Raw genomic sequence first — 226407 nt, 5'->3', positions numbered from 1 at the left:
GGCCCACCATGCGACAACCGGGCGTGATCAGCACCTCGACCGTGGTGGTTTCCACCGCCGACACCTGATCGACGCGCTTGAGTTCTTTGTTGGCCTGAAGGCTCAGCAACTCGGTCATCTGCGTGCGCAGCACCACACGGTCCCCGACCTGAAGCTCGACCTTCTCGAGCTCGCGGCGCAGCGACATGTCCCCGCGCACCACGTCGATCAACCGCACGCCTTCGCGCTTGAACAATTGCACGCCGGTAACAGCGCGCCCGATCAGGTTGCTTTCGGGCGGGATCACCGCCTCGGTAAAAAATTTCATCTTCGAACGGTCCGACAGCATGTTCGCCATGCTGTCGCGATCCGGCAGAAGTTTGGGCGCGAAAAGCGTCATAAAGATCAAACCCCAGACGCAGACCACAAGGCCGATGGGCAGGATCTCGAAAATACCGAACGGTTCCAACCCCTGATTGCGCGCCACCCCGTCCACCAGCAGGTTGGTCGACGTCCCGATCAGCGTCAGCGACCCGCCCATGATTGCCGCGTAACTCAGCGGAATCAGCAGCTTAGACGCTTTGGAACCGAGCGTTTGGCTCAGCTGCACCATCACTGGGATCATCACGACCACAACCGGCGTGTTGTTCATGATCGCGGATCCGCCCATGACCGCCACGATAACGGCAGCGACGGCTGTCTTGGGGTGCGTCTTGGCATAGCGTTCGGCATATTTCGTCAGCACGTCCAGCGCGCCTGTGCGCACCAGCGCGCCCATCACGATGAACATCGCCGCAATCGTCCACGGGGCCGGATTGGACAGCACCGCCAGCGCATCGTCATAGGGCAGGATGCCAAAGGCGAGCATCAGCGCGGTGCCAACAATCGCCACAACTTCGGTCGAGAAAGTCTCGCGCACGAACAGGACGAACATGACCACAACCAGAACCAGCGCCAGAAGCGGACTGGCCAGCGGATAGGCGTCGAGAAAGGGCATAAGCGTCAAAGTCCTGAATACGCGCCTGAGTTCAGGGGGCAGTGTTGCCGATTGCGCCCGCCCCAGCAAGCGCCGCGTTGTCGCGCAGCGTCGCAAGATAACCGGCCGAGGGAAACTGCGCAAGCGTGGCCCAAATAACAGGCGCTCTGGCTGACTTGAACGACGGCCAACTGCACGCTTTCGCAGCAGCGCTCAGGCACGGTGCGGGTGTCATCGGTCTCACGGGCCGCTTTGTTGCAACGCCCCGCCATGCCGCACAGGCTCGATACGGGTGGCACGGCCCTTCGCGTCAGTTTCGATATAGACACCCGACAGGGTCGCAGGGCCAAGTGCGGGGGTAAAGCGCCCCTTGGGCATGCCGGTGATAAAGCGGCGCAGCGGTTCGTCCCGCTGCATGCCGATCACCGAATTGTAGTCGCCGCACATGCCCGCATCACTCAGATAGCCGCAGCCCTTGGACAGGATCATCGCATCCGATGTGGGCACATGGGTATGGGTGCCGACCATCAGGCTGGCCCGCCCGTCGCACCAATGCCCCATCGCCATCTTTTCGGATGTTGCCTCGCAGTGGAAATCGACGATGATCGCGTCTGCATCCCCGCCCAGCGGGTGAGTGCGGAACACAGTTTCCAGCGCCGAAAACGGATCGTCAAAGGGGCGCTTCATGAACACTTGCCCCAAGGCCTGCGTCACCAGCACACGTTTGCCGCCACGGGCGGTGAACATGCGCGCCCCTTTTCCGGGCGCGGTTTTGGAGAAGTTCAGCGGGCGGATGATGCGCGGCTCGCTCTCGATATATTGCAGCATGTCCTTCTGGTCGAACGCATGGTCGCCCAAGGTCACACAATCGGCCCCCGCCTCCAGCAACAGCTTGGCATGCGCGCCCGACAACCCCATGCCAGAGGTCGCGTTCTCGCCGTTGACTACGACAAAATCCAGATTCCACGCATCGCGCAAACGGGGCAAGGTGTCGGTGATCGCCTGACGGCCTGAACGGCCCATGACATCACCCAAAAACAGAATATTCATGGCGCCCTCCTTATGCCGCCGGACACAAGCGGGACAAGCCCCCGCAAGGGCCGTGACGTGACGAAGCGCGCACGCGTCACACTTCGATCACGGTGCTTTCGGTGACAATCATGTCCAAAGGCTGGTCCGTCGGCTCCAGCGGCAGGGCGTCGACCTCTTGCACATCATAGGCAAAGCCGATGGCCAGTGTCGGGCGGCGGTTGCGCAACTGTTCCAGCGTGCGGTCATAGAACCCGCCGCCATAGCCCAGCCGCCCGCCACTGCGGGTAAAGGCAACAAGCGGTACGATCACGATCTCTGGGTCAAGAAAATCGTCCACCACAGGCACACGCGCGCCAAAAACGCCCTCGCGCATCGCGCCGTCGGGGGTCCAGCGGGAAAACCGCAACGGCTGGCCCGATCCGAGGATCACAGGCACCGCCACGGGGCCATGGGCTGCCGCCTCGGCCATCGCAGGCACAGGGTCAATCTCGGACCGGATGGGCATGTAGCCCGACACTGGCACACCGCGATATCCCGCCAGAACCGAGGACAAGACCCCGCAGGCCCCGCCCCGATCCAGATCAAACGCCGCCTTGCGCCGCGCATAGGCCTGTTTGCGCAACTCGCTCTTTTGTGCCGCAATATCCATCACATGCCTCTCTTGGGGCCGGTGGGCGGGCGCATTCGACCGGAAGGGAGAACAGTGCCGCCCCGCCGCCCCGTCATAGCAGGACCAAAGCCGCAAGTCCGAGGAAGGCGAAGAAGCCGACCACATCCGTCACCGTGGTCACAAATGCCCCGGACGCCAGCGCCGGATCAATGCCAAAGCGGTTCAGCACCACCGGAATCACCGTGCCTGCAAATCCGGCCACCACCATGTTCACCACCATCGCCGCGCCAATCACATAGCCAAGCGCGGGCGAGCCGAACCAGATGATGCCGACTATTCCCATCACGACCGCAAAAACCACGCCGTTGATCAATCCCACCAGCACCTCGCGTCGGATAACCCGCCACACGTTCGCGCCGGTCAGGTCTTTGGTCGCCAGCGCGCGCACCGCAACGGTCAGCGATTGCGTCCCCGCATTGCCCCCCATGGACGCCACGATGGGCATCAGCACGGCAAGCGCCACGATCTGCGCGATCGCCATCTCGAATTGCGCAATCACCATCGACGCAAGGATCGACGTCACCAAGTTCACCGCCAGCCATGGCAGGCGGCGGCGGGTGGTGCCGGTCACATTATCCGACAGGGCCGATTCCTCACCCACACCGGCAAGGCGCAGGATGTCTTCCTCGTGTTCCTCGTCCAGAACGGCCATGGCGTCATCAATGGTGATCAGGCCGATCAGCCGCCCCTCGTCATCGACCACAGGGGCCGAGATCAGGTGATACTGGTTGAACGCATAGGCCACGTCGCTTTCCGCCTGCGTCGCGGGGATGACGCGGAACGTATCCTCTACCAGCGCAGTCAGTTTCACATCGCGGCGCGAGCGCATCAGCTTGCCCAGCGTCACATTCCCGATTGGGTGCATACGCGGGTCGACCAGCACCACGTGATAGAACTGGTCGGGCAGGTCTTCTTCGGATGCGGCACGCAAATGGTCGATGGTCTCGCCCACGCTCCAGTGCTCGGGGGCCATCACCACCTCGCGCTGCATCAGGCGGCCTGCGGAATACTCCGGAAAGGACATCGACTGTTCGACCATGGCGCGGTCGGCATCTTCCAGCGCGTCAAGAATGGTCTCTTGCTGGGCGTCGTCCAGATCCTCGATCAGGTCGACAACATCGTCGCTGTCGAGTTCACGCACCGCGTCCGCCAGAACATCCGGCTTCAGAACGGCGATGACTTCCTCGCGGATCGATTCGTCGAGTTCGGACAGGATTTCGCCGTCGAATTCCTGATCATACAGCCGGATCAGCCGCGCCCGATCAAAGGCGTTGATCTGTTCCAGAAGGTCCGCGATGTCTGCCGCGTGCAGCGGCTCCATCAGGGTGATCAGCTGTTCGCGGTCGTCGATATCCACCGCATAAAGGATCGCCGCGAGGTCTTTGCGCTCAAGCACATAGCCCTTCTCTTCGGTTTGCGGGTCCATGACATCTGTATCGTCCGACATAAGACCCCCTGATCGGTTGCGGCGTATTCGGGCAGACCATAGGGGGCGGCCTCGAAAGTGACAATGGCGGTCGATTTCACTTTGCGCCCCGCGCGCCGCAGCGGCATAAAGCGCTATGACATCCCGACATCTCCTCACCGGCCACGTGCTGCAGTATTCTGCCAATCCGTTCACCACGCCATGGGTCGACGCGGTGCGCATCGACTCCGACAGTGCCGTATTGATCGACGCGGGGCGCGTTGTGGCCATTGGCGCCGACGCGCTGGCGCTGGCCGGTCCCGACACCCCGCGCCACGATCACAGCGGCCGCCTGATCATGGCCGGCTTTGTGGACGCCCATGTGCATTACCCGCAGACCGCAATCATCGCCTCTTGGGGCAAGCGGCTGATCGACTGGCTGAACACCTATACCTTCCCCGAAGAAATGCGTCTGAGCGATCCGGCCTATGCCGACATGATCGCCAACCGCTACCTCGATCTTGCGCTCGACAACGGCACCACCACAGTGGCGAGCTTTTGCACCATCCATCCGCACAGCGTTGACGCAGTGTTCGAGGCCGCAGCGGCCCGCCATATGGCCGTGGTCGCGGGCAAGACCTGCATGGACCGCAACGCGCCCGACGGGCTGCGCGACACAGCTCAATCCGCCTACGACGACAGCAAGGCGCTGCTTGACCGCTGGCACGGCAACGGCCGCGCGGCCTATGCGATCACGCCGCGCTTCTCGCCCACCTCGACGCCAGAACAGTTGCACGCGCTCGGCGCGCTTTGGGCCGAGCGGCCCGATGTGCTGATGCAGACGCATCTGAGCGAACAGCTGGACGAAATCGAATGGGTCCGTGGCCTGTTTCCGGACGCACGCGACTACCTTGATACCTACGAAGCGTTCGGCCTGCTCGGGCCGCGCGGAGTCTACGGCCATGCCATCCACCTGATGCCGCGCGAAGTGGACCGCTTGCGCGATGTGGGTGCGGGCATGGTGCATTGCCCGACCTCGAACACCTTTATCGGCTCGGGCCTGTTCGACCTGATCGGATTGGCCAGCAGCGCGCAGACCGTGGGCCTCGCGACCGACACAGGCGGCGGGTCGTCCTTTTCGATGCTGCGCACCATGGCAGCGGCCTACGAAGTGTCACAGTTGCGCGGCCAGCCCGTGCATGCGGCGCAACTGCTTTGGCTCGCCACCGCAGGCTCTGCCGCTGTACTGCATCGCGGGGACGAGATCGGCACATTGGCACAGGGCCGCGCCGCCGATATCTGCGTGCTCGACCTCGCCTCGACCCCTGCCATCGCCCAGCGCAGCGCGCAGGCCGAGGATATCTGGGATCAGGTTTTTGCCACGGTGATGATGGGCGATGACCGCGCTGTGGCGCAGGTCTGGGTGAACGGCATCTGCCAGCGCGGCGCGGCGGCTTAGGCCGCGTCGATCAGCCCCTGCACCAGCCTGTTCTGACGCGCCACTGCCGCGCCCAGATCAAAGGTCGTGACATGCCCGTCGCGCACCACCTGCCGCCCCTGCACAAACAGGTCACGCACCGTGGTCGGCCCCGCCAGCAGCAGCGCCGCAGGATCCCAACTGCCTGCCGAAGCCACGCCGGACACATCCCAGATCGCCAGATCGGCGCGCGTGCCCACGGCCAAGCGGCCACATTCGGGCCGTCCCAGCACATCCGCCCCGCCCCGCGTCGCAATTTCAAGCGCTTCCATCGCGGGCATCGCATCGGCCCCATTGGCGACACGCTGCAACAACATGGCCTGTCGCGCCTCGGCCACCAGATTGCCCGCATCATTGCTGGCCGATCCGTCCACCCCAAGGCCCACGGATACGCCCGCATCCCGCATCGCACGCACCGGCGCGATGCCCGATCCCAGACGGCAGTTGGAGCACGGACAATGCGCCACCCCCGTGCCGGTCTGCGCGAACAGCGCAATCTCGGACGCGTCCAGCTTTACGCAATGGGCATGCCACACATCCGGTCCGACCCAGCCAAGCTCTTGCGCGTATTGACCGGGGCGACAGCCGAACTGCGACAGGGAATAGGCGATGTCCTCGTCATTCTCGGCCAGATGGGTGTGCATCATCACGCCCTTGTCCCGCGCCAGCACCGCCGCCTCGCGCATCAAGGTGCGGCTGACCGAGAACGGCGAACAGGGCGCAACGCCGACACGGCACATCGCGCTTTCGGAACTGTCATGAAACGCGTCGATCACGCGCACGCAATCCTCAAGGATCGCGGCCTCGCCCTCGACCAGCGTGTCGGGCGGCAACCCGCCATCGCTAACGCCAATGCTCATCGCCCCACGCGTGGCGTGAAACCGCAGCCCGACCTCCGCCGCAGCGGCAATCGTGTCGTCGAGCCGAGAACCGTTGGGGTAAAGATACAGTTGGTCCGAAGTCATGGTGCAGCCGGACAGGGCCAGTTCCGCCAGCCCGATCTGCGCAGAGACGAACATATGGTCGGGACCAAACCGCGCCCAGATCGGGTAGAGCGTTTGCAACCAGCCAAACAGCAGCGCGTCCTGCGCCGCAGGCACCGCACGGGTCAGCGTTTGGTACAGGTGGTGATGGGTGTTCACCAATCCGGGGGTCACGACACAGCCCGCTGCGTCCACGACCTCGCCCTCGGTGTGCAGGCCATGGCCAACCTCGGCCACCGCCCCGTCGCGCAGCAGGATATCCGCGCCGCGCAGCACACGGCGGTCGTCATCCATTGTGACCAGATGGTCGGCGCGCCGGATCAGCACTTCGTTCATGACTGGCCCCGCAGGATCTCCAATGCGGCGCTGTGGATCTGCGCGTTTGCTGCCGCCACGGCGCGCCCGCCATTGTGGACGGGGCCGCCCTCCCAATCCGTGACGATGCCGCCTGCGGCCTCGATCAGCGCGATGGGGGCCTGAATGTCGTAGTTGTTCAACCCCGCCTCGATCACCAGATCGACCTGTCCGGCGGCAACCAGCCCGTAGGCGTAACAATCCATGCCGTAACGCACCAGTTTTACCTGCGCGGCCACGGCCTCGAATGCGGCGCGGTCATCCGGCGTTCCGACCTCGGGGAAAGTGGTAAACAACACCGCCTCCGACAGCGGGCGCGCAGCACGGGTGGTGATGGTCTGGGTGCCATGCGGCCCCTCAAGCACCGCCTGCCCCGCCGCCCCGACAAAACGCTCACCGATATAGGGCTGGTCGATCATGCCAAGGATCGGGCCGCTCTCAGGCCCCACGGCGATCAGCACCCCCCAAGTCGGCGTGCCCGACACAAAGCCCCGCGTGCCGTCAATCGGGTCCAGCACCCAAGTAAGGCCGCTGGTCCCTGCGGTAACGCCGAACTCCTCGCCCAAGATCGCGTCGTCAGGGCGCATCTCGGCCAGCACGGCGCGCATCGCCTGTTCGGCGGCGCGGTCGGCAACTGTCACAGGGTCATAGCCCGTCGACAGCTTGTTGTCGTCGGCAAGGTCCGGCGTGCGGAAATAAGGCAGGATCGCAGCGCGTGCGGCATCGGCCAGCGCATGGGCAACCTGCGTCAATCGGGGTATATCGTGGTCCATGAAAACGGCGTGCCAGACCCCTGCTGACAATGCAAGAGGGCCTGCGCCACCCGCTGACGTGCACGGGGGCACACGGCCCCCCGCACGCGGTGTTCGCGCAGATCGCCTAGGCGACGTCGCTAAGTACGCGGGCCAGTTCGAACAGGCGGCGGCGCTGGTTTTCGGGAATGGCGTAATAGGTGCGCACCAGTTCCATCGCTTCTTTGTCGCCCATCATGTCGGGCACGGCAACGGCCGCGGATGCACCATGTTCGGCACCCGTTTCGTCGCGCCCTTCGATACCTTCAAAAAAGTACGCCACCGGCACACCCATCGCCTCGCCGATATCCCAAAGCCGCGACGCGCTAACACGGTTCGCTCCGGTCTCATATTTCTGGATCTGCTGGAACTTGATACCAACAAGATCGGCCAACTTTTGCTGTGTCATACCGACCAGCCAACGCCGTTGCCGGATGCGTTTGCCGACATGCACGTCTACTTGATGCGCCATCTTGTAACTCCGCTTTTTATTTACTTACGGTGCGGGCGGTACACAAAAATGCACCGCCCGCACCGTCGGACCGTTAACATCCGAAGTTGTTTACTAGATTACTCAACATTCGGTGAATTCACAACTCAAACCGGAAATCGCACCGTCGTCCAGCGGTGTCGATACTACCCCTTCGTATAGGTCCGCGCGTGCAAAGATGTGAACGATATCAGTTTGTTGAGAGGTCATCTATTTGTATACAGCTCCACCCGCACGCCGTTTCTCGCGATCTAACAATACGTTACCTTACGAACACGTCAACTCAACCCTGAGGCGAAGGCAATATTGTTTCCAAAGCAAGTTCGGAAAATGACGCGCGAAAAAATGCGCGTTAAATGGCGAAAATCTGCCAATAGCCTGTGCACCTGCTCGTGAAGCCGGCAGAATCACCCACACATCGAACCGGTCAGACCCGCGCCACCGCGCGCAGTTGCACCGTCTCGGGCGCGCGGAAGGCGCGGCGCAACATCGCAAGCAACGCGTCATGCACCTCGTTCGTGCCCCGTGTCGCGCCATAAAGGTTGATCCGGTGCGCGGGCAGCGCGGGCAATGCGCCGCCATGGTCGATGCGGTCCAGATGTGGCGGTTCGGTCCCTTCGATCATGGTATGCACGGCCAGATCGGCGCTGACTGTCGCTTCGATCGTGCGGTCGCTTTCGGTCTCGACAACCACGTCCCACGGGATGCCCGCCTCGTCCAAATGCTCCACCACACGGGGGCGAAATGTACACATTCGCCCGAAGGCGAGCTTGAGCGGACGCTGTCGCCAGGCCGAGCCACCAGGCGCGCCAACCCAGCACAGCGGCTTGACGGCCAACTCCTCCCCGCCGGTATCCAGCCCTGTTTCCGTGGTCAGGATGATGTCGAACGCGCCCTTGGCAAATTCGGCTTTCAGCCGCCGTGTGAACGAACTATCCAATTGGACCTTCACGCGCGGAAAAGCGGCGTGGAACTGTTTCAGAACCTGCGGGATCGCCGGATAGACGATGTCGTGGGGCACGCCCAAGGTGATCTCGCCCTCATAGGCCTGATCGGTCAGCCGCGTGATCACCTCGTCATTCAGCGCCACCATGCGGCGGGCATAGACCAACAACTGCTCGCCCGAGGCGGTCAGCGCAATGGTGCGCCCCGACCGGTCGAGCAATTCAAGGCCCAGCAACTCTTCAAGACGCTTCATCTGCATCGACACCGCCGACTGGGTTAGATGCAGGAAACCGGCAGCGCGCGTGACCCCGCCGCTTTCGGCCACGGCCACGAAAGAGCGCAATGTGGTGACGTCCAGATTTCTCATATCACTATCCTTGATGCACGATCGAACAAACATTCGTTTTTCAAATGTGCCATAACAAACCATATGCATCAACAGAATTGATACGAACCGCTTCATGCATCACGTTTACCCAAGAAGGAGACAGACCGATGGCCCTTATCGATATCAACAGCTGCAACAACGCCCTGACCGTCGCCCCTGCGTCCCGCCGTTTTTCCCTGACGACGGCCCTGAACGTGTGGCGCACCCGCCGCGCACTGGCCCGCCTTGACGCGGACGCACTGGCCGACATCGGCGTCAGCGCCAAATGCGCCGCCAAAGAAGCCGCAAAACCGATCTGGGACGTGCCCGCCAACTGGCGCCGCTAAGCCTTTGATACCAAAGAACGCACAAGATTGACCCGTTCGCGTAACGCATTGGTCAAACTTGTGCGACTTGGCACCGGAACATCCGGCGAAAACCCTTGAAAGAGTGACCTAACACCCCGATATTAGAGGCAATGCGGGCCTCAATCCGCGCTCCGGTGTCACGCACCGGCAACTTCTATCACTTGGAGGTCACTTAATGGCTGAGTTAAACACCATCCGGACCGCGGCCGGAACGCGGGCCGCACATATCGATGCCGGGCTGCGCGCCCATATGAACAAGGTCTACGGCACAATGTCCGTGGGCATGCTGATTACCGCTGCGGCGGCATGGGCCATTGCGGGTCTGGCTGTCACGAGCGATCCCACCGGCGCGACCGTCGCGCTGCGCGAAGGGCAATACCTCACCGGTCTGGGCGAGGCGCTGTACACCACACCGCTGCGTTGGGTCGTAATGTTCGCCCCTCTTGCCTTCCTGCTGTTCGGCTGGGGCGCGTTGATGCGTCGCGGCTCGGCTGCGGCTGTGCAACTGGGTTTCTTCATCTTCGCCGCCGTCATGGGCGTGTCGATGTCGTCGATCTTCTTGGTCTACACCCCCTACTCCATCACCCAAACCTTCTTGGTGACGGCCATCGCATTCGCGGGGCTGAGCCTGTGGGGTTACACCACCAAGCGTGACCTGAGCGGCATGGGCACTTTCCTGATGATGGGCGTGATTGGCCTGATCGTTGCGATGGTCATCAACATGTTCCTGCAATCGGGTCCGATGATGTACGCGATCTCGATGATCGGTATCCTGATCTTTGCAGGTCTGACCGCGTTCTACACGCAGGATATCAAGAACACCTATGTGGCGCACGCCGCACATGGTGATCAGGACTGGCTGGACAAGGCCGCCATCGACGGCGCGCTGAGCCTCTACATCTCGTTCCTGAACATGTTCCAGTTCCTGCTGATGTTCATGGGCCAGCAAGAGTAAGCGTCCAGAACCACTAAACCTTTCCAAGGGCCGGTCATCGTGACCGGCCCTTTTTCGTCTCCCCCCACTGCCAAAGGTGCCCCCCGTGACCGTTATTCGCAAAGGACAGGCCAGAATTGATAATGGCGGCGCAAACACCCCCCTTGGCCCCTACCGGGCCGAACTGATCAGCGACACGGGCGGCCTGACGCAATTCGGCGCGTTCATCGAAGAGCTTCCCAGCGGGTCGCGTAGTTCCCATGCGCACTGGCACGCAACAGAGGACGAAATGGTGCTGATCCTGTCAGGCACCGCGACCTTGCACGAGGATGGCCAGCAAACCGAACTGCACGCAGGCGACGCGGCCTGCTGGAAAGCGGGCGATCCGGTGGGCCACTGTCTCGAGAATCGCTCGGGCGCGCCTGTGCGCTATGTGGTAATTGGCACCCGCGCCCCTGCGGACCGCGTGACATATCCCGCACTTGACCGCGTACTGACCTTTGACCGCAGCAGCGGCGCGCGCCACTACACCACCGGCGATGGCACACCGGTTGACGGGCTGGACTAGACACAGCCCCCTCCTGCACGCCCGAATGGCAGACAAAGAAAAAGGCCGCTTCCTTCAGGAAACGGCCCTTAAACTGCGAGAGGTAGGCGATCTTACTTGATCTTGCCTTCCTTGTACTCAACATGTTTGCGCACGACGGGGTCGTATTTCTTGACGACCATCTTTTCGGTCATGGTGCGCGCGTTCTTTTTGGTCACATAAAAGTGGCCAGTACCTGCGGTCGAATTCAGGCGGATTTTGATCGTGGTTGGCTTGGCCATCTTGTGTCTCCTGCATCGCTGGTACGCTGTGCGGCGCCAGCGGGAAATTCGTATGAGCGCTGCTTTTACCCCGCCGCACACCCGAGTCAACCCCGCAAGCGCCCTATCGCTGCTGTTGCACCCATTTTCCGGCCGATATGGGCCGTTCAAACGGGGAAAATATGCGCGGAGAGGCTATAAGCCGGATTCTGTCTAGGGCGGTTGCCCGCCCCGAGATGACCATTCCTCTTGCCGCAATGTTGCCACTGCGGCTCTAGCTGCCAACCCGGACCTGCTGGGGCGAAAGCAGCCCCGTCGGTTGCCCGACACGCGGTCCCTATTTGGCATTGCTCCCGGTGGGGCTTGCCATGCCCGGACTGTTACCAGCCCGGCGGTGGGCTCTTACCCCACCGTTTCACCCTGACCTTGGCCTCCGCAAGCGGGCGCACAAGGCGGTTTGTTTTCTGTGGCGCTGTCCGTCGAGTTACCCCGCCCGGGCGTTACCCGGCACCGTGTCTTTCGGGAGTCCGGACTTTCCTCTCGGGGGCATGCCCCCAAGCGGCCATCCGCCTCTCCGCGCGAGGAAGGCCTTACGGTGCGCAGGTGGGGGCCGTCAATGGCACACGTCGCGCCGGTGGTGAGGGCGGGAGCCTCCGGCGGGGATTTTTTTGGAACAGAGAAGGGTGGACCGGTGGGACTTTAGGCTTGGTCCGGTGCGGGAGGCAGGACAGTGAAGTCGTCCGCGCTTAGCGCGCCCGTGGCATGGGGGCGGTGGCGCAGGCGCACGGCGTCGAGAAGGGCCGCGTCCTCAACCACAGCGGTGTATCCAGCAGCGCGGGCGCGGGCGCGGAAGGCGTTCATGTCACAACTGGCGGGTACGTTGTGCTGCGCCGTAGGGGCGGCGAGCCCTTGGCGCGCCAGTCTGTCCCAGTCAAACCACGGGCCGGGATCCTGTTTGCGCCCCGGGGCCATGTCGGAATGGCCGATCACATTCGCCGGCGGAATATCCCACGCCTGCATCATATGGCGCAAAAGGGGTTCCAGCGCCTGCATCAGTGGCTCGGGGAAAGGCCCCTGCCCGTCATTGTCGAGCTCGATCCCGATGGAGCGCGAGTTCATGTCCGACAGCCCCTGCCATTCACCCGCCCCTGCATGCCATGCGCGCAGCCCTTCGCCCACCAGTTGCGTGACGCGCCCAGACTTGCAGATAACGTAATGGGCCGACACTTCGCTTGCCGGATCGCACAGCCGTTCGATCGCGGCCTCAGCTGTCTTCATCGCGGTGTGGTGCAGCACAACAAAGCGCGGCAGCAGCCCGTCCCGACGCGGCCCGCAATTGGGCGAGGGACAAAGCAGCTGTGTCACCTGCCCCGCCTTAGTTGCCAGCGGCACGCCGGAAGGGGGCCGGATCCCAGTCGCAGGCATAGCCGTCACCATCAGGGTCCAACCCCTTGCGGTCACGGTCCGGCCCGCCAAAGGCGAGGAAATCGATCTGCGCTTCATCCGAGGATGCGTATTGCGCGCAGTTGCGCTGGTATTTCGCATTGGACGCGAGGCTCAGGCGGCGGTGCACCTTGGTGCCCCGCGGGTGGCTGGTTTGCAGCGCGTATTGCACCACGTTCGGCTGGCTGTTGCCCGCACGGCTGGGCAGCGCGGTGGGCTGGATCACTTCGTACTGTTGACGGTTCGACGCGATACGCGCCGCGTCGCTTTCGATGGATTCGCGCGAGGCGACCGCGTCAAAGCTGTTCTCATCCGAGATGCCGGGATTGTTAAGGATCACCGGCGCCGCGTTGGAGGGGCTGGCATTCAGCACCTGCTGACCCGAATTGGCACGAGCGGCGGCAGCATCCTCACTGGCCGCGACCTGTGCCAGCTCCGCGTCCAGCCCTTGGGGGTCGGACACAGCGCGTGCCGTGCGCGTCGATGTCACCGTCGCTGCATCCGCAGGTGGCAGCGCCTGCGTGCCGACCGACGGGGCCGCTGGCACACCGGGGTTGGCGAGTTGCGAAGCGCGCGCCTCGCGGGCGGCCAACGTGTTGGGGTTGTCAAAGCCCACCCCGCGCCCGGGATTGGCAACGCCCGCACCGCTGTCGGGAATGGCAGGCTGGCACGCGGCCAAGCCTGCGACGGCACCAATAAGAAGGAAACTGCGGACGATCATTGCTGCTCTACCCTTTCGAGTATTGGCCATTTCAGGTGGGACAGGCCCGTGTGGGGTGATGTTTTGCGGGTGTTACCACCATTTCTGCGGCTTGGCCACAAAACCTGCCCGCGCCTCAAGCGCATAGGCGGTGTTCAGCAAATCGCCCTCTTCCCACGGACGCCCGATCAGTTGCAGACCCAGCGGCAGGCCCGACGCATCGACGCCCGCAGGCACCGCGATCCCGGGCAGGCCGGCCATGTTGACTGTCACGGTGAACACGTCGTTCAGATACATCTCGACCGGATCATCCGACGCCTCGCCCAGACCAAAGGCCGCCGATGGTGTCGCAGGCGTCAGGATCGCATCCACCCCTTGGGCAAAGACGTCCTCGAAATCCTTCTTGATCAGCGTGCGGACCTTGCGGGCGCGGTTGTAATAGGCGTCATAGAACCCAGCCGACAGCACATAGGTACCGATCATCACACGGCGCTGCACTTCGGCGCCAAAGCCTTCGGCACGGGTCTTTTCGTACATCTCGGTGATGCCGTCGCCCTGCTCCAGCTTGGCGCGGTGGCCATAGCGTACCCCGTCATAGCGGGCGAGGTTGCTCGACGCTTCGGCGGGGGCAATCACGTAATAGGCTGGCAGCGCGTATTTCGTGTGCGGCAACGAGATGTCGACAATCTCCGCCCCCGCATCGCGCAACATGGCGGTGCCGTTTTCCCACAGGGCCACGATCTCGTCCGACATGCCGTCCATGCGGTATTCGCGCGGAATGCCGATCTTCTTGCCCTTGATGTCGCCGGTCAGCATCGCCTCGAAATCCGGCACCGGGAGATCGGCCGATGTCGAATCCTTGGGGTCGTGGCCGCACATGGCCTCCAGCATGATCGCCGCATCGCGCACCGACTTGGTCATCGGCCCCGCCTGATCAAGGGACGAGGCAAAGGCGACAACGCCCCAACGCGAACAACGCCCGTAGGTTGGCTTGATGCCCGTGATGCCGGTAAAGGCCGCAGGCTGGCGGATCGAACCGCCAGTATCAGTGCCGGTCGCCGCCAGACACAGGTCCGCCGCCACGGCAGAGGCCGAGCCACCCGACGAGCCACCCGGCGTGAGGTCGCGGTCATCTACTTTCCACGGGTTCACGGCATTGCCGTAAACCGAAGTTTCGTTGGACGATCCCATGGCGAATTCGTCCATGTTCAGCTTGCCCAACATCACAGCGCCGGAGCCAAACAGGTTCTGGGTGATGGTGGACTCGTATTCGGGCAGGAAGCCTTCCAGAATGCGCGATCCGGCCTGCGACGGCACACCTTTGGTGCAGAACAGATCCTTGATCCCGATGGGCAGGCCACACATGGCAGGCGCATCGCCCGCCTTGATCCGCGCATCCGCCGCCGCGGCTTGCGTGCGGGCGATCTCCGGTGTCTCGTGCACAAAGGCATTGAGCGCACCCGCCCCCTCGATGGCGCCCAGACAGGCTTCGGTCAGCTCGACGCTCGTGACATCTCCGGCCCGCAGCGCATCACGTGCCTCGGCCAGTCCCAGCTTGTTCAGATCGCTCATTATTCCACCACCTTGGGTACGGCAAAAAATCCTTCACGCGCATCGGGGGCATTGGCCAGCACAGCCTCTTGCTGGCTGCCATCCGTCACCTCGTCCACACGGCGCTTCAGCCGCTGCGGCGTCACGGATGTCATCGGCTCCACACCGTCCACATCGACTTCGCCCAACTGCTCGATAAAGCCGAGGATGGTGTTGAATTCCCCTGCCAGCGCCGTCAGGTTTTCCGGCTCCACCTTGATACGGGCCAGCTTTGCCACACGGGCGGCGGTTGTTTCGTCAATGGACATGGTCAAATCCCTCGATATGCACTTGCAGTGGCTTTAGCGTGCGCGCTGCGGGCCTTCAAGCCTGCGCGGCCCCCAACCGCACCTCCGCCCCCCTGCTTCGCGCCCCCTGCCCCTTCTCTGTTCCAAAAAAATCCCCGCCGGAGGCTCCCGCCCCCGCAATCCTGCGCTAGGGTAGCCCCATGAAAAGAGGAGAGACCCGCACATGAACATCATCTGGCTCGGCCATGGCAGCTTTCGCATCGAGATCGGGGACCAGATCCTGCTGATCGACCCGTGGATCAACGGCAACCCGATGCTGCCCGAAGGGCGCGCACCGGACGCCACGGCGGGCGCGACCCATATCCTCGTCACCCACGGGCATTTCGACCATACAACGGATGTGGTCGCGATCAGTCAGGACACCGGCGCGCCGGTTTCGGCCCCTTATGAACTGGCCCAACACCTGCACGGCGCGGGCGCGACCGAAGGACACGCGTTCGGCAAGGGCGGCACGATCCAACTTGGCGATGTCAGCGCCACGTTGGTTCCCGCGTCCCATTCCTCATCGCTGCAAATCGACGGGCGCGGCGTCTATATGGGGCAGGAATGCGGCTATGTGATCAAGGGCGAAGGCAAGGTGATCTACCTGTCGGGCGACACCGATATCATGGCCGACATGGACTGGATCGGGGATTATCACAAACCCAATATCGGCATCCTGTCGGCGGGTGGCTATTACACGATGGATATGGCGGGCGCGGCCTATGCGGCGAAACGCTATTTCAACTTCGACACGGTGATTCCCTGCCACTATCGCACTTTCCCTGCATTGGAACAGAAGGCCGATGCGCTGCGCGCAGGATTGCCGGATGTGACCGTGATCGAACCCGAAGTGATGCAGCCGATCACCCTTTAAAGGCACCCGCCTCCCCCGCCCTAGCGTCGGGCGGCAAAGAAATCGCGCAGCAACTTTTCCGCATCCCGCGCCGCAATCCCGTCATAGACCTGCGGCGCGTGATGGCTCTGGGCGCGCTCGAACACCCGCGCGCCTTGCGCCACGCCGCCCGACTTGGGGTCCGCCGCGCCGTAATACAGCCGCTCGATCCGTGCGGCGGCAATGGCGGCGGCGCACATCGCGCAAGGCTCAAGCGTCACATACAGACGATGCCCCGGCAACCGCTCGGCCCCGAGTGCGGCACAGGCGGCGCGGATCGCCACGATCTCGGCATGGGCCGTCGGATCACAGGTTTCCCGCGTCCGGTTGCCCGCTTGCGCCACAACCGTGCCATCGGGGGCCACGATCACCGCGCCCACAGGCACCTCGTCGCGCGCGCCAGCGGCACGCGCTTCCTTCAGCGCCAGATCCATGAACGAACGAAACTCCATCCCTGTCCCCTGCCACGTCCCTTGCCCCGCTGGCAAGGCACAGGTATGGGCATGCCATGACCGAGACCCCCAAAACAGGCGACCGCATCGCCAAAGTGCTCGCCCGTGCTGGCCTTGCCAGCCGTCGCGGCGCAGAAGAGATCATTGCCGCAGGGCGCGTCAGCGTGAACGGCAAGCAGATCGACAGCCCCGCGCTGAACGTGACCGATGCCGACCGCATCACGGTAGACGGCAAGGCCCTGCGCGCCGCCGAACCCGAACGCATGTGGCTGTATCACAAGCCCGCAGGTCTGGTGACCACCGATGCCGACGAAAAAGGGCGGCGCACGATCTATGACGCCCTGCCCGAGGACATGCCCCGCGTGATGTCCGTCGGACGGCTCGACATCAACTCCGAAGGGCTGCTGCTGCTCACCAATGATGGCGGCATCAAACGCAAGCTCGAACTGCCCAGCACCGGCTGGATGCGCCGCTATCGCGTGCGTATCAACGGCCGTCCCACCGACGACACGCTGGAACCGCTGCGCAAGGGGATCACCGTGGAAGGCGAACGCTTCCAGCCCATGCAGGTCACGCTTGATCGCCAACAGGGCGCGAACGCATGGCTGACCGTGGGCCTGCGCGAGGGCAAGAACCGCGAAATCCGCCGCGCCATGGAAAGCGTCGGACTGGTGGTGAACCGCCTGATCCGTGTCAGCTACGGCCCCTTCCAACTGGGTGATTTGAAACCCGGCGCGGTCGAGGAAATCCGCCGCAAGATCGTGCGCGACCAACTGGGCCTCGAGGTCGAGGAAACAACCGGCACCGCCACGGCCAAACCCAAGCCCAAACCGCGCAGCCCCATGCGCAAACGCAAGCCGCGCTGATCACAAGCGCGGCGCGCGCCCAGCGCCGCCGCCCCCTGTCCTACCGCGCCAATCCTCGGGAAATTTTGCTTGCAACCTGTGCCGTTCCTCGGCTTCATCAGGGACAATCCCTTAGTGTCAGCGAGCCTTTTTATGCCCCCTTTTCCCGTTATCCTTGGCGCATTGATCGCCATTTTGACCCTTGGCGCGCCCGACACCGTTCAGGCGCAGGGCAAGGTCAAAGTCACCTATCCCAAGGGCGCCCCACGCATCGCCTCCGAATACCGCTCCATGAAAGGGGTGAACGGGCCACGCCGCGCGGCCCCGCATCAGGGCATCGACATAAAGGGGCGCAACGGTCTGCCCATCCTCGCCGTGGCGGCGGGCAAAGTGCTTGAGGTCGAAACCGGCCCCTGCTGGGGACCGACCATTGTGGTGCATCACGGCAATGGCAGCGACGGCAAACCGCTGATCGCGCTGTATGGCCATCTGGGCCGCACCGACGTGGTCGCGGGTCAGGCCGTGGCACGCGGGCAGGTCATCGGCGCCCTTGGCAACTCCTACCGGCAGTTCGAATGCAGCGTCGGCGTGCGCCACCTGCACCTGCAACTGGGCCGTGCGTGGCGCGGGCCGAACAAGGGCACCTATTGGGGCCACGTGCGCTATCTCAAGGACGGGGCGAACGGCACCAATCCCCACCTCTACTGGGCCGACGGGCGCGGGCAAGTCACCTGCTTTGACCCTGCGCGGCGCTACCCTGCGGGAACCCTAACCTATCCGGTGCCCTGTCGATAAAAACGTTGACGCACTGGCAAATGACGTCACAACGTCTTACCTTGCGGTCCACAAAGACTTGACGGGGTAAATAGTGACAACAACCTTCCAGAAAATCGCCTATGCGGTGCTGATCGCGCTGATGTTCGGTGTCACCACCGGCCTGATCGGAGGGTTGTAACCCATGGCCAAAAGATTCGGCGGAAAATACAGCCCCGACGACAGCGCGCGCAGCGACGCTGCGGATGCAAACGCCCCCCGCCCCCGCGCCGCCTTCCAAGGCGCACAGGTGGACCCCGTGGGCGCCCGCGCCAACATCCTGTTCCTGCCCGCCATCCCGATGGTGTTTCTGGCCCTCAACGATGGCGCGGTCGGCCTGACATTCGCGCTTGTGGCGGCAGCGACCCTGACACTGGCGGCATGGCTGCTGCGCGGTGGTCTGCTGGCCGAGGCCGCGTACCAGTCGCGCAAGGTCGCCCGCCGCCCCGCCATCCCGCGCAAGCTGTTCGCGTCTGTCCTGACGGGCATCGGCATCGCGCTGGCCGCCTACCGTGTAGAGGCCGGTCTGATCGCGCCGCTGCTGTTCGGCGTGGCCGCGACAGGCTTGCACATGGCCGCCTTCGGCTTTGACCCGATGAAGGACAAAGGCATGGAAGGCATCGACACCTTCCAACAAGACCGCGTCGCCCGCGTCGTGGACGAGGCGGAAACCCACCTCAACGCGATGACCGACGCCATGAAACGCGCCGAGGACCGCAAGATGGAACTCAAGCTCGAAGCGTTTCAGGCCACCGCCCGCGACCTGATCCGCACGGTCGAGGAAGACCCCCGCGACCTGACGGCGGCGCGCAAATATCTGGGCGTCTACCTGATGGGCGCACGCGACGCGACGATCAAGTTCGCCGACATCTACGCCCGCACCCGCGATCCGCAGGCGCGCAGCGACTACGCCGAACTGCTGGACGATCTGGGCGACAACTTTGCCGCCCGCACCCGCAAATTGCTGGTCGACGACCGCTCTGACCTCAACATCGAAATCGACGTGCTGCGCGACCGTTTGCAGCGTGAAGGGGTGCGCAACGTGCCCCACGACAACTCATAAACAGTAAGGTGATCCAACATGTCTGAAACCGTCCGCCAAAAGGCCCAAAGCGCAACCGCTTCTGTCGAGGAAGTGACCGCCGTCGTGCTGCCCGAACCGACCGACGCCAATGCCATCGTGCCACTGGAAAAGGCCGACGCGCCCGTGGGGGCCGAAATCCGCGCCCGCATGGATGAAATCGACATGGGCGATACCAACTCCATCGTGTCCTTCGGCTCTGCCGCACAGGCCGAGTTGCAGGAAATTTCCCAAGCGATGCTGACCGATGTGCGCAACAAGGATGTCGGCCCCGCCGGTGATTCCCTGCGCGGTATCGTCACCACCATCCGCGGCTTCTCGATCAGCGAACTGGACGTGCGCCGCGACCGTTCGTGGTGGGAAAAGCTGCTGGGCCGCGCCGCGCCCTTTGCCAAGTTCACCGCCCGTTTCGAAACCGTGCAGGCCCAGATCGACAAGATCACCGACAACCTGCTGGCGCATGAACACACGCTGCTCAAGGACATCAAATCCCTCGACCTACTTTATGAAAAGACGCTGCAATTCTATGACGAACTGGCGCTTTACATCGCGGCAGGCGAGGAAAAGCTGAAGGAACTGGACGCAAAGACCATTCCGGCCAAGGAAAAAGACGTCGAGAAAGCCGCCGAGAACGACAAAGTCATGGTGGCTCAGGAACTGCGCGACCTGCGCGCCGCGCGTGACGACCTTGAACGCCGCGTCCACGACCTGAAACTGACCCGTCAGGTGACCATGCAGTCGCTGCCCTCGATCCGTCTGGTGCAGGAAAACGACAAAAGCCTCGTGACCAAGATCAACTCGACACTGGTCAACACCGTGCCGCTTTGGGAGACCCAACTGGCCCAAGCCGTCACCATCCAGCGCAGCGCCGAAGCCGCCGCTGCCGTGCGTGATGCAAATGACCTGACCAACGAATTGCTGACCTCGAACGCGGCCAACCTGCGCGAAAGCAACAAGGCGATCCGTCAGGAAATGGAACGCGGCGTGTTCGACATCGAAGCGGTCAAAAAGGCCAATGCCGACCTGATCGGCACGATCGAGGACAGCCTCAGAATCGCGGACGAAGGCAAAGCCAAACGTGCCGCCGCCGAGGAAGACCTCAAAAAGATGGAAGCCGACCTGCGCGACACGCTGGCATCCGCCAAGGCGCGCAAGGACGGGGTGGGCGACAACGCCGCCACATCCGTTCCAAGCTGATCGCGAAAGGCGGGCGCGATGGCGGGCACAGCACGAAAGGGCATATGGGGCGGCTTGACCGCCCTTGCCCTGCTTGCGGCCTGTGACATGCCCGCCGCGCCTGTCGATCCGGTCCTGACCCCGCAGGTGCGTCCTGCGGGGCTGGCCAGCGCGCCGCCCCGCCAGACAGTGCGCGCCACCTCTGAACGCAGCGCCGCGCTGCGCCGCTATCTCACACAGGTGCAATCCAGCCAGTTGACCTCGGGCCTGCTGCGGCAGGACGGGGGCGGGCCGGACACGCCCTTTACCTCGACGATGCTGGCGCGCAATTTCGAACGCATCGCCTTTTACAATGAATATGCCTCTGGTGGGGTGGACCAGAATGTCTCGGGCGCGCTGCGCCGCTGGAAGGAACCGGTGCGCATCGGCATCCAGTTCGGCCCCTCGGTCCCGCCCAGCCAGCGCCTGCGCGACGCCGCTGACGTGCGTGACTATGCCGCCCGCCTGTCCCGCGCCACCAACCACCCGATTTCGGTCGGCGGCACGCCCAATTTCATGGTCTTCTTCGTGAACGAGGACGACCGCGCCGAAACGCTGGACCTGAACGCCCCGCGCATCGCGGGCGTCACCACCACCAACCTTGCCGCCGTGCGCAACCTGCCCGAAAACGCCTATTGCGCCGTCGCCGCCTATGCCGCAGGGGCGAACCGCTCGACCTATACCGCCGCCGTCGCCGTGATCCGCGCCGAAAACCCCGACCTGCTGCGCCTGTCCTGCATCCACGAGGAACTGGCCCAAGGCCTCGGCCTCGCCAATGACAGCCCCGCCGCACGGCCTAGCATCTTCAACGACGACGACGAATTCGCCCTGCTGACCAACCACGACGAATTGCTGCTCGGTATGCTCTACGACCCCCGCCTATCGCCCGGCATGACACTGGAACAGGCCAGCCCGATCATCCGCCAACTGGCCGTTGAACAGGTGGAAAAAGGGGGCGGGGAATGAGCGTGCTTGCTCGGCTTTTGGCCGCGGCCCCACCTGTGGATACCGACCTGACGGTGCGGGAATGGATGCTGGCCCGAACCGATGCCGCCCTTGCAGGGGTCGCAGTCGGCCCCTTCCCCACCCTGCACGATATGGCGGGCCACGTGATTGCGGTCTATGCTGATGCCATGGGCAAACATGACGCGGGCGACCGGCTACAGCCACCCGGCGTTGCAAACTGACCAGACCAAAGGAGCCCCCAAATGGGTATTTTCGACTTCCTCTCCGGTGAATTCATCGACGTCATCCACTGGACCGACGACACCCGCGACACCATGGTCTGGCGCTTTGAACGCGAGGATCACGAGATCAAATACGGCGCCAAGCTGACCGTCCGCGAGGGGCAGGCCGCCGTGTTCGTGCACGAAGGGCAACTGGCGGATGTCTTCACCCCCGGGCTCTACATGCTCGAAACCAACAACATGCCGATCATGACCACGTTGCAGCACTGGGATCACGGCTTCAAAAGCCCGTTCAAATCCGAGATCTACTTCGTGAACACCACCCGTTTCAGCGACCTGAAATGGGGCACCAAGAACCCGATCATCTGCCGCGACCCCGAATTCGGCCCCGTCCGCCTGCGCGCCTTCGGCACCTACACGGTCAAAGTCACCGACCCCGCCCGCTTCCTCGTTGAAATCGTCGGCACCGATGGCGAGTTTACCATGGACGAGATCAGCTACCAGATCCGCAACATCATCGTGCAGGAAATGTCCCGCTCCCTCGCCAAATCCGGCATTCCGGTGCTCGACATGGCCGCCAACACCCGCGAACTCGGCCAGATCGTCGCGAAAGAGATCTCCGCCCAGGTCGCCGAATACGGCCTGACCATCCCCGAGCTTTACATCGAAAACATCTCGCTCCCCCCTGCGGTCGAGGCGGTGATGGACAAACGCTCCTCCATGGGGGTGATCGGCAACCTCAACGAATACATGCAGTTCCAAGCCGCCGAAGCCTTGGGCCGCGAAGGCGGCGGCAGCGCCGATGCGATGCAGGCGGGCCTTGGCGCGGCGATGGGCATGCAAGTGGGCCAGATGGCCGCCGCCGGCCCGTGGGGCGCACGCCCTGCAACGACCCCTGCGAGCATGGCCCCCCCCCCCCCGCCGGTCGAACACGTCTGGCACATTGCCGAGAACGGCCAGACCAAAGGCCCCTTCTCCAAAGCCCGCATGGCCCGCATGGCCACGGACGGAGAACTGACCCGCGAAACCTATGTCTGGACCGCAGGCCAAGACGGCTGGCTGCGCGCCGAAGACGTCACCGAACTCGCCCAACTCTTCACCATCCTGCCCCCCCCGCCCCCGGGGATGTAAGAGGGGTTTGGTAAGGATTGATTAGAGAGCCACCCCTGAGGGTATCGGGGGTGGTTTTTTGTGGGGCGCTTTCGTCCAAAAGTGAATGTCATGACGCTTGCCAGCGCAATATTGACCTTAGATAATCTTTCAGGTCCGCTATAAAGCCTATCGAAAATAAATGCCAACGATCGGAATTATTATGGCGCTTCGATGAAAAAATTAGTTAAGAAAATGAACAGCACACTTGAGGATAGGAAAATGATCAGTTTCTCATCAACCCCGAAACCGGACGATGTTTTCACACCACGCGCCGCAGACGTCAACCCTAAACTTTACATTCCTAGGCCCGATTTGGAAGAGGATCTGATTGAAGGATTATCAGAAAGCCAACACTTGGTAATATTTGGGGAAAGTGGAAATGGAAAGTCTTGGCTCTACAAAAAAGTTTTTAAGGAAAAGAAAGTATTCTATGAAGTCGTTAACCTTGCTGTCGCGTCAACATTTGGATCGTTAGGTTTAGCATTCGATGACAAACTTTCCAGGAGAGAGGAGCTAGAAAAAGAGGAATATGAACTTACTAAATCTGGTGGCGTAAAACCTGGCGGTGTCGGTGTAGATTTTGAAGGCACTTGGAAATACGTCAAAGGAAAGAAAGAACCCTTCGAAAGGCTGTTAGCCTACTTACGGAAATCTGCAGGTAAAGAGAAAGCCGTCGTTGTATTTGATAACTTTGAGCAGGTTGCCAGCGACGCAAATCTGTGCAAGCAGATTGCTAACTGCATCGTTCTTCTGGATGACCCTATTTACGCAAGCTATAAGGTAAAAATCGTCGTCGTTGGAACTCCGGTTGGAATCGATGAAATTCTTTCCAAGAATACAAACATTCAAACTATTTCCACACGATTGAAAGAGATCCCAGAAGTTGAGAGGATGACCCCGGCTGAGGCGAAACTATTGATGCGGCGAGGTCTGGAAGATCAGTTAAAACTGCAAGTTCTTGGGAATTCTCAAGTGTTTTATGACCGCATGTTGAGCATTACAGACCGAATTGCGTTGGAGTTACAAGAGTTAGGATTGAGAATAGCAAAAGAGGCGATAAAGAAAAACGGCGTAATAGACCAGAATGTTCATAGCCGTGCTGTGCAAAAATGGGCTAAAAATTCTATTCGCGCTTACTGCACCATGGTATCAAGCAGAATGAATTCCAGAGAAACAAAGGCATCGAGACGAAACCAGTGCATCTACGCATGCGGGGTAACAGAAAAGGAGAGCTTTACCTACAAAGATGTCGAGGCTAAAATCAGAGAAATCTTTCCCGCGACTACCGCTGGCGTTTCGTTGAACGTGTCCGGCGAACTTTCAAAGCTATCGAAGGGGGATAACCCGATATTGAAACGCCTACCTTCCGACGATGCTTATAGACTAGCAAGTCCTAAAATTCGCATGGCAATCCGCACTGTATTGACTGTTGAAGATGAAAAAGTTCGCAAGGTGGTTTCAGACATCTAACCAGAATTTGCTTACTATAGAGTAATTATAGTAGCATAGCCTACTATGCTACTCAAGGGGGGGGAGGACTAACTGATTAACCAACTTATTAGACAGCCAATTCGTTTTTCCCGAATATTCGTCGGTGTGAAGCCTAATTGAAGGACTGGAGTGAAGGCCGGCTTGTTTAAGTCTCAACCTGTATAACCCTCAAAAACCGCCCTCCCCATTAACCCCCCATTCACAAAACCCACCGTACGCTCCCTTAACGCCCCCTCCGGTGCATCAGCGGTGTACAGGGTGTGCACAGGTTCTGTACGGCCTGTGCATCGCGTTTTTGCCTGTTTTCACGGGCATTAACCCCTCGAATCGCGGTCGGAGGGCTGACCCGCCCCGCGCTGTTGCGCGTACGCTGTCTTGACACGGGCCCCGCGCGGCCCACACTCCTCTCCATGTCCCCAACGCGCCCTCTCTCCTCGCGTCTGCCTGCGCGGCGCACGGCCCTCAAATGGCTGCATTGGGGGATGGTCCCGCTGTTCGTCTGGTTCCTGCTGGTCCAGCCCGAAGACGTCACCCCCTTCGGCCCCGCCGCCTTTCAGGCGCACTCCTTTCTGGCGCTGATTTTCGTGTCGCTGTCGCTGGCGTGGTTTGCCGATCTGATGCGGCGCGGGCTGGCCAGCCGCCCCGGTCCCAAGCTGTCCCCGCCGCTGCGCCGCCTGCACCGCGCCTTGCACCTCACGCTGATCTGGGGGCTGTTCTTTGTCGCCTTCACGGGCTTCCTGCTGGGGCTCACGTCCTCCGTCCTGCTCAAGGCGGGCGGGGTGTTGCCCATCGCGCCGCCCATGGGCTGGAAACATGCCAACGAATGGGTCGGAGCCCTTCATATCATTGAGTTTTATGCCCTCGGCGGTGTCGTGGCCCTGCATGCCGCCTTCCACATCTGGCGCCATTATGCCTTGCGCGACAACGCCCTGCGCATCATGGCGCCCAAGCGCTGGCACCGCTATCTGTAGCCTATGCAGAGCAATCGCACAGGCGCGGGCTTTTCCGGTTGGCGGCACCGCCTGCCCGTGCCATTTTCCCCCTGTCGCGCCAGCCGTCGCGCGCGCATTGCACCTTCGTAACGGGACGCCATGACCGACCTGCCTGATAAACCCGCCATCCCGTCCGAACACAGGTTTCCCTGTGACAATTGCGGTGCCGATTTCCGCTTTGATCCGGCCAATGGCACGCTGACCTGCGATCACTGCGGCAACACGTCGTCCATCGAAGGCACCCGCGCACGGGCCCCCCAAACCATTGCCGAACTCGACTACCGCGCCGCCCTGCGCGCCGACCTACCCCAGACCGAGATGGAAGAGACGCGCGTCTCCAAATGCCCAAACTGCGCCGCCGAGGTCGAATTCGACGCCAATATCCACGCCACCGAATGCCCGTTCTGCGCCACCCCCGTCGTCACCGACACAGGCGCGCACCGCCACATCAAACCCCGCGGCGTCCTGCCCTTTGCACTGGCCGAGGCCGAGGCCCGCGCCGCCATGAACGACTGGCTTGGCGGGCTGTGGTTCGCGCCCAACGGCCTGCAGGAATACGCCCGCAAGGGGCGCAGTTTGCAGGGTATTTACGTGCCCTACTGGACCTTCGATGCGGACACGCGCAGCGCCTATACGGGCGAACGCGGCACGGTCTACTACGAAACCCGTACCGTGATGCGCGACGGCAAACGCCAGCAGGTACAGGTGGCCAAGGTCCGCTGGCGCTCCGTGCGCGGCAAGGTGGCACGCTTCTTTGATGACGTGCTGGTGCTGGCCTCGACCTCGCTCCCCAAGCGGTTCACCGACGCGCTCGAACCGTGGGATCTGAGCGCTCTGCAACCCTACACCCCTGAATTCCTTGCCGGTTTCCGCGCCGAAGCCTACAGCGTCGAGCTTGAACAGGGCTTTGTCGAAGCCCGCGCCCATATAGATGCCACCATTGCCCGCGACGTGCGTTTCGACATCGGCGGCGACCGTCAGCGCATTCACTCGATCGATACCACGCTGGGCGCGATCACCTTCAAACACGTGCTGCTGCCGGTCTGGCTCGCTGCCTATAAGTACCGGGGCGAGACCTATCGCTTTGTGGTGAACGGGCGCACGGGGCGGGTGCAGGGCGAACGGCCTTACTCGAAGATCAAGATCGCGCTGGCGGTGCTGGCTGGCCTGTTGGTCGCGGGGGCCATCGGCTTTGTCATGGCGCTGCAATCATGAGCGATTTTGACACGCTGGATGCGTTGTTGCAGGCACGCTTTTCCTGCCGCGCCTTCCGCCCCGATCCGGTGCCGCAGGATACTATCGCCGCCATTGTGCGCGCCGCGCGCCACGTGCCAAGCTGGTGCAACGCGCAGCCGTGGCAGTTGATCGTAACCACGGGCGCGGCCACCGATGCGTTCCGCGACGCCCTGTTCGACGCGGCCAACACAATCCCGCCCGCCCCCGATCTGCCATGGCCCGACACCTATCCCGACGTCTACGGCGCACGGCGGCGCGCCTGTGGTTTCCAGCTTTATGATGCGGTGGGCATCGAAAAGGGCGACCGCGCCGCATCGCAGGCGCAGATGATGGAAAACTACCGCCTGTTCGGCGCGCCCCACGTGGCCATCGTGACCGCACCCCGCGTGCTTGGCCCCTATGGTGCCATGGACACAGGCGGCTTTGTCACCGCCTTTTGCCTTGCCGCACAGGCCAGCGGCGTGGCCAGCATCCCGCAGGCTGCCATCGCCGCACAGGCACCCTTTGTACGCGCGCATTTCGACATTCCCGATGACCGGATGATCCTCTGCGCGATCTCCTTCGGCTATGCCGATACGGACCACCCCGCCAACAGCTTTCGCACCCCGCGCGCCGAGGTGGACGAGATCATCGACTGGAAGGACGACGCATGAGGGCACTGCTGCAACGGGTAACAGAGGCGCGTGTTGATGTGGCCGGTGAAACGGTGGGCGCGTGCGATGCGGGCCTACTGATCCTTGTCTGCGCAATGCCCGAGGATGACGCCGAAACGGCCAAACGGCTGGCGCTGAAAATCTCGAAACTGCGCCTGTTCAAGGACGAGGCGGGCAAGATGAACCTTTCCATCCTGCAAACCGGCGGCAGCGCTTTGGTGGTCAGCCAGTTCACCCTCGCCGCTGACACATCCCGCGGCAACCGCCCCGGATTTGCGGGCGCGGCCAAGCCGGACGTGGCCGAAACACTGTACCTGCAATTTGCCCAAGACCTGCGCGACCTAGGCATCGCCACGCAGACCGGCCAGTTTGGCGCGGACATGGCCGTGTCGCTGGTAAATGACGGCCCCGTGACAATCTGGCTGGATACGGATGAGGTTTGAACCGGAAATGACCGTTTTGCGGGACCAGGCTGCCGCTCAACCTTGGCCTGCCAATTGGCCCTGTCAGTCTATACCGGCCATTCACTTGTCTATAGCAACGCTGCAGCGCGGCCCGTCGAACCGTCAGGGTACGGGAAATAGATCGCGTTACGTTCGATCACATCAGTGATGTGATATCGTAGGTCCGGGAAGTGGTTGCGCAGGGCACGTTTGTACACACGCTGCATGCTGCGCTTGGCCGCTTCCAGCACGATGATGGGTTTGTGTTCCGCGATGATGCGCTTCGCGCCCATCAGGGCCTGAAGCTCATAGCCTTCGATATCCAGATGCAGAACCGAAATCTTGCGATCCGCAGGGATCAGGTCGTCCAGTGTCGTGACCTCGACATTTACCACATGGTTTCCGGTTTCTCCCGGCACGATCTTGGCGGCGGCGGCCAGTTCCGGCCCACCTTCGCGTCGCGCGGTTAGCAGCGGCAAGGTGCCAGGTTCATTCGACACAGCGACCTGATGCAGCACGACATTGTCCAACCCGTTCAGGGTGATTGTGTGGCGCGCCGCCGCGTAGGTCACGGGCGAAGGTTCGAACGTGTGATACAGCGCGCCGGGGGCCAGCGCACCCGAAAGCGCCGGAAAGAAATCACCGATGAAGGCCCCACCCGAGATGATGTCGCCATCCCCGACCATGCCGCGCAGCAGCTTTAGCGTTTCGGGTTCATAAATCTTTCCGTCTGCTAAAAGCTGCGGCACTTCGCGATCGGCATAGGCCTGCGGCACGCAGTAGCGGCCATAATCATTTTCAGCAATGAAATGTGCAAAGTCAGGTGCGGCGCTAAATACTTGCGGTGCGGCTGGGCTGATATGAACATCTATCTTCGTCTTGCGTTTAGCGCCCATTGCTTCGACCTACTCTATTGTTTCGGGTGTATTCGCTCGCCGTTACCGGTTGCTTAACAATCACTGGGGGGATGGGCGAGAATAAGGCACGGAGATGGCCAGCAAATGGCTGCAGGGTCGTCTTGCAGTCAATGGTGCTAAATGCAGCGAACGGCTGCTAACCACCCGTCGCAGTCACTTGAGAACGATGCAGCATTGCATCGCATTGGCCTCAACGCCGCCCGTCTCTTAAGGCTCGCGGAAGGCTTCCTGCGATTTATAGAGCGGCTTGAGCAGGTATTGCAGCACGGTCTTCGACCCCGTGTGCAACTCCACCTCGGCCTGCATACCCGGACGCATGGCAATGCTGCGCTGGCGCTCGCTCAGGTCTTGGGTATCGACGCGCAGGGTCACCTTGTAATGGGCATCCCCATCCGGCTTGCGTTCGTCTTTGAATGTGTCTGCCGAGATCAGCTTTACCTTGCCCTTCAGCGATCCGTAGATCGTGTAGTCATAGGCGCTCAGCTTGATCGTCGCATCCTGTCCGGGGCGGACGCCCGCGATGTCCTTGGGCGACACACGCGCCTCGACGAACAACTCCTCGTCCAGCGGAATGATCTGGAGGATTTCCTCACCCGGGCGGACGACACCGCCGATGGTGGTGACGGACAGATTGTTGACGATGCCGCGCATGGGGCTGACCAGCACTGTGCGGTTCAACTGGTCCTGCGCGGCCTTCTGGTTCTGGCGCAGGGTCGCTAGTTCCTTGAGCGTGTCGGAATAGGCCTGCGCGCGTTCCAGTTCGGTCTTGGTCAGGATTTCGTCCAGCTTGATCCGCGCATCCGCATGGGCCTTGCGCGCACGGGTTACTTCGATCAGCGCCACGATCTTGCGGTCCAGCAAATCCTCAAGCAGCGCCCGTTCCTTGGCTGCCTCGTCCAGCACCCGCTGCGCGCCCTCGCGGCGGCTGAGGTAGTCGGTCTGGCGCGCATTCAGCAACGCGCGTTCACTAGCAATCATGCCCTTCATCTTGGCGTTCATGCTGGCGGGCACCTGAAAGTCGAACTGCCCCGCCAGTTCCGCCTCAAGACGCAGCTGACGCACGGCCAGCGCCGTGATCTGGCTGTTCAGATCGTCCGCCTGACTTTGGAACTGGGTTGCCTGCAAACGGGCCAGCACATCGCCGCGTTCGACAATATCGCCCTCGGCCACCAGCAGTTCGGCCAGAATGCCCCCTTCAAGGTTCTGGATGATCTGCGGGCGCGAGGAAGAGATCATTTCGCCCTGCCCGCGCACGATTTCATCCACCCACGCAAAGGCGGCCCAGATCAGAAAGACCAGCACCGCGCCGCCGCACAGCCAGATGACAAGGGACGGGCCGCGCAGATCGGCCTCAAGCTGGCCACTCAGTCCTGTGGGGGCCATGGTCATGCGATCTTACCCCGCAGTGGCACGGATTTGTTCAGATGCGCCAGCACCTGATCCTGCGGGCCATCCACGGTCATGCGCCCGTTTTGCAGGATAAGGGTGCGGTTGGTCAGGCTCAGGATCGGCACGCGGTGCGTTGCAATGATCGCGGTGCGCCCCTGCATCCATGTTTCAAGCCGCTTGACCAGTGTCGTCTCAAGCGTCTGGTCCAGCGCGGCGGTCGGTTCATCCAGCAGGCAGATGGACGGATCCTGCAACCACAGGCGCGCCCAGCCGATGGACTGGCGCTGCCCGATGCTAAGCCCCTGCCCGCCGTCCAAAATTTCCAGATCCAGCCCCTTGTGGTGCGCTTTTACAAACGGCCCCAAGCCCGCGAAATCCAGCGCCTGCATCAGACGGTTGTCGTCGCGTTCCAGCATGGTCAGGTTCAAGTTGTCGCGCAGAGTGCCCGAGAACAGCCGCACGTCCTGCCCCAGATAGCCGACCAGACGGCGCAGGTCGCGCGGTTCGATCTGGCTCATATCCGTGCCGTCGATCAGCACGCGACCCTTGGTGGGCGCGTACACGCCCGACAGGATTTTCAACAGTGAGGACTTGCCCGCCCCGTTGCTGCCCAGCACCGCAACCCGCTGGCCCGGCATGATCTGGACGGCCGGAATATCCAGCGTCGGCGCACCGTCTTCTTCGTATTGGAACTGCACTTCGCGCAGTTCGAAATGCCCGCGCAGTGCGTCGCGGCGCAGATAGGTGCGGTCGGGCATTGTGTCTTGCGGTGCCTCGGCAATCGCGTCCAACCCGTCCAGCGCGGCCTTGACGTTGCCCCAACGGGCCATGGTGCCCGCCAGTTGCGTCAGCGGTGCCAACGTGCGCGAGGTCAGGATACCCACAGCGATGATTGACCCCACCGTGAACTGCCCCGCAAAAACCAGATAGGTGCCCGCGATCACAGCGGCCACATAGGTCATCTGCTGCATCCCCTGCGACCAGAAGGTCAACACCGAGGCAAGGCGGCGCTGTTCGGAGGATTTCATCGCGCTCAGCGTCGTCAGTTCTTGCCACAGGCGCATCACGCGGTCTTCGGCACGCTGGGTCTTGACCGTGTCGCGCTCGAAAATGGCCTCGTGCAGCAGGCGCGAGGATTTGGCCGACGCGCCTTGGGTTTCCTGCGTCAGGCGCAGCATCTTTTTCTGCATGAAAAAGCCCGGCACCACCATCAGGATACCGCCCAGCAGCAGAACCCACACCACCGGCCCCGCGATCGAGGCAACCAGCAGCAGGAACACAAAGATGAACGGAATGTCGGCAATGGTGCCGATGGTCGAGGCGGTAAAGAATTCACGCACCGACCCGAATTCGCGCATGGCCGAGAATGTCATCGACGGCGACTGCCCGCGCAGATCACTGCGCATGCCCATCACGCGCTGCATCAGCAGCGACAGCACGCTCAACTCGATCTGCCGCCCTGCCCCGTCCATCAGACGCGCACGGGCGACTTTCAGGAACGCCTCCATCACCAGCGCAAGGCACGCGCCAATGGCCAGCACCCACAACGTCGCCTCAGACTGGTGCGGGATCACGCGGTCATAGACCTGCAAGGAAAACAGCGCCACGGCCACCGCCAGCAGGTTCGCCACGAACGAGCCAAGCGCGATTTCCGCCAAAGCGCGTCGAAAGCGGTGGAATTCACCCCAGAACCAGTGGGCCGGTTTGCTTTGGGTCTTGTGGGTACGCGCCACTGTGGCAAGGGGCGCTTCGGCGCGCACGACCATACCAGCAAAGAACGGCGCGAATTCCTTGATCGGAACATGGGCGCGGTTGTCGGGGCAGGTCTTGTCATAAATTACCAGATCGCCACGCGACTGGCCCAGCACCAGCACCACCTGACCGCTGGTCATATAGGCCAGCGCGGGCCACTGGTCGGGCGAAATCCGCTTGACCGGCGCGACCGAGGCGATCAGCCCCGCCGCCTGCAACCCCGCCGCGATGGCATTGGCCTCGACCGTGGCGGACGCCTTGGGCGAGGTCGACTGGCGCAGCGACTGGTGCACGTCGGTGCGCGACATGTTCACCCCGAGGATGCCGGCATAAGCCACAGACAGGTCCGCCCGCGCCAGCAGACGGTCATCGAAATGGTTGGCATTATCCGCCTGCATGCTGGGCGCACTGGCGTCACTGCCCGCGCTGATCTTGGCGCGGGTGCCGTTCATAATCGTTAACGTAAAAGGCGTCTTCTGGGTCAAATCTGGTCTCCGTCCGCCAGTACGCCCTGCACACGGGCGAGTTCGACCTGCAATCGCAAGGCGTCGTATTTCAGGGTGACTTCGCTGGCCTGACGGGCGGCGAATGTCTCATAAACGCCGACCACATCCATGACGGGGCGCCGGCCTGCTTCGTACTGGTCCTGAAACAGGTCCAGATTGGATTTGGCTTGCGCGGTCAGGGTGCGCGCTTCGGCGGCTTGGCGCGATGTGGCGGCCACTTGGCCTTCCAGCTTGCGCAAGGACCGGTTCGCGTCCTCGTCCGCTTGGGCCACCACGCGGCCTGCGGCCTCTTTCGCGGCGGCAATCGCCTTGAGCGACGCGCTGGTGCCAAAGCCGATACCGGTGCCGCCTGCGGTAATGCCTGCGCCGCTGTTTTCGCCAATGGTGGCCTGCGCGCTGATCCCGGGCAGTTGGTCTGCGCGGTCGATCTGTGCTTGGGCGATCATCCGTTCTTTTTCGGCATGGGCGCGTGTCACCACCAGCGGTTGGGCTGCCGAGGCGCTGATGTTCAGCGTTTGCACTCCGCGCACGTCATTGAGCGGGCCAATTGCCATCGCGTTCAGTTCCGACAGCGCCGTCGCCGCGGATTCCTCGCTCGCGGCAATGGCGGCGCGGATTTCGGCGGTCTTCTGGCGGATCACGTTGAGGTCGGACATGTCCGACACCCCGCCGCGCACACGCTCGGACATGATATATTCGAAATGTTCGATCTCGCGCAGGGTCTCGCGGTGCAGTTGCGCGGCTTCGCGTCCTTCGGCGGCGGTCAGGTACAGACCCAGCCCCGTTGCCACGCGGTCATTGGTATCCTCTGCCAGCGCAACGGCGGCAACCTCCACATCGGCCTTGGCAAAGGCGCGTTCGCCTTTCTTGCGGCCATTGTCGAAAATCACCTGATCCACCACGATCTGCGTGACGATGTCCCCCAGCGAGGTAAGCGAGATGTTCGGCCCGATGGTCGGCAGCCAGTTTTTCGAAGCCGCCTCGGCCCGCAGCCGCGCCGCGCGCAATTCGGTTTCAGCGGCACGCGCATTGGCCGCCAGAACAGCCGTGGTCACACGCTCATAGGCGCTGCCTGCGGGCAACACGCTGCTGCGCCCCAGAAGCCCCTGAATGACCGCGCTGTCACTGTTCAGCGTTTCGTCGTTTTTCGTTGGTGTCGCCAGCAGCGCCGCGTCCGATACCGGCGGGGACACTGCCGTGTCCGCCCCCGTGTTCATCCGCGACACAAACGGGATGTCCCCCATGCTGCCCATGCACCCCGCCTGAAGCGAAATTGCGAAAAACAGCGCCGCGCCCTTGATACCACCTTGCCCCATGATCGGTTCCCGTTTCGGGTTTTTATCGTTGTGAGGACGGGCGCGATTGCGGCAGTGCCGGTCCGCGCCTCTTGTCATTCTGGAGTGTTCGTTCCTGTAATCCTTAGGACTGTTCCCAGTGAATTTACGAAGTTTTTCGGTGCCTTAGCCGATGGCAGTGTTGACGGTGATGTCATCATCAAGAATGACCGTGCCCTCGGCGCCCAGCGAATAGACGTGGTAGTTTTGATCGCCCACCATTTTCGATCCGGTGCGCGTCGCGCCTGCGATGGTCACCGTGTCGTCCGCGCCGCCATGGATGGTCAGCGTGTTGGTGGCATCTGACAGACCCAGCAGTTGCGCCTCGGTGATGGACAAGTTCGCCTCTTCCGCGAATTGCAGGTCCACCGCCTCGATCTGGTAGTTGCCAAGCGCGGGGTTGGACAGGTCTGTGACCGTGCCTGCGCTTTCGTCATCCAGAACCACATAGGTGCCGCTCGTGTTGCCCGGCGTGTCGGTCGAGTTCACGATCAGGTGCGAACCGTCCGGTACGTTCTCGCCAAAGCGGAAGTCGACCTCGTTGAACTCGGCGTCCACGGACTTGCGCCCTGCCACGGCAGTGATCGACCCGTCTGCCGACACTTCAGAGACCGTCAGATCACCATCGCTCAGTTCGGTTGTGATGCCACGGATACCGTCACCCGCCCGTGTCAGGCTGGCGATGACAGGGCCGCTTGGCGCATCGGTGTCGATGCTCAGCGTGTCGCTGATCGTATCGGTGTTGCCGACCGGATCGGTCGCCATCACGGTGATTTCCGCATCATAGGTGCCGCTTGCGATGGCCGATGGTGGAATTTCCAGCGACCAGTTGCCCGCCGCATCCACAACTGCTGGCATCACGGTGCCGTTGAAGTCGACCATGACGGTCGAACCGGCTTCAACCCGCCCGCCTAGGGAAATCCCCTCGCGTGCTTCGGCGCCGTTGATCACATCGTCGGACGTCACCTTGTCCTGAATGTCGAGCTGGTTGACCAGCGTGTCGACGCGCACTGTGTCAGTCACGGTTGCAACGTTGCCCGCACGGTCTGTGGCCGAAACGGTGACATCGGTGGTGTATTCGCCCTCTGGCACCTGATCGCGCGCGAATGGCGCGGTCCAGTTGCCGTCTGCGTCCACGATGGCCTGCACAGTGACAGTGCCCAGCGTGACCATCACGCTCGATCCGGGTTCCGTGGTGCCGGTCAGCACCACGCCGTCAGAGCGTTCCGCCCCCGAGATGATGTTGTCCGTCTCGATCACGTCCGCCGCAACCGACAGGTTGTCAACGCGTGTGTCCACATGGACCGTATCGCTTGCCGTGGCCGTGTTGCCTGCCGCATCGGTGGTCGTGGCGGTGATCTGCGCATCATAGGTGCCAGGCACGATTTCGTTGCTGCTGTAATAGGCCTGCCAGACGCCCGCACCGTTGGCGACCGCCTGATGGGTCACACCGTTCATGGTCACACTGACCAGCGCGCCCGGATCGGCGTTGCCTGTCAGCATCACGCCATCGCTGGCCTCGGCATAGTTGATGATGTCATCGCCTTCGATCGGGCCTGCAATGGTCAGAAGCCCCGCCTCGGTATCGACGTTGACGGTCTGGTTGACGCTGCGGGTGTTGCCCGCCGCATCTGTCGCCGTCGCCGTCATCTGTGTGCTGTAGGTGCCAGGGGCGATATCGCTGCTGGCAAAGGTCGCGGTCCACGACCCGTTCGGCGCCACAACGGCTGTGGACGTGGCCCCGCCCATGGTCACAACCACGGTCGACCCTGCCTCGGCAATGCCGGTGACAACAAGGCCAGAGGTGGATTCAGTCGCGTTGATCACGCCATCCGCCCCGCCTGCGGTCGAGGTAAACCCAAGCGCATTCACCAAAGTGTCGATGTCGACGGTGCCATTCGCTGTGGCGGTGTTGCCAGCGGCATCCGTTGCCACGGCAGTAACAGTCGCCGTTGTCTCGCCCGAAGGCATTTCCGTCGCCAGATAGCTGGCCGACCAGTTGCCAGAACCATCAACCGTCGCTGTGCGCGTGATGCCGTTAAAGGTCACTTCAACAGTCGATCCGGGCTGTGCGCTGCCTGTCAGGGTTACGCCATCGGCGGCTTCGGCTGCGTTGATCGTGCCGTCGCCCTCGATTGTGGTGAGGTCCATGGCGATCTCGGTCACCGTGTCCACAACCAGCGTGTCGGAAATGGTGGTCGAGTTGCCAAAGCTATCGCGCGCAACAATCGTTACGCCTTCGGTATATTCACCGGCAGTCAGCGTGCCGCTTTGCCATGTGGCGGACCAAGTGCCGCCTTCGGACACGGTGACGGTGCGTGTCACGTCCTGAATGGTGATTTCCAGCGTCGCGCCTGCTTCGCCGGTGCCTGTCAGGGTCACGCCGCCCGACATCTCGTCGCCGTTGACCACATGGCCCACGCTGCCCACACCGGTGGTAAAGGCAACTTCGGGACCGACGGTGTCGATGATGAATTCCGGACCCACGAGCGTGGATTCACCGCCACCCTGATGAGTGAACAGGACAGATGTTTCGACCGTCCCGTCAGAAGGAAGCGTGTCGCCGGAGAATGTAACGGACCATGTACCGTCTTCGCCGATTGTCGTTGTCTGCGTTTGATCCCCAGCCGTCACGAGGACGGTATCGCCAGGCTCACCCGTGCCGGAGACTTCGAAACCGTGGGTCGTGGTATCGTCGCCGCCCACATTCGTGGATGTGCCGACCGAATTGACCGCTGGCGCCGCGGGGCCTTCGCCCGCGCCTCCACCACCGCCGCCACCGCCGCCGATCAGCGCCGCGCCACCGATGGCCGCTGCCCCTGCCGCACCGGCACCCACCAGCCCGCTGCCGCCCAACAGGGCCGCGCCCAGCATCGACACTTCCTGATCGTCGCCAACGCCGCCCAGACCAATATTGCCCGCATTGGCAATCTCTGTGCGCCCCAGATAGATCAGGTCGTCAGACGGGCTCCACTTGCCCCACTGTTCGGTTGGACCGAACTGGGCGTAAAGCTCACCGTCAGTGGTTTCGACAAAAGCAACCTCGTTCAGGTATCCGTCGGCGGATACGAACAGGCGGTTGGTTTCGCCCACATCGTTGAAATAGTTTTCGAGGGTGATCGTGCGCCCGTCGACCAGCGTAATCACAAGATCTTCGCCCATACGCCGCTGTCCGGCGAGGTCGATCTGTCGAACGTTGAATGAAATTTCCTGTCCGCTTGTCAGCGTAACCGTTGCATCCCCATCAGCAGGGACCACGCCACGCTGCAATGCGCCCGCACCATCGCGGACGACGAAATCAATCGCCTTCATAACACCACCACTCTCGCCTCAGGCCGCTTTTTCGCGTGCCATTTTGTTAACCTGTCGCCGGCATTATTCGCCGTGCTGACCAATATTTATGCCCCATGATATAGCCGAAGAGCGAATCAAGAGCTAGACACTTTTTTACTCGCGTCCACGATTTGGCGCTCAAGAGCACTGAAAATGTGTCATTTTTGCGGCTATTCAAATGCCTGCACAGCAAGGGAATATTCATGAATACGCAGTCAGATTTAATGACACTATGGCAAAAAGGTGTCGACGCTGTACGTGGGGATAATGCAGTCCACCGTGCGCATGCGAATGGTCTGGTGCAAAAACCCGACCACATTATCGCAGTCGGCAAGGCGGCAGTTGCGATGGCCGGTGCGGCTGCCGAACACTGGCCCGACGCGACCTGTCTGATCGTCACCAAATATCACCACGCAGAGGGCGCGCCAGACCACGCAACCCTGATCGAAGCCGCCCATCCGGTGCCGGATGGGGCCTCTTTGGCCGCCGGAAAGGCGCTGATCGACCGTGTCGCGGCCTGCAAAAGTGATTCGCATTTGCTGATGCTCGTGTCGGGCGGGGCGTCCGCTTTGGCCGAGGTGCCGGAGGCGGGACTGACCCTTGATGACCTGATGCGAAGCACGAATGAAATGCTCGCCTCGGGTGCGACCATCGGCGAAATGAACAAGCACCGCACCGCCCGATCCCAGATCAAGGGCGGCAAACTGCTGGCCGGTTTCGGCGGTGCGCGTGTCACCACCCTTGCCCTGTCGGATGTGGAAGGCGACGCGCTGGCGACCATCGGCTCGGGCATCGGGGATGCGCCTGAAACACCCGATTTCGACTTTCACCCCCATATCGTCGCCAGCAACACTATTGCTCGCGATGCCGTCGCGGCGGCGGCAGGCCCCCTGCCCGTGCGCGCGAACGACGAAACCCTGTATGGCGACATCGCCGACCTCGCCCCCAAAATCGCCACACAACTGAAAAGCACCCCCGCTGGCCTAACCATTCTGGGCGGGGAGCCTGTCACCGTTCTGCCCCCCAATCCAGGCAAGGGAGGGCGCAATATGGCGCTTGCGCTGCTCCTCGCTCGCGAGATCGCTGGCACCACAGGCCTGCGCCTTATCGTGGCGGGCACCGACGGGACAGACGGCCCCACAGATGCCGCAGGGGCGATGATCGACGGGCAAACATGGGCCGATGGCGCGGACGACGCGCTGGCCCGCGCCGATGCCTACCCATGGCTCAAGGAACGCGGTGCGCTGGTCATCTCTGGCCCCACCGGAACAAATGTCGCGGACCTGCTGGTCGCTATCAAAGACTAAGGACAACTGATGGACATGCCCCCACCCGACCCGCAATCGGATATGAAGAACGCCCTACGCAAGGTCGAGGAAACCGCCGATCTGGGCATCACCATGTCCGATGGCACGCGCCTGTCCGTCCGTATGTGGCGCCCCGTGGATGCAGGGGACGATCCGGTGGCCGCCATCATCGAACACCTGCCCTATCGCAAGCGCGACGGCACCTGTGCACGTGACGCGCTGACCCATCCCTATTTCGCGGCGCGCGGCTATGCCTGCCTGCGGGTGGACATGCGCGGGAATGGCGACAGCCACGGGCTGATGGAAGACGAATACACTCAACAGGAACTCGATGACGCGGTGGAGGTGATCAATTGGGTCGCCGCCCAGCCGTGGTGCAACGGCAATGTGGGCATGATGGGGATCAGCTGGGGCGGGTTCAACGCGCTTCAGGTGGCGGGCATGGCACCCGATCCGCTCAAGGCAATCATCACGCTTTGTTCGACCGTGGACCGCTTTGCCGATGACATCCATTACAAGGGCGGCTGCCTGCTGAACGAAAACCTCGGCTGGGGCGCCACGATGTGGAGCTATTCCTCCCGTGCGCCCGACCCCGCCCTGCGCCCCGACTGGCGCGAGATGTGGCTCGAGCGGCTTGAGGCAGAGCCTTTCCTGCCCTCGGTCTGGCTGCGCCATCAGACGCGGGATGCCTATTGGAAGCACGGGTCGGTCTGCGAGGATTACGCCAGCATCAAGGCCCGCGTTCTGGCCATCGGCGGGTGGGGTGACGCCTATAAGAACACCGTGCCGCGTGCTGTGGCCAATATCGACGGGGCCAAAGGGATCATCGGGCCGTGGGTCCACAAGTACCCCCATTTTGCTGTCCCCGAACCCCGCATCGGCTTCCTGCAGGAAGCGCTACGCTGGTGGGACAAATGGCTTAAAGGGATCGACACGGGCGTGCAGGATGACCCCGACATGCGCACCTATCTGATGGACGGCGTGCGCCCTGCCACGTGGTATACGGAACGCAGCGGGCAATGGCTGTCCGATCCGGATACGCGCACGCGGCGCTGGCATTTGCGGCCTGACGGGCTGGGCGATGCGCCCGCACCGTTGAATGCCATCGTGCGCTCGCCCCATGACACCGGCGCAGGATCGGGCGAATATTGCGCCATCTGGCTCGGCCCCGAAATGCCGGGGGATCAGCGCGGCGATGACGGGCGCAGCCTGTGCTTTGACAGCGCCCCGCTGGAGGAAGACACCGCCATCCTTGGCGCGCCCGAAGTGCGCCTCACGCTCTCCTCGGACCAACCCGTTGCGCAGATCGCCGTGCGGCTGAACCACATCCACCCCGACGGCGCATCGACGCGCATCACCTATGGCGTGCTGAACCTTGCCACCCATCTGGGCCGCCCCCTTGTGCCGGGGCAGGCCGAGGAAATCGCCTTTACCCTCGATCACATCGCTTATCGCGTGCCAACGGGCCACAAGGTGCGGCTGTCGGTATCGTCGGCCTACTGGCCGCTGGTCTGGCCCACGCCAACAACCGCCACCCTGACGCTGACAGGCGGCACGCTGGACTGCGAAACCTTGGTTAGTGCGGATGGCTGGGCCTTTCCGCCCCCCGACGCCGCCGCCCCGTGGCAGACCGAAGAATTGCGCCCCGAAGCGCACCAACGCCGTCAGGAAACCGATATGGTCACCGGCATCACATCACTTGTGATCGAGGATGATTTCGGCAAAGTCCGCGACCTTGACCACGGATTGATCGGCGGTTCCGTTGCCCGCGAACGCTGGGACATCCACCCGGATGACCCGCTGTCGGCCCGCGGTACCTGCCACTGGACGGACGAGATCGAGCGTGACGATATCAGGCTGCGCACCGAGGCGCGCTGCGAAATGTGGTCGGACGCCACCCACTTCCACCTCACCGCCTCGATCGAGGCCTTCGAAAACGATGTGCGCATCTATGACCGCCATATCACTGATAAAATCGAACGCGGCCCGATCTGAAACCTGCTCTCATAGCCCGCGCGGCGGATCAGGTCCACGGCTATTAGCGCTTGCTACCTAGCTTCAAATGCTTACCCTTTGGCGCATACTCAAAACCAGCCGCCCAGCAGAGGCGGATACGATCCAACGGGAGAACCTGAATGTCGAACGAACTCGAAACGCTGTCCGCACGCGTGACGGCAGGTGCGATGACGCGCCGTGAATTCATGAGCCGTGCTGCGGCACTTGGTGTCAGCGCGGCCTTTGCCTCGTCTTTCCTTGCCAATGCAGCGCGCGCCGACGCCCATGCAACGCCCGTCGCGGGCGGCACGTTCAAGATGGGCATCCAAGGCGGCGAGTCCACCAACAGCCAAGACCCCGCCTCCTGGGCCTCCGATGTGCCTTTGGCGGGCGGTTTCTGCTGGGGTGAACCTCTGGTCGAACTGAACGCCGACGGCAGCCTCAAAGGCCTCGTCGCGGAAAGCTGGGAAGGCTCCGAAGACGCCACAGTGTGGCGCTTCAAGGTGCGCCCCGATGTGATGTTCTCCAACGGACAGACCGTCACAGCCGAAGATGTCATGAAAACGATGGAGCGTCACTCGAACGAAGATTCCAAATCCGGCGCCCTCGGCATCGTGCAGGGCATCGAGTCGATGCGCACCGATGGCGACGTGTTTGAAGTCAAGCTGAGCGTCGGCAACGCCGACCTGCCCTACCTCTTGGCCGACTACCACCTGATCATCCAGCCGAACGGCGGGTTTGACGACCCCACAGCCGCCATCGGCACCGGCCCCTACACGCTGGAAAGCGACGAACCGGGCGTGCGTATGGTTTTCCAGCGCCGCGACGATTACTGGGGCGGCGATCAGGCCACCGTGGCCCACTACGACACAGTCGAAATCATCGTTCTGAACGATGCAACGGCGCGCACAGCCGCCCTGCAATCGGGTCAGGTCGATGCGATCAACCGCGTCGAACCCAAGATCGCCAAACTGCTCGACCGCGCCCCCACAATCGAGGTACTGTCCACCGCAGGCCGTGGCCACTATGTGTTCATCGCGCATACCGACACCGCGCCGTTCGACAACAACGAATTGCGTCTGGCGCTGAAACACGCCCTCAACCGCGAGGAAATGGTCGAGAAAATCCTGCAAGGCTACGGCTCGATCGGGAACGACATGCCGATCAACGCGGCCTACCCGCTGTTCGACGCCACCATCCCGCAGCGCGAATTCGACCTCGAAAAAGCGGCCGAGCACTACAAGAACTCCGGCCATGACGGATCGCCCATCATCCTGCGCACCGCCGATGGCGCCTTCCCCGGTGCCGTCGATGCCGCTGCTCTGTTCCAGCAATCAGCCCAAGCCGCCAGCATCCCGCTGGAAATCAAGCGTGAGCCCAACGACGGCTACTGGTCCGAAGTCTGGAACGTACAACCGTTCTGCTGTTCCTACTGGGGCGGTCGCCCTGTGCAGGACCAGATGTACACCACCGCCTACCTGTCGACCGCCGACTGGAACGACACGCGCTGGAAACGCGAAGACTTCGACGCCATGCTGCTTGAGGCCCGCGCCGAGATCGACGAGGCCAAGCGCAAGGAAATCTATTCCAACATGGGTCGTATGCTGAACGAAGAAGGCGGCCTGATCGTGCCGATGTTCAACGACTTCGTGGATGCGATCTCGACCAGCGTCAAAGGCTGGGAAGCAAACCCGAACGGCCCGCAAATGTATTGGAAAACGGCCAAGTACACGTGGAAAGCGTAAGTCGGTAGAATGCATCCGATATTGAAACTGGTAGCCCAGCGTCTTGCGCTGGGCGCCCTCCTCCTTCTCGCCGCATCCGCGCTGATCTTCGGCCTGACCGAAATCCTCCCCGGAGATGCGGCCCAAGCGATCCTCGGCCAGTCCGCGACCCCTGAAAACCTCGCGAACCTGCGCGCCGAGATGGGATTGGACCGCCCTGCCCTAGTCCGCTACGTCGAATGGCTGGGCGGGATATTCACGGGCGACATGGGGCTGGCCCTGACCAACAAACTGCCCATCGGAGAACAGATCGCACGGCGCATGTCCGCCACGCTGTTCCTTGCCTTCTGGGCTGCTATTATTTCCGTGCCTCTGGCCATCCTGCTGGGCCTGATCGCAGTCCGCTTCCAGAACCGCTGGCCGGACAAGCTGATCTCGGGGGTGACCCTCGCCTCTATCTCGCTACCCGAATTCATGATCGCCTATGTGCTGATCTTCTTCTTTGCGGTGCAAAGCATGACATGGGGCATCTGGGGCTGGCTGGGCATGAACCCGATTGCCTTCCCTTCTTTCGCTTCTGTTTCCCCCGGTATGCCGCTCAGCGCGCAACTCTACGCTATCGCACTGCCCGTGGCCGTGCTGACGCTGGTGGTGCTGGCCCATATGATGCGCATGACGCGTGCGGCGATCCTGAACGTGATGCAATCGGCCTATGTGGAAACCGCCGAACTCAAAGGCTTGACCACATTCGCCGTGATCCGCAAACACGCCTTCCCCAACGCCATCGCCCCCATCGTGAACGTGGTGATGATCAACCTCGCCTATCTGGTTGTCGGCGTCGTGGTGGTCGAAGTGGTGTTCGCCTATCCCGGCATGGGCCAATACCTCGTCGATGCTGTGGTGAAACGCGATGTACCGGTGGTGCTGGCCTGCGGCGTGATCTTTGCCGCCGTCTACATCATCCTCAACATCGTGGCCGACGTGGTGTCCATCCTCGCCAACCCACGCCTGAGGCACCCGAAATGAGTACGTGGTATTTTTCCCCGAAAAAATGCCACGCGTGCGACCAAGCGTATGCGCCAGCATGCGCGGGGAGGCACCCGGCAGCCATTCCAGGCGCCCAAGGCGCGGGGAGGCCCCCGGTCGCCATTCCAGGTAAAAGCGTATGCTGAAAAACATCCCCCTCTCGGCCGCCATCGGCCTTATCATCACCGCCACCTACTTCCTCGCCGCCATCTTTGCCGATGTGATCGCCCCCTACGGCATGGCAGAGGCCGTGGGCGACGTCTGGGAGCCGTCCTCGTCGCGCCACTGGCTGGGCACGGACCAGATCGGACGCGACCTTCTCACCCGCATGATCTACGGCGGGCAGACCACCATCCTGATCGCCACCCTCGCCACAATCCTCAGCTTCACCACCGGCGCGGTGCTCGGCTTCATCGCCGCCGTCTCGGGTGGCTGGATCGATCAGGTGATGAGCCGCCTTGTTGATCTCTTCATGTCCATCCCGTCACTGATCCTCGCTCTCGTCATCCTGTCCTCGATCGAGGCGACGGTTGTCACACTGGTGATCATCATGGGCCTGCTCGACTCCACCCGCGTCTACCGCCTCGCACGCGCCGTGGCTGTGGACATCTCGGTCATGGACTTCGTCGAAGCCGCCCGCCTGCGCGGCGAAAAGCTCACATGGATCATCTTCCGCGAAATCCTGCCAAACGCCCTGTCCCCGCTGGTCGCGGAAATGGGGCTGCGCTTCATCTTCATGGTCCTCTTCATCTCAACCCTGTCCTTCCTCGGCATCGGCGTACAGCCCCCGCTGGCCGACTGGGGCGGCATCGTGAAAGAGAACAAAGAAGGGATCAACTTCGGCATCGGTGCGGCCCTCTATCCGGCTGTCGCCATCGCCACTCTGGCAATCAGCGTGAACCTCATCGCCGACTGGATCCTGAACCGCACAACATCCCTGAAAGGCGGACGCGGATGACCCTCATTGTTCCACAAATATGCAAAAGCCGCAGGGTCGGCGGGTGGGCGCCTTTGGCGCAGCCAAACAGCGCACACGGCGGCGCAGAACAGGCCGCACCATGACGACACCACTGCTTCAGGTCCGCGGGCTCAAGATCGGCGCGACTGTCTATCCCCCCGGTGAGAAACCGCACGAGATCGAAATCGTGCACGGCGTCGACTTCGACGTCGAGGCGGGCAAGGTGCTTGGCCTGATCGGTGAATCCGGTGCGGGCAAATCCACCATCGGCCTTGCCACCATGGCCTACGGGCGCGGCGGCGTCGAACTGACCGGCGGCACTGTCACGATCAACGGGCGCGACGTGCTGCAATCCGGCCCGCGCGATGTGCGCCGCCTGCGCGGGGCCGAGGTGACCTATGTTTCCCAGTCCGCCGCCGCCTCCTTCAATCCGGCCAAACGGATCATGGAGCAGGTGATCGAAGCCGCCGTACTGCAGGGTAAGTTCTCCAAATCCGACGCAGAAGCACGCGCCGTGGCCCTGTTCACCAAACTCGGCCTGCCCGACCCCGAAACCATCGGCAACCGCTATCCCCACCAAGTCTCCGGCGGGCAGTTGCAACGCTGCATGACCGCCCTTGCGCTATGCCCCGAACCCGATCTGGTGGTCTTTGACGAACCCACCACCGCGCTGGATGTCACCACCCAGATCGACGTGCTGAAGGCCATCAAGGACGCGATCCGCGACACCGGCGTGGCCGCGCTTTACATCACACACGACCTTGCCGTGGTGGCGCAGGTCAGCGACCACATCATGGTGCTGCGTCAGGGCGAGATGGTCGAATACGGCACCACCGACGACATCATCAATTCCCCGCAAGAGGAATATACCCAAGCGCTCGTCTCGGTCCGTTCGATCAAACATGTGGAAAAGGAACCGACCGAAGCGATCCTAAGCGTGCGCAACATCACCGCCCGCTATCCCGGCACCAAGATCAACGTCCTGCATGACGTGAGCGTCGATATCAGCGCGGGCCAGACCCTCGCCGTGGTGGGCGAAAGCGGCTCGGGCAAATCCACCCTCGCCCGCGTCATCACAGGGCTGCTGCCCCCGAGCGAGGGCACAATCGACTTCGCAGGCCGCACCCTGTCCCCCGACCAGCCGTCCCGCAGCCGCGAGGACCTGCGCGAACTGCAGATGATCTACCAGATGGCGGACACGGCGATGAACCCGCGCCAGACCGTCGGCACGATCATCGGACGCCCGCTCGAATTCTACTTCGGCCTGCGCGGCGCGGAAAAACAAAAACGCATTCAAGAGCTTCTGGACGAAATCGAACTGGGCAGCGGCTTTCAGGACCGCTATCCGGCCGAACTGTCCGGCGGGCAGAAACAGCGCGTGTGCATCGCCCGCGCCCTCGCCGCCAAACCCAAGCTGATCATCTGCGACGAGGTCACCTCGGCCCTCGACCCGCTGGTCGCGGACGGCATCCTCAAGCTGCTGCTTGACCTGCAAAAAATCGAAGACGTGGCCTACCTGTTCATCACCCACGATCTGGCCACAGTGCGCGCCATCGCGGACAGTATCGCCGTGATGTATCAGGGCCGCGTGCAACGCTACGGCACCAAATCCGAAGTGCTGACACCCCCCTTTGACGACTATACTGACCTGCTGCTAAGTTCCGTGCCCGAAATGAAACTCGGCTGGCTGGAAGACGTCATCGCGCACCGCAAGATGGAAAGCGCGGGGAACTGAGGCGGCGCGGCCAATAAGCTGAAAATGTCGGGGCTGGGCCCGACTTCCCTTATTGCCGTGCCGCAACGCTCAGCGCGCCAAAGGAGAACTCTGTTTCAGATGCCATGGCCCCAGCATCACCGCTGCCGCGCCCGCCGACAATCCCCTAGATGCGCAACACGTCGCCTTAAGATAAGCGGGACAGGTGCGCGCACCTGCCCCCCGCCCCTGCTAGTACAGCGGCCCAACGCCATGCGGCTTCATGGACGGCAGAACAATCACCGACGCGCCATGGATCGCCCGTTTGTGCAGGTGGATCACATCCTGATTAAGCATCCGGATACAGCCTGACGACACGGCCTTGCCCAGTTCGCGCGGCGCAGCATCCCCATGCACCCGATACAGCGTGTCGACGCCATTCTGGAACAGATACAGCGCCCGCGCGCCCATCGGATTGCCCGGACCGGGGTCCATCCCTCCGTTTGCGACCGAATAGGGTTCCAGTTCCGGCTTCCTTTTGATTGTGTCCTCCGGCACGTTCCAGCGCGGCCATGCGCGACGAAACTGAAGCCGCGCAGCCCCCTCCCACGCAAATCCCGCAGCGCCAACGCTGACACCGTATCGCGTCGCCCGCGCCTCGGATTCGACGAAATGCAGCATCGCATCGTCGGGGTCGATCACGATGGTGCCGCGCTTGTGGTGCGGCCACAGGTTCGCGACCTCCTGCCGCCACAGATGCGGCGCAACGGTCCCTTCCGGCACAGCAGGAACCGGATAGGGTTCGTCGGTGACCGCTTGGTAAAAGTCCGGCAGCGGCGGATAGGCCGGTGCCGTCGCCGCAGGCGTCGGGGTCTCTGGTACGGGCCGCGCGCAGGCGGCAAGCAATGCTGCGCCACCGGCAGCGACAAAACTACGTCTGTTCAACATGTGAATGATCTTTCAGTCCTGATGGAAATGGCGCAACGCGCCGGCTTTCAATCAGTCAGACCGGGGCGGCGAAGTCGGCGGCGCGGGCCCGTCGCGCACTGTGACATCAAGATGCTCCGCGGCCCAAGGCTCGGCGCCCGACGGCAGTACAAGCGCATCCGCACCGGACGGGCACAGCGCCTGCGCACCGCACGACCCCTGTTGCAGCACCGCGATCCGTTTGGATTTCAACGGGGCGGCAAACTGTGTCTCGTTAATGCCCGTGGCTAGGGCCAAGGGGGCGTCGTCCAAAACATAATCACGGCCATCCCTGCCGCCCGTCGCGGCCGAGGCCGCAGCAAGGTTGCACAAGGGCAGGATGCTGACCAGCAAAAGCACGGTCAAAAATGTCTTCAGGCTCTGCATCATGCCGAGGTACGCGCGATGGGTGCCGGTTTCAAGACGCTCGGACTGGTCGGTGCGCCAGACAGGCGGCCCTCGGCCCAAACTCTCCGCCATAGCCCCTGCCGCGCGTTCACCTTTCCTTAACAAACCCCACCGCACGCTGCGTTCATCATGGTGTTTCTCGCGAAAGCGCACATTTCGGTGTACAGGCTGTGCACGCGTTGTGTACCGCCCGTCCCCTAGTGTTTTATGGCCTTAACCCTTTGAGCCGCGCACCGGCACAAACCGCACCACCGAACGTTGCGCGCCCCTGCCCCCGCCCCGCACATCATCCGCCAAGCGGACACAAAAAAGGCGCAGCAGGGATGCCCCAAACCGCGCCTATTTTTCAATGCTTCAGTCGGATCGCTCCGTTCAGTCTGCGGGGGCTTGTTCCCACGGGCGCACGAAGTCGCCCAGCACGGTCTGCACCGATTTCTCCGACGTGCTTTGCATGTCCACCTGCGCCACAAGACCGCGTTTCTTGTCGTCCAGCACAGACACCACGCGCGCATCCAGACCCGCTTTTTCCAGCGCCGCGTTATAGACCCGCGTGATCGCTTCGCGGCGCAGATCGGGTTTGAACACCTTGCCCACGGCCGTCTTGGGCAACTCGTCCATGATTGTCATGTGTTTGGGCATCGCGGCGCGTTCATGCACGTGCTTTTTGCAATACTCCATCAACGCATCCGGCGTGACCGAGGCCCCCGCCACCAGTTCGACATAAGCGCATGGCATTTCGCCTGCGTGAATGTCGGGCTGGCCAATGGCACCGGCAAAGGCGACGGCCTCGTGGCCCAGCAACGCCTCTTCGATCTCGGCAGGGTCGATGTTGTGACCGCCGCGAATAATCAGGTCTTTGGCACGGCCCGTAATCCACAGGTAATCATCGCTGTCCCTGCGGCCCAGATCGCCCGTGCGCAGCCATTTCCCCTGATAGAACAGGTCCTTGTTCTTGTCCGCCTCGGTATAGGTGTGGCCCGCGTAAACGCCCGGATTGCTTACACAAATCTCGCCGACCTCGTCCACGCCCGCCTCGACCGGACCATCGCTTGTGTCCTTGTAGATGCGCACGCGCGTATAGGGGAACGTGACCCCGACCGAGCCGATTTTCTTTTCACCGTCAATCGGGTTGATCGACACAAGGCAGGTCGCTTCGGTCATGCCATAGCCTTCGACCAGCGTGACGCCGGTGGATTTCTCGAACCGTTTGAACAGTTCCTGCGGCAGCGGGGCCGAGCCCGAGAATGCCGTCTTGATCGAACTTACATCTGCATCAATCGGGCGCTGCATCTTGGCCGAAATCGCGGTGGGTACGGTGATCACAAAGGTGACTTTCCACCGCTCCACCAGCTTCCAGAAGTTGTCGAACACGCCATCGCCGCGATAGCCCTGCGGCGTCGGCAGGATCACATGCGCGCCCGAGGCAATCGCCCCCATCAGGATCGGGTGGCAGGCAAAGACGTGGAACAATGGCAGCGGGCACATGATCACGTCTTTTTCCGAATACAGCAGACGCTGGCCGCACCAGCCGTTGTAGATCAGGCCGGAATATTTGTGCTGTGCCACTTTGGGCATGCCGGTCGTGCCGCCGGTGTGGAAATAGCACGCAACGCGGTCTTCCTGCACATCCTCGAATTGCAGCGTGGTGGGGTACTTCGCCACCTCGGCGTTGAACGCCTTGTAGGTGACCCCCGCAGGCTTGTCGAACTTGGGCCGGATCAGCGGAATGATAAAGGATTTGAGGCCCGACACATGGGTCAGCAGATCGACCTCAAGCACGGTTTTCACATTGGGGGCCAGCGCCACGGCCTTGGCGGTTTTCTCGGCCACATCTGTTTTGGGAAAGGCGCGCAAGGTGACAACGACCTTGGCGTTCGTCTCGCGCAGGATCGCGCCGATCTGTTCGGGATCAAGCAGCGGATTGATCGGGTTCACGATCCCTGCCACGGCCCCGCCCAACAGGGTCACAACCGTTTCGGTCGCGTTGGGCAGTACATAGGCGACCACATCTTTCGGCCCGATGCCGAGATCGCGGAACATGTTGGCGCACTGCGTCGTGCGGTCCTTGAGGGTGGACCATGTCAGCGTTTCGGCCTTGGACTTCGGGTCCGAGAATATCTGGTAGCTGACCGCATTATGATCGGGAAACTTTTTGGTCGTATCGCTCAGCATGCCATAAAGCGTCGTGGCAACGTCGCGGTCTTCCCACGGCATTTCGTTCTCGATAGCGTCGCGATCCGCGATCCCTGCAAATGTCATTGGTTGTCCTCCCTGACGCGCCTTTTGGTGGAGTGCGGCGCTTTGTCCCTATTGGCCACGATGCGGCGCTTGGGCCGATTATTCAAGCAACGCCAGCGTGTCCAGAGCGGTGGGACGCCGCGTCAATTCGCGTGACCTAGGGTCACAAAAAAGCGGCGCGCCGGTTGGGCACGCCGCCGTATTCATCTGGTAGGCGGGATGCCTCAGGCTTGCGGGATACGCAACACCTGACCAGGATAGATTTTGTCGGGATGGGTCAGCATCGGCTTGTTCGCCTCGAAGATTTCTTCGTAGCGCGCGCCATTGCCCAGTGTTGCCGCCGAAATCGCCCACAGCGTGTCGCCCTTTTCCACAGTGTGGAAAACCGGATCGGTCTCGCTTGGCACTTCGTCTTCAACGGCTGCAACGCCGGTAACGTTACCCACGGCAAGGATGACTTTTTCCTTCATCTCTTGGCTGACGGCCTGACCGGACACTTTGACCTTGTCGCCTTCGACCGTGATGTCGAGGCCCGAGGAATCCAGACCCAGTTGGTCGATCTCGTCCTGCAGGGCACCGCCGTCCAGTTCGGGTTCGTCCCCGCCTCCGAACAGATCCTTGCCCTTGTCCTTAACAAAGCTCCACAATCCCATATCCAACCCTTTCATAAATTGCATGGTTCGACAGAATTTGAACCACGTGCGCGGTCAAAATCATAGGGGAATTATTCCGCCGCGATCCCATCGGTGAATTGCAGCCGTGCCAGACGCGCATAAAGCCCGCCTTGCTCCACCAGCTTGTCATGCGGGCCGATATCGACCACGCGGCCCTGATCCAGAACGATGATCCGGTCGGCCTTTTTGACCGTGGCCAGACGGTGCGCAACGATCAAAGTGGTGCGCCCTTCGGACAGGCTGTCCACCGCTTCCTGCACGGCGCGTTCGCTTTCGGCGTCAAGCGCACTGGTCGCTTCGTCCAGCAGCAGCACAGGCGCGTCGCGAAGGATGGCACGCGCAATGGCGATACGCTGTTTCTGCCCGCCCGACAGCATCACACCACGCTCACCCAAGGGGCTGTCATAGCCTTCGGGCAGGCCCATGATAAAGTCATGCGCGGCAGCGGCCTTGGCGGCGGCCTCAATCTCGGCCTGCGAGGCATCTGGGCGGCCAAAGGCAATGTTTTCAGCGGCCGACGCGGCAAAGATCATCGGGTCTTGCGGCACAAGGGCAATGTGGCGGCGGAAGGCCTCGCGGCTCAGGGTGGCAAGGTCGACACCATCAATGCGCACCGTGCCTTCCTGCGGATCGTAAAAGCGCAACAGCATCTGGATCACGGTTGTCTTGCCGGCCCCCGACGGGCCGACAAACGCCACTGTTTCCCCCGGCGCGATGGTAAAGTTCACCCCGTCCAGCGCGTTGATCGCAGGGCGCGCCGGATAGGCAAAGCGTACATCCTCGAACGTGATTTCGCCGCGCACGGGTTCGGGCAATGCCGCGGGTGTGGCACTGTCCTGCACCGCATCCACTGTGCTGAGCAGTTCGACCAGTCGTTCGGTCGCGCCCGCAGCGCGCTGCAACTCGCCAAAAATCTCGGACAGGGCGGCGACCGCCCCTGCCACCATCACCGCATAGATCACGAACTGGATCAGCGCACCGGGTGACATCAGGCCTGCGCGCACGTCGTTGGCCCCGATCCACAGCACCCCGACCACGCCGGAAAACACCAGAAAGATTACGATCACGGTCATCAAGGCCCGCACCGTGATCCGGCGCTGCGCTGCGCCATAGCTGCGCTCGGTCACTTCCGAGAACATCAAACGGCTCGCGGCCTCGTGGGTGAATGCCTGCACCGTCTGCACCGCGCTCAGCTGTTCCGAGGCGCTGCCAGACGACGCGGCGATCCAGTCTTGGTTTTCACGGCTGAGGTCACGCACCCGCCGCCCCAGCACAAGGATCGGCACAATCACCGCCGGCACAATCAGCAACACCAGCCCCGTCAGCTTGGCCGAGGTCAGCAGCATCAGCACCAGCCCGCCCGCAAAAATCAGCACATTACGCAACGCGATGGACACGGACGACCCGATCACACTGAGGATAAGGGTGGTGTCTGTGGTGATCCGGCTTAGCACCTCGCCGGTCATAATGCTTTCATAGAAGCCGGGGGACATGCCGATCACGCGGTCAAAAACCGCCTTGCGGATGTCCGCAACCACCCGTTCGCCCAAGCGCGTCACCAGCGCATAGCGTAGCCCCGTGCCGACGGCCAACAGACCTGCAATACCGATCGCAGCAAGGAAATAGACATCCAGAAGCGTCGAATCCTCGGTCCCGAAATTGTCGATCACGCGACGTACGGCCAAAGGCAGCGTCAGCGAGATCACCGCCGTCAGGACCAGCGCGAAAGCCGCCGCCGAGGCAAGCCGCCAATAGGGTGTCACAAAGGGGAACAATGCGCGCAGCGCGCCGATGCGCTTGGACTTCTCGCGCTCTTCCGAACTTGAAGGCGGTGCCACGGGTGCGGTCTTGGTATCGGTCATGCGGCCTCCGGTCGTCCTGTTGGCCCGCACATGGCCGCAACGGGGTATCAAGGTCAAGTGTGCAGGATACCGCACCCCCGCATGGCGCGACCTAATGGTGTGATATGACGGGAGGGGAGAGACTGGAGCGGGCGGCGGGAATCGAACCCGCGTCATTAGCTTGGAAGGCTAAGGTCTTACCACTACACAACGCCCGCGCAGTGGCCGCTGCATAATCCAGTCCAGAGGCAGGGTCAAGAATGGCACCGCCCGATTGGTATGTAAAAAAGCCCGCGCGATGTCGCACGGGCTTTCCGGTAATCTCAGATCAGGTTGGGGGGATTATTCCCAGCCCACCTCGTTAAAGATTTTCTGGGCCGTTGGCACGTTTTTGGCAACCGCGCTCAGGTCCACATCATCGGGTTTGAACAGGCCCAGTTTCGCAACCGACTCGCTCAGCCCGACACCGGGAACGGCGGGGGATTCGTCGTTACCCGCCGAGAAGTACTGCTGCGCCTGATCGCTGGCGAGGTACTCAAGGAAGGCAATCGCGTTCTCGCGGTTCGGAGCGTTCACCGCCACGCCGCCACCGGACAGGTTCATGTGCGCGCCTTCGGCGTTCTGCGACGGGAAGACCCAGCCGATATTCTCACGCGCGTCGGCAGGCAGGCCATCCACTTCGGTGCGCAGGGCACGGGCGAAGTAATAGGTGTTCGAGATCGAGATGGCGCATTCACCGGACACAAGGCCGCGCAGCTGGTCGGTGTCCCCACCTTGGGGCTTGCGGGCAAAGTTGTTCACGACGCCTTGCGCCCATTCACGCGCGCCCTCTTCGCCCGCATGTTCGATCACGGACGCCAGCAGGGTTTGCGAATAGGCGTTAGTGGACGAACGGTGGCAGACCATGCCTTCATAGGCGGGATCGGCCAGATCGGCATAGGACTGGGGCGGGTTCTCGACGCTGTTCTTGTCATAGAAGATGATCCGCGCGCGCTGGCTAAAGCCAAACCACTGGTTGTCGCTGTCCTGCAGATAGGCAGGGATGCGCGCCTCAAGCACGTCGCTTTCGATGCTTTGCAGCACGCCGGCCTCTTTGGCGCGTTCCAGACGCGAGGTGTCGACCGTCAGCAGGATGTCGGCGGGCGAGTTCGCGCCCTCGGCCTGCATGCGCGCGATCAGTTCGTCGGCATTGCCTTCGATCCGGTTCACTGTGATGCCGGTCAACTCGGTAAAGTCGGAATACAGACGCTCGTCCGTGTCATAGTGGCGCGAGGAATACAGGTTCACATCACCTTCGGCGGCGGCAGCGATCGGGCCAAGTGTGACGGCAGCAACCGTGGCACTCAGAATGAAAGATTTGCGTGTCATAGTGACTCCGTGTCAATTGTTTACGGAAACACTCAGATACTATCTGAAAGCGGAACGCAAGTAATCTTAGTGAAAGAGTCGGAATAGACGCGCAATGGCGTCATTCGTCCTTGAAATCTACGTGGATATGGTTGCCGTCCGGATCCCAGATGTTGAAGGCTGTGATGCCCAAATTGTCGATCCGCGAGGTTTTGTGGGTTACGTTATGGTTGGCCAGACGCGCCTCGAACCCTGCGCGATCCGTGGCGCTTAGCGCGAAATGTTCCAACTTCAGCGCCGCTTCTGATCCCACCCCCGCCGCGCCGGTGATGCCGATCAGATGGATAATCGCCTGATCCCCCGCATACAGCCACGCGCCCGCAAACGGGAAGTCAGGCCGCGCACCGGGATGCAGGGCAAGAACATCGCCATACCACGCGATCATGGTTTCAAGCTGCGTCGTGCGCAGGTTCACGTGGTCCAGCCGATTGATATGCACGCTGTTCTCCTTCGCTTTCGCGCCCCTAGGGCCACATGCTGCGCAACACGGCGCGGGCGGCGGTCATCACGGGGTCATGGGTGTCTTTCAGAATGTCGGTTCGGTCAAAGCGCGCCGCGTCGGCATCGACCGACGCCCGCAGCGCCGCTCCAAAGGCCTGTCGCAACTCGGTCCCGATGTTGAACTTGCAGATATGGGTGGTGCCAGCCAGCCGTTGACGCTGTGCCACCGGAACGCCCGACCCACCGTGGATCACCAGCGGCACATCGGTCAGCGCCTGAATGGCGGCGATGCGCCCCTCATCCAGCCCACCAGAAGGGCCAGTTTGCAGATGCACATTCCCGACCGAGATCGCCATCGCATCCACCCCTGTGTCGCGGGCAAAGATTGCCGCCTCTTGCGGGTCCGTCCCAGCCGAGGCCGCCCCGTCCGCATACCCGACAAAGCCGATTTCCCCCTCGCAAGACGCGCCCGCCGCATGAGCCATTTCCGCAATGGCGGCGGTCTGGTCGATGTTTTCCCGCAGCGACAGGCGCGAACCGTCGAACATCACCGAAGTGAACCCCGCATCCAGCGCTTCGCGGCAATCCTGCACGGTGTACCCATGATCCAGATGCGCCACGACCGGCACCGATGCCTCTGCCGCGAGGTGCCGGAACATCGCCCCCAGAACCGGCAGGGGCGTGTGCGCGCGACAGGCCGGCCCCGCCTGCAAGATCACCGCGCAATCCTCAGCCTCGGCGGCGGCCACATAGGCGCGCATATCCTCCCACCCCAGACACACCAGCCCGGCCACGGCATAGCCTTGCGACTGGGCGGGTTTCAAAACATCGGCAAGCGTAACAAGCGGCATATCTGTCCAACCAAGGGCGGCCCACGACCGAAGATAAAATCGCCCCCCCGCCCGCGTGGGTCAGTCAGGGGTCTGCATCATTTGAACTTTGCAATCATGTCCTTGATGCCCGGGATCGTTTCGATCTGATCCGCGTGCGAAGGCTGGAAGTACTGCACAAGACTGCGCTGGCTCAGCCCGCCGAGGATAGTGAAATAATACATCTCGTATCCCGGAAGAACCGCGCAGGGATGGTAGCCCGCGTCCAGACACACAGTCGATCCGTCCACAATGTGATAGGCATCGCCTGACTTGCCTTCCTCGCGTTGCAGCATTTGCACGCCCGATCCGTGGTTGGGCCGGAAGCGGAAATTATAGGTCTCGTCGTGGCGGGTTTCGATGATCGTATCGCCGTCGCGCCGGTCGGTGTCATGCTTGTGGCTGGGAAAACCTGACCAGCCGCCCTGCCCCACGGTGAACAGTTCCGACACCAGCAAGCGCCCAACCTTGTCGTGGTATTTGGTGCCGAGGATATGCTTGATCTTGCGGTGGGTCTTTGTCTCGTCCGAGCCGTATTGCACAAGGTCCAGCGCGTCCGCGCGCACCTCGAACGCATCAAGCACCTTGTCATAGCGCGCACCTGCCACGAACACCTCGGCGCTGTCCGAGGTACACACCATCTGCGCCTTGGCGGCGGTGGGGACGTACACGCCCTCCGGTTCTCCGTCCCAGACATCGACACCGCGCCCGCCGATACCGTCGGCCTTGAACCCTTCGACGTCGATATCGACCGTGCCAGTGGCGGGCACGATGCAGGTCTCGTAGCCCGGTGTCGCGTATTCGAATGCCTGCCCCTTCTTCAGCTTCACGATGTTGAAATAGGTGAGCGGCACCGTGGCATCGTCCACATCCACAATCGGTTTGTTCTGGTTGTCATAGGGCGCGATATGCATCGGGTGTTCCTTTGATTGGGGACTGTGGTTTTATGGCGTGGACGGGCCGGCATGATCTTGCAGGAACGCCTTGAGCTCGGACGGGGTCGGCAATGCAGGCGCGCAGCCGGGGCGTGACACCGTGATCGCCGCGCAGGCAGAGCCGCGCAGCACCGCCTCTTTCAGCGCCATGCCTTCCGCGATGCCGGTCAGCAATCCGGCCATGAACGCATCCCCTGCCCCGACGGGTTTGACGGCGGTAACGGGATAGATGCCCGTGGTGAATTCGTCGCCATCCGCATAGGTGACCGCGCCATCGCCGCCCATTTTATAGATGACAATATCGGCCAAGCTGGCCGCCAGTGCCCGCGCCTTGTCCTGCCCCTTGTCCATGTCACCGGCCATGAACCCGAACTCTTCATCATTGCCGACAATCATGTGCGCATCTTCGGCGGCGCGGCTCAGCACGTCGGCAGCTTCCTGAGCGGAGGGCCACGAATAGGGGCGGTAATCCACGTCGAAAATGATCGGTACGCCTGCGGCTTTGGCCCGCTCGAACGCGGCAAAGGCCGCACTGCGCGAAGGTTCTGCGGCAAAAACCGTGCCTGCGGTGATCAATGCGCCATAGCGGGAAAAATCCACCGCCTCGACATCGTCCACCGTCATCTGGAAATCCGCCGCGCCATTGCGGTAGATCACGTTGCGGTGCCCCTCAAGCACGCTTTCGTAGAACGCCAGCGAGTTGCGGTATTCCCCGCCCACGGGGCGCACATAGGACGTATCGACGCCGTAGTGGCGCAGACGCGCGGTGCAATAACTGCCCGCCGCATCGTCCGAGACCGAGGTGACAAGCGCCGCCTGCCCGCCCAGCTTGCAAATGCCCGCGCCGATGTTCGCCGCCGACCCGCCCAGATCCACGCTGACCCGTTCGGCATCCTCGGCACGCACGCCCGCATCGGTGAAAAAGTCGATGCCCGCACGGCCCACAATCACGAAATTGTTGGCCTTTATCCCTGTTATCAGCGCCGTCACATCCGCACCTGTCCGGACCTCGGGAAAACTGTCATCGCGGGTGCCTCCTCGGGGTCGGTGCTGCGCGGGAACGCGCAAGACCAGTTGGGGAAAACGCGGCACCGGCACGGCGCCGTGTTGCCCGTGCCGCGATTCCGCGTTGACCGAATGTATCCCAACGACGATACCAACCTTGGGACCAGTTTCAACACGTATCCAAGGAAACAGCATATGGCAGAGATCGGGATCGGGATCGTCGGCGGCGGGTACATGGGCAAGGCGCATGCCGTGGCCTTTGGTGCCGTGGGTGCCGTGTTCGACACCGCCCTACGCCCCCGTCTGGAAATGGTCTGCGCCAGCAGCCCCGCCTCGGCCGAGAAGTACCGCGCTGCCTATGGCTTTGCCTCTGCCACGGATGACTGGCGCACATTGGTCGAAAATCCGCGCGTCGATGCGGTGGTCATCGCCGCCCCGCAGGAAACGCATCGCGACATCGCGCTGGCCGCCTTCGCCCTTGGCAAGCCCGTGCTGTGCGAAAAGCCGCTGGGGGCCTCACCGGACGAATCCCGCGAGATGGTCGCCGCCGCCCGCGCCTCGGGCGTGGCGAACATGGTCGGCTTTAATTACATCCGTACCCCCGCCACACAGTTCGCCCGCAAACTACTGGCCGAAGGGCGCATTGGTCAGGTGACCTCGTTCCGTGGCGAGATGACCGAGGATTTCCTTGCCGATCCGGACCTGCCCGCGAACTGGCGCACCAGCGGGGATGCCAATGGCTGCATGGGCGATCTGGCCCCGCACCCGATCAACTGCGCGCAGACACTGCTTGGCCCGATCGAGTCGGTCTTTGCACTGGTTGAAACCATCCACAAGGATCGCGGCGGCGTGGCCGTGACCAACGACGATCAGGCGCAACTGACCGTGCGCTTTGCTAGCGGCGTGCACGGGTCGATCTTTACCAGCCGCGTCGCGACGGGGCGCAAGATGGGCTATGCCTATGACATCTATGGCACCAAGGGCGCGATCCGGTTCGACGGTGAAGATCAAAACGCCCTGTGGCTTTATACCGCCGAAGGGCCAGAGGCCGAGCGCGGCTTTCGCAAGATCCTGACCGGCCCTGCCCATCCCGATTTCCTGCCCTTCTGTCAGGGGCCGGGCCATGGCACCGGATATCAGGACCAGATCATTATCGAGGCCAAGGATTTCCTGCACGCCATCGCCAGCGGCGACCCCGTCTGGCCCACATTCGAAGAAGGGCTCGCGGTCAATCAGGTTGTCGCGGCCAGCCTCGCGTCCTCGCGCAAGGGCGCGTGGATGAACGTGGCGGATTTCTAGAACCCGAAGGGGGGGAACATCACATGATCAAAATCGGTAACGCCCCGTGTTCGTGGGGGGTGGAATTTGCGGACGATCCGCGCAATCCGCACTGGCGCACCGTGCTGGCCGAAAACGCCGCCGCAGGCTACTCCGGCATCGAACTTGGCCCTGTGGGCTACATGCCCGAAGACCCTGCCGAGCTTGGCGATGCGCTGGCCGAATTCGGGCAGGAACTGGTGGGCGGGGTGATCTTTCGCGCCTTTCACGACCCCGAAAAATGGGATGACGTGATGGATGCCAGCGTGCGCACCTGCAAGGCGCTGAAGGCCCATGGTGCGCAGCATCTGGTGTTGATCGACAGCATCTCGGAACGTCGCGCCCCCACCGCAGGCCGCGCGACCGAGGCCGAACAGATGGACAGCGCCGAATGGGCCGCGTTCCGCGACCGCATCGCAACCATCGCGCGCATGGGGGCCGAGGAATACGGCCTGACCGTCGGCATCCACGCCCATGCCGCAGGGTTCATGGATTTCGAACCCGAGCTTGAGCGCCTGCTGGACGAGGTCGACGACCGCATCCTGAACATCTGCTTTGACACGGGCCACCATTCCTATGCCGGTTTCGACCCCGTCGCCTTTATGAAGCGCCATATCGGGCGCATCAGCTATATGCATTTCAAGGACATCGACCCGCAGGTGAAGGCCAAGGTGATCGCCAACCGCACCGGTTTTTACGAGGCCTGCGGCGACGGTATTTTCTGCAATCTGGGCGATGGCGACGTCGATTTCCCAGCTGTGCGGCAGGTACTGCTGGACGCCGGTTTCACCGGATGGTGCACGGTGGAACAGGATTGCGATCCGGCGGGCGACACGTCCCCAATTGACGATGCGCGCGCCAACCGCGCCTACCTGCAATCAATCGGGTTTTGAACAACGGGCGCACGAAAGGTCGCCAGTCAACAACAGAAGGGTTCACTATGGCAAAGCTGCAATGGGGCATGATCGGGGGCGGAGAAGGCAGCCAGATCGGACCGGCCCACCGCTTGGGCGCGGGGCTGGACGGGCTGTTCGAATTCAGCGCAGGCGCGCTGGATCACCGTGCCGAGGCGGGGCGCGACTATGGACGGCGTCTGGGTCTGGGCGATCGCGCCTATGGCGACTGGCAAGAGATGCTGGAAGGCGAACAGAAGCGCGACGACCGCATTGATCTGGTCACCGTTGCCACCCCCAACGCCACCCATTTCGAGATCACCAAAGCGTTCCTCGAAGGCGGGTTTCATGTGCTGTGCGAAAAGCCGATGACCATGACCGTCGAGGAGGGCGAAGAGATCGTCAAAATCGCGGAAAAGACCGGCAATATCTGCGCGGTCAACTACGGCTATTCAGGCTATTCACTGGTGCGCCATATGCGAGCGATGGTGCAGCGCGGCGATCTGGGCAAGGTGCGCCTCGTGGTCGCCGAATTCGCCCATGGCCATCACGCCGATGCGGCGGATGCGGACAACCCGCGGGTGCGCTGGCGCTATGACCCCGCGCAGGCGGGTGTGTCGGCCCAGTTCGCCGATTGCGGCATTCACGCGATGCACATGGCGTCCTTTGTCACCGGCCAAGAGGTGGTGAAACTGTCCGCCGACACGGTGTCCTGCATTGATGTGCGCGCGCTTGAAGACGACGCGATGGTCAACTTCCGCATGGATGGCGGCGCTGTGGGGCGGCTGTGGACCAGTTCCGTGGCCATTGGTCGACAGCACGGGCTTGGCCTTCAGGTCTTTGGCGAAAAGGGCGGGCTGCGCTGGACGCAGGAACAGCCCAACCAGCTGTATTACATGCCGCTGGGCGAGCGTTTGCAGGTGATCGAACGGGGCGAGGCGAACCTGTCGCCCGAGGCCGACCGCACCAGCCGCGTCACCATTGGCCATGCCGAAGGGATGCCGCTGGCCTTTGCCAACATCTATGCCGATCTGGCCGAGGCGATCCGTGCCCGCAAGGAAGGGCGCGAGATGGACGCGGCGGCGAACCTCTACCCCCGTGCCGAGGACGGATTGCGATCAATGGCGGCAGTGGTTGCTGTGGCACAATCGGGCAAGCAGGACGGCGCTTGGCTGGATGCCCGCCCGCCGATGTTCCGCTAGGCCACTACACAAAACGGGGGCCGCGACCTGATCGGTCGCGCACCCTACCCTTTCGGCTTGTCGTCGTATTTGGTCCAATCGATCTGGCGGAAATGCCAGAACGCCACCGCGCCCAGCCCCCAGAACACCATGCCCCAGCCCGTCGCGCCACGCGCCATTTCGATCCCGCCCCAGACCGCGCAGGTCGCAAGGGTCAGATAGCGCCGCCACGGCTTGGCAAAGAACGGGTGGTCGAGTTTCAGAAAATCACGCATGTCGGACCTTTCGAAAGAGGAATTCAGGGGTAACGCCGCCTAGGCCGCGCCCTGCCCCGAGACACGCGGCACCAGCGCGCGCACCAGTTCTTTCATATCCAACTGCCCGACCGGCCCGCCGTTTTCGATCACGCGATAAGTAAGGTTGGTATCCCCCTGCGACAGCGCAATCATGTCTTCGAGGTTGCTGTTGGCCTCCACATCGCCCGCAAAATCGCCGGACCCCAGCGGCTGCATCACCGACCGAACGCGCAGCACGCGGGCGCGGTTAATGTCGCTCACGAAATCTTCGATGTAGGGGTCGGCAGGGTTCAACAGGATGCCTTGCGGCTCGCCCTGCTGGACCACAGCACCATCCTTGAGGATCACCAGATGGTCGGCCAGCTTCAACGCTTCGTCCAGATCGTGGGTGATAAAGACGATGGTTTTCTGCAACTCTTTCTGCAACTCCAGCAGCAGGTTCTGCATGTCGGTGCGGATCAGCGGATCAAGGGCCGAGAACGCCTCGTCCATCAGCATGATGTCGGTATTCGCGGTCAGCGCACGCGCGATGCCCACGCGCTGCTGCATGCCGCCCGACAGTTGCGCGGGATAGCGTTGTTCGAACCCGTCCAGTCCCACACGGGCGAGCCATTTGCGCGCCTCGCTGTCCTGAAGGGCGGCGTCCTCACCCTGCACGGCCAGCGGCAGCTGCGCGTTCTGCAGAACTGTCTTGTGCGGCAGCAGCGCGAATTTCTGGAACACCATCGACATATGCTTTTGACGCATCTTGCGCAGCGCGGCGGCGTCCAGCGACATGACGTCGATGCCATCCACCAGAATATCCCCCGCCGACGGGTCGATCAGCCGGTTGAGGTGCCGGATCAGCGTGGATTTGCCCGAACCGGACAGCCCCATGATGACCGTAATCTCGCCCGCCTGCATGTCGACATTGATGTCGCGCAGGCCCAGCACATGGCGGTGTTCGTCGAGCAGCGTGGCCTTGTCCATTCCCGCCTGCACCAGCGGCACCTTGGCCTTGTCGTCCGGGCCGAAGATCTTGAACAGGCCACGGATCGAGACCTTGGGGCGTGTGTCTTTCTGGCTCATTTGCTTGGCCCCCGTGTATCGACGCGGTTCAACGCGGCCTTGGACACGCGATCCAGCACCACGGCCAGCAGCACAATGCCCAGCCCCGCGACAATGCCGACCCCGAGGTCAAGCGCACGAATACCGCGCAGCACCAGCACCCCAAGGCCCGGCGCCGAGACAAGCGAGGCGATGACCACCATCGCAAGGCTCATCATGATGGTCTGGTTCACACCGGCCATGATGTTGGGCAACGCCAGCGGCAGTTGCACGCGGGTCAGCTTTTGCCATGGCGTCAGGCCAAAGGCATCCGCCGCCTCGATCACGTCCTCATCCACCAGACGGATGCCCAGATCGGTCAGACGGATCACCGGCACGATGGCGTAAAGGATGATCGCAATCCCGTACAGCTTTGATTCTGTGACAGAAAACAGGAAAATCAGCGGGATCAGGTAAACGAAGGTCGGCAGTGTCTGGAGCAGGTCCAGCACCGGCACGATACCGCGCTGTGCGGTATCCGATTTCGACATCCCGATACCGATGGGCACCCCGAACAGCACCGATATGCCGGTACAGACAAAGACGATGGCCAGCGTCTGCATCGCGACCTCGTAGTGGTCGATGAAGGCAAAGAACAACAGCACACAGACGACGAACCCCGTAACCGCACGCGACCGGCTGACCGCCCAAGCCAGCAGGATCAGGATCGGCATCATCACCCACCACGGGGCGGATTCGAACACGAACAGTGCCCCGTCCAGCATCCACGACAGCGGCTGCGTGATCGGGTCCAGCACAAATTTCATCTCGGACCGGATGGCGAGAAACCCGTTCTCGAGCCCTTCGGTCAAATCACGGGTCTGGCCGATCTTGGCGCAAGCCTCGTGCAGTTCATCCAGCGACGGAAAAGGGAGACCCGGTGTCTCGACCTCGCCCGTGCCGCCTTGGGCCTGTGCCATCAGTTGCGCCATGGACAAGGGCGCATCCGCTTTGTCCGCGTCGCACCAGTCCCGCATGCCTAATGTATCAAAAAGTCCGTCATAGCGCGCCATGGGTTTGTCCCTGCCTTCTTATTCATTGGTCCGGCGCTACACGCATGCGCAGCGCCGGACGGTGTTAATGACTGCTTATTGCAGCAGGCCCGACAGCTTTTCGCGGGCTTCGTCGTTCAGCCACGCACTCCACGTGTCTTTGTACGTGGTCAGGAAGTACACAGCTGCCTCTTCATAGGACGCTTGGTTGTTTTCCTGCCACGCCAGCACTTCGCCCATTTGCGCGTTGGTGAAGGTCAGGTTCTTCATCAGCGCGGCGGCGTCAGGCTCACGCTCGACAAAGGACGATGTGGCCGCGGTTACGACGTTGGAGACAGGGTAGGACGACAGGCCAGGTGTGGCGCAGTCTTCCAGACCGTTGCAGGTGTGGATGTCCGCGTCATAGGCGGGCAGTTCGACCTGAACCATCGGGTATTTGCCCAAGACGGATGTGGGTGCCCAGTAGTAGCCGAACCATGGCTCTTTGGATTCGGCAGCTGCCGCGATGGCTGTCGCCAATGTCTCGCCGGAACCGTGCTGGAAACGCTCAACGCCAGCTTCGGCCAGACCGGAGGCTTTGAAGTTGTTGGAGTTGGTGATGTCACAACCCCAGCCCGACGGACAGTCATGGAAGCGACCGCCGACCAGTTCGGGGTTCGCCTTGATGCCTTCCAGCGTGGTCAGTTCAGGATGTTCTTCGGCCAGATAGGCAGGGATCCACCATGCCTCGACACCGCCATCGGACAGCACCTTGGACAGTTCGACCAGTTTGCCCGCGTCGCGCAGTTCTTCGTACACTTCGGTGTAGCTGGTCCACAGTTCGGTCAGGATGTCCGGCTCTCCGGTTTCCGCAACCGATGCCATCGCAGGCACGGTGGTTGTTGGCACGGTGGTCACGGTGCAGCCATAGCCCTGCTCAAGCAGGAACTTGGAGACATAGGTGACAACGGCGCTGCTGGCCCAGTCCATTTCCGTGATCGAGACTTCGCCGCACTCGGCCGCAGCCATGGAGGCTGCGCTGGTCGTCATCGCCAGCGTGGCCGCAAAAGCAAGCTTTTTCATGTGATTTTCCCCTGTTTTTCTAACGTTTTGATGTGTGATGGGGTTGATATACCAAATGATCACGCGCCGACCACAGCAATTCTGCGCCTTTGCCCGACAGCGCACCCGATCAGGGCAATGACGGAACGTTCGGCCCAATCTTCGGGCAGGGCGTGATCCGCGCCCACGACTCTGTTGCGGCAAGGCAAAGCCCTTAGGTAAGCAGCTTGAGCGAATTCCCGCCAATTGCACGCAGTACAGAGACGCGGCACCAATAGCCGTTACGCGCCTTCAACACGCGCCCCGAAAAGATACGCGCGCCGTTCAAAATCTGCCCCGTGCAAGGTTGCCGGCACCACTGCGTGCCCCGCACACCGGATGGCCCACCCTCGCCCCGCGTCACACAACGGCAAAACATCATTTAACCGCAGCCCGTCCGCAGCTATAGTTGGCGCACGCTAACACACGCAGAGCAGGCAAAATGGCAAAAAAACCCGCGAAACAGGCGGCGCAGACCTTCAATGTGGCGCTCGTGGCGCAAGGGGGACGCCTTGCTTATGAGGCATTGCTCTTCGTGGCGTCGCTGCGTGCCAAAAGCCCGAAATTCAAAGGCCGCGTGCTGATTTGCGAACCCCAACCCGGTCAGATGTGGGACCGCGATCCGCGCATCAATGCCCCTGATGTGGTGGCCGCGTTGATTGATCTGGGCGCAGAAATCGTGCCCTTCACCTCGACCCATTTCGGCCAATCCTATCCCTATGGCAACAAGATCGAGTTGCTGTCGGTCCTGCCCGAGGGCGAACCCTTTGTCTTCTTTGACAGCGACACCCTGATCACCGGAGAGTTAAGCGACGTTCCCTTCGACTTTGATCGGCCAAGCGCCTCGATGCGGCGCACAGGAACATGGCCGCAGATCGAACTCTACGGGCCCGGCTATACCGAAATCTGGAAATCGCTTTATGACGCGTTCGATCTGGATTTCGACAGCAGCCTCGATCTGTCCGAGCCCGACGAGTACTGGCAACGCTATCTCTATTTCAACGCTGGCTATTTCTATGGGGCCTGCCCGCGCGCGTTCGGCGCGAAGTTTCTGGAATACGCCCTGTTCATCCGCGACACCCCGCCGGAACCACTGGTGTGTCAGACCTTTGATCCATGGCTGGATCAGGTCGCCCTGCCGCTGGTCATCCATGCCCTTGGTGGCGGGCGTGACAGCGCGGTGAACACGGCGCTGGACGGTCCGGTCAGCTGCCACTACCGCTTGCTGCCACTCCTTTATGCGCGGGAAAGCGATGCGGTGATTGAAACACTGGAATCAGTCGCCAGCCCCAACAAGATCAAGAAAGTCCTCAAAGGCTATGACCCGATCAAGCGGATGGTGTTTCAGGGTCGGGGCGAAAAGGTGCGCGCCCTGTTCGACCAGAACGATCTGCCCCGTCGCGAGCAGGCGATAAGAAATCGTATCAAATCGAACGGATTTTGGATGCGCTGAGTGTGACGTTGCGTTAGGTCAGGTATTCGTACCGAAACTTCCCGTCAAAAGGGCATCAAACGCATGGACGTTAACCAAGTTAACGGTTAGTTGCCCCCCTTCGAATTCAAGCGACGCCCGTTGACCCGACCGACTTACGCACCTCTAGCCAATTAGGAATAGCCCGATGTGCAGCCCTTCGTTGCGCTTTTTTCAAGATATTGCGACCGACTTTATCGCCGACCGGCTTGATCTGGTCGCTGCGCGCTTTGTCTATCCGCTGCCATTATATGTGGGCGATGCGATTCAGGTCTTTGCCAATGCCGAGATGTTCGAAGAAGCGATAGGCATCTATCGCGACGCGGCCAGAAAGGCCGACATCGCCACCCTGACGCCACGCCTTGTCGCCTCGGGCATCGCCACGAAAAGCAATGCCAACCTGTGGATCGAATGGGACCACAAGGACAGCCATGGCAAGACCCGGCGCATCAGTCAGGTCCGCTATTTCCTGCAAAAGACGACAGTTGGTCAGCCGCAGCTGATCGAGATGATCGAATATTCCGACATCGCCTTTCCCGAAGCTTCGTCAGAGTTCATGGTCGCGACGGCCTTCTGATCGGGCCGCCGCGCATGTCGTTTGGGCGTTATGCGCCCGCTTTGGTCAACAACGTATAGGTCGTGATCAGCGCGTCCGTGGTCGAGGACCGCGCGATGCCGCCCCCGTCCTTGCGCAGGCTTTTTGCCCCGACGGTGCGTTTGATCACGCGGCCCAATTGCTGGTTCAACGTGGTACGTGCGCGCCGCGCCAGCAGTTTGGCCTTGTGGCTGTCACCGTCCGCTTGGGTCGCAAGGGTGTAGGCGTCGACAAAAGCGGCATCCTCGGACGCGGCCTTGATCACATTAAGGATAAAGTGGCTGTCGAACGCGCCCGCCGCATCCAGATCGGTCGCGGTTTTCTGGGCGATGTCGATGACCGAACGTTTGGCGGTCAACCGCTTGGCCAGTTCATGGTCGGCGGGGGCGGTGTCGATCACATAGGCTTCGACGATCTTTTGCATCATGTGCGACAGATCAAGGCCTTGCGCCTTGGCGGCGCTGGCCAGATAGGCGCGCACGCTGGGTTCCACCGCGAAATTGATCGTATCTGCCTGTTTCAGCTTTTCCAGCTTGGCTGCGCGCTTGCCTTTGCGTGCGCCTTCCATGGCATTGATCGGTGTGGCGGCTTTGCCTTTTGGTTCTTTGATTTTTGTAACTGCTTGAACGGCCATCTCAGGCTCCTGATTTATGTATACTTGTTGCAGTATACATAAATCAGGAGCCAGTCAACATATATGATGGGTATACACGACGCCACAGATCACCGCAGCAGATCGCATCGCCTGCCTTGCCCATGCGCGCCCCTTTGCATAACGATAGCGCGACCTTCGCGCCTAATTCAAAGGAATGACACATGACCGATGGCCCAAAATACGGCTTTGACACGCTTCAGATCCACGCGGGCGCCCGCCCCGATCCTGCGACCGGAGCGCGCCAGACCCCGATCTATCAATCTACCGCCTATGTCTTTCGCGATGCCGAACACGCCGCCGCTTTGTTCAACCTGCAAGAGGTCGGCTATATCTATTCGCGCCTGACCAACCCGACTGTGGCCGTGTTGCAGGAGCGTATCGCGACCCTTGAAGGCGGCGTTGGCGGCGTATGCTGTTCCTCGGGCCACGCGGCACAATTGATGGCGCTGTTCCCGCTGATGTCGCCCGGCATGAATGTTGTGGTTTCGACCCGTCTTTATGGCGGCACCGTCACGCAGTTCAGCCAGACCATCAAACGTTTCGGTTGGGAGGCGACATTCGTCGACTTCGACGACACCGACGCGGTGAAGGCTGCGATCAACGACAAGACCCGCGCGGTGTTCTGCGAATCCATCGCCAACCCCGGCGGCTACATCACCGATCTGGACGCCATCGCGGCCATCGCGGATGCGGCGGAAATCCCGCTGATCGTCGACAACACCACGGCCACGCCTTACCTGTGCCGCCCCATCGAACATGGCGCGACGCTGGTCGTCCACTCGACAACCAAATACCTGACCGGCAACGGCACTGTCACCGGCGGCTGCGTTGTGGACTCGGGCAAGTTCGACTGGTCCGCGAATGACAAGTTCCCCTCGCTCAGCGCGCCGGAGCCTGCCTACCACGGCCTCAAATTCCACGAGACGTTCGGCCCGCTGGCCTTTACCTTCCACGGCATCGCCATCGGTCTGCGCGATCTGGGCATGACGATGAACCCACAGGCAGCGCATTACACGTTGATGGGCACCGAAACCCTGTCGCTGCGCATGGACCGCCACGTAGAAAACGCGGTGAAGATCGCCAAGTGGCTCGAGGACGATCCACGCGTTGATTACGTGACCTATGCGGGTCTGGAATCCTCGCCCTATTACGACCGTGTGGCGCGTATCTGCCCACGCGGTGCCAGCGGCCTGTTCACCTTTGCGGTCAAGGGCGGCTATGACGCCTGCGTCAAGCTGGTGAATTCGCTGGAAATCTTCAGCCATGTGGCCAACTTGGGCGATTCACGCTCGCTCATCATCCACTCGGCCTCGACCACGCACCGCCAGCTGACGGCGGACCAACAGCGTGCGGCGGGCGCGGCACCGGAAGTGGTCCGCGTTTCCATCGGGACCGAGGATGTGAACGACCTGATCGCCGATCTGGATCAGGCGCTGACCAAGGCGGTCAGCTAAGCGAAAAACCGGCAAGGCGCGCCGCTTTGGGGTGCCTTGCCGGAAGGCTGCGGCGAAAACGCCGCGCGGGCAGGCTTTTCCTTTGCATGGGCAAAGTCCTGCTTTATCCTGCCACATCATCTGCGCTCGTATTCCCTCTGGGCGGCTGAATTGATAAAGGGCAGTTATGAAGCCAAACTTTGCCTTGTCCTTGTCCTTTGACGGGATCCGCTTGCTGCACCGCGCCGCAGGGGGCTGGCACCTTGTCGGCGAGGCGGATGTAAGCGATCCGGACCTGAACGACATCCTGTCCGAGCTTCGTCAGGCCACCGATGCGATTAAATCCGGCCCTGTCCGCACCAAGCTGATCATCCCCGACGAGCAGATCAAATATCTGAGCATCGACACACCCGGCATGGATGACGATGCACGACGCGCCGCCGCCGCACAGGCGCTGGATGGTGCAACGCCCTATCCGGTTGATGCGCTGTCTTTTGACATCTCGCCCGATGGCGAACGGACCCATGTGGCCGCTGTTGCGCGCGAAACATTGGCCGAGGCCGAGGCCTTTGCTACCGATCACGGGTTCAACCCTGTCAGCTTTGTCGCCGCCGCCTTTAGCAGCGATTTTCTGGGCGAGCCGTTCTTTGGCCCCACAGCCTGCGCGCCATCGCTGTTAGGCGCTGGCGAAACGGTCGAGCCGGACGGCGTGCGCGTTGTGGTGGTCGAGAGCCCCGCCGACGTGGTCGAAGATACGCCGGAGCCTGCTCAGCCCGAGCCAACTCCGCCAGAACCCGAACCAGTGGCAGAGGACCCCGCCCCCGTGCGGCGCAAGGCGGCTGTGCCCGACACCTCGGACGACTCGCCCGATATGACGCGCCCCAAGGCGGTGCCCGTTGTGATCGAGACAGAGGCAGAGCAGGAAGATACCCTGCCCGACCCGTCCCCGTCGGATGAAACAACTTTGCCGCCGCCCCTGACTGCCAAGCCCGATGGGGAAGCGGAACCGTCCGAAGCGGACACATCCGACAGTGACAGCGGCGAAACCACCACGCCGCCCCTGCTCGGCTTTGCCACGCGCCGCCGCCAGAACCCCGCATCGAACCCGACGCCCGCCAAACTGGGCGGTGTATCGCGCGAGATTACGCCTTCCAAAACATCGCCCCCCGTGGCGCCGCCCGCACCCGCAGCGGCAACGGCCAAGGACGCCCCTTCAATCAACCTGACGGCCCCGCCGAAATCCGCCGCCGACAGCCTGCGCCCCGAACCACGCTTGGGCGAGGCTGCGCCGGAACGCACAATTCCACCAGCAGGCAACGCGCCCAAAGGCAAACCCAGCATCCGTCAACTGGGCGGCTTCCTGTCGCGGCGCAAGCCGTCTGCCAAAGCCGCCGCCGTGGCCCCCGCCCCGCAAAAGGGCAGCAAAGCAGCCAAACAGGCCGCGTCCGAAACCGAACGCATGACCATCTTTGGCGCGCGCGATAGCGTACAGGTCGGTGGCAAGCCGCGCTTCCTCGGACTGATCCTGACGGCGGTCTTGCTGATCTTTCTTGCCGGTGTGGCCGCATGGGCGGCCGTGTTCATGGAAGAAGGGCTTGCCCGTTTCTTCCAGCCGCGTGAACGCACACTGGCCTCGACCCTGCCCGAAGATGCGCGCGACTCGCTGGCGCTGGATGTGGGCGCGACCACGCAACTGGACCCCGACCCCGAGGAAGAAGCCGACGGCGTGGTGGTCGCGGCCCTGAATGACGGCTTGACCGACGATGTACTGTCCGCCGAGGACGCCGCTGTACTGGACGCACTGCGCAATCCCCTGCCCGACCCCATCGCCCCCGAAGACCTCGACGCCTCCGAACTCGAAGCGCGCTATGCGGTGACGGGCATCTGGCCCCGCGCGCCCGACATGGACCCGCCCGCCGATGTGATCGAGATCGAAGACCTTTATGTCACAGGCATCGACCCGATCAGCCCTGCGTTGGATGCGGTCGCGTTGCCCACTGCCGCCTCATTCGACACTGATGGGAATCTGGCGCTTGTGACCTCTCCGGTCGCAGCGGGTACGAATTTCGCCCGTGGCCCCGATGGGCGCGTGATCCCCACGCCCGAAGGCGCGCTTAGCCCAGATGGCTTTACCGTGATCCTTGGCAGCCCGCCCGCCAAACCGCCCGCGACCTTTGTGCGCCTGTCCGTTGAACCCGACGCCGCCGCGCCCGACCTGATCGCGCTGGCACGGGTCCGTCCAAACCCGCGTCCTTCCGATCTGGTGGAACAGAATGAACGTGCCACGCTGGGGGGCCTGTCGCGCGACGAACTGGCGGCCCTGCGCCCGCAACTGCGCCCCGCAGCGCCGCAGGATGTCGCCGCCCCCGAACCCGAGGTCGCGACAGAAGAGGCCGAGACGCCGGAGGAAGCAGCACCTGTTTCCGCGCTGGCAGCGGCCACCTCGCTGCGGCCCGCCACGCGTCCGCGCAACTTCACCCGCATCGTGGCCCGCGCCACCCGCCTTGCCCCCGAACCCGAGGCAGAGCCCGAGCGCACCGCCTCTGTCGCGCCGCGCACGGTGACGCCGTCGATCCCGTCTTCGACCTCGGTCGCCAAAGCGGCCACTGTGCGCAACGCGATCAAGCTGAACAACATCAACCTGATCGGCGTCTACGGCACCCCGTCCAACCGCCGCGCTTTGGTGCGTCTGGGCAACGGGCGGTACAAGAAACTGGTTGTCGGGGATCGCTTTGACGGCGGGCGCGTGTCGGCCATCGGCGACAGCGAACTGCGCTATCAAAAGGGCAACCGCAGCGTCATCCTGAAGATGCCACGCGGCTGATCACGCGCCAACGCGCCAATCGTAGCCCCCAAAAGCAAACGGGGGCCAATGGCCCCCGCAGTAATTCACAACTGATCCAGCCTTAGCTTGCGGCCAGTTCACCATTGTCGATCTGCTCTTGCTCGATGCTTTCGAACAGGGCCTTAAAGTTCCCTTCGCCAAAGCCGTCATCGCCCTTGCGCTGGATGAACTCGAAGAAAATCGGCCCGATCACGGTTTTCGAGAAGATTTGCAGCAGGATCTTCGTCTCGCCCCCGTCCACGACACCTTCGCCATCAATCAGAATGCCGTGCTTGCGCATCCGGTCGAGCGGTTCGTCATGGTCAACGACGCGGTTCTTGCTCATCTCGTAATAGGTGTCCGGCGGACCTGGCATAAACTTGAGGCCGTTTTCCGCAATCGCATCGGTGCTGTCGTAAAGGTTGTCCGACCCGACCGCGATGTGCTGGATGCCTTCGCCGTTGTACTTCTTAAGGTAGGCCACGATCTGCCCCGTCTCGCCACGGTCCTCGTTGATCGGAATGCGGATACGCCCGCAGGGCGAGGTCAGCGCGCGGCTCAGCAGGCCGGTGAACTTGCCCTCGATATCGAAAAAACGGATTTCGCGGAAGTTGAACAGGTCGCCGTAAAAGCGGAACCACGTGTCCATATTGCCCTTGTGCACGTTGTGCGTCAGGTGATCGAGATAGAAGAAACCGACGCCACGCGGCTTGGACTGCGCCAGCCATTCGTATTCCTCGTTATAGGGCGAGGTGTCGTAATACTGGTCCACGAAATAGATGAGGCTACCGCCGATCCCGACAATCGCGGGCACGTCCAGCACCTTGTCGGTCCCCTCATAGCCTTCGGCACCTAGCGACAGCGCGCGCTTATACGCCGCCTGCGCATCCACCACGCGCCAGCCCATCGATGGGGCACATGGCCCGTGATCCTGCACAAAGCGCGCGCCAAAGCTGTCTTCTTGCGCGTTCAGCACATAGGTGATGTCGCCCTGCTGCCAGAGTTCGATATTCTTGGTCTTGTGACGCGCCACTTTCTCGTACCCCATGCGCGTGAAGACAGTGCGCAGTTCCTCGGGATCGGGATGGGCGAATTCGACAAACTCGAAGCCGTCCGTACCCATGGGGTTTTCTTCGGTGATCTGCGATTTCGGTGCGTTATGTGGAAACGGGCCCATAGTGACTCCTCCGGCTTTGGGGTTTGTCACAGTTTATTGCGCCCGACATGCGTGGTGCGCGCAAAATCAATATGCTAACACCTGTTTGACGCGCAAAATATGCGCCCTACCTGCCCATGATGACAGAAAACACGCACATGCTTGATTCCATCGACATCCGCCTGCTTGCCGCGTTGCAACGCGACGCCTACCAATCAGCCCAGCAACTCAGCGACAGCCTCAACCTGTCGGCCAGCCAGATCGGGCGCAGGCGACAACGGCTTGAGGCCGAGGGCCATATCACGGGCTATGTGGCGCGGCTGGATGCTGCCAAGCTGGGCCTCAGCGTGCAGGGGTTTGTGCAGGTGCATCTGTCCACCCACGGGCCGGAACATTCCAAAAGCTTCGGACAACTGGTCAGAACCCGCCCCGAGATCACCAGCGCATGGACGATGACCGGCGATGCGGATTACCTGCTGCGGGTCTATTGCCCCGACCTTGCGGCGCTGAACACGCTGATCCACGACGTGCTGCTGACCCACCCCACGGTTGCCAAAGTGCACAGCCAGATCGTGATGGATCAACTCAAGCCCGACAGCCCGTTGCCCACCTGAACGCCGCCCATGTGCCCGTATTCTGGCACATCTCGACCCTTGGTGGTGCAATCGCGCCCTGTTAGGAAACTCCGATCAGGTTCCGGTTGTATCCCGCCCCAAAGGCCCACATCTTACCGCCAGTTGCAAAGGCATAGCGCATGGAAAACTTCCTCTATCAGGCTTCCGTTTACCTCTTGGCTGCGGTCATAGCGGTACCGATTGCCGCGCGATTGGGGCTTGGGTCGGTGCTTGGCTATCTGGCGGCAGGCATCCTGATCGGGCCGGTTCTGGGGCTGGTCGGCTCCGAAACCGAGGATTTGCAGCACTTTGCCGAATTCGGCGTCGTGATGATGCTGTTCCTGATCGGGCTGGAACTAGAGCCGCGCACCTTATGGGACATGCGGCACAAGCTGATCGGCCTTGGCGGGGCGCAGGTCATCCTGTCGACGCTGGCGCTGGCGGGCATTGCCGTCGCCTACAACCAACCGCTGGGTGTTGCCGTGGCGATTGGTCTGACGCTGGCCCTGTCCTCGACCGCGATCGTGCTGCAAACGCTGACCGAAAAAGGGCTGGTGAAAACCGGCGGCGGGCGATCCGTCTTTTCCGTGCTACTGACCCAAGACATCTCGGTTATTCCTATCCTTGCCCTGCTGCCGCTGCTGGCTGTCACCCTGCCTGCGCAGATCACCTCGGACGGGTCGATCACGCTGACACCGGACGATCACGGCCACAGCGCCCACGCGATGAGCCTTGTTGACGGTCTGCCCGCATGGGGCGTCACGCTGGTGACCATCGGGGCCGTGGCGGCGGTGATTTTTGCAGGCGTGTTCCTGACCCGTCCGGTATTCCGCTATATCCACGCTGCGCGCCTGCGCGAGATGTATACGGCGCTGGCGCTGCTGATCGTGGTGTCGATCTCTTTCCTTATGAACCTCGTCGGCCTGTCCCCTGCCCTTGGCGCGTTCCTTGCTGGCGTGGTGCTGGCAAGCTCCGAGTTCCGCCATGAACTGGAAACCGACCTTGAACCATTCAAGGGGCTTCTGCTGGGCTTGTTCTTCATCACTGTGGGCGCAGGCATCAATTTCGCGCTGCTGTTTGCGAACTGGCCTGCGCTGCTGTCGATGGCCATTCTGGTGATCATCCTCAAAGGCTTTATCCTTTATTGCCTTGCGGTGGTGTTCAAATTCAAAGGTCGCGACCGCTGGCTGTTCACCCTCAGCCTCGCGCAAGCGGGCGAGTTCGGCTTTGTGCTTGTAGCCTTTTCCGTGGCCCAAGGGGTGATCCCGCAGGACGTCGCCGAAACGCTGTTGCTGGTGATTGCGCTGACCATGCTGATCACGCCGCTGCTGTTCATCCTGCACGAGGTGATCGCCAAACGCATGGCCGAAACCCAAGGCGATATCGAAGCCGACGAGATTGACGAGGACGGCCCCGTCATCATCGCAGGCATCGGGCGTTTCGGGCAGATCGTGAACCGGTTGGTGCAGGGCTCGGGCTTTAACACCGTGGTTCTGGACCATGATATGGAAACCATTGCGCTGATGCGGCGCTTTGGCTTCAAAAGCTTTCTGGGCGATCCCAGCCGCGCCGATATCCTGCACGCCGCCGGTCTGGACGAGGCCCGCGTGTTGGTCGTGGCGCTGGACGATCCGGAGGCCGCGACGCGGCTGGTCGCCTATGCGCGCAAACAGCGCCCCGACATCCACATTATTGCGCGCGCCTTTGACCGCGTGCACGTCTACAAGCTCTATCAGGCGGGGGCCAACGACATCGTGCGCGAGATGTTCGACAGTTCGCTACGCGCGGGGCGCTATGCGCTCGAAAACCTCGGGCTCAGCGAATACGAGGCCGCTGAAGCCGAGCAGGTATTCTACGCCCATGACCGCGACGCCGTGCGCCAACTGGCCGAGTTGTGGGATCCGGCCATCGCGACCTCGAAGAACGACGCCTATGTGGCGCGCTCGCGCGAGTTGGAAAAAGACCTTGAGGCCTCATTGGCCGCACGTCAGGAAGAACAGAAACGCGCCTAGCGCGGCAGGGTCGGTGGGCGGGCGCCTTTTTGCAGACAGGCCAAAGGCCGTGCCGGCAAAAACAGTCCCGCCCGACGATCAAGCGTCGGACACGCCCGCTTCGGCAAAGGTGGACATGCCTGAATGGCAGGCCACCGCGCCTTGCAACACACCAATGGCAAGCGCCGCACCGGACCCTTCGCCAAGGCGCAGGCCCAGTGACAGCAGTGGCTCCTTACCCAGAGCCTCAAGCATCCGCGCATGGGCCCCTTCCGCACTTTTATGGCCCGCGACCACATGGTCGAGCGCGCCGCTGACCGTGTGCTCAAGACAGGCGGCAGAGGCGGTGCAGATAAACCCGTCCATGATCACCGGAATGCGCAACTGGCGCGCACGGGCAATCGCACCGGCCATACCTGCCAGTTCACGCCCGCCAAGTCGCATCAGCACGTCCACCCCGTCGCCCGCATCCGCATGCGCTGTCAGCGCTTGGGCCACGACGTCGGTCTTGTGGGTCAGGGCATCGCCCTCGACCCCTGTGCCGCGTCCGGTCCACATCGCGGCCTCGCCGCCGAACAGGCGCGCGGCAATCGCTGCTGCCGATGTGGTGTTGCCGATGCCCATCTCTCCGACCACCAACAGGTCCGCGGCTTCGTCTACGCTGTCCCAGCCTGCGCGCAATGCGGCCACGACCTCAGCCTCGGACATGGCCGCTTCGGTGGTGAAATCTGCTGTGGGCGTTTCAAGGTCCAGCGCGACCACATCCATGCGCGCGCCGAAACACTTGGCCAACTGGTTAATCGCCGCGCCGCCATGTTCGAAATTGGCGACCATCTGCGCGGTCACTTCGGGGGGGAAGGCCGACACGCCACGCGCCGCCACCCCATGATTGCCCGCAAAAACGATGACCTGAGGGGCGGTGATGCTTGGGCGCGCATCCCCGCGCCAGCCCGCATACCAGATCGCCAGATCTTCCAGACGCCCAAGCGCACCGGGGGGTTTGGTCAATTGCCCGTTGCGGTCTGTTGCGCCAGCGATTGCGGCAGCATCAGGCGCGGGCATCTGGCCCAGAAGGCGGCGGAATTCGTCAAGTGTGTCAAAGCTCATGTGGGGTCGTCCTTGCGTGTCAGCTTCGGCCTCTTTACCCAATGGACATCCAGCCGCAAGTCAGGACCGGACATGCCGACCAACGAAACCGACAGGACAGCCTTTGCTGGGGCGTGGGATGTGCCCGCCGCCATTGTGCTGCTGACACGCCTGCCCATGCCTGCCTTGCCGGATCACGCCTTTGCCCATGGGGCGCGGGCCGTGTGGGCCTATCCGCTGGTAGGGCTGATCATAGGCCTAATCGGTAGCCTTGTAATGGGGGTGGGCAGTGCCCTCGGCCTGTCCGCGCTGCTCGTCGCGGGGCTGGTGCTGGGCGTGCTTGTGATGGCGACCGGCGCGATGCACGAAGACGGCCTTGCCGACACGGCTGACGGACTGTGGGGCGGCACCACGCCGGAACGCCGGCTCGAGATCATGAAAGACAGCCGCATCGGGGCCTATGGGGTTCTGGCGCTGATCATCGTGATGGGCCTGCGCTGGCTGGCACTGGCCGAGGTGCCGTGGACCGCCCTTGTCACCGCGCTGGTTGTGTCGCGCGCGATGCTGACGCCCCTGATGTACGACCTACCACATGCGCGCAACACGGGCCTTGCGCATAGCGTCGGGCGCGCGCCACTGAACAGCGTCCTATGCGCCCTATTCATTGCGGTGGTGCTGGCGCTGCTGTTTGCCGGCGGGGGCGGATTACTTGCCATGATCATCGCCGCGGCAGTCGCAGCTGGGATCGCGGCCCTTGCCCGTGCCAAGATTGGCGGCCAAACGGGCGACATTCTGGGCGCAACGCAAATCTGTACCGAGATTGCCGTGCTGCTGACCCTTGCCGCGCTGAGCTGACATAAAAAAACGCGCCCCCGACCGGCGGGAGCGCGTGAGATAGTTGTCGGGTAGCGATCAGGCTGCGACGCGGCTTTCGAGCACGTCGCCGACTTCTTTCGCCGCCGCGCCTTCGTCACCACCGGATACGGCGGCCACTTCGCGGGTCAGACGCTCAAGCGCGGCTTCGTACAGTTGACGCTCGGAATAGCTCTGCTCGCGCTGGTCGTCGGTGCGGTGCAGGTCGCGCACCACTTCGGCAATCGCGATCAGGTCGCCCGAGTTGATCTTTTGCTCGTATTCCTGCGCACGGCGGGACCACATGGCGCGCTTAACCTTAGCCTTGCCCTTCAGCGTTTTCATCGCGTGGGCAATGACGTCAGGGCTCGACAGGGCGCGCATCCCGATTTCCGTTGCCTTGTTGGTTGGCACGCGCAAAGTCATCTTGTCTTTCTCGAACGAGATCACGAACATCTCGAGCGAGATTCCGGCCACTTCCTGGCTTTCGACGGAAATGATCTGGCCAACGCCATGGGCGGGATAGACCACAAATTCATTGGGGCGAAAGTCGAGCTTCTTGGATTTTGTCATTCTTCATCCTCTTGAGACGCGACAAATACAGCCATATTCGACAGTCAAATCCGCATCAGGCGGGGCAAGCGTGCCACGTCTAAGGTGCGGTTCAAGTCGAAGGTTTCTATCAGGTCCGGCATTAGCAAGGCCGGACGCGGGCAGCATCCGTCTGTCAGTTATACGTGTATCATATCACAAAAAGAGGGGATTCGAAAGTTGACCTTGGGGAAACTTTCCGAACTGCCCGCTTTATCAGCGCGCTAGCCGCAGGAATTCATGCAGCGCGCGCAGCATTTTCACGCCGTCAGGCGATTCGCTGTCTTATCCGCCCTCACCTGGCGCTTCGGAAAACAGCTCCATTTTGCCCTCTTTGCCGTCCATCGCCTCGGCATCGGGCAGCGGGTCTTTCTTGGTGATGATGACCGGCCACATTTCCGAGTATTTGCGATTGAACTCGACCCATTTCTCCATATCCGGCTCGGTATCGGGGCGGATGGCGTCGGCGGGGCATTCGGGTTCGCACACGCCGCAGTCAATGCATTCGTCGGGATGGATCACCAACATGTTCTCGCCTTCATAGAAGCAATCCACCGGACAGACTTCGACGCAGTCGGTATATTTGCAGGCAATGCAGGAATCGTTGACGATATAGGTCATTGAGGCGCTCGTTTCATTTCGATTTGCGTCTAGCTAGATCACAGACCGCTATCATTCAAGGTGGCGCGCGCGGGAAAGATCACCCTGCCTGCGCTCGCGCTTGGTCGGACGCCCTTTTCCTTCATAGCGCGGATTTTCTGGGACAACGTCTTTGCGCGGGACCGGTTCGGGGGACATGTCGTTGTAAAGTGCCTGCGCTTCGGGGGCCGGACCGCGCCGTGTGCCGCACGCCAGCACCTCGATCACGCGGACGTGATCGCCAATGGCAAAGGTCAGAACGTCACCGGCAGTGATGGACGTGGCGCGTTTTGTCACACGTTCGCCATTCACGCGGATGTCTCCGGCAGCGACACGCGCCGCCGACAGCGAACGGGTTTTGAAGAATCGGGCGAACCACAGCCATTTATCCAGCCGCAGCTTTTCCTCGCCCGATCCGCTCAATTACTTGTTGTCCTTCAGCCCCATGAGGGCCGCCGCAAAGGGGTTGTCAGGATCAATCGGCTTTTCACGGCGTGGAGGCTTGGCCGAGAAGTTCTGCGACTTGCCACCACCGTCGCCATCACGGCGACCGCCTTTTCCTTTGCCCTTGGGTTTGCCACCTGCGCCGCCTTTGCCGCGTGGTTTGCCACCCTGCCCTTGGCCTTGGCCCTGACCTTGACGGCCACGGTTGCCACCTGCGGCACGACCCCATGTGAACGTATAGAACACTTCGGTTTCGACCGTGGTCACACCAGCATCCGCCGCTTGGCCCACGGGCACTTCGGTTTCGGACATGGCAGGAATTTCGGCCTCGACCTCGGGTGTTTCCGCGCCTTCGGCAGCCACGGGGGCCAATCCTTCGTCGGGAATGTCGCCCGTGCCTTCGGGCACATCATCGGGCTTGGCAGTACCTTCGGCGTCCAGCACCGGTGCGGCCTCATTACCGATATCCATGACGGGCGTGTCCGCCTCGACCGGATCACCGACGACTTTGGACACCGCCTTGACCTTCTCGCGCTCGCCACGCTCGGCCTTGTAGCCAAGGCCGGTCATCAGTGCCGCGAACTGTTCCAGCGTCATGCCGGTGATCGACAGCATGTCGGCCTTTGCCTCGAACCCGCCGCGCGAATCCTCGGCGCGGAGCATGTCCGCCAACCGTTCCAGCATATCGATCCGGATCGCCCGCTCGCCCGCATTGCGGTAACCGGCCATCGTGTCGGCCCCTTCGCCCGCATCAACCATCGCCGGAATTGTCACCAATCCGGGTGGGGGCGATTCGGGGAATTCACCCAAGCCCTTGCTCAGCGACCACAGTACCAGACGCAGACGCGTTGGCGCGGGCTTGAGCAGCAGCGGCATAAAGATGGTGAACTGGCCAAAACGGATGCCGTGTTTGCGCAGGGCACCACGTGCGTCCTGATCCAGCGCCTTCACCTCGTCCGCAACCGCGGCGCGGGGCAGCACGCCCATCGCCTCGATCAGACGGAAGGCAAAGCCTTTGGCCAGACCGGTCAGTGTTTCGTCGCGCTGCATGTTCATCAGCGGCTCGAACAGGGCGGCGACCTTGCGATCAATGAAATGTTGCGCGCGGCGCTGGACCTTCTGGGCGACCTCGGGGCCTGCCACATCGTCCACAAACACCTCGACCTGCGGCTTGAGCGGGTCGGACCCCGCCACCAGCTTACCCACCGCAGAGGCGCCCCACATCAGGCCCCCCTGTTCGGTAAAGTCGATTTCGGTATCCGGCGCGTTATAGAAACGATCCGCCCGCAGGTGGAAATGCGGCGCAAGCGCCTGCAACGCAGCCGACTTGATGGTTTTGGCCTCGGCCGCACCATTGCCTTTGTCCTGACTAAAACGGAACCCGTCCAACTTGCCGACGAACTCGCCTTCGACAGTCACTTCACCTTGATCATTTACTTCGGCCACCATGGCCTCCTTCTGGCCTAGCCGGCGCAACAAAACCGATGTGCGCCGGTCTACAAATCTTTGAGTCAGCTTCTCATGAAGAGCATCTGATAATCGGTCTTCTACATGGCGCGTCTGATTGCGCCAATGGTCTATATCATCAACCCAGCCTTTACGCTGGGCGACATACGTCCAAGTCCGGATGAACGCCAGCCGTTTACTGATCGCGTCGATGTCGCCATCGCTGCGGTCAATACGCTTGATCTGACGCGCCATCCAGTCGTCTGGGATGCTACCACGTTCGTGGAGATATCGGAATATAACGTCCAAGAGGCTGGAATGTTCCTGATGACTTATACCACGGAAATCCGGCACGCGGCACACATCCCACAACAGGCGCACCGATGGCGCATCTGTGCAACGCGCCGCCACCTCGGCAGAGGACGACAGGGTCTTGAGGGCCATGACATCATCCGCTTCGCGCACGCGCACCAGAACATCGTGATCGGGCGGGGCCTCTAGGGATCGCAGCAGCGCCTCGGTCGTGCCGAATTGCAGCGCGTGGTTGCGCCATTGCAGCTTGGACACAGGGGTAAAGCGGTGATCCATGATCGCCTGCGCCATGCCGTCATCCAAGGGGCGCACATCGCCCGTCACTCCGAATGTCCCGTCCTTTTGCCCGCGCCCTGCCCGCCCCGCGATCTGCGCGAGTTCGTTCGGGGCAAGGGGGCGCATGCGCCGTCCGTCAAATTTGGTGAGCGAAGAAAAGGCCACGTGGTCGATATCAAGGTTCAGCCCCATTCCGATCGCATCGGTAGCGACCAGAAAATCGACCTCGCCATTCTGGTACATCTCAACCTGCGCGTTGCGGGTGCGCGGCGACAGCGCCCCCATCACCACCGCCGCACCGCCCCGCTGGCGGCGGATCAGTTCCGCGATGGCATAGACGTTATCGACCGAAAATCCGACGATGGCGCTGCGCGGACGCATCCGCGAAACCTTCTTTTGACCGGAATAAAGTAGTTGGGACATACGCTCGCGGCGGATGTACTGCACGCCCGGCACCAGCGCGCCAATGGGGCCGCGCATTGTGTCGGCCCCCAGAAACAGCGTTTCATGCAAGCCGCGCGCGCGCAAAAGGCGGTCGGTGAACACATGGCCGCGTTCGGGATCGGCGCAAAGCTGGATTTCGTCCACGGCGAGAAAATCAACGCCCATGCCTTCGGGCATCGCCTCGACCGTGCAGACCCAGTACTGCGTGCGCGGCGGCACGATCCGTTCCTCGCCTGTGACAAGGGCCACAACCGATGGACCACGCAGCGCCACGATCCGGTCATAGACCTCGCGCGCAAGCAGACGCAGCGGCAGCCCGATCACACCTGTGCGGTGGCCCAGCATCCGTTCGATGGCATATGTGGTTTTACCAGTGTTGGTGGGCCCCAAAACGGCCACCACCCGCGCATCGCTCGGCATGGGCATGTTCCCCCGTTGGACGCGCCGCCTTACAGCTCGCGCCCAATACCTTTTGTTTTCAACTGCTCTAGCGCCTTGCTGGCGTTTTCGTGGTTCGGATGCAAGTCCAGAACCTGACGATAGGCATCACGGGCCAGCGTATCGTCCCCGAATTCCTGCAACATTACCCCAAGGCCGAATAGCGCGTTGTAATTGTCGGGGTTCAGGATCAGCGCGCGCTGCAAATCATCCAGCGCCGGACCGTAAAGCCCCTTCATGTAAAAGGCAGTCGCACGGGCGTGCCAGCCTTCGGCAAAATCGGGGGCATGGTCGGTGACCGCCGTCAGATGCTCAATCGCGATGTCAACGCGGTCTTCTTCCAGCGCGTCGCGCCCGCGGCGCAGCAACGTATCCAGCAGGGTCGAGCCGGATTTCGACCACTCCCTCTCGATCTCGCGGCTAAGGCGCGTGGCCTGCGCGGGGGGCGCAGTGCGCAGTTCCGACAGCATATCGTCCAGTGACGATTGCGCCAGCACAGGTAAGGAATTCCCTACTGTAAACAAAAGTGCCGTGACGACAGGGTAGAGTTTGCGAGTGAGTGTGCCCATAAACACAAATGTAACAGGGCGCGCGTTAATTGCCACAACAAGCGACGCGCCATAACCAAAAAGGGCATCAAAAATGAGTGACACCGTAAACGAAGCTGTTGTCGTGCTGAATGACAAACTCAGTGGGTCCAATTTTTCCGGCACCGCGAAATTCGACATCGAAGGCGAAGGCTGTGTGATGATGGACAGCGCGGGCGCACGTGCGGCAGACGAACCTGCGGACGTCACCCTGTCGGCAGATGCCGAAACCTTCAAATCCATCCTCGAAGGTGAAACCAACCCCACCTCTGCCTTCATGACAGGCAAGCTGAAGGTTGATGGCGACATGGGCATGGCGATGCAACTCGCGTCCGTTCTGGCCTGATGACACTGACGGCGGCCCCCCTTTTTAGTGATGTGTCCGCCGCGTCGTCGGGGGGGACTGCCTATTGGGCGCACGCTGTTGATGGCGTGCGCATCCGGCTGGGCGTGTTCAACGCCGAAAATGCAAAAGGCACCGTGCTGCTGTTTCCCGGCCGCACGGAGTATATCGAGAAATACGCCCCCGCCGCCGAGGATTTCGCGCGCCGTGGCTTTGCCTCGGTTGTGATCGACTGGCGCGGTCAGGGGCTGGCCGACAGGCTGCTACCCGATGCGCGCATCGGTCATGTGGATGTGTTCGCCGATTATCAAAAAGACGTCGCCGCCATGGTCGAGGCCGCGCGCGAACTGAAGATGCCAGAGCCGTATTTTCTGCTGGGCCATTCGATGGGCGGATGTATTGGACTGCGCGCCCTCTATGACGGGCTGGGCGTGGTTGGCGCGGCCTTTACGGGGCCGATGTGGGGCATCCGCATCGCACCACACCTGCGCCCCGTTGCGTGGGCCTTGGGTCGGGTTATGCCCGCCCTTGGTCAGGGGCACCGCCTGCCCCCCACCACTGTGCTGGATCCATACGTCCTGACCGCCCCGTATGAAGACAACCTGCTGACCAGCGACCGCGACATGTACGAAATGATGCGCAGCCAGTTGCACGCCCATCCCGAACTGTCCCTTGGCGGGCCCAGCTTTCGCTGGCTGCGCGAGGCGCTGGATGAAACGCTGGCCCTGTCGAAACGCCCTGCGCCTGCGGTGCCTGCGGAAACGTTCCTTGGCACCAATGAACGGATCGTCCACATCGGCCGGATCGAAGCGCGGATGCGGTCGTGGGAAAACGGCACGCTGCACCTGATCGACGGCGGCGAACACGAGGTGCTGATGGAAGGCCCCGCGATCCGCAACACGATCTTTGACACGATGGCGGATCGGTTCACGCAGCTGGCCTAAGGCGCGCCCCATGCGAACCCAAGGCTGGCCGTCAGCGGCGCGTGCCCTAGGTTCCTGCGGATGAGCGTTCTGACTTTCACACCTGCCGGCATCTACTGCCCCTCGGGCGATTTCTACATCGACCCGTGGCGGCCCGTGCCGCGCGCGCTGATCACCCATGGCCACGCCGATCACGCACGCAGCGGCATGGGATCCTACCTTGCCACCGACATTGCCGCGCCCGTCATGCGGCACCGCCTTGGCGACATCCCTCTGGACACGATCCGTTATGGCGAGACGCGCAAGATCGGAGGCGCGACCGTGTCCTTCCACCCCGCAGGCCATGTGCCCGGATCGGCGCAGATCAGGGTCGAGGTCGATGGCGAGGTCTGGCTCGCATCGGGCGACTACAAGGTTGTCGATGACGGCCTCTCCACCCCGTTCGAGCCGGTCAAATGCCACCACTTCATCACCGAAAGCACCTTTGGCCTGCCGGTGTTCCGTTGGCGGGACCAAAGCGCCATCGCCAGCCAGATCAACGACTGGTGGGCGTCCTGCGCGCAGGCGGGCAAGACCGCCTTTCTGGGCTGCTATGCCTTGGGCAAGGCGCAGCGGCTGTTGACATTGCTGGACCCCGATATCGGGCCGGTCCTGACCCACACCGCCATCGAAAACACCAACGACGTGATGCGCGCCCAAGGCATTTCCCTGCCGCATACCATCCGCGCCTCTGCCGATGTCGATCCCAAGGACCACAAGGGTGCCATCGTCCTTGCGCCGCCCTCCGCGATAGACTCCGCATGGACGCGCAAGTTCGGCCCGCGCGAGACGGGATTTGCCAGCGGCTGGATGTCTGTGCGCGGCATCCGGCGGCGGCGCTCGGGCGACCGTGGCTTTGTGATTTCGGACCACGCGGACTGGACCGGACTGCTGGACGCAATTCGTCTGACGGGGGCCGAAAACATCTATGTCACGCATGGTTACACGGATATTTTCGCGCGCTACCTCAACGATTCCGGCTGGAACGCACAGGTGGTCCCGACCGAATTCGGCGGCGACGAGGCCGAGGACGCCGCATGAAAGACTTCGCCACCCTGTTCAACGCCATCGACCAGTCCACCAAGACAACCGTGAAAGTGGCCGCACTGGCCGACTATTTCGCCACCGCGCCCGAGGCCGACCGTATTTGGACCATCGCCATATTCTCGGGCCGCCGTCCCAAACGGGCGGTGACCACCACACGCCTGCGGGAATGGGCTGCCGAACGGGCGGGCATCCCCCTGTGGCTGTTCGAGGAATCCTACCCAATCGTCGGGGATCTGGCGGAAACCATCGCGCTGGTCCTGCCCCCCGCAGCCACCCAGTCGGACCTTGGATTGTCGTACTGGATCAACACGGTACGCGCCCTTGCGGATGCAACGGACGAGGTCCGCAAAGCCACCGTTCTGGCCGCATGGGACAGCCTCGGCACCACCCAGCGGTTCCTGTTCAACAAGCTGCTCACCGGCGGTTTCCGCATCGGCGTCAGTCAAAAGCTGATGACCCGCGCCCTTGCCCGCGCCACGGACCGCGAAGAACCCGAAATGGCCCACCGCCTGATGGGCGACTGGGATCCGGTCAGCACCACATGGGATGACCTGATCCATGCCGACGATCCGACCGCGAACGCCTCGCGCCCCTACCCGTTCTACCTTGCCTACGGGCTGGATCTGGAACCCGAAGATCTAGGCCCGCCAGAGGATTGGCAGGCAGAGTGGAAGTGGGACGGCATCCGTGGCCAGTTGATCCGCCGCAATGGCGCGCACTTCGTCTGGTCGCGGGGCGAGGAGTTGATGACCGACCGTTTTCCCGAACTGGCGCAGGCCTGCGACTATATCCCTGACGGCACGGTGATTGATGGCGAATTGCTGGTCTGGGGCGACGACGGCCCGCAATCTTTCAACGCGCTGCAAAAGCGGATCGGGCGCAAGACCGTGCCGAAAAAGCTGCTCACCGAGGCGCCCGTCGCCCTCTACGCCTATGATCTGCTGGAATGGGACGGGGTTGATATTCGACAAGAGCCGCTTGAGGCGCGCCGCGCAACCCTCGAAAAACTCTGCACAACCCTGCCCACAGACGCCCCCGTCAAACTGTCCCCGACCGTCCCGTTTGATACATGGGAGGCACTGGCCGACACCCGCAGCGGCGCCCGCGATGCCAGCGCCGAAGGCCTCATGCTCAAACGCCGCGACAGTCCCTACCTCACAGGGCGCAAGAAAGGCGATTGGTGGAAATGGAAGCTTGACCCGCTGACCATCGATGCCGTGATGATCTACGCCCAATCCGGCCACGGACGCCGCGCCAACCTGTTCACCGACTTCACCTTTGCGGTCTGGAAGGGGAACGAGTTGATCCCGTTTACCAAGGCCTACTCCGGCCTGACGGATGAAGAGTTCCGCAAGATCACCGCATGGGTGAAAAAGAACACGACCCAACGCTTCGGCCCCGTGCGCAGCGTCACTCCCGAACATGTCTTCGAAATCGCGTTCGAAGGCATCCAAGCCTCCTCGCGCCACAAGTCCGGCGTTGCCTTGCGCTTTCCGCGCATGCTGCGCTGGCGTCACGACAAGACCGCCGCCCAAGCCAACACGCTGGACGACCTGAACGACATGCTTGCCACCTACGGCTGAACGTCCCTTCTTTTGGCAATAAATACTGCGGGAGGTCTGGAGGGCTGGCCCTCCAGTCGGTCGCCGCAGGATCGCTGCGGCGACACCCTTGCCCCCGACCTGTTCCAGCCATACCTATGGGCCAACAGATAAAAGAGGTTTTACATGTTTCACTTGCCCTTCCCCGTTCGGGACATCAACGCATCCAATGGGGACCAGCCCTTGGGCGACCTGCCGGAATGGAACCTTGATGACCTCTATACCGGACAGGACGCGCCCGAGCTCAAGCGGGATCTCGACTGGCTTGAAACCGCCTGCACCAGCTTTGCCGCCGACTACGAGGGCAAGCTGGCGGAACTGGACGCGGTTGGCCTGCTCGACTGTATCCAGCGGCAAGAGCGGATCAACCAGATTGCGGGGCGCATCATGTCCTTTGCGGGGCTGCGCTATTACCAGCAGACCACCGACGCGGGCCGCGCCAAGTTCATGTCCGACGTGCAGGAAAAGGTCACAAACTTCACCACGCCGCTGGTATTCTTCACGCTCGAACTCAACCGACTCGACGAATCCCACCTGACCGCCCTGCTGGACCAGAACGCCGATCTGGCGCGCTACAAACCCGTCTTTGACCGCATTCGCGCGATGAAGCCCTATCAGCTGTCCGACGAGATGGAGAAGTTCCTGCACGACCTCGGCGTGGTGGGTGATGCGTGGGAACGGCTGTTTGACGAAACCATTGCGGGGCTCGAATTCAATATCGACGGCGAAACGCTCAACATCGAAGGCACGTTGAACTTCCTCACCGATCAGGACCGCAAAAAGCGCGAAACCGCTGCCCGCGAACTGGCCGAAGTCTTTGCCGGCAACATCAAAACCTTTGCCCGCGTGCACAACACGCAAGCCAAGGAAAAAGAGATCATGGACCGCTGGCGCGGCATGCCCACGGCCCAGACCGGTCGCCACCTGTCCAATCAGGTCGAACCCGAAGTGGTCGAAGCGCTGCGCAACGCCGTGGTCGCCGCCTATCCCAAGCTTAGCCACCGCTATTACGACCTTAAGCGTAAGTGGCTAGGTCTTGACGTGATGCAGGTCTGGGACCGCAACGCGCCCCTACCCATGGAAGACCCGCGTATCGTCGGCTGGGACGAGGCGGAAAAGACCGTCATGGATGCCTACAATGCCTTTGATCCGCGTATGGGCGAACTGGCCCAGCCGTTCTTCAAGAAGGGCTGGATCGACGCGGGTGTTAAACCGGGCAAGGCACCGGGCGCCTTCGCGCACCCCACCGTCACCGATGTGCACCCCTATGTAATGCTGAACTACCTTGGCAAACCGCGTGACGTGATGACGCTGGCCCACGAACTGGGCCACGGCGTGCATCAGGTGCTGGCGGCGGATCAGGGCGAGATGCTGTCCTCCACCCCGCTGACACTGGCCGAAACCGCCTCTGTCTTTGGCGAGATGCTGACCTTCCGCAAAATGCTGGACCGCGCCGAAACGCCTGCACAGCGCAAGGTGATGCTCGCCGGCAAGGTCGAGGATATGATCAACACGGTTGTGCGCCAGATCGCGTTCTACGACTTTGAATGCAAGCTGCACGAGGCGCGCCGTGGCGGGGAACTGACCCCGGATGACATCAACGCGCTGTGGATGTCGGTACAGGCGGAATCGCTTGGGCCTGCCTTTGAATTCATGGATGGATACGAAACCTTCTGGGCCTATATCCCGCACTTCGTCCACTCGCCCTTCTACGTCTACGCCTATGCGTTCGGCGACGGGTTGGTGAACGCGCTCTACTCGGTTTACGCCGAAGGGGCGGAAGGGTTCGAAGACAAGTATTTCGACATGCTCAAGGCCGGTGGCTCCAAGCACCACAAGGAACTGCTCGCACCGTTCGGACTTGATGCCTCCGACCCCAAATTCTGGGACAAGGGGCTGAGCATGATCTCGGGCTTTATCGACGAACTCGAAGCGATGGAAGGCTAAGGCCCTTCCCCGTTTTCGCGGCAATCAAGGCGACCCTGTTTCGGGGTAGCCTTTTTCATGTTCAGGCGGTGAATTTGACCGTCAGCGACGTGCCGGTTTCCACAGTCTCATATTCCAGCTGGCCGTTCAGTTGCACCGCCGCCGAAGCCATCAGCATCTCGCCCAGTCCGCGCCCCTGTTCGGCACTCGGCTCGACCCGATCCTGACGGCCCACCCCGTCATCCTCGCAGGTCAGCACCCACAGCCCGCGATCCGGTTTGGTCAGGGAAATGCGGATATGGCCCTCTTTTTCATCCGGAAAAGCGTGTTTGATCGAATTGGCGGCAAATTCACTGACGATCATGCCGATGGCCGAGGCCTTCTTGGCGTCCAGCGTCGCCTCGGCCGATTGCACGGAAATCGTCACGTTTTCGGGCGAGACTTCCTGCAGCAGCGCCACCACCCGCTTGAAATAGTGGGCGATATCAATTGATCCCTGCCCCTCGCGGCCCATCAACTCGGAATGCAACGAGGCAACCGCGCCGATCCGCCGCTCTACCGCCTCAAGGACGTTGATCGCATCGGGATCGCTCAACTTGCGCGAGGCCATGCGCATCACCGACCCGATGGTCTGCAATGAATTGCGCACGCGGTGGTCCATCTCACTGCGCAGCGATTCCTCTTGCTTGAGCTTCTTGCGCAGTTCCAGTTGCGTCATCACCTGCCGCGAAAGGGTCTTGAGCGCCTCGCGCTGGAAATCATTCAGGCTGCGCGGACGGTTATCAAGGACGCACAGCGTCCCGATTGGCATCCCGTTTGGCGCAACCAGATTGGCACCGGCATAGAATTGTACCTCGGGGCCGCCCACATGCAGCGGGTTGTTCTTGGTGCGCGCATCGGCGGACATGTCCTCGACCACGAACACATCATCCTGAAGAATGGCGTGCGAGCATACGGACTGGTCCAGCGGTGTCTCCTGCGGCTCGAACCCGCGGCGCGCCTTGAACCACTGGCGGTCATCATCCACCAGACTGATCAGCGACACCGGCACATCACAGATTTCCGATGCCAGCGCGACGATATCGTCAAAATCCGCCTCGTCGCCGGAATCCAGAATATCATAGGATTCAAGCGTTTCGATCCGCTGTTCCTGTTCAGGGTGTTTGTCGGCAAGCATGGTCGTAGCCCCCAAGGCTGAAATCCGTGGCGGGCAACTTAGCGTCCGGCGCGCACATTATCCATTGCAAACGGCACAGAAGCGCTCATTTCAGCTGACTGTCCTTGGACCCGCGCCGGTTGATCCCGCCGCGCCGCTGGAATGCCGCGTCCCGTTCCGCCACGCAATCGACGCACAGCTTCACACCCGGCAGGGCGATGCGGCGCGCTTCGGGGATCGGTTCCTCGCATTCGGCGCAATGGGTGCGGCTTTCTCCGACCGGTGCGCGGCGCGCCTTCATCCGCGCCAACTCGTCCGAGATCGACGCCTCGATCTGTTCGGAAACCGCCCCGTCCTTTGCCCAACCGCCTGCCATGATGCCCTCCTACGCGTTGCTGCTTTGCCCCGTGCGGGCGGGGAAAACCCCGCCCCAAGGGCACGTTGATCCCATTACTTAGCCTTCGCAAACACCGCATCAATCAAAGCCTGCGTGCCGCGCGCATCCTCAAGGTGCCACGGATAGTCCGCACCGTCGCGCACATGGGCGCTGAATGCCTCGACCTGCAACACGTAATGGTTCACCCCTTCGAACCGTTCCTCGGTGATCGCCGCAGGCCGCCCGCCGCCATGCACGTTCTTTTGCAACTCGACCCGCGCAGGGCCGAACACCGCCGGATTGAACGGCGCGGTCAGCTTGATCACCCCGTCCGAGCCGACAAATGTCATCTCTTGGCACGGATGCATCCGCATCGAGTTAATCCAATGCGCCGAAAAGCTGGGAAAGCGCGCCGAGACCCGCGCCAGCACATCCACACCATTCTCGAAATCGACATCCGCATGGGTGATCGCGTCAGGCTCCTCACCCGTGAACCAGCGCGTGGACCCATAGGTGTAGACGCCGATATCGGGAATGCCGCCGCCACCCGTTTCAGGCTTGTTGCGCACATTGCCAGGGTCCGAGGAGTTGTCATAACAAAACAGCCCCTCCACATGGATCAGCCGCCCAATGGCCCCCTCGCGGTACAGATCGCGCGCCCGCTGCCACTGCGGGTGGTGCACGATCATATAGGCTTCTGTCGCGAAACAGCCCGACGCCTCACGCGCGTCGATCAGCGCGGCGTAGTCGTCCGCGTGCAGCGCCATCGGCTTTTCACACAACACATGCTTGCCCGCGTCCAGCGCCTTGAGGGACCATTCCACATGCAGATGGTTCGGCAGCGGGATATAGACCGCATCAATCTCGGGGTCGGCCAACAGGGCGTCATAGCTGTCATGCACCCGCAGATCGGGACAAAAGGCGCTGAACTCTTCGGCCTTGGCCGGATCGGAGGTCGCCAGCGCCACCAGTTGCGCGCCTTTGGCGGCGTGGATCGCAGGGGCCATATGCTGGCGCGCAAAATTCGCGGCACCCAGAATGCCCCACCGTACCGGATTGCTCATGTCGTTCTCCTCGCCTGTTATGGATCGCCACACCTTAACCGGAACAAACAAAGGAACAAGGGCATCAGCCAAGGCCGCAGCGCGCGATCACTCGGTCCGCCAGATCGCCATCGACGCTGCTTAGGCACAGGTCGGCAAAATACCACCAGATGAACTTGTCATAGGCCCGCTTTCGCGGCGCACGGCGCAGTATCTCGACTAGCGCGGCTTGGGTCTGGGCGACATCCGCCACATGATGAAAATCGGACTGCCCGCATAGAACAACAGGCTTGCGATGCAAGTAGGCCTCGATCCCCACAGCGGAATTGATCGTCACCACGCGATCCGCTGCCGCAATCAGATCGTGGATATTCCCCGAACTGACCCGCAAATGCGGATAGAGCGCCAGCCGCGTCTCCAACCCTTGCACCGTCGCCGGATCACGGTCCCGCGGATGCGGTTTTACCACGACGGGCCCATCCAGCGCCTCGCACACGGTATCCAGCATTTGCCACCGATCAAGATAACAGGTCTCGCCTACCACGCGATGGCCTTCCGACTGTAGGAACACCGCCGCCGCCACATCGCCCGTCTCAGCCACATCCTCAGGCTGCGCATAGCGCGAGGTGCGCTGCCCCACCATCCGCTTGCGCAAGCGGCGGAAAAACGGACGCGCCACCTCCGGATCAATATCCCCTTGCGGAAACGACGCTTGCGCGATTGACGAAAAGGCACGAATGCCCTGCCAGTCAAAATTCCAGTACGGATAGATATAGGCGACATCGGCATTGCGCACCCGCGGATGCGCAAACCGCCCGTGATGCACCACATGGATCGCCTCATCCTGCGCCACCCGCGCGGCTAGCCGCTCACGCTCCAGCACCTCGACCTCAAAGGTGATGCCACGCTCCTGCAACCCCGCCACAAGACGCAGGTAAAACGGGGCCAGCCCGTCCCCGCCCAAGCTCAGCCAACTGCGCGGCACATGAAAGATGATCTGCGTCATGAAACAAACGTTACCCCTCAACCCCGCAAATCAAAACACCACTCGAACGCCTCGCACCACCGGTCCTTACTTCTCTGTTCCCAAAAAATCCTCCCCGAAGGGCCGATCTCCCATTTTCCCAAGGCCCAAAACAACAAAAACCCCGCCTGAACCAGACGGGATTTTCATCATATCAACTTTAACGCCGGATTACGCTGTCGCCATCAGCCCTTTGGCCTTGGCAATATCGCGCATCTTGTTCTGCAACTTCTCAAACGCGCGCACCTCAATCTGGCGGATACGCTCGCGGCTCACACCGTACTGCGCCGACAGATCTTCCAGCGTCACGGTCTCGTCCGACAGACGCCGCTGGGTCAGAATGTCCTTCTCGCGGTCATTCAGCACATCCAGCGCCTCGGCCAGCATTTCGCGGCGCACTTCCAGCTCGTCACGCGCCTCGTAATCGCCTGCCTGATCGGCGCTTTCGTCCTCAAGCCAGTCCTGCCATTGCATCGTGCCTTCGCCTTCGGAGCCAACCGTGGCGTTCAGGGACGCGTCGCCCCCCGACAAACGGCGGTTCATGCTGACGACTTCGGCTTCGGTCACCCCCAGATCGGTGGCGATCTGCGCGACATTCTCGGGGCGCAGGTCACCCTCTTCCAGCGCACCGATCTTGGCCTTCGCCTTACGCAGGTTGAAGAAAAGCTTTTTTTGCGCCGATGTCGTGCCCAGTTTCACAAGGGACCATGACCGCAGGATATATTCCTGAATCGAGGCGCGGATCCACCACATCGCATAGGTCGCAAGGCGGAATCCTTTTTCAGGATCAAACCGCTTTACCGCCTGCATCAGGCCCACATTGGCTTCCGAAATCACCTCGGCCTGCGGCAGGCCATAGCCGCGATAGCCCATGGCGATCTTCGCGGCGAGGCGCAAATGGCTCGTCACCATCTTGTGCGCGGCTCCGGTGTCTTCTTTCTCCACCCATGCCTTGGCCAGCATGTATTCTTCTTCCGGCTCCAACAGCGGGAATTTGCGGATTTCCTGCATGTAACGGTTCAACCCGCCTTCGGGGGTTGGTGCGGGCAGATTTGCGTAATTGGCCATGATATCCCTCCTGGCTATCCCCGTCTTATCCAATGTTTACGGGCTTAACATCTATATGGGTCGATGGTCCCACCCCTACAAGGGGTAGGATCGGTTAATGTCACGGTGCCACAGACGTGTGCAAATTTGCAGGGGTTGCGACGCCCCTTCACGACCATGTGCAAATCATTGCAACACATGCCGAACGGGGTCTGTTCTGCCCCGGTCGCCAAAGTGCCTTAGAAACCTTTGAGGTATCTTAACTGACGGCCTGCAAAAGAGTTGCAAAATCATCCGGAATTGCAGCCTCGAACCGCATTTGATCGCCCGTCACCGGATGCTCAAAGCCCAGAACTGCCGCATGCAGCGCTTGGCGACCGAAACCCGCCACTGCCGCTGCACCCGCGTCGCTCAACGCATTGCGCGCCAGTTTGCGCCGCCCGCCATAGACCGGATCGCCGACAAGGCCGTGACCCGCATGGGCCATATGCACCCGAATCTGGTGCGTGCGCCCCGTTTCCAGCCAGCATTCCACCTGCGACAGAACCTCGGGCGCGCCGTATCTTTCCACTACCCGCGCCCGCGTGATCGCATGACGCCCGCCATGGAACAGCACCGCCTGACGCTGCCGGTCGGTCTTGTGGCGCGCCAGTTGCGTGGTCAGCTTCAGCACATTGCCCGCTTCGAAACTCGCGCCCTTCACCCCGCGCAAGCGCGGATCATTGGCATCCGGCACCCCGTAGACAAGGGCGCGGTAATACCGCTCGACCGTATGGGCCGCGAACTGCGCCGCCAGCCCGTGATGGGCGGCATCGCTTTTGGCCACCACCAGCAAACCACTGGTATCCTTGTCGATGCGATGCACAATGCCGGGCCGTTTCATGCCCCCCACACCGGACAGATCGTCGCCGCAATGATGCATCAACGCATTCACCAACGTCCCCGACGGCGAACCGGGCGCGGGATGCACCACCATGCCCGCGCGCTTGTTGATGACGACAAGGTCATCATCCTCGTGCACGATATCGAGCGCGATGTCCTCGGGCAGAATATGGCTTTCCTGCGCTTCCTCCAGTGTCACAACCACCTCGGCCCCCGCGGAAACGCGCGCCTTGGGGTCGGTGACGACAACGCCGTCGATGGTGACACTGCCCTCGGCCAGCAATCGCGACAAACGCGTGCGCGACAGGGCTGCAACCACTGGCACGTCGCGGGCAATCGCCTTATCAAGACGTGCGGGCGGGTCATCCGCGATGAAAAAGGACAACCGGTTGGACGACATCGAAACCCCTTTGGAACCTGCTAACCTGCGCTTCTTGCGCCGGCTGGTGACGGTATTGACCGTCATAATGATCGCAGGCGTTGTAACCGTGGTGTCGCTGCTTGTCATCCGCCTGAATGGCGACCCTGCTGCCCTGCCCCTGCCCGAACAGGTCACACTGCCCGAAGGCGCGACCGCGACCGCCTTTACCATCGGGTCCGACTGGTTCGCGGTGGTCACGGAAGACGACGAAATCCTGATCTATGATCAAGTGACCGGAACGCTGCGTCAGACCGTGCGTATCGACTAGGGTTGGCGGGTGGGTGCCTTTGCCACAGGCAAACAGCGCACAGGCCAACACGCCAGAAACACGTAAAACCGGCGATGTAGGGGGGCAGCGCAATCAGCGCCTATTCTGAAACCCCGCGCCCGTTTCGCTGTGCGAAAGGATGGGGTGGTACCACCTCCTGGTCTCGAACCAGGGACCTCTTGATCCACAATCAAGCGCTCTAACCTACTGAGCTAAGGCGGCACTGCGGGTCAAATACCCCTCGTTTGCGCCGATTGCAAGACCGTGAAAAGCGATAAATCACCCTCTTTTTCCACCTCGGCCCCACGTCACCCGACGTGAGTACAATGACTTGCATGGCCTGTCACAATCCCGAACGCGCAATGGGCGACATCCTGGCCCCTACTACGCAGTCGCTTCGCAAACAGATTCGCGAATAGGCCGCGCCCGTGCATTGCCCTCGCACATCCGCCGCCCCGCACCACCTTGCCTTTCAACCCGCCACGGTCTAGCAGACGGCAACGTCAAACCGGAGGCGACCATGGGTATCAACAACGAACGCGACATCGAAGCCAATATGCAAATCGGCCCCACCGATCAGGGCATGGTGCGCATTTTTGTCGAATCCAAAGGTGTGGAAATCCCGATGGATTTCGACCCCGAGGAAGCTGAAGAAATCGCCGACGAAATCCGCGCCGCCGCCAAGGCTGCCAGCGTGATGAAGCCCTAAGGCGCAAACGCCCCTCTGATTTCAGCTAACGTGTGCAGCGCGCGCATCGCGGGCCGGTTCTGCACGTCCGATCACCAGCCCAAACCGGCACCCGGATCGCGCAGCGCCTGCAAACGCCGCGCCGCGTGGGTGGCGAATTTCTGCACCATGACCTTGCGCCGCGCCGCGGCCAGCTTGTCCTCCGGTGCCATGCGCACGATCTCTGCATCATAGGCATCCGCGATGATCAGGCCGGTTTCGTCGGGCAGCAACTCCACCGGAAACGCCGAATCCACCGCCCAGAAAAAGCGGTCACACCACTCCAGATACCCTTCCCACTTGGAATCGGACATGAAATCGGCGCGGCTCGACTTGCACTCGACCACCCAGATTTCGCCCTTCGGCCCCAACGCCATCACATCCACACGCAATCCGCGCGCGGGCACAAGTTCCTCGACTGTGGCCCAGCCCAGACTGGCCAAGTGCCGTGACACGCCACGCGCCAGCAACTGCCCCGGCATCATGTCGGGCATCACAGGGGGGGAAAAGGACCGCTCTTGCATAGCCCCCAAATATGAACAAAACCTGAACAAACGCAAGAGGCCCCTGCCCGCCCCTTGGCGTAGGCCCCTGATGCGCCTACCTTATGGGGATATTTCGGGGGATCATCATGACAAACGACACCCGCCTGAGCGAGACACAGGCCCGCGGCGTGCGCTATGCGCGCGAGCTTGAGGGACATCTTGGCTGGCTCGACACATTTTCGGGCACTGCTCTGGGGGTTCTGGCGACGGCCTCGGGCATTTACACCTATCTTGGTGTCTCGTCCCTGCTGGATGAAAACGGGGCCATGTCGGTCTTTGCCGCCATCGCCTATTCGGTGGCTGTCTCGGTCGGCATCTTTGTCTTCTGGTCCTATATGATGCGCCTGTTCCCCGCCGTCCGCTCGGCCCGCGCGCGCATCGGCCTGATGCTTGCCATGGGGGCCGGATCGCTGGCCATTGTCGCCATGTCGTCTTGGCTGAACGCCGCCGCCCTTGCCGGATCGGCAGCGGTCGAACAGCATCTGGCGAAAACCGTGCAGGATTACCAAGGCAGTCTGGAACGCGCCCACGAGGTCGCCATCACCGCCCAATCGCTAGAACGCGATGTGGCCCGCGTGCGCCAATCCTTCGAAGACCTCAGCGAACAAGAGGCTGCTGGATCGCTGTCTGGCCTTGCAGGACGCGGTGCCGTGTTCCGCGTGTTGCGCCAGAAAGCGGCAGAGCTTTCGGGTCTCGAAGGGCAGATCAGCGCCCAGACCCCGCTGGTCGAGGCCGCCTTCAGCGAAGGCAACGCCATCCTGTCCCGCATGCGCGCCCTTACGGTAGAACCCGGCCCGGTCGAGGCCCGCAGCGTCGAATTCTCCGAACAGGCCGTGCGTCTTGCCGGTCTGATCACCCAGTTGCGCCAACTGTCTGTCGCGCCACTGGTGGAGCGTGCAGCCCAAGACCTCGCGGCTTCGGTCGTGCTGCCCGAACTCGATGGCGGCACTGCGGAAAACCGCGTCGATCAGGCGGCCACAATCACCTCGGTGCTTGAAGTGCTCGCCCAACGCGCCACCACACTGGAGCGCGCCGCCCAAGCGGTACAGGCCCTGCAACCCGCGGCGGACGTGACCTATACCCCGATCTCCTCGGCGGACGCGGTTATCCTCTATGCGCGCAACTTCGTGCCCTCATGGGCCGGCGCGATTGCCATTGACCTGCTGCCTGCCGTGCTGGTCTTTATCCTTGCCATCACGCATTCCGCGATCCGTGGCGGGCGCGAAGGGGCCTCTATCGAAGACACGCTGACACTGGCCGAGTTGCGCGCCGCCATGGCCGCGATGCGCGATGTGGAACAAACCTTGCACGAACACGACCAGATCACCGCCGCGCGCCCACTGCCCACGCCCAAGCAAGCCGCAGAATGACCGACCAAGCCCCCCAAAAACGCAGCCCCGTCGCACGGGTTCTGATGGGTATTCTGATCTTCCAGCTTGGCCTTGGCGGGTTGCTGGTCATCGGCGACATGCAGGGCCTGCGCCTGCCCAGCTTTGGCCCCGACGCCCCGCGCCTGACCGAACCGGTGCGCCCGGGGGATCAGCGGCGCACCTTCCGCCCCGACCGCGACCGCCCCACCGTGCAGCCCGCCCGCGACCCAGGTGAGCTTCCCGACCGCCTTGTCCTCACCGCCATCGACGGCGGCACCTACCGGCTCGAAGGCAGCATTCGCGCCGACGACGCCCCGCGGCTGATTGACTTGCTGGACGCGGCCGACCCCGCGCCCGAAACACTGGTGCTGCAATCCCCCGGCGGCTCGGTCAGCGACGCGCTGAGCCTTGGCCGCCATATCCGCGCCCAAGGGATCGACACACAAATGCTCGCGGGCGAATACTGCTATTCCGCCTGCCCCTACCTCCTTGCCGCCGGTACGAACCGCGACATCGAAACCGGCGCATCCGTCGGCGTGCACCAACACTATTTCGGCGAAAACACCTTCCTCCCCGCTGCCTTCGCGGTCGAGGATATCCAGCGCGGCCAAGCCGAGGTCATGGGATATCTGAACGACATGGGCATCGACCCGCTGGTCATGCAACACGCGCTCAGCACCCCGCCGGACGAGATTTATGTCCTGCTGCCGGAAGAGCTGGAAAGATACGGCTTCACCAGCGCGAACTGATCCACATCCGCTCAGGGTAGCTGGCGCACCAACCCCTGCCCCGCTTCAATATGTTTGTGCGTCGCCAACACCGTGGCGAGCCGCTTTTCATCCGGCGGATGGGTGCCCCAGAAACTCAGCTTGCCGCTTTCGGTGCGCGCATCCTCGGGGCGGGCAAAGAACCGTGCGCCCTTCACCGCATCATACCCCGCCGCCACCGTGATATGCGTGCCCAGCGTATCACTTTCCAATTCATAGGTCTGGGAATACGCGACCGACCCGATGGCCGCACCCGCCTCGATACTGTCTCCGATCAGATCAGGATCGGTGTGTCCGCCATAGCTCGCGCTATGGGCCGTTGCGGCAACGGCAATAGCCCACATGATCAACGCCCCTGCCAGCTCCTGCTCCGCCTGCTTTTCGATATGGCGCCCGATCAGATGCCCGTACTCATGCCCCAGAACAAAGGCGACCTCGTCGTCACTGCGCGTATCGCGCAACAGCGGCAGGGTCATCCGCACCACCGGTGCCCCGTCCACATAGGTGAAATAGGCATTGCGCTCATCCAGCTTGCGATCAATCTCGACCCGCGCCGCACAGTTGAAGTCGGGCCGGTCTACCATAACACTGGCACAAAACCGTTCGGCCACAGGGCGGATGCGGCTGGCCACCCGTCGAAACCGCCGCTCCGCCGCAGCCGAAGACAGCGATGGGCGCGCCGCTTCACGCTGCGCCACCTCGAACATGGACCGCGCCTCACTGGCACTGGCCGCATCAATCTCGGGCAATGCAAATGTCGTGCCACAGCCTGCCCCAAAAACCGACAGCGCCAAGGCCGAAAACAGCCTAACGTTACAAAACCCCATAACAATCCCCCAAAATCAAAACCCTGAAATAGAACTTAAAACGTAACAACTGACGCCAACTGGCGTCAACATAAACAATTCCGGCACACCACCCGAACCGCCCCTTCTCTGTTCCTAAAAAATCCTCCCCGAAGGGCCGCTTTCCGCCAAGCCCACCGCATGCCCTTGTCGAACCACACCGCAAGCCCTATCTGTCAACGCGACGGGTTCTGCCCTTCTCGTGACAGGTTGCATTCCGGTGGCCTTAAGCAATTCCGAGGGAGCTGGCTCTGTGCGGACCCTGGTCCGTTTACCTGGCGCCCACCTGTACATACAGGTCCTCGGGAATGAGAGAACCAAACGGTTGTGGTGGTTCCCGTCGCTTTCCAAAAAAAACACGGCCCAAACGGGCCGGCGGGCGGGCGCATTTGACCGTCAGGTCAAACAGTCCCGACCTGCGGCGCGGACACGGCACGGCGCACCATGTCCCAATACTGGTCCTGCACAGCCCCAAGGCTCAGCCGCCCACCGGTGCGGAACCATGTGGTCACGCCCGTCAACATGGCGATCACGGCCAGCGTGGCAATCTTGGTGTCCTCAATCTCGAACATGCCCTGCTGTGCGCCGTCGCTCAGAATATCTTCCAGTACGGTTTCATAGCGCCGCCGCATCTGTTCGATCCGCGCGAAATTCTCGGGCTCCAGATTGCGCAACTCCATATAGGCGATGAACACCGCATCGGGCCGCTCGTGGTGAAAGGCGATGTGAAAGCGCACGAACTGCTCAAGCCGCGCCAGCGCCGACCCGTCCCCGCCTGACGGCACCGCCGCCAGCAGCGCGTCCATATGGTCCTGCATCAACTGGAACAGCAGGGTCTGCTTGTCCGGCGTATAGTTATATAGTGCCCCTACCTGCACTCCCACATCCGCCGCGATCCGGCGCATCGACACCGCCGCATAGCCATGGCGCGCAAACAGCGACAGCGCCGCCGCACGCACGCGCGGGCCTGTAATATCTGAATGTGATCCGGTGGTGCGCGCCATTTCCCACGATTATCTGAACAGATGTTCAAAACCAAGCCGTGCTTGCACGCACGCCCCCCTTGGTGCATCACCTTTACAACACGAAGACGCTCACAAAGGGATACCATCCGGCCATGCGTATCGCGCTCCTTGTTCTTTGCATCGCCCTGACGGGCTGCACACGGTTTCCCGAACTGGACAATGTCGTCTCGGCCGAAACGGCTGCTGCGGACTATCCCGCCCTTGTCCCGCTTGAACCGTTGCTGGCCAACACGACACCGGTGGTCGCAGACCCTGTGGCGACCTCGCGCACGCTCAATGCCCGCGTCAACGCCCTGCGCGCCCGCGCCGCCGCGCTGCAACGCACAACAATTGTCGATTCCACCACCCGCAGCCGCCTGACAGACAGCCGCAGCTAGGCCGCACCACTTCTCGCAATTGCGCCCCTGCGCCGAACCCGCTACATCGCGACGCAAAGCCCGTGATCGGGCGCAGAGAACAAAGGGACACCCACATGAACGCACCGTTGCGCCTTGGCATCGCAGGATTGGGAACTGTCGGCATCGGGGTGGTCAAAATCATCCGCCAACATGCCGCACTGCTCAGCGCACGCACGGGGCGTGACATTTCGATCAGCGCCGTTAGCGCCCGCACCCGCGACAAGGATCGCGGCGTGTCGCTGTCTTCCTACGCATGGGAAGACGACCCTGTCGCTCTGGCCCGCCGCGATGACGTGGATGTGTATGTGGAACTGATGGGCGGCACCGACGGCCCCGCCAAGGCCAGCGTCGAAGCCGCCATTGCCGCAGGCAAGGATGTGGTCACCGCCAACAAGGCAATGCTTGCCGTGCATGGCCAGTCGCTGGCCGAAGCCGCCGAAGCCGCGGGCGTTTCGCTGCGCTATGAGGCGGCAGTCGCAGGCGGCATTCCCGTGGTGAAGGCCCTGACCGAAGGGCTGGCAGGCAACACCATCACCCGCATCGTCGGCGTCATGAACGGGTCGTGCAACTATATCCTCACACGGATGGAAGACGCGGGCCTCAGCTATGCCGAGGTCTTTGCCGAAGCCGACGCGCTTGGCTACCTCGAAGCGGACCCGCAGCTTGACGTGGGCGGCATCGACGCCGCGCACAAGCTGGCCATCTTGTCCGCCATCGCCTTCGGCACCCGCGTGAATTTCGACGGGATCGAACTGGAAGGGATCGAGCGGGTCAGCATCGACGACATCCACCACGCCAATGACATGGGCTACAAGATCAAGCTGCTGGGCGTTGCACAGCGTACGGGCCGCGGGCTGGAACAGCGCATGATGCCCTGCCTCGTTCCCGCATCCTCGCCCATGGGCCAGTTGCAGGGCGGCACCAACATGGTGGCGATCGAAGGCGACGCGGTCGACCAGATCGTGCTGCGCGGACCGGGCGCGGGCGAAGGTCCAACTGCCTCAGCGGTGATGGGCGACGTCTGCGACATCGCGCGCGGCCTGTGCCTGCCCGTCTTCGGCCAGCCCTCCACGGGCCTTGAAGATGTGGCGCCGACCGCTGCCGTGCTGCCCGCCCCCTATTATCTGCGCATGGCGCTTGTCGACAAACCAGGCGCACTGGCGAAAATCGCTACCGTACTGGGCGACGCGGGTGTCAGCATCGACCGGATGCGCCAGTACGAACACAGCGATGCAAGCGCGCCTGTCCTGATCGTCACGCACAAGACCACCCGCGCCGATCTGGATGCCGCCATCGCCTCTATGGGATCGACCGGCGTTTTGCTGTCCGACCCTGTCGTACTGCGTATCGAATCCGTCTAACCGCCCGCTTTTCCAAAAAGGACTTTCGCCATGACTTCCACCGCCATTTTTCAGGATCGCATGCTCTCGCTGGGTCTGGCCCGTGTCTCCGAAGCGGCCGCGCTCGCCTCGGCCCGCCTTGTCGGCCACGGTGACGAGAAAGCCGCCGATCAGGCCGCCGTCAATGCAATGCGCGAACAGTTGAACATGCTGGACATCGCAGGTGTCGTGGTCATCGGCGAAGGCGAACGGGACGAAGCCCCGATGCTGTTCATCGGCGAGGAAGTCGGCACCGGCAACGGCCCCGGCGTGGACATCGCGCTTGACCCGCTCGAAGGGACGACACTGACCGCCAAGGACATGCCAAACGCGCTGACCGTGATCGCCATGGGGCCGCGCGGGTCCATGCTACACGCGCCGGACGTCTATATGGACAAGCTCGCCATCGGCCCCGGCTTTGCGCCCGACACCGTCACGCTCGACATGGACCCAGCCGAACGCGTGGCCGCACTGGCCAAGGCCAAAGGCTGCGACCCTGCCGACATCACGGTCTGCATCCTCGAACGTCCGCGCCATGAGCAGATGATCGCCGCCGTGCGCGGCACAGGGGCATCGATCCGCCTGATCACCGATGGCGACGTTGCAGGCGTCATGCACTGCGCCGATCCGTCCACCGGCATCGACATGTATATGGGCGAAGGCGGCGCGCCCGAAGGGGTCCTCGCCGCGGCGGCGCTGAAATGCATGGGGGGCCAGATCTATGGCCGCCTGTTGTTCCGCAACGACGACGAAAAAGGCCGCGCGGCCAAGGCAGGCATCACCGATCTCGACCGCATCTATACCCGCGACGAGATGGTAACGCAGGACGTGATCTTTGCCGCATCGGGCGTCACCTCCGGCTCGCTTCTGGCGGCTGTGCACCGTGAACCCGGCTGGCTGACGTGCGAAACATTGCTGATGCGGTCGAAAACCGGATCGGTGCGGCGCATCAACTACCGCACCCCGACCCACACCGTCTAAGCGCGGCCCCATAGCGGCCCGCACCCCGCGCCGCCGTCAACGACCTGACCCGAAGGAGGAAACACCCGTGGCCTTTCTTAACGTCGAACGGTCCTTGACGCAGCGCCGATGGGTCGGCCCCTCGGCCGACCTGTCCCGCGCCGCGCAAGCGATGGCACAACAGACCCAGTTGCCGGATCCTGTGTGCCAAATACTTGCGCGCATGGGCGTCAGTCCGCAGGACGCGCCTTCCTACCTTGCGCCAACGCTGCGCGACCTCATGCCCGACCCGCGCAGCCTGCGCGATATGGAGCGCGCCGCCGCCCGCGTGCTTGAGGCCGTGAACAAACGCCAGCGCATCGCCGTTTTTGCCGATTACGACGTGGATGGCGGCAGTTCCGCCGCCCTTCTGCTGACATGGCTGCGCGATCTGGGATGCGGCGCGACGCTTTATGTGCCTGACCGCATCGACGAAGGGTATGGGCCCAACGACGCCGCCATGGCCGCGCTGGCAGCCGAGCATGACCTGATCATCTGTGTCGATTGCGGCACCCTGTCCCATGATCCGATCGCCGCCGCCAAAGGCGCGGATGTGGTGGTGCTGGACCACCACCTTGGCGGGGAAACCCTGCCCCCCGCGCATTCTGTGGTGAACCCCAACCGTCAGGACGAAGACGGCGAACTGGCCCATTTATGCGCCGCGGCTGTCGTGTTCCTGATGCTGGTCGAAGCGGGCCGCCAACTACGCGAGGTGGGCCGCAAGGGGCCGGACCTGATGGCGCTGCTGGACCTTGTCGGCCTTGCCACCGTGGCAGATGTCGCGCCGCTGATCGGGGTCAACCGCGCCTTTGTCCGCCAAGGGCTGACCGTCATGGCGCGGCGGAATCGTGCGGGGCTGGTGGCGCTGGCCGACGTGGCGGGCATGGACACCGCGCCCACCCCCTATCACCTCGGCTATCTGCTGGGGCCGCGAATCAACGCGGGCGGGCGCATTGGGCAGGCCGATCTGGGCGCGCGCTTGCTGGCCACCGCCGATCCGCACGAGGCTGCGGCCCTGTCCGAACGGCTCAACACGCTCAACACCGAACGGCGCGAGATCGAGGCCAGAGTGCGCGCCTCTGCCCTCGCCCAAGCCGAAGAACGCGGCACCGACCGCGCGCTTGTCTGGGCCTCAGGCGACGGCTGGCACCCCGGTGTGGTCGGGATCGTCGCCGCCCGATTGAAAGAGGCCACAAACCGTCCCGCCATCGTCATCGGGGTCGAGGACGGCATTGGCAAAGGCTCGGGGCGCTCCGTCTCGGGCATCGACCTTGGCGCGCCGATCCAGCGGCTCGCGTCCGAGGGGCTGCTGATCAAGGGCGGCGGGCACAAGATGGCCGCAGGGCTGACCGTGGCCGAGGACAAGATCGAAGCCGCCATGGCACGCCTTGACGAATTGCTGACACGGCAGGGGGCCGATGCGATGGGGCCAGCCGATCTGCGCCTCGACGGGGCGTTGATGCCTGCCGCTGCCTCGGTCGAACTGCTTGAGCAGATTGATTCCGCAGGCCCCTTCGGCGCGGGTGCGCCTGCGCCGCGCTATGCTTTTGCGGGCATGCGAATCCTGTTTGCCAAACGCGTGGGCGAAACCCATCTGAAAATCACCTTTGGCGAGGCGGGTGGCGCGCGGCTCGACGCGATCTGCTTTGGTGCCTTCGACGGCCCCCTTGGTCCTGCCCTTCTCGACCATGGCGGCGCGTCCTTCCATCTGGCCGGACGGCTCGAAATCAACACATTCCGTGGCCGCCAGTCCGTGCAACTGCGATTGGAGGACGCCGCAGCCGCGTAAAAACAGCGTGTTCGCCCCCGCAGTGAAATTATCTCCAAAAGAAACGATTTTTCTGCTTGCGCCGAATTGACCGATTGCCTAAAGAACCGCTCACAGCTTGTCCCGTTCGTCTATCGGTTAGGACGCCAGGTTTTCAACCTGGAAAGAGGGGTTCGATTCCCCTACGGGATGCCACTGTACGGCTTCCTTACAAGCGCGAAAAACAGCCCAACGCGGGCGCGGGTCACCGCGCCGCTCTGGTCACCGCGCAGGTTGTTTGCCGCTTTCTCCGATAATTGATCTGCGAACCTCGCTGCATTGCGTCTGCGGTTCTGCGGCGCTCCCCAGCACCGGCGCATCGCTTGGTTCTTTTCCTCAAAGTTTCAGCGCATCGCCTGATGGTCGGAACCACCGCACCAAGAGAAATCACAGAATTTCCTACGACTCCCGACACATAGGCGCCGATTCTATGCAGTTGCGCCCAATATCGTCCTGCACCACGGCTACGCTGATCACGCCACCGGATCGGCAAGCGACGAACACCTAAGGCCCCCTCACGCCTCCCGCCCCACCGGTGCGGTCAGGTTCTTGCCCACCGCGCGCAAGGACGGGTGATAAACGGTCTGCGTCGCGCGCCCACGGTGTTTGGAGGCATAAAGCGCTACATCCGCATCATCGAGGATTTCTGCGATGGTCTTGCCCATCTCGGGCTCATAAATCGCAGTGCCGATGCTGGCCGAGATATTGCACACCTCCCCCTGAAAATAGATCGGGCGCGACAGGTGTTCGATGATCCGCTCGCCAATATGCTCAAGCGCCAAGGGCCCATGCGCAAAGGGCAGGATGATGACAAATTCATCCCCGCCGATGCGCGCTACGGTGTCGGTCTCTCGGGTCTCCTCGACCATGATGCGTGCCACGGTTTGTAGCACGTGATCCCCCGCCGCATGGCCCAACCGGTCATTCACTGCCTTGAACCAGTCCAGATCAATCTGCATCAGCCCGAACTGTGTACCCCATTCGATCAGACGGGCCAGCACATGATCCATGGCGCGGCGGTTCTTCAACCCCGTCAGCGTGTCGGTAAAGGCCTGCTCCTCCGCCGCGATCATCGCCCCCTGCAAACGCAGGTTCAGCTTGCGCGACGCCTCCATCGCCGCCGATTTCGCCTCCACCAGATAAAGCATTTCGACCGTCAGGTCCGTGGCCGCGAAATCCGCACTGGTCAGCGCGTAATCCGCCACCGCATCGACCACGGAAATGCCAAAGGACAGGTTCACGATACTGAGATCCGGATCTGGCGCGGGCACCAGAATGCCCTTGATCTCGGTCTTGGGCATGTTGCGCAGTTGCAGGTGCAGCTTTACCCCCGCCGCGGCGCGCAATTCACCCATCGTGCTGATCGCACGCGGCCTTTTCAGATCGAACAGCTCCAGAAACCGCGCCCCCACCATCGGCGCATCGGGGCGCAGTTTCTGCACCGTGGGACCGGCATGAACCACATGGCCCGTCGCCGACAGCACCAGATGCATAGGGCATAGCACATCCAGTGCCGCAAAGAACGGGGCCGTTTCTGTCATATCGCGCGCGCCCCCAATTCGAATGCCCGCCCTTCGGCAAATTCGGGTTCCACCAGCGCGATAGAGATCGTTTCAATCCCCTGCCCCGCGCCGGTATGCTCCAGCACGGCCAATGCGCCGTAATCATCCGCCATGGCCCGTAAAATCCCCATCATCACATGGCCATAGCCCTGCAAAGGGCATTCGCAGATTAGCGTGAATTGCGAGGGCGCATTTTCCCGCAACTCGATCCGCGGCAGGGTCAGGTCGGACACGGCAAGCCGCGCACGGTCCGGCAGATCGTCAAGGGAATGCAGAAACTCAACAAAGGTCACGCCACCGAATCGCAACAACCGGCGCAACGCCTCAACATTGGGGTGAGAGACGAGATAGGTGCCAATATCCTCCATCACATCATCGCGGGGGCGTTTCAGAACATGGCTGACCGCATCCAGCAGCGCGGGCGTGATCGCATCGTCATAGGTCAGCATCGCCTCGAACTCGACAAAGCGCAGATCGGCAACCCGTGTCGTTTCAACCCATTTATCGGCCCCGTAACTATCGGTCACAAAACACTGTATGGCCCTGTTGATCAGCCCATGCATAGCAGTACGTCCCAAATCCTCTGACGGAGTATGGGCGTGCAGAGTTAACAATTGTCTTAACAGATAAAATCCGACCCATTTAGCGCGCAGCGCGGCCTTAGAAATCCGTGGGCGCGCCGCCTTCGGATTTGCGGCGGGCGACGAAATCGGCCAGTTCGGCGCGCAGGCTGTCGTCTAACGGCGGCGCCTCAAACGTTTCGATGATCGACTTGAACAGCCCGTGTGCGCGTTCGGGTGTCCAGACCGCGCCCGCGGCTTCCCACCCTTCGTAATTCTTCCAGTCGCTCAGGAACGGTTGGTAAAACGCATCCGCATAACGGTCCTGCGTGTGCTGGATGCCAAAGAAATGGCCCGCATCACCCACCGACTTGATCGCATCCAGCGCAATCTCGTCCGGCCCCGTCGCGGTCAGGGACGGATCCATATAGCGCTGGATTTGCTGCAAAACCTCGCAATCCATGATGAACTTTTCAGGGCTCGCGATCAGCCCGCCCTCAAGCCATCCGGCGGCGTGATAGACCATATTGGAGCCCGACTGCACCGCCGCCCACAAACTGTTCGATGTTTCCCACATCGCCTGCCCGTCCGGCACATTCGCCGCGCACACGCCGGACGAGCGCAGCGGCAGACCGTAAAAGCGCGCCATCTGCCCCGTCATTTGCGTGGCCCGCATATATTCCGGCGTCCCAAAGGCGGGCGCGCCCGATTTCATGTCCACATTCGACGTGAACGTCCCGATCGCGCAGGGCGCACCGGGGCGCACATATTGAAACAGTGCAATGGCGCACAGCGCCTCGGCGACGGATTGCGCCACCGCCCCTGCCAAGGTCACGGGCGCCATCGCACCGGCCAGCGTAAACGGCGTCACCACTACGGCCTGCCCACGCCGCACCATGCGCAAACAGCCGTCAATCATCGGGTGGTCATGTTTCAGCGGCGAGGTGGAGTTGATATTGGTGTACATGCGCGGCGTCGCCTCGAACTCGGCCTCGGTCAGCCCGCCTGCGATGCGCACCATCTCCATCACGTCCTCGACCCGCTCGCGACCCAGCGAATAGGCGTGCATCGCCTTGTCCGTCAGCGTCAGCTTGTCAAACAGCACATCCAGATGCCGGACAGAGGCGTGGATATCGACAGGTTCCACCGGATAGCCGCCCGCGAAGTGGATGCAGTTGAAATACTGCGTCAGCTTCAGCAGGTTTGCGCACATCTCGCGGGTGCCCGCCACTTTGGTGCCGATGGACATGTCCCAATAGTTCGGCGGCGAGGACACGTTGCCAAAGTTCAGATGCCGCCCGCCGATGGTAATAGTCCGGTCGGGATTGCGCGGCGTGATGGTGAACTGCGACGGGGCCTTGCCGACCATCTCCATCACGAACGCGCGGTCGAAAAAGACCAGATCGCCGTCAACCTTGCAGCCCGCGCCTTTCAGGATGCCGACAGCTTCGTCATTCAGGAACCGGATACCGATCTCTTCGAGGATGCGCATTGCCCCGTCGTGGATCGCCTCGACCCCTTCGGGGGGCAGCGGTTCCACCGGCGGGTCGATCATCAGCGGCGGGTTCCACGGCATCTGTTCGATCACAGCGGCACCGCGCCGCGCCGCCGCACCTGCCCGTCCACCGCCACGGGTTCTGCGCATTGGGTCGGGGGCGGTCATGGGGCGGTTCCTTTGATGGGATCACAGCCCCAAGGACACATCACCCCGCCCCGTATCACATTGCCATTTGCGACCGCCCGTGTCGCTTTCCGCAGGCTGGTCGCGCACAAAAGCGGTCAGACCGCCGCCGCACTCTCCAGCCACGCAGGGATATGGCCGATATTCGGCAGCACCGCTTCGGCATGGGGGGCAAGGTCATCGGCACTGGCCAACCCCGTCAGCACACCCAGACAGCGCATGCCCGCCGCACGGCCTGCGCGCAGGTCATGCAGACTGTCCCCGACCATCACCACCGTGTCGGGCGCAAGCCCCGTCGCCTTGCAAAAGGCCAGCAACTGGCCCGGCGCGGGTTTGCCGCCATGGCCGCTGTCATATCCGGCGATGAAATCGAAATGTCCCACCACTCCGGCTGCGGTAAGATGCGCGCGCGCAGGCGCTTCGCTGTCATTGGTGGCCACGCCCAGCATCAGGCCACGGGCGCGCAATCCGGCCAGAAACGGGTGCAACGGCACTGCTTCGGCCTGCGGCGCGCGCTCGGCCTCTTGGTTGATCAGTTGTGTCAGGCTGGCACGGTCCATGTCGGGCACCAGCGGGGCCAGCACCTCGACAATATCCGCAACGGTACCGGCGATGGCGACGCTGTCGCGGTGGAAGGTGCCGGTTGCCATCTCGAACCCCACGGCCGCGCCGTAGGTCGTCGCACGCGCCAGATCGCCCTCGGCCAGACGCATCAGAAAGGACGACGCCCAAGCCTCCCATGTGGTGGCGAAATCGAACAGGGTGCCGTCCTTGTCGAACACGATCCCCTTAACTGGCACAGAAAGGTTAACGCCACTCACGTCCAATGCACCTGATCACCACCGGGCAGGGCCATGCGCGCATACATCGGCTGGTCATAGGCCAGTTGCGCACTATCGCAGAACTCCCGCACCCACTGATCGTCCATCATGATAAAGTCCAAAAGCGCCCCCAGAAAGGCCGGATCGGACACGCCTTGGGCCATGTCAGCCTCGCTTGCGCCGGTCGCGCCTAGGAACACGGGGCGCAATTCATCATTGCCCACCATCCAAGAGAGCGCCTTCAAGCCGACGATCTCGGCGGATTCTTGCGACAAAGCCATAGGGAGTGACCATTCCTGTGATTTGGAAACACTTTGTTAACCTAAACCAACAAGAAATGAATGCACAGGAATTGTAATGAATTGGAACGGACTTGTGCACGGAAAAATCCTTGTCATAGATCCCATTGCGACCAACCGCATCGTCTTGCGGGTGAAACTCGCCGCCAGTCACTATGATATCATTCAGGCCGAAAGTATCGCAGGCGCGATGCGGACCATCGCCACCGACATGCCGGACATGATCCTGTGCGCCGATGTGTTGCCCGATGGCGGCCCCCTGCGCCTGATGGCGCGGCTGCGCAAGGCAGGGGTGATGGGCAAGGTGCCTGTGGTGGTGATCGGCGCGCCCACCTCGACCCAAGACCGCCAGTGCCTGTTTGCCGCAGGGGTCGAGGATGTGCTGGAAAAGCCGATTGACGACAGGCTGCTGCTGGCCCGCACCCGCAGCGTGATGCGTGCCTATGCCTCGGCCAGCGAATGGCAGTTGCGCGACGGCACCTCGCGTGCCTTGGGGTTTGCCGAACCCTGCAACAGTTTCGGCCCCCGCGAAGCCGTGCGCGTGGTGATCGATTCCGAAGATTTCGATCCCGCTTGGCGCGACCGGCTTGCCGCCCATATCAACGCCAACGTCACCTTTTGCACACCCAGCGATGCGGTCAGCCGCACCGGCACGGACCGCACCCCCGATGCCTTTGTCCTGCTGATCGAACGCAACAGCAATGTGGACATGCTGGGCCTGCTGGCCACCATCCGCAGCCACGGCGCCACCCGCCACAGCGCCATTATGGTGGTCGAGGTCGACCCCGACCCGCATATCGGCGCGCAATTGCTGGACACGGGCGCGAACGACTTGATGCGCTTTGACCCCGATCCGGCGGAACTGGCGCAACGGCTTGAAACCCAGATCGCGCGCAAACGCATGTCTGACACTTTGCGCGACACCATGCGTTCGGGCGTTGAAGCGGCGGTACTGGACCCGCTGACCGGCCTGCACAACCGCCGCTATGCGCTGCCCCACCTTGCGCGCATCGCCGAACGGGCCGCGCAGACGCAAAAACCCTTTGCGGTGATGGTGGCCGACATGGACCACTTCAAGCGGATCAATGACACGATGGGCCATGCTGCGGGCGATGCAGTGCTGATCGAAACCGCCCGCCGCCTGCGCGAGAACCTGCGCGGCGTCGATCTGCTGGCCCGTATCGGGGGCGAGGAGTTTCTGATCGTCCTGCCGGGGGCGGGGCTGGCCAACGCGAAAAAGGCCGCGCAGCGCCTGTGCCGGACCATCCGCAACACCCCGTTCGACATTCCGGATCAGGATTTGCCAATCACGGCGACAATCTCGATCGGGTTAACGGTGTGCGATCCGTCGGTGCAAACGCAAATGGAACTGCCCATGAAGGCCGAGGCGCTGCTGGGCCGTGCCGACAAGGCGCTTTATAGTGCTAAATCCGAAGGACGCGACCGCGTTACACTGGTGCGCCCTGCCGCCTGAACCGGCGGGTGTTAACCGTTTGCCACGGCGACAGCGTTAACTTTTCCCCGCAGGTTGGTTCATCAACGCTCGCCCTTCGGCCCGTCCTTCTTGCGTGTGCCTTTACGCATCGCGGCCTCTTCCATGCGCACGGTATAGGCGATCCGCTCGGACGTACTTAGGCGCGATACCGCGTCGATCCATGCCTCTTGCGCGGCATTCTGCACCCGTGCGGCATCCTCGGCCTGACGGTTCAGCACCACGCGCACGGCGTCGATATCCAGCGGATCGTCCTTTAACAGCGCGATCATCTGCGTATAGGCCCCGCGCCGCGCACGCCGGTCCGGCAGGCTGTCATCGGCACGCATCGTGTCAAACACCTCGCGGCGCACTTCGCGCGGCAAGGCCAGCACATAAGGCATCGCATAACCCAGCGATGGTGGGCGCGCACCTGTGGGCCCGCCGCGCAGCACCATGCCCGACACCAGCCCGACAATGGCCAGATTGGCCGCCAAAGACAGGCCAAGCACCACCTTGATCCACATCGGACAACGGGGTTTCTGTGTCGCGGTTTCCATGCTCATCCTTCCTCGATGTCCCAGCCGAAGGCGGTTAACGCATCCTGCCCTTCGTAATAGGTTTCGTAATTGACCGGCCACAGGCTCTCCAGCCCCATCGTGTCAAGGCCACCCAGACCGACCACAAAACCGGTCGCCGCCGCCGCGACAAGACCCCCGACAGCCATCGCACCGCCTAGACCGTCAATGATCTGGCGCCACCACGGCTCTGCCCGACGCGCCCCACCAGGAGCGGGCAGCGCATCCATCGCGTCCTGCATCACCCGCGCCATCAACGCATCCGAGGCCGGCGCATCCCCTGCGCGGCCCAGATCATCCAGCAAGCCGGTAATCCACGCATCTTCATCAGGGCGGTCAGCGGGTCCGGTACGGTCGGTCATGTCCTTCATCCTTCTGCAAATCCAAGGGCAGCAGCCTGCCCGCGTAACGCTGTGGCCAACGCGCGTTTCCCGCGGGCCGTCAAACTTTCCACCGCCTCGACACTGATGCCCAGCGCCTCTGCAATGGCGGGATTGGGCGCATCGTCGAAATGGCGCATCGTCACCGCAATGCGCTGGCGTTCCGGCAATTCGGCCAGCGCGCGGCGCAAGGCTTCCATACGGGCGGTGCTTTGCATCTGTGTCTCGACCGACGGCGTGGGATCTTCGGGCTCGGCAATATCGTCCAGCGGGACAGATCCGCGCCCACGCTTGCGCAGACGGTCGGTGCACAGGTTCGACACCACGCGATAAAGCCACGTGCTGACCTTCGCCTCGCCCTCGCGCCACTCGGGTGCAATCCGCCACAACCGCATCATCGCCTCTTGCGCCACATCCTCGGACTCGGCCGTGTCGCCCAGCAAACGGTTGGCCTGTCCGAACAGGCGCGGCGTCAGGCGCAATGTCAACAAACGCGCCGCCCCCGCATCGCCCTTGGCATAGCGGGCCAGCAGCGTGGCGTCGTCCGTATCAGGATCGGTATCAAGGGGCATAGTCATCCAATATGGGCTAACCCTGCCCTGCCCCCATATACAAGGGGCAGGACGGGATTGTTCTTATTGGTCGTCTTTGGGCGTGTCGCCGTGGCGCTTGCCGTGGCCTTTCTTGCCGTGACGCTCTTTCATCTTGGCGCGTGCCTCGTCGAACTCGGCTTTCGAGATGCCACCGCTCTTGTCGGTGTCGACGCGGTCAAAGAACTTCTCGGGCGTGCGCTTTTTCGGCTTCATCTCGTCTTTGGAGAGTTTGCCATCCTCGTTCTCGTCCATATGCTTCAGCATACGTTCCGCGCGCTCGGCCGAGCGTTTCTTGCCCGCCGCTTCCAGTTCTTCCTGTGTCAGGAAACCGTCGCCGTCAGTGTCGACAGCGGCAAAGCGCGCATCGCCAGCAGCCTGCATTTCAACCAGAGTGATCTCGCCGTTGCCATCCGCGTCCAGCGCCGCAAAGTCGGGGCCCTTCTCACGCGCCATGGCAGATACCGTGGTCAGCCCAATAGCAGCAGAAGCGATCGCGGCGATAAATGTGGTACGTTTCATTTGGTTATACTCCGTTTTTACCTCAAGGCGGGCCAGCGTTTCCAACCGCGCCATACCCATCAAACGCAAGCCGTCGCCCCTTCCGTCGAAAAAAGTTCAAAAAAGTTTTGCGCGACATTGGGACGCAATTTGCCATTGCCCCATTCCATCAGCGGCCAAGCATCGCCATCTTGGGTTTAGCCAACGAAAGTATGTCCCGTGCAAAACGACCAAACCGCCGATCACACCAGCAATGCCACCGCCGACGCGCGCCCCGTGCGCACAGCCCTGTTTCGCGGCTGGCGGGGCAAGTGCCCGCGCTGTGGTCAGGGCCGCGTCCTCAAGGGCTATCTCAAGGTCGAGGACGATTGCGCTGTATGCAAGCTCGACTATTCGCACCACCGCGCCGATGACGGTCCCGCCTATCTGACCATCCTCGTGGTCGGGCACCTGATGGCCCCGCTGTTGCACGTTGTTTTTGTCGCATGGCGGCCCGAACCTCTGGTGCTGTTCACCATCTTTGCCGTGGGCTGTGTGGGCCTCTCGCTCTACCTGCTGCCGCGTCTGAAGGGGGCGATTGTCGGATTCCAATGGGCCCGTGGCATGGGCGGGTTTGCCCAAGGCGGTCAATCGGCCTAGGGTCAGCCTGACCCGACATAACGCCGCTTTCAGGCACTGGCCCATTTCCATGACACGACCCGCCCCGACACCTATCGACAAAAGCGCGATCCGCAACGCGAGTACGGTCATCGCCGTGCGCGACCGCGCCACGCGTCCGCGCATCCTGATGGGGCAGCGCGGCGCACGGGCGGTGTTCATGCCCAACAAATTCGTCTTTCCCGGCGGTGCGGTCGACCCCGACGATCACAAGATCCCGCTTGGCACCCCGCTGGCCGCGCCCAACGACACCCGACTGGATGACAACGCGCCAAACGGTCTGGCCAACGCCCTTGCCGCTGCCGCTATCCGCGAGTTGTTCGAGGAAACCGGCCAAGTGCTCGGCACTGCAGGCACATGGGACAGCGCGCCGCCCGACTGGCAGGACTTTGCCGCCACGGGCCACCTGCCCCATGCCGATCCGCTGCAATTCGTGTTCCGCGCCCTCACCCCGCCCGGACGGCCACGGCGCTTTGATGCGCGGTTCTTCCTGATCGACGCCGACGACCTCGCCTCTGACATCGACGACTTTTCCAAGGCCTCCGACGAACTGTCCTACCTGCAATGGGTGGCGCTGGACGAGGTGCGCAATTTCGACATGCCCTTCATCACCGAAGTGGTCCTGAGCGAAGTCGCCGCACGGATCGAAGACCGCGCGCCCCCCGACAGCGTGCCCTATTTCCGCAACGACGACGAACAAAGCCTGTTCTTGCGCCTGCGCGGCACCGAAATGCCCGACTGAACGCCGCGCCCGCTCAGATCACCACGATCAGCAGGATGATTGAGGCGAGCAATACCGCCATCCCGACCCACTCGCGCAGCGACACCCGATCACGAAACACAATGACCGAGGCGAGCGCGCTGAACACCAGCTCCACCTGCCCGACCGCGTTCACATAGGCCGCGTTCTGCAAGGTGAAGGCAGTGAACCAGCAAAACGACCCCGCCATCGACATCAGCCCGACCCAGATCGCCACCTTACGCGCACGCCACACGGCCCCCACCTGCCCCGGATCGCGCCAGCGCAGCCACAGCACCATCGCCACCGTCTGCATCATCGTGACCATCGACAGGGTCAGCCCCGCCCGCGCCAGCGGATCCTCCATCCCCAGCGACAGGGACGCCCCGCGGTAACAGACCCCCGAAACCGCAAACAGCAAGCCCGACCCAAGGCCCAGCCCGACCGCTCGGTTCGCCATATCGCGCAGCCCGAACCGCGCCAGTTCCGGCGGTGCCGAAAGCAGTAAAACCCCCAGCAATCCCACGCCAATCGCGGCAAATCCCCAACCGCTGACCGCATCGCCCAGCAAGACCCAGCCGACCAAAACGGCCTGCATCACCTCGGTCTTCTTGAACGCGATCCCGACGGCGAAATTGCGCGCCTGAAACAGCCGCACCGTGGCCACCGTGGCAAGGATTTGCGCCAGCCCACCCAAGGCGCCAAAGCCCCAGAATCCAAGGCTGAAATGCGGCAGGGATTGTCCGGTGCCATACATATACAGCGCCATCAGAACCGCCACCAAAGGCGCGGAATACAGGAACCGCGCCAGCGTCGCGCCCCCCGCCGTCAATGTGCCAAGTGACAACTGCCGTTGCAGCATGAACCGCAGCGTTTGGAAAAACGCCGCTGCCAGCGTGATGGGAATCCACAGGATCACGGGCGCGCCGCGTGCAGGGTGCCGCCCTTGGTCACGGACGCTGACCGACGCTGCGCCCTGCGCCCTCGGGCCGTGGCAGCGCGCCATGCGCCGCCGCGATCCGTTGCAGGGCGGCGGTGATCTCTGGCGAAGGATCGCTCGGGCGGCGGGTGTCCAGACTGACATGCAGCAGGAAATGCTCCCCTGTCGCCAGCACGCGGTCCCCCTCGACCATCTCGTGGAACAGGTGCATCTTCTTGCCCGCTGCTGCCAATACCTGCGTGCGCACTTCGATCACCGCGCCCGCATGCACCTCGTCCACATGGCGGATATGCGTCTCGGCGGTGAAAAAGCTGCCCCCCGTCGCGATATAGTCCGCATCGCACCCGATCAGCGCCATGAACCGGTCCGTCGCATCGCCAAAGGCCTGCAAATACCGCGCCTCGTTCATATGCCCGTTATAGTCGGTCCAATCGAGCGGTACGGCACGACGCACCGTCAGGATCGGGGCCGACACATCGCTCAGGTCATCGGCGTGGGCGGCCAGAACCGTGCCCGCGCGCAACTGCGCCTCGTGCGCGTTCATCACCGCGCCCGCGCCCCAGTCATTGGCCTTGAGGGCGCGCATCATGCCCACCAGATTGTCGTCGCGCGCACGCAGCATCTCGGCAATGCTCATATGGCCCGATTGCGCATCGGACTGGCCCGCGATCAGGTCCACCAACTCGTCCGTGAACTCCGGCACATCCATCAGCTTCGTCCACGGCCACTGCAAAGCAGGGCCGAACTGCGCCATGAAATGCCGCATCCCCGCCTCGCCCCCTGCGGTGCGATAGGTGTCGAACAGGCCCATCTGCGCCCAGCGGATGCCAAAGCCCATGCGGATCGCCTCGTCGATCTCTTCGGTGGTGGCGACGCCGTCCTTGACCAGCCACAGCGCCTCGCGCCAGACCGCCTCAAGGAAACGGTCCGCGATATGGGCGTCGATCTCTTTGCGCACGCGCAGCGGATAGTGGCCCAGACTGCGCAGGATGCTTTCGGCCTTGTCGACCAGCGCCGCGTCGGTCTGCGGCGACGGCACCACCTCGATCAGCGGCATCAGATAGACGGGGTTGAACGGGTGGCAGACCATGATCTGCGCTGGCCGCGCCGCGCCTTCCTGCAATTGTGATGGTTTGAAGCCGCTGGTGGAGGAACCGATGATCGCATCGCCGGGGCACGCCGCCTGTATCGCGGCCAGCACCGCGTGTTTGACCTCCAACCGCTCCGGCACGCTTTCCTGTATCCAGTCCGCGCCGTGCACCGCCTCGGCCATGTCGGTGTGGAACGTCAACTGACCCTCCGGCGGCAGGGCCACATCCGTAAGGCTCGGCAAGGCACGCCGCGCTTGGGCCAGTACGGGGGCCAGTTTCGCCTCCGCCTCGGGATCAGGGTCGCAGACCCGCACGTCCCAGCCGTTCAGCAGGAACCGCGCTGCCCAGCCGCCACCGATCACCCCGCCGCCAATGATAGCTGCTGTCTTCATCGTGTCCTCATCGTCCAGTCCGCTGTGCGATAGCCGTTGAAATCCAGAACCTGCGCCGCCGCCCGCACCTGATCGGTCCGGAACCGCCCCTCGCGGGTGGCAATGAACCCAAAGTCGCCCTCGGGATTGCCAATCGCCACCGTATGGTGGTCCGGATCGGTCCACAGCACCCACAGATCTCGCTGCGCCCCGTCGGCATAGGTCATCTGCAAAATCCCCGTCGCCCGTCGGGTCAGGCTCGCGGTGCCGCCCTGTTCTTCCCACCGCGTACTCGCGCCCGACACGGAAAAGCCGACAAGATCCCACGCGCCGCCCGCACTGGTATAGACCACCCAGTTGCCATCGAACTTCACCGGATCGAACCGCAGGATCGCACCGATCGGCACGGTCGGGTTGCGGATCAGAGACGGGTCATTGCCACGCGGCGCGTCGTCGGTACAGGCCGACAGCAGCAGCGCAAATGCGATCAGCGTGAATGCACCAAAACGGTGCACAGCCTGTGCACAGGTTGTGCACGCTCTGTGCATCGCCATTTTCACGATTTCGGCGCCCGTTTGACCAGCCCGAGTCTTTCGCGCACTTCCGCCGCGCCAATCACCCGCGCGCCCATATTTTCGATGATGCTGCCCGCCCGTTCGACCAGTTGCCAGTTCTGCGCCAACTCGCCCTTGCCCAGCCACAGATTATCCTCAAGCCCGACGCGCACATTGCCCCCCGCCAGCACCGCCGCCGCGACATAGGCCATCTGGTTGCGGCCCAACGCAAAGGCGGAAAAGGTCCAGTCATCCGGCACATTATTCACCATCGCCATGAAGGTATTAAGGTCGTCCGGCGCACCCCACGGCACGCCCATACACAGCTGCACCAGCGCGGGCGCGTCCAGCACGCCGTCCTTAACCAGTTGTTTTGCATACCATAAATGCCCCGTATCGAAGGCCTCGATCTCGGGTTTCACGCCCAGCGCGGTCATCAGCGACCCCATCGCCGTCAACATTCCCGGCGTGTTAGTCATCACGTAATCGGCCTCGGCAAAGTTCATGGTGCCGCAATCCAGCGTGCAAATCTCGGGCAGGCACTCGGCCACATGGGCCACGCGCGCCGTCGCCCCGATCATGTCGGTCCCGTCCTGTTGCAAGGGCAGCGGGGTTTCAGGGTCACCAAAGACCATGTCCCCCCCCATGCCTGCCGTCAGGTTCAACACCACATCCACATCCGCGTCGCGGATACGGTCAGTAACCTCCCGATAATACGCGAGTTTCCGGCTTGGCGCGCCGGTATCGGGGTCGCGCACATGGCAATGCACAATCGCCGCCCCCGCCTTTGCCGCCGCGATGGCGCTGTCTGCAATCTGCGCCGGACTGCGCGGCACATGGGGGCTGCGATCCTGCGTGCCGCCCGACCCTGTCACGGCACAGGTGATGAAAACGTCGCGGTTCATAGAGAGGGGCATCGGCAAAGTCCTTTCAAGGGTGCAGACAAGCGCCGGACCTCTGTGCCGACACTGTGGCCCTGCGCGGCGTCTTGGCCGCACAAAGCCTTTGTTTCCAGCGCCTTGGCGCGCCCTTTGCCGCGTTTAGTACGGCATCGGGTGGGCGCGATGGGCGGCGGTGATCTCGTCCATGACCTCGTCGCTCAGCGTGATGTCCGCCGCGCCGATGGCCGTTTCCAACTGGTCCATCCGCGTCGCGCCAAAGATGACCGAGCACATGAAAGGCCGCGTCATGCACCACGCAATCGCCATCTGCGACGGGTCCAGATCGTGACGCTTGGCAATGTCGAGGTAGGCATCCACCGCCGCAAACACGCGGTCCGTTTTGCGCCCGCCCAGATCGTCGTTCAGCGACATGCGCGACCCTTCAGGCACCGCACCGCCCTGATACTTGCCGGTCAAGAGGCCGGTCGCCAGCGGAGAAAAGGCAAGCAAACCAACGTCTTCGTATACGCTCACTTCGGCCATGTCGGTATCATAGAGACGGCAGAGCAGCGAATATTCGTTTTGCACCGTGGCCACGCGCGGCCCACCTGTCGCTTCGGCGGCAGCCAGCCACTGGCCCGTGCCCCACGCGCTCTCGTTCGACAGACCAAAGGCGCGGATCGTGCCCTTCTCGACCTCGCGTTGCAGCGCGCCAAGGCAGTCTTCCATGTTCTGGCGTTCCTGCACCGGATCAACGCCGGTGGGGTCAAAGGTCCAGTTCTTGCGGAACATATAGCTGCCGCGATTGGGCCAGTGGAACTGGTAGAGGTCGATGTAATCCGTCTGCAAGCGGCGCAGCGATCCCTCGATCGCCTCGGGGATGGTTTCGGCGCTGATTGGCGCGCCATTGCGTGCGTGCTGCATGCCCGCGCCGGAATGTTTGGTGGCCAGCACCATGTCGGAACGCGCGCCCCCCCGTTCGAACCACAGCCCGATGATGCGCTCGGTACGTCCGATTGTCTCTTTCGAAATCGGGTTCACCGGATACATCTCGGCGGTGTCGACGAAATCAATCCCCGCTTCCAGTGCGCGGTCGATCTGGGCGTGGCCCTCTTCGGCGTCGTTCTGGGTGCCCCATGTCATCGAGCCAAGGCAAAGCGCCGACACCTCGATATTTGTCCGTCCCAGTTTGCGTCGCTGCATGCTATGTCCTTTCCACGCCGAATTTGGTGCAGACCCTAGCGGTCGGGCGGATACGGGCAAGCGGTTTTTATGCGCTGCCCCAGCATATCCGGATTGAGAACATTTGCAGAACATGCATGATAGGGCCATGTCCCTGTCCCACCCTCTTTTACAGCGCGGCCCGATCCGCGGCACCCCATGTCTGTCGGTCCTCCCCGAGGGCGAGCGGCACGGGCTGGGCCACGGGCTGGCCCTTGGGCGGGTGCACGAGGCATGCGGCCCTGCACGCCACCGCTTTGCGCTGTGGCTTGCGGCGCAGACCACGGGACCGGTGATCTGGATCGCGCCGGACTGGACGCCGGACCGCCTGAACCCCTGCGGGATGATGCCATTCATCGACCCTGCGCGCCTGATTCTGGTGCAGCCCAAACGGGCCGAAGATATCTTGTGGAGCATGGAGGAAGTGCTGCGGTCCGGCGTTGCGCCCCTTGCTGTGGCCGACCTGCCGGGATTGCCCGCGCTGACCCCTGTACGCCGGATGCATCTGGCCGCCGAAAGCGGAGGAAAGACCCAAGGTACCGCGCCACTGGGCCTATTGCTGACCCCTGGAATGGGCGGCGCGCAGGGGGTGGAAAGCCGCTGGCATCTGGCCCCCGATCACAAGGATGACGCGATGGCATGGGTACTAAGCCGCCTCAGGGCGCGCACCGCGCCCCAGCAGGCATGGCGCGTGACCCGCCAGAAGGGCGAGCCGCTGCCGAGGATCGCGCATCGGATCAAAGCCGCCTAGTCGGCCCGAAAAGGCAGACGCAAGGCAGTTGCTGTGCTATCCTCTCCTCAAAATGAAGGTGTGACCGCACCCGTGCGGATCAACGCCTCGAACATATTGAGGCCAGAAAATGCAGCGTCGAAGCCTGATCCTGTGCGCCCTTGCGGCACTTGCCACGCGTGCCCATGCCGCGCCACGCCCCTATCGGCTGGGGTCAGGCGGCGCGACAATTTCCTATACATTTCAGATGAATGGCGGGGTGGTCACAGGCACGGTGCCAATCGCCCGCGCCGATCTGGACATTGATCCGAACAACCTAAGCACGGCGACCGCAGACGTTACCGCCGACCTAAGGCGGGCGCGCACCGGCCTGATCTTTGCCACCGAGGCGATGAAATCGCCCGCCGTGCTGGCCGCACGAGATTTCCCGCTGGCACGGTTCCGGTCCACCAATGTCATCCTGAACCAGAACGGCCGCCTGTCGGACGGGGCGGTCCTGCAAGGTATGCTGACCTTGCGCGGGGTCACCCGCCCCGTTGCCTTTGATGCACAACTATACCGCGCCCAAGGCAGTCTGCGCAGCGATGTCCGCACGCTGAACGTGGTGCTCACCGGCACCATCGACCGGCGCGATTTTGGCGCCACAGGCTATGCCGAGCTTGTCGCCCATCCGGTCGCCATCGCCATCCGCGCACAGATCGAAGCGCCGGCGTAAAAAAGCGCGCGCAGGCGCGAAACCCTCTGGGGTTGGCCGAACTTCTGGGTCAATGTGCACCGCATGCGCATGCTCATCTCCTTTGCCGCCCTGTTTCTGTCGGTCGTGCTTTTGCAACTCAGCTCGGGCTCTTTGGGGCCGCTGGATGCGTTGTCGGGCTTTGCACTGGGGTTCAGCACACAAGACATCGGTATCCTTGGCTCGGCGCATTTCCTTGGCTTTTTCATCGGATGCTGGTGGGCCCCGCGCCTGATGGGCAGCGTCGGCCACGCGCGCGCCTTTGCCGCCTTTACCGCCAGCGGGGCCATCGCCCTGATCGCCCATATGCTGATCCTTGACCCGCTGGCATGGGCGGTGATGCGGATTGCATCGGGCATGTGCGTCGCGGGCTGCTATACGATCATTGAGGCGTGGTTGCAGTCCACGGTCACGAATGAAACGCGCGGGCGCGCCATGGGCACCTACAGGGTTGTCGACATGGGCGCATCGCTGGCCGCGCAACTGGTGATCAGCGTGTTGGAGCCTGCGAGTTATGTCAGCTACAACCTGCTGGCCATCCTGTGCTGCATCGCCCTGTTGCCCGTCACCCTGACCACGGCGCAGCAACCCGAAACGCCCTCCTCACCTCGGCTGCGCCCGCGCCTGGCGTTTGAACGTTCGCCCCTCGCAGCGGCGGGCGTTATCGTCGCTGCGCTGTCGAGCGCATCCTTCCGCATGGTCGGCCCAATCTATGGCCAAGAGGTCGGGCTAAGTGTGTCGCAAATCGCATGGTTCCTCGGCTCTTTCGTGCTGGGCGGGGCGCTTGCGCAATATCCGGTGGGCTGGCTGGCCGATAAATATGACCGCCGCTGGGTTCTGATCTGGCTGTCTGCCGCCGCCATCGCCAGTTGCGCCATCACCGTCATGGCCAGCGGACTTGGCACGGCAGGCATCATGCTGACCGCTGGGCTGTTCGGGCTGACCACCTTTCCGATCTATTCCGTGGCCGCCGCGCATGCCCACGACTTTGCCGACGGCTCGGAACGGGTCGAGCTATCCGCCGCGCTCATGTTCTACTTCGCCGTGGGGGCCATCGCCGCGCCCTTTACCGCGTCGGCGCTGATCGACGCCTTTGGCCCGTCCGCCCTGTTTGCCATGATCTCGGTCGGGCACGGGGTTCTGATCGTTTTCGGCCTGCTGCGGATGCGCAGCCGCGCCGCGCCGTCCACGCGCACGCGCTATGTTTATGCGCCGCGCACCTCGTTCCTGATCGGTCGTTTGATGGGTCGCAGCCGCGATCAGGACTAGGCGGGTACGCACGGGGCTTTTCCCTGCCGCGTCGCGCTGTTAAACGGACGCACCACATGCAAAGGCCCAATACATGCAGCGTCACCTGATCACGTCGGCAATTCCCTACATCAACGGGATCAAACACCTCGGCAACCTGATCGGCAGCCAATTGCCCGCCGATCTTTATGCGCGCTACCAACGGGTACGCGGCAACGAGGTTCTGTTCCTGTGCGCCACGGACGAACACGGCACACCCGCCGAACTTGCCGCCGCCAAGGCAGGCAAACCTGTGGCCGAGTATTGCGCGGAAATGCATGCAGTTCAGGCAGATATCGCGACGCGCTTCGGGCTGTCCTTTGACCATTTCGGACGCTCATCTTCGCCGCAGAACCACGCGTTGACCCAGCATTTTGCAGGGCGTCTGGCCGATGCGGGCCTGATCCGCGAAGTCGAGGAAAAGCAGGTCTATTCCAATGCCGACGGACGCTACCTGCCCGACCGCTATATCGAGGGCACCTGCCCCAATTGCGGATATGACAAGGCGCGTGGCGACCAGTGCGAAAACTGCACCAAGCAGCTTGACCCGACGGACCTGATCGAACCCCGCTCGGCCATTTCCGGTTCTACCGATCTAGAGGTCCGCGAGACCAAACACCTGTATCTGCGTCAGTCCGAACTGAAGGGCGATCTGGACGCGTGGATCGATTCCAAGACCGACTGGCCTGTTCTGACCACGTCGATTGCCAAGAAATGGCTGCATGACGGCGACGGCTTGCAAGACCGCGGAATCACCCGTGACCTTGATTGGGGCATTCCGGTGCGCCGTGGCGACGCCGAATGGCCCGGCATGGAAGGCAAGGTTTTCTATGTCTGGTTCGACGCCCCCATCGAATATATCGCCTGCGCCAGCGAATGGGCTGATGCCAACGGCGACGCCGATTGGGAACGCTGGTGGCGGACCGACAAGGGCGCGGACGACGTGCGCTATACCCAGTTCATGGGCAAGGACAACGTACCATTTCACACGCTCAGCTTTCCGGCCACGATCCTCGGATCAGGCGAGCCGTGGAAGATGGTCGACCACCTCAAGTCCTTCAACTACCTGAACTATGACGGCGGCCAGTTCTCCACCAGCCAAGGGCGCGGTGTCTTCATGGACCAAGCGCTGGATATCCTGCCCGCCGACTACTGGCGCTGGTGGTTGTTGTCGAATTGCCCAGAAACCTCGGATTCCGAATTCACGTGGGAACTGTTCCAGCAAGGCGTGAACAAAGACCTCGCCGATGTGCTGGGCAATTTTGTCAGCCGCGTCACCAAATTCTGCCGCTCGAAATTCGGCGAGGCGGTTCCCGAAGGCGCCCCCTATGGCGCGCGCGAAGAGGCGTTGATCGCCGATCTTGATGCGCGGATCACCAAATACGCCGCGATGCTGGAGGCGATGGAAGTGCGCAAATCCGCGCAAGAACTGCGTGCGATCTGGGTGGCGGGCAACGAATACCTCCAGTCAGCAGCGCCATGGGTAACGATCAAAGAAGACGAGGCACAAGCCGCGATGCAAATCCGCATGGGCCTGAACCTGATCGCGCTCTACTCCGTCCTGTCTTCGCCCTTCATCCCCGAGGCGGCAGCGGCCATGCAAGCGGCAATGAAACTGGAGTCCGTCGCGTGGCCCGAAGGCTGTGCGGATGCGCTGAACCAGCTTGCCGCTGGCCACGTCTTCGAAGTGCCGGACAACCTGTTCAGCAAGATCACGGATGACGCGCGCGAGGAATGGCAGGAACGGTTCGCAGGTATCCGCCAATAGGGTTATCCTGCCGTTATCCCTCAGTTTTCAAGCCTTTCTCGCTGAGCTTCCGCAGGCCTCGGTAGGGTTTGAAGACCAACCTTTAATCTGGTGTTGCCTTGTCTTTGGCGGATTTTTGGATGGTCTTCGTTGCAAGGTCTTTGCCTTCGCTGCGCCAACTACACTCGACCACGTTTGCTCATAACTGCCTTTGCCCTCATCCCGATGGGCAAGCCATGGCTTGATTGTGGAGTGAACCCCGAAGTCGGCGCTGCTGGTGATTGCGCGAAGTCAGGCTCCATTACGGCGTCCGGTATACCGTCGAAGCCTCTATTCAAGGGGCCCCACATTCCGCCCGCAAGACATAGTGCGCTTTCACACCCCGCTTTGTCCTCGTTCTGCCCACAAGAGCCGCTTAAATATTATCCTTCTGCGCTCTCTTCTCAATTGCGATGCGACCGACCTCGCGACTTCAGAACTCTTCCCACCCTGTCGCAATCGGCTCCGCATTCTCTTCAACTTTTAAAGCTGTGTTTCCGACAACTGCTGGCATCGCCTGCGGGGCGCGTTGTGCAACATGCACAGGTGCAGCCACCCCCATTCGCGGCGCGTTTCCGTGACTGGCCCCTAGCCGAAACTTCGCCACCGCGTTCGCAAGCGAATCCGCCTCGCTGGTCAGGGCATGACTTGCCGCCGTCGTTTCCTCGAACATGGCTGCATTCTGCTGGGTGACATGATCCAACTCGTTTACCGCGATGTTGATCTCATTCAATCCTGCCGACTGCTCGCGTGCCGAGGTTGCAATTTCTGCAATCCGGCTGGAGATTTCTGCAACCGATGTAACGATCGCGGACAGTGCCGCACCAGTTCGGTCGACAAGGTCGACGCCCTGTTCAACCTGCTCGGCACTGTTCGAGATCAGCGCGTTGATCTCGCGCGCCGCATCGGATGACCGCTGCGCCAAGGCCCGCACTTCCGTCGCAACCACAGCAAATCCTCGTCCCGCCTCGCCCGCGCGTGCCGCCTCAACCCCCGCATTGAGCGCGAGTAAATTGGTCTGGAACGCGATGTCATCGATTACGGATGTGATTTTCGAGATTTCCTGCGATGACGTCTTGATCCCGTCCATGGCCTGAATGGCGCGCCCCGCCACTTCGCCACCTTGCTCTGCATTAGATTGCGCGTCGGCAGACATGCGGCTCGCCGCGTTTGCACCATCCGCTGCGGAGCGAACAGAAGACGTTAACTCATCTAGCGCCGCCGCGGTTTCCTCCAGCGTTGCCGCTTGCCGCTCCGTCCGGCGGGACAGGTCGTCGGCTGCGGTCGTGATCTCGGACGTCTCGCTGCGGATGGTCTCAACATTATGGGTGACGGTCGAAACCGCCTCGCGCAGTGACTTGACCGCGACATTGAAGTTGTTGCGCAGTTCTTCATATTCGTGCGGGAATGCTTGCGTCAGTTCGTGGGTCAGATCCCCTGCCGAAAGTCGCTTCAATCCTTCGGCCAATGCGGTCACGATCTCGGTCTGTTCTTCGCTGATCCGCTGCTTTTCCGCCAGAATGCGTGTCTTCTCAGCCTCACTCTCGGTCACGTCCGTGCCGAGCATTAGAATCCGCTCCACGCTTCCGCCGGAGGATTTGACAGTAAAGAAACCACCATCAAGAACGAAAGCAGCTCCAGCACGCCCAGACAGCGTAATCTTGCCATGCACAGACTGACCGGCCAGCACTTCACCGACCAGTTCGACTGGCAAACGGTTGTCCTTTTGGTCCTGCGAAATCAGCCCCAATACAGTAACCGAAGATATATCTTCAGGATCCAGATCCAACATCGCAGCGGCAACTGCATTGATGCTCAAACATGTCCCATCAGGGGCAAAGTCCAAACGCGCTTGGGTGTTGTCGATCCCCCTGATGATCGCGGCGTTGCGTTGTGCGATGGTGGTGTCATCCCACTCGATCACGGCGCCGATTGCGTCAGGCCCGCCGTCGCGCACCGCATTGATCCCGATAGAAAGGTGCCTATCGCCGACCCGAAGAGTGGTTGTCTGGCCTGCGCCATCCCCTTGCGCACCTTTGGCCAGCGCTGCCGCCGTCGCCACCTGTGATATTTCGCTGACATCAAGTCCGATCCAGTCCCCAGAAACGGCGCTCGGCCAGATCTGTTCCAGATCGGGCATCAGATCGTTCAGCAGGGCGACGCAGGCCGGATTTACAAAAGTTGTTTTCAACTCTTCATCAACCATCATCATCGGGGCAGAACTTTCGACAAATGCGGCACTTTTCAAGGCAGCGTTCCGCTGTTGGGCTTTGGCGCATTGCAAGCGCCCCCTGAACTTTTCAAGGTGCAAAGCAATGGCACCGATTTCATCGCCGCGCTCGCAATATGGCACCCCCGTCTCGAAATCCTCGCCCGAGATGTTCTTCATCGACGTTCCGATGCGCGACAGGGGGCGAGAAACGGCGAGCCAGACAAATGTGCTGATCCCCGACAGGGCGAGTAGAAAAACCACCCCTCCCACAACAAGCGCGGTGCCATAGTGGCCATGCGCGCCATCGGCATGCGGTTCCCAATGCGTCACCACGACCCCATTGGACGCACCCTGCTGCCCCGTACGAATCGGATAGGCGAGTGTCATCTTGTCAGGCGACATGGCGGGAGTTCCGGTCGCCAACGCCTCGTTCACCAGTTCAAGCGCAACGTCGCTACCGCGACCGTCGCCGTTTGTGAAGATCACGGTGCCCGACGAATCATACAGCGCCGCATTGGTCAAAGACGGCTTGGACGAGGCGAGTGATTCCAGCATCAGTTCAGCTGTTTCAGGCGCGCCGACATCATTCCCCGACAGTTCAATTTGGCGGGCCAGCGTCTCGGTCACATATTCTGCGCGCCCCTCAACCGTTTCCTGCATCCTTTCCGCCATTTCGGCCCGCTCGAACGCTTCGATTGACACCACAACGGCGAGTGTCATCAGACCTGCGAACAGGGAGATTTTCAAAAGCACGGTGTTGAAATTCGACCCCATCAACGTGCCGGACACAGAATTCTTCATAATTCACCTATTCGTTGGACCGGTCACTCAGGCCGCTGCGATGTTCTGTTGGGCAGTACCTATGCGAATGGTCTTACCGGACGATTAATCGCGACAGACAGGCAGCGCGGCAGCGTCTGGCACACGGAGCTTTGGGTGGATTAAAAATATTGAAAGCATTGGGCGCCCATACATGGGGCGAAGCAAGACCGCTTTGTTCACTAGCGACAGCGCGATGCCCCCCTGCTGGGACACGCCTAAGTGCGGTGAACGATCTACATCCAATGGGGAAAGACAGACACGGCAATGCCCTTATTAGCCATGCGAATATAGGAGTTCTTGGTGCGGGCGGTGGGACTCGAACCCACACGGGCACAAGGCCCAACAGATTTTAAGTCTGGTATGTCTACCATTCCATCACGCCCGCATTCTGCCTTGTTAGGCAATCGGGCGAGGCACCTCAAGCCTGCGCGTCAGATATCCTTGCCGATGGGGCCAAGTGGGGCACCAACAGCCAACAATGAGCGTTCGGACAGCCACGGATTGTTCTTCACAGCTGCCAGCATTTGCGCCCGCGCCTCACCCCGCCGCCCGAGGTTCATCAATGTCAGCGCCCTTCCCGACTGCGCGCCGACATGGTCCGGCGACCGCGCGAGCGCTTGATCTAGATCCAATAACGCAGCGGCAAAATCACCGGCTAGAAAGGACGTAAACGCGCGCTGATTATAACCCTCCGCGAAATCGGGGCAGTATTCGACAAGACGGTCAAAGCTTTGCGCCGCGCCAAAGAGATCGAAATTGCCGCGCTGTCGCATACCCTTGTCCAACAACTCCTGCGCCGCAGCGTCCGGTGCGTCCAGCCACAATTCCCACATTTGCGCAGAGATGGCTTGAGCGGCGGCCTCGGTTTTGGCTTCGTTGATTTCAACAATCAAATTGGACAGCGCCGCCCGATGATCGGGTGCGGGCGGACAGGGGTCGGCCCATGCAGGGGCAGACAAAAGGGCAAGAAGGACAAGCGATCTCATGACCTAAAACTGCGCCGCCACGCCGCTGCGTCAAGTTCGACGGTAAAAATGTCGGGGCGCCGGCCCCTACGCCAAACCTGAAACAGGGCAGAGCGAGGCGGGAAACCAACGCCGCCTCTTGACCTTAGGGGTACGCCGCCCAACTGTGAGCCTATGTTTCCAATTCGCGATCACAACCCGTCCGGGCGTATTCCATATGTCACCTATATCCTGATGGCCGCCAATATCGGCGTGTTCCTCAGCTATGTCGGCATTCTTGATGACAACCGTGCGATTGGCGCGTTCTTTTTCACCTATGCCGCCATCCCCGAACGGATCACGGCGGGTGGAGGTTTGGGCACGCTGTTCAGTTCGATGTTCTTGCACGGCGGCTGGATGCATCTGGCAGGTAACATGCTGTTCCTGTGGATTTTTGGCGACAATATCGAGGACGAGATGGGCCACGGCCCCTATCTGTTATTCTACATGGTCGCTGGCATCGCAGCGGGGGTGATACAGGTCGCATCCTCACCCACTTCCGGCATTCCGACGGTCGGGGCATCGGGCGCAATTGCGGGCGTCATGGGCAGTTATCTGCTGCTCTTTCCAAAGGCGCGCGTCGATATCCTGTTGTTTCTGGTCGTGTTTATCAGGGTTTTTCCGATCCCCGCGTGGATCATGCTGGCCGTGTGGTTTGCGATGCAGTTCGTGGGCGGTCTGGGCGCGGACCTTGAGGCGGGCGGCGTCGCCTATTGGGCACATGCGGGCGGCTTTGCCGCGGGGCTATTGCTGACCCTGCCACTGTGGCTGCGGCGTGGCGGCACACGGTTCTGGCAACGCACCGATGGCCACCCGCCCCATCCCGAGGCGCAATACACCCGCTCGCGCGTTCCCAAGGTCCGGCGGTGAGGGCGCAGTGCCATTGCGGCGCGATTGTTCTTGAGGTCACATTGCTGGACGGTCTCGACACCGCGTACCGGTGCAATTGTTCGTTCTGCCGACGCCGTGCGGCCCCTGCCGTCGTCGCGCTGAAAGATGGCCTGACCGTGCTGAAAGGGGCCGAATATCTCACCCTGTATCAATGGGGCAGCAAAACAGCGCGGCACCATTTCTGTCGTCTTTGCGGTATTTACATGTACCACAACCAACGCGCCAACCCCGACAGGATCGGCGTGAACATGGGTACATTGGAAGGGATCAATCCCGCAGAATACGAGCCGATTCCTTGGACGGACGGCGTGAACCATCCGTCAGATCGCAACGCTTAGGCGCGGATGATTTTGGCCAGTTGCGGGAACATCGGCTCGTTCGCGCAGATGATTGTCCCGTCTTCAAGGATGTTGCCCGCCGGATCCAGCGGCTCGACCAGACCACCGGCCTCGCGCACGATCAACGACCCTGCTGCGATATCCCATGCGTTCAGGCGACGCTCCCAGAACCCGTCGTAACGGCCCGCCGCCACATAGGCGAGGTCCAGCGCCGCAGCACCGAACCGGCGCACACCGGCACATGTGGGCATCAAACGCGCGAGCTCTTTCAGCGTCTCGGGCAAATCGGAACGACCGCCGAACGGCAAACCGGTCGAAAACAGCCCTTCGATCATCTTGTGACGGCCCGATACACGCAAACGCATGTCATTCATGAACGCGCCCTGCCCTTTTTCGGCAAAGAACAGTTCATCCTTGGTCGGATCATAAATCACGCCCGCAACCACTTGGCCTTTGTGCTCCAGTGCGATGGACACAGCCCAGTGCGGCAAGCCGTGCAAAAAGTTTGTCGTCCCGTCCAGCGGGTCCACGATCCAGCGGCGCGTCGGGTCTTCTCCGGCCTCTTCGCCACCCTCTTCGGCCAACCAGCCATAGGTGGGACGGGCGCTACGCAGCTCTTCTTTGATGATGGCTTCGGCGGCAATGTCGGCCTTGGAGACAAAGTCGCCCGCGCCTTTCATCGACACCTGAAGGTTTTCAACCTCGCGGAAATCCTTGGCCAAAGCCCGCCCCGCCTTGCGCGCGGCTTTCATCATGATGTTCAGGTTCGCACTGCCTTGCATGTTTCAAAAGCTCCAGCCGGGGTAAAAGGATCAGTGGCGGGCTATACGCGCCCCTGATCTGCTTGCCAAGGGGGCGCAGTTAGACCACGCTGATGAACTTCCCCAAACCGAAAGGGTTCACAATGAGCGACACGTTTAAGAAGATCACGCTCGCCAGCCGTCCCGACGGCGCGCCGACAGAGGAAAACTTCTCGCTGCAATCGGCGGCCATGCCCGAACCCGCAGCCGGAGAGGCCCTTGTCAAAGTCCACTACATGTCGCTTGACCCCTATGTGCGCGGACGCATGGACGATGCGGAATCCTATGCCGAACCCGTCGCGATCGGTGGCACCATGGAAGGCGGCGGCGTGGGCGAGGTCATCGCTTCGAACGCGGATGGCTGGAATGTGGGCGACTTCGCTGTCGGCATGTTCGGCTGGGCGACCCACGCGGCGGCCCCCGCGGCAGGCCTGCGCAAGCTTGACCCCGAACAGGCCCCCCTTACCGCAGCATTGGGTGTTCTCGGCATGCCCGGTTTCACCGGCTGGCACGGGCTGATGGCCTACGGCAGTCCTGTCAAAGGCGAAACCTTGGTCGTCGCCGCGGCCACTGGGCCAGTCGGGTCCATGGTTGGTCAGGTGGCCAAATCGCTGGGCCTGCGCACGGTTGGCATCGCTGGCGGCGCGGACAAATGCAAACTGGCCACCGACACCTTCGGCTTTGACGTCTGCCTTGACCACCGCGCCTATGACGACGCCAGCGCCATACGCACCGCACTGAAAGAGGCTGCACCAGACGGGATCGACATCTATTTCGAAAATGTCGGCGGCAAGGTGCTTGAGGCGGTCCTGCCCTGCATGAACCTGCACGGCCGTATCCCTCTGTGCGGCATGGTGTCGTGGTACAACGCGGGTGCCTTGGGTGGTGCGGCAACGTCCGGCATCACCGGTCCAGCGATTTGGCGATCAATCCTCGTCAAATCCCTGTCTGTCGAAGGGTTCATCATCTCCAACCACTGGGACCGCTACGGCGAATTCCTGAAGGAAATCGGCCCCAAAGTCGCCAGCGGTGAATTCGCTGTGGTCGAGGACATCGCCGAAGGTCTGGAAAATGCTCCCGCCGCCTTCATCGGCATGCTCGAAGGCAAAAACGTCGGCAAACAGATCGTGAAACTGGTCTGAACGGTCATCGGTTTGGCGGGCGGGCGCATTTGCACCGCAAATAGCGGCCCGCCACCCCTTACAGGTTCTGCAACTTGCGCGCCTCGATCCGCGCCAGTTCAATCAGGCGCTTCATATAGGGTTTGTCGCGTTCATCACTGCGCACCGCCGCATAAAGCCGCCGCGTCAGCCCCGCCTTGGTCAACGGGCGGGTGATGTAATCGCTGGAATATTTCACCTCGCGCACCACCCAATCGGGCAGCACCGACACCCCACGGTTCGACGCGACCAACAACAGGATCACCGCAGTCAACTCCGCCTGCCGCACCGCTGCAGGCTCGACCTGCGCGGGCATCAGCAACTGGCTGAACACATCCAGCCGCGAATGCTCCACCGGATAGGTGATCAGCGTCTGGTCGGCAAAATCCTCCGCCTCGATATAGGCTTTCTGCGCCAGCGGATGCGTCGAAGCGGCCACAAAAACAGGGGCATAGTCGAACAGTTCCACGAACTCGATCCCCGGCAGGGCTTCGGGGTCCGACGACACGACCAGATCGACCTCTTCCTTCATTAAAGCAGGCAATGCATCAAAGGCCAGACCGGGGCGGATATCAACATCCACGTCCGGCCAGCTTTTGCGGAACTGCTCAAGGACCGGAAACAGCCACTCGAAACAGGCGTGGCATTCAATGGCAATGTGCAACCGTCCGGTCGATCCGTCCCGCAGCGCGCCGAACTCGTCCTGCAACGCCTCGATCTGGGGCAAGACCTGCTCGGCCAGCCGCAACAGCCGCATCCCCGCCGCTGACAGCTTTAGCGGCTTGGACCGGCGCACGAACAATTCGACGCCCGCCTGATCCTCCAATCCCTTCACCTGATGGCTCAGCGCCGACTGCGTGATATGCAACCGTTCCGCCGCACGGGCCAGCCCGCCCGCCTCGTGAATGGCCTTGATCGTGCGCAGGTGGCGAAACTCGATATGCATACGCGCCTCATGTAGATGATGAATGTTATGAATTTGCTTCAACATAAAGGGCAAGGCATAAACACTGCAACCCGATAGGAGCACGCCACATGACCGCCTTGTCTTTCGAGACCTTCCCCCCAAAGTCGCTGGATGCGTCGTTCCACCTGTGGGACACGGTCAACACGCTCGCCCCTCTGGCCCCCCGCTTTGTCTCTGTCACCTATGGCGCGGGCGGCTCGACACGCGAACTCACACAGGAAGCGGCGCAAACCCTGCGTAAAACTTCCGGCCTGCGCGTGGCAGCCCACCTGACCTGCACCGATCAAAGCCGCGCGGAAGTGCTGCAAACAGCAGCGAAATACAAGAAATCCGGCATCACCGATGTGGTCGCCCTGCGCGGTGATCCGAGTGACGGCACCACGTTCACTGCCCACAAGGACGGCTTTGCCAACAGCATCGAACTAATCGAGGCACTTGCTGACACTGGCAACTTTAATATTCGCGTCGGCGCCTACCCCGAATCCCACCCCGACGCGGCCTCCATGGCCCAGAACATCGACTGGCTGAAAGCCAAGCTCGACGCGGGCGCGTCCGAAGCCATCACGCAGTTCTTCTTCGAAGCAGAAAGCTTCCTGCGCTTCCGCGATGCCTGCGCGGCGGCGGGTATCACCAAACCGATCACGCCGGGCATCCTGCCAGTGGCCAACTGGAAACGGGCCAAATCCTTCGCCGAACGCTGCGGCACCCCCGTCTCGCCGGTCACCGCCACAGCCTTTGACCGCGCCGAACGCGAAGACCGCGCCGAGCTTTTTGCGCTCACCCACTGCTCCGACCTCTGTGCCACACTGATCGACGAAGGGGTGGACGCGCTGCACTTTTACACGCTCAACCGTCCCGACCTGACGCTGAAAATCTGCCGCGCACTAGGGCTGGCACGGCCCGTCTCGGTCACAAACGCGGCCTAGGCCACGACTTCTTTTGGCCCCAAATACTGCGGGGGTGAGGCCGCAGGCCTCGAAGGGGGCTGCCCCCCTTCCCCGCCCACAGCCCTAGACCAATCGACCACCTTCCCATAGCGTCGCCGCAAACCCTATTCCGGAGACGCCAATGCCCATCGCCCAAACCCCGTCTGACCTGCCCAGCCAAGATGACATTCTCGCCATGTCGGGGCTGGAATTCATGCAAGGGATCATAGATGGCACCGTTCCCGGCCCGCCAATCGCACAGACCATGGGCTACAGTTTGCACCATGTCGGCGACGGCACGGTCACCTTCCGCGGCACCCCACAGTTTCATGTGACCAACCCGATGGGCACGGTGCATGGTGGCTGGTACGGCACATTGCTCGACAGTGCGATGGCCTGCGCGGTGATGACCAAAGTGCCTGCCGGCTCGGTCTACACAACGCTCGAATACAAGATCAACATCACCCGTTCGATCCCCCTTGGCATGGCAATCGACTGCACCGCCACGGTGGATCATTCCGGCCGCTCGACCGGCGTTGCATCGGGCGAAATCCGCGGAGTTGAGGATGGCAAGCTTTACGCCACCGGCTCGACTACCTGCATCATCATGAAACTGCGCTAGAAAGGGACGGTGGGCGGGGCGTGTTTGATCGTGCCGCAGGGCACGGATCAAAGAGCGCCCGCCCCACGGCCCCGCCGCCCCCACAGCCGTTTTGACCACGGCTCCCGCTCCGGCCCGCTGATGACCGACGGGTGCACACGTTCTGACGGGTCAAGGCCGACCTTGCGCGGTGCGCGGGTGATGAACCAGCGCCCGAACCCGCGAAACGTGCCCACCGAGGGGGCTGTGGCATCCTGTTCGAACCGGTTGGCCCAGCCTTCGGGCAGCGGCAGACCGCATTTTTCCGCCTGTTCCAGCATCCACACCAGCGGGATATTGGATAAAGGGCGCGCCTCGTTGAACCCGCTCAGATGGCCGCCCACATCGCCGTGCGTGCCGCGAAACCACATCTGTTCCAGATGCCCGTCCCAATTCGGCGGCGTCTCCCACATCACGGGCGCATAGGCGAGGCGCGTTTCGTTACGGGCCAACGCGTGAAAGCCGTGTTTGACCGATTTGCCCAGATGGTGGTTGTGGAACGCATGGCGCGGCGCGCTCAACCGCCACAGATAGGGCATATTCAGCCCCAGTGATTTAACCGTGTCCCACGCGCCGATCATCTCGATCTCGACCGACTCGTGACAATTGTTGCGCACAAAGGCCTGTGCCGCCTCGCTCTTGGGATTGCGCTCGTAAAAGCGGTAGAGATCACGGATGTTGCGCTCGGTCGCGGCCTCGGCGCGCAGCAGGCCGACATGGTCCACCACACCGGCAAGGGAGCGCACCGCATAGGCCCCACGTGAATAGCCGAACAGATAGATCTTGTCCCCCGGACGGTAGCGAGAGGCAAGATAGCCATAGGCCCGCCGGATCTGGCGATTGATGCCGCGCCCGAACAGCACATCCCCCGCGCGCCGCCACTCGGACCATTGCAAACCGGGTTCGTAGTACAGCGACACCTCGCTGCCCATCTCGCCCAGCAATTTGCCCAACAGGCCCGCGTTCGTCTCTTCCCCCGGTTCGAGCGTGGACATTGTGCCGTCAATGATGATGACATGGGTTGTGGGGCCCCGCGTGCGCGGGACCATTTTTGCAGAGCCGCGCCCGAACCGGTCCTTCAACCATCGGGCAATGGATCTATTCAGCCGCGATAGCGCCATCCTGCAACATTTCCCAAACTTTCATCGGTGTGAATGGCATGTCCGCCTGCCGCACACCGTGATCCCACAGTGCGTCCTGCACCGCATTCGCCACCGCCGCCAATGCACCAACTGTGCCAGCCTCGCCGCAGCCCTTCATCCCCATGACATTCGCGGTGGAGGGCACGGGTTCCGAGGTAAAGCCGATCATCGGCACATCCTCGGCGCGCGGCAGGGCGTAGTCCATGAAGGTCGCGGTCAGCAACTGACCGTCTTCGTCATATTGCACATGTTCGGTCAGCGCCTGACCGATGCCCTGCACCACGCCGCCATGTACCTGCCCTTCGGCCAGCATCGGATTGATAAGATTTCCGAAATCGTCAACCACCGTATAGCGGTCACAGGTGGTCACGCCGGTTTCGGGGTCGATCACCACCTCGGCCACGTGGCAGCCGTTGGGGAAGCTGCGCGCGGGCAGCGTGACGCGCCGTTCATGCACCAGCAAATCCTCGCGCCCCTTCTCGCGGGCCATATCCGCGACCTCAAGAACGGTCGGCGTCATGTTCGACCCTTCGGCGCGGAAGCGTTCATCATCAAAGCTGATCTCGGACGCGGGCACGCCCATCTCGTCCGCGAGAAACGCTGTGAACGCATCTGTCAACGCAGTGACTGTGGCCAGCGTCGCGTTGTTCTGCACCGTGACAGACCGTGAGCCGCCCGTGCCACCGCCTTGTTTGATCCGGTCGCTGTCGCCTTGGATCACGTCGATCTTATCTGCGGGAATGCCGGTCTGGTCGCTCAGGAACTGGGCATAGACCGTTTCATGCCCCTGCCCGTTCGATTGGGTGCCCACATAGATGTTCACGCGGCCCTCGTCGGTGAATTCCACTTTGGTCGTTTCCGCAGGGTCACCCAAAATACTTTCGATATAGTAACAGGTGCCCATGCCGCGCAGCAGCCCGCATTGCGCATCCGCCTGCTTGCGCTGCGCAAAGCCCGCGACATCAGCCTCGACCTCGGCGCGTCCCAGCACTTTGGCAAAATCGCCCACGTCATAGGTTTCGCCGGTGGTCGTGTCGTACGGGAACTGGTCCGGCTTGATAAAGTTGATGCGGCGCAATTCCATCGGGTCGACGCCCAATTCGCGCGCGGCACGGTCGATGGCCCGCTCAAGGATATAGATCGCCTCGGGGCGGCCCGCGCCGCGATATGCGTCTACTTGCGTCGTATTCGTGTAATACCCGACCGAGCGCAGATAGGTCGTCTGCACATCATAGACCCCCATCAGCACGCGCGAGAAAAGCTGCGTCTGGATGGCTTGGGCGAATTGCGAGTTATAGGCCCCCATATTCGCCTCGTTGAACACGCGATAGGCGGTGATGCGGTGGTTTTCGTCAAAGGCCAGTTCGGTCAGCGAGGTCAGATCGCGCCCCGCATTGTCGCTCAGCATCGCTTCGGTGCGTTCGCTCATCCAGCGCACGGGGCGGCGCAGATCACGCGCCGCATGGGCCAGCACGAAATATTCGGGGTACATCATCCCCTTCATGCCGAAACCGCCGCCTGTGTCGGGGTTGGTCACGCGGATATCATCGGCAGGAATGTTCAGGCCAGCGGCAAGCTGGTCTTTCGGCCCCCAGACCCCCTGCCCGTTGATCGCCACATGCACGCGGTCGCCTTCCATCTCGGCAAAACAGCCGCGTGGCTCCATCGAATTGACGATGATCCGGTTGTCCCCGATGTCCAGCGACACCACACGCGCCGCCGCATCAAAGGCCGCATCGGTCGCCTCTTTATCGCCCATGTGCCAGTCATAGGCGACATTGTCGGGCGCTTCGTCATGCAGCGGCTGCCCCCCTGCGGCGATATCCATCTTGGCAGGCAGTTCGTCGTAATCCAGTTCGATCAGCTCGGCCGCATCGCGGGCCTGTTCCAACGTGTCGGCCACGATCACGGCAACCGGCTCACCGACGAAACGCAGGCGGTCACGGGCAAGGATCGGGCGTTCGGGGGCCGCGCCCTGCGTCCCGTCGCGGTTTTTCATCGTCGCGCCCTGCATCCCGACATTCATGCCCGCCGCTTCAAGGTCGGCCAGCGTATAGACCGCATGCACCCCATCAGCGTCCTTGGCGTCCGCCACATCCAGCGTGGTGATTGTCGCATGGGCCACAGGCGCGCGGAACACAAAGCAGTGCAGCGCCCCTTCGGGTGCAATATCATCCACATAGCCGCCTTCGCCGGTCAAAAACCGGATATCTTCGCGGCGGCTGACGGGTTGGCTTTTTCCGAATTTGTTCATGGGGTTGCTCCTGCATATGGCGCGGCAATGTTTGATCATGAACCTAGCGGCTGGGCAGCGCGTGTCTAGTGCCGACGCGCACCCCTTGCCGCGATGTCGCGGCATGCCTGATGCGCCGGTTCTCACTCTATGGCGCTGAGTGAATTACAAATGGTATCGCGCCCAGTGGTCAGCGCCTGCGCAATCTGTCAGCATCGCATCAACGACCGGCCCCACACGCGCCCGCGACACCAGACGAAAGACACCGTATGATTGCCCCCACGCTCGACCATGTTTGCACCCTGTCCGTGGACCTTGCCCCGATCACGGAAATGGGCGCGGGGCGTGCAGGGCGTCGCCGGATCATCCCGATCATCGGCGGCACGGTGACGGGGCCGCGCTTGCAGGGGCGCATCCTGAATGTCGGGGCGGACTGGCAGACCATCTTTGACAATGGCATTGCCGAACTCGACACGCGCTATGCGATGGAAACCCATGACGGCGCGGTGATTGAAATCGTCAATTACGGCTTCCGCCACGGCCCGCCAGACGTAATTGCCGCCCTTGCACTGGGCGAGGATGTGGCCCCCGACAGCTATTACATGCGCACCCATGCGCGGTTGGAGACGGGGGATGCGCGCTATGACTGGGTTAACGGCACGCTGTTTGTCGGCACGGGCAGCCGTCAGGCCGTCAGCGTGCGGGTCGATCTGTTCGCCATCAATTAAGCGGCCTAGTTCAACAACACAGGGATCTGCACCGCGCCGCGAAATCCGAAGCCGCGCCAGATCACGGCATCGCGGTCGGGGATTTCCATGCGCGGGAACCGATCAAACAGGATGGGCAGCATCACCTTGGCCACGGCGCGGCGCGCCACATGGGTGCCCTGACAGAAATGCGGGCCGTTCCCGAATGACTGGTGGGGGTTCTTGTCGCGATAGACCTGAAATGCCTCGCCATCCTCGAACAGTTCCTCGTCACGGTTGGCACTGGCCTGAATGGTCATCACCGTGTCGCCCTTGGGGATCAGGTGGCCGCGGATTTCGACATCTTCGGTGACCAGACGGGACGAGGCCGAAATCGGTGCAACCCACCGCACGCCTTCCTCGAACGCCTTGTCCCAATCGTCATTGCGCACCACCTCGGCCAGCTGGTCGGGATGGGTCAGCAGACCATACAGTATCGTATTGAGCGCATCGCGCGGTTCATTGATGCCGCCGCCGATGGCGATTTTGATGTTGGAATAGATTTGCGACATCTCGATTGGATCGTCCGCATTCAGCATCACCGAAAACGCCGACGGGTTCGGATCGCTGCGGTGGCGATCCTGAAGCCGATCCAACAGCGCGTCAATCGCGTCATTGGCGCGATCCGACCGTGCAAAGGGTTCATCCCGCCAGCCAAAGTTCCCCGCCCCTTCGATCAGGGCTTGGGACCATTCCAGCATATCCTCGTCGCTCGCCTCTTCCATGCCCAGCAGGATGGCCAGACCACGCGCAGCGTAGGCACCGGAAAAGACGTTAAACAGATCGACAACCTCGCCCCGTGGCAGACGCCCGACATAGTCGCGCGCGATCTGTTCGTAACGCGGCATCCATTCATTCTGGATCACCTTGGCCCCGAAGGCAGGGGCCATGGCCATGCGTTCGCGCCGATGCTCGGCCCCGTCCTTGCGCATCAACGTGTGAGCGCGAAAGGCGCGTTTCATCGGCGTGTTTGGATCGTCCGAGCTGAACACCTCGGGGTTGTCCTTGACGAATTTGGTGTCCGCCGCCTTGGTCAGGAGCGTGCGCCCAACGGATTTGACGCGCAGCACAGGGGCCTCGCGGCGCAGCCGCTTGTAGATGGGAAACGGATCAACGTTCAGCTGGTCCAGCGTGATCACTTCGTCCAAGGGCGCATGCGTGGCCATGACCGCCCCCTAACCCGTTTCGCCCAGAAGCCGCAGGGCGTTTTCCTTGAGGATCAGCGGGCGCACCTCGTCCTTGAACGGCGCGTTTTCGAAATCCGCCAGCCAGCGGTCCGGCGTGATCGCGGGCCAGTCAGAGCCGAACAGCATCTTCTTCTTCAGGATCGAATTGGCATAGCGGATGAAGGTTTCGGGGAAGTATTTCGGGGACCAGCCGGACATGTCGTAATAGACGTTAGGCTTGTGCTGGCAGACGGCAAGGCCCTCTTCGGTCCACGGAAATGATGGGTGCGCCAGAATGATCGGCATGTCGGGAAAATCGACGGCCACATCATCCAGATGCATCGGATTGGAATATTTCAGCCGCATGCCCATGCCGCCGCGCATCCCCGACCCCACGCCGGTCTGGCCTGTGTGGAACAGGGTAATCACCCCTTCCTCGGCGCAGGCCTCGAGGACAGTATAGCATGCCTCGCGATCGTTGGGGAAAAACCCTTGCATGGTCGGGTGGAACTTGAACCCACGCACGCCGAACTCGCGCACAAGGCGGCGCACTTCGCGCGCACCCGCCTTGCCTTTGTGAGGATCGACCGAGGCAAAGGGGATCAGGATGTCGTCATTCTCGGCGCAGATGCCCGCCACTTCCTCGTTCGAATAGCGGCGAAATCCGGTCTCGCGCTCGGCATCGACGGGAAAGATAACAGCGGCGATATTGCGTTCGCGGTAATAGGCAGCGGTGTCCTGAACCGTGGGCAACATGCCCTGCGCCCCTGCCGGATTGCGGAAATAGGCGGCCATGCCTGCCTGAAATTCATTATACCCGTCATCGCGGGACGCACAGCAGGGTTCCTCTGCATGTGTATGAAAATCAATGGCTTTCACCTTTTTGAAATCGACCATCTCCGCTCCTCCCGTGGCAAAATCCGGCGCGGTCAAAAACCGCTATGCTATGTAACATTTTACCTGTAAAACAGTCCTGTGACTAGAGGTATCATCGCGGGGTTGCCGGACATGGCTGAACAGACAGAAACGAAACGCGTCACCCGCGTTGAGATCAATGGTGACATTGCGACGATCATCTTTGACCGTCCCGAAAAACGCAATGCAATGAACGACGCGCTGATCGACGAACTCGACGCGTTCTTCTCTAAACCGCCCGAAGGTGTGAATGCCGTCATCCTGCGTGGCGAAGGCGGGCATTTCTGCTCGGGGCTCGACCTTGCCGAACACGAACACCGCGAACCGATCGAAGGCGTGTTCCATTCGCGCAACTGGCACCGCGTGTCCGAGGCGATCGAATTCGGCGGCCTGCCTGTGATCTCGGTCCTGACGGGCGCGGTGATCGGCGGCGGACTGGAAATCGCGACCTCGACCCATGTACGCATTGCGGAGCCTTCGGTGCGTTTCCAACTGCCCGAAGGGCGGCGCGGCATCTTTGTCGGGGGTGGCGCAACCGTGCGCGTGGGCCGCATCATCGGCCCCGACCGGATGCGTGAAATGATGCTGACGGGGCGCAGCTATGGCGCGGACGATGGCGTCGCCATGGGCCTTGCCCACTACGCCGTGGCCGAGGGCGAAGGCATCGCGCTGGCCGAGAAGCTGGCGCGCAAAATCGCTGACAACGCGCCGTTTTCAAACTATCTCATGATTCAGGCCCTGTCGCGGATCGGGGACATGTCGCGCTCTGAAGGGCTGTTCACCGAAAGCCTTGCCGCCGCCCTGTCGCAGACATCGGACGGTGCCAAGGAAGGGCTGCGCGCGTTCCTTGAAAAGAGGGAGCCGAAGTTCAGGTAACCGCGCCGGATCGGGGAGGATCCACGCGGACACGGTAATACCAATGGCCAAAAATGGCCGAACTGTCTGGGGAGGACACAATGAAACGAAGAACGCTTTTGAAGACGGCGCTGCTTGGCGCTGTGACCAGTTTTGCACTTGCAAGCGCGGGATATGCCCAAGAGGTGACGCTGCGCCTGCACCAGTTCCTGCCACCCCCTGCGCCGGTACCGGCAAAGATCCTCAAGCCATGGGCCGAGCGGGTCGAACAGGCATCCGACGGCCGGATCAAGATCGAACATTTCGACGCCATGTCGCTAGGCGGTCGCCCGCCAGAACTGATGGATCAGGCGCGCGATGGTGTCGTCGACATGTCGATGACCGTTGTCGGCTATACGCCCGGACGGTTCCCGCGCACCGAAGTGTTTGAACTGCCATTCATGATGACCAACCCCGTTGCCACGGCCAAAGCCTATTGGGAAATGGTAGAAACCGACTTCCAGTCCAATGAATACAAGGACGTGAAAGTCCTTGGCGCATGGGTCCACGGCCCTGGCGTCATCCACACACAGGACGGCGTGTCGAGCCTTGAGGACATGAAAGGCCTGACCCTGCGCGGCCCGACCCGCATCATCAACGACATGCTGTCGGAACTGGGGGCCGAACCTGTCGGCATGCCCCTGCCCGCCATCCCCGAGGCGATATCCAAAGGCGTCGTCAAAGGCACCGTGATCCCGTGGGAGGTGACAACCGCCATCCGCCTGTCGGAACTGGTGGACAACCACACCGAATTCACCGGTGACGAGGCGCTTTATACCGCGGCCATCGTTCTGGTGATGAACCGCGCCAAGTACGACGCCCTGCCCGAAGACCTGCGCGCCATCATCGACGCGGAATCCGGTGCGAAGCTGTCGGCCTTTGCGACGCAAGTCATGTGGGACGAAGACGCTCCAGCGCGCGAGATTGCCGTGAACGCGGGCAACACGATCACGCAACTGGACGCCGACGAAGTGGCACGCTGGAAAGAGGCCGCGCAGCCGGTCATCGACCGCTGGGTTGCGGACATGGACAGCAAAGGCATCGACGGTGCCGCCCTGATCGAAGAGGCCAAGGCCCTGATCAAGAAGCACGGCGGCTGATCCGTCATCGCATCCTTGGCGGGGGTTGCGGCCCCCGCCTTGTTCCCAACGGATGATTGCAGATGTACCAGACCCTTGACCGCGCCATCCGCCTTCTTGCCCAGCTACTTGCGTGGGCGGGCGGCCTCATCCTGATCGCGGTTGTCGTGCTCAGCTGCATCTCGATCATCGGGCGCGCCTTTGTGCCGCTGGATATCGGCCTGGGGCCTATACGAGGCATCTACGACATCACCGAAATCGGCATGGCGGCGGCGGTGTTCGCCTTTCTACCATGGTGCCAGTACCAGCGCGGCCATGCCACGGTCGAACTGTTCACCCCTTTTATGCCAACGGTTCTGAATGGCATCCTGACGCTGGTGTTCGACATTGCCATGTGCGCCCTTGCGGTGCTGCTGGCGTGGCGATTGTACCTCGGCATGCTGGACAAGCTGAGCTATGGCGAAACCACCCTGATTGCGCAACTTCCGGTCTGGCAAGGCTATGCCGCCGGTCTGGGCGGTGCGGTCGGTTTTGCGCTGGTCGCGGGGTTCTGCGTGATCCGCTCGGCCCGCGATCTGTTCAGCCCCTCCAGCAAAGGCGCACCGCATGTCTAATATCGAACTTGCCCTGTGGTCCTTTCCGGTGCTGCTGGCACTGGTCTTTGCCCGCGCCCCCATTGCGCTGGCCATGATCGGCGTCGGGATCGGCGGCACCTATCTGGTGATCGGCAACCCGATGATGACGCTAAACCAGCTTAAGACGCTGACTTATGGCACGTTCTCGAACTACTCGTTTTCGATCATCCCGCTGTTTTTGCTGATGGGCCAGTTCGCCACCCTGTCGGGCATGTCCGCAGGGCTGTTCCGCGCCGCCGAAAGCTTCCTTGGCCATCGCCGTGGCGGCGTTGCCATGTCGGCGGTCGGGGCCTGCGCGGGCTTTGGCGCGATCTGCGGCTCGTCCCTTGCCACTGCCGCCACCATGGGTCAGGTCGCCCTGCCCGAGTTGCGCCGCTATGGCTATCCGGGCTCGTTGGCGACGGGCGCACTGGCGGCTGGGGGCACACTGGGCATCCTGATCCCGCCCTCGGTCATCCTTGTGATCTATGCCATTCTGGCCGAGCAGAATATCGAAAAACTCTTTGTCGCCGCCCTGATCCCCGGCATTCTGGCCGCCATCGGCTATATGATCGCGATCTCGGTCTGGGTGCGTGTGTCGCCCAACAGCGCGGCGGTGCGCGCCCGTGTGCCATGGGGCGAACGTATGGTCGCACTGGGCAAGGTCTGGCCTGTGGTCGTGATCTTTGTCGTGGTTGTGGGTGGCATCTATGCGGGCATCTTCACCCCGACCGAAGCCGCCGCCGTGGGCGCCGCTGGTACGGGCATCATCGCGCTGCTGTCGGGGCAGATGTCGTGGCCCAAACTGAACCAGGCCGTGCTGTCCACTGCGTCCTCTACCGCGATGATCTTTCTCATCATCCTTGGCGCGGGCATCTACAACAACTTCCTGTCGCTGACTCAATTGCCCCAGACCGCCTCTGTCTGGGTTGGGGATCAGGGGTTCTCGCCGTGGCTGGTGCTGACGCTGGTGCTGCTGATGTATCTGCTGTTCGGCTGCGTGATGGACAGCCTGTCCATGGTGCTGCTGACCGTGCCGATCATTTTTCCGATCATGTCGGCACTGGATTTTGGCATGTCCTACAACGACTTCGGGCTGTGGTTCGGCATTCTGGTGTTGATCGTGGTCGAGGTCGGGCTGGTCACGCCGCCTGTGGGCATGAACCTGTTCATTATCAACGCCATGGATCAGCAAACGCCCATCCGCGAAACCTATAAGGGCGCGCTGCCCTTTGTGCTGACGGATATCGTTCGCGTGGTGATACTGGCAGGCTTTCCCGCCATCACCCTGTGGCTGGTCTGGGTGATCGACAGCTTCGGCTAAGCCTCTTAGCTGCGGATCACCCCGTCGCCATCCTGATAAAGCGTCGCGATCAATTCGGCATTGTTGGCCCGCAAGGCCCGCTGGTTCAGCGACCCTTTCTCGGTCGCCTCGCCCGCGTCGAATGTCGGCTCATACGGCAGCACGATGGCGCGCCGGACGCGGCTGGCCGATCCGGTCGCTTTGGCCGCGGCGGCTGACAGCGCCGCGCTCAGTTCCGCTTGCCGCGTGTCGGGGTCCATCGCCTTGGCACGGTCCGACAGCAACAGCAGCGCGCCCAGTTGTGCCTGATCCTCACCCACGATGACCGCATCGCGGATCAGCCCGCCCATGGCATCGACCAGCGCCGCCCGCACCGCCCCCACAGCCACCCATGTGCCGGTGGTCAGCTTGAAATTCTCGGCCACGCGCCCGTCGAAAAAGAACCCTTTGGAAAAGTCGTAGGGATCGGCGGGGCGCAAGGCATCGCCAAGGCAATAGAACCCTTCGTCGTCAAAGGCCTTGGCCGTGTTTGCCGGATCGCCGAAATACCCCGGCGTGATCGACGGCCCTTTCAGCCGCGCCTCAAGCTTGCCGCCCGATGGCACCAGCTTGAGCGTCAGACCGCGTGACGGCACGCCCACATTGCCGGACTTGTCCTGCACCTCGGTACAGGCCAGCGCAAAGGGGGCGGTTTCGGTCGCGCCGAGCCCCGTCGCCAGCAGCACCTCGCGCCCCGTGGCGGCGCGGCCTGCGGCGCGCAGACGCTCCCATGTGTGCTGGGCCATGCCCGCGCCCGCATAGAACATCATCCGCAAATCTTTAAAGAACGTGGCGGCAAGATCCGCGTCGGCCTCAAGCGCGTCCACCAGCATGTCATAGCCGACCGGCACGTTGAAATACCAACTGCATGAGACTTCGCGCAGGTTGCGCAGTGTCTCGTCAAACTTGCCCGGAACGGGGCGACCATCGTCGATGTAATAGGTGCCGCCATTGGTCAGCACCAGATAGGACACCTTGTTGCCCGCCGCCGTGTGGTTCCACGGTGCCCAGTCCAGCACCACGGGCGGCTGATGGCCCAGAAAACGGTAGCTGTCGCGCACCATCGCCTGCATCGCGCAGATCATGCGGTTGGTGTTGATTACCGCCTTGGGCGCGCCGGTGGAGCCCGAGGTGAACAGGTATTTTACCACTGTATCCGCGCCGACCTGCGCACGCGCCGCAGCACCCTGCGCCGCATCGCCGTCCAGCAGATCGTCAAAGGCGACAGCCCCGCTTTGCAGGTTGCGCGCGTTAATTACGACGCGGTCAGGGGCCGCAATGGCCGCGCAGGCGGGGTTGAATGCCACACCGTCATCGGCAAACACCGCGCCCGGTTTCAGGGTCTCGGCAATGCCTTTCAGCTTGGCATGGTCCTTGGACACCAACGAATAGGCGGGCGACAGCGGGGCGTAGGGGATGCCAGCGTAAAAGCACGCCGCGCCAAGCAACCCGTGTTCCAGACCGTTTTCGGACAGGATCAGCAGCGGGCGATCTGGCCCCAAGCCCAGATCCAGCAATGCGCCACCAATGGCGCGGGCAGCCTCGCGGGCACGGGCATAGCTGATCCGTTCCCAATCGCCGCCATCCTTGCGGCGGGCCAGCCACGTCTGTTCCGGCGTCTCGTCGGCCCATTTGTCTAGATAATCGGCCAGCGTCGGCAGATGGTCCTGCAACGGCTCGGTCTGCGCCATGCAGATGGTGCCATCATCGCGGGTCTCGTAGGTGAACTGCGGGGTCCAGAAATCACCCTGCTCGGTCGTTGTCGTCATATGTTGCCTCCCCCAAAAGCCGCGACAGACACGTCAATGACACGTCTGCGCTCCCCTCCCTGCCTGCGCGGGCGTCAGTCCGTTTCCAGCGCCCTGATCTTGTGCAGCAGCGACACCAGTGTGTCCCGTTCCTGATCTGTCAGCACCGAAAACAGCTTTTCCTCGTGATCGCGCACAAGGCCAAGCGCCTTGACATAGGCCGTCTGCCCCTTGGGCGTCGCGACCAGCGCCTGCACCCTGCGATCCCCCTCCACATGGGTCCGCTTGAGCAGCCCGCGGTTTTCCAGCGCATCGACAATCGCCACCAGCCCCGACCGTTCGATCCCCAGCATCCGTGCCAGTCTGCTTTGCGTGATCTCGGGGAACTGCGCAACCAGCAGCAGCGCAGAGAAATCGCGCGGGCCAAGCTGGTCCTCGTCCAGCGCCTTACGGAAATCGGCCTGCGCAATCATGTAGGCGCGCTTGAGATTATAACCGATCAGTGAATCCAGATCGGACAGCGGGCGTTGGTCGTCGTCGCTTTGGGCTAGCGTTGCGGGCTCGTTCATACCGGCCTGTTCCCTTTCGTGATCGTTACGCAGTCGTACTGAAAATCGTTAACTGGGTAAACAGTTTTAATGATGCACCATATCCCGCCCCAATGCGGCATTGCCTGCCTGTTGGCTGCGCGTACTCTGGCGCGCCCTGCACTATCATGCAAGGCGCGGACGTGGCGCTTTTTAGCCGACCCGCTGTGGCGGTCACAGGCGGACGCCACATGCCTCCCGCAGTCTGTGCGCCCCTCCCCTTGCGCTTTGATCCGCGAAGACGGAACACTGCACCACAGGGAAGGCACCACCGCCGGCAAGAGGAGAACACCATGACCAACCCCCACCGCACCGCCATTATCGGACTAGGCTCCATGGGATACGGGATGGCAGCGTCCTGCCTCGCCGCCGGTCACGAGACCTATGGCTATGATGTAAATCCGGCGGCGATGGACCGCTTTGCTGCCGACGGGGGCGCAAGCGGGACGCTGTCGGATGTGGGCGCAACCCTTGATGCGGTCGTGGTCGTGGTCCTGAACGCCGCCCAAACCGAACAGGTGCTATTTGGCGCAGATGGCGTGGTGGCGACCTTGCGCGAAGGCGCGGTCGTCATGGCCTGTGCCACCGTGCCGCCCGATTTCGCCCGCGAGATGGAGGCGCGCTGCCGTGAACACGGGGTCCACTACCTTGATGCGCCAATCTCGGGCGGGTCACTGAAGGCCGCACAGGGGGCGCTGTCGATCATGGCCTCGGGCACGCCCGAAGCCTTCGCCGCCGCCCGCCCCGTGCTGGATGCCACCGCATCGACCGTCTTTGAACTGGGCGACGCTGCCGGTCCCGGATCGGCGATGAAGGCCGTCAATCAGCTGCTCGCAGGCGTGCACATCGCCACCATGGCCGAGGCGCTGACATTCGGCATGACCCAAGGCGTCACCCCCGAACAGTTTGTCGAGGTGATCAGCCAATGCGCGGGCACAAGCTGGATGCTGGAAAACCGCGCGCCCCATATCGTGGCGGGCGATTACACGCCGCATTCCTCAGTCAACATCTGGCCCAAGGATCTGGGCATCGTGCTGGACATCGCGAAATCGGCAAGTTTTTCCGCCCCAGTCACCGCCGCCGCCCTGCAACAGTTCATCGCCGCCGCGGGGATGGGACTGGGGGGCGAAGATGACGCCGCCGTCGCCAAAGTCTATGCGCGCAATGCGGGCCTGACCCTGCCGGGTGAAAAGCCATGAGGTTTTCCGCCAACCTCGGTTTTCTATGGACCGACCGCGCCTTGCCCGACGCGATCCACGCCGCCAAGGCCGCCGGTTTTGATTCCGTCGAATGCCACTGGCCCTATGACACGCCCGCCGAGGACGTGGCCGCCGCGCTGAAGGCGACGGGACTGCCCATGCTCGGCCTGAACACAGATCGCGGGGATGTGGCAGCGGGCGAAAACGGGCTGGCCGCCCTCGTCGGACGTCAGGACGACGCACGCGCCGCGATCCGGCAGGCGATTGATTATGCCAATGCGATTGACGCGGGCGCGATCCATGTGATGGGCGGTTTTGCCAGCGGGTCAGAGGCGCACGCGCAGTTCGTCGCTAACCTGCGCTTTGCCTGCGAACAGACCGACCGGACCATCCTGATCGAACCGCTGAACGGCCACGACGCGCGCGGCTATTTCCTGCACACCACAGATCAGGCCCGCGCCATCATTGCCGAGGTTGCGATGCCCAACCTCAAACTGATGTTCGACTGCTACCACGTGGGCCGGACCGAGGGCGATATCACCACCCGACTGTCGGACCTGCGCGACATCATCGGCCATATCCAGTTCGCCTCGGTTCCCGACCGTGGCACACCGGATCATGGGGAACTGGACTATGCCCATATTTTCGACGCTTTGGCGGACTGGCCCGCGCCCTTGGGCGCAGAGTACAAACCCGTCGGGGATACCGATGCTAGCCTTGCGTGGATGGCACGGTTTCGCGGTTGATCCGGCCAATCAAAAGATAGCTGAACGCGATCATCACCGCCGCCGTGCCGAGGCACAGGGGCAGACCGCCGATCTGATAGGTCAGCCCCGACAGCAGCGTGCCAATCAACCGTCCGGCCGCATTGGCCATATAGTAAAACCCCACATCCATGGTCACCCGCTCGGCACTGGTGAAGGCGAGGATCAGATAGGAATGAAGGGACGAGTTCAGCGCGAACAGCACACCGAACACCAGCAATCCAACTACTACGCAGACCGTCAGCCATAGCGCCGGACCGCCCGCAAATGCCGCCGCCAACGCAAGGCCCGCAGGGACAAAGAACAGCGTGCCCACCCAGAACCGCGCACTGGCGGCAAGGTCCGCCTCGCTGCGCTGCGCACTGCGTAAAAGCGCGGGTGCCTTGGCCTGCACGGCGCCATAAAGGATCACCCAGATTGCCATGAACACGCCGATCATGAAGAACGCGGCGCGCTGGCCTTCGGGGGTGCCATCGCTAAGCACGGCGTAAAAGTAGATCGGGATGCCCACGACAAACCACACATCCCGCGCCCCGAACAGGAACACCCGCGCCGCACTCAGCCAGTTCACACGCGGGTTCTTTGAAAACACCTCGGTGAATTTGGCGCCCTTGCGCCCGCGCGGCAGGCCCGCAGGCATACGCAACAGCACCGCCAGCAGGATCACCACAAGGATCAGTGCCATGCCCAGAACTGACGCGACAAAGCCGAACAGCGCCAGCGCCCCTGCCCCCAGCAAGAAGCCGAACCCCTTGACCGCGTTCTTGGAACCGGTCAGCAGCGCGACCCAGCGGAATAGCCCGTCGCCCTCGGGGGCCAGCAGTTTGACCGCGGATTTGCTGGACATCTTGGCCAAATCCTTGGCCACGCCCGACACGCCCTGCACCGCCATCACGAACACGACCGACGCCGCAACCGACCACGCCGGATCAAGCTGCGCCAGCGCCAGCAGCGCCAGAACCTGCAAGCCTAGCCCCGCATAAAGCGTCGAAGTCAGCCCGTAGCGCGCCGCGATCCAGCCCGCAGACAGGTTCGTGACCACGCCCGCCACCTCGTACAGCACGAACAGATAGGCCAGTTGCACCGGCGAAAAGCCCAAGGAATTGAAGTGCAGAAGCACCAGCATCCGCAAGGCACCATCGGTCAGCATGAACGCCCAATAGGCCGCCGTGACAGCGACATAGGCGGCGAACCCCTCGGGCCTCACACTCACAGGCTGGCACCCACCATTTGCGCCACATCGACAAGGCGGTGCGCATAGCCCCATTCGTTGTCATACCACGCATAGATTTTCACCTGCGTGCCGTTCACCACCATGGTCGATGGCGCATCCACAATGCTGGACCGTGGATCGTTGGTGTAATCCGTCGACACAAGCGGGCGCGTCTCGTAGCCCAGAATGCCTTGCAGGGGACCGTTGGCGGCGGCTTCGAACAGTGCGTTCACCTCTTCTACAGTGGTGTCACGCGCCACTTCGAACACGCAATCGGTCAGCGACCCATTCAGCAACGGCACCCGCACCGCATGGCCGTTCAGCTTGCCCGTGAGTTCGGGATAGATCAGCGTGATGGCCGTGGCCGAACCGGTCGTCGTGGGGATCAGCGCATTCAGCGCCGAACGCGCGCGGCGCAAATCCTTGGCTGGACGGTCCACGATGGTCTGGGTGTTGGTGACGTTGTGGATCGTGGTGATCGACCCGTGCTTGATCCCCAACCCTTCGTGTATGACCTTGACCACGGGGGCCAGACAGTTGGTGGTGCAGGACGCCGCCGTAACGATGGGCTGGCCCGTGTAGGCGTCGTTATTAACGCCATAGACGATGTTCGCTGTATCGCCGTCCTTGACCGGCGCGGACACGACCACCTTCTTCACACCTGCTGCGAAATAGGGGGCGAGCTTGGCCTCGGTCTTGAACACGCCGGTGCAGTCGATCACCACATCGACCCCGTCGAGCGGCAGCTCTTCGATGGTGCGGCAGTTCAGGGCCGGAATACGCGTGCCGTCCACCGTGATACTGCTGTCATCCGCGCCGAATTGCGCAGGCCAGCGCCCGTGGACCGTGTCAAACTCAAGCAGGTGCGCGTGCATCGCCGGATCGCCCACAGCGTCGTTCACAAATGCAACGTCACAGCCGCGCTCAAGCAGCGGGCGCAGCGCCAGTTTCCCGATCCGGCCCAAGCCGTTCAAAGCGTAAGTGGTCATTCTGTATCCTTGTTCCGGCCGATCTCGTCGACCTCGTTTTGCAGCGAAACGCGGCTGAGTGTGTCCATGGGCAGCGCGGTAAAGGCGATGATCCGGTTGCGCATCGCGCCATAGGTCCGTTGAAAGGCCAGCCGCTGTTCGGCCTGCGTACCGGTCGCCTTGACCGGATCGGGCAGCCCCCAATGAGCCGAGATCGGCTGCCCCGACCATGCGGGGCATTCCTCGTTCGCGGCTTGGTCGCAAACGGTGAAGACGAAATCCATTGCGGGCGCGTCCGCTGTCTGGAATTCGGCCGTGTTTTTTGACCGCAGCAGGCTGGTATCCATGCCCTTGCGTTCCAGCATCTCGACCGCAAGCGGGTGCAGTTCGGACCGCGGCTGCGTGCCAGCGGAATAGACGTTGAACCGGTCCCCCGCCACATCGCGCATGATGGCCTCGGCAAAGATCGAGCGGGCGGAGTTGCCGGTGCAGATGAACAGCACGTTCTGTTTGCCATGCCCCCCTTGCGCGCCTGTGACGGCAGGGGCGGGCAGGTCCGGTGGACACAGGTCGGGACGCCCGCCACAGCAGTCATGGAACAGCGCGCCGACCATGGCACGCGCGCCCTCCATATCCACCGCGTAGTTCAGCGTATTGCCCGCGCGTCGTTGGCTGATCAGCCCGACAGTGTGCAAGGCCGATAGGTAGGTCGAGGTGGTCGAAGCCTTGAGCCCCAGCACCTGCGCCACCTCCCCCGCCGACACCGCATCGGGATAGCGCCGCATCAGCAGGCGAAAGACTTTCATGCGCACCGCATGAGACAGGGTTGAGAGTTGATCCAGTAGCATGGCACCATCTATTTCATAGTTTTGTGAAATAGATATGACAGTCGCCAAACTGCCGCAATCTTTTATCTCTGCCCCTTATCGCGGGCGGCGCAGCACCCCCGCAGGGTGCAGGGTTTCCCCTTTCCATTCAACATCTTGCGCCGTGTGGTTGAACACGAACACTTCGGATCCGGTGGCCCGCATCCGCACCCCTTCGGGCAGTTCGACAACCTCAAGATCAGGCGCGACAGTGCGGATCAGCCGCATGTGAGTCGCGTCATCCCCCCAACCGCCCATATAGGTCACGCGCGCCCCGCAGCGCACCGCAACGGGGGCGTCGGCCTCGGTCTGCAAGATCACCTCACCCCCGCCGCCAAGCTGTTCGAAATAGCCCGACACCTGCCCGCCACCAATGACGTCCAGCGGCAGATCGGGGCGCATGGATTGCACGCGCTCGACCACCAGATCGCTATCTGGCCACGCGGGCGGCAGGGGCAGCGGCGTGCAGAAATGCGTGTCGCGCGCACCACTACGTGGGCCGACAATCACCTGCCCCGTCGCCGCATTCAGCGCCGTTTTCAGATCGTCCGCCATGTGCATCATGCCCGGCACCAGAACCAGCGCGTAGCCGTCGAAATCCCGTGTGTCGGGCGGCAGGATGTCCACCGACAGGCCCAGCTTGCGACAGGCCCGATACCAGTCCATTACCAACCAGAAATAGCTTAGATGCGCGCCATGGGGCTGCACGGTCCACATCGCATCGGCGTCATAGTCGAACATGATGGCCACGGGCGCTTGCGCATGGGCCACATCAGGTGCCTCGCCTAACTCCTCCATCACTGTGGCCGCCTCGCCAAAGGCTTCGGCCTCAACCGAGTCGGGGCGCAACAGGCCTGCGTGCATCTGTTCTTGGGCGAAGGGGGCCTGCCGCCAGCGGAAATAGCATACCGCCTCGGCCCCGTGCGCGAACGCTTCCCAAGTCCACAGGCGCACCATGCCGGGCAAAGGCGCGGGATTGTACGGGGCCCAGTTCACCGGACCGGGCTGCTGTTCCATCACCCACCAGCGCCCGCCGCCTTTGGGATGCGTCCCTCGCGCTGCGCCAACGGCACGGTAAAGGTCGTGGTGAAAGGCCTGAAAATCGGGATCGCCCTGCTGGGCGTAGGCACGCTTGTGCGCCTCGCTCGCGCCTGAACGGTCCTCAAGAAAGCCAAGCGGATAGCTGTCCCAAGACGCAATATCGAGGTCCGCGCCCACCTTGAAATGATCAAAGTCAGTGGTGCGCCCCATATAGTTATGGGCAATCGGCGCGTTGGAATGGGCGCGAATGATCTCGGTCTGCAAGCGGTTGAACGCCACCACCTGATCGGAGGAGAACCGACGGAACGCGTGCGCGTGGGACGGGTTCGCCTCGGTCACGGTCAGATTGGGCAGTCCGATCTGGTCAAAGCTGTCATAGTCCATCGACCAAAACACATTGCCCCATGCCGCGTTGAGCGCATCAATATCGCCGTCATTGCCCGCCCCGGGAAACTGGCCGCGCAGCCAGTCGCGAAAGGCCGTGCGCACCGCGTCGGAATAGCTGAGCACCGTGTCATGGCAGCTATATTCATTATCCGTCTGCCACGCCGCCACATGCGGGTTGCTGCCATAGCGTTCGGCCATGGCGGTGACAATCTTGCGGCATTCGGCCTGATATCCGGCATGGGAAAAACAGTAATGTCTGCGCGAGCCATAGCCGCGCACGCGCCCTTCGACATCGACCGCGAAAATGTCCGGATGTTTCGCAACGATCCATGCGGGTGGCGTCGCGGTGGGCGTGCCCAGCACAACCTTCAGCCCCGCCTGCCCCAGCACATCAATGGCGCGGTCCAGCCAGCCCCAATCATACTGCCCCTCGGATGGCTCCATCCGTTTCCACGCGAATTCCCCGATCCGCACCCATGTCAGGCGAAGCGCGGCCATGCGGGCGGCGTCCTCTTGCCACTGCGCTTCGGGCCAGTGTTCGGGGTAATAACAGACACCCAGTGTGCGTTTCATAGGATCACCTGATGCTCTTGCTGGCCGGTTGCGCCAGCCGTTGTGATAAATGTCATGCCCGCGTTGTCCTCGTCGCTTAGCCCCTCGTGGGCCGAGGTGACATAGAGCGTGCCCAGATCGTCGCCCCCAAAGGACGGACAGGTGACTTGCGATGCAGGACAGGCGATGCTGCGCAGAAAGGTGCCATCGGAGGCGTAACAGGCCACGCGGCTTGCCCCCCATTGCGCGTTCCACAGATTACCATCGGTATCTACCACCGCCCCGTCGGGATTCAAATCCTCGGCCCGCAGATCGACAAAAACCTCCGCCGTGCCATCGGGCCAGCCGTCAGCGTCCAGCGCGACCTTCTGGATACGTTGCGAAAACGTGTCCGCGAAATAGGCGGTGCGCCCGTCAGGGGCAAAGCAGATGGCGTTCGAGATGGTGATCCGGTCAAACAGCTTGCGCAATTCGCCACGGTAAAAGCGATAGATCGCGCCCGCATGGGGTTCGGCATTGATCCCCATCGTGCCGATCCAGAACCCGCCAAGCGGATCGGCGCGCCCGTCATTGGACCGCGTTACGGGATTGTCGTCCTCAAGCGGGCATACAATATCGCGCTGGCCCGATGTGATATCGAACCGCCACAGCCCCCGCGCCGAGGCCATAAGCAGCGTATCATCATCCACCCAGCCTGCGGCGCTGACATAGTCGTCAAACGTCCAGCTTTGGCGCGTATCCCCTTTGGCGTGCAGCGTTTTATTCAGAATATCGAACCAGAACAGGGTCTTGCGGGTCGGGTGCCACAACGGCCCCTCGCCCAGTTCGCACGGGTGGTTGTCAAAAACCTCCATCACGCGCACGCATCATAGGCGGCGACCATATCCGCCGCGCGCGCCGCCACGTCCGCCACCGACATGCCCGGTTTGTAAAGGGCAGAGCCGATGCCGAACCCTGTCACGCCCGCCGCGCGCCAGTCGGCAAAATCCGCCGGACCGACACCGCCCACGGCATAGGTTTTGGTCCCTTTGGGCAGGACCGCGCCAATGGCCTTCAGCCCTTCGATCCCCAGCAAGGAGGCCGGAAACAGCTTGAGCCCGTCCGCACCCGCCTGCAACGCGGCAAAGCATTCGGTGGGCGTCATCACCCCCGGAAAGGACAGCATCCCCGCCTGTTTTGTCGCCACGATCACAGTGGCATTGGCGTCCGGTGACACGACCATATGCGCCCCCATCTGGTGCAGCTTTTCCACATCGCGCACATCCAGAACCGTGCCCGCCCCGATCATCGCATGTGCCCCGTGCGCCAGTAGCATCTTTCCAATGCTGTCAAAGGGCTGCGGTGAATTCAGCGGCACCTCGATACGGGTAATCCCCGCCTTGACCAAGGCATCGGCCACCGGCCCTGCCTCGTCGGGTGTGATACCGCGCAGGATGGCTATGATTTCGCGGCTCATGCGTGTTCTCCGTTCATCTGCTGAAAGGCGGCGCGCAGGCCTGCCAGTGTCATGTCCTCTACCCCTGCGCTGTGGCAGGGTACCGATTGCATCTCCAACGCGGCCTCATAGGCGCGGGCAAGGGCGTCGGCACCGATCACCGCCACCTGCTGGCCCAGCCAATAGGGTTTCATCGCCGCCAGTTCCGCCCCGATCAGCAGGCCGGACAGGCGCGCGCGCGCCACATCGGGGTGCAAACCGTCAAGCAGCCCCTCGGCGCGCAGGCTGAACAACGTCGCCGCCAACCCTTCGGGGCGCGAGATGGCCTGATCGACCCCTGCCGCGAACCCCTCCGCATCCCAGCCCGTACCGACCGAGTGGCGCAGCACCGACTGGCTGGACAGCAGGGCAAACATCTCGCCCGTCATGGCGGTGCGGAAACTCACGATCTCGTTCGCGCTGACATGGACCCATTTCGTGTGGGTGCCCGGCAAGCAGATGACGCCGTCAAAATTCGGGTGCGTCGCCAGATAGCCCGCGATTTGCGTTTCCTCACCGCGCATCACATCGGCGGGCGCGTCCTGCTTCACCCCGGGCAGGATGCGCATGTCGAACCCGTCGACCGCAGGGCGCACCGCCTGCGCCGCACTGGGCGGGGCGCAGGGCACGGTGGCATAGGGTGCCTCGATCCAGCCTTGGCGCGAGCCGACCATGCCGCAGGCGAGCACCGGCGCGGGTAGCGCATCGCCCACCAGCGCGCGTAGGGCAGGTTCGAACCCTGCCCGATCCAGCGTGCCCATGCCATCAGCAGACTGGCGGCGTTCCAGAATGGACCCGTCCGCCTGCATCAGCCAAGCGCGCAGATGCGACGTCCCCCAATCCACAGCAATCCAAGCGACATCCTGCATCAGCCTGTCACCGCCACGCCACCATCGACCACCACGGCCTGCCCCGTCATCATCCGGCTTGCGCCAGAGGCAAGGAACAGCACGGTGCCGACAATATCCTCAGGCACCAGATGTTCCTTGATGCATTGGCGGTCCATATGCGCGGCCAGCCCTTCGGGTGTTGCCCATTGGTCCAGTTGCTTCTGCGTCAGTACCCAGCCCGGGGCCAGCGCGTTGACGCGGATGCCATCGGGGCCGAATTCACGCGCCAGACTGCGCGACAGCCCGTTGATCGCGGAATTGGCGCTTGTATACAGCGGATAGCCCGCGTTCCCCATCATATAGCTGATCGACGAGAAGTTGATGATCGACCCCGACTTGGCCGCCTGCATCGCGGGCAGCACCGCCTGCGCGGCAAAGAAATAGGCCTTGAGGTTGATCGCGATCATCCAGTCGAAAAAGGCGCTGTCGACCTCTTCGGTGCTGTGGCGTTTGTCATTGGCCGCGTTGTTGACCAGCGTCAGAACGGGGCCATGCGCCTCGGCCGCCTGATCCACACAAGCCTTGAGCGCATCCACATCCGTGATATCGCAGGGCATGAACAAAGGGCGGTTGCCGTATTTCTGTTCCATCTCGTCACAAAAGGCCGTCGCGTCCGAACGTTGCACAAAGGCCACCTTTGCGCCCTGTTCCAAAAACCCTTCGGTCAGAGCGGCACCGATGCCCGAGCCGCCACCGGTGATGAACACAGACGCGCCCTTCAGATCGTGGAATGTAACTGTCTCTTTCATCTCAATTCTCCATAGGGCGCGGGTCAGGCCAGATCGCCCTTGATCACCCACATACGTTCCGGAAAGCTCCATGGCAGGGTCAGGCCATGATGCATCAGATAGGCACCGCTGACCACGATGGCACCGGATTTGAGCGCCATCGCACCGCGTGACAAATGGCCGATTTCGTCGCGGTTGATCAACTCGATCCTGTACTTGGCATCGGGGCTGAGGCGGGTCAGGCGCAAAGGGCGCGGCACGATCTGGTCCGAGGTCGCGGCCTTGCCCGCAAAGACCACGAACTGCCCGCCGCCCACTTCCAGATGCTGTTCGGCGATAACCGCCGGATCGGCACTGTCGAGCCGCAGGATATCGGCGCCATACATCCAGTCGCGGTTGGACTTCCACCAGCCGGTCACGCGGGTCAGCACGTCGGCCTCTTCGTCGGTCAACTCGCGCGGGTCCATCTCGAACCCCATGTGGCGCTGTGCGGCCACCCAAGCGCGGAACCGGATATCCAGCGTGCGCCCCGAGGTGTGGCAGGTGCGCGGCCCCACATGGCTGCCCGTCACCGCCAGCGGCAGGAAGATCGACGCGTTGTGCTGGATGCGCAGCCGTTCGACCGCGTCGTTACTGTCACTCAGCCAGACACGCTGTGTGCGTTGCATGATGCCGAAATCGATCCGGCCGCCGCCCGATGCGCAGCTTTCAATCTCCACATGGGGAAACTCGCGCCGCAACCGGTCAAGCAGCGCATACGACCCGCGCGTTTGCGCCGCATCCGGCATGGGCAGCACGCGGTTGTGGTCCCATTTCACATATTCGATGTCGTGGCGCGCCAGAATATCCCCGATGCGCGACGCCAGAAAGGACTGCACTTCGGGCAGTGCCATGTTCAGCGCCATCTGCTGGCGGCCCATAATCTGGTCCTCGCCGCCCAAGGCCCAGTCGGGATGGGCGCGGAACAGGTCCGAGTTGGGGTTGATCATCTCCGGCTCGAACCAAATGCCAAAGCCCATGCCCAGCGATTTCACATGTTCGATCAGCGGCGTCAGACCGTCGGGATATTTGCGCGGATCGACCTCCCAGTCGCTAAGCGCCTGCGTGTCGTCATCGCGGTTCCCGAACCAGCCGTCATCCAGCACGAACCGTTCCGCCCCAAGGGCGGCGGCACGGCTTGCGATCTCTTTCAACTCGTCCACGTTGTGGTTGAAGTAGACCGCCTCCCAGCAGTTGTAGTGCACGGGGCGCGGCGCGTCGGGGCGCGGAAAGGTCACGACCCGGTCGCGCAGATGGCGCTGGAACGCCACCGCACAGCCGTTCAGCCCGTCATCGGAAAACACCGCATACAGCGTGCCAGTGGCAAACCGTGTTTGCGCCGATCCTTCCATGCGCGCGGCATGGCCGAACTGGATCTGGCGGCGTCCGTCTGGCAGTTCCTCGGCCACCATGCGATGCCCGCCGGACCAGCCGTAGTGGAATGCGTAGGTGTGTCCACTGGCGTTGGTCGCACCGCGTGTCGGCACCACCAGCCCCGGAAAATGTTCGTGGCCCGTGCGCCCTGTGCGGTTCTCGCGATAGCGGATGCCAGGCGACCACGGGGTGCGGTTCATCTGGAACTCGCCACACCAGCGACCCGCGAAATCAATCATCTCGTCGCTGAGTTGCGGCGCGGGGAAGACCGGCGCGCTCAGCCAGTGCAGGTGCATGGGCGCGTCGGCCTCGACCTCGGCGCTGGCCTCGATGATGTGGGTGACGGGATCAATCGCAAAACGCGCGCGATAGGTCAGCACCCGCGTACTGTCGAGATAGGTCAGGACCAGCACGTTCTCGGCCTGCTCGGCCTGTTCCAGACAGAACTTGGGCAGAAACGGCGTGCCGTCCCCTGCCCGTATGATCAGCCCCGGCTGGCCCGGAAAGGACCGCGTCGCCTCGGGGCAAATGCTTAGTTCGGGGTTGGAATCGAGCATGCCGCCGGTCACGTCCGGCGCGCTCGCGTCATACAGCGTTACAAGGTCTTCATCGTCAGGCAGACGCGGCCCCCAATAGACCACCTCGGCCAGACGCCCACCGGCACAGCCGAGCACAAGGGACTGCCGTCCGTCATCCAATCGCCAGCATCTGATCACTTGACTGCTCCCATCGTCAGACCCGCGATAAAGTGTTTCTGCATCAGAAAGAAACAGGCCACTGGCGGCAGCGCAGCCAGCAACGACGCCGCCGACACCAGATGCCAGTTGTTCACGAATTGCCCGTTCAGCGCGCGCACCCCTGCGGTGATCGGCTTGGCACTTTCGCCGGTGGTCAGCACGTTGGCCCAGAAGAAATCGTTCCACACAAAGGTAAAGATCAGCACCGACAGCGCCGCAATCGCAGGGCGCACGAGGGGCAGGACGACGTACCAGAAAATCTTCCACTCCGCGACGCCTTCGATCCGCGCGGATTCAATCAGATCAAAGGGCAACGCCTTGATAAAGTTACGCATGAACAAGGTGCAGAACCCCGTCTGAAAGGCCGCGTGGAACAAGAACTGGCCCGCAATCGTGTCATAAAGGCCGGTCTGCACCGACATGTCCCGCACCGGCACCATCAGGATCTGGAACGGAATGAAGTTGCCCGCCACAAACAGAAAGAACAGCGGCAGCGCCACGCGAAAGCGGTAGATCGCCAGCGCATAGCCCGCAAGGCAGGCCAGCGCCACCGACAGGATCACCGTCGGCACCGTGATCAGCACCGAATTCAGCATATATTGCGCGGCGGCAGACTGGGTGAACACGGCGGTGTAATTGTCGACCAGCGCAAACTCAGACGGCCATCCGAACACATTGCCCGAGTTGATGTCCCGCGCCGACCGGATCGACGTCAGGAAAATGGCCAGCAGCGGCAACAGCCACAGCACCAGCGCCACAGGCAGAAACGCCTGATAGCCATAGCGCATAGCAGGAGAGGATTTTTCAACAGGACGCGGAAACATCAGCGCAGCCCCTTTTCGTCTTGGTACATCTGCCACAGGAAATAGCTAATGAAGATCAACATGATACCGAACAGGACCGTGGCCACGGACGACCCGTACCCATAGCGTTCGCCATATTCCGAAATCGCGACCTCGTACATGTAATGGGACAGCACGTTGGTCGACCCGAACGGCCCGCCCTGCGTCATGATCGCAATCATGTCAAAGCTGCGCAGCGCCCCGATCACCGTCACCACGATGGCGATAAAGGTCGCGGGTTTCAGTTGCGGCACCACCACGTACCACAGCATTTTCCACCCCTTGGCCCCGTCAAGGCGCGCCGCCTCGATCTGGTCCACGGCGACATTGTTCAGCCCCGTCAGGTACAGGATCATGCAATAGGCGATCTGCGGCCACAGACCGGCGGCGATAATGCCATAGGTCGCCCATTCGGGGCTCGACAGGATGTCGGGCGCGGAGCGTGTGCATTTGAAGGTAACGTTGCCAAGGATGTTGGTTGTCTCTTCGCAGAACAGCGCCTTCCAGACCGTGCCGACAACACCGAAATCGGGATTATAGAACCAGCCAAAGATCAGACCCACAACGACCTGACTGATGACGAAGGGAAAGAAGAACATCGACTTGTAAAACCGCATCCCCGTGACCGTCTGGTTCAGGAACAGGGCGACAAACAGGCCCAAAGGTACGGCCAGCATATACAGGACCAACCATGCCACGTTGTTGCGCAGCGAGGTCCAGAAATTTGGATCGTCCCAAAGCTTGGCATAGTTGCCAAAACCCACCCATGTCGCGGTGCTTTCACCTTGGGCATTATAGAGGCCATTCCATTCATACAGGCTTAGCCACAGGCTTTGGAAAATCGGGATCACCACGTAGATGGCGAAAAAGACCAGCGCGGGGATCAGAAAGATCCAAGGCGCCACAGCCAGCTTGTTGCGGCGCAGCCAGCTGGGTCGGGTCGGCGCGTTCGTCTCGGGTAGGACGGCATGGGGCATGGTGCTCTCCTGATTTGGCGCGGGGGCCACATGACAGGGAAAATCTTGCCCGTTTGGGGGCAATGTAAGGTGGGCATGACTGCCCACCTCGCGGCGCAGGATCAAGGGGGCAGTAATGCCCCCCTTCTCAGGCACGCTTACTTGTACACGTCGGCCTGAACCTCATCCAGACGCTCAAGGATCGCGTCCATTTTCGAGGTGTCGAGCATGAACTCCTGAAAGCCTTCCATGCCTGCTTTGGCCATCTCGGCTGGCGCATCGCGGTCATAGAACTGGGCCAGACCGGAGGCACCGTTCAGCAGTTCGAACCCTTCCTGAATGAACTTGTCATCAGAAATCTCCGCCTTGGAGTTGATGGGCAACTGGCCGATGGTTTTGTTCCACTGGCTTTGCACATCGGGGCGCGCGACGAAGGCAAGGAATTTCTTGGCATCTTCGACGTTCTTGGCGTTGGTCGGGATAAAGAACGCATCCGCAGGCGCTTCTTCCGCACTTGGGATCGAAGCGTCGATTGTCGGGAACGGCATGAAGTCGATCTGCTCTTCTGTCAGACCGGCATTCTTGTATCCGTCCACCGAGAAGTTGCCCATGACATACATCGCCGCGTCGCCATTGGCGAACGGTGCAATGGCGTCCTGCCAGCTCATGGAGGCGTGGTTATCCACGAAACCGCATTCGTTGATCAGGGTCTCCCAGTTCTGGAACGTCGCCTTGATGCGGGGATCGGTGTACTTGATCTTGCCCGCTGTCAGGTCGTTGTGCACGTCATAGCCGTTGGTGCGCAGGTTCAGGTAGTCGAACACACCCGCCGCCGTCCAAAGGTACTTTGTCCCGATGGTGAAAGGGGTTACGCCGTTTTCCTTCATCTTGCCGCAGGCGGCCAGAAGCTCGTCCCATGTCTGGGGCTCTTCCAGCTCCAGCAGGTCGAAGATGTCTTTGCGATAGTAGATGCCCCACTGGTAGTAGCTGTATGGCACACCCCAGATTTTGCCGTCACGCGACATGGTCGGCTTGATCGCAGCCAGATCTTCGTTAAAGCCGTTTTCCTCCCACACATCGTCCACGGGCTGGAACAGACCGGCATCGACAAAGGGTGCCATGCGGTTGCCCGGATACCAGCTCGTCACGTCGGGCGCGTCAGCGGTCAGGAAGTTGCGGATGGCGGTCTTATGCGCCTCGCGGTCGTTGTTGTTGACGATCACGTTGATGTCGGGGTTTTCCTCTTGGAACAACGCCACCGCATCATCGAATCCCTTCTTCGGGCCGGGGTTGAGGTCGTCAAAGTTGATGACCAGATCGGCCGCGAATGCACCGCCAGCCGCAGCCGACAACGCAATCGCCGCTGTCGCAGCTTTCAAATTCAGGAACATGGTTTCCTCCCTTAGTTCCGTTTTCTTCCGGTCCGCAGCGTCTTGCGTCGCACCGTCACCGGAAAGTCAGATTTCTTTTGACTTACAGCTTCTCTTCGTGGAAGTTCCACATAGTGAAACCTAATTCCAACTATTGGAACTATGCGGTGACACATGACACAGGTCAACAGATTCTTGTGTGACGTCGGGAGGGACAGATGATCAACGCGGCACCCCGTTCGGGGGACGGCACTATTGGTAAGGCGCTGCAAGTGCTGGACCTTGTGGCGCAGGCCGAACGGCCTGTGCGCTTTTCCGAACTGCTGACACTGTCCCCGCACCCCAAGGCGACGCTGTACCGGCTGGTGCAGACGCTGACGAATCTGGGCATGTTGCGTTATGACGTGGACCGGCAAACATACGCCCCCGGATTGCGGCTGGTCAGTCTGGCCCACGCCGCGTGGCGGCAAAGTTCCCTCGCGCCCATCGCGCGCCCGTTCATCGACGCGCTCAGCGAGGCCGTGAACCAGACCGTGCATCTGGCGCAACTTGATGGCGGTCAGGTGCTTTATGTCGACAAACGCAACGCCGCCGACCCAATCGAGATGTTTTCGCAAGCGGGCAAGATCGGCCCCGGCTATTGCACGGGCGTTGGCAAGGCGATGTTGGCCTTCCTCGCGCCCGAGGCGCTGGAAACCGCGCTGTCCCAGCAGTCGTGGTTTGCCCACACCGCCCACACCCATACCAGCCGCGACACACTGTGCCGCGAACTTGAGGACGTGCGCCGCGACGGCGTCGCCTTTGACCGCGAAGAACACGAACCCGGAATCATCTGCGTCGCCGCCCCGATCCTGTCGGGCACAGGCCGGGCCTTTGGCGCGCTGTCCATCACCACATCCACATCGCGCAAGTCCATGGCAGACCTCGAAGAACTTGCGCCACATCTGCAATCAACCGCACGCGAAATCGCGACCGCTGCGGCCAACTGGCAATTTCCAAGCCAATGACCACACCACAAAAAGGGGGGCTCTCATGAGCGGCGTCACACTCGAAAAAGCAATCAAACGCTACGGGGCAACCCAAGTGATCCACGGCGTGGACCTGACAGTGGAAGACGGCGAATTCTGCGTCTTTGTCGGCCCTTCGGGCTGCGGCAAGTCCACCCTGTTGCGCATGATCGCGGGGCTTGAAGAAACGACAGACGGCAAGATCAGCATCGGCGCGCGCGACGTAACCCACATGGACCCCGCCCAGCGGGGTGTGGCGATGGTGTTCCAGACCTACGCGCTTTATCCGCACATGACGGTCAAGGAAAACATGGGCTTCGGCCTGAAGATGAACAACGTCCCCAAGGACGAGATCGAACGCAAGGTCAGCGCCGCCAGTAAGATCCTACAACTTGATGACTATCTGGACCGCAAGCCCAAGGCTCTGTCCGGCGGCCAGCGCCAGCGGGTGGCCATCGGGCGGTCCATCGTGCGCGGCCCCAAAGTGTTCCTGTTCGACGAACCCCTGTCCAATCTTGATGCGGAACTGCGCGTCGACATGCGGGTGGAAATCGCGCGGCTGCACAAGGAACTGGGCACCACGATGATCTACGTCACCCACGATCAGGTCGAGGCGATGACCCTTGCCGACAAGATCGTCGTACTGCGTGCGGGCCATATCGAACAGGTGGGCAGCCCGATGGACCTGTACCACGACCCCGACAACAAATTCGTCGCCGGTTTCATCGGATCACCCGCGATGAACTTTGTCGCCGGCGTGGCCGAGAAGGGCGGCGTGCGCGTGCCCGCACTGGCCGACAGGTTGATCAAGACCGACGTCGCCTTGCCCGCCGCCGGTGCCCCCGTCACCGTCGGCATCCGCCCGCAGGACATGGAGCTCAGCACGGAAAGCTCTCCGGTCAAGCTGGAACTGCGCGAACGACTGGGCGGCGTCACCTACGACTACCTGACCACGCCGACGCAGGAACGTCTGGTGGTGGAAAGCCGTGGCGATCTGTCGATGGAGGAAGGGTCCGAAGTCACCGTCACCTTCGACGACAGCCGCACCATGTTTTTTGACGCGAACACCGAGGCGCGCTTGCGCTAAACGACCGCGTTCTTTCTGCTGCATCAGCCCGCCTCCGACACCGGAAGGCGGGCTTTTCCTTGCCCAGAGCGCACCCTGTTGAGGAAATGTGGATGAGCTTACTAGCTTGTTCGAAAAAGGGAGGCAAGCGGCCAGCCTCTGTGGAAAACACGCGGCATTTGGTGCGCTTTCCATAAACGCTGAGACACGGAAAATAGGCAAAATTCTTATCCACACCCCGATGTGGATAAATTCAGATGCTCAGAAGATAGATCGGGATCACCGCACAACCGGTTGATCCGCAACAGGAATCACCCCTGCTGGCGCAAGTACTCCATGATCGCAGGTCGCACGCTCATTTCGCCGCGATGGCGCGCGTCGGCAATCACCTTGCGCACATCCTGCAAATTCGACCGCCGCAACAAGGACTTGACCGGCCCGATTGATGCAGGACGCATGGACAGATTGCGCAATCCGATAGCCGCAAGGCACAGCGCCTCGACCGGACGGCCCGCATCTTCGCCACAGAAGGACACCGGCGTGTTGCTGATCGCACAACGCTCCACGATCCGCTCGATCAGGCTCAGGAACGACACGTTTAGCGAGTCGTACCGCCGCCGCACCCGCTCGTTCTCGCGGTCCGCGGCAAAGAAAAACTGCTTGAGGTCATTGCCCCCGATCGACAGGAACCCAACCTCGTCGAAAAACTTTTGCGGCGCAAAGGCAAGGCTGGGCGTTTCCAGCATCGCCCCCACCTCAACATGCTTGGGCAGCACGTGGCCAAGACTGCGCTCGCGCTCCATCGCCTTGTCCATCTGCGCACAGGCTTGGGTGTATTCCTCTGACTGCGCGATAAAGGGGAACATGATGGTCAGCGGACGGCCCGCCGCCGCACGGATCAGCGCCTGCAACTGCATCTGCATCACGCCCGGCTTGTCCAAACCGACACGGATCGCCCGCCAGCCCAAGGCAGGGTTGGGTTCGTCATTCGGCTTCATATAGGGCAGCACCTTGTCCGACCCGATGTCGAGCGTGCGGAACACCACCTTTTTGCCCTGCGCCGCATCCAGCACCCGCGCATACAGCGCCGACAACTCGGACCGTTTCGGCATCTGGTTGCGCACCAGAAACTGCAATTCCGTCCGGAACAGGCCGACCCCTTCGGCCCCCGACCCTTCAAGCGATGGCAGATCGGCCATCAGCCCCGCATTCATGTTAAGCGAGATCACCTCGCCACACAGGGTCTGCGCCGGCTTGTCACGGATCGACACATAGCGTTCCGCCGCTGCCGCCTGCATCGCCATCTTGTCGCGGAACGCGTTCACGACCGTATCGTCGGGGCGCAGGTGCACGATCCCCTGTTCTCCGTCCACCAACACATGATCGCCGTTCAGCGCCTCAAGCGTGGCGCGTTCGGCATGCACGATCAGCGGAATCGCCAAGGCGCGGGCCACAATGGCCGCGTGGCTGCCAACCGATCCGGCCTCAAGCACGATGCCGCGCAGGCTGCGCCCGTAATCCAGCAGTTCCGCAGGGCCGATATTGCGTGCCACAAGGATCGGATCGGCAGGCATATCCGCGCCCGTATCCTTGCCCTGCCCCGTGAGGATGCGGAGCAAGCGGTTGGACAGGTCATCGAGATCGCTCAGCCGTTCGCGTAAATAACTGTCCGTCGCCTGCCCGATGCGCGCACGGGCCAGCGATTGCTCTTTCTCGACCGCAGCTTCGGCACTCAGACCGCGGGCGATGTCTTCCTCCATGCGGCGCATCCAGCCCTTGGAGTTGGCGAACATGCGATAGGCCTCAAGCACTTCGGCCTGTTCTTTATCGACACCGGCCAGCGCCAGCATCTTGTCGACCCCGACGCGCAATTCCTCGACCGCTTCGTTCAGACGCTCAAGCTCGCGATGCGGATCGTCGGCGATGGGGTTGGTGACCACCACACGCGGTTCGTGCAGCCAGATATGCCCCTCGGCCACACCTTCCTGCGCCACGGTGCCGCGCATCATCACAGGCTGGCTGTGCCGCGCGCCCATGCCGCCACCCTCACCGACAAAGGCACCCAGTTCGGTCATCTCCGCCAGAACCATGGCGACCACTTCCAGCGCATAGACTTCGTCAGCGGAATATTCGCGCGCATCTTTGGATTGCACGACCAACACGCCAAGCGCCTCGCCCAGACGCTGGATCGGCACCCCGAGAAAGCTGGAAAACACCTCTTCGCCCGTTTCCGGCATATAGCGGAAACCGCGCGCACTTGGCGCATCCGCGGCATTCACCACCTCGCGGCGGCGCGCCACACGGCCCACCAGACCTTCGCCCAGACGCATGCGCGTGCGGTGCACGGCCTCGGGCTTCAACCCTTCGGTGGCGCAGAGTTCCAGCGTGTCGTCATCGCGAAAAAGGTAGATGGAACAGACTTCTGTACCGATGCTGTCCGCGATCAGATTCGTGATCTTGTCCAGCCGCGCCTGACCGGCGTCATCCCCCGCCATGGCGTCGCGCAGCCGACCCAATAACTTGCGGCTTTCTGTTTCCACCCGTTCGGCCATTGGCCAACGTCCCCCATCGCTTTGCGGACCCAGCTTAGATCACAGCCGCACCGAAAGCGAAATCCAAAAGACACATCGCCCAAGGCGATTTGCCACAGGTGGTTGAATTTGCGCCATCAAGCGGCCGGTCATGACCCGCCGCTTGGCAACAAACCGCGTGTTCAGGCCGCTTTGTGCAACTCGAACGCATCGTGCAGCGCCTGCACCGCCAGTTCCATGTATTTGCGATCAATCAGCACCGAGATCTTGATCTCGGATGTGGTGATGACCTTGATGTTGATGCCCTCGGCGCTCAGGCAGTCGAACATCTTGGCGGCAACGCCTGTGTGGCTTCGCATGCCGATACCGACAACGCTAACCTTGGCCACTTCGGTATCCGCAATCAGCTCGTGGAAGTTGATCACACCGGCAGCAGCGGCATCCGCCATCGCCTTGTCGGCCCGCTTGACCTGATCCACAGGGCAAGAGAACGTCATATCCGTGCGCCCCTCTTCCGAGATGTTCTGAACGATCATATCGACGTTCACACCGGCATCGCTCAGCGCGCCAAAGATCGCAGCCGCAATGCCCGGGCGGTCGGCAACGCTCACCAGCGTGACCTTGGCTTCGTCACGGCTATAGGCCACACCGGCCACTACATTGCTTTCCATGATATCCTCCTCGTCGCAGACCAGCGTACCGGCCTCATCGGATTGTTCCTCGAAACTGCTCAGCACGCGCAGGCGCACCTTATACCGCATGGCCAGTTCAACCGAACGGGTCTGCAAAACTTTTGCACCAAGGCTGGCCAGTTCAAGCATTTCTTCAAATGCGATCCGGTCCAGCTTGCGCGCCTTGGACGTGATACGCGGATCAGTGGTATAGACCCCGTCCACATCCGTATAAATGTCGCACCGCTCCGCATCGAATGCGGCGGCAAAGGCCACGGCGGTGGTGTCCGACCCGCCACGGCCCAGCGTGGTGATCCGGCCCTCGGGGCTGATGCCCTGAAACCCTGCCACCACCGCGACCTTCATGCCTTCGCCAAACTTGGCGTTGATATTGTCGGTCGGGATTTCCTCGATACGCGCGCTCGAATGCACAGACGTTGTCTTCAGCGGCACCTGCCAGCCCTGCCAGCTGCGCGCCGGCACGTCCATTTCCTGCAAGGTCAGCGCCATCAGGCCTGCGGTGACATTCTCGCCGCTGGACACAACCGCATCATATTCCCGCGCATCATACAGCGGCGATGTCTCGTTGACCCAACCGACCAGTTCATTGGTCTTGCCCGACATGGCGGACACGATCACGATCACATCATAGCCTTTGGCCACCTCGACGCCCACGCGCTTGGCGGCGCGGCGGATGCGGTCCAGTGTGGCCACGGATGTGCCACCGAATTTCATAACCAGTACAGGCATGGAACAGCCCCGAATTTTGCTTCGCTCGCGCCTTAGCGCTCCGCTGGCCCAGTTGCAAGACAGCGCCGCCCCAGACCCTTCTCTGTTCCAAAAAATCCCGGGGGATGTCGCGCTGGCGCGACAGGGGGCAGCGCCCCCCTGATAAAAACCGACGTCCCGAACGCGACACTGCCCCTAGTAGGGATGCGCCCGCCCGTCCCACGTCTCGAAACAGCCCGATGTCTCATGCGACAGCGCCTCGAACCGCGCGATCAGCCCGTCCACACTCTCGTCCACCGTGATCGCCGCTTCGGTGCCGCCCATATCCGTCTGCACCCAGCCCGGATGGTAGATGCCCACGGCAATCTCGCCCGCGAGGTCCGCCGCCAGATTGCGCCCCACATTCAGTACCGCCGCTTTGGACGCGCGATAGATATAGCTGCCACCGGGGGCGCGTGTATGCGACGCCATCTGGGACGAGATGATGGCGATCTTCGGCGCTTTGGCCAGCCGCAGATTGGGCAGCAACGCCTGCACGCTCAGAAACACGCCGGTGACATTCGCCGCAAAGGTCTGCGCCCACAGATCGGCGGCAAAGCCTGTTTCCAGATCCTCGCCCTTGTCCAGATAGACACCCGCATTGCACACCAGCAGATCAATCGGCACCTGATCCAGACGTTCGGCCATGGCCCTGTGATCGCTGGGCTGCGTCACGTCCAGCGTGACATCCGCCGCTGCCGACCGGCCCGTCGCCACAACCCTGTGCCCTGCGGCCTCATAGCGTGCGGCAAGTGCCGCGCCGATACCGCGCGTGGCACCCGTAATCACAATGTTCATCGGCTCAGTTCACTTTTCGGGTTGGGATAAAGGGCAAGGGCGCGACCGGCACGCCTTCGTCGATCAGGGCCTTGGCATCCTTGATATTCGCCTCACCCCAGATCGGGCGTTCCGGCGCATCGCCGCTGTGCATCTCGCGCGCCTCGCGGGCAAAGTTCCCGCCCACATAGGTCGCGTTCTTCTCGACCTCGGCGCGCAGTTTGGACAGGGCCGCCGCCAGTTCTTTCCTGGCCGCTTCGGACGGTTCTGCCGCTTGCGGGACAGGTGCCTTTTCCGCCGCCTTGGTGGAGACATTCGGGGCCATGATCGCCTTGCTCACCTGCGACGATCCGCAGGCGGTACAGGACACGTGACCGCCCTTGCGCAACTGGTCATAGGCATCACCAGAGGCAAACCAGCTGTCGAACCTGTGTCCGCTGTCACATTTCAGAGTGTACTTGATCATATGCTATCAACATAATCCGAATGCCGCGCACCGCAACGGCACATATATGCGTTCCGCACTGGTTTAGCCGTGGCTGCGCGGATCGAAATCGCGCAGGATACGCGCCAGTTCCGGCTCGTCCACCATGGCGGCGGCTTTCTTGCGGCTCACCCACTTGCGCCGCCTTTGGCCCGCCTCGGGGAACTTGTCGACCACCGTTTTCACCCGAACACCATAGATCATCGCGACACAGGGCAGGTTATCGCCGTCATCTTCCAGCGTCTTGGTATAGGAATACATTCCCAAGGGCCGCCAGTCCGGCACGCCTACCACGCCCGCCTCTTCCCACGCTTCTTGCGCGGCACTTTCCGCAGGGGTCTTGCCATCCATCGGCCAGCCCTTGGGCAGGATCCAGCGCCCCGATCCCCGCGACGTGACCAGCAGAACCCGCACCTTTTTCTTCTTCACGCGGTAACACAATGCGGCAAACTGCGTGCGCACATCGGTCTTTCCGCCCTGCCCCAACGAAAGGGGAAGTTGCTTGATCAGTGGGGCCGTCACTGTTCGTTCCCTTCAATTTCCGGCCTAAATATAGGGGGCAACCGGCCTATATGCCAGAATCCTTGTGCTTTTTGACGTGATAAGAGCATAAAAACCGAACGCTTAACGATCCGTTCACCATCGCGCGGATTGCTCTGCACTTTGCGCTTGAGGCAGGGACCGCATTGCCCAATAGTATCTGTGATATGAAAAAACTAAGACGGATCAAAGACTTCCTTCTTTCGGCCCTTCTTGCCTCCACGCCTCTGGCGGCGCAGGCAGGTCCGATGCAGGTCTTTGCGGCGGCCAGTCTGCAAGGCCCCCTAGATGCCGTCACAACATCTTGGGATGCGGGCAGCTCGATCAGCTATGCAGGCTCCGGCACCATTGCGCGCCAGATTTCACTGGGCGCACCGGCGGATGTGGCGATCCTTGCCAATGGCGCATGGGCCGACTGGTTGCACGATAACGGCCACGCCCCCGACCCTGCCCGCGCACTGCTGTCCAATCGTCTGGTGGTCATCACAGCCGCCGGTGGCCCCGTCTTCGACACTATGGACGGCGCGACGCTGACGGCCGCCTTGGGCGATGCGCGCCTTGCCATGGGACAGCACCAATCGGTGCCTGCGGGCATCTATGCCAAGGCGTGGCTGGAACAGATCGGCGCATGGGACACGCTGCGCACGCGACTGGCCGAAACCGACAATGTCCGCGCCGCCCTCGCGCTTGTAGCGCGGCGCGAGGTGCCGCTTGGCATCGTCTACCGCTCGGACGCGCAGGCCAGTGCCGAGGTGACAACCGCGTGGACCGTCCCCGCTGACGCGCACCCGCCGATCCTGTATTACGGACTGGCCTTCACCCCCGAGGGAGAGGCCTTTCTGACCCACCTTGCCACACAGACTGCCCCCTTTCTCGACGCCGGATTCGAGGCACTGCCGTGATGCTCGACCCCGCAGGATGGGAGGCCTTGCGACTGTCGCTCCTGGTGGGCGTAGTTGCCACCCTACTAGCCTTGCCGCTGGCCACATGGGTCGCATGGCTGCTGGCGCGGCGCGACTTCTGGGGCAAGGGCGTGCTGAACGCCGCCGTGCACCTGCCACTGGTCCTGCCGCCCGTGGTCACAGGCTACCTTCTGTTGCTGTTCTTTGGCCGCACAGGTCCGGCAGGGCGCTTTCTTGAGGACGTCTTTGGCCTCGTCCTCGCCTTTCGCTGGACGGGCGCGGTGCTCGCCGCCATCGTCATGGCCTTTCCGCTGATGGTGCGCGCCATCCGCCTCGCAATCGAGGCGGTGGACCCCAAGATTGAGGACGCCGCCCGCACCCTTGGCGCGCCCGACTGGGCGGTGTTTGCCACCATCACGCTGCCCCTGATCCTGCCTGGCATCCTTGCAGGCGCGGTCATGGGCTTTGCCAAGGCTTTGGGTGAATTCGGCGCGACGATCACCTTTGTCGCCAACATCCCCGGCCAGACACAAACCCTGCCTTCGGCCATCTACGCGCTGCTACAGGTGCCGGGCGGTGAGGACGCCGCGATCCGCCTTGTGCTCTGGGCCTGCGTGCTGGCCCTTGGCGCGGTGGTGCTGTCGGAATGGCTGGCGCGGCGCGTGGCCCGCAGGATCGCGGGCACATGACGCTGTCCGTCGCCCTCCGCCACCGCTTTGGTGACTTTACCCTTGATGCACGTTTCGAGGCTGGCGCAGGCGTCACCGCCCTGTTCGGGCGTTCCGGCACAGGCAAAAGCACCATCGTCAACGCGGTTGCGGGCCTGCTGCGCCCCGATCAGGCGCGCATCACCTTGGACGACGTGACCTTTCAGGACGCCAGCACCTTCCTGCCCGTGCACAAACGGCGCATCGGCTATGTGTTTCAGGACGCACGGCTTTTTGCGCATCTGACTGTCGCGCAAAACCTTGATTACGCGCGCCGCTTTGGCGCACGGCCCAAGACCCGCGCCCATATGATCGACCTGCTGGGCCTTGGCCCGCTGCTGACCCGCCGCCCTGCCACCCTGTCGGGGGGCGAACGCCAGCGCGTCGCCCTTGGCCGCGCCCTGCTGGCGGAGCCGCGCCTGCTGCTGATGGACGAACCGCTTGCTGCGCTGGACGGTCCGCGCAAGTCCGAGATCCTGCCCTATCTCGACCGGCTGAAATCCGACACGGGCGTGCCAATCCTTTATGTCAGTCACGCGGTGGACGAAGTGGCGCGGCTGGCCGACCAGTTGGTACTGTTGGCGGATGGCAAGGTGGCCCGCTTCGGCCCCATGTTCGACGTGATGGCCGATCCGGCGGCGGTGCCGCTGCTGGGCGTGCGCGAGGCGGGCGCGGTGCTGAAGGCCCGCGTGGCGCGGCACGGCGACGACGGGCTGACCACGCTTGATGTGGCGGCGGGGTCGCTGCATCTGATGGGGGTCGAGGCACCGCAAGGCGCCGACATCCGCTTGCGGGTGCTGGCGCAAGACGTGCTCTTGTCGCTGGACGTGCCAAAGGGGCTGAGCGCGCAAAACATCCTGCCCGTGACGATCACCGCGATCCGCGCAGGCGACGGCCCCGGCGCAGCGATTGCGCTGGATGCAAACGGCGACGCCCTGCTTGCGCGGGTAACGGCGCGGGCGGTGGCGTCGATGGGTTTGGAAAAGGGCCAGTCGCTTTACGCGATTATCAAGGCCACCTCGGTCGCGCCCAGTGCGATCTCGGGCACGCTTAGCGCAGCGCCTTCACCTGATCCTTCAGACGGCTGACCAGCACGTCATGCGGCTGGTCCGCATCAATGGCCAGACGGCGCAGACCGAAATGCACATGCGCCACGTCGGTGTAATAGCTGGTATAGGCATAGTTCGTCGCCGCCCCCGCCATCGCGCCCAGCACCGGCACCGTTTGCGCGGCCAGCTTCTGGCCCATCACCACCGCAAGGCGCGGCGCAACCCGTGCGATCACTGCCTGAATGGCCGCGCCGGACAGCGCCACGCGGGTCGACAGAAAGGCAAGGTCGGCCTGATCGTCATGGGCCAGCGGCCCCGCGGCGGCAAAGACCTGAACACAGTCGAACCGCACCGATTCCGATGATGGATCAAACCCGTGCTCCTCGGCCACGCCTTCGATCACGCGCAGCAGCAATGTGGTTGTGACAGGCAATTCCGCCAACGCCGTGGGCAAGCCGCCAAAGCCGCCCGCCGCCCCCATCGCGGTGCTAAGCGCGGTATTCAGCCACTCGGACTGGTCCGGCACCACACGGCGCGATTCGCTGGCCGCACGCATCGCATAGGTCAGTGCCGCCTCGCTTGCGCCGTTCAACTGCATCCGCACCGCCGAGGGCAATAGCGCCAGCAACCCGTCCGCCCGCGTGCCCAATGCGTTCAACAACTGAATGCCCAAACCACCCGCCGCACGATAGCGCCGCGCAAGGCGTTCAATTTCGGCATCAGGATCAATCGGCGCATGGGCTTCGGTGATATCGTTCATCGTTTATAGATTGGGACGCCTGCGCGCGGTTTCAATCCGCCCGCGTGACTTCTCCGGCGATTCCCACCCACGCACCTTCGCGCAAGGCACGGCCCAGAACACGGTCGGGGTTGGTGGGGGGCGGCATCACGACATCGTCCAGACGGGTGAACCCGAAGCGGCTGTAATAAGGCGCATCGCCCACCAGCAGCACCCGATCCCAGCCCTCGCGGGTGGCGCGGTCCAGCGCCTCTTCGATCAGGGACGCGCCCAACCCTTCGCCCTGACAGGTCGGGTGCACCGCCACCGGCCCCAGCAGCAGCGACACGTCCGACCCGATGCGCACAGGCCAGAACCGGATCGCACCGCCCAAAATCCCGCCCTCGTCCCGCGCCACAAGGTTCAGCGACGCAACCGACGCCACGCCATCACGCAAACGATACGATGACAGCAATTCCCGCCCCGGCGCAAAGCACAGATCGTAAAGGGCTTCGACCTCCCACCAATCGTCAGGAGTTTCTTTTGTCAGTTGAAACATGGGTGTGGCGGATCGCAATCGGTCGTCAGGGGTGGTCCCCGCCCTAGCATGGGGGTACTCCTTGCGCAAACCTTGAGATGTTGGAGAGCCATATGTTCTATCGCCCAGAAGACGGCCACGGTCTGCCGCACAACCCGTTCAACGCCATTGTGACGCCCCGGCCCATCGGCTGGATCTCGACCCGCGGGTCGGACGGGTCGGACAACCTCGCGCCATATTCCTTCTTCAACGCGGTCGCCTATGTGCCGCCACAGGTCATGTTCGCCTCCACCAGCGCCAAGCCCGACCGCGACAACACCAAGGACACCGTCGCCAACATCCGCGACACCGGCGTGTTCTGCGTGAACATCGTGGAATACGCGATGAAGGACGTGATGAACAAAACCTCCGGCGCATGGGATGCCCAGACCGACGAGTTCGAACTGGCCTCGGTCGACAAGGCCGATTGCAGCCAGATCAACTGTGCTCGCGTCGCCGCTGCGCCTGCGTCGCTAGAATGCAAAATGACCCAGATCATCAAGATCGAGGGCGAAAGCAACTACCTCGTCCTTGGCGAAGTGGTCGGCGTGCACCTGCGTGACGACTGCCTTGTGGACGGCATCTTTGACGTGATGAAATTCAAACCGCTGACACGGCTCGGCTATCGCGACTATTCCGTCATCGACGAAAAGTTCAGCCTCGCCCGCCCCGGAGAGTAACCATGTTTCCCGACGCAACCCGCGCCTATCCGATCACCTTGCCCGATGGTTCTGCCCATAAAGGCACCGTGTTTCTGGATCAGGTGATCGACCATCCCTCATGGGAGGTCGGGGCCTATTCCTATGCGTCGGATTTCACCCCGCCCGAGGATTGGGCCAGCCACCTTGCCCCCTACCTGTTCGGCTTCGGGCAGGAAAAGCTGAAGATCGGACGCTATTGCCAGATTGCGCACGGGGTGAAGTTTCTGACCTCGGGCGCGAACCACGCGATGGACGGGATCACGACTTTCCCTTTTCCGGTGTTCGACACCGACCGGATCGAAGGGTACCAGCCCGACACCCGCGACACGGTCATCGGCAATGACGTCTGGCTGGGATATGGCGCGCTGGTCTGTCCCGGGGCGCGGATCGGCAATGGCGTGATTGTCGGCGCGGGTGCCGTGGTGCGCGGCACCGTACCGGACTTTGCCATCGTGTCGGGCAATCCCGCACAGGTGGTCAAAATGCGCTTTGCCCCCGAAGACTGTGCGCGGCTGTCGGCACTGGCATGGTGGGACTGGCCCGCCGCGCGGGTCGAGGCTGCGATGCCCGCCCTTCTATCGGGTGACATCACCGCGCTTGAAGCGTCCTGAGCCAAGCGCGACTCAGCTATTTTCCAACCTTAAAAAGATCAGATCGAAGGGCGGCCCCCGCCCTTCGATGTTTTGTTTTGCGGCCTAAGCCCGCTGATCAGTGCGCGCCCAGAATACCCGTCCGCACACCGTAATCGGTCGCGATCTCGTAATCGGGGTCATCGTCACTATCGACAATCAGGTGGCCCGCTGTGGTCAGCAACCGGTGGCAATCGCGGGTCAGGTGACGCAACTGCACACGCTTGCCAAGCTCTTGATACTTGGCGGCAACGGCCTCGATCGCCTGCAAGGCGGACTGGTCCACAACGCGGCTGTCGGCAAAGTCCACGATCACCTTGCTCGGGTCGCCTTCGACGTCGAACATCTCGATAAAGCCGGAGGCAGAGCCGAAGAACAGCGGCCCCTGCACCTGATAGACCCGTGCGCCTTCGGGCGTGGTATAGGCCTTGGCATGGATGCGGCGCGCGTTGTTCCACGCATAGGCCAGCGCCGACACGATCACCCCGACCACAACCGCAACGGCCAAGTCTTCCATCACCGTCACAACCGTGACCAGAACGATGACAAAGGCGTCCATTGTCGGCACTTTGCGCAGGATCTTCAGCGAGTTCCACGCGAACGTCCCGATCACAACCATGAACATCACCCCAACCAGCGCCGCCAGCGGGATCAGTTCGATCACGCTCGACCCGACAAGGATAAAGGCCAGCAGGAACAGCGCCGCCGCGATGCCCGCGATACGCGTGCGCCCGCCGGATTTCACGTTGATCATCGACTGGCCGATCATCGCACAACCGCCCATGCCGCCAAAGAAACCTGTGGCCGTGTTGGCCACGCCTTGGGCGATACATTCCTGACTTGCCCCGCCACGCTGCTTGGTCAAATCACCGACAAGGTTCAGCGTCAGAAGGCTTTCGATCAGGCCGATTGCCGCGAGGATCACCGCATAAGGCAGGATGATCTGGAAGGTTTCCCATGTGAATGGCACCGACGGAATGTGGAAGGCAGGCAGGCCGCCCTCAATGCTGGCCAGATCGCCAACCCGTGGTACATCAAGGCCGAAACCGATCACGATGGCCGCCACAATGCCGATCCCCGCCAAAGGCGCAGGGATCAAACGTGTCACACGCGGCGCGGCCCAGATGATTGCCATGGTCAGCGCGACAAGCCCCAGCATCAGATAAAGCGGCATACCCGAAAGCCACGCGCCGCCCGCCATGCCGTGCCCGCTGACCTCGGCCGTGCCGGGCACTTTGAACTGTGTCAGCTGCGCAAGGAAAATCACGATGGCCAGCCCGTTCACAAAACCAAGCATGACCGGATGCGGCACAAGGCGGATGAACTTGCCCCATTGCATCACACCAGCAAAGATTTGCAGCAGCCCCATCAGAACCACCGTGGCAAACAGATACTCAACCCCGTGCTGCGCCACCAAGGCGACCATCACAACGGCCAAGGCCCCCGTCGCACCGGAAATCATCCCCGGACGGCCCCCGAAAATTGCCGTGATCAGGCCGACCATGAACGCCGCATACAGCCCCACCAACGGGTGAACCCCTGCCACAAAGGCGAAGGCAACCGCCTCCGGCACGAGGGCCAGAGCGACCGTCAGGCCCGACAGCAGATCGGTGCGAATTTGGGCGGGCGTCAACTTCACCTCGCCCGGGGCGATGGAAAAGTCTCCGAAACGCGTTTTGGTGCGCATGTTCGAAAAATCGAAAAGGGCCATGGGATTCCTGTCTTCAAATGTCGTGATTGGCCCGCCCTTACCGGATCGGATTGCAAATGACCATGGGGGCACCGCGCCGGATCGCCCCTGTGCCCCTAGGCCATCATCAATGAAATCCGCCTGCCCACGATCCAAGCACATGCAGAGTTAACAGTTGCCCAAGATCGGTGCGCCGCTGCAAAGCGTTGCCGATGGCCCACACCCTGCGCGCGGTGGGGGTGTACAGGCGGTGCACAGGTTGTGTACCCCTTGTGCACGGGTTGTGCGCCCCTTTATTGCGCCCCGCCCGACCCTGTTTTCGATCCGAAAGGCCCGCTATGACCCAGACCAAAATCGCCGTGATCGGCGGCTCAGGCATCTACGATATCGACGGGCTGGAAGGGGCAAAGTGGATCAGTGTGGACACCCCGTGGGGCGCGCCGTCGGACCAGATCCTGACCGGTACGCTGAACGGTGTGGACATGGCTTTTCTGCCCCGCCACGGGCGCGGCCATGTGCACAGCCCGACCACGGTTCCCTACCGCGCCAACATTGACGCGCTCAAGCGGATCGGGGTGACGGATGTGATATCTGTCTCGGCCTGCGGCAGTTTCCGCGAAGAAATGGCGCCCGGTGATTTTGTTGTTGTGGATCAGTTCATTGACCGCACCTTCGCGCGCGAGAAATCCTTCTTTGGCACCGGCTGCGTGGCGCATGTCAGCGTCGCCCACCCCACCTGCCCGCGCCTGTCCGAGGCCTGTCTGACGGCTGCGAAAACCGCTGGCATCAACGTCCATATGGGCGGCACCTATCTGGCGATGGAAGGGCCGCAATTCTCGACCCTCGCGGAATCCAAGATGTACCGTGAAAGCTGGGGCGCGGATGTGATCGGCATGACCAACATGCCCGAGGCGAAACTCGCCCGCGAGGCCGAGCTGTGCTATGCCTCGGTCGCGATGATCACCGATTACGACAGCTGGCACCCCGACCATGGCGAGGTGGACGTGACCCAGATCATCGAAACCCTGATGGGCAACGCAGGCAAGGCGCGCAAGCTGGTTGCCGAACTGCCCGCCCTGCTGGGGGCCAGCCGCGCACCCTGCCCGCATGGCTGCGACCGCGCACTGGAATACGCCATCCTGACTGCTCCGGACAAACGTGACCCTGCCGTGGTTGCGCGGCTGGACGCGGTGGCGGGGCGGATGCTGAACCCCGTCTGATGCCCCCGTCACACCTTACCTGCATTTACCCACCGGCACGCGATTGCGGCCGCATTGACCCCACTATTGCCACCCCGGGCGCCCTGAACGCCGCACCAAGGAAAGCCGCATGAAAACCGTTCAAGACTACATCCGCACCATCGTCGACTTCCCCCACGAAGGGATCATGTTCCGCGATGTGACCACCCTGTTTGCCGATCCGCGCGGGTTCCGCATGGCGATTGACCAGATGCTGCATCCTTATGCGGGAATGCAGATCGACAAGGTCGTGGGCCTTGAGGCGCGCGGCTTTATCCTTGGCGGCGCCATCGCGCACCAACTGTCCGTCGGCTTTGTGCCAATCCGCAAAAAGGGCAAGCTGCCGGGCGCGACGATCTCGCAGGCCTATACGCTGGAATATGGCGAGGCGATTGTCGAACTGCATGACGACGCGATCAAGGCGGGCGAAAAAATCCTGCTGGTGGACGATCTGCTGGCCACGGGCGGCACTGCCGAGGCGGGGATCAAGCTGGTTGAACGGCTGGGCGGAGAGATCATAAGCTGCGCCTTCGTGATCGACCTGCCCGATCTGGGCGGGCGCAAGCGGCTTGAAGCGATGGGGACGGAAGTGAACGCGCTGTGCGCTTTTGAAGGCGAATAAGCAGGCGCATTGCCACAAACGGGTCTGTGTTCTAGGCTGAAAGCATTGTTTTCAGCCTTTGGACCTGCCCGATGGACATTGCCCGTCAGCGCCGCCGATTTCCCGCGCCCCGCCGTTTTGCCTTGTTGGCGGGGGTTGCCGCCCTTGCCCAATGCACCACGATCAACGCCCATGTTCCGGCAGAGGAAGAAGCCGCCTTTGCCACGGACGGGGTGATAGCGCGCTATCACGCGCTGCTCAACACACCGTTCTCTCACCCGCTGGCGGGCAGTGGATACATCGTGGGGATAGAGAAAAGCCCCCGCGCCAAAATCCACTTCAACGGCACCGGTGCGGATACCGCACGGCTTCAGCCGCCGCACCGCCTGCCCCCGTCGCAAGACCCGCGTGACCTGTCGCAACAACAGGCGACTTTCAGGAACGCGATGAACGATCCCAAGGTTATGTTCGTCTCGCATATCCTGCGCTATGGGCAGACAAAGCACACTGCCAATATCGATACTGACCTGATCTATAGCGCCTATAGCAAATCCGCCTTTGGCAACCACGACACACCGCCCCAAGCTGCCGCTTATGAGGCGGGGTGGGATGCGCTTGACCAAATGGAACAGCACGTCGTCGCCGACGCCAAAACGGCGCAGGAACGCGGCCAGCCTTTTACCCACCTCATGTTCCTGTCGATGGGTTGGAACAACGACCAGTTCGAAGCGCTTGAACGCTATAACGCGATCCGGCAGCACGCCATCCGCGCCGCCGAGGCCGAGGGGCGCAGCTTTAACCCTCTGGTGATCGGGCTCACATGGCCCTCGGTCTGGGGTGGCAACTCGGTTGTTGATCTGGCCAATCGCGCCTTTCACATCGGCAGCTATCCGGTCAAGGCGGCGGACGCGGACGAGATCGGGTTCGGCATCGCCAACCACATGCTGAACGCGATGCTGCCACGGATCGAGGCGGCAACGAAGCTGCAAACCGTCGCTGTCGGGCATTCGATGGGCGCGCGCATCCTGACCCGCGCCTACTATTCGGCGGACCTGTTGAAAGCCCCCGTCGCACGCACCACGCCCGCACCGGTGATGATCGGGTTGCAAGCAGCGTTCAGCGCCAACCGCTTTCGCGGGTCATACCGCCTTGTGCCGCCGGTACGCTGGATGTTCACGGGCGAAGGTGGCCCGTATCAAGACCACGCCGAACCCAACGGCACGCTGGCCCTCACATGGGCCACGGGGGATCGGGCGAACCCAGTTGCGCGGATCGGGTCGGGGGCTGCGCATGTTGGCGGCAAGATCGGGGACCGCACAGTACGCAACGTGCCCGCGCTTGAGGACAAGATGGCGCGCTATACCGTGCCCACATCCCAAGACCTGAGCGCGCTAGATGCGCCATGCGCCGGTCTGAAAGACAGCGGCAAGGTGATGTATATCGACGCCTCCAGCATCATCGCCTCGCATGGCGACATCCTGAACCCGAAGGTGGGCGAACTGGTTTGGCGTCTGACCGACTGCCTTGGCCCCGCGAAAGGCTAGCCGCCCCTATCCCGCCTGCGCGCGCAGCACCGCACCGGGGTTCATGATGCCCGCAGGATCTAGGGCCGCCTTGATGCTGCGCATCACTGCCAGTTTCGTCGGATCGCCATAGCGTTCCAGATCGCCGACCTTGAGCCGCCCGATGCCATGTTCGGCACTGACCGACCCGCCCAGTTCATGCACCAGATCATGCAGCGCCTGCTGCACCGCGTCGCGCACATCCAAATGGTCCGCCTTGGTTTTGCCGATCACAGGGAAGACATTGTAGTGCAGGTTTCCATCGCCCACATGGCCGAAACAGTTGATGCGGAAATCGCCCAGATGCGCGATGCGCCCACGGGCGGTTTCGATAAACTCGGCCAGAACGCCCAAGGGCAGGGAAATGTCATGCGAACTGACCGCCCCGATCAGGCGGTTCGCCTCGGGGATGGATTCGCGCACGGTCCAGAAATCGCTGCGCTGTGCCTCGCTTTGGGCGATCACGCCATCAGCCACCAGCCCTGTATTCAGCGCCTCCTCGAACAGACGCTCCAGCGCGTCAGAGGGTGCGATGCCACCCGATAGCCCCAGTTCGACCAGCACAGACCACTCCGGCGTTTCGTCCCACGGATTGCGCACCTGCGGCATGGTTTCGGCGAGGAAATCAAACCCCTGCCGGTGGATCAGTTCAAAGGCCGACACCGCCTCGCCCACATGGGCGCGCGCCATGGCCAGCAGCGACAGCGCCGCCGCGGGCGAGGCGACCTGAAACATCGCCGTGCCAATCGCCTGCGGAATCACAAACAGCTTCAGCGATGCCGCAGTGATGACACCGAGCGTGCCTTCGGCCCCGATCAGAAGGTTGCGCAGGTCGTATCCGGTGTTGTCTTTGCGCAGACGGCTGAGGCCATTGTAAATCTCGCCACTTGGCAACACCGCCTCGATCCCCAGACACAGATCACGCGCATTGCCATAGCGCAGAACGCCCGTACCGCCCGCGTTGGTGGACAGGTTGCCGCCAATGCGCGCCGACCCTTCGGCGGCCAGAGACAATGGAAACACCAGCCCCGCCTCGGCGGCAGCGGCCTGCACATCGGCCAGAATGACACCGGCCTCGGCCACCAGCACATTTTCCTGCGGATAGACGGCGCGGATCGTGTTCAACCGCTCAAGCGACAGCAGCAGCGGCACCGGCCCCTCGGGCGATACCTGCCCGCCGACCAGCCCCGTTCCGCCACCATAGGGGATCACTGGCACACGCGCCTCGGCAGCGGCGCGGATCAGGGTCGCGACCTCCTCGGTCGAACGGGGGCGCGCCAGCAATCCCGCCTGTCCGGCATAGCGCCCGCGCGGCTCGCTCAGGTGGCCTGCTTCGGGTGCGGAAAAGCGGTCTGCCGGCAATGTGGCACGCAACGCCTCGGCGCGGTCAGGGGTCAGGGAATTCAGCATGGGGGCCTCTTTGGCTGTGCGGGCCACAGGTGCCACGAAACCCACCAAAAGCGCAATGCGCCCAGATCGACGCAGCGTGCCAAATCACTCCGGCGTTTTGGACAGCCACGCGGGGCGCAGCACCATGATGGTCGGGCGACTTGGTAGCCGGTCGAGCGAGACATCCAACGCAGGGCCGCCAACCTCGACCACCTGAAAGCGATCGCGCATCCCGTCGAGGAATGTATTGAGCGTATAATCCCCGAACCAGTGCATTGGGATCACAATGGATGACCGCAGCCGATCCACGATCCGCATCATTGTCGGCAGGTCCACCGTCATCCCCCCGTCCACGGCTGCCATCACCACATCAAGGCGGCCAATGGCGGCATATTGTTCGTCATTTGGTTCGTGATGCAGATGGCCCAGATGCCCGATGCACAGGCCCGCCACCTCGAATACAAAGACCGAATTGCCGTCCCTTTCCACGCCCGAGAATTGCGACCGGATATCGGTCGATACATTGCGCACCAGCACTTCGCCAAGATCAACGCGGTGGTCGATCCCTTTGCCGAACTCGCCCCAACCGTTCAGCGCATGGGGAATGGCGGGATCGGGAAAGGCGGTCCAGTGGGTTTCGTGGGCATGGTTCATCGTGACCAGATCGGGGATCATCGGCGCCGTGCCGGTAAAGCCGGTAAAGTCAGTAACCATGTTCAGCCCGCCCGCCGTGCGGATCAGGAACGACGCATGGGCGATGTAATGGATGCGCACCGTTTCGGGGGCCACATCGACATCATAGCTGGCCTTGTGCACAAAGGTCGCGCCGTCGATGTCATTCGCCAAAGCGATGCAGTGGCTTGGCGTGCGGGTCTGTTGCGCCGTAAGGGTCAGCGGCAGCAGCATCAGGCAAAGTGATGTCAGGATCAGGCGCATGGGTGAAAGCATACCCCAGAGCGCGCCATTCTCAAAAGCTCTTGGCCCTGTTTTGCGTTATATCGCGCAGCTTGCCTGTTTATCCGACATCCGTGCGCCCGCGCCGGTCCATACGCAACGCCGCATACAGCACATGTGTCCGCCAGCGCCCGTCGATCTGGAGATAGCTTTGCGCGACGCCTTCATACTTGAACCCGCAGGTTTCCAGAAGCCCGCGTGACGCGGTGTTTTCCGGCAGGCACGCGGCCTCGATCCGGCTGAGGTCTAGGCGGTTGAACGCATAGTGCACGACCGCCAAGATCGCCTCGCGCATGTAACCTTGGCGCGAGAACTGCACCCCCGTCCAATAGCCAAGCGTGCCCGCTTGGGCCGGACCACGCCGGATATTGTCCAGCGTGATCGCCCCCACCAGCACATCGTCAGAGCGGCGGAACAGGAACAGCGGCAGCGCGGTGCCCGACGACACCGACCGCTGTGCCCAGTAGACGCGGTTGGTAAATGCCTTCCGCGTCAGGTGGTCCGAGGCCCAGCTCGGCTCCCACGGGGTCAGATGATCGACGCTTGAGGCGCGCAACGCCGCCCATGCACGGAAATCGGAATGGACCGGCGGGCGCAACGACATGCGCTCGGTCTCGATCTGCAATTTCCGTTTGGTCAGCAGCATCAGGCGGCGCGGCGCTCCTCTAGGGTGGCGCGGTCGGGCGCTTGATCGACGGGGCCGTAAAGGGCCATGGCCATCGGCGCGCGGCTTGCCATCTGTTCGGCGAAGTCGCTGACATCGCGCACGGTGATCGCGTCGATCAGCGCCACGCTTTCCTCAAGCGGCGGCACGCGGTCCCAGATCTGCACCAGCCGCGCCAGACGTTCGGCGCGGTTCGACGGGCTTTCCAGCCCCATCAGCAGCCCTGCCTTCATCTGCGCACGGGCGCGGTCGACCTCGGCTTGGGTAATGTCGCCCACGGCGCGCTTCATCTCGTCCACGGTGATGGTGGCCAGATCGGCGATCTGGTCGGCGGCGGTGCCTGCATAGATCGTTGTCATGCCGGTGTCGTGATAGGCACCTGCTTGGGCAAAGATCGTATAGCACAGGCCGCGGTTCTCGCGGATTTCCTGAAACAGGCGGCTCGACATGCCGCCGCCCAGCACGCTGGCATAGACCTGCGCGGTATAGATCGCGTCGTCGCGATATCCGGGGGATTCAAAGGCCAGCGCGAAATGCGCCTGTTCCAGCGCCTTGCCATGGCGCACCTCGCCCCCAGAGAACCGCGCCGCATCCGGCGTCAGCACAGGACGGCGTGGCATGTGACCAAAGAAATCTTCGGCCATGCGCACGATGGCGTCGTGATCCACAGCGCCCGCCGCCGACAGGATCATCTGTTCGGGGCCGTAATGCTGGCTCACGAATTGCGAAAGATCGGTGCGCCCAAAGGCCGACACACGCTCGCTTGGCCCCAGAATGGTGCGGCCAAGGGGCTGTTCTGGATAGGCCTGTTCCTGCAACCAGTCAAAGATGACATCATCCGGCGTATCAAGCGTCTGCCCGATCTCTTGCAGGATCACGCCACGCTCGGTCTCGATCTCGGAATCCTCAAAGACAGGGTTCAGCAGGATATCGGCCAGCACGTCCAGCGCCAGCGGCACATCGTTTTCCAGAACGCGCACGTAATAGGCGGTGACCTCGCGGCTGGTATAAGCGTTGATATAGCCGCCTACATCTTCAATGGCCTCAGCGATTTGCAGCGCGCTGCGCTTTTGGGTGCCCTTGAACGCCATGTGCTCAAGAAAATGCGCGATCCCGTTCTGCTCCGGTGCTTCGTGGCGTGCCCCTGCCCCGACCCAGACCCCGATAGAGGCCGATGCCAGTGAAGGCATATGTTCGGTGACAATGCGAAACCCGTTGCTCAGGGTGTGTGTTTTCGTGCTCAATTCAGGGCTCTCATGTGGCGCGGTGTTCCTTGATATGGGTCTTGAGTGCCTCAAGATCGTTGGGCACGCGGGTCACCCGTTCGCTGCGGTCATACAGGTCCGCCATGCGCGGGGGAAGAGGGGGCCGTATCCCTGTGGCGTCCTCGACCGCGTCGGGAAATTTCGCAGGGTGCGCGGTGGCCAGAGTGACCATCGGCGTGCCTGCGTCGATGTGATCGGCAGCCACGTGTACGCCGACCGCCGAATGGGGGCACAGCAACTCGCCTGTCTCTTTCAACGTGCGGGTGATCGCGGCGGCAGTGTCCTGTTCAGAGGCGCGGCCCGAGTCGTAGTGATCCTCAAGCGTTTGCATTGCGCCTTGGCTCACTTCGAAACCGCCAGCTTTCAGTTCGTCCATCAGTTGCGCCACCGCACCGCCATCGCGACCGTAGGCGTCAAACAGCGCGCGTTCGAAGTTCGAACTGACCTGAATGTCCATCGACGGGCTGATCGACGGGATCGTGTCGCCCTTGTGATAGCCCTGCCCGCTGAGGCAGCGGTGCAGAATGTCGTTCTGGTTGGTCGCCACCACTAGGCGGTCGATAGGCAGGCCCATGCGCTTGGCAATGTAGCCTGCGAAGATGTCCCCGAAGTTGCCGGTGGGCACGGTAAAGCTGACCTTGCGGGTCGGCGCGCCAAGGCTCGCGGCGGAGGAGAAGTAATATACCACCTGCGCCAGCACCCGCGCCCAGTTGATTGAGTTCACGCCCGCAAGGCCGACGCCATCGCGGAATTCGAAATCGTTGAACATGTCCTTCAAGCGGGCTTGGCAGTCGTCAAAATCCCCGTCCAGCGCCAAGGCATGCACGTTGGATTCGGTTGGCGTGGTCATCTGGCGGCGCTGCACCTCGCTGATGCGGCCATGCGGGTACAGGATGAACACGTCGACATTATCGAGGCCGCGGAACGCCTCGATCGCCGCCGATCCGGTGTCACCCGAAGTGGCCCCCACGATGGTCACACGCTCGCCCCGACGCGCAAGCGCGGTCTGGAACAGCTGGCCGATCAGTTGCATCGCGAAATCCTTGAACGCGAGCGTCGGTCCGTGGAACAGTTCCAGCAGGAAATGCCCCTGCGACAGTTGCACCAGCGGCGCGCGGGCGGCATGGCCGAAACCGGCATAGGCGCGGTTGATACAGCCACGGAACTCGGCATCACTGAACGTGTCACCGACAAAGGGGCGCATCACGGTATAGGCGATCTCTTCATAGCTTTGCCCCGCCATAGCAGCGATGGTGTGCGCGTCGATCTGCGGGATGGTTTCAGGCACATACAGCCCGCCATCACGGGCAAGGCCGGTCAGCATCGTGTCCTCGAAAGTCAGCGCGGGTGCTTGGCCACGGGTCGAAACATATTGCATGGGGCTAGCCTTTCTTGGCGCGGGTGCGCCACAGGAAATAAGACGTCATACCAACCCAGATCGCGGCCAGCGAGAACCAGGTGATAGCGTATTGCAGATGGTCATTAGGGATGTTGATCGTGTCCACGGGCCATGGGGTCACGCCCAGATCAACGGCGGGTTCGGGGGCTTCGCGCAGCACCACCAGAACCGGATCAGTCTCAAGCGCGGCGGCCATGGCGGGCACGTCGCGGGCGAACCAGATGTTGCCTGCAAGGTCCGGTTCGGGGGTAAAGCCGTCGGCCTCGATCGGGTTATCAAGATTGCCCGTCACGGTCAGCGTACCTGTCGGGGCGTCGGCCACGTCGCGCGATTGCGGCTGCCAGCCGGTATCGACCAACACAGCACGGCCCGCGTCGGTCTGGAACGGGCGAATAATGCGATAGACAGGGCCGGTCGTCTTGCGCGAGGCGAGCATGCGGATGTGGTCCGCACCGAATGTGCCGGTCATCTGCACGGGCGCATAGCGGCGGAATTCAGGTTCCAGCGCCTCGACCAACGGGACGGGGTCGGCACCGATCTGCGCTTCGATCCGCGCCAGCAGATCGTTCTTCCAGCCCAGCCGCTGCACCTGCCAGACCCCGAGAGAGATCAGCACAGCCGCACCGCCAAGCCCGACAGCCAGAAAGAAGATAATGCGCGTCATGACGCCTTTGCCCCAAAGAAAAAGCGCGCGAGGGAAATCCCCTCGCGCGCCGGTGTTTTTACAGCCCTGAGCGGTGCCTGCAAGCGCCGATCAGATACCCCAGAGGTAGACGGCGAAGAAGAGGAACAGCCACACCACGTCAACGAAGTGCCAGTACCATGCCGCCGCTTCGAAACCGACGTGCTTTTCAGGGGTGAAGTGGCCACGCATGGCACGGATCAGACAGACGGTCAGGAAGATTGTCCCGATGATCACGTGGAAGCCGTGAAAGCCTGTGGCCATGAAGAAGTTCGAGTAGAATTTGTCGCCGCCGAATTCCCAGCCTTCGTGCAGCAGGTGCATGTATTCATAAGCCTGCAGACCGGTGAAGGCGACGCCCAGAACGATACCGATGGCCAGACCGTTGATCAGATCCTTGCGGTTGTTTTCGTGCACCAATGCGTGGTGCGCCCATGTGACGGCACAGCCCGACAGCAGCAGGATCAGCGTGTTGATCAGCGGCAGGTGGAATGCGTCAACGGGGTAGATCTCGGGCGCGACATAGGTGCTGCCCACATAGTCGTTCATCGGGTACAGCGCGTGCTTGAAGAACGACCAGAACCATGCGGCAAAGAACATGACTTCGGACATGATGAACAGGATGAAGCCATAGCGCAGGCCGATGCGCACAACCGGTGTGTGATCGCCAACGCCGCTTTCGGTGACCACATCCGACCACCAGCCGAACATCACATAAAGCACGGCAACAAAGCCGATCAGGAACATCCATGGCCCTGTAAGCTCAATGGATTTGAACAGGATTGTCATCCCGCCGGACATCCAGACAACGCCGCCAAACAGCATGACAAAGCCGGCAAGCGCGCCAAGGAGCGGCCACGTAGAGGGCGCAAGAATGTGGTAGTCGTGGTTTTTAGCGTGGGCCATTGTTGACGTCCCTTAGTTCAGATTGCTGTCGTCGGCCTGATCGAGGGCGGCATAGCCTTCGGGCAGGTCAATTTGGTAAAATGTATAGCTCAGTGTGATCGAGTGCACGTATTTTGCGTCGCGATCCGTAACTATTTCCGGATCGACATAGAAGGTCACCGGCATCTGCACCCGTTCACCGGGGGCAAGGACCTGCTCTTCAAAGCAGAAACAGTCGATCTTGGAAAAGAACCCGCCCGCCTCGTATGGCGCGACGTTATAGCTGGCCGATCCCGCGATGGGACGGTCGGTCGGGTTGTAGGCCTCGTAAAAGGCCAGACCGGTTTCGCCGATCCGCAACTCCATCTCGCGCACCACGGGTTTGAATTCCCATGGCATGTTGCGTTCCAGCGATGCGTCAAAGCGGATCTTGATGGTCTGGTCCAGAATCTCATCCGAGGCGACTTCGCTGACACCGGTGGTGCCACCAAAGCCAGTCACACGGCAGAACCAGTCATAGAATGGCACCGACGCCCAAGCGAGCCCGCCCATCACAACGACAAGGCCAACTGTTTGCGCAACTGTCTTCTGGGGACCGGTCAAGCGGCTCATTGGGTGTCCTCAACACGTGGCATTTCGAAATCGCCGCCCGTGATTTTCACAAAGGTCAGCGCCAGTACCAGCACAACAAAGGCGGCCAACATCAGGCCCACGCCGACATTGCGGCCTTTGCGGCGGGTGTGAATCTCGTGCTCTGCCTTGATGCTCATGCCCAGATACCCCACGCGGCGGGCAACAGCGCCTCGACCAGAATCGCACCAAAGTGCAGGAACAGATACCAAAGCGACAGGCGGAAGAAAGACTTCTCGACCTTGTAATCGTCGTCCTCGGCCTGTGTCTCGTCACGGCGCCAGATGTCATAGGCGCCTTTCAAGAACAGGCCGTTCAGCACCAGCGCGGTTGCCAGATAGACGGGACCACCGATCGAGGTGAACGCGGTGCCAACAGCCAGAACAACCAGCGGCACGGTATAGGCAAGGATGTGCAGCCGTGTCGACTTGCGCCCGTTTGTCACGGTCAGCATCGGCACACCCGCATCGTCGTAGTCGGATTTCATGAACAGCGCCAGCGCCCAGAAGTGGGGCGGCGTCCACATGAAGATCAACGCAAACATCAACCACGGTTCAATTGCCATGGACCCCGTGGCAACGACCCAGCCGATCACCGGCGGGAAGGCACCAGCAGCCCCGCCAATCACGATGTTCTGCGGCGTCAGACGCTTTAGCCACATCGAATAGATCACGACATAAAAGAAGATGGTAAAGGCCAGCAGCCCCGCGGCGAGGAGATTCGCGCTGAGCCCCAGCATCATCACGGCCATGCCCGACAGGGCGAAACCGATCATCTTGGCCTCGTCCGGCGTCACCTTGCCCGCAGGGATGGGGCGCTTGGCGGTGCGGCGCATGATGCCGTCGATATCAGAATCCCACCACATGTTCAGCGCGCCGGATGCCCCAGCCCCGATGGCCACGAACAGGATCGAGGCGAAGGCGATGACGGGATGCACCTGTTCAGGCGCGGCCAGCAAACCCACAACGGCAGTGAACACGACCAGTTGCATCACGCGCGGCTTCATCAGGGCAAAATAGTCCCCCAAGGACGCCTCGCCCTCTTGCATTTGGCTTTGATAGCTCACGTCGGTCATGTCCGGCCTTGATGTGATGATCTGGGTGGGGTGTGCAGGCGGGAAATCCCCCGCCCGACACATTTAGTTGGAAGCGACAGTCAGCGTGCTGGGCGTGCCCGCGAATTCCTGCTTGGCGTCGGCCAGCCATGCGGCATAGGCCTCTTCGCTCACCACTTTGACGGTGATCGGCATGTAGGCGTGTGCGATGCCGCAAAGCTCGGAACACTGACCGAAATAGACGCCTTCCTGCTCGGCTTTGAACCACAGTTCCGCCAGACGGCCAGGCACAGCATCCTGTTTCACACCGAAGGCAGGGATGGTCCACGCGTGGATCACGTCGGCGCCGGTGACTTGAACAACAACGGTTTTGTTCACGGGAATGACGACCGCATTGTCCGTGGCCAGCAGGAAATCTTCGCGGGCATAGCCTGCTTCGACCAGTGCGGCTTCGGTCTCTGGCGTCAGGGAGTTGTCGCCACCGGTCGCTGGCGCGCCGATCATGTAGGATTCAAAGCCAAAGCCCTCGTCCACATACTCGTAACCCCAGAACCACTGGTAGCCGGTCGCCTTGATGGTGATGTCGGCCTCTGGGATTTCCTGTTGGTGGAACAGGGTCGGCAGCGAGAACGCACCAATGAAGACCAGAATGACAATCGGGATGATCGTCCACGCGATTTCGATGGGCGTGTGGTGGGTAAACGCAGCCGGATCGGGGTTACGCTTGCGGTTATAACGCACGATCACCCATGCCAGCAGCAGGGTGACGAACAGGGTAATCGCCGTGATGATCACAAGGATCATACCGTCCAACCACTGCAAACGGCGCGCGATTTCAGTGGCCGCAGGCTGAAAGCCCATCCCACCATCAACGGGGCGTCCGATCACCTCTAGCCCGTCCTGGGCCCATGCTGGTGCGGCGGTGAGGGCGGCTGTGACGCCCGACATCGAGAAAAGCTTTTTCATTTGGTCGTCCTGATCTTGTTGGATCATTGATCTGGTCCAAGAGGTGTGGTGCACGCCTCCCGTTGTATTGATGGCACTTACAATCATATCTTTGATCCAAGATAAAGACATAAGGGGCGCGTCAAACGGACGCTTTGCGCACAAAATGCCCCCCGCAACCTTTCTAAGGAGCCTTCCATGACCGATGCCCCCTTTGCCCCGCTGGACCAATTGGTCGACCGGACTGCCGCGCTCGACATTCTAAGGGGGGCGACCGAAGGGGCTGATGATGGCGAGTTGTTCTTTGAACAGCGCCGGTCCGAGGCGCTTGTCTATGATGACGGGCGGTTGAAAACGGCCAGCTATGATGCGGCAAAGGGCTTTGGCCTGCGCGCTGTGCGCGGTGAGGTCGCGGGATACGCCCATTCAACCGAGATCAGCGAATCCGCCTTGCGCCGTGCGGCGGAAACGGCCCGCCTCGCTGTCGGCGACGGGGGCGGCACCATGGCGGATGCACCCCAAGCCACCAACCGGCACCTTTATACAGATGCCGATCCGATTGCCGGTGCATCTTTTCCGGTAAAGCTCGAAACCCTGAAAGAGGTCGACGCCTTTGTGCGCGGTCTTGATTCGCGGGTTGTGCAGGTGTCGGCATCGCTTGCCGCATCGCTGCAAGAGATCGAGATTCTGCGCCCCGACGGTCTGTCTGTGCGCGATGTGCGCCCGATGTCGCGGCTGAATATCTCGGTCATCGTGGAACAGAACGGGCGGCGCGAAAGCGGCAGTGCGGGCGGCGGCGGGCGCGTCGGTCTGGACGGGCTGATCGACCGTGCCGACTGGCAGGCCAAAGCGCGCGAGGCATTGCGCGTGGCCGTGGTCAACCTTGATGCGGTCCCTGCCCCTGCGGGTGTGATGGATGTGGTCCTTGGCCCCGGCTGGCCCGGCATTCTGCTGCACGAGGCCATCGGCCACGGGCTTGAGGGCGATTTCAACCGCAAGGGCAGCTCGGCATTTGCGGGTTTAATGGGCCAGCAGATCGCGGCCCGCGGTGTTACGGTTCTGGATGACGGTACGATTCCCGACCGGCGCGGATCAATTACCATTGATGACGAAGGCACACCATCGGCCAAGAATGTGCTGATCGAGGATGGCGTGCTGGTCGGCTATATGCAGGACCGCCAGAACGCACGCCTGATGGGGGTGGAGGCCACCGGCAACGGGCGTCGCCAAAGCTATGCCCACGCGCCGATGCCGCGCATGACCAACACTTATATGTTGGGTGGTGACGTGGCCCCGGGCGATATCGTGGCAGACCTGAAGGACGGGATCTATGCCGTCGGCTTTGGCGGCGGTCAGGTCGACATCACCAACGGCAAGTTCGTGTTTTCCTGCACCGAAGCCTACCGCGTGCAGAACGGCGTCGTCGGTGCGCCGGTCAAGGGCGCGACCCTGATCGGCGACGGCGCGACCGCGCTGAAACATATCCGCGCCATCGGCAACGACATGGCGCTTGATCCAGGCATGGGGAATTGCGGCAAGGCGGGCCAATGGGTGCCTGTCGGCGTCGGCCAGCCCACATTGATGATTGGCGGACTGACCGTCGGTGGGTCGGCCGCCTGATCTTTCTGCCTCCGATTCGGGTAAAATCAGCGCCCGTTGCGCCCTGTCCCTCCCCTATTCGGGGGAGGCGCGGGACGTCGGATCGTTCGAGTTTTGTTCCAATTTCAAATTTCGTCACTGAAATTATTGCTTAAAATCAGAGTAGTACGGTTTTGCCTCTCATTGGCGAAAAGGTGTTCATGCGTTGTTAACCTTGCTGATTCTATAAAAAAGCAAGCAACGGACGGAGACACGGATGACTGAAAAGGATGCCCATCCTTCTTCCACTCACCCCCCACTCCCACCCACCTCGGAAGATGACCGTTTTGCGTGTCTTCGTCTGTTGCGCTCTCGCCGGGTCGGCATATCGACGTATCAACGTCTGCTGATTGAACACGGCACTGCGCAAAACGCGCTGGCCGCGCTACCCGAGGTAGCGCGTGCCGCCGGCGTTGAGCGTTATACCATTTGCCCCGAAGCGGTTGTGCATGCCGAACTAAGCGCCGGACGCGCGGCAGGTGCCCGACTGATCGCACACGGTAGCCCCGACTATCCCACCGCCCTTTATGACTTACGCGATGCGCCGCCTTTTCTATGGGTGCTGGGCGATCCGGCACTACTAAACCGCCCCGCCGTCGCCCTTGTGGGGGCGCGCAACGCTTCCTCCCTTGGCACGCGGATGGCGCGCGCCCTTGCCCATGACCTCGGGGCGGCGGGTTTTGTCGTCGTCTCCGGCCTTGCGCGCGGCGTGGATGCGGCCGCGCATCTGGCATCACTGGAAACCGGCACGATTGCCGTGCAGGCAGGCGGGGTCGACACCATATACCCTGCCGAAAACACCGAACTCGCCCTGAAGATCGCGGATCAGGGCGTACGCCTCAGCGAACAGCCCATGGGGCTGCAACCGATGGCGCGTCACTTTCCCGCACGCAACCGCCTGATCTCGGGCCTTGGCCGCGCAACCGTGGTGGTGGAGGCGGCGGCGAAATCCGGCAGCCTGATCACCGCCCGCGACGCACTTGATCTGGGCCGCGAGGTGCTGGCCGTGCCGGGCCATCCGATGGATGCGCGCGCCTCGGGCTGCAACATGCTGATCCGCGACGGGGCGACGCTGGTGCGCAACGCCGCCGATGTGATCGAGGCGCTGGCCCCGCTGGCGCCAAAGACCATGGAACTGCCGCTGGAATTCCCACAAGCCGCCCCGCCCGACCGCCGCAGTTTGCGCGAAACCGCCGATCTGCACAGCCAGATCCTATCGCGTCTGGGCCCCTCGCCTCTGGCCGAAGACCAGTTGATCCGCGACATCGGCGCACCCCCTGCCAGCGTGGCCCCTGTCCTTGTCGAACTGGAGCTTGACGGCACGATCGACAGGGCCCCGGGCGGGCTGCTGACCCGTGTCAGTTAGGGGCCGCAGAGCAGCACCCGTTGACATTCCTCTCTTGCACAACACATCTTGCGCGGCCATAGAGCACCAAATTTTCCCGTCCAAGGTTGAACCGTTTCATGCCAGTTGTCGTTGTCGAATCCCCAGCTAAAGCCAAGACAATCAACAAATATCTGGGCGACGATTATACCGTTCTGGCCAGTTACGGGCACGTCCGCGACCTGCCTCCCAAGGACGGATCGGTCGATCCAGACAACGGATTCGAGATGCTGTGGGAGGTCGCAAGCGACAGCAAGAAACACATGAAGGCGATTGCCGACGCGTTGAAAGAAGACAACGCACTGATCCTCGCGACCGACCCCGACCGTGAAGGCGAAGCGATTAGCTGGCACCTCCAAGAGGCGCTGACCAAGCGCAAGTCGATCAAGAAAGACACCCCCGTCAGCCGCGTGACCTTCAACGCGATCACCAAGACCGCCGTGACCGAGGCGATGGCCAATGCGCGCCAAGTCGACATGCCGCTGGTCGAGGCCTACCTCGCCCGCCGCGCGCTGGATTATCTGGTGGGCTTCAACCTGTCGCCCGTGCTGTGGCGCAAGCTGCCCGGAGCAAAGTCGGCAGGCCGCGTGCAATCTGTGTGCCTGCGCATCCTGACCGAGCGCGAGATGGAAATCGAAGCGTTCCGCAACCGCGAATACTGGTCCGTAAAGGCCCTGCTGGCCAGCCCGCGCGGTCAGGAATACGAGGCGCGCCTTGTCAGCCTTGCGGGCAAAAAGCTGGACCGTTTCGACCTTGAAAACCAGACGCAGGCGGAAATGGCCGTCGCCGCCATCGACAGCCGCGACCTGAAGATCCAGTCGGTCGAGGCCAAACCCGCCTCGCGCAACCCGTCCGCGCCCTTCATGACGTCGACCCTGCAACAAGAGGCCAGCCGCAAGTTCGGCATGGGCGCACGCGCCGCGATGAGCACGGCGCAGCGTTTGTACGAGGCAGGCTACATAACCTATATGCGGACCGACGGCATCGACATGGCGCCCGAGGCCGTCAGCGCCGCGCGCGACGCCATCGCCAGCTTCTATGGCAAGGATTACGTCCCCGAGAAACCGCGCATCTACAAGAACAAGGCCAAGAACGCACAGGAAGCGCACGAATGTGTCCGCCCCACCGACATGACCGTCAAACCCGACGATCTGCCGGTGACGGATGCGGACCAACGCAAGCTGTATGATCTGATCTGGAAACGCACCCTTGCCAGCCAGATGGAAGGCGCGCGACTGGAACGTACCACTGTGGATATCGGCAGCGATGATGGTCAGGTTGGCCTGCGCGCCACAGGGCAGGTTGTTCTGTTTGACGGGTTCCTGCGCGTCTATGAGGAAGGGCGCGATGACGAGGTCGTGGATGATGATGACAAGCGCCTGCCGCAGCTGAGCCAAGGCGACAAGGCCGACAAGCGCACCGTCACCCCCGAACAGCATTTCACCCAGCCCCCGCCCCGCTATACCGAGGCGACGCTGGTCAAGCGGATGGAAGAGTTGGGCATTGGCCGTCCCTCGACCTATGCCAGCATCGTCACGACAATTCAGGATCGCGGCTATGTACGCAAGGACCGCAACCGCCTGATCCCCGAGGACAAGGGCCGCTTGGTCATCGCTTTCCTCGAAAACTATTTCCGCCGCTACGTGGGCTATGATTTCACCGCCGACCTTGAGGCGCAGCTGGATGACGTGAGCGCGGGCGACCGCAATTATAAAGACGTGCTTGGCCGGTTCTGGACCGACTTTTCCGCCGCCATTGCGGAAACCAGCGAATTGCGCATCACCGAGGTGCTGGAAAAGATCAACGAAGTGCTGGAACCGCATCTGTTCCCGCCGCTTGAAGATGGCGGTGATCCGCGCCAGTGTCCCAATTGCGGTATTGGGCGTCTGTCCATGCGCACCGCGCGTTCGGGCGGGGCGTTCATCGGATGCTCGAACTATCCCGAATGCCGCTATACCCGCCCCTTTGGTCCGCCGGACCCAGAGGCCGAGGCCAGCGCCATCCCGCCGGACGGCAAGTTGCTGGGCGAGGATATGGGCGACGAGATCCGCGTGTTCAAAGGGCGCTTTGGCCCCTATGTCCAGCGCGGCGCCGTGACCGAAGAGAACAAGAAGCCCCCGCGCCAGTCGATCCCCAAGGATTGGGCGCCGGAGGAACTGGAACTGGACCGCGCCGTCATGCTGTTGTCCCTGCCGCGCGAGGTCGGGCCGCATCCGGAAGATGGCGTCATGGTCTGGGCCAATATCGGGCGCTATGGCCCCTATCTGAAACATGCCGAATCCACCTCGGATCGCGGCGGCACCAATGCCAATCTGGAAAGCATTGACGAAGTCTGGACCGTGGGCATGAACCGCGCGGTGCAACTGCTGGCCGAGAAAGTGGCCAGCCGTGGCGGACGTGGTGTGGCGGCCAAACCGCTGCACGAGCTGGGGGAACACCCTGACGAGGGCGGCCCCGTTTCGGTGATGAAGGGCAAATACGGCCCCTATGTGAAATGGGGCAAGGTCAACGCCACCATTCCCAAAGGCACCGAACCCGAACAGGTCACCATGGAGATGGCGGTGCAACTGATCGCGGAAAAAGCCCCCGCGAAAAAGAAAACCACCCGCAAGAAGCCTGCGGCCAAGAAAACAGCGGCGAAAAAACCTGCCGCCAAGAAAACTACGGCCAAGAAAACTACGGCCAAGAAAGCGCCCGCCAAAAAGGCAGCGGCGGACAAGAAAGAGTCCTGATACCCCTACGGTGATTTGCAGGGGCACTGTTAGCGTCAACAGCCGGTGCCTCTGCGTTGACTCTGCGTCGGCAGAACGGCAAACAGTCACCAGCGGATGATACAGGCTTCGGTTTCGAAGCTGTAAGGGGACACTTATGAAAAAGATTTACGGCTCGGCAGCCGAGGCCCTCGACGGGCTTTTGTTTGACGACATGTTCATTGCAGCGGGCGGTTTCGGCCTGTGCGGCATTCCTGAACTGCTGCTGGCAGCGATCCGCGACGCGGGCACCAAGAACCTGACCTTTGCCAGCAACAACGCAGGCGTCGACGATTTCGGCATCGGCATCCTGTTGCAGACGCGGCAGGTGAAAAAGATGATCAGCTCTTATGTCGGTGAGAACGCGGAATTCATGCGCCAGTACCTGTCGGGCGAGCTGGAACTGGAATTCAATCCCCAAGGCACATTGGCCGAGCGTATGCGCGCAGGTGGCTGCGGCATTCCCGGTTTCTACACCAAGACAGGCGTGGGCACCGTTATTGCCGAGGGCAAAGAGCACAAAGAGTTCGACGGCGAGACCTATATCCTTGAACGCGGCATCTTTGCCGACCTCGCCATCGTCAAGGCATGGAAAGCGGATGCAACCGGTAACCTCGTGTTCCGCAAGACCGCGCGCAACTTCAACCCGCCAGCGGCGATGTGTGGCAAGGTCTGCGTGGCCGAGGTCGAGGAAATCGTGCCCACCGGCTCTCTGGATCCGGATTCGATCCACCTGCCCGGTATCTATGTGCACCGCCTGATCCAAGGCGAGCACGAAAAACGGATTGAGCAGCGCACAACGCGTGCAGCCTAAGTTGACTGTGCCTGCGGGCACGACATTTATCGACGGATAAGGAATAGACATGCCCTGGGACCGCAATCAAATGGCCGCGCGCGCCGCGCAGGAACTCGAAGACGGCTGGTACGTCAACCTTGGCATCGGCATCCCGACGCTGGTGTCCAACTACATCCCCGAAGGCATCGAAGTGACGTTGCAATCGGAAAACGGCATGCTTGGCATGGGCCCCTTCCCCGTGGAAGGCACCGAAGACGCCGACCTGATCAACGCGGGCAAGCAGACCATTACCGAACTGCCCCAGACTGCCTATTTCGACAGCGCGCAGTCGTTCGGCATGATCCGTGGCGGCAAGATCGCGATGGCGATTCTGGGCGCGATGGAAGTGGCCGAGAACGGCGACCTTGCCAACTGGATGATCCCTGGAAAGCTGGTCAAAGGTATGGGCGGCGCGATGGACCTTGTTGCAGGCGTAGGCCGCGTGGTGGTCGTGATGGACCACACCAACAAGCATGGCGACAGCAAAGTGCTGAAATCCTGCACCCTGCCCCTGACCGGTCAGGCCGTGGTTGACCGTATCATCACCGATCTGGGTGTTCTGGATGTGGTCGAAGGCGGGTTGCGCATTGTCGAGACCGCCGAGGGCGTCACCGAAGACGAATTGCGCGCCGCAACCGAAGCCACCATCGTCTGATAAAACTACCGCTTGGACCTGCGCGATCCGCGTTCAGGTCCAAGCCATCCGAACTGGCCTTCAGTTCATCGCTGCAAACACACAGCCATCCGTGACAAGTTCGGGCGGCGTGATACACAGCCCCCGCGCCAGTTGGAACGTCGCCAGTACTTTGGGCACGTAATCGCGGGTTTCATTATAGGGTGGTACGCCCTGATGTTTGCGCACAGCCCCCTCGCCCGCATTATACCCCGCCAATACCAGCACCGGATCGCGGTCAAAGGTCTCCATCAACCAGTTCAGGTATTTGACCCCGCCCGCGATGTTCTGGGACGGCTCGAAACTGTCCTCGACGCCAAAGCGGCTGGCGGTATCTGGCATCAACTGCATCAACCCTTGCGCGCCTGCGCGGCTTTGCGCCTCGGCATTGCCCGCGGATTCGACCATCATTACCGCCAGCACCAGCGCCGGTGACACCTCGGTACCAATGGTTGCCTTAAGGATGTCGATACCGCGTGATTTCGCCAGCGCCTGCATCTGCTGCAAACGTGGCACGGGCACAGGCGTCTTGGCGCGGGCCAAAGCTCGCACCGCAAGATCCAGCCGCCCGGGCCCCGCATCAGTGATATCGGGCGACACATCCTCCCAAAACCAGTCATAGCGCGCCGCATAGGCCGCAGGCGCACCGCCCGACGACGGATCGGGCTGCGCAACAGCTTCGGGCGTGGGCGCGTCGGGTTCGATCTGGATGGTGATCCGCTTTTTCGCGCCACTGCTGGGCGGTTTAATCCGTTTCGCGGAAAAATCCTTGAACGGTGGCGGGTCTTTTGCGGCCAAAGGCGCAGAAATCAGGCCCGCAGACACCAATGCTGCAAAAAAGAGAGGTTTCATCACACTGCCTGCCTCGGAAAGCTTCGGTTCTTTGACCGATATTGGCCCCAGTATCGCAAAAATAGCCGCTTTGGGCTAGCATTGGTGAATGCAAAAAAGGCGGATTTGCCTTATTTGCCATGCCGGACAGGGAAAAACGCCCTTCTTCACATTTTTTCAACTATTAAAATCGTTAATTTTCAGCGCACTAAGCGAAACCCGTCGATTTTTTGCGATGCGACCCGAAAAGCCCAATTTGCCGCCAAATTCGTGCCCCAATCCAAGGGCTATATAGCGTCATACCAAGTCGGACACGGGCCAATGAGAGAGAGCGGCCCCAAACAGACGGCAAGGTAGACAACACAAACTTTATGATCCTTTGGAGGGACATCACATGATCAAATTCATCAAAAACTTCCGCAACGACGAAGACGGCGCCGTAACAGTTGACTGGGTCGTTCTGACCGCTGCCGTTGTTGGCCTGGCCGTTGCTGCCTACACTTCCATCGAAACAGGCGCGACCGAGCTGACAGCCGACACAGACTCGTTCCTGCAAGCTCAAGACCCTAACGCAGTCGCTGAGGAATAAGTCGGTCTGACCTGACATTTAGAATTGCGCTAGGGGCCGCGACCATTCCCGGACGCGGCCCCTTCGTCTTTGTTTAAACGTAACAAATGTTCAAAAAGGGTTCCCCATGCCGAACCACTTCATTTCCAAATTCCTGCGCGACGAGCGCGGTGCCGTTACAGTCGACTGGGTCGTGTTGACGGCAGCAGTTGTCGCTCTTGCCGTCGCTCTTGTTGTCGCCCTCACGAACGGGTCGGCCGGAGTATCCGCAGGCGTCGAAGCGTTCATGACGAACTTCTTCTGATCCGGCTGCATCACAACAATTACATATCCAAACTGCCCGGTCTGTCACGCCGGGCATTTGCCGTGTCTGCCAGACCCGTCACCGCGCCGCGGCACGCCTGACTGCCCCAGTTTATCCCCCCCTTGTCCCCGAAACCGCCACAATCTGGGGTCATACCCGCCCCAAGAGGTCCCCGCCCTTCCGGCGAACCGGACCCAATGATGAGGTAAATGAAATGCGAATGGTTTTTGGATTGGTGCTTTTGGCAGGGATCGCCCTGGCTGGTGGCGCCGTGTACATGGCAAAGAATTATATCGGCCAATACCAGACCGCGCTGGCCAAGGAACGCGCCCAACGCCAGAAGATCGTGCCGACTGTGCCTGTTTACGTGGCCCAGCGTCGCCTGAAATACGGTGAGACGCTGACAGCCAAGGATGTGCGCACCGTGGACTGGCCCGAAAACGCCATCCCCGAAGGCACCTTTACCGAGGAAAACCCCCTGTTCCCTGAAGGTGTGACCGCAGACCGCGTCGTTTTGCGCGCGATGGAAAAGGACGAGGCCATCATGGCCGTGAAAGTCACCGAACCCGGTGAAGAAGCAGGCCTGACCTCGCGTCTGGAACGGGGTATGCGCGCCTTTGCTCTCAGGGTCGACGTTGCATCGGGCGTGTCCGGCTTCTTGCGTCCTGGTGACCGTGTCGATGTCTATTGGACCGGCCGCGTGGATCAATCCCTTGGCACATCGCGCGGGGAAGTGACCAAACTGATCGAACCGGGCGTCAAGCTGATCGCCATCGACCAGAACGCGGCAGGCGACCTTGATGGCGCGATCATTGCACGTACCGTGACCGTCGCAATCGGTCCCGCACAGGTTGCAACGCTGGCGCAAGCGCAATCGACTGGCCGTCTGTCCCTGTCCCTTGTCGGGGCCGAGGATGATACGATCGCGGGCGCCATCGAAGTGGACCAGCGCGCCCTCTTGGGTCTTGAAACCCAAGAGGTCAAAGCACAGGTCGAAAAGGAAAAGACCTGTACGATCCGCACGCGGCGTGGCGCAGAGGTGGTCGAAATCCCGATCCCCTGCACCAACTGATCTGCGAACTGATCCCCTGAAAACAATGACTTGCAGCGGCGTTTCCCCAAGGAAGCGCCGTTGCCATTTTCGGCGCTGTTGCCCGTTGCCCACATAAACGCATGGGTCGAACCCATTGATTCTTGCAAAAAAAATCAAACTGGCGCATGGTTATAACAATACGCGGGCAAAAAGACCCGACACCGAGGCGTGATCAAAAAGGCAGGTCACATGAAATTTGATGGAATTTTCAAAGCAGCCCTGCTGGGGCTGTCTCTTGCTGTAAGCCCGATTGCGATGACCGCAGGGGCTGACACGTTGCGGGTTGTGCGCAAGGCCACGGACTCCACACTGGATGTGCCGATGAACCGCGCTGTCGTGGTCGAAAGTGATGTGGCATTTGCCGAACTGAGCATCGCCAATCCGGCCATCGCCGATATCTCGTCCCTGAGCGACCGCACAATCTATGTGCTTGGTAAATCCCCTGGTCTGACGACATTGACCCTGCTGGATGCCAATGGACGCCTGATTACGAACGTGAACGTCCGTGTCGCCGCCGATATTTCCGAATTCAAGGAACGTCTGCGCCAGATCCTACCCGGAGAGAAGATCGAAGTACGCACCGCCAATGACGGCATCGTGCTGTCCGGTGTTGTGTCTTCGACCTCGCGCCTGCAACGCGCGCTTGATCTGGCCGAACGCTATGCCGAAGGGCGCGTCTCCAACCTGATGAGCGTTGGCGGCGTCCAGCAGGTCATGCTGAAGGTCCGCTTTGCCGAGATGAACCGCTCGGTCTCCAAATCGCTCAGCTCGTCCCTGTCTCTGAACGGGTCGATCTTTTCCGGCGATGTGGGTGTGAACGGCGGGACCGGCACAACCAACAGCTCCGGCGGCATCGGCACGTCGCTGGGTGGCAACGTTCCGAACGTGAACGCGAATACCGGCGCCATCCTCTTTGGCTTTAACGCTGGCAACACCCAAGTGGGCCTGCTGCTCGAAGCCCTTGAAACAAAAGGCGTTGTGCGCACGCTGGCCGAACCGAACCTTGTGGCCCTGTCGGGGCAAGAGGCAAAGTTCCTTGCGGGCGGCGAATATCCCGTGCCCGTCAGTCAGGATAACGGGACCATCACGGTCGAATTCAAACCTTTCGGGATCGAGCTGAACTTTATTCCCCGCGTGGTGGACAAGGATCTGATCAACCTCGAACTTGAGGCGGCAGTGTCGGCCATCGACCCCACCAACGGTTTTGCCTTCAACGGGTTCGAGATCGACGCCTTCTCGCGGCGCGAAACCTCTACCACAGTGGAAATGCGCGACGGCGAAAGCTTTGCCATCGCCGGTCTGCTTGAGGACAACTTCGACGACAATTCCAGCCAGTTGCCTTGGTTGGGCGACGTGCCGATCCTTGGCGCGCTGTTCCGCTCGGCCTCTTACCAGCGGAACCAGACTGAACTGGTCATCATCATCACGGCCCACCTCGTCTCGCCCGTGCGCGGCGACGTTCTGGCCCTGCCCACCGACCGCATCAAACCGCCCAGCGAAAAAGACCTTTTCCTGTACGGTCGCACCGCTGCGGGCACACGCACCCCGAAACAGGGTGCTGCCGGCGAGGTTGCCAAGCAGGACTTCTCGGGCTCATATGGCTATGTGTTGGATTAAGGACTGGTCATGAAACCACTCATCCCTTTCGCATTGGCCGGCAGTCTTGTCCTAGGCGCATGCGGTCCGTCCAGCGATCCGGTCTATACACAGTTCTACCGCGAAGCCGGTTCTTTGGTTGATACGGGCCAGTTCGGCAACGCAACGGCCAGCAATACGCTTTATATGACGGGCGAACGCCAATACACCTTTGATCTGGCAAACCGCTTTGCCACTGAGGTGTTGACGACAGTCAACTTCGCTTTCAACTCCGCCGCGCTTGACGCAGGGGCGCGGGACACGTTGCGCGAACAGGCGCAGTGGATCCGTCAGTTCCCCGAAGTCCGCTTCCGCGTTTATGGCCACACCGATGCCGTCGGATCGGCCGGTTATAACAAAAGCCTCGGCCTTGCGCGTGCAAACGCCGTTGTCGCCTTTCTTGTCAGCCACGGCATCAGCCGCTCGCGGCTAGAGGCGGTTGCCTCCTTTGGGGAAACGCAGCCGCTGATCGTGTCGCAAGGGCGCGAACGTCGTAACCGCCGCACCGTCACCGAAGTGACCGGTTTCGTACAGTCGCATCCCACTGTTCTGGATGGACAATACGCCCAGATCATCTATCGCGATTACGTGCAATCCGCCGCACCACAAAGCCAGCTGACCGGCATTTCCGGCTCCGAATTCCGCACCGAACAATAAGCGGCATTCCTCTAATTCGACGCATCAGGCGCGCAGACAATCCCAGTCTGCGCGCCTGATCGTTTAGAGATACCCAACAATTGGAGCTTTTTGGCCCAAATCTCGCCTGAATTGACTGCGAAAACACCCCCTAAGGATAGCTACGCCCAATCCGTTTGGGCTCAGCCGCCCCAGCAGGAGGTCCAGAATGGCCCTTTTCACGCTGCGGGGGCCGTCACAAGGAAGGACACGGGGCACAATGAGCAGCACGATGCCACAACCGGAAACAGCACCAATCACGGCCTGTACCATCAGCCGCGACGTACAGAACTTTGATCTGTTGATCGAAGACATGGAACAGGTTCTGGGCGAAAGCTGGGGTGATCTGGGTTTTGCCGAGTCGCTTGCCTTCTTCAATCAGGCCGAGGCCGAGGCGCTGGAATTCGTCGCATTGGCCATTGATGACGCCGACGAAGACGACCTTGTCCTGATGGGCGAGATCATTTCGCAAGCCAAGGCGCGCAATATCAAGGTGATCCTGATTGCCGACGATGTAACGCCCGCCTCTTTACACCAGCTGTTGCGCCGTGGGGCGGACGAATTTGTCCCCTACCCCCTGCCCGAAGGTGAACTGGCCCAAGCCATTGACCGTTTGCGCACCGGTCCCGCGACTGAACCTACCGCGCAACCCACCACTGCGCAGTTGCAATCCGGTACTGACAAGCAAGGCGCGGTCTTTGTGGCCCACGGCGTTGCGGGTGGCACAGGTGCGACCACGCTGGCCGTGAACCTTGCGTGGGAACTGGCGCTGCTGAATCCTGGTGACACACCCAATGTCTGTCTGCTGGATTTCGATCTGCAATTCGGCTCTGCCTCGACCTATCTGGACCTTGCCCGCCACGAGGCCGTGTTCGAGATGCTCTCGGACACAGAAGGCATGGACGCGGATTCTTTTGGCCAGTCGCTGCAACTGTTCGAAAACCGCCTGCAAGTCCTGACCGCCCCTGCGGACATGATCCCGCTGGATCTGATCACGCCCGAAGATATCGAACGGGTGATTTCCATGGCGCGGGCGCATTTCGACTTTGTTGTAATCGACATGCCTTCGACGCTGGTGCAGTGGACGGAAACCGTGCTGAACGCGGCGCACATCTATTTCACCACCATGGAAATGGACATGCGGTCGGCGCAGAACACGCTGCGGTTCAAACGCGCGCTGCAATCCGAAGAACTGCCCGTGGAAAAGCTGCGCTATGTGCTGAACCGTGCGCCCAAGTTCACCGATCTGGGTGGCAAGGCGCGGGTCAAGCGCCTCGCAGAAAGCCTCGACATCGCCATCGAAGTGCAATTGCCCGATGGCGGCAAACCCATCACGCAGGGTGGCGATCACGGCCTGCCCCTTGCCACATCTGCTGCCAAAAACCCGCTGCGGCGCGAAATCGCCAAACTTGCGGCCTCCATTCATGAATTAAGCGAGGATCACGTCAAAGCGGCGTGATCCCTCTCACTGGGGTAACCGAATGTTTTCGAAGTACAAAAAAGAGACTGCCAAACCGGCCGCCGCCCCTGTCGCAGCGGTCGTTAACGCGCCCAAACCAGATGCGCCCCCACGGATCGAACGCAAGGCAAACGCCTCTGCGGCCACGGTTATGCCGCTGGATAAAGAGCGCAAAAAGAAAGAGCGAATGGGCGAGATCAAACTCGAACTGCACCGCGCCCTTCTGGACAACCTGAACCTTGCCGCCCTCGAAAAGGCGACAGAGGCCGAATTGCGGCAGGAAATCGGGGCCATCTCGAACGAGTTCCTCGAAGAAAAGAACATCATTCTAAACCGCGAGGACCGTCAGGTTCTCAACCAGGAACTGTTTGACGAGGTGATGGGCCTTGGCCCGCTGGAAACGCTGCTGAAAGACGACACCGTGAACGATATCCTCGTGAACGGGCCCCAGCAGATTTTTGTGGAACGCGCAGGCAAGCTGCAACTGACCGACGTTACCTTCAAGGATGAACGCCACCTGCTGCGCATCATCGACAAGATCGTGTCGGCGGTGGGTCGGCGTGTCGATGAATCCAACCCCTATGTGGACGCCCGCCTCAAGGACGGGTCGCGTTTCAACGCGATGGTGCCCCCTATCGCGGTGGATGGCAGCCTTGTGTCCATTCGTAAGTTCAAAAAGGACAAGCTGGGCATCGACGATCTGGTGCAGTTCGGTGCCTTCACCGAAGAAATGGCCGCTTATCTGCAGGCGGCTGTGGCCACACGTCTGAACGTGATCGTGTCGGGCGGTACGGGTTCGGGTAAGACCACCACGCTCAACGCGCTGTCGTCGTTCATCGACAACTCCGAACGTATCCTGACGATCGAGGATACGGCGGAACTGCAACTGCAACAGACCCATGTGGGCCGGATGGAAAGCCGCCCGCCCAACGTTGAAGGCAAGGGTGAGGTTTCCCCCCGCGACTGTCTGAAAAACGCCCTGCGGATGCGCCCCGACCGCATCATCGTGGGCGAGACCCGCGGCGAGGAAGTCATCGACATGTTGCAAGCCATGAACACCGGCCACGACGGATCAATGACCACGATCCACGCCAACTCGGCCCGCGACGGGGTGTCCCGTCTGGAGAACATGATCGCCATGGCCGGGATCGAAATGCCGCTCAAGGCGGTACGCTCGCAGATTTCCTCAGCTGTGAACCTGATCGTGCAGGCCTCGCGCCTTCAGGACGGCTCTCGGCGCATGACCTCGATCACCGAAATCACCGGCATGGAAGGCGACGTTATTTCCATGCAGGAAGTGTTCCGCTTCCAGCGCGTGGGCCTCACACCGGAAAACAAGATCATCGGCCACTTCACGGCAACGGGCGTGCGGTCGCACTATTCCGAACGGTTCCGTATGTGGGGCTATGACCTGCCATCGTCGATCTATGAACCCATCGCCGCCGAGTAACCAACGCAAGGCGCCAAGGCGCAACAAGGACCTGTCAAAATGAGCGCAGAACCCATCATCTACGGCCTGATCTTCATCGGCGTGCTTGTGCTGGTCGAAGGGCTGTACCTTGTCGCTTTCGGCAAGTCGATCAGCCTGAATAACCGCGTTAACCGCCGCCTTGAGATGCTGAACAAATCCGGCGGGCGGCGCGAGGAAGTGCTCGACCAGCTGCGCAAGGAATTGCAGCAGCATATGGGCGCGCGGTCCATTCCGCTTTACTCGCTGCTGGCGGAACGGGCTCAAAAGGCGGCCATCGCCTTTACCCCACAACAGCTGATCATGGTGATGGGCGGCCTTTCCGTGGTCGCCTTTGTCGGCCTTAGCGTCGGCACCGAAACCGAACCGCCCGTGCGTATCGTGCTGTCCATCGGCATCGGCATCGGCGCGGTATTCTTCTGGGTGTCCTCCAAGGCCAACAAACGCATGGCCATGATCGAGGAACAACTGCCCGACGCGGTGGAACTGATGGTGCGCAGTCTGCGCGTCGGCCACCCGTTCAGCTCGGCCATCCAGATCGTCGCCAAAGAGGTGCAGGATCCACTTGCTTCGGAGTTCGGCGTGATTGCGGATGAATCCGCCTTTGGCCGTGATGTGGGCGAAAGCCTCAAGGCGATGGCCGAACGTCTGGACATGCAGGATTTGCGCTTTCTTGCCGTGGCCGTGACCATCCAGCAGCAATCGGGCGGCAACCTTGCCGAAATCCTGATGGGGCTGGCCAAGGTGATCCGTGCGCGTTTCCGCCTGTTCCGCCGGGTCAAGGCCATCACCGCCGAGGCGAAGTGGTCGGGCAAGTTCCTGTCCGCCTTCCCGCTTGTGGCGCTGGTCGTGATCCAGATCGGTGATCCGCATTACTATGACGAAGTGCGCGACCACCCGTGGTTCATTCCCGCCTGCTTTGTTGTGGGCATCTTCTTGTGCGTCAACCTTGTGGTGATGCGCGTACTGACAAACATCAAAGTCTGAGGAAACTGATCATGGACGCGCTGCTGCAACCGCTTACCGACCTCCTCGGGCCATTGGGGCCTATCATCATCGCAGGTGTTCTGGGCCTGATGATGATCGTCATCGTGGTCTTCATGATGATGCGTCAGCCCGAAGACCCGCTGGACAAGCTGAAAAAGAACTACCGCGCCGCCGAAGCGGGCGTGCCGCAAAAGGAACGGCTGCGTCACGGTGCGCGCAACGAACAGCTCGAGAAGTTCTCGACCTTCCTTGAACCGCAGGACGTCGCCGAACTGTCCAAGCGGCAGTTGATGCTGCGTCAGGCGGGCTATCAGTCGCGCGATGCGGTGCGCATCTTTCACGCCGCGCAGTTTGTGCTGGGCGTGCTGGGACTGATCGGGGGCGTGATCTATACCAATTTCATCGTCGGCACGGACGAGATGACCACGCAGAAGATCATGATGTGGACCCTCGGCCCTGGCGGCGTGGGGTATTACCTGCCGCAATACTGGATCACCAGACGGGTCGAAGAACGTAAGGAAGAGATTACACGCGGCTTTCCCGACGCGCTGGACATGATGCTGGTCTGTGTCGAGGCGGGCCAGTCGCTGGACCAGTCCATTACGCGGATCGCGGGCGAGTTGCGCGCCTCTTTTCCTGCGCTGGCGGACGAGTTTCAGGTGGTCAGCTATGAGATGAAAGCGGGCAAGGACAAGGTCAACGTCCTTAACGACATGGCCGAACGCTGCGGCGTGCAGGACGTGGCCAGCTTTGTGACCGTGCTGGTGCAATCGGCCAGTTTCGGTACCTCAATCGCGGACGCCCTGCGCGTTTTCGCCGCCGAGATGCGCGACAAGCGGGTGATGCGCGCCGAAGAGGCCGCCAACAAACTGCCCACCAAGATGACGCTCGCCACCATGATGCTGACCGTGCCGCCGCTGCTGATTATCCTTGTCGGCCCGTCCGTGCACGGCATCACGCAGCTGGGCAATATGGGGAACTAGAAATCGGCACGCACTGTGCTACAAGATACGCACCGCACGTCCCGCGAAGGGACCGTGCGGTGCAGTCGCATATAAAAGGTCGCAAAGGCCCCATGATTACAGGTGCGCGGGCGCTGCCCGCCCTTCTTCTTTCGCTGGTCCTGTCCGCCTGTTCCACGGGCGGAATCGACGTGTCGCAATCCGGCCCCTTCGCACCCGGTGTGGACCGCAAGGGGCAGGCTGCGGACGGCATCGACGTGGGACACCGCCTGATCGCCGCCGGTGAATTCGAACTCGCCATCAAGGCGTTTAACCGCGCCGCCCTTGATCGCGGCGGCTTTGACGGTGAAATCCTGTCGGGGCTGGGCACGGCCAACCTTGGCCTTGGCCGTCTGGGTCAGGCCGAAAAACTGTTGCGCCGCGCGACCACCGAATTCGACCCCGTGCCAGAAGACCTCAACAATCTTGGCGTGGTCCTGATGGAACAAGGCGAAACCGGCGAAGCTGTTGCCATTTTGCGCCGTGCATTCGCCCTTGATGACGGAGAAAGCACACTCATCAGGGATAATTTGCGCATGGCGCTCGCAAAATCCGAAAACTCTGATACGGTAGAGGTGAACGAGAACCAGTATAAACTGGTCCGACGCGGCAGCAGTGACTTTCTTATCCGGTCAGCTGGCTGATTTTGAGGTGCACCGCAGGGTGCGATGGGATGCGACCGTGCAGCAAAAGCGCGGCGTGAACGAGCAGTAAAAGGACGCAAACATGCGCCACTCCGTAGTTTTGGCCGTCTCTTTGGCAGGGGCTCTGGCCCTGTCCGCATGCGCACAGAAATCTGCCGACCAAACGGTCGAGCGGGCCTTTCAGAACGTTAATGTCGTGGATGAAAGCGATCTGAACGATGTGATGCTGACCGTGGCCGACCCGAACGAGGCGGTCAGCTATTTCCAACGCACCGCCGCCGAAAACCCCGACCGCATCGAAGTGCATCGCGGGCTGGCCAGCAGCCTTGTGCGCGCCAAGCGTTTCTCCGAAGCGGCCCCCGCCTATGCCAAGGTTCTCAAGCTTGAAGGCGCAACAAATGACGACCGCGTGGATTATGCCGATGCCCTTCTGCGCGCTGGCGACTGGGCCCGCGCCGAACAGGAACTCGACCGCGTTCCGCCCACGTTCGAGACATTCAAACGCTACCGCCTTGAGGCGCTGATTGCCGACAGCAATAAAGAGTGGAAAAAAGCCGACAGCTTTTATGAAACCGCCGTGGGCCTGACGACGCGCCCTGCCGGTGTTCTGAACAACTGGGGTTACTCGAAACTGACACGCGGCGATTATGCCGATGCCGAACGCCTGTTCGGCGACGCGATCCGGCAGGATGGCACCCTGTTCACCGCCAAGAACAACCTGATCCTCGCCCGTGGTGCGCAGCGCAACTATGCCCTGCCCGTCGTCCCCATGGACCAGATCGAACGGGCGCAACTGCTGCACACGATGGGTCTGACGGCCGTGAAACAGGGTGACGTGGAAACCGGCAAAGGGTTGCTGCGCGAAGCCATCGAAACCCATCCCCAGCATTTCGAGGCCGCTGTGCGCTCCTTGCGCGCGCTCGAAGCCAACGTGTCGAACGGATAGAACGATGGCCATGTCCGCGCAGGCCGCGCTGTGGTTCTTGCCGTTTCTCGTCCCGCTGTGCCTTTACGTGGCCTATACCGATCTGGCCCAAATGCGCATCACCAACCCCACTGTGCTGGCCATATTTGCGGTGTTCGTGGTGGTGGGCCTGTTCGTGTTCCCGCTTGATGCCTATCTGTGGCGCCTTGCCCATCTGGGCATCGTTCTGGTGGTCTGCATGATCCTGAACGCCGCCGGTGCCATGGGCGCGGGTGACGCGAAATTCCTTGCCGCTGCCGCGCCTTACGTTGCCGTGGGCGATGTGCGTCTGGTCATGGCCCTGTTTGCCGCCGTGCTGCTGGCAGCCTATGCCAGCCACCGGATTGCCAAATACACGCCGCTGTCGCGCATGGCCCCGGACTGGAACAGCTGGTCGCAAAAAGGGCGCAAGTTCCCTATGGGCTTTGCCCTTGGTCCAACGCTGGCGATTTACCTCGTATTGGCCGCGATCCACGGGTCCTGACCGCTTTGTGGCCATAATTTGGTCCGAAATCGCGTCTAGGAAGGGCAAAAGCAGTCACGTAACAGGCCCGTTTCCATGAATATGCAAGTTTCCGACATCATCGCCCCCCCTGCCCCCAAACGGCTGGAAGAGATGAAGCTGTCCCATGTGATGATGCGGGACATCCTGTTGAAGACCATGTTCCGCAAGAACCTCGACATGGTGTCGGACCTGTCGGCGGCGATGTGCATCCCCATTCCGGTGGTGCAGGAACTTATCGACATGAGCCGCGAACAAAGGCTGATGGAGGCGACAGGCACGCTCAACGCCAACAATGGCAACGAGATGGGCTATCAACTGACCGACAACGGGAAGTCCCGCGCGCTGGACGCATTGGCGCAGTCGGAATATTTCGGCGCGGTGCCCGTGCCGCTGGATGTCTACCGCGAACAGGTAAAACGCCAGTCGATCCGCAACATTCTGGTCACGCGCCAGCAGTTGACCGCCGCGATGGGCCACCTTGTACTGCCCGACGATCTGCTCGGCCAGCTTGGGCCAGCGGTGTCCGCGGGCCGGTCAATCCTGATGTACGGCCCCCCCGGTAACGGGAAATCCTCGATCTCGAACGGTATCCGCGACGCGCTTGGCGATCAGGTTTATGTGCCGCGCGCGATTGAATACGCCGGACAGGTGATCACCGTGTTCGACCCGATTGTGCACGTTCCGGCCAAGGACGAAGGACAGGATCCAAACTCGCTGCGCCGCCGCACACCTTTCGACCAACGCTATGTCAAATGCGAACGCCCCACTGTGATCACCGGCGGTGAGCTAAGCCTTGATATGCTTGATCTGGTCTACAACCCGACAGCCAAGACCTATCAGGCGCCGCTGCAACTGAAATCCACCGGCGGCATTTTTATCGTCGACGACTTGGGCCGTCAGGCCGAACCGCCACAGGCGCTCGTCAACCGCTGGATCGTGCCGCTTGAGGAATCCAAAGACATCCTCGCCCTGCAATCGGGCGAAAAGTTCGAAGTGCCGTTTGACACACTCGTCGTGTTCTCGACCAACTTCCACCCCAACGAAATCTTCGACCAAGCCGCGCTGCGCCGGATCTTCTTCAAAATCAAAATCGAGGGGCCCAATCAGGCGAACTTCCTGAAAATCTTTGCCATGGTCGCCAAGAAAAAGGGCATGCCCCTGAACGAAGAGGCGCTGATCCATCTGCTCAAGGTGAAATACCCGACGATCGACAACATCTATGCAAACTACCAGCCCAACTTCCTGATCGACCAGATGGTCGCGATCTGCAATTTCGAAGGCATCCCCTTGCAAATGCGCCCCGACCTGATTGACCGCGCATGGGCCAACATGTTCGTCAAGGACGAGCATATCGTGAAATGATCGGGGTCGCGGGATGTGGGCGCATGGGTGCGCCGATGCTAGAGGCGCTGCGCGACGCCACACAGGCGCGCGGCTTTGATGTGGTGGCCAAGGACGCCGCCCACATCACCACTGATCCCGCCGCCTTCGCCTCGGACCTGCACACGCTGTTCAGCGTTGTCCGCGATGCCGATGAAACCAACGCGCTGCTGTTCACCCGACAACGGCTGGTCGAAATCGCGCCGGATCTTACGCGCATCTTCATCTGTTCCACCCTGTCGCCCCGCTATGTCCGTGACCTGCGCGGCCGCGTGCCGGAACACATCACCCTAATCGACGCGCCCATGTCCGGCGCACAAATCGCCGCGCAGAACCGCAGCCTCAGCTTTATGCTGGGCGGCACTGACAGCGATATCCGCGACGCGATGCCTTTGCTGGCGATGATGGGCAAACACATGCACCATATGGGCCCCTATGGCGCAGGGATGCAGGCCAAAGTGCTGAACAACCTGCTGGCCGCCTCGCATACGGCGATGACACGGCTGGTGCTTGACTGGGCGGATGACGCAGAGCTCGACACCGACAGGCTTCTCGACCTGATCAACACCTCTTCGGGGCAGAACTGGCTTGCCTCCGGCTATCACGAGATCGAATTCGCGCGCGACGGCTTTGTCCCCGACAACTCCATCGGCATTCTGGTCAAGGACGTCGCCGCAGCCCTCGACGCCGCACCCGACGGCGCGGACGTGACCCTGCCGGAAACGGTACAGGCCGCCATCCGGGCACTCCGCCCTCGGGGCGCATAACCCCTCTTCTCTGTTCCAAAAAATCCCGGCCCATTGCCCGACAGGTGGCTTTGCCACCGAAAGGGCAGGCTCCCGCACTTTCCTTACGCGCGCGGCCCGCTACAGTTCATGCCATGGCCACACTCCCCCCCCAATTCAGCGACTGGTTCGCCGCCAAAGGCTGGTCGATCCATCCGCACCAGCAGGCAATGCTGGACCGCGCGGCGGACCCGTCGCTGCTGTTGATCGCACCAACTGGCGGGGGCAAGACCCTTGCCGGCTTCCTGCCAAGCCTCGCCGAACTGGCAGACGGCGCGCATACGGGATTGCACACACTCTATATCTCCCCGCTTAAGGCGCTTGCCTCCGACATCAAGCGCAACCTGCGCACCCCCGTCGAAGAGATGGGCCTGCCGATCCGCATCGAGGACCGCACCGGCGACACCTCGCAAACCCGCAAGAAACGCCAGCGCGCCGACCCGCCCCATATCCTGCTGACCACCCCCGAAAGCCTCGCGCTGCTCACCAGCTACGAAGACGCGCCGCGCATGTTTGCGGGGCTGCAACGGGTGATTGTCGATGAAATCCACGCACTGGCCGAAAGTAAACGGGGCGACCAGATGTTCCTCGCCCTCTCACGGCTGCAAGCGATGTGCCCCAACCTACGCCGCGTCGGCCTGTCCGCCACGGTCGAAGATCCCGCCGCCATCGCCCACCTGCTTGCCTGCCACCCCGACCCGTGCGAGGTCATCCACGCCGATCCTGGCCCCGCGCCGGACATCCAAATGCTGGTCACCCAAGAGGCCCCGCCATGGGCCGGATCGGGCGGCAAATACGCCATTCCGGCGGTTCTGGAACAGGTGAAAAAGCATAAGACAACGCTGATTTTCCACAACACGCGCGCGCAGGCCGAACTTTATTTCCACAACATCTGGCTCGCCAATGACGAAGGGCTGCCCATCGGTATCCACCACGGATCGCTTGACCGCACACAGCGCGAAAAGGTTGAAGCGGCGATGGTGGCGGGCGACCTCAAGGCGATTGTCTGCACCGGCACGCTGGATCTGGGCATCGACTGGGGCGATGTGGACCTGATCATCCAGATCGGTGCACCGAAAAACGTGAAGCGGCTGGTGCAGCGGATCGGGCGCGCCAACCACCGCTACAACGCACCGTCCAAGGCGCTGCTGGTGCCTGCCAACCGGTTCGAAGTGGTGGAATGCGTCGCCGCCCTCGAAGCGGTGAAAGAAGGCGCGCTTGACGGTGATCCGCGCGGGCGCGGGCCGCGTGATGTCTTGTGCCAGCATATCCTGATCGCCGCCGCCGCAGGCCCGTTCGACGCCGACGCGCTCTATGCCGAAGTCGTCACCGCAGGCGCCTACAGCGATCTGGACAGGGCCGAATTCGATGCCTGTCTCGAATTCTGCGCCACAGGGGGCTACGCCTTGCGCGCCTATGACCAGTGGCAGCGCCTGCTGCAGCGCCCCGACGGGTTGTGGCAATTGCGCGACCCGCGCAGCGCGCAACGTATCCGCATGAACATCGGCACCATTCAGGACACCGACACGCTTAAGGTCCGCTTCAAAGGGCGCGGCGGCAAACCGCTGGGCGAGATCGAGGAAGGCTTTGCCGCGACCCTCACCCCCGGTGATACATTCCTGATCGGCGGGCAGATCGTCCGCTACGACAGCTTGCGCGAGATGACCGTGCAAGTCACCCGCGACGCGGCCAAAAAGCCGAAAATCGCCACCTTTGCAGGCACGAAATTCGCCACCTCCACCCAACTCAGCCACCGCATCATCGACATGTTCCAGCGCGACGACTGGCCCGACCTGCCCGCCCACACCCGTGACTGGCTGGCACTGCAACGGCAGGTCAGCCGTCTGCCCGAACCGGGGCGGCTGCTGATCGAAAGCTTCCCCCATGACGGGCGCGCGCATACTGCCGTTTACGGCTTTGCAGGGCGCAACGCGATGCAGACGCTGGGCCTATTGCTCACCAAACGGATGGAGGAAACCGGCCTCAACCCGCTCGGCTTTCTGGCGACCGACTATGCCACGCTGATCTGGGGGCTGGAGCCCGTGCGCGATCCTGTCCCGCTGTTCGACATCCACGCCTTGCGCGACGGGCTGGACCGCTGGCTTGCCGGAAACGCGGTGATGAAACGCACCTTCCGCGCCAGCGCGACCATCGCGGGCCTGATCGAACGTAACACGCCGTCAGCGCGCAAATCGGGGCGGCAGGCGACATTTTCTTCCGACATCCTTTATGACACGCTGGCCAAATACGATCCCGACCACCTGATGCTCGACATCACGCGCCAAGAGGCGATGCGCGGTCTGGTGGACTTCGGCCGGATCGAGGAGATGGCCGCACGGATCGTCGACCGCATCGACCTTGTGGAACTCGACCGCGTGTCCCCCCTCGCCGCCCCTCTCCTCCTCGAAGTGGGCCGCGTCCCGATCAAGGGCCTCGCCGAAGAAAAGCTGCTGGCCGAAGAAGCCGACCGCCTGATGGCCACCGCAGGCCTAAGCCCCGCTACATAAGCCTCCACCCAAAAATCTCCCTGCCCGTCTTTGGGTAAAAAATACCTCGGGGGAGGCCGCAGGCCGGGGGCAGCGCCCCCGCTTTTTTCCCGCCAACACACCTCACCCCATATCTTGAAGGACACAAAAACCACGTCTATGAACAAAATATGAACACGTGCGACATTTCACTCAAGGGCGCGGCCCTCAAGGCACTGGGATCAGGCGCGTTGTTCTGGCCCGACCAATCGCTGCTTTGTGTCTCTGACCTGCACTTGGGGAAAGCCGAACGCATTGCGCGGCGCGGCGGCGGGTATCTGCCCCCCTACGAAACCCGTGACACGTTGACCCGCCTTTCTAGAGACCTTGAGGCGACGGGCGCGCGCACCGTCATCTGCCTTGGCGACAGCTTTGACGACCTGACCGCGGCGCAGTCCTTGGGCGATGCAGACCGGTTATTCATCACGCAGCTTCAGGCGGGGCGGCGCTGGATCTGGATCGAGGGGAACCACGATCCCGGACCGATTGAATTCGGCGGCCCCCATCTGGCCGCCTACAGCCTTGGACCCCTGCTGTTCCGCCACATTGCCGATCTCCATAGCGTAGACGGTGCAGGTGAAATCTCGGGGCATTACCACCCCAAGGCAACGCTACGGGTGCGCGGGCGGGCGATCACGCGGCCCGCTTTCCTGTGCGACGGCGACCGCCTGATCATGCCCGCCTATGGCACCTATACCGGCGGGTTGCGCAGCCACGACGGCGTGCTGGCGCGGTTGATGCAGGACGGGGCGACGGCGATCCTTACGGGCGACCGCCCCGTCACGATGCCAATGCCGCGTTAGGCGGTCAGGCCTTCCGGCTCTTCCAGACCATTGGCGCGGCAGCAGGCGGTGACCGTGTTGGCCAGCAGGCAGGCGATAGTCATCGGCCCCACACCGCCCGGAACGGGGGTGATCGCACCCGCCACGTCGGCGCAGCTGTCAAAATCGCAATCTCCAACAAGGCGGGTCTTTCCCTCGCCCTTTTCAGGCGCGTCGATCCGGTTGATGCCCACGTCGATCACGGTCGCACCGGGTTTGATCCAGTCGCCTGTGACCATCTCGGGGCGTCCCACTGCGGCAACCACGATGTCGGCGCGGCGTGTGACCTCTTGAATGTCCTTGGTGCGGCTGTGTGCGATGGTCACGGTACAGCTGTCGCCCAGCAACAACTGCGCCATCGGCTTGCCCACGATGTTGGACCGCCCCACGACAACCGCGTTCAGCCCCGACAGTGACCCGTGGTGATCGCGCAGCATCATCAGACAGCCCAGCGGTGTGCACGGCACCATCGACTTCTGCCCCGTGCCCAGCAGACCCACGTTCGAGATATGGAACCCGTCCACGTCCTTGGCCGGATCAATCGCGTTGATCACAAGGTCTTCGTTCAGGTGTTTGGGAAGCGGCAATTGCACCAGAATGCCATGGATTTCGGGATCGGCATTCAACTGCGCGATCAGGTCCAGCAGGTCCGCCTCGGACGTGTCCACATCCAGCTTGTGCTCGACGCTTTTCATGCCGACCTCGACCGTCATCTTCCCCTTGGAGCGGACATAGACCTGCGACGCGGGGTCTTCGCCCACCAGCACCACCGCCAGTCCCGGTGTGATCCCGTGATCGTCTTTCAGGCGGCTCACATGGGTGGCCACCTTGGCCCGTACTGTGGCGGCAAAGGCTTTGCCGTCGATGATTGTCGCGCTCATATCAGTCTCTTTCCTTGTCCTTTTCACCCGCAGGGCTGCCCCCTGCGGATGGAGGGCGGGCGCAGCACCCGCCCTTCGGGGTTCAGAACAGCCCTTCGATCTGGCCGTCCGCGTTCAAATGTATGTTTTCCGCCGAAGGCACGCGGGGCAAGCCGGGCATGGTCATGATCTCTCCGCAGACAGCGACGATGAAACCGGCCCCCGCTGACAGGCGCACTTCGCGCACGGGCACGGTGAATCCGGTGGGCGCACCGCGCAAGTTGGGGTCGGTCGAAAACGAGTACTGCGTCTTGGCCATGCAGACGGGCAAATGTCCATATCCCTGCTCTTCCCAAAGCTGCAACTGGGCGAGGATTTTCTGGTCCATGACTGCGCCGTCAGCACGATAGATCTTTTTGGCGATGGTCTGGACCTTTTCGGCCAGCGACATCTCATCAGGATAGATGGGCGCAAAATCCGCCGTGCCCGCATCTGCCAGTTCCGCCACCTTCGCCGCCAGATCGGCAGAACCTTCGGAACCCAGTTCCCAGTGGCGGCTCAGCACTGCTTCGGCCCCTTGTGCAGCGACGAAATCCTTGACCGCCTGCACCTCGGCATCGGTGTCGGTGACAAAGTGGTTGATCGCGACGACCACCGGCACACCAAAGGATTTGAGGTTCTCGATATGCCGCCCGAGGTTCGGGCACCCCGCCTTGACCGCGTCCACATTCTCGGCACCGAGGTCGGCCTTGGCCACGCCGCCGTTCATCTTCATCGCCCGCACGGTGGCAACGCAAACCACGACGGACGGCGCGATACCGGCCTTGCGGCACTTGATGTTCATGAACTTCTCGGCCCCCAAATCCGCGCCAAATCCCGCCTCGGTTACCACATAGTCGGTCAACTTCAGCGCTGTGGTCGTCGCAATAACCGAGTTGCAGCCATGGGCGATGTTGGCAAACGGGCCGCCATGCACAAAGGCTGGGTTGTTTTCTAACGTCTGCACAAGGTTGGGCTGCATCGCGTCCTTGAGCAGCACGGTCATCGCGCCATCTGCCTTGATGTCGCGGGCAAAAACGGGGCAGCGGTCGCGGCGGTAGGCCACGATCATATCGCCAAGCCGTTTCTGCAAGTCGCCAAGGTCTTTGGCCAGACACAGGATCGCCATGACTTCGGAGGCAACCGTGATATCAAACCCCGCCTCGCGCGGGAAACCATTGGCCACACCGCCCAAGCTGGCCGTGATCTGGCGCAGGGCGCGGTCATTCATGTCCACCACACGCCGCCACACAACGCGGCGGGTGTCGATATCAAGTTCGTTACCCCAATAGATGTGGTTGTCGATCATCGCGCTCAGCAGCGAATGTGCCGAGGTGATGGCGTGGAAGTCACCGGTGAAATGCAGGTTCATCTCTTCCATCGGGACGATCTGGGCATAGCCGCCGCCAGCGGCCCCGCCCTTCATGCCAAAGTTCGGGCCCAAGGAGGCCTCGCGGATACAGACCATAGCGTTCTTGCCAATGCGATTCAGACCATCCCCCAGACCAACGGTGGTGGTAGTCTTGCCCTCGCCTGCGGGGGTCGGGTTGATCGCCGTCACAAGGATCAGTTTGCCGTCCGCGCGGTCCTGCACCGAGTTAATGAACGACTGGCTGACTTTGGCCTTGTCGTGGCCATAGGGCAGCAGGTCTTCGCTGGCGATGCCGATCTTGGCCCCGATTTCCTGAATCGGTTTCTTGTTGGCTTCGCGTGCGATTTCGATGTCTGATTTATAGGCCACGGTGGTCCCCCCTGAGCGCCCTGTCGGGCATTATTGTCGTGCCCTGCATACATGGCCTTGCCCAGTGACCATGTGCGCAATTCCGACATTTCAGAAGGGTTGAGCGGCCACAATGCGCGCCATCGTTTCGTTTCGGAAACGATCCGGCCTGAGCAGGGACGCGGCGACCGGATAGGTCACCGGCACTTACGCCGCGCCCTAACCCGCGCGTGCGGCGTCCAGATGCGCCCACACCGGCTGGTCCGGTACATGCAGCACCAAAGCGTCCCCGACGTTCAAGGCGCCGCCCCGTTCGACCCATGCCGTGACCCCGCGCAGCCCTTTGGCAGCGGGTTTGAATTTGCTGCCAAAGCCGCTTGCCTCTTGTTCGATCTCGCGTCCGGGCAAGATGCAGGGGCGGTTTTCCATGTCGATCACCAGCCCCGCCCCCGACGGCGCCATCAACCGCGAGGACGGTGGCACATGCGAAAAGTCGGGGATGCCCTCAAGAACCATGGACGCGCCCAGCCATGTGGGATCAATCGCGTCCAACCCCATCTTGGCGGCGATCTGGTCCAGTTCCTCTTGGCTCACAATGGACAGTTGCCGCACGTTGCGGATTTCGGTCCCGCGGCGGTACTGGCTGGTCACGCGGCTACAGGACGGGCGGGTCGGCCCGCCATGCGCCTCGTTTGGAAAGCCGTCGAAGGTGGCCTCGACAGCCTCCAGCGGAACAGAGCGCAAGCTGCCTGCGTCCTCGGTCACGACGCCCAGCCAGTTGATGCGGGCGATAAAGGATGTGGGTTTGAGGGCGGGCATGGGCAACTCTCCTGATCTGTCAGGGGCAGTTACACCGACGCCCGCACCCGCCGCCAATGAAAAATTGTGCGCGGGCCGTTGGCGGCGTTGATATATCCCCCACCCTGCCACTGAATGCGGCGCGCAGAACGGCAAAAGGCCCGCCATTTCGGGCGGGCCTTTATAAGTCAATTCAGCGCTTCGGCTTAGGCAGAAGGTTCAGGTTCCAGACCACCATCACCCGACGGGCCGGATTTCTTCTTGGCCTTCGGGATCGCGGTGAGGGACGGTTTATCCTCTTCCACTTTCGATCCACCTTCGTCGTCGTCCGAGGAATGCGGTGGTTCGCCGTTCATCACACGCTCGATCTCTTCACCGGTGAGGGTTTCGTATTCCAACAGCCCTTGGGCCAGACGCTCGAACTTTTCCTCGTTCTCGGTGATCACCTTGAGCGCCCAGTCATAGCCGTCCTGAATGAACTTCTGCACTTCCTGCTCGACCAGTTCCTTGGTGTTGGCAGAGACCGAGAAGCCAGCAGTGTTACCGGTGTAGCCTTGGGCCGCTTCGGAATAGTCGATGTTACCGACCTTGTCCGACATACCCCATTGCAGCACCATCGCACGGGCCAGCGCCGAGGCTTGCTGAATATCGCCTGCAGGGCCGTTGGAGACCGAGTCCGCACCGTATTTATGGATTTCAGCCGCCTTGCCCGCCATGGTCATGGCCAGACGCTGGTGGCATTCATCCTTGAACATGTTCAGTCGGTCCATTTCCGGCAGGCTCATCACCATGCCCAATGCACCACCGCGCGGGATGATCGTCGCTTTGTAGACTGGATCACATTTCGGCAGCAGGTGACCGACAAGGGCGTGGCCAGCCTCGTGATAGGCGGTCATTTCCTTTTGCTCGGCGGTCATGACCATGCTGCGGCGTTCCGGCCCCATCATGACTTTGTCCTTGGCCGTTTCGAAATCCAGCATGGTGACAAAGCGGCGTCCGATACGGGCGGCGGTCAATGCCGCCTCGTTCACGAGGTTCGCCAGATCGGCACCCGAGAACCCGGGTGTGCCGCGCGCGATGATGCGCAGATCAACGTCAGGTCCCAAGGGCGTTTTGCGCGCGTGAACGCCAAGGATCTTCTCGCGGCCTTTGATGTCTGGATTGCCGACGGTGACCTGCCGGTCAAAACGACCCGGACGCAGCAAGGCAGGGTCAAGGACGTCTTTCCGGTTTGTGGCCGCGATGATGATCACACCTTCGTTCGCCTCGAAACCGTCCATTTCAACCAGCAATTGGTTCAACGTCTGCTCACGTTCGTCATTGCCGCCGCCATAACCGGCACCACGGTGACGGCCCACAGCGTCGATCTCGTCGATGAAGACGATGCAGGGCGCATTCTTTTTCGCCTGTTCGAACATGTCACGCACACGGCTGGCACCCACACCGACGAACATCTCGACAAAGTCAGAGCCCGAGATCGTGAAGAACGGCACGCCCGCCTCACCCGCAATGGCGCGGGCCAGCAGTGTCTTACCGGTACCGGGAGGGCCCACAAGCAGCGCGCCTTTTGGAATCTTACCACCAAGGCGCGAGAATTTCTGCGGGTTGCGCAGGAATTCCACGATCTCTTCGAGTTCTTCCTTGGCCTCATCGATGCCCGCGACGTCGTCAAAGGTGACGCGCCCATGCTTTTCGGTCAGCATCTTGGCCTTGGATTTGCCAAAGCCCATCGCACCGCCTTTGCCGCCGCCCTGCATCCGGTTCATGAAATAGATCCAGACACCGATCAGCAGCAGGAAGGGCAGCAGCGACACAAGGAAGGTCTGGAAGCCCGATTGCTGTTGCTGTTCGGCACGAACGGGGATGTTGTTTTCGATCAAAAGGTCGGTGACCAGCGCGTCTTCGGGCTTGATCGTCACGAAATCCTCGGCCCCGCGACGGAACCGGACCTCTTCGCCATCCAGCGTCACATTGCTGACCGAACCGTCTTCGACAGCGGCAACAAATTCGGAATAACTGATTTCGCGGCTTTGCAGCGTGTTGCCCGACCCGCCGAACAGGTTGAACAGTGCCAAGATAAGCAAAAACAAAACCACCCAGAAGGCGATGTTACGTGCGTTTCCCAAGGAAAATCTCCTGATTCATGCTGCCGCTTGGATGTACCCTACGGCGTTGCTTCTAAGATAGAGAGGATCGCGCGAGGTTCAATGCGATAAAAGCGCGGCAAAAAAGGCATCTTGGCCGCCATCAAGCTCTGCGGCCCAGTCAGGGTCCGGCTGTGCGACCGGTGCCGCGATCATTTCCCCATCATACCATACCGAAGGCGTCACGGCGAGGGCTGCACGTGGCAGGCCGGTATCGCGCCAGTTTTCGATCTGCGACAAAGCGTCCGTGCCTAGGGCGCGCACCTCGATATCGGGGTCGTCATCGGGCCCTGTCACCAGCCATCGGTCATCCCACATATCCCCCACTTCGCAGGTCAAGTCCTTGATCGCGTTGAATTCCCTGAATACCCAGATCACGTTATTCTCGACAGTGATCTGGCATCCATCAAGGGTCGCACCGCGGCTGGCACGCACGGCCTTGAGGGTCTGCGCCACCGCCTCGCGGCGCGGCGGATAGGGGTGTTGCGAGGTCCACGAAAGCGTGTGCACTAGCAGGCGGCGGGCAATTTCCTCGGGCAGCATGCGAAAGGCGCGCAGGTCCAGCGCAATCGCCCCGTGCAACAGCGCGGCAGTGTCGCGCGCGGCCAAAAAGGTCTGCCAATCAAGGGCTTCGCGGGCGCGGCTCATATTCTGGGCAACGGCAACAAGCGTTTCGGTGCCCACACCCAGCACGTCCAACACCTTGAGGGCCTCGCGCACCCGCACCCGTTCAAAGGCACGGTTTTCGTTGCTTGGATCCTCGCACCATTTCAGCCCCTCGGCACGCAAGAAGTCGCGCAAATCCGCACGCGCCGTGCGCAGGAACGGGCGCACCCAAGTAATGCCGTGGCGAATGCGGCGCGGCGACATCGCGCTAAGGCCGTCAACACCCGCGCCACGCGCCAGCCGCATCAGAAACGTTTCGGCCTGATCGTCGGCGGTGTGGCCAAGGGCGACATGGGTGATGTCGTTGCCAAAGGCCCAGTCGGCAATCAGCGCATAGCGCGCATCCCGCGCATTGGCCTGTAAATTGCCCGCGCCGTCCCATCCGGTCCAGTATTCGACATGATGAGGCAGATCCCAGCGGGCGCACAGGTCGGTGACCAGCGCCACCTCATCTTTGGCTTCGGGGCGCAAGCCGTGGTCAATCGTGATGACGTGCAAATCAACATCGTGCGCCTCGGCATAGCGCACCAGCGTCGCCAGCAGTGCAACCGAGTCGCCGCCCCCCGACACTGCCACACCCAGACGGGGCAGCGGTTGCGCAGGCAAAAGGTCTTCGACCGCCGCAATCAGGGGGTCCGACATCCTTTAGGAACAGCCGATATTACGCATCGCATCCTGCGCTTGGGCAACTGCGGGTGCCGCCGGAAAGCGCACCGCGACCTCGCCCAAAGTCACACAGGCCTCGGATGTCTGGCCAAGACGGCCAAGCGCGGCCCCAAGCCGGTACAGCGCCTCGGGCGCAAGCGGGCCTTGTTGGTCCAGCGTGAAGGCCGCCAGATAGGCGCGTGCGCCCTCGCGGACGTCACCCAACCCTTCCAGCGCCTCACCACGGCGCAAGGTCGCCTCTATTGAGAGGGGGCCGCCTGGGTAGGTCTGATTAAAGGTCTCAAACTGGTCTGCGGCGCCGCGAAAGTCACCGGAGGCGAGCGCCGCCTTCGCCCGCTCGAAATCGGCCTGTTCGTTTGTGGCCAGTTGTGTTTCCGGCTGCGTGGTCGGTGCAGGGCCGGTCGGTGCGACGGCGGGGGCGTCACCGCCCCCCAGCGTGGGCGTATCGCCAAGCGCGCCAATATCGCAGCCTTCTTCCAATTCACACAGGCGGAATTCCAGATCACCGATGCGGTTGGTCCCGTCCTGTACGACGCGCCCGATGCGGAACTCCAATTCCTCTGACTTGTTGGTCAGGCGCTGCAATTCGCTTTCGATGGCGGTGATGCGGTCCAGCGTGTCGCCGGACCCCACATTCGGTGCGGCACCGCCCGTGGTGGACAGTTCCCGCTTGAGCTTTTGCACCTCGACATAAAGAACCGTCAGTTCCTGCCGGATATCCGCCAGTGTCGCATCCTGTGCCACGGCGCGCACAGGCCCCGTGACGCCGAATGCCAACACCGCTACTGCAATTAACCGCACCATTTACCGCCTCTTTCCTGCGCTTGCGCGCGTTGACCTAGCTGCTGAGACCACCCGCCAGCACGGTGACTGCGCGCCGGTTCTTGGCATAGCATGCTTCTTCGCTGCACACTTCGATCGGGCGTTCCTTGCCGTAGCTTACAACCTGCAAGCGGCTGGGCTGGACCCCTTGGGACACCAGATAGGACCGTGCCGCATCGGCGCGACGTGCGCCAAGGGCAAGGTTGTATTCGCGGGTGCCCTGTTCGTCGGCGTGACCTTCGATCACGGCGGTGTAATCCGCGTTCTGCAACAGCCAGACGGCCTGATTTTCCAGTGTGGCGCGCCCTTCGGGCGACAGCGAAGACTGGTCCACCGCGAACAACACGCGGTCGCCAACGGCCTGCTGGAAATAGGCGGGCGATGCAGGGTCGGACGCGCTGCCCGGAACGATGCCGCCTGCGCCATTGGCGAAGGGATCATTCGCGGAATCGCCGCCCGCACCAAAGCGGTCGGGGTTTGTACAGGCTGCGACGCTTAGCGCGGCGCAGATCATCAACGCAGAAGTCTTCAGTTTCATGGGCTCGGGCCTCTCTCGGGTTACATCGCCACGTTTAACGGGCGTTGAGCTTTCAGTATCACGAACGGGGCTTTTTGAAAATGCACCGTTACATATCAGATTTCGGGTCTGGTCCGCGCCGCGCCCCTAGCGCTGCAACGGCCCCCACGATGCGTCAGAGCCACCTTCGGGCGTGCGCACGGGGCGCAGGTTCCGTCCAGTGATATCCACCGAATACAGCGTCGAACGGCCCCCTGCCCCTTGGGTTTCGCGGGCGAACATGATGACGCGCCCGTTGGGCGACCATGTCGGCCCCTCGTCAAGGAACGACGCGGTCAGCAGGCGTTCTTCGCTGCCGTCCGTGCGCATGACGCCGATGTGGAAACGGCCCTTGGATTGTTTGGTGAAGGCGATCAGATCACCGCGCGGCGACCAGACCGGAGTGCCATAGCGCCCCTCGCCGAAGGAAATGCGCGTTGCCTCCCCTCCGGTAGCGGGCATGACATAGAGCTGCTGTGTCCCCGACCGGTCGCTTTCAAACACGATGCGCGATCCATCGGGGCTAAAGCTCGGGGCGGTTTCGATGGCAGGCGTGTTCGTGAGGCGCGTGGCTGCGCCTGTGTTGATGTCCATCGAATAGATGTCGGTATTGCTGCCTTGCGAGATGGAATAGACCACCGTCTGCCCGTTAGGGGCAAAGCGGGGCGCAAAGCTCATCGTGCCTTGCTGGCTTTCCAGAACGCGGCGCTGCACCGACCCCACATCCAGCACATAGATGCGCGGGAAACCGCTTTCGTAGCTGGTGTACAGCACGCGATCACCGGATTTGGAGAAGCGCGGCGCAAGCACGATATCTTCGGAGCCGGTGAGGTACTGCACATTGGCGCCATCATAATCCATCACGGCCAGACGTTTGCGGCGGTTGTCCTTGGGGCCGGTTTCGGACACGAACACCACGCGGCTGTCGAAATAGCCGCCCTCGCCCGTGATCCGGCTATAGACAACGTCGGCCACCTTGTGCGCGATGCGCCGCCAGCCGTCGGTTGTGCCTGCAAATTGCAGACCGTCGCCCAGTTCCGCGCCGGAGAACACGTCATAAAGGCGGAATTTGACGTTGATCTGGTTGCCCTGAACGCTGACCGCGCCGGTGACCAGCGCCTGCGCGTTGATCGCCTTCCAGTCGGCATATTGCACAGGCGCATTGAAGTCGGACACCTGCGAGATAAACGCGCTGGAGGGCAGTTCGCGGAACAGCCCCGTACCGGTCAGATCGGCGGCAATCACGCGGGCCAGTTGCGCGCCCATCTCGGCGCTGCCTGCGGTTTCGGCCACCAGATCGGGAACCGCCACCGGCAGGGGTTCGATAACCCCTTCGGTAATCTCGATCCGCAACGGGCCATCCTGAGCCACAGAGAGGGTGGGAACAAAAGCTGCCGCCATCATGGCAAACAGTGCGCAGAATAGTCGAACCATCATTTGATACGCATCCTTTCGGGATTGAACGTCATCTCGATTTCTTTCCATTGGCCGTATTTATCAGCCGGCAATCCGTACCCGTCCCGGGTGCAGCGTATAATCGCGCGGCGTGCGGCTTCAAAGGCCTGATTTGCAGCCGCTGACGACCCGCCCGAGCTGGACACGAGGCGAATGGAACTGGTGACGGGTTTGGAATCGGCTGTCATCGCGACGCTGACCACCACGGTGGTTTGCAGCGCCTCGGAGGACAGCGACCCCACGTTCCAGCAACTGGACACCGCGACCCGTAACGCATCCTTTTCCCCCGCCGTCAGCGGCGGGCCTTGGGGCACCTCGGCCTCTTCCACGCCGCCGCCTTCCAGCGCCTGACGCAGGGCGTCGTTCACCGCATCCGCCGTCGATTCAGGTGTTTCGGCAGGCTTGGGCTTGGGTTCCGGTTTGGGTTCGGGCGCAGGATCAACTGCCGGTGTTTGGGCAGGCGTTTCTTCCGCCGGAGTTTCAGCGGTGCGCACAGGTGCAGATGGACGGCGCGCAGGTGGGCGCATCGAGGTGTTGGGCGCATTGGCGGGTGTTTCCGCCTCGGTCACGATCTCGGTTGCCGCCTCTTCTGGCGCGGTCGCTTCCTGTTCCTGCTCCACAGGGATGTCGGCACCGGCATCTTCGGTCACGGCCTCTTGGGCCACCTCGGCGGGCGCGGTGTCTTCGGGGGGCGGGGCAACGGCTTCGGGCGCGACACGTTCGGATGGGCGCGGCACGGGGCGCGGCGCGATTTCGGGCGTCAGCACAGCCTGCTCTTGCGGCTGTGGCTGGTCCGGCGGTGTGTCGGCGATCTCTGGCTCCGGCTCCGGCGCGGGGGGCGTCGGGGCGACTTCGGGTTCGGGCTGTGGCGCGGGCGTTGGAGCCTGCGTTTCAACCGTTTCATCCGGCGTCGGAGTTTCAACGGGATCGGGGGCCACATCCGGCTCCTCGGCGGGCTGTTCGGGTTGGGCCACTTCGGTCACATTGTCGGGCTGTGGGCCTGCGGACAGCAGCGCCTCATATGCCTCGGTCGAGATGACAGAGACATCGGTAGATTCAAATGGCAACGGTTCGGACTGGAACGTGCCGCCAAACAGCACCCAGCCGATCAGACCGGCATGGCCGATCCCCGATATGACCTGCCCCGTGTTCACGGACTATTGGTCCTCGCCGTCCAGCGCGGGGCCGCCAATGTCGGTCACAAGACCGATATTGGAAAACCCGCCCGCGTTAAGCGCGCCCATGACTTCCATAACCTCGGCATAGGACACCGCCCCATCCGCGCGCAGGAACACACGGTCGCTGGCGCGTTCGGCGGCAATGGCGCGCAGGCGCTGCACAAGCGCGTTGCGGTCGACCTCGGTCGTCTGGATCTGCACACTGCCTTCGGCGGTGATGGTCACGGTCAGGGGCTCTTCCTGATCGGTGGACAGCGCGTTGGCGGCTGTCTTGGGCAACTCGACCGGCACGCCGACGGTCAGCAAGGGGGCCGCGACCATAAAGATGATCAGCAGCACCAGCATCACGTCGACAAAGGGGGTCACGTTGATCTCGGCCATGGGGCGCGTGCGCCCGCCGCGCCGACGCCGCCCCGATCCGCCGTCTTTTTGAACCACGCCAGCGCCCATATCAGCTGTCCAGTTGACGGCTGAGGATGGTGGCGAATTCGTCCGCGAAAGCCTCGTAGCCCGCGACGATCCGGTCGCTGTCCGCGCTCAGCTTGTTGTAGAAGATAACCGCCGGAATCGCCGCCAGCAGGCCCAGCCCCGTGGCCAGCAGCGCCTCGGCAATACCGGGGGCGACGACGGCAAGGTTAGTGTTTTGCTGTTCCGCGATTTCGATAAAGGCGTTCATGATACCGACCACCGTGCCGAACAGGCCGATAAACGGCGCGGACGACCCGACAGTGGCCAGCACAGTCAGGCCCGATTGCAACGCTTCGGACTGCTTGGCAATCGCCACATCCATGGACCGGTCAATACGCGCCGTGGCACCGGCAATCAGCCCGCCATCGTCACGGTGCGACCGCTGCCATTCGATCATCCCGCTGGCAAATACCTTTTCGGCAGCCCCGTCCGGATCAGGCCCGATCTGTTCGAACAATCCGTCCAAAGGCTCCCCTGACCAGAAGGCGCGATCAAAATGCGCGGCCTCGGCGCGGGCGCGCCGGTACAGGATCAGTTTCTGAATGATGATGCCCCATGCCCAGAACGAAGCGACGATCAGCATGATCATCACCAATTTCACGACAATTGTGGCGCGTGCGAAAAGGCCCCACAGTGAGAAATCAATCTCCTGCGCCAGGGCGAGGGTTTCTGCTTCCATTTGCCTGCTCTTTTTTTGCGGACTGTATTCAGCCTCTATTGCCTGAAACATAGGGCAGCAAAACGGGGAAAGCTATCACTTCGGCGTCACCAGCGCCTTATTTTGTGGAAATTGCGCGGATTTCCGCAGGCAGACGCACCGGTTTTCCTTCGGTGGTCATGGTGACGGCCACCACATGCGCGCGGAACAGCACAGTACCGTCGCGCTGCACCTCTTGGTCAAAGGTCCAGCGCACGGGGCCTGCGGCTTGGTGGGTGGTCACAACCTCCAGCCGGTCGGCCAGACGGGCCGATGAAAGGTAGTCGGCCTCGACCCGCGTGACGACAAAAACCAGACCCTTTGCGCGCATTGCGTTCTGGTCCAGTCCCATCTGTTCCACGATCTCGGATCGCGCGCGTTCGATATAACGTAGGTAGTTCGCGTAATAGACGACGCCCGCCATATCGGTGTCTTCGTAATAGACGGTCAGGGGAAATCTGTGCGGGGTCATGGCGATCCTATGTGGTTGATCCCAGTCTAGGCCCGCGCGGCCGAGGTGCAAGCCGTCTTGACCGTCGTGTGCCAGCGCGCCTTGGCGGTTGTGTGGCTATTCGCGGTATTCGGCGTGGCAGCTCTTGCAGGCGGCACCAAGGGTGCGCAGCGCGCCCTGAACGTCCGCGCGGCTTTGCACCGTTTGCGCCGCTCTGTCAGCCTCCACCTGCAAGGCGCGGGCCTGCGCGGTGAAGTCATCGAAATTGTCCCAGATGGCGGCACGCGCCTCGGATTTGGGATCATCCTCTTGCGCGGTGAACAGTTCGACCGCCGCCGCCGACTGCTGCGCGATGTCGCCCAGTGCGGTGCGTGCCTGCGCGGCGTCAAA

At 62.1% G+C, this 226407-nt stretch carries 215 protein-coding genes, 4 tRNA genes and 2 other RNA genes (2 of these 221 running past the window's edge); 98 read left to right on the top strand and 123 right to left on the bottom strand.

All coding sequences use genetic code 11. The features are described 5' to 3' along the window. The 4 genes from AC6GQJ_RS16750 to mgtE form a co-directional block, all read right to left on the bottom strand. On the bottom strand, positions 1 to 976 hold the 5' portion of the coding sequence (locus AC6GQJ_RS16750) for an SLC13 family permease (protein WP_500770315.1). 803 nt of this gene lie to the left of the window's left edge; 976 of the gene's 1779 nt are visible here — the first part of the coding sequence; the start codon lies at positions 974 to 976; its stop codon lies beyond the left edge, outside the window. 219 nt (positions 977 to 1195) lie between these two features. After that, the gene (locus AC6GQJ_RS16745) at positions 1196 to 2005 is read right to left on the bottom strand and encodes a TIGR00282 family metallophosphoesterase (RefSeq protein WP_500770313.1); all 810 of its coding nucleotides are present in this window, start codon (positions 2003 to 2005) and stop codon (positions 1196 to 1198) included. Between the two features lie 76 nt (positions 2006 to 2081). Beyond that, on the bottom strand, positions 2082 to 2636 hold the full coding sequence (locus tag AC6GQJ_RS16740; RefSeq protein ID WP_500770311.1) for a 5-formyltetrahydrofolate cyclo-ligase: 555 nt from the start codon (positions 2634 to 2636) through the stop codon (positions 2082 to 2084). A gap of 73 nt (positions 2637 to 2709) precedes the next feature. Beyond that, positions 2710 to 4104, bottom strand: a complete 1395-nt coding sequence (mgtE, locus tag AC6GQJ_RS16735) for a magnesium transporter (protein WP_500770309.1) — start codon at positions 4102 to 4104, stop codon at positions 2710 to 2712. A gap of 115 nt (positions 4105 to 4219) precedes the next feature. Here mgtE and guaD point away from each other — a divergent pair, with 115 nt between their 5' ends. Continuing rightward, complete coding sequence (gene guaD, locus AC6GQJ_RS16730; RefSeq protein WP_500770307.1) at positions 4220 to 5521, top strand: guanine deaminase; 1302 nt, start codon at positions 4220 to 4222, stop codon at positions 5519 to 5521. On the opposite strand, the gene AC6GQJ_RS16725 is transcribed toward guaD, so the two are convergent. The 4 genes from AC6GQJ_RS16725 to AC6GQJ_RS16710 form a co-directional block, all read right to left on the bottom strand. Beyond that, complete coding sequence (locus AC6GQJ_RS16725) at positions 5518 to 6858, bottom strand: 8-oxoguanine deaminase (protein WP_500770305.1); 1341 nt, start codon at positions 6856 to 6858, stop codon at positions 5518 to 5520. The genes guaD and AC6GQJ_RS16725 overlap by 4 nt on opposite strands. Continuing rightward, a complete protein-coding gene (gene hisN / locus AC6GQJ_RS16720; RefSeq protein WP_500770303.1) occupies positions 6855 to 7649 on the bottom strand; it encodes a histidinol-phosphatase in 795 nt (264 codons plus the stop codon). The genes AC6GQJ_RS16725 and hisN overlap by 4 nt, the downstream gene beginning before the upstream one ends. A gap of 106 nt (positions 7650 to 7755) precedes the next feature. Beyond that, positions 7756 to 8139 carry a helix-turn-helix domain-containing protein gene (locus AC6GQJ_RS16715; protein WP_500770301.1) on the bottom strand — a complete coding sequence of 128 codons (384 nt, stop codon included), beginning with the start codon at positions 8137 to 8139 and terminating at the stop codon, positions 7756 to 7758. Between the two features lie 445 nt (positions 8140 to 8584). Beyond that, a complete protein-coding gene (locus AC6GQJ_RS16710; protein ID WP_500770299.1) occupies positions 8585 to 9469 on the bottom strand; it encodes a LysR family transcriptional regulator in 885 nt (294 codons plus the stop codon). 128 nt (positions 9470 to 9597) lie between these two features. On the opposite strand from AC6GQJ_RS16710, the gene AC6GQJ_RS16705 reads away from it, so the two are divergent. The 3 genes from AC6GQJ_RS16705 (at position 9598) to AC6GQJ_RS16695 (ending at position 11339) form a co-directional block, all read left to right on the top strand. Further along, positions 9598 to 9816: a YjiS-like domain-containing protein gene (locus AC6GQJ_RS16705; RefSeq protein ID WP_500770297.1), complete on the top strand. Its 219-nt coding sequence runs from the start codon at positions 9598 to 9600 to the stop codon at positions 9814 to 9816. A 196-nt stretch (positions 9817 to 10012) separates the two neighbouring features. Further along, entirely contained in the window at positions 10013 to 10792 is a 780-nt protein-coding gene (locus AC6GQJ_RS16700) for a Bax inhibitor-1/YccA family protein (protein WP_500770295.1), read from the top strand. Between the two features lie 85 nt (positions 10793 to 10877). Further along, positions 10878 to 11339 carry a cupin domain-containing protein gene (locus AC6GQJ_RS16695; RefSeq protein WP_500770293.1) on the top strand — a complete coding sequence of 154 codons (462 nt, stop codon included), beginning with the start codon at positions 10878 to 10880 and terminating at the stop codon, positions 11337 to 11339. 92 nt (positions 11340 to 11431) lie between these two features. Here AC6GQJ_RS16695 and rpmG read toward each other — a convergent pair whose 3' ends face one another. The 6 genes from rpmG to gatC all read right to left on the bottom strand — a co-directional run bounded on the left by rpmG (position 11432) and on the right by gatC (position 15580). After that, on the bottom strand, positions 11432 to 11599 hold the full coding sequence (gene rpmG / locus AC6GQJ_RS16690) for a 50S ribosomal protein L33 (RefSeq protein WP_058315632.1): 168 nt from the start codon (positions 11597 to 11599) through the stop codon (positions 11432 to 11434). A gap of 161 nt (positions 11600 to 11760) precedes the next feature. Next, an RNA gene (gene rnpB, locus AC6GQJ_RS16685) (RNase P RNA component class A) lies at positions 11761 to 12156 on the bottom strand. 121 nt (positions 12157 to 12277) lie between these two features. Beyond that, a complete protein-coding gene (locus AC6GQJ_RS16680; protein WP_500770291.1) occupies positions 12278 to 12943 on the bottom strand; it encodes an N-acetylmuramoyl-L-alanine amidase in 666 nt (221 codons plus the stop codon). Between the two features lie 10 nt (positions 12944 to 12953). Further along, a complete protein-coding gene (locus tag AC6GQJ_RS16675; RefSeq protein WP_500770289.1) occupies positions 12954 to 13742 on the bottom strand; it encodes a hypothetical protein in 789 nt (262 codons plus the stop codon). A 72-nt stretch (positions 13743 to 13814) separates the two neighbouring features. Beyond that, positions 13815 to 15293: an Asp-tRNA(Asn)/Glu-tRNA(Gln) amidotransferase subunit GatA gene (gene gatA, locus AC6GQJ_RS16670; RefSeq protein WP_500770287.1), complete on the bottom strand. Its 1479-nt coding sequence runs from the start codon at positions 15291 to 15293 to the stop codon at positions 13815 to 13817. Continuing rightward, positions 15293 to 15580, bottom strand: coding sequence for an Asp-tRNA(Asn)/Glu-tRNA(Gln) amidotransferase subunit GatC (gene gatC, locus AC6GQJ_RS16665; protein WP_500770285.1), 288 nt, complete (start codon positions 15578 to 15580; stop codon positions 15293 to 15295). Before gatC ends, gatA begins: the two co-directional genes overlap by 1 nt. A 202-nt stretch (positions 15581 to 15782) precedes the next feature. On the opposite strand from gatC, the gene AC6GQJ_RS16660 reads away from it, so the two are divergent. Continuing rightward, the gene (locus tag AC6GQJ_RS16660) at positions 15783 to 16475 is read left to right on the top strand and encodes a metal-dependent hydrolase (RefSeq protein WP_500770283.1); all 693 of its coding nucleotides are present in this window, start codon (positions 15783 to 15785) and stop codon (positions 16473 to 16475) included. Positions 16476 to 16495: 20 nt separating this feature from the next. On the opposite strand, the gene AC6GQJ_RS16655 is transcribed toward AC6GQJ_RS16660, so the two are convergent. Further along, entirely contained in the window at positions 16496 to 16945 is a 450-nt protein-coding gene (locus AC6GQJ_RS16655) for a nucleoside deaminase (protein WP_500770281.1), read from the bottom strand. A 56-nt stretch (positions 16946 to 17001) separates the two neighbouring features. Here AC6GQJ_RS16655 and AC6GQJ_RS16650 point away from each other — a divergent pair, with 56 nt between their 5' ends. The 12 genes from AC6GQJ_RS16650 to dtd all read left to right on the top strand — a co-directional run bounded on the left by AC6GQJ_RS16650 (position 17002) and on the right by dtd (position 28053). Continuing rightward, positions 17002 to 17811 (top strand): pseudouridine synthase, encoded by an 810-nt coding sequence (locus AC6GQJ_RS16650; RefSeq protein ID WP_500770279.1) that lies wholly within the window; start codon positions 17002 to 17004, stop codon positions 17809 to 17811. 132 nt (positions 17812 to 17943) lie between these two features. Beyond that, entirely contained in the window at positions 17944 to 18585 is a 642-nt protein-coding gene (locus AC6GQJ_RS16645) for a peptidoglycan DD-metalloendopeptidase family protein (RefSeq protein ID WP_500770277.1), read from the top strand. A 163-nt stretch (positions 18586 to 18748) separates the two neighbouring features. Beyond that, positions 18749 to 19666: a 5-bromo-4-chloroindolyl phosphate hydrolysis family protein gene (locus tag AC6GQJ_RS16640; protein ID WP_500770275.1), complete on the top strand. Its 918-nt coding sequence runs from the start codon at positions 18749 to 18751 to the stop codon at positions 19664 to 19666. A gap of 18 nt (positions 19667 to 19684) precedes the next feature. Further along, positions 19685 to 20881 (top strand): toxic anion resistance protein, encoded by a 1197-nt coding sequence (locus AC6GQJ_RS16635; RefSeq protein ID WP_500770273.1) that lies wholly within the window; start codon positions 19685 to 19687, stop codon positions 20879 to 20881. 18 nt (positions 20882 to 20899) lie between these two features. After that, entirely contained in the window at positions 20900 to 21865 is a 966-nt protein-coding gene (locus AC6GQJ_RS16630; RefSeq protein ID WP_500770271.1) for a DUF2927 domain-containing protein, read from the top strand. Beyond that, entirely contained in the window at positions 21862 to 22086 is a 225-nt protein-coding gene (locus tag AC6GQJ_RS16625; protein WP_500770269.1) for a hypothetical protein, read from the top strand. Before AC6GQJ_RS16630 ends, AC6GQJ_RS16625 begins: the two co-directional genes overlap by 4 nt. Before the next feature lie 21 nt (positions 22087 to 22107). Then, on the top strand, positions 22108 to 23217 hold the full coding sequence (locus tag AC6GQJ_RS16620) for an SPFH domain-containing protein (RefSeq protein ID WP_500770267.1): 1110 nt from the start codon (positions 22108 to 22110) through the stop codon (positions 23215 to 23217). A gap of 192 nt (positions 23218 to 23409) precedes the next feature. After that, positions 23410 to 24708, top strand: coding sequence for an AAA family ATPase (locus AC6GQJ_RS16615; RefSeq protein WP_500770266.1), 1299 nt, complete (start codon positions 23410 to 23412; stop codon positions 24706 to 24708). Between the two features lie 431 nt (positions 24709 to 25139). Then, a complete protein-coding gene (locus tag AC6GQJ_RS16610; RefSeq protein WP_500770264.1) occupies positions 25140 to 25700 on the top strand; it encodes a cytochrome b/b6 domain-containing protein in 561 nt (186 codons plus the stop codon). Positions 25701 to 25820: 120 nt separating this feature from the next. Further along, on the top strand, positions 25821 to 26936 hold the full coding sequence (locus tag AC6GQJ_RS16605; RefSeq protein WP_500770262.1) for a TFIIB-type zinc ribbon-containing protein: 1116 nt from the start codon (positions 25821 to 25823) through the stop codon (positions 26934 to 26936). Continuing rightward, positions 26933 to 27610, top strand: a complete 678-nt coding sequence (locus AC6GQJ_RS16600; protein WP_500770260.1) for a nitroreductase — start codon at positions 26933 to 26935, stop codon at positions 27608 to 27610. Before AC6GQJ_RS16605 ends, AC6GQJ_RS16600 begins: the two co-directional genes overlap by 4 nt. Then, positions 27607 to 28053, top strand: a complete 447-nt coding sequence (dtd, locus tag AC6GQJ_RS16595) for a D-aminoacyl-tRNA deacylase (RefSeq protein ID WP_500770258.1) — start codon at positions 27607 to 27609, stop codon at positions 28051 to 28053. The genes AC6GQJ_RS16600 and dtd overlap by 4 nt, the downstream gene beginning before the upstream one ends. A gap of 89 nt (positions 28054 to 28142) precedes the next feature. On the opposite strand, the gene AC6GQJ_RS16590 is transcribed toward dtd, so the two are convergent. The 5 genes from AC6GQJ_RS16590 to AC6GQJ_RS16570 all read right to left on the bottom strand — a co-directional run bounded on the left by AC6GQJ_RS16590 (position 28143) and on the right by AC6GQJ_RS16570 (position 37263). Continuing rightward, a complete protein-coding gene (locus tag AC6GQJ_RS16590; RefSeq protein WP_500770256.1) occupies positions 28143 to 28829 on the bottom strand; it encodes an FkbM family methyltransferase in 687 nt (228 codons plus the stop codon). 348 nt (positions 28830 to 29177) lie between these two features. After that, entirely contained in the window at positions 29178 to 30359 is a 1182-nt protein-coding gene (locus AC6GQJ_RS16585) for an HlyD family type I secretion periplasmic adaptor subunit (RefSeq protein WP_500770254.1), read from the bottom strand. After that, positions 30356 to 32596 carry an ATP-binding cassette domain-containing protein gene (locus tag AC6GQJ_RS16580; protein WP_500770252.1) on the bottom strand — a complete coding sequence of 747 codons (2241 nt, stop codon included), beginning with the start codon at positions 32594 to 32596 and terminating at the stop codon, positions 30356 to 30358. The genes AC6GQJ_RS16585 and AC6GQJ_RS16580 overlap by 4 nt, the downstream gene beginning before the upstream one ends. Then, a complete protein-coding gene (locus AC6GQJ_RS16575) occupies positions 32593 to 33933 on the bottom strand; it encodes a TolC family protein (protein ID WP_500770250.1) in 1341 nt (446 codons plus the stop codon). Before AC6GQJ_RS16575 ends, AC6GQJ_RS16580 begins: the two co-directional genes overlap by 4 nt. Positions 33934 to 34077: 144 nt before the next feature. After that, the gene (locus AC6GQJ_RS16570) at positions 34078 to 37263 is read right to left on the bottom strand and encodes an Ig-like domain-containing protein (RefSeq protein WP_500770248.1); all 3186 of its coding nucleotides are present in this window, start codon (positions 37261 to 37263) and stop codon (positions 34078 to 34080) included. 224 nt (positions 37264 to 37487) lie between these two features. Here AC6GQJ_RS16570 and AC6GQJ_RS16565 point away from each other — a divergent pair, with 224 nt between their 5' ends. The 6 genes from AC6GQJ_RS16565 (at position 37488) to AC6GQJ_RS16540 (ending at position 46029) form a co-directional block, all read left to right on the top strand. After that, positions 37488 to 38591 carry a DUF4147 domain-containing protein gene (locus AC6GQJ_RS16565; RefSeq protein ID WP_500770246.1) on the top strand — a complete coding sequence of 368 codons (1104 nt, stop codon included), beginning with the start codon at positions 37488 to 37490 and terminating at the stop codon, positions 38589 to 38591. 9 nt (positions 38592 to 38600) lie between these two features. Next, complete coding sequence (locus AC6GQJ_RS16560) at positions 38601 to 40586, top strand: CocE/NonD family hydrolase (protein ID WP_500770244.1); 1986 nt, start codon at positions 38601 to 38603, stop codon at positions 40584 to 40586. 140 nt (positions 40587 to 40726) lie between these two features. Continuing rightward, entirely contained in the window at positions 40727 to 42331 is a 1605-nt protein-coding gene (locus AC6GQJ_RS16555) for an ABC transporter substrate-binding protein (RefSeq protein ID WP_500770242.1), read from the top strand. Positions 42332 to 42340: 9 nt separating this feature from the next. Continuing rightward, complete coding sequence (locus AC6GQJ_RS16550) at positions 42341 to 43336, top strand: ABC transporter permease (protein WP_500770240.1); 996 nt, start codon at positions 42341 to 42343, stop codon at positions 43334 to 43336. A gap of 142 nt (positions 43337 to 43478) precedes the next feature. Then, positions 43479 to 44294, top strand: coding sequence for an ABC transporter permease (locus AC6GQJ_RS16545; protein WP_500773966.1), 816 nt, complete (start codon positions 43479 to 43481; stop codon positions 44292 to 44294). Positions 44295 to 44394: 100 nt separating this feature from the next. Then, positions 44395 to 46029, top strand: coding sequence for an ABC transporter ATP-binding protein (locus AC6GQJ_RS16540; protein ID WP_500770238.1), 1635 nt, complete (start codon positions 44395 to 44397; stop codon positions 46027 to 46029). A 210-nt stretch (positions 46030 to 46239) separates the two neighbouring features. On the opposite strand, the gene AC6GQJ_RS16535 is transcribed toward AC6GQJ_RS16540, so the two are convergent. From AC6GQJ_RS16535 to iolC, 11 genes are all read right to left on the bottom strand, one after another. Beyond that, a complete protein-coding gene (locus AC6GQJ_RS16535) occupies positions 46240 to 46935 on the bottom strand; it encodes a L,D-transpeptidase (RefSeq protein ID WP_500770236.1) in 696 nt (231 codons plus the stop codon). A gap of 51 nt (positions 46936 to 46986) precedes the next feature. Beyond that, on the bottom strand, positions 46987 to 47433 hold the full coding sequence (locus tag AC6GQJ_RS16530; RefSeq protein WP_500770234.1) for a hypothetical protein: 447 nt from the start codon (positions 47431 to 47433) through the stop codon (positions 46987 to 46989). Between the two features lie 300 nt (positions 47434 to 47733). Then, positions 47734 to 49620 carry an acyl-CoA synthetase gene (locus AC6GQJ_RS16525; RefSeq protein WP_500770232.1) on the bottom strand — a complete coding sequence of 629 codons (1887 nt, stop codon included), beginning with the start codon at positions 49618 to 49620 and terminating at the stop codon, positions 47734 to 47736. 203 nt (positions 49621 to 49823) lie between these two features. Beyond that, a complete protein-coding gene (gene lysM / locus AC6GQJ_RS16520; protein WP_500773964.1) occupies positions 49824 to 50252 on the bottom strand; it encodes a peptidoglycan-binding protein LysM in 429 nt (142 codons plus the stop codon). 71 nt (positions 50253 to 50323) lie between these two features. Next, positions 50324 to 52135 (bottom strand): ABC transporter transmembrane domain-containing protein, encoded by a 1812-nt coding sequence (locus AC6GQJ_RS16515; protein ID WP_500770230.1) that lies wholly within the window; start codon positions 52133 to 52135, stop codon positions 50324 to 50326. Positions 52136 to 52258: 123 nt separating this feature from the next. After that, positions 52259 to 52332, bottom strand: a tRNA-Gly gene (locus AC6GQJ_RS16510). 124 nt (positions 52333 to 52456) lie between these two features. Further along, a complete protein-coding gene (locus tag AC6GQJ_RS16505) occupies positions 52457 to 53482 on the bottom strand; it encodes an extracellular solute-binding protein (RefSeq protein ID WP_500770228.1) in 1026 nt (341 codons plus the stop codon). Between the two features lie 100 nt (positions 53483 to 53582). Further along, entirely contained in the window at positions 53583 to 53960 is a 378-nt protein-coding gene (locus AC6GQJ_RS16500; protein WP_500770226.1) for a VOC family protein, read from the bottom strand. A 25-nt stretch (positions 53961 to 53985) separates the two neighbouring features. Continuing rightward, a complete protein-coding gene (locus AC6GQJ_RS16495) occupies positions 53986 to 54813 on the bottom strand; it encodes a class II fructose-bisphosphate aldolase (RefSeq protein WP_500770224.1) in 828 nt (275 codons plus the stop codon). A gap of 77 nt (positions 54814 to 54890) precedes the next feature. After that, complete coding sequence (locus AC6GQJ_RS16490) at positions 54891 to 55745, bottom strand: 5-deoxy-glucuronate isomerase (RefSeq protein ID WP_500770222.1); 855 nt, start codon at positions 55743 to 55745, stop codon at positions 54891 to 54893. Between the two features lie 30 nt (positions 55746 to 55775). After that, positions 55776 to 56756 carry a 5-dehydro-2-deoxygluconokinase gene (gene iolC, locus AC6GQJ_RS16485; protein ID WP_500773962.1) on the bottom strand — a complete coding sequence of 327 codons (981 nt, stop codon included), beginning with the start codon at positions 56754 to 56756 and terminating at the stop codon, positions 55776 to 55778. Positions 56757 to 56966: 210 nt separating this feature from the next. Between iolC and AC6GQJ_RS16480 the strand changes: the two genes are divergently transcribed. From AC6GQJ_RS16480 to AC6GQJ_RS16470, 3 genes are read left to right on the top strand one after another with little or no spacing between them, the layout of a single operon-like run. Next, positions 56967 to 58070 carry a Gfo/Idh/MocA family protein gene (locus AC6GQJ_RS16480; protein WP_500770220.1) on the top strand — a complete coding sequence of 368 codons (1104 nt, stop codon included), beginning with the start codon at positions 56967 to 56969 and terminating at the stop codon, positions 58068 to 58070. 23 nt (positions 58071 to 58093) lie between these two features. Beyond that, positions 58094 to 58981, top strand: a complete 888-nt coding sequence (locus tag AC6GQJ_RS16475) for a TIM barrel protein (protein WP_500770218.1) — start codon at positions 58094 to 58096, stop codon at positions 58979 to 58981. A 47-nt stretch (positions 58982 to 59028) separates the two neighbouring features. Next, a complete protein-coding gene (locus AC6GQJ_RS16470) occupies positions 59029 to 60183 on the top strand; it encodes a Gfo/Idh/MocA family protein (RefSeq protein ID WP_500770216.1) in 1155 nt (384 codons plus the stop codon). A 44-nt stretch (positions 60184 to 60227) separates the two neighbouring features. Here the strand turns inward: AC6GQJ_RS16470 and AC6GQJ_RS16465 are convergent, their stop codons facing one another. The 4 genes from AC6GQJ_RS16465 to AC6GQJ_RS16450 form a co-directional block, all read right to left on the bottom strand. After that, positions 60228 to 60437 (bottom strand): hypothetical protein, encoded by a 210-nt coding sequence (locus AC6GQJ_RS16465; RefSeq protein WP_500770214.1) that lies wholly within the window; start codon positions 60435 to 60437, stop codon positions 60228 to 60230. Positions 60438 to 60476: 39 nt separating this feature from the next. Further along, complete coding sequence (locus AC6GQJ_RS16460; RefSeq protein WP_500770212.1) at positions 60477 to 61526, bottom strand: betaine/proline/choline family ABC transporter ATP-binding protein; 1050 nt, start codon at positions 61524 to 61526, stop codon at positions 60477 to 60479. After that, positions 61523 to 62557, bottom strand: a complete 1035-nt coding sequence (locus AC6GQJ_RS16455) for an ABC transporter permease (RefSeq protein WP_500770210.1) — start codon at positions 62555 to 62557, stop codon at positions 61523 to 61525. The genes AC6GQJ_RS16460 and AC6GQJ_RS16455 overlap by 4 nt, the downstream gene beginning before the upstream one ends. Positions 62558 to 62632: 75 nt before the next feature. Beyond that, positions 62633 to 63598 carry a glycine betaine ABC transporter substrate-binding protein gene (locus AC6GQJ_RS16450; RefSeq protein ID WP_500770208.1) on the bottom strand — a complete coding sequence of 322 codons (966 nt, stop codon included), beginning with the start codon at positions 63596 to 63598 and terminating at the stop codon, positions 62633 to 62635. A 460-nt stretch (positions 63599 to 64058) separates the two neighbouring features. Here AC6GQJ_RS16450 and AC6GQJ_RS16445 point away from each other — a divergent pair, with 460 nt between their 5' ends. Further along, positions 64059 to 65069, top strand: a complete 1011-nt coding sequence (locus tag AC6GQJ_RS16445) for a GT-B fold glycosyltransferase domain-containing protein (RefSeq protein WP_500770206.1) — start codon at positions 64059 to 64061, stop codon at positions 65067 to 65069. 181 nt (positions 65070 to 65250) lie between these two features. Further along, positions 65251 to 65664, top strand: coding sequence for a hypothetical protein (locus tag AC6GQJ_RS16440; protein WP_500770204.1), 414 nt, complete (start codon positions 65251 to 65253; stop codon positions 65662 to 65664). Positions 65665 to 65692: 28 nt separating this feature from the next. Here AC6GQJ_RS16440 and AC6GQJ_RS16435 read toward each other — a convergent pair whose 3' ends face one another. After that, positions 65693 to 66316 (bottom strand): hypothetical protein, encoded by a 624-nt coding sequence (locus tag AC6GQJ_RS16435; protein ID WP_500770202.1) that lies wholly within the window; start codon positions 66314 to 66316, stop codon positions 65693 to 65695. Positions 66317 to 66498: 182 nt separating this feature from the next. Between AC6GQJ_RS16435 and AC6GQJ_RS16430 the strand changes: the two genes are divergently transcribed. Continuing rightward, positions 66499 to 67791 carry an O-acetylhomoserine aminocarboxypropyltransferase/cysteine synthase family protein gene (locus AC6GQJ_RS16430; RefSeq protein ID WP_500770200.1) on the top strand — a complete coding sequence of 431 codons (1293 nt, stop codon included), beginning with the start codon at positions 66499 to 66501 and terminating at the stop codon, positions 67789 to 67791. A 166-nt stretch (positions 67792 to 67957) separates the two neighbouring features. After that, a complete protein-coding gene (locus AC6GQJ_RS16425; protein WP_500770198.1) occupies positions 67958 to 70594 on the top strand; it encodes a hypothetical protein in 2637 nt (878 codons plus the stop codon). Positions 70595 to 70676: 82 nt separating this feature from the next. On the opposite strand, the gene hppD is transcribed toward AC6GQJ_RS16425, so the two are convergent. Next, positions 70677 to 71771 (bottom strand): 4-hydroxyphenylpyruvate dioxygenase, encoded by a 1095-nt coding sequence (gene hppD, locus AC6GQJ_RS16420; RefSeq protein ID WP_500770196.1) that lies wholly within the window; start codon positions 71769 to 71771, stop codon positions 70677 to 70679. A 137-nt stretch (positions 71772 to 71908) separates the two neighbouring features. Between hppD and AC6GQJ_RS16415 the strand changes: the two genes are divergently transcribed. Together AC6GQJ_RS16415 and AC6GQJ_RS16410 are read left to right on the top strand one after the other, a co-directional pair. Further along, entirely contained in the window at positions 71909 to 72364 is a 456-nt protein-coding gene (locus tag AC6GQJ_RS16415) for an Lrp/AsnC family transcriptional regulator (RefSeq protein WP_500770194.1), read from the top strand. Positions 72365 to 72504: 140 nt separating this feature from the next. Beyond that, the gene (locus AC6GQJ_RS16410) at positions 72505 to 74376 is read left to right on the top strand and encodes a monovalent cation:proton antiporter-2 (CPA2) family protein (RefSeq protein ID WP_500770192.1); all 1872 of its coding nucleotides are present in this window, start codon (positions 72505 to 72507) and stop codon (positions 74374 to 74376) included. Positions 74377 to 74454: 78 nt separating this feature from the next. On the opposite strand, the gene cobT is transcribed toward AC6GQJ_RS16410, so the two are convergent. After that, positions 74455 to 75462, bottom strand: a complete 1008-nt coding sequence (gene cobT / locus AC6GQJ_RS16405) for a nicotinate-nucleotide--dimethylbenzimidazole phosphoribosyltransferase (protein ID WP_500770190.1) — start codon at positions 75460 to 75462, stop codon at positions 74455 to 74457. A 72-nt stretch (positions 75463 to 75534) separates the two neighbouring features. On the opposite strand from cobT, the gene cobS reads away from it, so the two are divergent. Beyond that, positions 75535 to 76296 (top strand): adenosylcobinamide-GDP ribazoletransferase, encoded by a 762-nt coding sequence (cobS, locus tag AC6GQJ_RS16400; protein WP_500770188.1) that lies wholly within the window; start codon positions 75535 to 75537, stop codon positions 76294 to 76296. Between the two features lie 57 nt (positions 76297 to 76353). Here the strand turns inward: cobS and AC6GQJ_RS16395 are convergent, their stop codons facing one another. From AC6GQJ_RS16395 to AC6GQJ_RS16375, 5 genes are all read right to left on the bottom strand, one after another. Continuing rightward, positions 76354 to 76866, bottom strand: a complete 513-nt coding sequence (locus AC6GQJ_RS16395; protein WP_500770186.1) for a CarD family transcriptional regulator — start codon at positions 76864 to 76866, stop codon at positions 76354 to 76356. 303 nt (positions 76867 to 77169) lie between these two features. Further along, complete coding sequence (fdxA, locus tag AC6GQJ_RS16390; RefSeq protein ID WP_500770184.1) at positions 77170 to 77505, bottom strand: ferredoxin FdxA; 336 nt, start codon at positions 77503 to 77505, stop codon at positions 77170 to 77172. A gap of 51 nt (positions 77506 to 77556) precedes the next feature. Then, on the bottom strand, positions 77557 to 77946 hold the full coding sequence (locus AC6GQJ_RS16385; protein ID WP_500770182.1) for an RNA-binding S4 domain-containing protein: 390 nt from the start codon (positions 77944 to 77946) through the stop codon (positions 77557 to 77559). After that, positions 77947 to 80865 (bottom strand): helicase-related protein, encoded by a 2919-nt coding sequence (locus AC6GQJ_RS16380; RefSeq protein WP_500773960.1) that lies wholly within the window; start codon positions 80863 to 80865, stop codon positions 77947 to 77949. A gap of 29 nt (positions 80866 to 80894) precedes the next feature. After that, positions 80895 to 81380, bottom strand: a complete 486-nt coding sequence (locus AC6GQJ_RS16375; protein WP_500770180.1) for a tetratricopeptide repeat protein — start codon at positions 81378 to 81380, stop codon at positions 80895 to 80897. A gap of 145 nt (positions 81381 to 81525) precedes the next feature. Between AC6GQJ_RS16375 and AC6GQJ_RS16370 the strand changes: the two genes are divergently transcribed. The 5 genes from AC6GQJ_RS16370 to AC6GQJ_RS16350 all read left to right on the top strand — a co-directional run bounded on the left by AC6GQJ_RS16370 (position 81526) and on the right by AC6GQJ_RS16350 (position 87370). Continuing rightward, on the top strand, positions 81526 to 81816 hold the full coding sequence (locus AC6GQJ_RS16370; RefSeq protein ID WP_500770179.1) for an SCP2 sterol-binding domain-containing protein: 291 nt from the start codon (positions 81526 to 81528) through the stop codon (positions 81814 to 81816). Next, entirely contained in the window at positions 81816 to 82757 is a 942-nt protein-coding gene (locus tag AC6GQJ_RS16365) for an alpha/beta fold hydrolase (protein ID WP_500770178.1), read from the top strand. The genes AC6GQJ_RS16370 and AC6GQJ_RS16365 overlap by 1 nt, the downstream gene beginning before the upstream one ends. Before the next feature lie 60 nt (positions 82758 to 82817). Further along, positions 82818 to 83816 (top strand): ligase-associated DNA damage response exonuclease, encoded by a 999-nt coding sequence (locus AC6GQJ_RS16360; protein ID WP_500770177.1) that lies wholly within the window; start codon positions 82818 to 82820, stop codon positions 83814 to 83816. After that, positions 83813 to 85405 carry an ATP-dependent DNA ligase gene (locus AC6GQJ_RS16355; RefSeq protein ID WP_500770176.1) on the top strand — a complete coding sequence of 531 codons (1593 nt, stop codon included), beginning with the start codon at positions 83813 to 83815 and terminating at the stop codon, positions 85403 to 85405. Before AC6GQJ_RS16360 ends, AC6GQJ_RS16355 begins: the two co-directional genes overlap by 4 nt. 144 nt (positions 85406 to 85549) lie before the next feature. Beyond that, positions 85550 to 87370: a M3 family oligoendopeptidase gene (locus AC6GQJ_RS16350; RefSeq protein WP_500770174.1), complete on the top strand. Its 1821-nt coding sequence runs from the start codon at positions 85550 to 85552 to the stop codon at positions 87368 to 87370. Between the two features lie 61 nt (positions 87371 to 87431). On the opposite strand, the gene AC6GQJ_RS16345 is transcribed toward AC6GQJ_RS16350, so the two are convergent. From AC6GQJ_RS16345 to AC6GQJ_RS16320, 6 genes are all read right to left on the bottom strand, one after another. Further along, positions 87432 to 88526 carry a histidine kinase dimerization/phosphoacceptor domain -containing protein gene (locus AC6GQJ_RS16345; protein WP_500770172.1) on the bottom strand — a complete coding sequence of 365 codons (1095 nt, stop codon included), beginning with the start codon at positions 88524 to 88526 and terminating at the stop codon, positions 87432 to 87434. 85 nt (positions 88527 to 88611) lie between these two features. Next, positions 88612 to 88881, bottom strand: coding sequence for a DksA/TraR family C4-type zinc finger protein (locus AC6GQJ_RS16340; RefSeq protein WP_500770170.1), 270 nt, complete (start codon positions 88879 to 88881; stop codon positions 88612 to 88614). A 74-nt stretch (positions 88882 to 88955) separates the two neighbouring features. After that, positions 88956 to 89945: a Gfo/Idh/MocA family protein gene (locus tag AC6GQJ_RS16335; protein ID WP_500770168.1), complete on the bottom strand. Its 990-nt coding sequence runs from the start codon at positions 89943 to 89945 to the stop codon at positions 88956 to 88958. Positions 89946 to 90009: 64 nt separating this feature from the next. Further along, positions 90010 to 90930: a capsular polysaccharide export protein, LipB/KpsS family gene (locus tag AC6GQJ_RS16330; protein ID WP_500770166.1), complete on the bottom strand. Its 921-nt coding sequence runs from the start codon at positions 90928 to 90930 to the stop codon at positions 90010 to 90012. A 189-nt stretch (positions 90931 to 91119) separates the two neighbouring features. Then, a complete protein-coding gene (rpoH, locus tag AC6GQJ_RS16325) occupies positions 91120 to 92016 on the bottom strand; it encodes an RNA polymerase sigma factor RpoH (RefSeq protein WP_500770164.1) in 897 nt (298 codons plus the stop codon). A gap of 238 nt (positions 92017 to 92254) precedes the next feature. Continuing rightward, positions 92255 to 93277 carry an RluA family pseudouridine synthase gene (locus tag AC6GQJ_RS16320; RefSeq protein WP_500770162.1) on the bottom strand — a complete coding sequence of 341 codons (1023 nt, stop codon included), beginning with the start codon at positions 93275 to 93277 and terminating at the stop codon, positions 92255 to 92257. Between AC6GQJ_RS16320 and AC6GQJ_RS16315 the strand changes: the two genes are divergently transcribed. Continuing rightward, entirely contained in the window at positions 93249 to 93566 is a 318-nt protein-coding gene (locus AC6GQJ_RS16315; RefSeq protein WP_500770160.1) for a DUF6476 family protein, read from the top strand. The two genes, AC6GQJ_RS16320 and AC6GQJ_RS16315, sit on opposite strands and share 29 nt — an antisense overlap. A gap of 145 nt (positions 93567 to 93711) precedes the next feature. Here the strand turns inward: AC6GQJ_RS16315 and AC6GQJ_RS16310 are convergent. Further along, positions 93712 to 93788, bottom strand: a tRNA-His gene (locus AC6GQJ_RS16310). 298 nt (positions 93789 to 94086) lie between these two features. Here AC6GQJ_RS16310 and AC6GQJ_RS16305 point away from each other — a divergent pair. Continuing rightward, entirely contained in the window at positions 94087 to 94275 is a 189-nt protein-coding gene (locus tag AC6GQJ_RS16305; protein ID WP_500770158.1) for a DUF6324 family protein, read from the top strand. Positions 94276 to 94346: 71 nt separating this feature from the next. Here AC6GQJ_RS16305 and AC6GQJ_RS16300 read toward each other — a convergent pair whose 3' ends face one another. Beyond that, on the bottom strand, positions 94347 to 94817 hold the full coding sequence (locus AC6GQJ_RS16300) for an MmcB family DNA repair protein (protein ID WP_500770156.1): 471 nt from the start codon (positions 94815 to 94817) through the stop codon (positions 94347 to 94349). Positions 94818 to 94924: 107 nt separating this feature from the next. Between AC6GQJ_RS16300 and AC6GQJ_RS16295 the strand changes: the two genes are divergently transcribed. Next, positions 94925 to 96208: a hypothetical protein gene (locus tag AC6GQJ_RS16295; RefSeq protein WP_500770154.1), complete on the top strand. Its 1284-nt coding sequence runs from the start codon at positions 94925 to 94927 to the stop codon at positions 96206 to 96208. Further along, positions 96205 to 96957 (top strand): COG3904 family protein, encoded by a 753-nt coding sequence (locus AC6GQJ_RS16290; RefSeq protein ID WP_500770152.1) that lies wholly within the window; start codon positions 96205 to 96207, stop codon positions 96955 to 96957. Before AC6GQJ_RS16295 ends, AC6GQJ_RS16290 begins: the two co-directional genes overlap by 4 nt. 11 nt (positions 96958 to 96968) lie before the next feature. On the opposite strand, the gene AC6GQJ_RS16285 is transcribed toward AC6GQJ_RS16290, so the two are convergent. Next, positions 96969 to 97802, bottom strand: a complete 834-nt coding sequence (locus AC6GQJ_RS16285) for a M48 family metalloprotease (protein ID WP_500770150.1) — start codon at positions 97800 to 97802, stop codon at positions 96969 to 96971. 203 nt (positions 97803 to 98005) lie between these two features. On the opposite strand from AC6GQJ_RS16285, the gene ssrS reads away from it, so the two are divergent. Then, positions 98006 to 98161, top strand: a non-coding RNA gene (ssrS, locus tag AC6GQJ_RS16280) — 6S RNA. Between the two features lie 60 nt (positions 98162 to 98221). Here ssrS and AC6GQJ_RS16275 read toward each other — a convergent pair. Beyond that, complete coding sequence (locus AC6GQJ_RS16275; RefSeq protein WP_500770148.1) at positions 98222 to 98824, bottom strand: TetR/AcrR family transcriptional regulator; 603 nt, start codon at positions 98822 to 98824, stop codon at positions 98222 to 98224. A gap of 113 nt (positions 98825 to 98937) precedes the next feature. Between AC6GQJ_RS16275 and AC6GQJ_RS16270 the strand changes: the two genes are divergently transcribed. The 5 genes from AC6GQJ_RS16270 to AC6GQJ_RS16250 all read left to right on the top strand — a co-directional run bounded on the left by AC6GQJ_RS16270 (position 98938) and on the right by AC6GQJ_RS16250 (position 103584). Continuing rightward, a complete protein-coding gene (locus AC6GQJ_RS16270; RefSeq protein ID WP_500770146.1) occupies positions 98938 to 99222 on the top strand; it encodes a hypothetical protein in 285 nt (94 codons plus the stop codon). A gap of 95 nt (positions 99223 to 99317) precedes the next feature. Next, positions 99318 to 100604, top strand: coding sequence for a homoserine dehydrogenase (locus AC6GQJ_RS16265; RefSeq protein ID WP_500770144.1), 1287 nt, complete (start codon positions 99318 to 99320; stop codon positions 100602 to 100604). A 30-nt stretch (positions 100605 to 100634) separates the two neighbouring features. Then, the gene (glpX, locus tag AC6GQJ_RS16260; protein ID WP_500770142.1) at positions 100635 to 101603 is read left to right on the top strand and encodes a class II fructose-bisphosphatase; all 969 of its coding nucleotides are present in this window, start codon (positions 100635 to 100637) and stop codon (positions 101601 to 101603) included. Positions 101604 to 101670: 67 nt separating this feature from the next. Next, positions 101671 to 103410 (top strand): single-stranded-DNA-specific exonuclease RecJ, encoded by a 1740-nt coding sequence (gene recJ / locus AC6GQJ_RS16255; RefSeq protein ID WP_500770140.1) that lies wholly within the window; start codon positions 101671 to 101673, stop codon positions 103408 to 103410. Between the two features lie 99 nt (positions 103411 to 103509). Beyond that, a tRNA-Glu gene (locus AC6GQJ_RS16250) sits at positions 103510 to 103584 on the top strand. A gap of 359 nt (positions 103585 to 103943) precedes the next feature. On the opposite strand, the gene AC6GQJ_RS16245 is transcribed toward AC6GQJ_RS16250, so the two are convergent. The 5 genes from AC6GQJ_RS16245 to AC6GQJ_RS16225 all read right to left on the bottom strand — a co-directional run bounded on the left by AC6GQJ_RS16245 (position 103944) and on the right by AC6GQJ_RS16225 (position 108333). Next, the gene (locus tag AC6GQJ_RS16245) at positions 103944 to 104969 is read right to left on the bottom strand and encodes a diguanylate cyclase domain-containing protein (protein ID WP_500770138.1); all 1026 of its coding nucleotides are present in this window, start codon (positions 104967 to 104969) and stop codon (positions 103944 to 103946) included. Further along, positions 104966 to 105553, bottom strand: a complete 588-nt coding sequence (locus tag AC6GQJ_RS16240) for a heme NO-binding domain-containing protein (RefSeq protein ID WP_500770136.1) — start codon at positions 105551 to 105553, stop codon at positions 104966 to 104968. Before AC6GQJ_RS16240 ends, AC6GQJ_RS16245 begins: the two co-directional genes overlap by 4 nt. Positions 105554 to 105650: 97 nt before the next feature. Then, positions 105651 to 107213 (bottom strand): trimethylamine methyltransferase family protein, encoded by a 1563-nt coding sequence (locus AC6GQJ_RS16235; RefSeq protein WP_500770134.1) that lies wholly within the window; start codon positions 107211 to 107213, stop codon positions 105651 to 105653. A gap of 116 nt (positions 107214 to 107329) precedes the next feature. After that, positions 107330 to 108052 carry an HAD family hydrolase gene (locus AC6GQJ_RS16230; protein ID WP_500770132.1) on the bottom strand — a complete coding sequence of 241 codons (723 nt, stop codon included), beginning with the start codon at positions 108050 to 108052 and terminating at the stop codon, positions 107330 to 107332. Beyond that, the gene (locus tag AC6GQJ_RS16225) at positions 108049 to 108333 is read right to left on the bottom strand and encodes a DUF3572 domain-containing protein (RefSeq protein ID WP_500770130.1); all 285 of its coding nucleotides are present in this window, start codon (positions 108331 to 108333) and stop codon (positions 108049 to 108051) included. The genes AC6GQJ_RS16230 and AC6GQJ_RS16225 overlap by 4 nt, the downstream gene beginning before the upstream one ends. Before the next feature lie 76 nt (positions 108334 to 108409). Between AC6GQJ_RS16225 and AC6GQJ_RS16220 the strand changes: the two genes are divergently transcribed. Then, a complete protein-coding gene (locus AC6GQJ_RS16220) occupies positions 108410 to 109825 on the top strand; it encodes a diguanylate cyclase domain-containing protein (RefSeq protein WP_500770128.1) in 1416 nt (471 codons plus the stop codon). A gap of 62 nt (positions 109826 to 109887) precedes the next feature. Here AC6GQJ_RS16220 and AC6GQJ_RS16215 read toward each other — a convergent pair whose 3' ends face one another. From AC6GQJ_RS16215 to AC6GQJ_RS16200, 4 genes are read right to left on the bottom strand one after another with little or no spacing between them, the layout of a single operon-like run. Further along, complete coding sequence (locus AC6GQJ_RS16215; RefSeq protein ID WP_500770126.1) at positions 109888 to 110382, bottom strand: periplasmic heavy metal sensor; 495 nt, start codon at positions 110380 to 110382, stop codon at positions 109888 to 109890. Between the two features lie 2 nt (positions 110383 to 110384). Continuing rightward, positions 110385 to 110762, bottom strand: a complete 378-nt coding sequence (locus AC6GQJ_RS16210; protein WP_500770124.1) for a hypothetical protein — start codon at positions 110760 to 110762, stop codon at positions 110385 to 110387. 5 nt (positions 110763 to 110767) lie between these two features. Further along, complete coding sequence (locus AC6GQJ_RS16205) at positions 110768 to 111358, bottom strand: RNA polymerase sigma factor (protein WP_500770122.1); 591 nt, start codon at positions 111356 to 111358, stop codon at positions 110768 to 110770. A gap of 57 nt (positions 111359 to 111415) precedes the next feature. Continuing rightward, the gene (locus AC6GQJ_RS16200) at positions 111416 to 111892 is read right to left on the bottom strand and encodes an EF-hand domain-containing protein (RefSeq protein ID WP_500770120.1); all 477 of its coding nucleotides are present in this window, start codon (positions 111890 to 111892) and stop codon (positions 111416 to 111418) included. A 198-nt stretch (positions 111893 to 112090) separates the two neighbouring features. Here AC6GQJ_RS16200 and AC6GQJ_RS16195 point away from each other — a divergent pair, with 198 nt between their 5' ends. Beyond that, positions 112091 to 112510, top strand: a complete 420-nt coding sequence (locus AC6GQJ_RS16195; RefSeq protein ID WP_500770118.1) for a DUF983 domain-containing protein — start codon at positions 112091 to 112093, stop codon at positions 112508 to 112510. A gap of 49 nt (positions 112511 to 112559) precedes the next feature. Then, on the top strand, positions 112560 to 113270 hold the full coding sequence (locus tag AC6GQJ_RS16190; protein ID WP_500770117.1) for an NUDIX hydrolase: 711 nt from the start codon (positions 112560 to 112562) through the stop codon (positions 113268 to 113270). 13 nt (positions 113271 to 113283) lie between these two features. Here AC6GQJ_RS16190 and AC6GQJ_RS16185 read toward each other — a convergent pair whose 3' ends face one another. From AC6GQJ_RS16185 to AC6GQJ_RS16165, 5 genes are all read right to left on the bottom strand, one after another. Beyond that, entirely contained in the window at positions 113284 to 114186 is a 903-nt protein-coding gene (locus AC6GQJ_RS16185; protein WP_500773959.1) for an EamA family transporter, read from the bottom strand. Between the two features lie 31 nt (positions 114187 to 114217). Next, entirely contained in the window at positions 114218 to 115690 is a 1473-nt protein-coding gene (locus AC6GQJ_RS16180; RefSeq protein ID WP_500770115.1) for a carnitine 3-dehydrogenase, read from the bottom strand. Then, positions 115687 to 116217, bottom strand: coding sequence for a lipocalin family protein (locus tag AC6GQJ_RS16175; RefSeq protein WP_500770113.1), 531 nt, complete (start codon positions 116215 to 116217; stop codon positions 115687 to 115689). Before AC6GQJ_RS16175 ends, AC6GQJ_RS16180 begins: the two co-directional genes overlap by 4 nt. Before the next feature lie 8 nt (positions 116218 to 116225). Further along, on the bottom strand, positions 116226 to 117140 hold the full coding sequence (bcoG, locus tag AC6GQJ_RS16170; RefSeq protein WP_500770111.1) for a 3-dehydrocarnitine:acetyl-CoA trimethylamine transferase BcoG: 915 nt from the start codon (positions 117138 to 117140) through the stop codon (positions 116226 to 116228). Between the two features lie 123 nt (positions 117141 to 117263). After that, a complete protein-coding gene (locus AC6GQJ_RS16165) occupies positions 117264 to 118307 on the bottom strand; it encodes an aldo/keto reductase (protein WP_500770109.1) in 1044 nt (347 codons plus the stop codon). A gap of 127 nt (positions 118308 to 118434) precedes the next feature. Here AC6GQJ_RS16165 and AC6GQJ_RS16160 point away from each other — a divergent pair, with 127 nt between their 5' ends. From AC6GQJ_RS16160 to metG, 4 genes are all read left to right on the top strand, one after another. Further along, positions 118435 to 119076: an ImuA family protein gene (locus AC6GQJ_RS16160; RefSeq protein ID WP_500770106.1), complete on the top strand. Its 642-nt coding sequence runs from the start codon at positions 118435 to 118437 to the stop codon at positions 119074 to 119076. Between the two features lie 109 nt (positions 119077 to 119185). Further along, on the top strand, positions 119186 to 119770 hold the full coding sequence (locus AC6GQJ_RS16155; protein WP_500770104.1) for a YceI family protein: 585 nt from the start codon (positions 119186 to 119188) through the stop codon (positions 119768 to 119770). 63 nt (positions 119771 to 119833) lie between these two features. After that, entirely contained in the window at positions 119834 to 121057 is a 1224-nt protein-coding gene (locus tag AC6GQJ_RS16150) for an MFS transporter (protein ID WP_500770102.1), read from the top strand. 73 nt (positions 121058 to 121130) lie between these two features. Continuing rightward, the gene (gene metG / locus AC6GQJ_RS16145) at positions 121131 to 122843 is read left to right on the top strand and encodes a methionine--tRNA ligase (RefSeq protein WP_500770100.1); all 1713 of its coding nucleotides are present in this window, start codon (positions 121131 to 121133) and stop codon (positions 122841 to 122843) included. A gap of 451 nt (positions 122844 to 123294) precedes the next feature. On the opposite strand, the gene AC6GQJ_RS16140 is transcribed toward metG, so the two are convergent. The 3 genes from AC6GQJ_RS16140 to AC6GQJ_RS16130 all read right to left on the bottom strand — a co-directional run bounded on the left by AC6GQJ_RS16140 (position 123295) and on the right by AC6GQJ_RS16130 (position 126881). Next, the gene (locus tag AC6GQJ_RS16140; RefSeq protein ID WP_500770098.1) at positions 123295 to 125874 is read right to left on the bottom strand and encodes a methyl-accepting chemotaxis protein; all 2580 of its coding nucleotides are present in this window, start codon (positions 125872 to 125874) and stop codon (positions 123295 to 123297) included. A 319-nt stretch (positions 125875 to 126193) separates the two neighbouring features. Beyond that, a tRNA-Leu gene (locus AC6GQJ_RS16135) sits at positions 126194 to 126280 on the bottom strand. 46 nt (positions 126281 to 126326) lie between these two features. Next, positions 126327 to 126881 (bottom strand): tetratricopeptide repeat protein, encoded by a 555-nt coding sequence (locus AC6GQJ_RS16130; protein WP_500770096.1) that lies wholly within the window; start codon positions 126879 to 126881, stop codon positions 126327 to 126329. A gap of 153 nt (positions 126882 to 127034) precedes the next feature. Here AC6GQJ_RS16130 and AC6GQJ_RS16125 point away from each other — a divergent pair, with 153 nt between their 5' ends. Next, complete coding sequence (locus AC6GQJ_RS16125) at positions 127035 to 127769, top strand: rhomboid family intramembrane serine protease (protein ID WP_500770094.1); 735 nt, start codon at positions 127035 to 127037, stop codon at positions 127767 to 127769. Beyond that, positions 127766 to 128128, top strand: a complete 363-nt coding sequence (locus AC6GQJ_RS16120; protein ID WP_500770092.1) for a GFA family protein — start codon at positions 127766 to 127768, stop codon at positions 128126 to 128128. Before AC6GQJ_RS16125 ends, AC6GQJ_RS16120 begins: the two co-directional genes overlap by 4 nt. On the opposite strand, the gene AC6GQJ_RS16115 is transcribed toward AC6GQJ_RS16120, so the two are convergent. Next, positions 128125 to 128910, bottom strand: a complete 786-nt coding sequence (locus AC6GQJ_RS16115; RefSeq protein ID WP_500770090.1) for an inositol monophosphatase family protein — start codon at positions 128908 to 128910, stop codon at positions 128125 to 128127. The two genes, AC6GQJ_RS16120 and AC6GQJ_RS16115, sit on opposite strands and share 4 nt — an antisense overlap. A 122-nt stretch (positions 128911 to 129032) precedes the next feature. Here AC6GQJ_RS16115 and AC6GQJ_RS16110 point away from each other — a divergent pair, with 122 nt between their 5' ends. Continuing rightward, positions 129033 to 130070: an NADP-dependent oxidoreductase gene (locus AC6GQJ_RS16110; RefSeq protein ID WP_500770088.1), complete on the top strand. Its 1038-nt coding sequence runs from the start codon at positions 129033 to 129035 to the stop codon at positions 130068 to 130070. A gap of 58 nt (positions 130071 to 130128) precedes the next feature. On the opposite strand, the gene AC6GQJ_RS16105 is transcribed toward AC6GQJ_RS16110, so the two are convergent. Then, the gene (locus AC6GQJ_RS16105) at positions 130129 to 131034 is read right to left on the bottom strand and encodes a LysR family transcriptional regulator (RefSeq protein ID WP_500770086.1); all 906 of its coding nucleotides are present in this window, start codon (positions 131032 to 131034) and stop codon (positions 130129 to 130131) included. A gap of 89 nt (positions 131035 to 131123) precedes the next feature. On the opposite strand from AC6GQJ_RS16105, the gene AC6GQJ_RS16100 reads away from it, so the two are divergent. Together AC6GQJ_RS16100 and AC6GQJ_RS16095 are read left to right on the top strand one after the other, a co-directional pair. After that, the gene (locus AC6GQJ_RS16100) at positions 131124 to 131981 is read left to right on the top strand and encodes a methylenetetrahydrofolate reductase (protein ID WP_500770084.1); all 858 of its coding nucleotides are present in this window, start codon (positions 131124 to 131126) and stop codon (positions 131979 to 131981) included. Between the two features lie 142 nt (positions 131982 to 132123). After that, complete coding sequence (locus AC6GQJ_RS16095; RefSeq protein ID WP_500770082.1) at positions 132124 to 132603, top strand: PaaI family thioesterase; 480 nt, start codon at positions 132124 to 132126, stop codon at positions 132601 to 132603. 47 nt (positions 132604 to 132650) lie between these two features. Here AC6GQJ_RS16095 and AC6GQJ_RS16090 read toward each other — a convergent pair whose 3' ends face one another. Both AC6GQJ_RS16090 and AC6GQJ_RS16085 read right to left on the bottom strand, forming a co-directional pair. Further along, entirely contained in the window at positions 132651 to 133742 is a 1092-nt protein-coding gene (locus AC6GQJ_RS16090) for a T6SS phospholipase effector Tle1-like catalytic domain-containing protein (protein WP_500770080.1), read from the bottom strand. Further along, entirely contained in the window at positions 133720 to 136017 is a 2298-nt protein-coding gene (locus AC6GQJ_RS16085) for a xanthine dehydrogenase family protein molybdopterin-binding subunit (RefSeq protein ID WP_500770078.1), read from the bottom strand. The genes AC6GQJ_RS16090 and AC6GQJ_RS16085 overlap by 23 nt, the downstream gene beginning before the upstream one ends. Positions 136018 to 136265: 248 nt before the next feature. Between AC6GQJ_RS16085 and AC6GQJ_RS16080 the strand changes: the two genes are divergently transcribed. Continuing rightward, on the top strand, positions 136266 to 136724 hold the full coding sequence (locus tag AC6GQJ_RS16080; protein ID WP_500770076.1) for a DUF3237 domain-containing protein: 459 nt from the start codon (positions 136266 to 136268) through the stop codon (positions 136722 to 136724). Positions 136725 to 136729: 5 nt separating this feature from the next. On the opposite strand, the gene AC6GQJ_RS16075 is transcribed toward AC6GQJ_RS16080, so the two are convergent. Then, a complete protein-coding gene (locus AC6GQJ_RS16075) occupies positions 136730 to 137908 on the bottom strand; it encodes a cytochrome P450 (RefSeq protein ID WP_500770074.1) in 1179 nt (392 codons plus the stop codon). 9 nt (positions 137909 to 137917) lie between these two features. Next, complete coding sequence (locus tag AC6GQJ_RS16070; RefSeq protein WP_500770072.1) at positions 137918 to 138805, bottom strand: amidohydrolase family protein; 888 nt, start codon at positions 138803 to 138805, stop codon at positions 137918 to 137920. 111 nt (positions 138806 to 138916) lie between these two features. On the opposite strand from AC6GQJ_RS16070, the gene AC6GQJ_RS16065 reads away from it, so the two are divergent. The 4 genes from AC6GQJ_RS16065 to AC6GQJ_RS16050 all read left to right on the top strand — a co-directional run bounded on the left by AC6GQJ_RS16065 (position 138917) and on the right by AC6GQJ_RS16050 (position 142734). Next, complete coding sequence (locus tag AC6GQJ_RS16065; RefSeq protein ID WP_500770070.1) at positions 138917 to 139699, top strand: crotonase/enoyl-CoA hydratase family protein; 783 nt, start codon at positions 138917 to 138919, stop codon at positions 139697 to 139699. A gap of 80 nt (positions 139700 to 139779) precedes the next feature. Beyond that, on the top strand, positions 139780 to 140817 hold the full coding sequence (locus tag AC6GQJ_RS16060; RefSeq protein WP_500770069.1) for a TRAP transporter substrate-binding protein: 1038 nt from the start codon (positions 139780 to 139782) through the stop codon (positions 140815 to 140817). Positions 140818 to 140879: 62 nt separating this feature from the next. Then, positions 140880 to 141410 (top strand): TRAP transporter small permease, encoded by a 531-nt coding sequence (locus AC6GQJ_RS16055; protein ID WP_500770067.1) that lies wholly within the window; start codon positions 140880 to 140882, stop codon positions 141408 to 141410. Continuing rightward, positions 141403 to 142734, top strand: coding sequence for a TRAP transporter large permease (locus AC6GQJ_RS16050; RefSeq protein WP_500770065.1), 1332 nt, complete (start codon positions 141403 to 141405; stop codon positions 142732 to 142734). The genes AC6GQJ_RS16055 and AC6GQJ_RS16050 overlap by 8 nt, the downstream gene beginning before the upstream one ends. Positions 142735 to 142739: 5 nt before the next feature. Here AC6GQJ_RS16050 and AC6GQJ_RS16045 read toward each other — a convergent pair whose 3' ends face one another. After that, positions 142740 to 144521, bottom strand: a complete 1782-nt coding sequence (locus tag AC6GQJ_RS16045) for an AMP-binding protein (protein ID WP_500770063.1) — start codon at positions 144519 to 144521, stop codon at positions 142740 to 142742. Positions 144522 to 144595: 74 nt separating this feature from the next. Then, positions 144596 to 145069, bottom strand: a complete 474-nt coding sequence (locus AC6GQJ_RS16040) for a MarR family winged helix-turn-helix transcriptional regulator (protein ID WP_500770061.1) — start codon at positions 145067 to 145069, stop codon at positions 144596 to 144598. 311 nt (positions 145070 to 145380) lie between these two features. Between AC6GQJ_RS16040 and ltnD the strand changes: the two genes are divergently transcribed. Continuing rightward, complete coding sequence (gene ltnD / locus AC6GQJ_RS16035) at positions 145381 to 146286, top strand: L-threonate dehydrogenase (RefSeq protein ID WP_500770059.1); 906 nt, start codon at positions 145381 to 145383, stop codon at positions 146284 to 146286. Further along, positions 146283 to 147032, top strand: coding sequence for a hydroxypyruvate isomerase family protein (locus AC6GQJ_RS16030; protein ID WP_500770057.1), 750 nt, complete (start codon positions 146283 to 146285; stop codon positions 147030 to 147032). The genes ltnD and AC6GQJ_RS16030 overlap by 4 nt, the downstream gene beginning before the upstream one ends. Here the strand turns inward: AC6GQJ_RS16030 and arsJ are convergent. From arsJ to AC6GQJ_RS15970, 12 genes are all read right to left on the bottom strand, one after another. Then, a complete protein-coding gene (arsJ, locus tag AC6GQJ_RS16025) occupies positions 146998 to 148263 on the bottom strand; it encodes an organoarsenical effux MFS transporter ArsJ (RefSeq protein ID WP_500770055.1) in 1266 nt (421 codons plus the stop codon). The genes AC6GQJ_RS16030 and arsJ overlap by 35 nt on opposite strands. Next, entirely contained in the window at positions 148260 to 149252 is a 993-nt protein-coding gene (locus AC6GQJ_RS16020) for an ArsJ-associated glyceraldehyde-3-phosphate dehydrogenase (protein ID WP_500770054.1), read from the bottom strand. Before AC6GQJ_RS16020 ends, arsJ begins: the two co-directional genes overlap by 4 nt. Then, positions 149249 to 150037, bottom strand: a complete 789-nt coding sequence (locus AC6GQJ_RS16015) for an arsenate reductase/protein-tyrosine-phosphatase family protein (RefSeq protein ID WP_500770052.1) — start codon at positions 150035 to 150037, stop codon at positions 149249 to 149251. Before AC6GQJ_RS16015 ends, AC6GQJ_RS16020 begins: the two co-directional genes overlap by 4 nt. Before the next feature lie 117 nt (positions 150038 to 150154). Continuing rightward, positions 150155 to 152098: a beta-galactosidase gene (locus AC6GQJ_RS16010; RefSeq protein WP_500770050.1), complete on the bottom strand. Its 1944-nt coding sequence runs from the start codon at positions 152096 to 152098 to the stop codon at positions 150155 to 150157. Continuing rightward, complete coding sequence (locus tag AC6GQJ_RS16005; RefSeq protein ID WP_500773957.1) at positions 152095 to 152931, bottom strand: SMP-30/gluconolactonase/LRE family protein; 837 nt, start codon at positions 152929 to 152931, stop codon at positions 152095 to 152097. Before AC6GQJ_RS16005 ends, AC6GQJ_RS16010 begins: the two co-directional genes overlap by 4 nt. Then, positions 152931 to 153533, bottom strand: a complete 603-nt coding sequence (locus AC6GQJ_RS16000; protein WP_500770048.1) for a 2-dehydro-3-deoxy-6-phosphogalactonate aldolase — start codon at positions 153531 to 153533, stop codon at positions 152931 to 152933. The genes AC6GQJ_RS16005 and AC6GQJ_RS16000 overlap by 1 nt, the downstream gene beginning before the upstream one ends. Beyond that, complete coding sequence (locus AC6GQJ_RS15995; RefSeq protein ID WP_500770046.1) at positions 153530 to 154420, bottom strand: 2-dehydro-3-deoxygalactonokinase; 891 nt, start codon at positions 154418 to 154420, stop codon at positions 153530 to 153532. The genes AC6GQJ_RS16000 and AC6GQJ_RS15995 overlap by 4 nt, the downstream gene beginning before the upstream one ends. Beyond that, positions 154420 to 155190 (bottom strand): SDR family NAD(P)-dependent oxidoreductase, encoded by a 771-nt coding sequence (locus tag AC6GQJ_RS15990; protein WP_500770044.1) that lies wholly within the window; start codon positions 155188 to 155190, stop codon positions 154420 to 154422. The genes AC6GQJ_RS15995 and AC6GQJ_RS15990 overlap by 1 nt, the downstream gene beginning before the upstream one ends. Positions 155191 to 155213: 23 nt before the next feature. Further along, positions 155214 to 157298 carry an alpha-galactosidase gene (locus tag AC6GQJ_RS15985; protein ID WP_500770041.1) on the bottom strand — a complete coding sequence of 695 codons (2085 nt, stop codon included), beginning with the start codon at positions 157296 to 157298 and terminating at the stop codon, positions 155214 to 155216. Next, positions 157295 to 158143 (bottom strand): carbohydrate ABC transporter permease, encoded by an 849-nt coding sequence (locus AC6GQJ_RS15980; RefSeq protein WP_500770039.1) that lies wholly within the window; start codon positions 158141 to 158143, stop codon positions 157295 to 157297. The genes AC6GQJ_RS15985 and AC6GQJ_RS15980 overlap by 4 nt, the downstream gene beginning before the upstream one ends. Next, positions 158143 to 159138, bottom strand: a complete 996-nt coding sequence (locus tag AC6GQJ_RS15975; protein WP_500770037.1) for a carbohydrate ABC transporter permease — start codon at positions 159136 to 159138, stop codon at positions 158143 to 158145. The genes AC6GQJ_RS15980 and AC6GQJ_RS15975 overlap by 1 nt, the downstream gene beginning before the upstream one ends. Positions 159139 to 159275: 137 nt before the next feature. Continuing rightward, positions 159276 to 160508, bottom strand: coding sequence for an ABC transporter substrate-binding protein (locus AC6GQJ_RS15970; RefSeq protein WP_500770035.1), 1233 nt, complete (start codon positions 160506 to 160508; stop codon positions 159276 to 159278). Positions 160509 to 160705: 197 nt separating this feature from the next. On the opposite strand from AC6GQJ_RS15970, the gene AC6GQJ_RS15965 reads away from it, so the two are divergent. Continuing rightward, entirely contained in the window at positions 160706 to 161494 is a 789-nt protein-coding gene (locus tag AC6GQJ_RS15965) for an IclR family transcriptional regulator (protein ID WP_500770033.1), read from the top strand. Positions 161495 to 161519: 25 nt separating this feature from the next. Beyond that, the gene (locus AC6GQJ_RS15960; RefSeq protein ID WP_500770031.1) at positions 161520 to 162581 is read left to right on the top strand and encodes an ABC transporter ATP-binding protein; all 1062 of its coding nucleotides are present in this window, start codon (positions 161520 to 161522) and stop codon (positions 162579 to 162581) included. A 290-nt stretch (positions 162582 to 162871) separates the two neighbouring features. Here the strand turns inward: AC6GQJ_RS15960 and ptsP are convergent, their stop codons facing one another. From ptsP to AC6GQJ_RS15935, 5 genes are all read right to left on the bottom strand, one after another. After that, a complete protein-coding gene (gene ptsP, locus AC6GQJ_RS15955; protein ID WP_500770029.1) occupies positions 162872 to 165112 on the bottom strand; it encodes a phosphoenolpyruvate--protein phosphotransferase in 2241 nt (746 codons plus the stop codon). A gap of 161 nt (positions 165113 to 165273) precedes the next feature. Next, positions 165274 to 166512 (bottom strand): aspartate kinase, encoded by a 1239-nt coding sequence (locus AC6GQJ_RS15950; RefSeq protein ID WP_500770027.1) that lies wholly within the window; start codon positions 166510 to 166512, stop codon positions 165274 to 165276. Positions 166513 to 166686: 174 nt separating this feature from the next. Then, on the bottom strand, positions 166687 to 167328 hold the full coding sequence (locus AC6GQJ_RS15945; protein WP_500770026.1) for an SDR family NAD(P)-dependent oxidoreductase: 642 nt from the start codon (positions 167326 to 167328) through the stop codon (positions 166687 to 166689). 4 nt (positions 167329 to 167332) lie between these two features. After that, positions 167333 to 167773, bottom strand: coding sequence for a DUF1178 family protein (locus AC6GQJ_RS15940; RefSeq protein ID WP_500770024.1), 441 nt, complete (start codon positions 167771 to 167773; stop codon positions 167333 to 167335). A 63-nt stretch (positions 167774 to 167836) separates the two neighbouring features. Next, positions 167837 to 168313 carry an NUDIX hydrolase gene (locus AC6GQJ_RS15935; protein WP_500770022.1) on the bottom strand — a complete coding sequence of 159 codons (477 nt, stop codon included), beginning with the start codon at positions 168311 to 168313 and terminating at the stop codon, positions 167837 to 167839. 185 nt (positions 168314 to 168498) lie between these two features. Between AC6GQJ_RS15935 and modA the strand changes: the two genes are divergently transcribed. From modA to modC, 3 genes are read left to right on the top strand one after another with little or no spacing between them, the layout of a single operon-like run. Next, positions 168499 to 169233 (top strand): molybdate ABC transporter substrate-binding protein, encoded by a 735-nt coding sequence (gene modA, locus AC6GQJ_RS15930; RefSeq protein WP_500770020.1) that lies wholly within the window; start codon positions 168499 to 168501, stop codon positions 169231 to 169233. Continuing rightward, the gene (gene modB, locus AC6GQJ_RS15925; RefSeq protein WP_500770018.1) at positions 169233 to 169922 is read left to right on the top strand and encodes a molybdate ABC transporter permease subunit; all 690 of its coding nucleotides are present in this window, start codon (positions 169233 to 169235) and stop codon (positions 169920 to 169922) included. The genes modA and modB overlap by 1 nt, the downstream gene beginning before the upstream one ends. After that, positions 169919 to 171028 carry a molybdenum ABC transporter ATP-binding protein gene (gene modC, locus AC6GQJ_RS15920; RefSeq protein WP_500770016.1) on the top strand — a complete coding sequence of 370 codons (1110 nt, stop codon included), beginning with the start codon at positions 169919 to 169921 and terminating at the stop codon, positions 171026 to 171028. Before modB ends, modC begins: the two co-directional genes overlap by 4 nt. On the opposite strand, the gene AC6GQJ_RS15915 is transcribed toward modC, so the two are convergent. Both AC6GQJ_RS15915 and AC6GQJ_RS15910 read right to left on the bottom strand, forming a co-directional pair. After that, positions 170991 to 171749, bottom strand: a complete 759-nt coding sequence (locus tag AC6GQJ_RS15915) for an EcsC family protein (RefSeq protein WP_500770014.1) — start codon at positions 171747 to 171749, stop codon at positions 170991 to 170993. The genes modC and AC6GQJ_RS15915 overlap by 38 nt on opposite strands. 31 nt (positions 171750 to 171780) lie before the next feature. After that, positions 171781 to 172266 carry a GNAT family N-acetyltransferase gene (locus AC6GQJ_RS15910; RefSeq protein WP_500770012.1) on the bottom strand — a complete coding sequence of 162 codons (486 nt, stop codon included), beginning with the start codon at positions 172264 to 172266 and terminating at the stop codon, positions 171781 to 171783. 92 nt (positions 172267 to 172358) lie between these two features. On the opposite strand from AC6GQJ_RS15910, the gene AC6GQJ_RS15905 reads away from it, so the two are divergent. Then, the gene (locus AC6GQJ_RS15905; RefSeq protein WP_500770010.1) at positions 172359 to 172964 is read left to right on the top strand and encodes a flavin reductase family protein; all 606 of its coding nucleotides are present in this window, start codon (positions 172359 to 172361) and stop codon (positions 172962 to 172964) included. A gap of 2 nt (positions 172965 to 172966) precedes the next feature. After that, positions 172967 to 173596 (top strand): CatB-related O-acetyltransferase, encoded by a 630-nt coding sequence (locus tag AC6GQJ_RS15900; RefSeq protein WP_500770008.1) that lies wholly within the window; start codon positions 172967 to 172969, stop codon positions 173594 to 173596. 97 nt (positions 173597 to 173693) lie between these two features. On the opposite strand, the gene AC6GQJ_RS15895 is transcribed toward AC6GQJ_RS15900, so the two are convergent. Beyond that, positions 173694 to 175301 carry a SulP family inorganic anion transporter gene (locus AC6GQJ_RS15895; protein ID WP_500773955.1) on the bottom strand — a complete coding sequence of 536 codons (1608 nt, stop codon included), beginning with the start codon at positions 175299 to 175301 and terminating at the stop codon, positions 173694 to 173696. A 341-nt stretch (positions 175302 to 175642) separates the two neighbouring features. Here AC6GQJ_RS15895 and AC6GQJ_RS15890 point away from each other — a divergent pair, with 341 nt between their 5' ends. From AC6GQJ_RS15890 to AC6GQJ_RS15880, 3 genes are all read left to right on the top strand, one after another. Next, complete coding sequence (locus tag AC6GQJ_RS15890; protein ID WP_500770006.1) at positions 175643 to 176524, top strand: S-methyl-5'-thioadenosine phosphorylase; 882 nt, start codon at positions 175643 to 175645, stop codon at positions 176522 to 176524. A gap of 109 nt (positions 176525 to 176633) precedes the next feature. Next, complete coding sequence (locus tag AC6GQJ_RS15885; protein WP_500770004.1) at positions 176634 to 177164, top strand: adenine phosphoribosyltransferase; 531 nt, start codon at positions 176634 to 176636, stop codon at positions 177162 to 177164. Between the two features lie 71 nt (positions 177165 to 177235). After that, a complete protein-coding gene (locus AC6GQJ_RS15880; protein ID WP_500770002.1) occupies positions 177236 to 178687 on the top strand; it encodes a hypothetical protein in 1452 nt (483 codons plus the stop codon). A gap of 6 nt (positions 178688 to 178693) precedes the next feature. Here AC6GQJ_RS15880 and AC6GQJ_RS15875 read toward each other — a convergent pair whose 3' ends face one another. The 11 genes from AC6GQJ_RS15875 to coxB all read right to left on the bottom strand — a co-directional run bounded on the left by AC6GQJ_RS15875 (position 178694) and on the right by coxB (position 188593). After that, on the bottom strand, positions 178694 to 180115 hold the full coding sequence (locus AC6GQJ_RS15875) for an FAD-binding oxidoreductase (RefSeq protein ID WP_500770000.1): 1422 nt from the start codon (positions 180113 to 180115) through the stop codon (positions 178694 to 178696). Positions 180116 to 180199: 84 nt separating this feature from the next. Continuing rightward, positions 180200 to 181030 (bottom strand): MBL fold metallo-hydrolase, encoded by an 831-nt coding sequence (locus tag AC6GQJ_RS15870; protein ID WP_500773953.1) that lies wholly within the window; start codon positions 181028 to 181030, stop codon positions 180200 to 180202. A gap of 79 nt (positions 181031 to 181109) precedes the next feature. After that, the gene (locus AC6GQJ_RS15865) at positions 181110 to 181694 is read right to left on the bottom strand and encodes a GNAT family N-acetyltransferase (protein ID WP_500769998.1); all 585 of its coding nucleotides are present in this window, start codon (positions 181692 to 181694) and stop codon (positions 181110 to 181112) included. Then, complete coding sequence (locus AC6GQJ_RS15860; RefSeq protein WP_500769997.1) at positions 181694 to 182956, bottom strand: M16 family metallopeptidase; 1263 nt, start codon at positions 182954 to 182956, stop codon at positions 181694 to 181696. The genes AC6GQJ_RS15865 and AC6GQJ_RS15860 overlap by 1 nt, the downstream gene beginning before the upstream one ends. A 10-nt stretch (positions 182957 to 182966) precedes the next feature. Further along, positions 182967 to 184355 (bottom strand): threonine synthase, encoded by a 1389-nt coding sequence (thrC, locus tag AC6GQJ_RS15855; protein WP_500769995.1) that lies wholly within the window; start codon positions 184353 to 184355, stop codon positions 182967 to 182969. A gap of 4 nt (positions 184356 to 184359) precedes the next feature. After that, positions 184360 to 185040: an SURF1 family protein gene (locus AC6GQJ_RS15850; RefSeq protein ID WP_500769993.1), complete on the bottom strand. Its 681-nt coding sequence runs from the start codon at positions 185038 to 185040 to the stop codon at positions 184360 to 184362. A 90-nt stretch (positions 185041 to 185130) separates the two neighbouring features. After that, positions 185131 to 185964: a cytochrome c oxidase subunit 3 gene (locus tag AC6GQJ_RS15845; protein WP_500769991.1), complete on the bottom strand. Its 834-nt coding sequence runs from the start codon at positions 185962 to 185964 to the stop codon at positions 185131 to 185133. 12 nt (positions 185965 to 185976) lie between these two features. Next, the gene (locus AC6GQJ_RS15840; RefSeq protein ID WP_500769989.1) at positions 185977 to 186555 is read right to left on the bottom strand and encodes a cytochrome c oxidase assembly protein; all 579 of its coding nucleotides are present in this window, start codon (positions 186553 to 186555) and stop codon (positions 185977 to 185979) included. Continuing rightward, on the bottom strand, positions 186552 to 186713 hold the full coding sequence (locus AC6GQJ_RS15835; RefSeq protein ID WP_500769987.1) for a cytochrome c oxidase system small membrane protein: 162 nt from the start codon (positions 186711 to 186713) through the stop codon (positions 186552 to 186554). The genes AC6GQJ_RS15840 and AC6GQJ_RS15835 overlap by 4 nt, the downstream gene beginning before the upstream one ends. Beyond that, the gene (locus tag AC6GQJ_RS15830; RefSeq protein ID WP_500769985.1) at positions 186710 to 187648 is read right to left on the bottom strand and encodes a heme o synthase; all 939 of its coding nucleotides are present in this window, start codon (positions 187646 to 187648) and stop codon (positions 186710 to 186712) included. The genes AC6GQJ_RS15835 and AC6GQJ_RS15830 overlap by 4 nt, the downstream gene beginning before the upstream one ends. A gap of 63 nt (positions 187649 to 187711) precedes the next feature. Next, a complete protein-coding gene (gene coxB, locus AC6GQJ_RS15825; RefSeq protein WP_500769983.1) occupies positions 187712 to 188593 on the bottom strand; it encodes a cytochrome c oxidase subunit II in 882 nt (293 codons plus the stop codon). A 177-nt stretch (positions 188594 to 188770) separates the two neighbouring features. On the opposite strand from coxB, the gene tldD reads away from it, so the two are divergent. From tldD to AC6GQJ_RS15800, 5 genes are all read left to right on the top strand, one after another. Next, the gene (tldD, locus tag AC6GQJ_RS15820; protein ID WP_500769981.1) at positions 188771 to 190192 is read left to right on the top strand and encodes a metalloprotease TldD; all 1422 of its coding nucleotides are present in this window, start codon (positions 188771 to 188773) and stop codon (positions 190190 to 190192) included. A 235-nt stretch (positions 190193 to 190427) separates the two neighbouring features. Next, a complete protein-coding gene (dprA, locus tag AC6GQJ_RS15815; protein WP_500769979.1) occupies positions 190428 to 191576 on the top strand; it encodes a DNA-processing protein DprA in 1149 nt (382 codons plus the stop codon). A 98-nt stretch (positions 191577 to 191674) separates the two neighbouring features. After that, positions 191675 to 194326, top strand: coding sequence for a type I DNA topoisomerase (topA, locus tag AC6GQJ_RS15810; RefSeq protein ID WP_500769977.1), 2652 nt, complete (start codon positions 191675 to 191677; stop codon positions 194324 to 194326). Positions 194327 to 194462: 136 nt separating this feature from the next. Next, on the top strand, positions 194463 to 195158 hold the full coding sequence (locus AC6GQJ_RS15805) for a CoA transferase subunit A (protein WP_500769975.1): 696 nt from the start codon (positions 194463 to 194465) through the stop codon (positions 195156 to 195158). Between the two features lie 49 nt (positions 195159 to 195207). After that, on the top strand, positions 195208 to 195834 hold the full coding sequence (locus AC6GQJ_RS15800) for a 3-oxoacid CoA-transferase subunit B (protein WP_500769973.1): 627 nt from the start codon (positions 195208 to 195210) through the stop codon (positions 195832 to 195834). Positions 195835 to 195894: 60 nt separating this feature from the next. On the opposite strand, the gene AC6GQJ_RS15795 is transcribed toward AC6GQJ_RS15800, so the two are convergent. Further along, a complete protein-coding gene (locus AC6GQJ_RS15795) occupies positions 195895 to 196704 on the bottom strand; it encodes a lytic transglycosylase domain-containing protein (RefSeq protein WP_500769971.1) in 810 nt (269 codons plus the stop codon). A gap of 373 nt (positions 196705 to 197077) precedes the next feature. On the opposite strand from AC6GQJ_RS15795, the gene AC6GQJ_RS15790 reads away from it, so the two are divergent. From AC6GQJ_RS15790 to pdeM, 16 genes are all read left to right on the top strand, one after another. After that, positions 197078 to 197272, top strand: coding sequence for a hypothetical protein (locus AC6GQJ_RS15790; protein WP_500769969.1), 195 nt, complete (start codon positions 197078 to 197080; stop codon positions 197270 to 197272). 106 nt (positions 197273 to 197378) lie between these two features. Next, positions 197379 to 197555, top strand: a complete 177-nt coding sequence (locus AC6GQJ_RS15785) for a hypothetical protein (protein ID WP_500769967.1) — start codon at positions 197379 to 197381, stop codon at positions 197553 to 197555. Positions 197556 to 197769: 214 nt separating this feature from the next. After that, positions 197770 to 198627, top strand: coding sequence for a Flp pilus assembly protein CpaB (gene cpaB, locus AC6GQJ_RS15780; RefSeq protein WP_500769965.1), 858 nt, complete (start codon positions 197770 to 197772; stop codon positions 198625 to 198627). A gap of 210 nt (positions 198628 to 198837) precedes the next feature. Further along, positions 198838 to 200265, top strand: coding sequence for a type II and III secretion system protein family protein (locus tag AC6GQJ_RS15775; RefSeq protein WP_500769963.1), 1428 nt, complete (start codon positions 198838 to 198840; stop codon positions 200263 to 200265). 9 nt (positions 200266 to 200274) lie between these two features. Then, entirely contained in the window at positions 200275 to 200940 is a 666-nt protein-coding gene (locus AC6GQJ_RS15770) for an OmpA family protein (RefSeq protein ID WP_500769961.1), read from the top strand. A 238-nt stretch (positions 200941 to 201178) separates the two neighbouring features. After that, positions 201179 to 202417: a CpaE/TadZ family protein gene (locus tag AC6GQJ_RS15765; RefSeq protein ID WP_500769959.1), complete on the top strand. Its 1239-nt coding sequence runs from the start codon at positions 201179 to 201181 to the stop codon at positions 202415 to 202417. A gap of 22 nt (positions 202418 to 202439) precedes the next feature. Continuing rightward, positions 202440 to 203867, top strand: a complete 1428-nt coding sequence (locus tag AC6GQJ_RS15760; protein WP_500769957.1) for a TadA family conjugal transfer-associated ATPase — start codon at positions 202440 to 202442, stop codon at positions 203865 to 203867. Between the two features lie 39 nt (positions 203868 to 203906). After that, complete coding sequence (locus tag AC6GQJ_RS15755) at positions 203907 to 204872, top strand: type II secretion system F family protein (protein WP_500769955.1); 966 nt, start codon at positions 203907 to 203909, stop codon at positions 204870 to 204872. Between the two features lie 11 nt (positions 204873 to 204883). Beyond that, entirely contained in the window at positions 204884 to 205855 is a 972-nt protein-coding gene (locus AC6GQJ_RS15750; protein WP_500769953.1) for a type II secretion system F family protein, read from the top strand. 92 nt (positions 205856 to 205947) lie between these two features. Then, on the top strand, positions 205948 to 206517 hold the full coding sequence (locus AC6GQJ_RS15745; protein ID WP_500769951.1) for a tetratricopeptide repeat protein: 570 nt from the start codon (positions 205948 to 205950) through the stop codon (positions 206515 to 206517). 82 nt (positions 206518 to 206599) lie between these two features. After that, complete coding sequence (locus AC6GQJ_RS15740) at positions 206600 to 207463, top strand: tetratricopeptide repeat protein (RefSeq protein ID WP_500769949.1); 864 nt, start codon at positions 206600 to 206602, stop codon at positions 207461 to 207463. Between the two features lie 4 nt (positions 207464 to 207467). Beyond that, positions 207468 to 207965, top strand: coding sequence for a prepilin peptidase (locus AC6GQJ_RS15735; protein ID WP_500769947.1), 498 nt, complete (start codon positions 207468 to 207470; stop codon positions 207963 to 207965). Positions 207966 to 208040: 75 nt separating this feature from the next. Further along, positions 208041 to 209348 (top strand): DUF8689 domain-containing protein, encoded by a 1308-nt coding sequence (locus AC6GQJ_RS15730; RefSeq protein ID WP_500769945.1) that lies wholly within the window; start codon positions 208041 to 208043, stop codon positions 209346 to 209348. Further along, a complete protein-coding gene (locus tag AC6GQJ_RS15725; protein ID WP_500769943.1) occupies positions 209306 to 210133 on the top strand; it encodes an NAD(P)-dependent oxidoreductase in 828 nt (275 codons plus the stop codon). Before AC6GQJ_RS15730 ends, AC6GQJ_RS15725 begins: the two co-directional genes overlap by 43 nt. A gap of 113 nt (positions 210134 to 210246) precedes the next feature. Beyond that, positions 210247 to 212658 (top strand): ligase-associated DNA damage response DEXH box helicase, encoded by a 2412-nt coding sequence (locus AC6GQJ_RS15720; RefSeq protein ID WP_500769941.1) that lies wholly within the window; start codon positions 210247 to 210249, stop codon positions 212656 to 212658. Between the two features lie 149 nt (positions 212659 to 212807). Further along, a complete protein-coding gene (gene pdeM, locus AC6GQJ_RS15715; RefSeq protein ID WP_500769939.1) occupies positions 212808 to 213479 on the top strand; it encodes a ligase-associated DNA damage response endonuclease PdeM in 672 nt (223 codons plus the stop codon). Here pdeM and folD read toward each other — a convergent pair. The 13 genes from folD to AC6GQJ_RS15650 form a co-directional block, all read right to left on the bottom strand. Then, the gene (gene folD, locus AC6GQJ_RS15710; protein WP_500769937.1) at positions 213476 to 214378 is read right to left on the bottom strand and encodes a bifunctional methylenetetrahydrofolate dehydrogenase/methenyltetrahydrofolate cyclohydrolase FolD; all 903 of its coding nucleotides are present in this window, start codon (positions 214376 to 214378) and stop codon (positions 213476 to 213478) included. The two genes, pdeM and folD, sit on opposite strands and share 4 nt — an antisense overlap. A gap of 82 nt (positions 214379 to 214460) precedes the next feature. Then, entirely contained in the window at positions 214461 to 216137 is a 1677-nt protein-coding gene (locus AC6GQJ_RS15705; RefSeq protein WP_500769935.1) for a formate--tetrahydrofolate ligase, read from the bottom strand. 198 nt (positions 216138 to 216335) lie between these two features. Continuing rightward, positions 216336 to 216935: an MOSC domain-containing protein gene (locus AC6GQJ_RS15700; protein WP_500769933.1), complete on the bottom strand. Its 600-nt coding sequence runs from the start codon at positions 216933 to 216935 to the stop codon at positions 216336 to 216338. A 185-nt stretch (positions 216936 to 217120) separates the two neighbouring features. Beyond that, entirely contained in the window at positions 217121 to 219040 is a 1920-nt protein-coding gene (gene ftsH / locus AC6GQJ_RS15695) for an ATP-dependent zinc metalloprotease FtsH (RefSeq protein ID WP_500769932.1), read from the bottom strand. A 78-nt stretch (positions 219041 to 219118) separates the two neighbouring features. Continuing rightward, positions 219119 to 220366 carry a tRNA lysidine(34) synthetase TilS gene (gene tilS / locus AC6GQJ_RS15690; protein ID WP_500769930.1) on the bottom strand — a complete coding sequence of 416 codons (1248 nt, stop codon included), beginning with the start codon at positions 220364 to 220366 and terminating at the stop codon, positions 219119 to 219121. A gap of 3 nt (positions 220367 to 220369) precedes the next feature. Then, positions 220370 to 221194: a tol-pal system protein YbgF gene (gene ybgF / locus AC6GQJ_RS15685; protein ID WP_500769928.1), complete on the bottom strand. Its 825-nt coding sequence runs from the start codon at positions 221192 to 221194 to the stop codon at positions 220370 to 220372. Positions 221195 to 221228: 34 nt separating this feature from the next. Further along, positions 221229 to 221750, bottom strand: a complete 522-nt coding sequence (pal, locus tag AC6GQJ_RS15680; RefSeq protein ID WP_500769926.1) for a peptidoglycan-associated lipoprotein Pal — start codon at positions 221748 to 221750, stop codon at positions 221229 to 221231. 126 nt (positions 221751 to 221876) lie between these two features. Beyond that, complete coding sequence (tolB, locus tag AC6GQJ_RS15675; RefSeq protein WP_500773951.1) at positions 221877 to 223202, bottom strand: Tol-Pal system beta propeller repeat protein TolB; 1326 nt, start codon at positions 223200 to 223202, stop codon at positions 221877 to 221879. Beyond that, entirely contained in the window at positions 223202 to 224377 is a 1176-nt protein-coding gene (tolA, locus tag AC6GQJ_RS15670) for a cell envelope integrity protein TolA (RefSeq protein WP_500769924.1), read from the bottom strand. The genes tolB and tolA overlap by 1 nt, the downstream gene beginning before the upstream one ends. Positions 224378 to 224380: 3 nt before the next feature. Continuing rightward, the gene (gene tolR, locus AC6GQJ_RS15665; protein WP_500769922.1) at positions 224381 to 224851 is read right to left on the bottom strand and encodes a protein TolR; all 471 of its coding nucleotides are present in this window, start codon (positions 224849 to 224851) and stop codon (positions 224381 to 224383) included. Between the two features lies 1 nt (position 224852). Continuing rightward, on the bottom strand, positions 224853 to 225548 hold the full coding sequence (tolQ, locus tag AC6GQJ_RS15660) for a protein TolQ (protein ID WP_500769920.1): 696 nt from the start codon (positions 225546 to 225548) through the stop codon (positions 224853 to 224855). Between the two features lie 97 nt (positions 225549 to 225645). After that, positions 225646 to 226038 (bottom strand): YbgC/FadM family acyl-CoA thioesterase, encoded by a 393-nt coding sequence (locus AC6GQJ_RS15655; protein ID WP_500769918.1) that lies wholly within the window; start codon positions 226036 to 226038, stop codon positions 225646 to 225648. Positions 226039 to 226134: 96 nt separating this feature from the next. Then, a protein-coding gene (locus AC6GQJ_RS15650) for a c-type cytochrome (RefSeq protein ID WP_500769916.1) crosses the window boundary here: on the bottom strand, positions 226135 to 226407 show its 3' portion. 165 nt of this gene lie beyond the right edge of the window; only the last 273 of its 438 coding nucleotides appear in the window; the start codon falls outside the window, past its right edge; its stop codon occupies positions 226135 to 226137.

It is taken from the genome of Tateyamaria sp. 7Alg 36 (genome assembly GCF_059882455.1).
Note: the sequence above shows the minus strand (reverse complement) of the source record. Positions and strands in the feature narration are given on the sequence as shown.

Excerpts from the sequence above, each read along its gene's own strand:
- AC6GQJ_RS16745 (WP_500770313.1), bottom strand. The coding sequence starts at position 2,005 with ATGAATATTCTGTTTTTGGGTGATGTCATGGGCCGTTCAGGCCGTCAG.
- AC6GQJ_RS16740 (WP_500770311.1), bottom strand. The coding sequence starts at position 2,636 with ATGGATATTGCGGCACAAAAGAGCGAGTTGCGCAAACAGGCCTATGCG.
- mgtE (WP_500770309.1), bottom strand. The coding sequence starts at position 4,104 with ATGTCGGACGATACAGATGTCATGGACCCGCAAACCGAAGAGAAGGGC.
- guaD (WP_500770307.1), top strand. The coding sequence starts at position 4,220 with ATGACATCCCGACATCTCCTCACCGGCCACGTGCTGCAGTATTCTGCC.
- AC6GQJ_RS16725 (WP_500770305.1), bottom strand. The coding sequence starts at position 6,858 with ATGAACGAAGTGCTGATCCGGCGCGCCGACCATCTGGTCACAATGGAT.
- hisN (WP_500770303.1), bottom strand. The coding sequence starts at position 7,649 with ATGGACCACGATATACCCCGATTGACGCAGGTTGCCCATGCGCTGGCC.
- AC6GQJ_RS16715 (WP_500770301.1), bottom strand. The coding sequence starts at position 8,139 with ATGGCGCATCAAGTAGACGTGCATGTCGGCAAACGCATCCGGCAACGG.
- AC6GQJ_RS16710 (WP_500770299.1), bottom strand. The coding sequence starts at position 9,469 with ATGAGAAATCTGGACGTCACCACATTGCGCTCTTTCGTGGCCGTGGCC.
- AC6GQJ_RS16705 (WP_500770297.1), top strand. The coding sequence starts at position 9,598 with ATGGCCCTTATCGATATCAACAGCTGCAACAACGCCCTGACCGTCGCC.
- AC6GQJ_RS16700 (WP_500770295.1), top strand. The coding sequence starts at position 10,013 with ATGGCTGAGTTAAACACCATCCGGACCGCGGCCGGAACGCGGGCCGCA.
- rpmG (WP_058315632.1), bottom strand. The coding sequence starts at position 11,599 with ATGGCCAAGCCAACCACGATCAAAATCCGCCTGAATTCGACCGCAGGT.
- AC6GQJ_RS16675 (WP_500770289.1), bottom strand. The coding sequence starts at position 13,742 with ATGATCGTCCGCAGTTTCCTTCTTATTGGTGCCGTCGCAGGCTTGGCC.
- gatA (WP_500770287.1), bottom strand. The coding sequence starts at position 15,293 with ATGAGCGATCTGAACAAGCTGGGACTGGCCGAGGCACGTGATGCGCTG.
- gatC (WP_500770285.1), bottom strand. The coding sequence starts at position 15,580 with ATGTCCATTGACGAAACAACCGCCGCCCGTGTGGCAAAGCTGGCCCGT.
- AC6GQJ_RS16660 (WP_500770283.1), top strand. The coding sequence starts at position 15,783 with ATGAACATCATCTGGCTCGGCCATGGCAGCTTTCGCATCGAGATCGGG.
- AC6GQJ_RS16655 (WP_500770281.1), bottom strand. The coding sequence starts at position 16,945 with ATGGAGTTTCGTTCGTTCATGGATCTGGCGCTGAAGGAAGCGCGTGCC.
- AC6GQJ_RS16650 (WP_500770279.1), top strand. The coding sequence starts at position 17,002 with ATGACCGAGACCCCCAAAACAGGCGACCGCATCGCCAAAGTGCTCGCC.
- AC6GQJ_RS16645 (WP_500770277.1), top strand. The coding sequence starts at position 17,944 with ATGCCCCCTTTTCCCGTTATCCTTGGCGCATTGATCGCCATTTTGACC.
- AC6GQJ_RS16640 (WP_500770275.1), top strand. The coding sequence starts at position 18,749 with ATGGCCAAAAGATTCGGCGGAAAATACAGCCCCGACGACAGCGCGCGC.
- AC6GQJ_RS16635 (WP_500770273.1), top strand. The coding sequence starts at position 19,685 with ATGTCTGAAACCGTCCGCCAAAAGGCCCAAAGCGCAACCGCTTCTGTC.
- AC6GQJ_RS16630 (WP_500770271.1), top strand. The coding sequence starts at position 20,900 with ATGGCGGGCACAGCACGAAAGGGCATATGGGGCGGCTTGACCGCCCTT.
- AC6GQJ_RS16625 (WP_500770269.1), top strand. The coding sequence starts at position 21,862 with ATGAGCGTGCTTGCTCGGCTTTTGGCCGCGGCCCCACCTGTGGATACC.
- AC6GQJ_RS16620 (WP_500770267.1), top strand. The coding sequence starts at position 22,108 with ATGGGTATTTTCGACTTCCTCTCCGGTGAATTCATCGACGTCATCCAC.
- AC6GQJ_RS16615 (WP_500770266.1), top strand. The coding sequence starts at position 23,410 with ATGAAAAAATTAGTTAAGAAAATGAACAGCACACTTGAGGATAGGAAA.
- AC6GQJ_RS16610 (WP_500770264.1), top strand. The coding sequence starts at position 25,140 with ATGTCCCCAACGCGCCCTCTCTCCTCGCGTCTGCCTGCGCGGCGCACG.
- AC6GQJ_RS16605 (WP_500770262.1), top strand. The coding sequence starts at position 25,821 with ATGACCGACCTGCCTGATAAACCCGCCATCCCGTCCGAACACAGGTTT.
- AC6GQJ_RS16600 (WP_500770260.1), top strand. The coding sequence starts at position 26,933 with ATGAGCGATTTTGACACGCTGGATGCGTTGTTGCAGGCACGCTTTTCC.
- dtd (WP_500770258.1), top strand. The coding sequence starts at position 27,607 with ATGAGGGCACTGCTGCAACGGGTAACAGAGGCGCGTGTTGATGTGGCC.
- AC6GQJ_RS16585 (WP_500770254.1), bottom strand. The coding sequence starts at position 30,359 with ATGACCATGGCCCCCACAGGACTGAGTGGCCAGCTTGAGGCCGATCTG.
- AC6GQJ_RS16575 (WP_500770250.1), bottom strand. The coding sequence starts at position 33,933 with ATGGGGCAAGGTGGTATCAAGGGCGCGGCGCTGTTTTTCGCAATTTCG.
- AC6GQJ_RS16570 (WP_500770248.1), bottom strand. The coding sequence starts at position 37,263 with ATGAAGGCGATTGATTTCGTCGTCCGCGATGGTGCGGGCGCATTGCAG.
- AC6GQJ_RS16565 (WP_500770246.1), top strand. The coding sequence starts at position 37,488 with ATGAATACGCAGTCAGATTTAATGACACTATGGCAAAAAGGTGTCGAC.
- AC6GQJ_RS16560 (WP_500770244.1), top strand. The coding sequence starts at position 38,601 with ATGGACATGCCCCCACCCGACCCGCAATCGGATATGAAGAACGCCCTA.
- AC6GQJ_RS16555 (WP_500770242.1), top strand. The coding sequence starts at position 40,727 with ATGTCGAACGAACTCGAAACGCTGTCCGCACGCGTGACGGCAGGTGCG.
- AC6GQJ_RS16550 (WP_500770240.1), top strand. The coding sequence starts at position 42,341 with ATGCATCCGATATTGAAACTGGTAGCCCAGCGTCTTGCGCTGGGCGCC.
- AC6GQJ_RS16540 (WP_500770238.1), top strand. The coding sequence starts at position 44,395 with ATGACGACACCACTGCTTCAGGTCCGCGGGCTCAAGATCGGCGCGACT.
- AC6GQJ_RS16535 (WP_500770236.1), bottom strand. The coding sequence starts at position 46,935 with ATGTTGAACAGACGTAGTTTTGTCGCTGCCGGTGGCGCAGCATTGCTT.
- AC6GQJ_RS16530 (WP_500770234.1), bottom strand. The coding sequence starts at position 47,433 with ATGGCGGAGAGTTTGGGCCGAGGGCCGCCTGTCTGGCGCACCGACCAG.
- AC6GQJ_RS16525 (WP_500770232.1), bottom strand. The coding sequence starts at position 49,620 with ATGACATTTGCAGGGATCGCGGATCGCGACGCTATCGAGAACGAAATG.
- lysM (WP_500773964.1), bottom strand. The coding sequence starts at position 50,252 with ATGGGATTGTGGAGCTTTGTTAAGGACAAGGGCAAGGATCTGTTCGGA.
- AC6GQJ_RS16515 (WP_500770230.1), bottom strand. The coding sequence starts at position 52,135 with ATGACCGATACCAAGACCGCACCCGTGGCACCGCCTTCAAGTTCGGAA.
- AC6GQJ_RS16505 (WP_500770228.1), bottom strand. The coding sequence starts at position 53,482 with ATGACACGCAAATCTTTCATTCTGAGTGCCACGGTTGCTGCCGTCACA.
- AC6GQJ_RS16495 (WP_500770224.1), bottom strand. The coding sequence starts at position 54,813 with ATGCCGCTTGTTACGCTTGCCGATGTTTTGAAACCCGCCCAGTCGCAA.
- AC6GQJ_RS16490 (WP_500770222.1), bottom strand. The coding sequence starts at position 55,745 with ATGCATATCGCGCCCTATGACAACCAGAACAAACCGATTGTGGATGTG.
- AC6GQJ_RS16480 (WP_500770220.1), top strand. The coding sequence starts at position 56,967 with ATGGCAGAGATCGGGATCGGGATCGTCGGCGGCGGGTACATGGGCAAG.
- AC6GQJ_RS16475 (WP_500770218.1), top strand. The coding sequence starts at position 58,094 with ATGATCAAAATCGGTAACGCCCCGTGTTCGTGGGGGGTGGAATTTGCG.
- AC6GQJ_RS16470 (WP_500770216.1), top strand. The coding sequence starts at position 59,029 with ATGGCAAAGCTGCAATGGGGCATGATCGGGGGCGGAGAAGGCAGCCAG.
- AC6GQJ_RS16465 (WP_500770214.1), bottom strand. The coding sequence starts at position 60,437 with ATGCGTGATTTTCTGAAACTCGACCACCCGTTCTTTGCCAAGCCGTGG.
- AC6GQJ_RS16460 (WP_500770212.1), bottom strand. The coding sequence starts at position 61,526 with ATGAGCCAGAAAGACACACGCCCCAAGGTCTCGATCCGTGGCCTGTTC.
- AC6GQJ_RS16455 (WP_500770210.1), bottom strand. The coding sequence starts at position 62,557 with ATGGCGCGCTATGACGGACTTTTTGATACATTAGGCATGCGGGACTGG.
- AC6GQJ_RS16450 (WP_500770208.1), bottom strand. The coding sequence starts at position 63,598 with ATGAAAAAGCTTGCTTTTGCGGCCACGCTGGCGATGACGACCAGCGCA.
- AC6GQJ_RS16445 (WP_500770206.1), top strand. The coding sequence starts at position 64,059 with ATGGCAAAAAAACCCGCGAAACAGGCGGCGCAGACCTTCAATGTGGCG.
- AC6GQJ_RS16435 (WP_500770202.1), bottom strand. The coding sequence starts at position 66,316 with ATGGCCGTTCAAGCAGTTACAAAAATCAAAGAACCAAAAGGCAAAGCC.
- AC6GQJ_RS16430 (WP_500770200.1), top strand. The coding sequence starts at position 66,499 with ATGACCGATGGCCCAAAATACGGCTTTGACACGCTTCAGATCCACGCG.
- AC6GQJ_RS16425 (WP_500770198.1), top strand. The coding sequence starts at position 67,958 with ATGAAGCCAAACTTTGCCTTGTCCTTGTCCTTTGACGGGATCCGCTTG.
- hppD (WP_500770196.1), bottom strand. The coding sequence starts at position 71,771 with ATGGGCCCGTTTCCACATAACGCACCGAAATCGCAGATCACCGAAGAA.
- AC6GQJ_RS16415 (WP_500770194.1), top strand. The coding sequence starts at position 71,909 with ATGCTTGATTCCATCGACATCCGCCTGCTTGCCGCGTTGCAACGCGAC.
- AC6GQJ_RS16410 (WP_500770192.1), top strand. The coding sequence starts at position 72,505 with ATGGAAAACTTCCTCTATCAGGCTTCCGTTTACCTCTTGGCTGCGGTC.
- cobT (WP_500770190.1), bottom strand. The coding sequence starts at position 75,462 with ATGAGCTTTGACACACTTGACGAATTCCGCCGCCTTCTGGGCCAGATG.
- cobS (WP_500770188.1), top strand. The coding sequence starts at position 75,535 with ATGCCGACCAACGAAACCGACAGGACAGCCTTTGCTGGGGCGTGGGAT.
- AC6GQJ_RS16395 (WP_500770186.1), bottom strand. The coding sequence starts at position 76,866 with ATGACAAAATCCAAGAAGCTCGACTTTCGCCCCAATGAATTTGTGGTC.
- fdxA (WP_500770184.1), bottom strand. The coding sequence starts at position 77,505 with ATGACCTATATCGTCAACGATTCCTGCATTGCCTGCAAATATACCGAC.
- AC6GQJ_RS16380 (WP_500773960.1), bottom strand. The coding sequence starts at position 80,865 with ATGCCGAGCGATGCGCGGGTGGTGGCCGTTTTGGGGCCCACCAACACT.
- AC6GQJ_RS16370 (WP_500770179.1), top strand. The coding sequence starts at position 81,526 with ATGAGTGACACCGTAAACGAAGCTGTTGTCGTGCTGAATGACAAACTC.
- AC6GQJ_RS16365 (WP_500770178.1), top strand. The coding sequence starts at position 81,816 with ATGACACTGACGGCGGCCCCCCTTTTTAGTGATGTGTCCGCCGCGTCG.
- AC6GQJ_RS16360 (WP_500770177.1), top strand. The coding sequence starts at position 82,818 with ATGAGCGTTCTGACTTTCACACCTGCCGGCATCTACTGCCCCTCGGGC.
- AC6GQJ_RS16355 (WP_500770176.1), top strand. The coding sequence starts at position 83,813 with ATGAAAGACTTCGCCACCCTGTTCAACGCCATCGACCAGTCCACCAAG.
- AC6GQJ_RS16350 (WP_500770174.1), top strand. The coding sequence starts at position 85,550 with ATGTTTCACTTGCCCTTCCCCGTTCGGGACATCAACGCATCCAATGGG.
- AC6GQJ_RS16345 (WP_500770172.1), bottom strand. The coding sequence starts at position 88,526 with ATGCTTGCCGACAAACACCCTGAACAGGAACAGCGGATCGAAACGCTT.
- AC6GQJ_RS16340 (WP_500770170.1), bottom strand. The coding sequence starts at position 88,881 with ATGGCAGGCGGTTGGGCAAAGGACGGGGCGGTTTCCGAACAGATCGAG.
- AC6GQJ_RS16335 (WP_500770168.1), bottom strand. The coding sequence starts at position 89,945 with ATGAGCAATCCGGTACGGTGGGGCATTCTGGGTGCCGCGAATTTTGCG.
- AC6GQJ_RS16330 (WP_500770166.1), bottom strand. The coding sequence starts at position 90,930 with ATGACGCAGATCATCTTTCATGTGCCGCGCAGTTGGCTGAGCTTGGGC.
- rpoH (WP_500770164.1), bottom strand. The coding sequence starts at position 92,016 with ATGGCCAATTACGCAAATCTGCCCGCACCAACCCCCGAAGGCGGGTTG.
- AC6GQJ_RS16315 (WP_500770160.1), top strand. The coding sequence starts at position 93,249 with ATGAAAAAGGACAACCGGTTGGACGACATCGAAACCCCTTTGGAACCT.
- AC6GQJ_RS16320 (WP_500770162.1), bottom strand. The coding sequence starts at position 93,277 with ATGTCGTCCAACCGGTTGTCCTTTTTCATCGCGGATGACCCGCCCGCA.
- AC6GQJ_RS16305 (WP_500770158.1), top strand. The coding sequence starts at position 94,087 with ATGGGTATCAACAACGAACGCGACATCGAAGCCAATATGCAAATCGGC.
- AC6GQJ_RS16300 (WP_500770156.1), bottom strand. The coding sequence starts at position 94,817 with ATGCAAGAGCGGTCCTTTTCCCCCCCTGTGATGCCCGACATGATGCCG.
- AC6GQJ_RS16295 (WP_500770154.1), top strand. The coding sequence starts at position 94,925 with ATGACAAACGACACCCGCCTGAGCGAGACACAGGCCCGCGGCGTGCGC.
- AC6GQJ_RS16290 (WP_500770152.1), top strand. The coding sequence starts at position 96,205 with ATGACCGACCAAGCCCCCCAAAAACGCAGCCCCGTCGCACGGGTTCTG.
- AC6GQJ_RS16285 (WP_500770150.1), bottom strand. The coding sequence starts at position 97,802 with ATGGGGTTTTGTAACGTTAGGCTGTTTTCGGCCTTGGCGCTGTCGGTT.
- AC6GQJ_RS16275 (WP_500770148.1), bottom strand. The coding sequence starts at position 98,824 with ATGGCGCGCACCACCGGATCACATTCAGATATTACAGGCCCGCGCGTG.
- AC6GQJ_RS16270 (WP_500770146.1), top strand. The coding sequence starts at position 98,938 with ATGCGTATCGCGCTCCTTGTTCTTTGCATCGCCCTGACGGGCTGCACA.
- AC6GQJ_RS16265 (WP_500770144.1), top strand. The coding sequence starts at position 99,318 with ATGAACGCACCGTTGCGCCTTGGCATCGCAGGATTGGGAACTGTCGGC.
- glpX (WP_500770142.1), top strand. The coding sequence starts at position 100,635 with ATGACTTCCACCGCCATTTTTCAGGATCGCATGCTCTCGCTGGGTCTG.
- AC6GQJ_RS16245 (WP_500770138.1), bottom strand. The coding sequence starts at position 104,969 with ATGACAGAAACGGCCCCGTTCTTTGCGGCACTGGATGTGCTATGCCCT.
- AC6GQJ_RS16240 (WP_500770136.1), bottom strand. The coding sequence starts at position 105,553 with ATGCATGGGCTGATCAACAGGGCCATACAGTGTTTTGTGACCGATAGT.
- AC6GQJ_RS16235 (WP_500770134.1), bottom strand. The coding sequence starts at position 107,213 with ATGACCGCCCCCGACCCAATGCGCAGAACCCGTGGCGGTGGACGGGCA.
- AC6GQJ_RS16225 (WP_500770130.1), bottom strand. The coding sequence starts at position 108,333 with ATGGCTTTGTCGCAAGAATCCGCCGAGATCGTCGGCTTGAAGGCGCTC.
- AC6GQJ_RS16220 (WP_500770128.1), top strand. The coding sequence starts at position 108,410 with ATGAATTGGAACGGACTTGTGCACGGAAAAATCCTTGTCATAGATCCC.
- AC6GQJ_RS16215 (WP_500770126.1), bottom strand. The coding sequence starts at position 110,382 with ATGGAAACCGCGACACAGAAACCCCGTTGTCCGATGTGGATCAAGGTG.
- AC6GQJ_RS16210 (WP_500770124.1), bottom strand. The coding sequence starts at position 110,762 with ATGACCGACCGTACCGGACCCGCTGACCGCCCTGATGAAGATGCGTGG.
- AC6GQJ_RS16205 (WP_500770122.1), bottom strand. The coding sequence starts at position 111,358 with ATGACTATGCCCCTTGATACCGATCCTGATACGGACGACGCCACGCTG.
- AC6GQJ_RS16200 (WP_500770120.1), bottom strand. The coding sequence starts at position 111,892 with ATGAAACGTACCACATTTATCGCCGCGATCGCTTCTGCTGCTATTGGG.
- AC6GQJ_RS16190 (WP_500770117.1), top strand. The coding sequence starts at position 112,560 with ATGACACGACCCGCCCCGACACCTATCGACAAAAGCGCGATCCGCAAC.
- AC6GQJ_RS16180 (WP_500770115.1), bottom strand. The coding sequence starts at position 115,690 with ATGAAGACAGCAGCTATCATTGGCGGCGGGGTGATCGGTGGCGGCTGG.
- AC6GQJ_RS16175 (WP_500770113.1), bottom strand. The coding sequence starts at position 116,217 with ATGCACAGAGCGTGCACAACCTGTGCACAGGCTGTGCACCGTTTTGGT.
- bcoG (WP_500770111.1), bottom strand. The coding sequence starts at position 117,140 with ATGCCCCTCTCTATGAACCGCGACGTTTTCATCACCTGTGCCGTGACA.
- AC6GQJ_RS16165 (WP_500770109.1), bottom strand. The coding sequence starts at position 118,307 with ATGCAGCGACGCAAACTGGGACGGACAAATATCGAGGTGTCGGCGCTT.
- AC6GQJ_RS16160 (WP_500770106.1), top strand. The coding sequence starts at position 118,435 with ATGTCCCTGTCCCACCCTCTTTTACAGCGCGGCCCGATCCGCGGCACC.
- AC6GQJ_RS16155 (WP_500770104.1), top strand. The coding sequence starts at position 119,186 with ATGCAGCGTCGAAGCCTGATCCTGTGCGCCCTTGCGGCACTTGCCACG.
- AC6GQJ_RS16150 (WP_500770102.1), top strand. The coding sequence starts at position 119,834 with ATGCGCATGCTCATCTCCTTTGCCGCCCTGTTTCTGTCGGTCGTGCTT.
- metG (WP_500770100.1), top strand. The coding sequence starts at position 121,131 with ATGCAGCGTCACCTGATCACGTCGGCAATTCCCTACATCAACGGGATC.
- AC6GQJ_RS16140 (WP_500770098.1), bottom strand. The coding sequence starts at position 125,874 with ATGAAGAATTCTGTGTCCGGCACGTTGATGGGGTCGAATTTCAACACC.
- AC6GQJ_RS16130 (WP_500770096.1), bottom strand. The coding sequence starts at position 126,881 with ATGAGATCGCTTGTCCTTCTTGCCCTTTTGTCTGCCCCTGCATGGGCC.
- AC6GQJ_RS16125 (WP_500770094.1), top strand. The coding sequence starts at position 127,035 with ATGTTTCCAATTCGCGATCACAACCCGTCCGGGCGTATTCCATATGTC.
- AC6GQJ_RS16115 (WP_500770090.1), bottom strand. The coding sequence starts at position 128,910 with ATGCAAGGCAGTGCGAACCTGAACATCATGATGAAAGCCGCGCGCAAG.
- AC6GQJ_RS16110 (WP_500770088.1), top strand. The coding sequence starts at position 129,033 with ATGAGCGACACGTTTAAGAAGATCACGCTCGCCAGCCGTCCCGACGGC.
- AC6GQJ_RS16105 (WP_500770086.1), bottom strand. The coding sequence starts at position 131,034 with ATGCATATCGAGTTTCGCCACCTGCGCACGATCAAGGCCATTCACGAG.
- AC6GQJ_RS16100 (WP_500770084.1), top strand. The coding sequence starts at position 131,124 with ATGACCGCCTTGTCTTTCGAGACCTTCCCCCCAAAGTCGCTGGATGCG.
- AC6GQJ_RS16095 (WP_500770082.1), top strand. The coding sequence starts at position 132,124 with ATGCCCATCGCCCAAACCCCGTCTGACCTGCCCAGCCAAGATGACATT.
- AC6GQJ_RS16090 (WP_500770080.1), bottom strand. The coding sequence starts at position 133,742 with ATGGCGCTATCGCGGCTGAATAGATCCATTGCCCGATGGTTGAAGGAC.
- AC6GQJ_RS16085 (WP_500770078.1), bottom strand. The coding sequence starts at position 136,017 with ATGAACAAATTCGGAAAAAGCCAACCCGTCAGCCGCCGCGAAGATATC.
- AC6GQJ_RS16080 (WP_500770076.1), top strand. The coding sequence starts at position 136,266 with ATGATTGCCCCCACGCTCGACCATGTTTGCACCCTGTCCGTGGACCTT.
- AC6GQJ_RS16075 (WP_500770074.1), bottom strand. The coding sequence starts at position 137,908 with ATGGCCACGCATGCGCCCTTGGACGAAGTGATCACGCTGGACCAGCTG.
- AC6GQJ_RS16070 (WP_500770072.1), bottom strand. The coding sequence starts at position 138,805 with ATGGTCGATTTCAAAAAGGTGAAAGCCATTGATTTTCATACACATGCA.
- AC6GQJ_RS16065 (WP_500770070.1), top strand. The coding sequence starts at position 138,917 with ATGGCTGAACAGACAGAAACGAAACGCGTCACCCGCGTTGAGATCAAT.
- AC6GQJ_RS16060 (WP_500770069.1), top strand. The coding sequence starts at position 139,780 with ATGAAACGAAGAACGCTTTTGAAGACGGCGCTGCTTGGCGCTGTGACC.
- AC6GQJ_RS16055 (WP_500770067.1), top strand. The coding sequence starts at position 140,880 with ATGTACCAGACCCTTGACCGCGCCATCCGCCTTCTTGCCCAGCTACTT.
- AC6GQJ_RS16050 (WP_500770065.1), top strand. The coding sequence starts at position 141,403 with ATGTCTAATATCGAACTTGCCCTGTGGTCCTTTCCGGTGCTGCTGGCA.
- AC6GQJ_RS16045 (WP_500770063.1), bottom strand. The coding sequence starts at position 144,521 with ATGACGACAACGACCGAGCAGGGTGATTTCTGGACCCCGCAGTTCACC.
- AC6GQJ_RS16040 (WP_500770061.1), bottom strand. The coding sequence starts at position 145,069 with ATGAACGAGCCCGCAACGCTAGCCCAAAGCGACGACGACCAACGCCCG.
- ltnD (WP_500770059.1), top strand. The coding sequence starts at position 145,381 with ATGACCAACCCCCACCGCACCGCCATTATCGGACTAGGCTCCATGGGA.
- AC6GQJ_RS16030 (WP_500770057.1), top strand. The coding sequence starts at position 146,283 with ATGAGGTTTTCCGCCAACCTCGGTTTTCTATGGACCGACCGCGCCTTG.
- AC6GQJ_RS16020 (WP_500770054.1), bottom strand. The coding sequence starts at position 149,252 with ATGACCACTTACGCTTTGAACGGCTTGGGCCGGATCGGGAAACTGGCG.
- AC6GQJ_RS16015 (WP_500770052.1), bottom strand. The coding sequence starts at position 150,037 with ATGAAAGTCTTTCGCCTGCTGATGCGGCGCTATCCCGATGCGGTGTCG.
- AC6GQJ_RS16010 (WP_500770050.1), bottom strand. The coding sequence starts at position 152,098 with ATGAAACGCACACTGGGTGTCTGTTATTACCCCGAACACTGGCCCGAA.
- AC6GQJ_RS16005 (WP_500773957.1), bottom strand. The coding sequence starts at position 152,931 with ATGGAGGTTTTTGACAACCACCCGTGCGAACTGGGCGAGGGGCCGTTG.
- AC6GQJ_RS16000 (WP_500770048.1), bottom strand. The coding sequence starts at position 153,533 with ATGAGCCGCGAAATCATAGCCATCCTGCGCGGTATCACACCCGACGAG.
- AC6GQJ_RS15995 (WP_500770046.1), bottom strand. The coding sequence starts at position 154,420 with ATGCAGGATGTCGCTTGGATTGCTGTGGATTGGGGGACGTCGCATCTG.
- AC6GQJ_RS15990 (WP_500770044.1), bottom strand. The coding sequence starts at position 155,190 with ATGAAAGAGACAGTTACATTCCACGATCTGAAGGGCGCGTCTGTGTTC.
- AC6GQJ_RS15980 (WP_500770039.1), bottom strand. The coding sequence starts at position 158,143 with ATGTTTCCGCGTCCTGTTGAAAAATCCTCTCCTGCTATGCGCTATGGC.
- AC6GQJ_RS15975 (WP_500770037.1), bottom strand. The coding sequence starts at position 159,138 with ATGCCCCATGCCGTCCTACCCGAGACGAACGCGCCGACCCGACCCAGC.
- AC6GQJ_RS15970 (WP_500770035.1), bottom strand. The coding sequence starts at position 160,508 with ATGTTCCTGAATTTGAAAGCTGCGACAGCGGCGATTGCGTTGTCGGCT.
- AC6GQJ_RS15965 (WP_500770033.1), top strand. The coding sequence starts at position 160,706 with ATGATCAACGCGGCACCCCGTTCGGGGGACGGCACTATTGGTAAGGCG.
- AC6GQJ_RS15960 (WP_500770031.1), top strand. The coding sequence starts at position 161,520 with ATGAGCGGCGTCACACTCGAAAAAGCAATCAAACGCTACGGGGCAACC.
- ptsP (WP_500770029.1), bottom strand. The coding sequence starts at position 165,112 with ATGGCCGAACGGGTGGAAACAGAAAGCCGCAAGTTATTGGGTCGGCTG.
- AC6GQJ_RS15950 (WP_500770027.1), bottom strand. The coding sequence starts at position 166,512 with ATGCCTGTACTGGTTATGAAATTCGGTGGCACATCCGTGGCCACACTG.
- AC6GQJ_RS15945 (WP_500770026.1), bottom strand. The coding sequence starts at position 167,328 with ATGAACATTGTGATTACGGGTGCCACGCGCGGTATCGGCGCGGCACTT.
- AC6GQJ_RS15940 (WP_500770024.1), bottom strand. The coding sequence starts at position 167,773 with ATGATCAAGTACACTCTGAAATGTGACAGCGGACACAGGTTCGACAGC.
- modA (WP_500770020.1), top strand. The coding sequence starts at position 168,499 with ATGAAAAAACTAAGACGGATCAAAGACTTCCTTCTTTCGGCCCTTCTT.
- modB (WP_500770018.1), top strand. The coding sequence starts at position 169,233 with ATGCTCGACCCCGCAGGATGGGAGGCCTTGCGACTGTCGCTCCTGGTG.
- modC (WP_500770016.1), top strand. The coding sequence starts at position 169,919 with ATGACGCTGTCCGTCGCCCTCCGCCACCGCTTTGGTGACTTTACCCTT.
- AC6GQJ_RS15915 (WP_500770014.1), bottom strand. The coding sequence starts at position 171,749 with ATGAACGATATCACCGAAGCCCATGCGCCGATTGATCCTGATGCCGAA.
- AC6GQJ_RS15910 (WP_500770012.1), bottom strand. The coding sequence starts at position 172,266 with ATGTTTCAACTGACAAAAGAAACTCCTGACGATTGGTGGGAGGTCGAA.
- AC6GQJ_RS15905 (WP_500770010.1), top strand. The coding sequence starts at position 172,359 with ATGTTCTATCGCCCAGAAGACGGCCACGGTCTGCCGCACAACCCGTTC.
- AC6GQJ_RS15900 (WP_500770008.1), top strand. The coding sequence starts at position 172,967 with ATGTTTCCCGACGCAACCCGCGCCTATCCGATCACCTTGCCCGATGGT.
- AC6GQJ_RS15895 (WP_500773955.1), bottom strand. The coding sequence starts at position 175,301 with ATGCGCACCAAAACGCGTTTCGGAGACTTTTCCATCGCCCCGGGCGAG.
- AC6GQJ_RS15890 (WP_500770006.1), top strand. The coding sequence starts at position 175,643 with ATGACCCAGACCAAAATCGCCGTGATCGGCGGCTCAGGCATCTACGAT.
- AC6GQJ_RS15885 (WP_500770004.1), top strand. The coding sequence starts at position 176,634 with ATGAAAACCGTTCAAGACTACATCCGCACCATCGTCGACTTCCCCCAC.
- AC6GQJ_RS15880 (WP_500770002.1), top strand. The coding sequence starts at position 177,236 with ATGGACATTGCCCGTCAGCGCCGCCGATTTCCCGCGCCCCGCCGTTTT.
- AC6GQJ_RS15875 (WP_500770000.1), bottom strand. The coding sequence starts at position 180,115 with ATGCTGAATTCCCTGACCCCTGACCGCGCCGAGGCGTTGCGTGCCACA.
- AC6GQJ_RS15870 (WP_500773953.1), bottom strand. The coding sequence starts at position 181,030 with ATGCGCCTGATCCTGACATCACTTTGCCTGATGCTGCTGCCGCTGACC.
- AC6GQJ_RS15865 (WP_500769998.1), bottom strand. The coding sequence starts at position 181,694 with ATGCTGCTGACCAAACGGAAATTGCAGATCGAGACCGAGCGCATGTCG.
- thrC (WP_500769995.1), bottom strand. The coding sequence starts at position 184,355 with ATGCAATATGTTTCGACCCGTGGCCAAGCACCCGCGCTGACTTTCGAG.
- AC6GQJ_RS15850 (WP_500769993.1), bottom strand. The coding sequence starts at position 185,040 with ATGACGCGCATTATCTTCTTTCTGGCTGTCGGGCTTGGCGGTGCGGCT.
- AC6GQJ_RS15845 (WP_500769991.1), bottom strand. The coding sequence starts at position 185,964 with ATGGCCCACGCTAAAAACCACGACTACCACATTCTTGCGCCCTCTACG.
- AC6GQJ_RS15840 (WP_500769989.1), bottom strand. The coding sequence starts at position 186,555 with ATGAGCCGCTTGACCGGTCCCCAGAAGACAGTTGCGCAAACAGTTGGC.
- AC6GQJ_RS15835 (WP_500769987.1), bottom strand. The coding sequence starts at position 186,713 with ATGAGCATCAAGGCAGAGCACGAGATTCACACCCGCCGCAAAGGCCGC.
- AC6GQJ_RS15830 (WP_500769985.1), bottom strand. The coding sequence starts at position 187,648 with ATGACCGACGTGAGCTATCAAAGCCAAATGCAAGAGGGCGAGGCGTCC.
- coxB (WP_500769983.1), bottom strand. The coding sequence starts at position 188,593 with ATGAAAAAGCTTTTCTCGATGTCGGGCGTCACAGCCGCCCTCACCGCC.
- tldD (WP_500769981.1), top strand. The coding sequence starts at position 188,771 with ATGACCGATGCCCCCTTTGCCCCGCTGGACCAATTGGTCGACCGGACT.
- dprA (WP_500769979.1), top strand. The coding sequence starts at position 190,428 with ATGACTGAAAAGGATGCCCATCCTTCTTCCACTCACCCCCCACTCCCA.
- topA (WP_500769977.1), top strand. The coding sequence starts at position 191,675 with ATGCCAGTTGTCGTTGTCGAATCCCCAGCTAAAGCCAAGACAATCAAC.
- AC6GQJ_RS15805 (WP_500769975.1), top strand. The coding sequence starts at position 194,463 with ATGAAAAAGATTTACGGCTCGGCAGCCGAGGCCCTCGACGGGCTTTTG.
- AC6GQJ_RS15800 (WP_500769973.1), top strand. The coding sequence starts at position 195,208 with ATGCCCTGGGACCGCAATCAAATGGCCGCGCGCGCCGCGCAGGAACTC.
- AC6GQJ_RS15795 (WP_500769971.1), bottom strand. The coding sequence starts at position 196,704 with ATGAAACCTCTCTTTTTTGCAGCATTGGTGTCTGCGGGCCTGATTTCT.
- AC6GQJ_RS15790 (WP_500769969.1), top strand. The coding sequence starts at position 197,078 with ATGATCAAATTCATCAAAAACTTCCGCAACGACGAAGACGGCGCCGTA.
- AC6GQJ_RS15785 (WP_500769967.1), top strand. The coding sequence starts at position 197,379 with ATGCCGAACCACTTCATTTCCAAATTCCTGCGCGACGAGCGCGGTGCC.
- cpaB (WP_500769965.1), top strand. The coding sequence starts at position 197,770 with ATGCGAATGGTTTTTGGATTGGTGCTTTTGGCAGGGATCGCCCTGGCT.
- AC6GQJ_RS15775 (WP_500769963.1), top strand. The coding sequence starts at position 198,838 with ATGAAATTTGATGGAATTTTCAAAGCAGCCCTGCTGGGGCTGTCTCTT.
- AC6GQJ_RS15770 (WP_500769961.1), top strand. The coding sequence starts at position 200,275 with ATGAAACCACTCATCCCTTTCGCATTGGCCGGCAGTCTTGTCCTAGGC.
- AC6GQJ_RS15765 (WP_500769959.1), top strand. The coding sequence starts at position 201,179 with ATGAGCAGCACGATGCCACAACCGGAAACAGCACCAATCACGGCCTGT.
- AC6GQJ_RS15760 (WP_500769957.1), top strand. The coding sequence starts at position 202,440 with ATGTTTTCGAAGTACAAAAAAGAGACTGCCAAACCGGCCGCCGCCCCT.
- AC6GQJ_RS15755 (WP_500769955.1), top strand. The coding sequence starts at position 203,907 with ATGAGCGCAGAACCCATCATCTACGGCCTGATCTTCATCGGCGTGCTT.
- AC6GQJ_RS15750 (WP_500769953.1), top strand. The coding sequence starts at position 204,884 with ATGGACGCGCTGCTGCAACCGCTTACCGACCTCCTCGGGCCATTGGGG.
- AC6GQJ_RS15745 (WP_500769951.1), top strand. The coding sequence starts at position 205,948 with ATGATTACAGGTGCGCGGGCGCTGCCCGCCCTTCTTCTTTCGCTGGTC.
- AC6GQJ_RS15740 (WP_500769949.1), top strand. The coding sequence starts at position 206,600 with ATGCGCCACTCCGTAGTTTTGGCCGTCTCTTTGGCAGGGGCTCTGGCC.
- AC6GQJ_RS15735 (WP_500769947.1), top strand. The coding sequence starts at position 207,468 with ATGGCCATGTCCGCGCAGGCCGCGCTGTGGTTCTTGCCGTTTCTCGTC.
- AC6GQJ_RS15730 (WP_500769945.1), top strand. The coding sequence starts at position 208,041 with ATGAATATGCAAGTTTCCGACATCATCGCCCCCCCTGCCCCCAAACGG.
- AC6GQJ_RS15725 (WP_500769943.1), top strand. The coding sequence starts at position 209,306 with ATGGGCCAACATGTTCGTCAAGGACGAGCATATCGTGAAATGATCGGG.
- AC6GQJ_RS15720 (WP_500769941.1), top strand. The coding sequence starts at position 210,247 with ATGGCCACACTCCCCCCCCAATTCAGCGACTGGTTCGCCGCCAAAGGC.
- pdeM (WP_500769939.1), top strand. The coding sequence starts at position 212,808 with ATGAACACGTGCGACATTTCACTCAAGGGCGCGGCCCTCAAGGCACTG.
- folD (WP_500769937.1), bottom strand. The coding sequence starts at position 214,378 with ATGAGCGCGACAATCATCGACGGCAAAGCCTTTGCCGCCACAGTACGG.
- AC6GQJ_RS15700 (WP_500769933.1), bottom strand. The coding sequence starts at position 216,935 with ATGCCCGCCCTCAAACCCACATCCTTTATCGCCCGCATCAACTGGCTG.
- tilS (WP_500769930.1), bottom strand. The coding sequence starts at position 220,366 with ATGTCGGACCCCCTGATTGCGGCGGTCGAAGACCTTTTGCCTGCGCAA.
- ybgF (WP_500769928.1), bottom strand. The coding sequence starts at position 221,194 with ATGGTGCGGTTAATTGCAGTAGCGGTGTTGGCATTCGGCGTCACGGGG.
- pal (WP_500769926.1), bottom strand. The coding sequence starts at position 221,750 with ATGAAACTGAAGACTTCTGCGTTGATGATCTGCGCCGCGCTAAGCGTC.
- tolB (WP_500773951.1), bottom strand. The coding sequence starts at position 223,202 with ATGGTTCGACTATTCTGCGCACTGTTTGCCATGATGGCGGCAGCTTTT.
- tolR (WP_500769922.1), bottom strand. The coding sequence starts at position 224,851 with ATGGGCGCTGGCGTGGTTCAAAAAGACGGCGGATCGGGGCGGCGTCGG.
- tolQ (WP_500769920.1), bottom strand. The coding sequence starts at position 225,548 with ATGGAAGCAGAAACCCTCGCCCTGGCGCAGGAGATTGATTTCTCACTG.
- AC6GQJ_RS15655 (WP_500769918.1), bottom strand. The coding sequence starts at position 226,038 with ATGACCCCGCACAGATTTCCCCTGACCGTCTATTACGAAGACACCGAT.